This window comes from Chryseobacterium sp. MYb264 (assembly GCF_035974275.1).
GTDB lineage: Bacteria > Bacteroidota > Bacteroidia > Flavobacteriales > Weeksellaceae > Chryseobacterium.
On record NZ_CP142422.1, the window covers coordinates 1,614,205 to 1,844,890 of the forward strand.

Sequence of the window (230,686 nt, forward strand, 5' to 3'; positions counted from 1 at the left end):
ATAACTTCAAGAACGAATCGAGCACGATTCTCAACCGATCCACCATATTGATCCGTACGAAGATTGGTATCCGGATTTAAAAACTGATCAATTAAATAACCATTCGCCGCGTGAATTTCAATACCGTCAAATCCAGCATCTATTGCATTTTTAGCAGACTTGATGTAATCTTCGATGATTTCTGAGATTTCTGATGTTACAAGTGCTCTTGGTTCGCTTACCTGTACTCTACCTTCAACACCATCTTCAATTCCCCACGCTGTACTGTCTTTGGCAAGAATTGCTGAAGGAGCAACAGGCTGAAAATGATTAGGCTGATTTGAAATATGTGAAACTCTCCCAACGTGCCATAACTGCGTGAATATTTTTCCACCAACGGAATGAACACCCTCCGTTACTTGCTTCCAGCTCTCTCTTTGCGCCGCATTATATAAACCCGGAACGTAGAGATATCCCATTGATGTTTCAGAGATAGAAGTTCCTTCGGTAATAATTAATCCTACAGATGCTCTTTGTTTGTAGTATTCGGCGTTCATTGTTGTCATAATACCATTTTTAGAACGGGTACGCGTCATTGGTGCCATTACAATTCTGTTTTCCAAAACTGTTTCTTTCAAATTAAATTTATCGAATAACATAAAATTATTTTTTAACAAAATTAGGAGAGACAAATCGCTTAATTATGTAAAATAGTTTCATTTATTTGTACGAAAATTTCATAAAGTAAATTTATTTTTTGTTTAGAATTTACCCAACTAATTCTTAATTAGTCCACGAATTTTTGTAAGTTCGTTTGAAGGAATTCTAACAAAGCTATTGTGAGAGGAAGTCTAAAAATTTAGCTGCGTTTGAAGAACAGTTTTGGCAAGTTTATTTCCTTCGCTCTATCTTATAATTTCAAAAGAGAAGAAATTAAATTAACAGTAAAATGAGTCTGAATTATATCTTATCATTTTTAATATCAGGAGGAATATTACTATTAGCATTCATTCTGCTAATTAACCCATTGAACACCAATAAAAAAGGAAATTTTTACTTTGGATTATTTTTATTAGTTTGGTCAACATTCTGGTTAGACGAAGCATTTGATTCTCAAGAATTTATTAACAATACATTATTCATAGTAGTTAAAAATTTCATACAATTTTTAGCTCCCAATCTTTTTTACATCAGTATAAAATATTATACAAACCCATCATACAAATTTGGGAAAAGAGATTTGGGATTATTTTTATTACCTCCGCTATATCTTCTTTCATTACTTTATCGCACCTCTTTTGACAGCAACTTTTCAAAAACTCTAAACCTTACACTAATTATTGGTAATGCGTTGTACCATACGATATTATCATATATTACTGTACTAAAGCATCAGAACAATATTGAGTCATTTGTTTCAAATAAGGAATCGGTAGATTTAAACTGGATCAAGAATATAATCTATATCATTATTGGCGCGATCATCCTATCTGCTTTATATGGCACTTTCATTGATCCTAAATCTTTGAATATTTATGTGAATATCTGCTTTTTAGCAGTAGTCTATATGATTGCCTATTATTCCATCAAACGAGGAGAAATTTATCCTAAGAAATTGGATATAACTGAGATTGTAGAGAATGATAATTCAGAAGTTGAAACCCAAAAAAGTAAAGACCTTATAAGTGCTACAGATCTGGAAATTTTAAAAGAGAAGCTGCTTCATCTGATGGATTCTGAAAAACCCTATTTGGACAGTGAATTAAATCTGGTAAAACTTGCAGACAAACTATCTTTATCCACACATCAACTCTCATATATTATAAATAATGGTTTTAACGAAAACTTTTTTCAGTTTATTAATAAATACAAAGTGGAAAAAGCTCAGGAATTATTAACAAGCCCCGAATATTCTCATTATACAATTATAGCGATCGGTTATGAAGCTGGGTTCAATTCTAAAACCGCATTTAATACAACTTTTAAAAAAATCACATCCTATACACCCACAGAGTATCGAAAAATTCGTTCCAACTTATAAAACAGAACTAACAACATTCTGATTTAAAGATCATTATAAAAAACCCACACTATATGTTCTATTCTATCCATTGGAGCATATCACTATAGCTACCGATTTACTTTTGTCTAAAAATATAGACAGATATTACAATGAATAATTCATATGCGGTAGTCACTGGAGCTAGCCAAGGGCTAGGAAAATCTTTTGCAAAAGAATTGGCAAAAAAGGGAATTAATTTAATCTTAATAAGTTTGCCTAATCAGGATCTGGGAGAATTAAGTAGTCATTCCTTAAAAACCAAGTAATATTTTGATTATCAGTTTTTATGCACTTATATTTCGTAAAAAATCGTTGTAAAAAATTGCAATAAATTGTATTTTTAGGATATAAAAAGTGGCAAAATGTTAGGCAAAATAAGAGAGGATTTACAGCAGAATTTATTCAAGACCAGGCTTACGGAGCTTATTAATATGGAGCATCCGGTGGTAAAATTAGCTGGGGAGATTTCCTGGGATAAAATGGAGTCAGAGTTTGAGAAATTATTTTCAGAAAACGGAAGACCTTCTATTGCTATCCGTAAAATAGCAGGAATGCTTTTGCTCAAGGAAATGTTTAAAGAAAGTGATGAAAGTGTAATAGAGAGATGGATTGAGAATGCGTATTGGCAATATTTTACCGGAGAAACCTTTTTCCAGACAGAGCAGCCTTTCGATCCGAGCAATTTTGTACACTTCAGAAAAAGAATTGGAGATAAGGGTTTGGAATTTCTTTTGGGACAAAGCGTTTCTCTCCATCCCAAAGCCAAAACAGAAGATGAAGTTCAGGTAGATACGACGGTTCAGGAGAAGAACATTACCTTTCCTACCGATGCCAAATTAGCAAAAAAAGTAATCGACAATTGTAGAAAAATAGCAGAAAAAGAGAGCGTTGTACAAAGACAAAGCTACAGAAGAGTGAGCAAACAATTATTGCGGGACGCTTTTTTTGGACATCATCCCAGAAGACAGAAGAAGGCAAAAATGGCGAGGAAAAAGCTCAGGACGATTGGTAAAAGAGTTCTTCGGGAATTGGAAAGAAAACTTCCTAAAGATGTTTTGAAAGGCTACGAAGACGTTTTTAAAATTTACCTTAAAGCACTCACCCAAGAACGTACCACGAAAGATAAAATTTACAGTCTTCACGAGCCACAAGTTGCGTGTATTGCGAAAGGAAAATCGGGAAAAGCATACGAGTTTGGGACAAAAGTAGCAGTAGTAAGAGGTCGGAAAACAGGGATCATCAGCTCGGTAAAGAGATTTTCTGGCAATCCTCACGATAGTAAAACTCTTGAAGAATCATTGGCACAGAGTGAGAGGGTAAGAAAATCCGTTGGCGGAACAAGACCTACGAAAGCCACTACAGACAGAGGATTTAAAGGAATCAAAGAAGTGGAAGGAACAGCAATTTTGCTTCCCGCAAAAAAAGAAAAAACAAAATATGGGCAACAAGTAGCCAGATTAAGATTCCGGGCAAGAGCAGCCATAGAACCTTGTATCTCTCATTTAAAAAGAAACCACTCCTTAGGATTAAACTTCCTGAAAGGAGTGGCTGGAGATATTAATAATGCATTATTAGCAGGGATTGGATACAATTTGAAGATGAGATTGAATCAAATCAAACAACAAATTCTTCTTTGGCTCGAACTTGTTCTCCGAATCTTTTTAGGCAAATATAATTTTCAAAGTCAAAAAACAGCTTTTTAAGGAGCGACTAAGTAAAAATTTGCACAAGGAATTTGGAGTGCAGGTCGTTTTTAAAGAAACTGATTTAAGCATAACAGAAAATGTGCTTTCAACCTCAAATTGGATCAATGAAAACTATAATGTTTCTATCCTTGTAAATAATGCAGGAATTGGCGGAACGAAAAAATTTGAAGACACAACGGTAACTTATATTGAAAAAATTATTCAGCTGAATGTTGTAGCAACGTCCCTATTGACGCATCAACTATTGCCCAATCTTAAAAAGCAAAGCAAGGCGTACATTTTAAATGTATCAAGTCTTGCCGCTTTATCACCGATTGGTTATAAAACCGTTTATCCCGCATCAAAGGCATTTGTACATTCTTTTTCAAGAGGATTATATCAGGAATTAAAAGACACGAATGTTTTTGTGAGTGTCGTAAATCCTGGAGCTATGGCTACGAATCCTGAAGTGAGTAAAAGAATTGAACAGCAGGGAATTTTAGGCAAACTCACCTTATTAGATCCCGACAAAGTAGCTCGAAAGTGTATAAAAAGAGTGTTAAAAAGAGATACCGTGATTGTTGTGAACCCTTTAAGTTGGCTGTTATTGCACATTCTGCCGATATGGATTAGACTGCCTTTAATGACTAATGCAATAAAACGTGAAGTACAATAAGAATGCAAAAAATATTTATAACAGGTTTAACAGGCTTACTCGGTACAAATTTAGCTGAAGATTTGCTTCAACAAGACTTTCACGTTACAGCCTTGGTGCGAGATATATCAAAATTTACCGAACTAAAACATCCTAACTTGCATTTGATTCAGGGTAATTTACTCGATGATATTACTCCATATCTTACAGATATAAGTGTATTTATTCATATTGCAGCAGAGACCAATCAGAATTTACTCAGATTAAGCGATTACAGCAAACTAAATGTGGATGCAACAAAACATTTGTTTTCAACCTGTAAGATGGCTGGAATAAAGAAATTTATATTTGTAAGCTCTGCAAATACGATGGGTTACGGTTCGGAAACTGATTTAGGAAATGAAAAGCTTCCAATGAAATCTCCTTTTACAAAATCGTTTTATGCGCAAAGCAAATGGGAAGCCGAACAATTTCTTCTCAATAATTCTAATGGTATTAAAACGATCATCCTTAATCCTACATTTATGCTTGGTAAGTATGACAGCAAACCGAGTTCAGGAAAAATTATCCTAATGGGCTGGAAAAAGAAAATTGTTTTCTATCCACCGGGAGGGAAAAATTTTGTGGCTGTGAAAGATGTATCTAACGCTATAATCAAAAGTATTTATTTAGGAAAAAGTGGTGAAAGATATCTAATTTGCAACGAAAATTTAAGCTACAGTACTTTCTTTAAACGATTAAATCTCATTACCAATCAAAAGCCTTTAATGATAAAAATACCAAAACACATTTTAATTCCCATTGGGTATTTTGGCGATCTTCTTCGAATACTGAATATTAAAACCAGCATCAGCAGTGTAAATATGAAGATACTTTGTATCAATAATTATTTTAGCAATGAAAAATCTACAAATGATTTGAAAATGAATTATCAATCTATTGATCGCTCAATATGGGAAGCTGTTAATTATTTTAGGAGAAATAAAAGTTAAATATCATGTAACTCAGACGAAAATTGCTTATTAAGTTAGACATTCTAAAATTTATCATTGACTCAATATTTTATACCAACAATACACGTACTTAATCTCAATAGAATTCCAAGCAATATTATTAATAAAACAGAGATTTTTTCTGTGGTCTTTTAGCATTGAGTTTATATTTATAACTTAAATACCATTTAACACCTTCAAAATATTATCAATATCTGCTAATAAATGGTTTTGATAGAGTCCTGTTAAGTTCACAAGACCGACATTTGAAGCTTTTTCGCTTCTTTGTCGGTTTTTCAAATATATAACTATCTGTTTTACTGCAACATACAAACTTTTCAAAATGGTTTGATGTTATAATTTTCAACAATAAAGCCTTTTGGTTACCAATCATTCAAAAGGCTGATTGTCAATATTTTACAAAAAAAAAAAAAAAAAAAACAGCAATATTCATTTTAAAATAATGCTGTTTTTTTGTCAACAAGACAGGATTCAAACAATCCTCAAAGTACCATCAAAAGGGAGAAAATGTAAAAGAAAATTACGATAAAAATTCTTTTAAAGTAATTTTGACTAATAAATGTAAAAAATCAAGTATCTTATCTAATTCTTCTTCATCTACTTCTATATCATTATCAAGCAATATTTTCAAAGCTTGTTTTGTAGAAATTTTCTTGAAATTACTTAATAAATATTCGTCATCCATACATCTATCAAACTATTTTTTAATTCAATATTTTTAACTAAGAGGTTGTACATTTAAGTATAATACCTCTAAAAATTTAATTTTAACTTGATAAGAATTTTACGATTGTACAAACCGCTAAATTTTTATTTTCAAAATTTAGTATATACTTTAGAGAATTACTTTAGTTTAAATCCTTTTTCCTCTACTGTAATACGAAGATTTTGTCTCTCGTGCATATAATCTAAGCTATTAGCAGTATATGCAACATCTTTTTTCCACTTTTTGTCTTTCATTTTTTGTTCTTTTCTGAATTGCTGAAATGATTCTTCATAGGTATCTAATGCCTCTAATGAATTAACAGTATCATAGTTATTATAATGCAGGACTACTTTTTGGTTAGGTCTAGGTCTTATTGCACTTAAATGACTCAGATCAGGTTTACCTACGACCATTCCAAAAGTGACATAGCTATAATCTGGTAAGCCAATCAGTTCTTCTATTTCCCTTGACTGATTACGCATAGCACCTATGTAAACAAAACCAAGCCCCATTGATTCAGCTGCTATAGCAGCATTCTGCGCTGCCAAAGTTGCATCTACAGTTGCCAGATAATCGTGAATTTCTGCATTACCGCCTGCTTGTTTAGCAATAGTATTACTTCTGGATAGAGCTGCGACCCAAAGTAATAGTACCGGAGCCTGCTCGATATTTTTCCAAGTGTTTTTTGATGCGTTGCAATAAAGCTTCTCTTGAAATAAGAGTTTCGTCCTTTTTGATATAAAACTTGGTGGCAATCACCACATCCTTTCGGATATCTTTTACGGCCTTGCCCAACAAAATTTCATTATAACCATTACCATATACTTCTGCAGAATCAAAAAAGCTGCATCCCTGATCAAAGGAATAACGGATTAGATCTATACTATCTTTCTCAGGTAACGAACCATAAACATGGCTTAAACCCATACAGTCATAACCCACAGCACTTACCTTTAAATCTCTTAATTTTCTAAACTGCATATTTCTATCTTTATAATTCACTGAACCATTTTACCACTTCTGGGTCTGTATGATTTTTAAAGGTACTTTTTCCTGTGTCGATAGATTTTATTGTGTCCATATCGGCATCGTCCAATTTGAAGTTAAAGACATTGATATTTTCTTTGATACGCTCCAAGTGAACAGATTTTGGAATGACCACGATACCTCTCTGAATAAGCCAACGCAAGACTACCTGTGCTACCGATTTGTTGTATTTAGCAGCAATGTTTTTTAGTATATCATTATCAAATACGTTCAGCACGCCCTGACCAAACGGTGACCAGGATTGGTGAAGTATGTCATTTTCGATTAGAAATTGATTGTTCTCAATCTGCTGATTGAAAGGGTGCGTTTCAATCTGGTTAATGGCTGGTTTAATTTCATTGTACAGCATAAAATCCATCACTCTGTCCAGGCGGAAATTGCTCACGCCAATTGCACGAATTTTACCCTCTTTGTAGAGTTCTTCCATAGCCCTCCAAGAGCCATAAACGTCGTTAAAAGGTTGGTGGATCAGATAAAGGTCTAAATAGTCCAACCCTAAATTCTTAAGCGAAAGTTCAAAGGCCTTTTTTGTATTTTCATATCCGGCATCCTGCAGCCAAAGTTTAGTCGTAATGAAAAGTTCTTCACGAGCCACTCCGCTGTTTTTAATACCCTTTCCAACGGCTTCTTCATTTCCGTATTTTGAAGCAGTATCAATCAGGCGGTACCCTGCTTTAATAGCTTCTTCTACGCTTTTCTCACATTCGGCCAGGTCATTCATTTGGTAAACACCAAAACCCAGCACTGGCATTTCTACACCATTATTTAATTTTATAAATTCCATTATTCTTTGTTTTATTTTATCCTTGTATTTTCGTTTTCCTTCCAGCAATCAGTTTTTTGAAGGCTGGTATATCGAAAAGATTAGGTAGTGGACCACCATGTAAGTTTTTATTTAAATTGTCGATTGCCGCCATATCGTCAGCACTTAGCTCGAAATCAAAGATGTCAATGTTGTATAATAAACGTTCGTAATGCTGAGACTTAGGAATGGCAATTAAACCATTTTGAATATGCCAGCGGAGTACAATCTGTGCCGTTACTTTTTTATACTTTTCTGCCAACTTGACGATAGTATAATCTTGCAAGAGTCTTATTGGAGTTGCCGGATTACTTGCACTATTAGCTAACTCACCTCCAATCGGCCCCCATGATTCTGTAACAATACCGTGTTTTTTATGGAATTCTCTCAATTCCTTTTGAATAAGATATGGATGAAGTTCTACCTGATTGACTGCTGGTACAACCGAAGTTTCCTTCATTAGGTTTTCGAGATGTTCCGGAGTAAAATTGCTAACACCAATAGCACGAATTTTTTTATCGGCATATAATTTTTCCAACGCCTTATAAGCCTGTACCGTTTTTTCGAAATCCGTAGGCATTGGCCAATGGAGAATATATAAATCCAAATAATCCAATCCCAATAGATTCAGGCTATTATTGAAAGCATTTAAGGCATTATCGTAGCCATAGTCCTCCATCCATAGCTTTGTGGTGACAAATAATTCAGAACGTTTTACTCCACTTCGTTTAATACCTTCCCCTACTTCTTTTTCGTTTCCGTAATTGGTAGCTGTATCCACCAAGCGATAACCATTTTTTAAAGCGAAAGCAACATCATCAGCTGCCTGAATAGTGGGCAATGCAAATGAACCTACTCCAAGTACAGGCATCTCTACCCCATTGTTTAGTTTAATTGTAGGACTTTTAGCAGTTGCTATGCTGGCGTTTTGATTTTCATTATTCATGACGTTATTATTTAACATTGATCCTGCAGAAGCTAAGCCTGATACCGCTAAAGCACCTGAGGCCAAACCTGCCTTTTTGATAAAATCTCTTCTGTTTGACATATTTTTATATTTTGTAATTGGTGATTATTTAATTGTGTAACCTCCATCTGGAACTACTGCTTGCCCTACCATAAAACCAGCAGCTTCACTTGATAACCACAGTACAGTTGAAGCCAGTTCTTCTGCTTTTCCCATTCTACCTCTTGGTATACCACTAATAATAGCATCCATATGTTCAGGGTGATCGGCAACGGCATTGGCAACCATTGGTGTGTCTGTAGTTCCTGGGCAAATACAGTTCACTCGAATTCCTTTAGATGCATATTCCAGGGCAGTTGCCTTGGTTAAACCTACTACTCCGTGCTTGGCAGCAGTGTAAGCTCCTAAGTCGGCAGTGCCCACAATACCACTTTGCGAAGAGCAATTGACGATAGATCCAAAACCTTGTTGGCGCATGATCTGCAATTCATATTTCATGCAAAGCCAAATACCTTTCAGGTTCACTGCGATGGCTCTGTCGAAATCTTCTGATGAAGCATCGGCTGTTTCAGCAACGGCAACATGCATCCCTGCATTGTTGTAAGCAACATCCAACTTTCCAAATTTTTGAACAACTTGTTCTACCAGTTTTTTTACTTCAAATTCGTTGCTAACATCACATTTGATACCGATAACGTCGTAACCTTGGTCATAAAGCGATTTCACAGCTTCATTCAATGCCTCTTTATTAAAATCAGACAGGGCAACGGAAGCTCCTGATTGAGCAAATTGTTTGGCTGTTTCTAAACCTAATCCTGATGCTGCACCAGTAACCAATGCTACTTTATTTTTGAATGATATTTCCATTATTAAAATTTAATCTTTTGTCTATACAAAATTACCAGCTTGAATACAGAGCAGCTTATACCAATTACGGAGATACTGTTACATTTTACGGAATTAGCTGAGATACCATATTTGGATCAGAATTATTTGGATAAATTTGCTTTAGGTAAATAAAAATGCAATGAACAGAATAGTGAATTTTGATACGGTGGACAGTTACAATAAATACGGTGGACAAACTACGGTTAATCCTTTAGTGAGTATTGTAGATCTATCCGAGGGTCCGTTGAATAACTACAGCCAGCTAAATGTGGGTCTATATATCATTGTTTTTAAAGACAAATATTGCGGTGAAATTGAATACGGTAGAAGTTCGTACGATTATAATGAAGGCGCCCTTTTATTTTTTTCACCCGGACAGGTTATACGCTTGGAGGAAACTGAAGAATTAAATCAGCCTAAAGGCTATGCTCTGGCGTTCCATCCAGATTTTCTGCACAGAACATCACTGCTCAAAAATTTTCACGAATATACTTTTTTCAACTATGCAATGAAGGAAGCATTATATATGTCCGAAAATGAACAGACAGATATTCTGGATTGCTTTGCAAGGATAAAATCAGAAATTGAGAGACCAATTGACCAGCACAGCAAGCGCGTAATAATCTCTGCCATCGAATTGTTATTAAGTTATTGTATCCGTTTTTACGACCGTCAGTTTATCACTAGAGAGAAGATGAACTACGGTATTCTTGAAAAGTTTGAAGAGTTACTACGAAATTATTATCAATCCGATTTACCATCTGAATTAGGACTTCCCTCTGTAAATTATTGTGCATCAGAACTATTCCTATCGCCCAATTATTTTGGTGATCTGATCAAAAAAGAAACGGGCAAAACTGCCCATGAATATATTCAAAATTCCATCATTAATCTGGCAAAAAGCAAAGTCGCCGATCCCGCTAAATCATTAAGTGAAATTGCATATGAATTAGGGTTTAAAAATCCTTCCCATTTTTCAAAATTATTCAAGCAGAAGACAGGAAGAACACCACAGGAATACCGGATGAAGGTTTAGCACGTTTAATTCAAAAAAGAATACTTTCTAACACCTTCAAAATATTATCAATCTCTTCTAATAAATGATTTGAGCCAGAGTCCTATGGGCTTAAGGAGATAACGATTTATTAATTGTATATTTTCTCATAGGCATAACATATTATTTATCAAACCGTTACATCTTGACATTTATGGTTTGATTTTTTTCACTTGAAATCTTTAACCTATCTAAAATACGCAGCCTAAAAGTGCTGCATTAAAGATCTCATCGGCATTGAAACGCGGTCTGAAATCCCATTAAGGTTCTAGTTTTTTTCTCTTTTGGTTTATTATGACTTTTTGATACTAAATATAACAATTCTAGTATAATTTTAGCTTCCTTTTCATTTGCCTGAACTCCATTCTTAGCCAGAATAATAATTGCTTGTTACACTTATAACTAGTTTCTATATTTGAAATTCAGAGTCAATAAAGCTTAGTAACCAATTGAAATTAAAATATTTTGAATCTAAAATCCAACAATTAGCAAATTCTGACTTTTGTTATATTTTTCCTTACTTTTATATCATATCAATTGTACCAGCATTACGGAACTTTGCATTAAAGATTTAAAATAAAATACAATGTCAAAGACAATTTTTATTACGGGTGCATCCCGTGGGTTAGGAAAAATATGGACCGAAGCATTTTTAAAACGTGGCGATAATGTTATTGCAGCAGTAAGAAACTTAGAATCACTAAATGATTTATCTGCAGAATATCCATCCACCCTAAAAGTAGTTAAACTGGATATCACAGACAGAGAATCTTGTTTTAAGGTTGTAAAGGAAGCAAAATCATATTTTGGTAAAATTGATGTGTTAATTAACAATGCAGGATATGGTCATATTGGCGCCATTGAAGAACTAACAGAAAGTGAAGTTAGAGCACAGATTGAAACTAATTTATTTGGGTTAATTTGGGTTACACAGGCAATACTACCCATTATGAGAGAGCAAGGTTTTGGCCACTTGATTCAGGTTTCAAGTGCCTTAGGAACTGCTGTTTTACCGACAATGGGTATTTACAGTGCTTCAAAGTTTGCTGTTGAAGGTTTAAATGAAACTCTAGCATTAGAAGTTAAGAATCAAGGTATTAAAGTAACCATTCTTGAACCTAACGGATTTGCAACAGATTTCAGCGTATCCTCATTTGCACAGAGCACACCATTACCGATTTATGATAATGTACGTCAAACAATAGGTGCAAGACAAGGAGCCAGAACCGAAGATGTAGGAGACCCTCAAGCCACAGCAAAGGCTATTCTAACACTTGTTGACGCTGAAGAACCACCATTAAGACTTATTCTTGGAAAAGCAGCATTACCTTGGTTCAAGACGACTTATGAAGAACGTTTGAAAACATGGGAAGATTGGCAACATATCTCGGTCCCTGCACACGGAAACTAACTATTAATAATCGTGGATCTGCTCTATTGCAGGTTCACGATACTTTATTTGATGATTATGAGTCATTTTGAAAAAATTAGTAAACTACATTTAGAGTTAGGATATAAGGCTCCTGAAAATCCTCTATTTAGCATTCTGAAATGTGATGAAAATAGCTGTCCCGGAATTGAAATTGATTTCACGGCAGATTTTTACATTATTGGTTTTAGAAAATTAAAATCAGGCAGTGTTTCCTATGGAAGGACTATATACGATCATGATTCTGGATCAATGTCATTTGTAAAACCAAGACAGAAAATGATTTTCCAGAATGTACAATTACAGGAAAAAGGATTTTTGATTCTTATCCACGAGGATTTTTTAGCAGGCACCGGGCTCTATAATAAAATTGAAAAATATAGCTACTTTGACTACGAGGTTAATGAAGCACTTTATCTAACGCCTCTCGAGGAAGAAACCATCTGGAATCTTTTTTCACATATTGAAAAAGAATACTTCAATAACGTCGATACATACAGCAAAGAAATTATTTTAGCGCATATTGAAACGATGCTAAAATATGCTCAACGTTTTTACACAAGACAGTTTATTAATAGAAAACAGATAAATAGCATTACAGCAACAAAATTTAATTCTGCTTTGGATACCTATTTCAAAAATGATATGGTAAAAGAATTAGGACTGCCATCGGTACGTTATCTTTCCAATCAATTAAACCTTTCTTCAAGATATCTAAGTGACCTTTTAAAGCAAGAAACCGGAAAAACTGCATTAGAACTGATTCATCTTTATCTAATGTCAAAAGCTAAAAATCTTTTAAAGGAAGGGCAATTAACCATTTCGGAAATATCATTTTCTTTAGGATATGAAAATCCGGCTTATTTTTCAAAGCTCTTTAAAAAAGAAGTTGGAAGTTCTCCAAATGAATACAAAAACAATATTTTGAATTAAAATAATCTATAGGGTATATGCGGTAGCTTTGTTACCCTTTTATGAATTTGATGATCGTTTGACAAAATTGTTTTATCATTTAACAATCTATCAAAAATAGCTATTGCTTGTGTTTTATTTTACGTATTCCTTATATATTTAAAAAGGATTCAAACTAAATTAAATAGTCGCTCCTTAAAAAGCTGTTTTTTGACTTTGAAAATTATATTTGCCTAAAAAGATTCGGAGAACAAGTTCGAGCCAAAGAAGAATTTGTTGTTTGATTTGATTCAATCTCATCTTCAAATTGTATCCAATCCCTGCTAATAATGCATTATTAATATCTCCAGCCACTCCTTTCAGGAAGTTTAATCCTAAGGAGTGGTTTCTTTTTAAATGAGAGATACAAGGTTCTATGGCTGCTCTTGCCCGGAATCTTAATCTGGCTACTTGTTGCCCATATTTTGTTTTTTCTTTTTTTGCGGGAAGCAAAATTGCTGTTCCTTCCACTTCTTTGATTCCTTTAAATCCTCTGTCTGTAGTGGCTTTCGTAGGTCTTGTTCCGCCAACGGATTTTCTTACCCTCTCACTCTGTGCCAATGATTCTTCAAGAGTTTTACTATCGTGAGGATTGCCAGAAAATCTCTTTACCGAGCTGATGATCCCTGTTTTCCGACCTCTTACTACTGCTACTTTTGTCCCAAACTCGTATGCTTTTCCCGATTTTCCTTTCGCAATACACGCAACTTGTGGCTCGTGAAGACTGTAAATTTTATCTTTCGTGGTACGTTCTTGGGTGAGTGCTTTAAGGTAAATTTTAAAAACGTCTTCGTAGCCTTTCAAAACATCTTTAGGAAGTTTTCTTTCCAATTCCCGAAGAACTCTTTTACCAATCGTCCTGAGCTTTTTCCTCGCCATTTTTGCCTTCTTCTGTCTTCTGGGATGATGTCCAAAAAAAGCGTCCCGCAATAATTGTTTGCTCACTCTTCTGTAGCTTTGTCTTTGTACAACGCTCTCTTTTTCTGCTATTTTTCTACAATTGTCGATTACTTTTTTTGCTAATTTGGCATCGGTAGGAAAGGTAATGTTCTTCTCCTGAACCGTCGTATCTACCTGAACTTCATCTTCTGTTTTGGCTTTGGGATGGAGAGAAACGCTTTGTCCCAAAAGAAATTCCAAACCCTTATCTCCAATTCTTTTTCTGAAGTGTACAAAATTGCTCGGATCGAAAGGCTGCTCTGTCTGGAAAAAGGTTTCTCCGGTAAAATATTGCCAATACGCATTCTCAATCCATCTCTCTATTACACTTTCATCACTTTCTTTAAACATTTCCTTGAGCAAAAGCATTCCTGCTATTTTACGGATAGCAATAGAAGGTCTTCCGTTTTCTGAAAATAATTTCTCAAACTCTGACTCCATTTTATCCCAGGAAATCTCCCCAGCTAATTTTACCACCGGATGCTCCATATTAATAAGCTCCGTAAGCCTGGTCTTGAATAAATTCTGCTGTAAATCCTCTCTTATTTTGCCTAACATTTTGCCACTTTTTATATCCTAAAAATACAATTTATTGCAATTTTTTACAACGATTTTTTACGAAATATAAGTGCATAAAAACTGATAATCAAAATATTACTTGGTTTTTAAGGAATGACTAAATAGCTTAAATCCCTGTAAAATTATATGTTACGCGCCAAAACCATCATTCATAGTGTCATAAACCCTGCTTCATTGGAGCAAGAAAATCCACCAAAAAGGACTGTTATTTAATTTACCATGGCAGAACTTTACGATCTCTAAAAAATTGACCACTTGGACCGTCTTTTGGCAAAGTTGCTGCCCATACAATACCATCCACACATTCCTCAACCGGTCTGGCACCAAAATCAGCAGCACCCGGTCGTGTAGCTGTCATTCCTGGACAAACAGCATTAACAAGAACATTATCATTCTTAAATTCTTTCGCCATTTTTATAGTCAATCCATTCAAAGCCAATTTTGTCAGACCGTAAGCTGGTAAAGGATAATCAAAGGTAATTTGACTAAGCCCCGCACCCGGAAAGTTAACAATACCAAAGTCCGGATCTGCAAATGATCCTGCCCCACTCGATATATTAACAATACGACCTTCACCACTGGCTACAAGAAGGGGATAAAATTGTTGAGTTACATACCAAGTTCCGGTAACATTTGTTTGAAATTCAATGTTAAGTTCATCCATATCTTTATCAATAAACTTTGCAGATGAATTTAACATTAAAGCAGCATTATTAATAAGGATATCAATTTTTTGAAACTTTTCTTCAATGAACTTGGTAGCTTTTCTAATACTGTCAAGATCTAAAAGATCGATTTTTACTGAAGTTACATTAACTCCATCCTGCTTTAATTCCTGAGCAAGATTTTCTGCCTGTTCAAGATTTCTTGCTGAAATTATAATATTATGGCCTTCTAAGCCTAAATGCTTTGCAACAGCAAAACCTATACCCTGTCTCTGGCTTACACCAGTAATTAAGATTATTTTCATTTTTAAATTTATATTTTGTATTATAGCTCATCTTTTTGATCACGAATCAGATTAATGACATTTCCGGTTTAGTTTTTTCTTTTAAAACTATATAGCAAGCGAACCTAACTTGCCTCTTGTGGCAATAATCATATTTTTTTTATCATTTATTTTTATTAAATGACAAAACCGCCACTTTCAGTAAAGGTTAAATTATGTTGATTTTTAGAACTGCTTCTCTAGTGAAGTATATTCAATTTTTTCGAAATAAGGAAATAAAGGCAACTTAGAAACTAACTCTTTTGCTTTTTCAATATCAACATGTTTTAAGATCAGAATTACCCCATCTTTGTCTTCCTTCATAAATAGATGTTCAATTACGTCCTCCTTCTTCCACTGTTCTACAGCAGCAAATTCCTTTGGTAATAACTCTTGTAGATTTTCGATTTTATTTGCAAAAACTACGATATTAACTAGTACCGTTTTCATAATTTAAGAATTTACCGGTTCTCTATCAACAAATTTTGTTTGGTTCGCAAAAAGAGCTACTCTTCTTCCAAGAACTTCCGCAGTACGTTTATCATCTTCATTTGGAGTAACTGAAGCATCTGCATTTAATGCCTGAGCCATAGCAACCATCCAGCTTCCAACGTGATTAAGACCGTTTTCTTGCTGAGGAAGTTCTCCCAAGCTTATCCAGATCATACCGTGCTGCATTGCAAAATGATTGAAGTATTGTAAGGTATGTAATTTATCTCCACTTAATGCCCCTGATACAGTAAAACCTGCAGCAAGTTTATTTCTCCAAGTTTGTCCGCCCCAAGCTTTTACTGTAGCATCAGCAAATGCTTTGAATTGTGATGATACTCCACCCATATATGTTGGACTTCCAAAAATGATGGCATCACTTTCATCTAAAATTTTTAAAACTTCTTCGTTATGATACTTCCCTTCAATAATGTCTTTACCGTCAATTGAGATTAAGTTTGTAACTGTTCCTTCAACCGAATTTGTTCCTTTTTCTACTGATTCTGCAAGTTTTGCTGTATGACCAAAACCTGAAAAGTAAATAATTGATACTGTTGCCATTTTTTACTTATTTATATTTAAATATTTAATGATTAATTGATAAAACTATTTTTCCGAACTGGGAGCTTGAACTAAGTTTATCAAGAGCTGATTGTGCATCTTTCAAAGGCAGAACTTCATCTATAACCGGAATTAATTTGTGTTTATTGACCAAATCAAGCATTCCTATAAAATCAATGTCGCTACCCATACTAGTTCCTAATATGTTAAGTTGTTTTAAATAAATTTTTTGAGGTAAAATTTGAGGAATTGGACCAGCAGTAGCTCCAAACAAAACAATGTTCGCTCCTGGATTAGCAATGTCAAAAAGTTTTTCAAAATCTTTTCCTGCTGCGGTATCAATAATGACATCAAATCCACCTGCTAATTCTAATAATTGCTTATCCCAATCATCTTCCTTGTACATTACTCCTCCTGAAGCGCCTAAATCAATTGCTTTAGTGATTTTATCCTTATCTCCTGAAGTGAAATATACTTCCGTTCCAATAGCTAATGCAAATTGTAACATGAATTGAGCAACAGCACCACCTATACCTGTGATTAACACTTTTTGACCTTCACAAGCTTTACCTCTACTAATCAAAGCTCTATAACCTGTCAGACCACTCAAAGGAATTGCTGCGGCTTGCTCAAAATTTAAATATAACGGTTTACTATAAATTGCAGAAGCTGGAACAACTACATATTCCGCATATGTTCCATTATCTGGTAACCCTAGAATTCTGTATTCGGTGCTAGGGAAATTTTGATTATCGCCCCAATTGATGGCAGGATTAATAATAACTTCATCACCTATATGTACACCATCTACATTTTCTCCAATGATTTCAATAATTCCTGAACCGTCAGAACCTAAAACAATAGGATATTTAAGATTAACATAGCTACCTTTTGAAATAAGCAAATCTCTTCTATTTACTCCAGCTGCTTTTAACTTTACAACAACTTCACCTTCTCTTGGTTGAGGAATTGGTATTTCTACCAAATCGAGTTGATCACCAGGCCCTGTTGAATAAACTGCTTTCATATGACTTTTTTATTAAGTTATTTGAACAATTTTTCTCCTTGAATAGCTTTTAAAGACAAATATTATCTACTATTTTATCGAGAAAAATTTACAGTACAAAATTAACCCGAAGAACAAACGGACAGTTAATAATACTCAAATGAATACTTAAGAAATTCAAAGAATATAAAAAAAGAGAAAAAGTAAGTTATGCTCGGTAAGAGCTTGGAGTAAGACCTGTGAAACGTTTGAAAAAATTATTGAAATAGGTAATATACTCAAATCCTAATGCGTAAGCTATTTCAGTAATACTCCAATTGCTATGTTTTAATAAAGCTTTCGCTTCTGTAATAATTCTTTCAGAAATATGAGCTGTGGTGGTTTTTCCTGTAACCGCTTTTACTGCGTGGTTGAGGTGATTGACATGTACACCTATTGTACTCGCGTAGTCAGTTGCAGTTTTAAGCTTCAATGACATTACTAGATCATCGATTGGGAATTGTTTTTCAAGAAGATCCAGAAACAGTGATGTTACCCTTGCAGAAGCATTTTTATGTTTTACAAAATTATCAGATGGTTGCAATTTTAATGCTTCATGAATCAATAAATTGATATATGTTCTTATCAAATCATTTTTAAATACATAGTCGGTATTATACTCATCAATCATCTTTTTGAAAACATTTGCAGCAAATGATACCTGATTGTCAGATAAATGAAACAGTGGCGTCCCTCCAAATTTGAACAATGGGGAATGTTGAAGGCTTTCAGAATTGTTGTTTGTTTTTAAAAATTCCTCAGTAAATAAGCATGCATATCCTGAGTATTCCTCTGAAACAATATTACAAGAATAAGGTATGTGCGACGTTGCAAAAAATAACGTGCTCCCGGTTGTTCCAGTTTTAATACCCCTATCTGCAAAATCTAGAGCGATTTCACCAGTAATGAGACTAATTTTATAGAAATCTTTTCTACTATACGCTTTAGTAGTATTAAGATTACTATCAATTTGATAGGCCGTAAAGTCTTTATTTCTCAAAGAGTCACTTTTAAGTTTAGTTTGTGATATTGTTTCTTTACTTTCCATATTACAAATTTATAAAATTCAAATAATACTACAATGTCAATTTGAATATACATTAGAGCTGTTAATTTATAATATTATGTTTTAAATGCAAGATTTCGGTAGTTTCAATATTGACTTAAAAAGAACCTAAAATCATCGCATTAAATTTTGGCAATAATATATTTTAAGGTACCAATTTAATTTCAATAGGCTTTTTATGAGAAGAAGATATTTTGATATATTTTTATTTATCAGAAAATTATCATAGATAGATAATTTTCTGATTTAATTTTTATAACTTAAATACCAGATAATACCTTCAAAATATTATCGATATCTGCTAATAAATGGTTTGGATAGAGCCCTGTCAAGTTCACAAACGCCCAAATGGCTCCAATTTAATCCAAATTGAGCCATTTTTTTGTTTTTGATTCCAGAATAATCCAGATTAATATTTGTTTAAAGCTGTAAAAAACTTATTCTAAAATTCTTGATATGGTAATTCATTAAAAAATATAGCTCATTATTTGTCCATTCAAGGTTTACTATATTTGTCGAAAATTAACTTTTATGAGTAATCAGAAATTGTTGGAAGAGGAAATAAAAAATGTTAATATCGAAACCAAAAAAGATGATGAGAAAGAAGGAAAGCTTCTTTTAAAAGTACTCCAAATTGTCATAGGTATTATTATGGCTGCTTTTCATATATGATTTTTCTACAGAAGATTTCGGTCTGGTATTATTTAGGATTATTGGTTTGGCTCATCATTGTCTTCTTAAGAAGGTGTGGAATATACATTCCCGTAATTAACGACCATTTCACCGACCTATACACTGTTCCAATGTATTGTTATACGATATATTTCCTAATGAATAATGTTTTTGGATATCAATGGAAACCGAATATCAAATTCGTTTTGACATCCACCATATATACGGAAGTCATTTAAACTTTTTTGTGTTATAAAACTTTCTTAGTGCAATGACCATAAATGCTAGATAATTAAAAGATTTCCAACTAGATACAGTAGTATCAAACCTATTGAGCAATGATCTAAAGCTGTCTAACCAAGCATTTGTTCTTTCTATAGTATATCTTTGATGGTATAAAAGCTCATCAAAATAAATCTCGTCTGTATCTGAGCCATTACGCTTATTGAAAGCAATATTTGCTATGATATCTTTATTTTCACAATGCTTTCTGAAGTTTTGAGCATCAAACCCTGCATCAGCATTCATAAATAATCCCTTTACAGCAATATCTGCCTTTTCTAATGTTTGAGTGATCTGATCAAAATAGATTTCAATATGATACAGATCATTATGATTTCCTGCAATAGGGTCTGACATTGCTAAAGGAAGTCCCTGTCTATCTGTAAAATAAAGCGAAGTAGTGGTCTTTCTCTTTTTACGCCCTTGATAAGCGACCTCTTCTCCTCCCCGTAATGCTGATGTATGACTCCCGTCTAAATCTGCACTGGATAAATCTAATTTCGATTTATTTTTTGATAATAGCTTTATCCAGCAATCTTGCCAAATATTTTTTACACACCATTTACGAAAATGATAGAAAACACTTTGATAGGTCAAAACATTCTCTGCAAAAAGACTTTTTACAGGTAAATAAGCCCATTGAACCCCTGTTTTCAGTTTGTATAATATGCAATTTACTATTTCAGCAAGAGGGGCTTTGGGAAAAAATCCTCGTTTTGGCTTAGGAAGATTAGGTACTATTTCATTTTCTATTATATCTTTGTCTAGTACTTGGTACATCATCGGCTTGATTTGTTTTTTATGTTTCGCAACACAAAAATAAACAAGCCGTTTTTTATATTAAAAGTTTAAATGACTTCACGAATTAAATATTCTTCTTAAAATCTTTATGAAAAGAGAGAAACCAATCGAAGTAAAATGAAGTCATACGATTCCAATTTCGAACGTTTCAAATATTTAAAATCATATTGCAAAAAAAACACAACTATAGAAAACTAAACTCTAAATTAGGAATTGTTAAATCCTTTCTAATTTGGCTCAAACGAATTAAATCATCGACAAAAGAGTTTGAATAGACGCTCGTCAAGTTCACAAACAGCCAAATGGTGCCAACTGAAGACAGCTGGCGCTATTTTTTTATTTATAATATCAGTTTAAACCAGAAAATTTCTTAAGATCTTAATGTTATTAAATGTATCAAAAGTTAAAATAGACTTATTAGAATTTGTAAGGATGATTATGATTACATTAATTTAATTGTTGAGTAACATAAATTCTAATAAAAACTATTGGAAACCTTAAAACAAGAACAAAAAACACTTACATTTGGTAATACAGAAAACAGAGATTATTCCATTAAAGAATAGCTGACAGTTTTTAGTAACCGTACATCCAAACTGTCAGATCAAGTAGTGGCTATTACACATAAATTAATATCTTTGTGTATCCTCAAGATCTAACGATAGGATAAGTAGTTTGCAGGAATTGTTTTATAAGAATGGAAAACTTCACTTTTAAAGAAATAGCCGCTTTTATAGGAATTTTTCTTGTACTTGTACTTACATTGTTTTTATTAACTGTAAAAACTAAGAACAAACTTTCAAACGGTCTGTTAGCGTTCTTTCTTTTTACAAATGCACTCGACGCTATCAAGTTTTTACAACACGGATTTCCTGTTAATTATATTAATCTCGAGGCTTTTCGCTGGAGTACTAACTATGTGGTTTCAGCATCATTTTATCTTTATGTATTGTCTGTTTGCTATACCAATTTTAGGTTAAAACCGAAACATTTAATACATCTTATTTCGTTTTTGGCGTTCAATGCGTTTATGATGTGGGGAATTTATTTTAGTGATAGACCTGCGAAAATAAAATTCATCAACGGTATGAACGATATGCCGCTATTGCAATTTTTCCTCTTTCTTTTTGAAGCGTTATTTCAAGCCTATTTTATTGCCTCATTTTTGGCAATTAGAAAGGCTAAAAAAGTATATCTCGAGAATTACACAAACTCCAATATTTCAGCACTCAATGCCCTTTACAAAATAACAATTCTCTATTACGTTTTGCATTTTATTGTCCTGATAAGATGGTTGGTTACGTATATTTTTGGTATTGGTGAGATTCGAGCGTGGATTGTAACTATTGATGGATTAGCATTTTTGTTTTGTACGTGTTGGTATCTTTTTGTTGCGTTAAATAATCCCGAGTTTTTCCGAGGTGTGAATTCTGAATTGAAACCGATTAAAGAAGTCGTTTCCGAAGAAAAGTCCGCTCCGGAAATCGATGAAGAAAAGAATACGCAAATTGATTCTTTAAAAGAATTTATGATTAAAAATGAACCTTATCTAGATTCTTCCTTAACGATTCAGAATTTGGCAGAGCAAGTAGCAATGCCCGTGAAAGAATTATCCGCTTTGATTAATTTGTATATGAACAAACATTTTTTTGATTTCATTAATGAATATAGAATCGAAAAAGCCAAAGAAATTTTGAAAGATCCATCCAAAAAAGAACTCACTATTTTAGAAATTCTTTATGAAGTGGGTTTCAATTCCAAATCTTCATTCAGTACCTCATTTAAAAAGTATACAGGAACAACGCCTACAGATTTCAGAAAAAACGCAAAATAGTTCGTTTTTTTCTTACAAATGCGTTCGACTATTTTTAATCGGTCGCGTAGTATAGGTTTTAAAAGCATATTTGCTAAAATTTTAAAAAATCTAATTACAATGAGAAAATTAATTTTCTTACTATCATTAAGTATTTTATTCATCAATTTTCTTTCAGCTCAAAAGCCGATTGAACAAAAAACAGAAATCAATCGAATTAATGAACTAATGACCAAATCCTACGAAAGAGGTTTGTTCAACGGAAATGTTTTGGTCGCTAAAAAAGGAAAAATCATCTATCAAAAATCATTGGGTTTTACCGACGAAACGAAAAAAATACCGTTAACGAAGAATTCAATTTTAAATTTTGGGTCTATTGCAAAACAGTTTAATGCAGTTGCCATTATGATGTTGGTGGAGCGTGGCCAGCTAAATCTTGATGATCCCATTTCTAAATACAATTTGGACCTGCCAAAATGGTCAGAAAAGGTAACGACAAGACATTTGATTAATTACGTCAGCGGAATTCCCAGACTAGAGAATGGATTAATAGTTCCGAAAAATGATGATGAGGCCTGGAAGATTTTGAAAAAAACAGACACTTTGTTGTTTGAGCCCGGAAAAGGATACCGATACGATAATGGCAATGTGTTTTTGCAAAGAAGAATTATTGAAAAGATAACAGGAATGACTTTTCAGGATTTTGTTACTAAGAATATAATCAAACCTTTGAAAATGACCAATTCTGTTTTTGACGCAAAATCGGATTACAAAAATCGAACATCTTGTTATGATATGAACAATGTAAGATGTCCAGAATTAGAATTTATCAGCGGTTGGCTTTGGTTAGATATTAATGATATGTACAAATGGATTGAAGCGATGAATCACAATCTTTTAATTTCCAGAAAATCCTTTGAAACATTATTGAATAATCCATACGCAAAAGAAGAAGGCGGATCGCTTGGCCGATATTACGAAGAGGATGAATTACAACGCCACAACGGCATTTCGTATAAATTCGAAACCATTCTATTAAATGATATGAAAAATGACATCATTGTAATCCTGGCATCCAATAACCTCAATAAAGTGTATAGTTTAGGGCATACAATCCGTGACATCATGCTTGGAAAAGCTTATGAAATTCCCAAAAAATCGGTTTCTCAAGTCTTAAGAAAAGAAGCTTTTACTGATCTAAATAAAGCGATTGAAACGTACCATTTACTCAAAAAAACTTCTGGAAAAGAATATAGTTTTGATAATCCAAGCGAACTAAATTCATTAGGTTATGAATTGCTAAGAGCTGGCAAAATAAACGAGTCCATTGAAATCTTTAAATTGGTTGTAAAAGAATTTCCAAAAAACCCCAATGTTATAGATAGTTTGGGTGAAGCGTATTATACCAATAAGCAATATGATTTGGCCATAGATTGTTATAAAAAAGCAATTGAATTAGGAGGAACCCAAGGTAATGCGGAAAAAATGATTGACAAAATAGTAAAAGAAATAGGTAAGTAAAATTTTCAAATCAAGTTTTAAATAAAAAATCCTTTATTAGCGGGAGGAAACAATATACTTTAATAAACTAAAATATATCTCTATATAAATTGTCATATTCGCGTTCAAACTAAATGTTTTATTAAATTCTTACTAAACACATCTTTTCGAACATATTAGATAATCGAATGAAACAATATGCTTTAATGTACGAAGTTTCATCTTTATATTAACTACATGCAAATTAAATATTCTTCCTAAAATCTTTATAAAAAGAAAGGAGCCAATCTAAGTAAAATAAAATCAATTTATTCTCACTTAGATTGTTTCAAATATTTAAAATCATCTTGCAAAAAATCACAACTATAAAAAACTAAATTCTAAATTAGGAATTGCTAAATCCTTTTTGATTTGGCTCAAACGAATTAAATCATCGACAAAAGAGTTTGAATAGACGCTCGTCAAGGTCACTAAATTCTAAAAGAGAATTTTGTAAAATATTGACAAACAATTAATTACAAATTCTCTTTTTTTGTACCCGTTTTTGTATCGGAATTTTCAAAATACACTTTTTAAAAGCTATTTGAACTTAATTAAATCTATCTGAATTGTAAACCGTTTGGGATCAGGCGCAAAAGTTGGGGGCTAAGCAAAAAGTTTGGTTAATCTGAATATAAAGAAGTTTCTATCTTTGACTCCTCTGAGTTGCATTCTGAAGTTTTTTGGATCAAATACAAAAGTTGGGGACTAGGCAAAAAAGTTTAGATTATGTAAGGTGAAATTTTTTGCTCTCGCAGATTTTGCAAATGATGCAGATTCTTTTCCTTATACTTTACATATTGAACACAAAGCCACCCCTAGTTTTTTGACAACTCCCGTTTTAAATCTCACCAGACTGTTCTCCCTATAAAAGACCACAAAGGTTAAACAAAGAAAATCAACGATTTATCTGTGGAAAACCTGTGATCTGCGGGAAATAAAATTCGTGCATTTGTGGCCACAATATGCAGCCCTCCATTTTATCAAAGATAAAATCCTTGCGTCTTAAAAACATAAAGCATTAAAAAATATCTTTGCGCCTTTGCGAAAAACCAACAAGGAGAGCAACATCTGTAAAAATCTGCGCGATCTTTTGGAAATAAAAAATTCGTGCATTCGTGGCCATAATATGCATCCCTCCATTTTATCAAAGATAAAATCCTTGCGACTTAAAAACATAAAGCATTAAAAAATATCTTTGCAGCTTTGCGAAAAACCAACAAATAGAGCAGCATCTGTTAAAATCTGCACGATCTGTGGGGAATAAAAATATTCGTGCATTCGTGACAAAAAATACATCTAAACAATTTCTCCCCAAGTTTTGAAACTGATCCCCTATTTGCAAATTGAGTTTAGTCCTTCACGCTTTCTGCATTTAATAACATCACTTTAGGAGGGCAGGTGAATAAAAAATTCACTATGAAAAAGATTCTGCTCCCCGCACTGCTATTCACAGCATTACTGTCATGTGAAAAATCCAAACCCACTAGAGAACCTGACCCTTATATAGATTCTATACAGGCACGTATAAAAGCCAATGAAAAGATTCAGTTTGAAGAAATTGACAGAAAACTAGAAGCCCACGCCAAAGCTCAAAAACAATACATATTCGTTCGGTTGCTTGTTGAGGAAGATTATGGAATGGATACAAGACGAGCCAACTTTGTCTCAGGAATCCAAGATATAACCCACGATTTGAGCGAGGATGAAAAAGCACAGATGGAAGACCTGATAATTTCAAACTATCTCAGTTCACCCGATGCGAAAATTCGTAATGGCAGGGTCAAAAAGAAAGAAATGTTTGTATTTGGCAGTTATGCAGAAACAAGCGAAAAAAGAAACACATTTTTAATTACCGAATAACGAGCATAATATGAAAAAGATTTTACTAGGTCTAACAGTAGGACTGACAACACAGTGTTTATCCGCGCAGACAAAAACATTCAGTTACAATATGGTTCAGATTACCAAGAACATGAATGTAACAGAACTCGCAACACGAAAAACAAAAATTGTAATTAACAAGACTAAAAACACAATCAGTGTAATAGATTCTGAGTTTCCCACTCCCTACGTCTTCAAGATTGATAGTTATTGTGATATTACTACTCCGTCTATCAATTGCATGATACGGGACAGACAAAACAAACTCAACTTTTTCTCCTATAACAAAAACAGATTAGAGATTATGGATATTGCAGGAGACGGAACAAGATACATTAATATAAAACCATAACATTAGTATGAAAAAACTTTCTTTCAGAGCTATAACAATAGCATTATCACTAACATTGACAACCATAAACTGTTCTAACAGTAATGATGAAGACAACACTACACCGACCAACCAACAAACACCTATAACAACTCAGTATTTTCATCCGCCAACATGGATTCAGGGAATATGGGGCGTAACCAATGGAACAACCACAATCAAGCTATTCAGATTTACAGTAGATGATTTCATTATGATTACAGGAACTTCAGAAGTAAGCATGACAGGAACAATCAAAGCTACACCAAATGGAGGTAGTGTTGACGAAACCATAAATCAAACTCAGTACAATTTTACTGTAAAGTACAATATCACCCCAACAACACAAGGTTTTGAGTTCAGGAAAGTTTCAGCAACTCAAATTCAGTGGAAAGATAACAGTCACAATACTTGGTTTGACTTGGTGAAAATGTAGTAAAAAAACAGAGCCTTGACCTTATGGGGTTGGGGCTTACTTTTTTATCTCCATAATTACCGATGCATAAATAGATTATAGACAAATCTGCTACATAGTACCAATACATACTACTAATTCATTTCTTAATTAATCATACTCTAATCCCTCTCAAACTAATTCAAACATTCTAACCAGAAAAATTTGGAGAAAAAAAGTTTTAAACACGTCAAGTTCTTTCGCTATTGCCATTTACATTTGTTTTTAGAAACGTTTCAAAAAAGCAAACAACTAAAACATAATTTATGGAAAATATTTTAGACGACATTAACGATTTTGACGAAGAAAGTAAGCGAATACTTCGAGGAAGCCGTATTATACAATTTGCAGAACTGGAAAAAGGTATTTATGGAAGTGGTAAAAACCCTTTTGAAGGAATAAGAACCAACAAAACATTTGATGAAATCTCCAATGAATATGCATTAAGCACACCTTTTGGAAAAAACAGTGCTTTTATAAACCTACTACTGAAGATTATGATGCTTTATCCAAAGATTTTTATACAGGTGGAATTAATTACGAACTTCTCGCAAAAGATTTGAAAGAAAAATTAGGACTGATAAACAACTTCTTGTTTGAGCCAGAAAAGTATCTATTGGAAGATAAGACCATTTATTCAGGTTCTTCCTCGTTTAATGCTCCTGTATTCAGTAGTATTAAAAATGACAAACCCTTTGTATATAAAAAGAATGATACAGAAATTCAGGCGACTTTTGATTTAGCCAAATTAAATACCAGAAAAAATTTACTGAGTAACTCTTATAATTTTGGGATTTATTTTGACAATTATAAAGTAATCTATAATCTTAACTTTATTTATAAAGATGGAGAGGGTAAGAAATTTTCTGACGCACAAACGGATGCAACTGAAACTCCCTATGATTTCAAATTGAATGACGAATATATAGCAATAAAACTTTATACAGGAAATGCAGAAACCTTTATTGAGTTTTTGAGAATTATAAAAGGTAATTCACAAGCCGAGCAAATGAAAAATGATATTATCCGATATTATAAACATTTTTTTGCAACCGCTAAAAGCAACCCTGATATTATTGATGCTTTATATGAAAACATTCCAGATTTTGTTTTGGAGGTTCTTACTGATGAAATGCTTTGGAAGGATTTTATTTCTCTTTCTGAAAAAGCTATTGATACATCTGGTACTAATGAAAACCTTTCGGTTATTAATTTGTTAAAAGGTGTAAAAAATGGTGTTTGGTGGAGTACACAGTTTAATAACAATCCTAACGTAGTAAGAAAAGTTTTGAATAAACTCAAAGCTAACTATCTTGAAGATTTCATTATTTCATTGACAAAAGTGGGAATTAATGCATGGAAAGATTCTGATTACCAAAATGCGATAACTTATTCTCTCGAAATGAAAGACACATTGAAAAATGGTGTTGTTGAAAACAGATTTGTGTATTGGAGCGGATTTTTGGAAAAAGAGAAGAAATTTGAAGTCGGTTTTACCATTCACTCTTATGAAAATGGGAATCAAGCTCCTTCAGAAAGTGGTTCTGAAACATTGGGTATAAATGACGCCTTTACTCCATTGAGAATATCAGATGATAAGGAAGATTATTTTATACCTACAATTGTGGCGAATTATTTTACCGAAAAGCAAATTGAAAATGACAGATGGACAATTTTAGAGAATATTACAGCAGGGTTACTACCTGAATTTGAATTAATTGCCTTTAGGAATTTTTCTTCTTTAATTTCAAAATTAAGATATTCCAGATATTTAAAGGTTTTGGGAGAAAATCCTGCGTTTCAGAAAATATTAGTTGAACTTTCCAACACAAGGTATATGGCAAAATATTTATCTTTGGAAGAAGAAACGGCAGTAAGGCTTTATACATCAGGATATTATTCTGGTTTAAACAGAGCTTTAAGAGGAGAAATTACTATAACAGAAGAGTATAAAGTATTTAAAGAGTTACTCAATAATGCTTTGAAGAAATTACCAAAAACAAGCTCATCTACTTTTTACAGGTTAGAAAAAATGTCTCCTGAATTACTGAAGAAAGAATATGCAATAGGTAAAACGGTAGAGAAAAAAGGCTTTACATCTTCTACTTATGATTATATGTCGGCAGAAGAAATGATGGTTGATGATGTAGGTTTTAATGTGTTTATAAAAATTACGGGGAAAAATGGTAAGAATATAGAAGCTACCTCAAAAATACCTGCTGAAAGAGAGGTTCTCTTTAAAAGTAACACAAAGTTCTTTGTTGAATCTATCAACGAAGTCCCAAAGTCGTCAAATCCAGAAATTAAAATTTATCAAATAGTATTAATCGAAAAATAAATTATATGAATATCGAACAATTGAAAAAACAACTTGATGAAAAGCAGTTAAGACATAAAGAATTATTTGATTTTTTATATTTTAAACAATTACCGCAAGATGAATACGACAAATTCAATAAGGAAAACATCCATCTTTATGAAGAATATAGGAAATTGTCAGAAGAAATCAGGGCATTAAAATTGGAATTAATGACACCCGAAGAGAAGTCAGAATACTATCGCCAAAAGGAGCTGGCTAAAGAAAAATATAAAAAATCTGATTTGAGCTAGTTATGATTTAATCTGACAGTTATAAAAAAATGATTGGTTTTACCACAGAAGCAAAAAGGTAAGACCAATTTTTCTTTAATAATATCTAATCAACCTCCCAATACCAGCTTGTTTTATAAAAAGTTTCATAATTTCCATTATACATAACTTGATACGATGTCCACATATCTACTTTTTCTTCCTGACCCCAAGAATTTTTTTTAGTACCATATTTGACACTATCAAGCAAGTTACTATAAACATAGCTTGAGATTCCAATGTAATAATCAGCTTTACATTCATCACTAATCACAACAGATTTATTTACAGCATTTCCTATCCAAATTAAATCTTTAGTATTATTGTCTCCACCAACGCCAACTTTTACACATAATATTTTCCCATCATCAAGTCCAATTCCAAAATCAACAGCGGAATATTTTGTCAGTAAATTATTAATCCCCGATTCTGAATGTGCTATCATGTATCTTATTTGCATAGCTGCTTTTACAGCTGCACTTAATGAAACTTTGGTTGTTCCTTGAAAAAAGGCTAATACACTATCTCCATTAAAACTCCTTACTTCTCCACCTAGAGATTTTGCAATTTTTACAGTAGTATATAAATATGCCTTATGAATTTTTGCAATAGTTGATTTATTATGTTTATTAAGAATTTTAGTTGAATCTCTTAAATCAATGTAAAGAACCGTGGCTTCAAACAGTAATCCTTTATTACCAAAAGTCAGTTTACTATCTGTTATCTCAGGAACATAACTAACCTCGTCAATTTCAAAATTAGTATCTAAAATATTTTTTACTGTTGATGAATGAGCGAAGATTTATTTGAGCAAATTTTTAATGAAAATTCAAAATGGAAATTCCATAAAGAGAAGTTTGTTAATTTGTATAAAAATGAATTATTTAAATAAATATTATTTGTTTTCCATCTCATATCATAATTCTAACTTAAAACTCGCCAAAATATATAAAACCTACCTCCACCTCAATCGTAGTTTTACTACATTTTTTGAATTTTTCAAAAATTTGTATATGTGGTATTATTCATTTATCTATATTTGGTGATATAAACACAAAAGCACAATATTAATGAGAAAGAATATTTCCAATTCTGAAAAGATTTCAGAGAACCATATAGCAGGTATTAACCGTGTGGTTAAGCTTGACATTGTGGTTGAAGGGAAATCTATCAGTCATTTTAAACACTTTCGTTTACAGCAAAGTGCCAGAAGACATCATAATTTTGAACTAACTTTAGCTCATGATTCTTTGATTGAGGTACAGAACCATAACCTCGAAGAAGCCAGACAGTTTTTAGGAAAACGAATTACAGTAACTTTCAAGTATAAAGACTATCAAGATGAAAGCCCTGAAAGAACATTTGTAGGAGTCATTACAAAGATTGCATTCAGCCAAGAACAAATGAGCTTGGGAAATGTTGTTCTGAAAGGATATAGTCCAACAATTTTAATGGATTCAGCTCCTCATACTCAGAGCTTTGGAGGAAATAAATCTGTAAATACGGCTATCATCGCAGATAGTATTATTAAAGAGGTATTAGGAACGAGTAAATTTGATTTCAGAGTAGAAACTCAAAATAAAAGTTATATCAATTACAGTTCACAATATTGCGAAACACATTATAATTATCTTGCAAGACTAGCAGAAGCTTATGGAGAGCAATTTTATTATGATGGGCATATTTTACATTTTGGAAAAATTCCTTCACCCGAAAAACCCATCCAACTTGTTTACGGAAGCAATGTTACAGATATACAGGTAGAGTTAAAAGCTATTCATACTAAGCCCGAATACTTCGGATATAATAGCAGTAATAATGCTAAAATATTTGGCTCAGATAATGTAATTAAACATATCGGAGATTTATCTCAGAAAGCATACGAATTAAATGATAGTATTTTCAAGACACGGTCACTTACTCCTAGCCCTATCAATCCAAATATGTTTCTGGATGTGGATGATTCTCAGAAAAGTGCAAGAGGAAGTAAAGCGGTAGAGGTTTTTACTGTTTCTGGAAGGACAACTGTTCCTTTCTTGTTTATAGGTTGTGTAGCAGATATAGACATGAGAAACAAAGACAGTAACAAAACTTCCCACTTCACTACATTAATGATGACGGAAGTGAGCCACGAAGTAGATGCAAGAGGGTATTATACCGGAAGCTTTGAAGCCATAGCTGAAGGAACGGGTTTCATGCCTAAACCAGCCTTTATAATGCCAAAAGCAGAAGCACAAGTGGCAACGGTTATCTCCAATGTTGACCCATTGAATCAAGGTAGAATACGAGTACAGTTTGACTGGCAATTAAATGATACTACACATTTTATCCGAATGATGAGCCCTGATGCAGGTGGAACAGATGCTATAAATCAGAATAGAGGTTTTGTGGCTGTTCCAGAAATTGGAGACCAAGTAATGGTAGGCTTTGAATATCATAATCCAGATTTCCCTTTTGCAATGGGTGGAATGTTTCACGGAGGTGTAGGTTTGGGAGGTGGTGTGGATAATCATCTTAAATCTATACAAACAAGAAGCGGAATCAAGGTTTTAATGAATGATTCAGAAAGAAGTGTAACAATTGAGGACCCGAGCGGAAATGTTTATTTTATGGACGGACAGGGAAATATTAATGTTACTGCTCCAAATAAAATAATCATGAATGCTACTGATATACAAATGAATGCTTACAACAATTTGGAAATGAATGTTTCCAATAATGTAATCATCAATGCAATGTCAAAGTTCTTTGTGTTTACTCCTTATATGAAGAATGTTGTTAGTGGTTTCATGAGTTTCTTCAGTGGTAAAGCATTGTTCAGTAGTCAAAACACTCTAGATATCGAAGCCAAAGAAGCTAAATTACATGGTACTGAAAAAACTCTTGTGCACTCAGATAAACAAGCGGTTATTAACAGCAAGGGAACCGCGGAAATGTATGGAGAAAGCGGAAACCAACTTGGGAATACTGCTAAACAAGCAACAACAGTCCCTCCTGAACAAATTGCAATTGCAATGGTATACTTCAGACCTGATATTGCTTGGAATGGAGAATTTGGGTTTGATTGGATAAGAGAAAAAGATAATGGACTAGCTCCTGCTAACGACCCGGCTTATGCAGATATTATTGAAGGGGGCTATAAAGACGGTGTAACAGATTTAACAGGAGGAGCAACAGGTACAGCCTATGCGCAGCTAAAAACCAAATATTCAATTATTCCGATTTCGAGAAAACCACTACCAGCTGGAGCGCCTGCTCCTGCAACAACAGCATCAATTGAATATATTGTGCCCTATCTTACCTTATTTTCAAAAGATTTTGTTGATGCAATGCCTGCGACAATAACTAATAAACCTAAATATGAAGCAGAGTTAAAAGTTTTGGTGGAAATAGAAGAAGATATAGATAAATTAGAATTTGATTTGACTTCAATTAATACATCTACAGATACATTTATAACCGTCGACAAAGTAACTCTACAAGATAAAACTAAAACAGCAGGATTAGTTAACTCGGCAGATTCCACAATAAAAATAACTTGCCTGAAAGACTTGTCTACTGATAAGGAAATAAAAATCTATGCTTATCCCAAAGATAGTAGTGTAAAAACACCTGCCGAACAACTTACTCTAAGAAAATTGGTAGGAAAAATCATAATTTTGAAAAATGATGCCACTGCAAGGAAGAATCAAAAATTTGTTTTGGTTTCAGTAAAAACTAACATTAATAATGTGGCTGGTAATGATAAGACGGGGACATTTTCTCCATCTGAACAAGAAGGATTGTACCAATGTCTCATTACTAGTGAACTGGAAACTGGTCCAATATTAGATTTGAGTGGAGACCCAAAATTCCAGATTATAACCGACGCACATGGTAATAAGACATATGGGGATTATATTTTCAAAAATACTTCAGGCAGTTTAAGACATACGGACGGTAATATTTATGAGGATGAAAAAGGAGCTTCTGGTAAAACTCCTATTTTTGATTATGTAAAAAACTTATATATCAGCCAAAATCCTCAATACACTGGTTGCTATACTATGTTTAGCTTTAATGAAAACACTTATGATAGTTTTTATGACCCATCCACAGGTTCTGCTGCTGCAGTTCCAGGGCAGGTTCAGGATATAAAAATAAAAAATGTATTTTTATTTAACGGTATACAAGGTGCAGCAAGAGGTAGTGATACTATTTCTCACGAAGGATTACATGGATTAGGTTTGCACCACACTCATATGGACGGAACACCAATAACACAAGCAGACAGAAAATTTGTATATGCAAATGGAAATAATAATCCTACAAACTCTACAGATAATATTATGAGTTATGGACAGAAGGTAAAAAAATCTACTTGGAAATGGCAATGGGATATTGTAAAAAGCAATGTATAAAAAACGATATGAAACATATATTATTAGCGATATTAATGATAAGTACATTAAGTTGCAAAGGACAAAGAATCAAGATATTTAATCCAAAAGAAATGAAAACATTTAATATACAAAATTTTGAGAAGAATAAAGGGAAGCAAGGCTATGTCAATGAATATCATTATACACTCATTGACGAATCAGAAGTTAGAGAATATTCTACAACAGTTTCTCCTAATAATTCAGAATTGAGATATAAACGAGAAATTACTAAGAAACACAATCCTTTTAAATATTCCTATACTTATTATGGAAATTCATATTTATATGCAGAAATAAATGAATTTAATAATTCTTTACTATTGGCAAAAGAATACGACAAAGATGGTAGACTTATCAAAGAGACAGATTTTGATAAAAACTTCAAGCACATATTTGAGCAGATACATGATATTGTTTTGAAAGAAAAAAAGGTTGATATATATGATACTAGACAAGCAGTAGCTTTAAGACATGACACCCCTGATGCCACCATTAAAAAATATTATCAAATTCACGTTCTCAATAGTAAATTAGTAGGCAATGAATGGTATTCACAGCCTGATTATAGTTTTATTATTGATGATGCTACAGGTAAAATTATCAAGTCAGCTGAAAACTCACAAAAATAATATTAATGAAATTATATGTTAAAATTCTGGCAGCCTTAACATTATTGGTATTTTACTCTGATTTATATGGACAACTCCAATATAAAAGAAGCTATCAGGCCTTATTAGAAACAAATATCAAAGATAGAACAGATGGTAGTTGTGAAGTTTCTCATTACACTACATTTAAGTTTGAAAAAAAAGGAAATGTAGATATTATTTATATGACGAATTATTCTTGTAACCCCAAAGAAATAGAAAAAAATTATGTTGATCTAAGCACACCTATAAAAACAACATCAACATATCAAATCAAAAATAATAAAATCTATATAAAAGATTTTCAATATTCCCCTCTACTCATTGGCAAAAAAGAATTAATATATAATAATATTATTTTCAAATTGGAAAAATAATTCCCATGCCACAAAAAATTACAGATACCGCCCAACTATCCTGTAGCCAAGGAACAACAGCTAGTAATTTAAGCGTTACGAGCCAGAACTTCTCCATGGCTGAAGGAAAATATATTGCAACAGAGCAGGATAAGCAGGCAAATACAAACATAAAACCATTTGGTCAGTGCAAGTTAAAGCCTTCATCAGGCGGATATTTGCCATGCACTCCCATGCCGACTATGTGGCAGAAAACTACAGAAAAAGACACTATCAACAATTACAAGATTCTTACAGAAGATTCATTTTGTATGTGTGGAACTGGCGGGGAAATTTCTGTAGATAATAAAGGACATAGCGAAAAACATGAGATAAAAAATTAGCTTATTCAACATATTAATAAAATGATTAGTTCTACCATAATATCAAAATCGTAAAACCAATCATTTTCATTATTGACAAAAACCTCATAAACAAATATGAGGTTAATTTTATTTTTAGTATAAGTTAAGCTACATTTTGATAAATTTTGTTTTGATTATTAAACTCTTCAATAGTTTTGTAGTTTAGGGTACTGTGACGTCTTTTTTTATTGTACCAAATTTCAATGTATTCAAATATTTCCAGCTCCATTTTTTCTTTTGAAATAAGCTTGTTTCCATAAATCAGTTCTGTTTTCAATGATTTGAAAAAGCTCTCCGCTACAGCATTATCCCAACAATTTCCTCTGCGACTCATGCTTCTTGTAATGCCATAAAATTCCAAGGTATTTGCAAATTTCCTGCTTGCATATTGAACTCCTCTAAGTGATGTCAGAAACCCAAACTTGCGAGGTTTTTCGGCAATAAAATTCCTGTCCAATACATTTTCTACCACCAAATAATTGTGTTTAGAGTTTGTAGTTACTTTAAATTTTTTGCTTAATTTACTTCTCAAACCAAGTTCTTTCATATACTTTGCAACGGTTACCTTGGAAATTTTACAGCCTAAAGAATTCAATTCAAAAGTAATCCTTGGACTTCCGTAACGTTGTTTTGCTGAAAAATAAATTGAAGTGATTTGCTGTTTTATTTTTTCTTTCAAAAGCAATCTTTTCCTACAGGGTCTGTTTTTCCATTTGTAATAACTGCTGGAGCTCAGTTTTAAAACTTGGCACATCTTTTCAATCGGGAAAATAGATTCATTATTTTTTATGAATTTATACTTCATCGACCGCTCTTGGAGAACATGCCGATTGCTTTTTTTAATATATCGCGTTCTAATTCTGCATCTTTCAGCTTTTTTTCCAGCTCATGAATTTTTTCTTGTTCAGGGGTTAGTTTTAAATTTCCATTCCCTGGAAAACTGCCTTCTCCAAATTCTTCATACTCTTTACGCCATTTGTAAAGCAGCGTGACTGCAATTCCCAGCTCCCTTGAGAGTTCTGATATATTAGTTCGTTCTTTGCTCAGTTGAACAGCTTTGGTTTTAAAAGCAGAATCGTAGATTTTTCGCTCTCGTTTCATAAGTTAAAATTAAGGTTTTATGCTTAACTTTAACTGGATACTAAATTAGTATATCCATACAAGGACTTATAAATAAGCTGACTTCATTTTATTAATCTATAATCATTAATCATACTAAAATTATGAACAAAAAAAATTTAATCCCTGATACTGGATAAAATTCGCCTACCACAAATTAAGTATAAATACGTATATTAAAATGACTCAGTATGATTATTTTTATCAAATAATTATACACCATGAATATCACATTAGATTTTTCCACTCAACCGGAATCATTATTTACGCATGTCTTTATCAGACAACGTAGAAAATTACAGTATGGCAAACTGATACCTGTTACAATATCTTTTATACTTTAATAAAAATCATCAAAAAACTAATAACAAACATGAAAAAATTCAAAAATTGGATGCTTTTGAGCATTACAACAGGTACTATTTTCAGTCTTATCTGTTGTAAAAAATCTATAGATTCTATAGAAATGGATAAAAATGATAAGGAGTCTCTGGAACATTTTGAGAAAAAGTATTTTTCAAACTACAACAAATCATTCATTCCAGATACAGATGACGATAATCTATGGAAAAATGATACCTTAGTTGTAACCAAAGAAGATTCTGCGAGGGCATTTCATACCTGGTCCTGGCAAAAGTATTTGCATTTAACACAGAACATTAAAAATTCAGCAAATGAAAAAAACCGGAATGGTTTACCTTTGTTCCTGGATGATTCAAAAAATATTTTTCAGATTACCGAATACGGAGAGCCTGTACATCCTGAGAATAACTCACCTTTAAAATTATTTTCATTTCATCAGGCAGGTAGTGACCATCCTGTCTTAAAATCAAATATAAACTTTGCGGGGATTTCCGAAGATTATACTGTTTTTTATTCGATACATATGAATAAAATTATGCATAATCAGATCGTTAAAGCAACAGAATCTGCTATTGCGAAAGTAAAAAAAGGGATTAAAAATATAAGTAATTCAACAGAGGCTTATAAAAATCATTCATTAGAACTAAAGGCTGCGTGGGTAGATCTTAATGCGATTCCCAAAGATAAACAGAAAAATTACCTGATTGTAAACAATGTACAACAAATAAATAGAGTTTATTTAAAAAGAATAGATTCTCTCATCAGGAAAAATGATTATCGTAATGTTAATGTCATACTTAATAATCCTTCAAACTATCAGACCATATCTGCCGTTGCACTTATTGGTTTACATATCGTTGGCAAAGTAGAGGGATTTCCGGAAATGCTCTGGGCAACTTTTGAAGGTCAGGATTTGGCTCCGGATAATCTGAATAATTTAACGGATTTGAATTCAAAACAAAGACATGGATTTAAATCAAATATAAATGATAGTCAGTCCATTGCTAAAACAGAAACCGATTTTTTATTCTTTAAAAAAGGTGAGCTTAACGCCAAAGATTCTCTTGATGCTATTGAGTTTGACACCTCAACTAAAAAGGGTAAAATAGCTGATAAGGCCTATCGTAAATATCCATTGGGTATATCACAAAAATATGATAATCCAAATAATTCTGAATATAAAAGACATGCTGATCTCGCTAATGAACTAAATAAAAAAGCACTTCATAAAAGTGAAATCAAGCAATATTATAACGGTAACATCTGGCTGGCAATGCTTAATAGCAAGGAGTCTAGAAATGTAGATGTTTATCAGCAATTTAAAACAGAAAATTTAAAATTGGCAGGAAGTCCAAATGCGACAAATAGTACGATGGAAACATATCATCAAAATACCACCTGTTTCTCTTGTCACACAATATCAAACTTTTCATTAGATTCTACAAAAGATGTGCAATACCAAACCCTACTAAATGTCAGTCATATATACACTGCATATTTTGCCAATGCATATAGAAAAAAAGATCAATCAAAAGAGAACATACTGTTAAATATCAACAACATACAATCTTTAAATGAATTGATAAAAACACAAAACGAACAAAAATTAGAAGCAACTTTTAAATAAAAAATAAATCTCCTGTTGTTACTTGAAGCGGCAGGAGATTTTTACACCCGCAATCATGAATATACAACAAATACACAACAATCTTTTCAGCCCCAGGCCAAAATCCATTTTTCTCTGCACAACTTCGGAAGAAATATTATCATATATAAATAACAAAGAAATTATAAATAATGGCTTTACCATAAGAGGAGGTGGCCATAATCACGAATCGTACTGCGTACAGGATGGTAAATCTGTTATTGATATTTCGGGATTAAAAACATACACAAAAAATAAAGAGGGAAAAAGTATTACCGTAGGTGCAGGATTAACCAATCTTGAAATTATTTATTTACAATCAAAAAACAATCCAGATACCATTTTTTCGACCGGAGAATGTGTCGGTGTTGGTACAGCAGGTTACACACTGGGTGGCGGATGGCATTTGTTATGCAGACAAAACGGATTATCTGCTGATAGTGTGAAGTCAATAAAAATTATTCGTTACAGCAAATCTTCAGGTAAATTTATTGAAGATATAATCACTAAAGGAAGCAAACAAAAGACAGAGATTATCATCAATGGAGAGAACGTTAGGAAGGGAAAATTATTTGAGATCATTCTCGGTTCTGGTGGTGGAAATTTTGGCATTGTTACAGAAATTACATACAAAACATATAATTTGCCGAATATGTATGATGTAGAAATGACTTGTGAATATGCATCCGATAAAAAAAAGGAACTTATTGATGATATTACAAAATGGCTGGAACATCAGAAAACAGATAAAACTTTCACATCAATTGTACGATTGGTAAAATTTGGAGATAAAATTAAAATCAGGATTTTAGCCAGAGTTCCCGAATTTAAAATTAAAGAATCACAAAGAATATTTTTAGAAATGGAATTTATGAAAAATTTTGGCAAATATTCTATGTCTAAATTTTCTCCATACGGTATCGGTGAGTTGTCTGAGTATAAAGAATATGTATCAAATTCAGACGATGAAATAACCAGGACAGCATCAACTCAGTTGCGTTTAAATTTTGATGCTTTAAAAAAAATGTATGAAAAAATTAAAGAAAATGCCAAAACAAAAGGAATTGATTCTTATTTAGGCTCACCCTTCTATTACGAATTATCACATCAACAAGACAGTAACATTACCGATAACTCATCCAACTACTCTTGCAGAACGCCCCGAAAGCATAAAGTTACATCTGCTTTTGTTAAAAAAACAGCTGATTTAAACTCTGTTATTACTCAGGTAGCAGACTATTTTTTCACCAATAACAGTAATCGTAACACCTATTCTATCTGTACTTTCCATGCTGTAGGGGGTAAAGCGGGTTCCGGTAAAACAAGCTATGCATTTAATGAAAATGATTTTTTACTACAGATTCAATCTTGGCTTCCTGAGAATTTTAATGATAAAAATACAGAAAACAACATGGTTGACTGGGTGAATAAATTCAGAGAACAATTAATGAAAACCAATCTTTTAGAAGGTGCCTTTATCAATTTTCTTAATGACAAAATACCCGTTCAGGATTATTACAAGAACTATGAAGAATTAAAAATGTACAAATTGGAAATAGATCCTTATCATATGATTGACTCATCTCCTTTATCAAAGAAATAATACCTATTCAACAATCCAATCACTGTAAAAATAATTAATTAAAACTTATTAAAATGGAAAAAAAGTACATTAATGATCTTAAGGCTCAATTTATTGACACCTACCAAAAGGTGATGATAGAAAATGGTGCACATCCAGCCCCAAGAGCCGTATTCAGAAAACAACATGGCGTAGTACACGGAGAATTAAGTTTAACCAATAACTTACCAATGGAAAAATTAGTAGGTGATCTTGGTTTCTTTGGAATTAAGGAAAATTTCAAGTGTGTAATGCGTTTTTCAAGTGATACAGACCCTAAAAAAACAGATGTAAAATCTACCATTGGTTTAGGTTTAAAGATTTTTGATTTACCGAATAATGCGGAAGGGTTTGATGGGCCAAATACAGATTTTATATTTCAGAATATTGATGTTTTTTTCGCTCAAAATGCCCAACAAATGGTAGATTTTACTCAAATTTCTACTTCTGGTGACATTAACCAATTAAATAAATATTATAAGGAAAACGAAGAATTGAAACGTATTTTAGACCAAATGGAAAAATACGAAGACAGCTGCTTAACCACTGCATACTACCCTATTATACCATTCCGATTAGGTGAGAAACATATGATAAAACTACGGCTTAAACCAGTAGTTAAAGAAAATTTCCCTGTCATCATGAAGCAGAAAGATTATCTCGCTAAAGATTTACAGCAAAAATTATCTAATGATTCTTACCAATTTATTCTTGAAGGGCAAATAAAAGCGCTTGATGAGAAAATAGCAGATAATTTACAATTAAAATGGGATGAAAGTTTTATTGAAATTGGTAGATTAAACCTTCCCAAACAAGATTTACATCTGATTGGAGTAAAAGAACTTGGTGACCATATTAATTTTAACTGCTGGCGTATCAATTCACTAAATCAACCGCTGGGTAGTATTGCCGAGGCCAGAAGAGATGTTTATAAATATGGTGCAGAAACGAGATACAGTGCCAATGCTTTAGAGTTCAGAGAACCTCAAGGACAAGTCTGCCCTTTTCATGCACAAAATAAAGATGAAGAAATAGTTGACCACGAAATTGTGAGTGCTGCCATATATCCTTCAATAGGCATTATGCGTGTAGGAAATAGTGATGAATACTATATCGGGCCACAAGTTCCCGAACCCATCATGTCAAATGGTCTTTCTTTTTATAGGGATAGAGAAGGCAAAATCAAAAGACAAGCTGCAGAATTTAGAATATATGGTCTGAATATTAAAGGAGAAGTTGTAAAAGAACTTACCCATCCTGATAGTAAAGACAATGTTGAAATTAGCTGGTCGTGCCATTTAGCCAACCAAAAAGCAGCTTGGTATCAATTCAATCTTGCGTTAGATATTCCGGAAGCAAACGAAGATGAATATAAATATTCATTTAAAAGAAATTCGGATATCCAAGATCGTATGAGCCTCGTTATTGATGGAGGTATAAAAAATTTAAATAGCAAATCGATCAACAATTCAGCAAAATTTAAAGGGAAATTTTTAAGAGACACAGAAGTTTATCTTGGAGAAATATTTTTCGATAAGAATTCACCAAATTCCAAAAGATTACATGTACTTGGAGGTAAAGGTGTATCCAAAAGTGTTAAAAATGAAATTGCTTTAGATTTTGCAAATAATGATGGTTGGTATGACGACACTTCTGATGGACCGGTAACAGCAACTTTAAAACTCAATGATAAGGAAATTAATGTAAAACCGGCCTGGGTAATTTGTGCACCTCCGGATTATGCCCCTATGCAGCAATCAATAAGAACAATGTGGGATTTAATGAGAGATCTGTCTGTAAGAGAACTTAAATTGCCTCCTCCACTTAGCCCTTCATTCTCTTATGATATATTTCCCATTTTTAAGAGGATGACAGAATTACAATGGGTAAACAAAGGTTTTTTAACCACTTTTGGCTTCAGTGGAGCTTATAATTTCAATGAAAATATATGGATTGAAAAATTAAGAGATGGGACTATGAATAACTTAGAATTCAGAAGACAAATGTTTAATCAGTTCAGGCAGTTTGATCTCCCGGGTTCTCAATCTCCTGCTTTATGGCCTTGGTTATATGGAGATGCTATAGAAATAGTAGGAAACGGAAGCCCTAGGCAGCACAGCACCCTTACAAACCTACAAATCACAATGTTGCAACAATGGGTAGCTGGGAATTTTATTGATGATTGGGACAAATATAAAACCAATTACATCAATCCTAAACCTTTAGATGAATATCCTGTAGAAGAGCAAGCTGACTTACTTACAAGAGCTGCTTTAGATTTTTGTCTGGCAGATGCTTTTCATCCAGGTTGCGAAATGACATGGCCGGTAAGAATATCTTCTATGTATGATTCTCCTTTCAGATTTAAATTTGATAAAGATCATTTTATTAAAGATAACCTTGAATACGGTTCTTTTATAGATCAAACGTTACTTAATAAAATAATAAACCCTTTCGAATTTCAAGTGGCAGGCAGTATAACACGTTGGATGGCTATTCCCTGGCAAACAGATACGGCCTCTTGTAAAGACGGATACGACAATTCATATGACCCTTATATTCCAACATTTTGGCCAGCACGAGTGCCTAATGAAATTATTACTTACAAGCAATTCAAAGCTTTACAGGAAAAACAAGGAAATCCGGAAGAGCAGTTAGAAATATTAAATCAACGTTTTGAGTGGTTAGAAGATTTACCTGGTAACCCCACCATTTATTCCCCGTACCAAGAGATTATTAACAAAATGATTACTCATTTTGATGCTGTAGGCACAGTGCTACCTATAAAATTAGATGAAACAATGACAAATAATGAGAATACCAAAGTTCCGAATACGGTACAAGTTGCCTTAACCAGCTCATACACTAAAATTATCAATATCATTTTAAAAGAGACCAGACAAAAGCTAACAGATAATGTCGCAAAAGATAACGTAGTTGAAATAATATCAAATAATGTATTAAATTCATCTCAATTACAAATTGACGAAGATCTAAAAAAAGAAGCAGAGCACATACTAAATAACTCAGAAGAATTAGAAAATCTACTGTCAAAAGTTCAGGAAACAAATAAGGATTTACAAATAGAATATGTCAAGCCAAATCAGAAAATAGTAACTATTCATGAAAGATTTAGAAGACGTTTTAATTCTTAATAATGAATAACGATTTCGACATTATAATTATTGGAGGAGGCATAGCAGGGTGTATCGCTGCTATGCACCTCCATTCTTTTTACAAAATTTTAGTCATTGAAAAACCAGAAAACACAAATGTTTTACATGGGGAAACTTTAGTCGCATCCAGTAAACGTATTTTTAGTGAATTAGGAATTGATATTGATGCAATAATGCAAGATCCATTGGTTGGCAAACCTACCATTGGTATGCAGTCATATTGGGGAACACCTCATCCTATCATGCAAGATAGCCTACAGAATCCTGAAGGTCACGGCTGGTCTATCGATAAGAATAATTTTGTACATAAATTACAAAAAATAACAAGCGAGCGAGGTATTAAAATCATTAGAGAAAATATTATCAGCGTTTCAGAAGAGTCTAAACACTGGGCTTTGATTACAAAAACAAAGGCAGGTTCTGAAAATAATTATCAAGCCAAATTTATCATAGATGCTTCAGGACGCAGAAGTTTGATGGCTCAAAAAATGAACATTCAGCGTCTCAAAAAAGATCAGCTCATTGGGATTCATGCAAGTCTATACATTCCAACCAGAAAAGAACTTTCAACCATCTATGCAGTCGAAAACGGATGGTGGTATATTAGCAAACTACCTAATAATAAACACTTGATTAGTTTCTTTACAGATTCCGATTTATGTGATAAAAAGTTGACAAAAGAGGGAGAATTTTTTAAAAATTATTTTTTAGCTGAAAAAGATTTAATTAAAACTTTAGAAATTAAAGAAGAAATATTGGATTATGAATTTTTAGGTACAAAAGCATCACATTCTTCCTGTCTTAAACTGCAGGTACAATCAAATTGGATAGCAATTGGAGATGCTTGTTTAACCTTTGATCCGTTATCTTCTCAAGGAATGTTTAATGCTTTAGCAATGGCTGCTCAATACTCTAAATTGATCATTACATCGAATGTGGTTCATACCTTATCAGAAAACATTAAAAATGCATTTATAGCAGAATACAATCGTATGGCAGAAAATATTTGGTCTCATTTTGAATATCATCATTACATCTACTACAGGATGGAAAAAAGATGGCCAAACCAATTATTTTGGAATAGACGTCACGATCTCTAATAAGCAGTACTTATAAAATTAAGGTAAAAATATACTTAAATGTACCTGATCTCATCTTGTATAAATCCTATTAATTACATAAAAATTAAATATTTTTTTTTAAAATGAGTATAAAAAATGCTGTATTATCTACTATTCTAATTATTTTAATTTTTACAACTTCTTTCAGAGCATATAGATTTTTATTCAATACTACTACGTTAAATATTGTAACATTTTATCAGACTCTTCAAGCAAAGAACAGGTGTTATTCCAAATGAATAAAGAAGTTTGAATTAGAAAAATGAATGATTTAAAAAAATTAGCAGCTCCAAAAAGGTGGGTAACGTTTTTCGGTCAAGCAAGAAAAAACTAACCCTATTTTATTCCGACACTTAAAAATAATTGCTATTTTTAACCAAAAATGGTCAACCTATTTTAAAATATGACACAAAAATAGAAATGAAAGTAAAAAAAATATTATTTAGCATATTAACCGCTCTTGTTTTAATGATATCAATATTCCTTTATATGAATAAGGATAAATTTGTCTATGTAGGTTCAATAGATATTATTGAAGTTGATTGCAGCAAAAAACGTCAAATCTTGAGCGAAGTTTTAGAAAGTGACCAAAGGATTAGAAAATCAAATGAACTCATCAAATATGCTAAAGAAGATCATAGGAATCAAGAATTAGTGATTAGCATTATTGAAAAGTGTGGTATGCCAACATTAAAGGAGGTAGATCAAAGACAAATGTATGCAATCTGGTTGGGACTGCAACATAGTACTAAGGAAATCAGAAAAAAGTATTTTCCACAAATAGAGAAAGCAGTTAAAAATGGAGACTTATCTAAAGACCAATACGCATTGATGAAAGATAGGATGTTAATGGACGAAGGAAAACCCCAAATATATGGTTCACAAATAAAAAATGGTAAATTGTATACATTGGAAAATCCTGAAACGGTGAACGAAAGAAGAAAAGAAATGGGAATGGAACCAATAGAGGATTATTTAAAGTATTTCAATATTCAGTTCAATCCGAATTAACAACACAACATATAATCACGTAGACGGCTCTGGTCATAATTAATCCTATAAACGCTCTTTATTTGTATCATTATTTCAGCTCAAAATCTTTCAGTTCCGCGGTTGGTCTTAAAGTTTTCTCAGCGTCAAATTCATTTAAAGACTGTTGTTCCTTTATTTTTAACGGAAAATCATGGTTGGCTAATGCCGCTTTACCAATCGTAACCAAATCTGCTATTCCTTCTGAAATAATCGATTTTGCCGAATCTTCCGAATCAATTTTACCATTTAATAAAAGTGTAATTTGTAATGTCCTTCTTGCAATCTGAGCCAATGAAAGAACCTCAGCTGTTTTATATTTATTATCATTAAAAGCAGGAGCAGTCGCATCAAATTCAGTCAAATGAACGTAATCAACTCCAGCCTTTTCAATAGTTTTAAATATGAATTCTGTTTCTTCTTCATTCTCTCATTTATGGAAATAATCATTAACCTTTCCCTGAGAAAGTCTTATTCCCACAACAAAATCACGGCTAACATTCCTTTTAATTTCCTGAATAACATCTACATAAATTCTCAGTCTATTTTCAATACTTCCTCCATATTCATCGTTTCTGATATTACTGTATGGAAAGAAATTGGTCTAGAAGATAGCCATTTGCCCCATGAATTTCGACTCCATCAAAACCCGCAGATTCAGCATTCTTAGCTGGTTCTGAAAATTGCATTATTTGCCAAGTAATTTTGCGGCTTAAAAGGTCTCGAAAAAAATAGTTTTCTCGAGACCTTCTATTTTTTTATTATATCATAAAATGCAGAATATGATATACAGTGGTATATTTCTTTACATTAAGATTAGCGAAAAAGCTAACAACGTTCATTTTTTCAATGTACTGTTATTCTGTTAACAGCTTTAAATATTTTCTATTGTATTAACTATACCCTGAATTTTTTCTGATACCATATCCTCTGCTTTCTGAAACCAAGTACCCCACGCCTTTCTTAAAAGTCTCAATTTATAATTTCATATCATTTTATCTTTAAAATTTCCTTTACATTATTCAACCCCTGCAGCGTTATAACATCATTCAATACGTATTCATCAGGTTTCACCCGACGCTACTGATATTTAACCCCTTAGGGGTTTATGAAGGTAAATTCAAAAAGCAAACAGTATTATCGGAAAAATAGCCTATCCTGACCGGTAAAATTGCTCTTTTATCGATTTTGATTTGAATTCGTTCATTTCCATCCTACTTTTGAGGCAGAAATTAAAAATCACTATCATGTCTCTTTTTACTCCGCTTATATGGCTTTTAGCCATGTTACCCATCTTTTTCATAGCTTTCTTACGATCAAAAAAAGGAAATCTGAAGTTTCTCTTGCTATTTATCGCTCTATTTTTAGCTGATACCTATATACAGATATTCAGCAAACAATGGATACCTCATTTTTTTGGATTAAAGTTCGCCTGGCCGGGGAAACTGTTTAGTCTGGCTTTATCTTTATCATGTATCTTTTTTGTCAATCAAAAGGCCAGAACAGAAATTGGATTTACGGCTTCTTCCCATTCTAGAAATCAAATTAAATATGGAATTTTAGTCTTTCTCGGATTCCTGATTTTCGATTTTATATTTAAACTTATCCTGTTTCCCAAAGGGGGTGAATTTGATTTGGAAACCTTTCTTTTTCAGGCTACAATGCCGGGACTGACAGAAGAATTACTATACCGTGGAATTTATCTCTGGATATTCGATAAAGTATTTTTACCCAGGTGGAATTTCAAAGGCATACAATTCGGCTGGTCATTTATTATTGTGACAGTGCTTTTCGGCATTGCCCACGGTATGGTTCTCACTCCAGAACATCAATTTAAATTCGATCTGACCACCATCGTTTATCTGACCTTAATTTCATCTTTAAGTCTGGGAATTCTGAAGAAATTCTCCGGAAATCTCATCTATCCCGTTATGGGGCACAATGTCATCAATTTGATGAACGTCATTATCAGAATTCTTTAATTTTTTATACCGCCCACCATGAAAAAAATAATATTTTTACTGATCTCCATTTTAAGTTTTGTTGCTAATCAACTCTTTTCACAAAAAAAAATAGATGCTTATTTCGATCATTTATTCAATAATAAAAAAATGATGGGCAGTGTTGCTATTTCGTACAAAGACAGCATAATTTATTCAAAATCCATCGGTTTTGCTAATGCCGAGACTAAAAGAATGAATAATGAAAACACAAAATTCCGCGTTGGATCTATTACCAAAACATACACTTCCGTGCTGATTTTAAAAGCAATAGAAGAACAAAAACTCCAGCTGGAAACCAAATTATCCTCCTATTACCCTCGTATAGAAAATGCGGAAAAAATAAGTATTGAACACTTATTAAAAAATAGGTCTGGACTCTATAATTTCACAAATAAAGACGGATTAGCGGATTGGCAAAAAGACTACCATACAGAAAATGACTTTATAAATTATATTTTGAGAGAAAAAAACAGCTTTGAACCGGGAACAGAATATGAATACAGTAATACCAATTATGTTTTACTGGGCTTTATCCTTGAAAAAATATATAATAAGAGCTTTTCTGAAATTTTACAAGAAAAAATAGCCATCCCCCTTCACCTGAAAAATACCTATTTCAGCTTTGAGACTGATGAAACTAAAAATGAAGCCCTTTCTTACAATATTCAGGATTTCTATCTAAGAAATGAAAAGGTAAATTTCTCCAATCATCCTGCAAGCGGAGGGATTGCATCAACACCTAAAGAACTTAATCAATTTATCTCAGCCCTTTTTACCGGAAAATTAATCTCCGCTAAAAGCCTGGAAATAATGCTTCCTAAAAAAGGTGGTGATTATGGCTTAGGAATTATGAGGCTGAATTTCGACGATATTGAAGGCTACAATCACAGTGGTCGAGTAGAAAATTACATATCAGACTATTGGTATTTCCCAAAACAAAAATTGGGCTTGGTCTGTTTAGCCAACGCTGTGAATATAGACACCAACGAGGTCATGAAAACCTTATTACATGCGGCCTATCATAAATCACCTGTACTACCGGATTTTAATATCATTGAGGGATTTCCTGAGAGCGAATTCAGAAAAATGATGGGAACCTACACAACAGATCAGAAGGAAGATAAAATCACAATCTCGTCAGATGGTAAAAATCTTATTTTTCAGGCCTCTCAGGCAGGTCAGGACTATGTTCCGTTTGAATACAAAGGCGAATCCACTTTTGAATACGACAATATTAAACTTGTTTTTGTCACCGGAACCCAAGAAATATATTTCGAACAGGATCAATCAAAAAAAGTTTATACAAAGAATAAGGAATCCGTTTAAAACCTTATAGAAATTGGCAGGAAGATTTTATTTTTAATTTGATTTCCTCCTAAGCTCTTTTGAACGTATTCTTCATTTTTGATTTGCCCCCGCCAAATCTTCAGCTAAGAATTGAAAAATACAATTCTAAATCCATTCAAAATCATAAAAATTTTAATCTGATAGAATTTGAAGGTATTTTATAGATTAATATCAACGTCAGTTATTCATTCTAATCTCAAAAGCTTATTTTTGAAATGTCTTTCAACAAAAGAAAAATGCAGACCCGACTGAAGCCCGCCGAACTTATTTCCGATCAAAATATCTTACTGGATTTTGAGAGGTTTTATACCCGAAATCCGAAGATCATTTTCCACTTTTTCATGTGGTTGGTCTTTTCGGTTTTACTATTCCTTAACTATAGTCTTGAACTCCAATTATCGGCTTTCAGCAGTACGATTTTAACCGTAAGAAGCATGGTTAACAATATGACCGTATTTTATATCTTTTTCTATCTGCTGATTCCGATGTGTTTTTCGAAAAAGAGAAAAATCAATATTGTATTCATTGCTCTTAGTATTCCGGCTTCAGTATATATATGGATGGCCGTCAACTATTTTATCTTTGTTTTGTATCATAATCTCGGATTTAGGATTGATGCAGGCATTTATAAAGATATAATCGAAAAAAATGCCGCTCAGACATTTTTTGAAGCTTTAAAGTTTGAAACCGTGATTGGAAATTCTGTTTTAGTCATTTATTCTCTGGCTCCTTTTTTCTTTGCTAAGATTTTAATGGAGATCCTTAGGATACAAAATAAAACCACTCGGTTACAACAGCAAAAATTAGAAGTCGAAATCCAAAATATCAACATCGAAAAAGACTTTCTGAAATCACAGCTGAACCCTCATTTTCTCTTCAATACACTGAATAACCTTTATGGACTGACCGTTAAAAAAGACGACCTCGCGCCTGATGTTATTTTAAATCTTTCTGATATTATGAGCTACACACTCTATGAATCCAACTCCGAAAAAGTGGCTTTACAAAAGGAAATTGACTTCATTAAAAATTATTTTGAACTCGAAAAAATGCGGTATGCAAAAGATAAAAATATCCAGCTAACAATCGTAGGGGAAAACGAAATCCCAGGTCTTTATATTGCCCCTCTGATGGGTTTTACCTTCATAGAAAATGCATTTAAATACGGCTTAAAAAGCGCTCAAAATCAATTTATCAAACAGGAAATTAAAATTAAAAACCACACATTTTACTTTGTCCTGGAAAATGATATTGAAAAGACTGAAATGCAGAAAGAATACGGGGGAATAGGATTAGAAAATATCAAAAAAAGACTCCGGCTTCTCTACCCGAACCAGCATAGCCTGGAGATTAGAACTTTAGAAAACAGCTTCAGAATTGAATTAAAAATTAACTTGTAACCATGGAAAAATTACGTTGCATCGTATTGGATGATGAACCAATCGGAAGAGAAATTATTGAAAATTTCGTTAAAGAAATCTCTTTCTTGGAACTTATTGACTCATTCGGAGACCCTGTTGAAGCCCTGATGTTTTTAGAAAACCATTCGGTAGATATTATCTTCAGTGATATTCAGATGCCGAAAATCAATGGTTTAGACCTGGCTAAAACCCTGGTAAATCCCCCGGTCATTATCTTTATTACGGCGCACAGGGATTTTGCATTAGACGGTTTTGAAACCGGAGCAACCGATTATCTCGTAAAGCCCGTTCGGTTTGACCGGTTTTTAAAAGCGGTTAATAAAGCAAAAGATTATCTCAATCTTAAACAAAATGCTACCGTTCATCAGGTAAATTCTGACCGAATTTTCATCAAATCTGAAGGAAAACTCACGAAAATTCTTTTGGACGAAATTCTTTATGCCGAAGCCCAGGGCGACTATCTGAAAATCGTTATTCATAACGAATCCTATAAAACGCTAGCCACCCTGAAATCTATGGATGATATTTTGACACTGCCTCAATTTTTTAAGATTCAAAGGTCATTCATAGTCAATCTGGAAGCCATCAGAAGCATTAATGGAAACAGGGTTGAATTAACCAATGGACAAAATATTTCCATAGCCCAAAATAAGAAAGACGAGCTATATCAGGCGTTGGGAATAAAATAAAAACGTGTGCCTTCATTTTTGTCATACTTAAAGAACAACCCCCATTGCTGAAACTTGTTTTTGCCTATTCCGGCAAATGATGATCGGGATTTACTCTTTTTTGTTGGCTTCCCTATATTCTTCATCAGAAACTTTTTCCAGCCAGGTATTTTGATTGGTCTGAGGATTTCCAGTGGTTGCTAAATGTGAAAACCAGCTTTCCGAAGCGGCTCCATGCCAATGTTCGACATTCGGAGCTATCTCCACAATGTCACCCACTTTTAAACGACGGGCAGGCTTTCCTCTTTCCTGATATAAACCTTCTCCGCCTACAACAATCAAAAGCTGTCCCCCGGTATGACTGTGCCAATTATTCCGACAGCCTGGCTCAAATGTAACATTGGAAAGCGGAACATTCAAATCTTTATTGTTTGTAAGGGCTGCCAAATAAGACTTGCCGGTAAAATATTCTGCAAAAGCTGTATTTTCCTCACCCGTCGGAAAATCACTTATATTAGGGATTTCTGTACTCATTTTGTTTGATTTTATTGGATTTAAATTTACTACATTCTGCGCGATTACAGTCTCGCTGAACAGTAAAAGGATCATAATTAAATATTTCATTCGTATCTGTTTACATTTTACGAATACTATTTTTCCGGATATTTGCAGATTTCACGGCTCCCCCCTAAAAATGCATTCAAAAGCCCAGCGTAGATCTCAGAATGAGGTGATGAACTGAAATAAATATCAGATAAAAAATTAAACGCGTGCTTCATTTCATAACAATATTCGGAGAAGTCACTGGTCATCTTTTTGCAAAGAGCATATCAACATCTCTGCATCAAAAAGAATATGACCGTCAATTTTAAGACCAGCCAAAAGAGCATACATATATTCTTCCCTTTCCCGGCGTTCATCTGGGGAAAGCTTTAATAATAATGTATTGATAATAGGGTTGCATTCTTTGAAAAATGCCCATAATTCCTGCTCGTTTCCTTCCCAGTTTAAAACTGTTTTTTTTGTCTTTACAAGGATATTACTGACAGGTTTGTCTTCAAACAAATTGTTAAGGGTCTGGCTGTCAGAAAACATAAAAGGGTTCCTGCCGTCGGGATAGTTATGATTACCCATTCTGAAAGTATCTTTAACGAGCCGAAATAGTTGGTTTTCGCCGGTCCAGGTCGTTATGACCATATGTCCTCCCGGTCTCAGTACGCGTAAAAACTCATCGACGGTTCGTGATGTATTTTTAAGGTACATAAGAGAAAAAAAGCAGGTAAGCAGGTCAAAACCGCCATCAGGATACTCCAGTACTTCAGCAGCTCCTACTTTGAACGAGACCTGGTGTAGCTTTTCCTCCTGCGCCAGCAATCCTGCAATTTCTATTGATTCAGGAGCGATATCACATGCTTCAAAACGACACTTTGGCCAAGCCTTTGCCAGATCGAGTACCGGAGTACCCGTTCCCGTAGCCACGTCAAGGACATATGAGGGCAAGGATATGCCATGCATGAACTCCAGCGCGGCAATACAGGCATCTTCCGTCCATCGGCTAAGATAGGCATGCCATTTAATCCACGGATCCGAAGTTTTTGCTATAATGGCTGCCCTTCGCGCCATCTGTACAAAACGGTTATCCTGATCTAATTTTTCAACTTTTTCCATCACGACTGCTACCTGTTTCACCCCGGGTAACGGGAATTATGTAATTTATAACAAACGGTTCGGTTCCATTTTAAACCCCTGACCGACAATGGCTTCTACTTCCGGCATTACTTTATGCCAGGCTTCTTCAGATGCGCAGACAACCAGTTGCCCCAGCATTTCTAAGTACTCAGCTTTTATGTGCATTTGCTCAAGTTGGTTTTTTAATTCGATAAGCCTTTCACTATCGGTTTTCTCTGCTTCCCGTATCAACGTTCGGGCATCTGACAAACTTATTAAGAAACTGATTTCATCCTTTTTCATGGTCTTCTTTTTAGCTGCTTAAATTGACCCTGCCTTTTCCGGCCCGTTCTGTATCCTGTAAAGGGATAACCATATCCAGCAATAATTCTTTGAGTTTTAGCGGCTGCATCATCAGTTCGGGTTGCCGTTCCAGCAATAACGCGGCGATTCCAGCGGCGATTGGCGAAGCCATTGAGGTACCACTCTGCTTAAAATAATGGTTCCCTGAGCCTGATAAACTTGAATACAGCCAAACGCCAGGAGCACTGATGTCCGGTTTGCTGATATTGCCCAACGGGGCTACGGTACCCCATGAAGAAAAAGAAGCTACCTGATCATTTTCGTCCAAAGCACCAATTCCCAGTGTAAGGTCATAATTTCCGGGGCTGCAATCACTGTTCTTCCCCTTACTTCCGTTGTTACCTATTGCTGCAATCATCAGGGTACCGGGATCGGTAAGTGCCATATCCAGTGCCCCATGCAGATAATCATTAAAACCAGATGCAGATTCTATCGAGGCATTGATCAGATGTACTCGGCCAGCCTGTATATCATTGTCTCGGCCTTGTTCCAGCAAAAAGTTCAGGCCGCCAAGTATTTGTGCCAGGTATCCTGCTGTACCACCGCGCTGTGTAAGACATGCTGCTACGGTCAGCGAAGCATCGGGTGCTACCCCCGCATTTTTACCTGCCAGTAGCCCGCATACATGGGTACCATGAGTACCGTAGTCTTTAGGGATTGTCCCTACAAGTTGGCCAATACTGTCAAACTCTGCAAATTTTATCTGCTTACCGGCAAATTCCTGATGGCTCGCGTAAATTCCGCTGTCGATCACCCCTATATTAATATTTCTGCCAGTCAGGCTTCCATCCAGGTTAAGCTTTTTTTTATGCCAGAATTCCGGTAGGTCCGCCTGTGATTCCAACGACCTTTCTGCGGGGGTAACCGCTGCTACTTCTACGTTTTCCCTAATGGTAGCATCAAAAGCATCTTTAAAATAAGTTTCATCTATCTGTTCTTCATCCATAATAAAAGTGCAGAGATTGGTAAGGGCATGGTAAACGCCCTTTGACCGGGAAGCAGTGAGCGCAGAGCGTCCATTCTGCCTATTGGATCCATTTTGAATAAGATCATGGATATGTGCGGTTTTACCTTTTGCTGAATTAAGATTGAGCTGAGGATCAGTACTTCTGAGACTTCGTGCTCCAGCCTCCAGATCCTGTAAAAAAGCTTTCGATGGAATAACGATTTTAACTGCCATAACTATTGATTTTCGGGTCTGGTATCCCTGATTGTGATAACGGTATTTTTTCCTTTGAGTTCCTGCGGATCCAGCTGTATGATTCCCATGGGATGCTTAGGCATATACTCCGGCATAGGAATATAGAAAGCCCACGTAAAGGTGAGTCCGATAAGGCCATTCAACTGGTCCTCGCGAAGGAAATGAGTAATGCGGTAATGTTCTCCCTTGTTCCCTTTACGGGGCTGCATATTATGAAGCTGTTGTCTTTCTGCAGACACAAGGCCACATTCCAGCTCAAGGTTGTAGCTGATATCCCATGTAACGGTCGCTTCTTTCTCTTTGTCGATATCGTACTGGTGCTTTTCAACAGAGCAGGCAGGCAGATTAAATGGAAAATAGTCTGCCGGCCAACGGAAGTAAGCATCCCAGTAAGGATCCAGGCGGACAATGTCTTGTGTTTCAGTATTAGTATTGATCATTGGGTTATAAATTTTTAAAAGAATGTAAGCGACGAAAGGAACCTAGCTTTCCAGCCTGATCCAACCTTAAGAATAAATGGCATAATGCCCCTGTTCCATGAATAACAGACAACAGATGTATATCGGAAGCCCAGCTATCGGCCAACCACCGGCCGGTCTGCTCCTTCCTGTCGACAATTGCTGCCGCAAAATGCTCGGCCTGCACAAGATACTGTCTGTCAGAGGTAATATCAAATAGATTGAGAGCCAGTTCTGCATAGTCGATAAGCTGTTGCGTTGTTAGCTGCCAGATATCCCCGGACAGGCGTGCAGCATACACATCGGCACTGTTTTGATCATATTTGTATTCCAGAGCTGTAAATAAAGTTCCCATATCCGCATCTTTACCGAATGGAAAAGCTGAAGACTTTCCCTCCAGTATCTGGTTGAGATAACCATACCCGGACTTTAAGGAAGGCAGCATCTCCAACGGCTGTGCATATCGGGGGAAAATACTTTCGGATCCGAAAGAATACCGGGTTAGTTCCAAAAGTTCGCTGGCCGGTTTAAGCCCATGAAGACTGAACAGCAAACCGGAATAGCCACTGATGAAATCCGGGGGTGTATATTTCCGGAGTTGCTCCAAAGGAATTGCATTAATATAAAGTTGCAGAGCGTCAGCCGCTTCGGCAGACTTCAAATGCCGGGCAGCATATTCCAGAGCGATGATCTGGGCACCAATACCAGCATAAGCCCCAAGCAATAATGGTTTGTCTGTATGACCCCATAAGAGATCCAGATGCGTGAAATTGACAATAGAATTTTTTACTACAGCTAAAGTGGAGGCCAGGCTGCCTAACGCAAATGTTTTATAATCAGTAAGTCCATAGGCCCTGTACAGATCGATAAACATCATGCTCAGTCCACAGGTTCCCGACAGAAGGTCGGGCTTTAGCACCTCCAGCATATAAGTACCGATATGAGGCTGGTAATCCAACCCTATCCAGGCCATATCTCCCTGCGGGCTTTTTATAGCCTGCCCCATGATGAGATCGGCGCAAGCCTTTGCCTGTAAGGCCCAGTCCGGAACCGGCATCTGCCTGATTATTTTCTTATATCCTGCTGCCGGTGCTGCATGATCCCCACAATAGAAGGTACTTGCAATGATTTGCTGATGTTTTTCAATATCAAATGTATCAATTGATTGTAAGCGAGAGATCATCATATCCAGAGCACTATAATCGAAATAATCAAATACTTCATGATCAACGGTTAGCTCAGTATTGCCGCCACAAGCCGTAAAAAGCGGGATATCCAGTTGCCGCATTGATACAATTTCGTTGGCCAGAATGGTTGCCTTCTCCGTATTCAGCGTACTATCCTCCCATACTTCTTTGAACAGAGAGAATAATGTCTTATCCCTGATGATGCCTCCTACCAGATTTTGAGAATGTGTCGAAATTTTGATAATACGCATGTAAGTCCAGGTATCACGGTGGATGTAGCGCAGGAGAGCGTTAGAAAATTTATTGAGACAGCCGTCTTCCGCCAATAGCTTATCTTGCAGATCCACCAAAGCATGATTCATTTCTGTATACCCCTGTCGAAACTCCTCCATATAATCTGAGGAAACGGCAAATACCCCATTAACACTTGGCAGGTAGTCGGTTTTTTCCCAGGTAATATATCCCTCATCCGATTTCTTTATTCCTATACTGATATTATTATCAGCAGCCAGTGAAAGCTTAAACGGAGAAGAAAAGGGCTTGATGGCCGCCAGAGTACCGAGATCTTCTGCTTTTACGCCCATACCTATAGGCGTAGGAAAAGAAATGATACCTATCTTAATCACAGACTCCTCTACTTCCTGTAAAGCCATTTGTTCTGATGGCAACAAGTCTTTACCCGCTTCTTTTATATGCTGGATCACCATTTCGAGATCAACAAATACAGGCTGGTCTCCGTGTGCCAAGAGATTGTCCAGCCAGAAATCCCGTGCTCCGCATAGCTGGAACAAACGGGTAAGCATCCCCATCCTTCTGAAGAAAGCCGGAAACTCTGAGGTGTTATGGCACTCCTTATTGGTGATAAACTCCTCCCAGCTATAGTCGCCCATTACCTCTACCCGCCGGGTAGCCAGCTTCAGGGGTAATACGGTATTCAGCATCTTGATCAATTCAAAAAAATCATTGGCGATCTGTAAATTTTTCGGTTTGTAAACCAATTTCCGTCCTCCTGAAAAAGTAAGTAAGGCAACTGATCTTCCATGACAATGCACATCTCCCGCATCTCCCGAATAATCCACAAGCAATCCGAGATTAGTGGTATTAAAGAAGGTATTGGCAATCATCTCTCTATCCTTTGAGAGGCGTTCTAAAAACTCGGTGATACTATCAGCCCAATTGGTATAGGCAACGGCTATCAACCGGCCAAGAACGGGATAATATTCAATACGCTGCAGCCACGCCTCAAAGCCCGCAGGATCCGCTGTTTGGTCAGTGGCAACAAATGAAGGAACAATACTGTTAAGGTACACCTCATTATCCAGTACAGAAACAGAAAGCGTCACCAGTCTGCGACCTAAAGCCTGCACCATCTGTGCTCCCGCATGGTAAGTAATCCCTAACCCCAGCCTGTCTGATTCCTCAATAACATGTGCTTCCGCCATTTTAATGAAAGGAAGTAATATATGTTCTACAGAGCTGTCCTTATTATTTCCTGAGACAAGCTCTCTGTTACAGAATCCGGACAGCTTATGAAATACTTTTTTCAGTGCCACTGCCCAATCCGGCAACAGATCCGGAGCATCAATAACCACATGGGACTGAACTGCGCTTAAAAATGTGTTTTTATCCCAGCGCATGAAGTCCAGAAACGCATCCAGCCTTGCCATATCGCCATAACCTACGATATCCGCCCAGTCCTGTGCAATAGTTGCTGTGGAACTTTCTATCCTCTCCGAAAAGGCAAAAGCTTTACCCGCCATCAAGTCATCAACAGAGCATGCCCTTGCGATAACCTGGTGCAGACGAGCTGTTACTGCTGCTGAAGGAGCTATTATTTCTTTAACATCCATAAAAAAAGCCTTTTTTATAAAGTTCATTAATTAATAAATCTGATACCTGCGGTGAAATTAAAAGCAGTTTTTCTGCGTGCTGACGGATTTCCTTAAGGGTAACCGGAGCTTCTTTTATATATTTTACCAGCTGATACATAGACGGATTTTTCGATCCTTCTATAATTTCTTTCTGATTAAAACGTCCTTTTATTTCAATCAGATCATGGAATACCGTTATCCCAAGCCAAGGATGGAAGCGCAGGATGTCATCATCCGCCAGCTTCTCCTTAAAATACTTCAGTTTCCATAACTTAAGGATCATTTCCAACTCGGCTATATCTTCATAGATCGCTTCGGCAAATATTATATATCCCAAAGGCCATTCATCTGACGCCGTTGTGGGGCTTATCAGTTGTATCTTTCTGCTTACTGCGTTAATCAGGAAGCCGCTTACGCAACAAATACTGCCGTTGGCATATTCTTCTGATCCCGCGTAGTCAGGATTTAAACGATGCCACGGCGCTTTGCGCAGCTTATTGTCCTGCCGGGACAGTATTTCCGGGTTCTGCATCGCTTTTTTTCTGAAATTTCCGGCATTGCCATAAGCAAAACTGTTATTCATATTAAGAGCCAAACACTCCACCTCAGCGAGCTCTTCGGCACTAAAAGCCTGATGGACTTTACTCATAATACCCAATGAGGTTAGAGAAAACCGGTTGAGCCAGCAGCCATGGTCTGCGGACAGTTCGATAAAACGACGGATTCGTTCTGTATCTTTATGAGCCACTGCTGTCGTGGTAGGCGGAAAAATCCCGCATTCATCATAAACATCAAGACAGAATTTTTCATAATCAGGATTGTCAAAAGGTTCAGTAGCCCAGTAAAGAAATATGGATTTCAGGCCGTCCCCCAGAAAAGAGTGCATGGTATGAAGCAGTCCGAGCCACTCTTCACGATTGTCATCATAATTGTAATTTTCTTTAAAACTATCCGGTGACAGGGCACAGAACCAACATCCTACAGAGCATCCCTGCGACAGCTCAACGGTCATGGAAGAATGAATATTAGTATCGGTAAAGAAAGGCCCCAGATCAAATCGCTGTCGCGCAATCTGCCGATCCCTCCAGGCAAGCATACCTTGATCCTTAGGCAGGTTTTCAGACAGATAAAATGACTGTATGAGATCTTGCTTGCTCTTCGATATCTCCCACATGGTTTGTACCGGTTGCGGCAGCTCTGTTATGCGCTCATCGAGCATATATTTTATCTCATCCGGAGTAACCGGTATAGCATTTTTTTTCAGTGTCTCTACGGTATTGTTGATCAGATCCTGTTTAAAATCAGGATCGGCGGACCAGCGTTCAAAAAATCTCTTCAACCCCGCATACCGGTGCAGATGATCGTGATAACTGTTTCTGTGACTTAGGCTCTTTTGCATGTTTTCTAATTTATTGATGGTTTCCTAAAATAAACTCTCCTACAGAACTCTCCCGAAGGATATTTTTTTTTGTAAGCCTGCCAAGTGTTTCAATATTACCATTGCCTATAGCGCAGGCACCAAGGCCAAGATCGGCAGCCACAAGGTACAGGGTCTGGAAAACAGCTCCGACATTTTTAAGAATCGCAGCGTAAGCCATATTTTCATACTTCCAGAACATCCTTTCGAAGTCAGCAGCGAAGGTAATAACCGCAGGAGGCAGCTTCTCACTGCCGATACAGGCTCCGGCGTACCACATCATGATATCAGTATCCTTATTTCTACGCTGTAGCAGGCATAGCTTATGCTCAAATGCATTGTACTGATAAAATCCGGGTTCCAGACCTTCACACTCGTAAATAGTTAGGTAAAAAACAAGTTCATACATGCTGCCTCCGGAGGGGTAAGGCGCGCTCAGTGTTTCTATTTCCTCAGTATCACCTGCGGCATTGGTTACAGGGTAATGACGGCAACCTTTGATCCGTAGGCATCGGTACAAAAGTATACTCAGTACGTGAAGATCGAGACCATTAAAAGTTCTTGTGGAATGTCTGTTCTCTATACATTGATTTAATGATTTTGATGAGGACATTTCGTCCTGATTGGGTACTGAAAGATAAACTTCCGCCAATACTGCTTCTTCTTTCCGGCTGGCCTTTTTGGGAGGAATACGTTTTATAAATCTATAGGTCGCACCCAGATTGTAATGATGTCTTCCGTAACGGGTGCGGGTATGGAACAGCAGATCGTGAAAATTCCACAATTCCTCCGGCGTCGTCGGGGCAAAAGATTCTGACTCCAGGAATTCGCCGGCATGAAGCAGGGTCATAAAAGCGTCAAGGGTAAGTGTACTGATTTGCAGGCTCCTGCTTAATGTCTCTCTGGTTGTAAAAGAAGACAGTAAAGAAATAAGCCCCATGATTCGTGGATCATCGATTACAATCCTCGCTTGCCCGATCGCTGATTCCAGTAGAAAATGTAGATCTTCGCGACGGATAAAAGCAAATTTTGAAAGCCTGAATCTCCGGGAGGTCTTATTCCTGTAAAAAACAGCATTGCCTGTCATCTGTTCGTAACTGCAAAAAACGGTGTTATCATTTACCAGTGTATAAGCCAGAAAGCCTGCTTTTTCCAGCCTGTCGAGCTGCATATTAAAATGATTAAGCCCGTTAAAACCCTCCTGTTCAAAAGCAATAGTCGCCAGTTCCGTTTTTGTATATTTATTATTTTCCAGAAGCTTTAACACAGTATGGATAGAAGGACCTAGGTTCTCGATCATGAGAAAATTTCCATGATGGCTAAATAGCAAACCATCATTTCCTTTTACTTCAATCCGGGTTCCCTGTTTAAGTGATAGTTTAAGCAGGTTAAGCTCCGTTGTTTTATTTGCGGTGTCATGTTCCATGATCATCTGAATAACAATTAATTAAATAAAGATAGAAATAGGGTTCAGTTCCGACTCGTTTAATGAGGCAGGAAGCCAACCCATTTTTACCGGTACATCATAGATACGGCCATCAGCATACCTGGCCCAGAAATGACGGAGGCCCGGCACCACCACCTTTACCACATATAATCCGATGTCCGGTCGTGTTTGGTCAAGGATATGCATCTCAAGTCCCATTTCTTTTACGATCTCCACACAATAGTCAAGATCATCTTTTATATCTGTAAATCGAGGAACCCTAAAGCTTTCAACCGTTCTTTTCGGGCATTGCATATCAGGAGAAAGGTAAGGTTGATTTTCCAGATTTGCCGTTTGCCACCAATGTACGGTTTCCGGGTCATCGTACCGATACTGGCCCGGAGGGAGGCTTTCATCCATAGACGGCATCATTTGGTTCAGCTCTGTCAGCGCCCTCCTTAATGCTATGCTTGGATCAAGGTGTGCCGCCGGAGCGAATACGATGTCCTGGAAAATGTTACGGTCATTACGGGCTGAGATGGCAATGAAGGTGGGAATGCCACTGTCTCCCGTAAGATCCAGCACCCACATATCTCTGTTTCTGCTTTTATGATAATCCCTAAGTTTAATAGCATAGTCATCGTTAAAGCTTTCCAGATCAAGTTCCGGCCTTTTCAACCTGTTATACCACCATATAGCGACGCTATCTCTTTCTATAAGCTCAAGGAAACCCTGTAATACCGCTTCTTCAAGGGTATTGCCGGCAGCACATCCGTTAGAGTCCGGAGCACAGAAGAAATGTTCTCCTCCATTATCCGGGTGACTGTAATAGCAATAAGCAGCAGGCAGGTATACCACTTCATTTCTTGTAACGGACCATAGCGGGCACCATTCAATAAAAGCATTCTCATCCAGAGGGAGCGGCACGATGTTAAAGAAGCTTTCGCGGTCGTTCCACAATTTCATATCCGCAACCTGCTTTTGGCTGAAAAGCATGCAGTCATTGGGATGAATGGCCATAGCACCCAGTGCTTTAAAACTAGTAAGCCGGCGTGGCTCGTCTCCTCTGTAAACCCCTGAGTAACGTTCAATCGCTTCACCGATTGCGCTTACCTTGGCTTGAATCTCTGTTACGCCTTTGCCGCAACTGTTGCTTCGCAAATTCTTTCTTAATGTTTGAAGGGTATTGGTTTTTATCGCCATATTCTGGCCGGAAATAAATACGTGCTGCAGTACGTCATCTCCGTTGGTAATACGTTCCAGTTTATTCACAATGCCAGTAATCGGGCTGATAAGATGTTTAAACCGATGGTAGGTCTCTTCTGCCGTTACGGAACGGTGACCGCCATCGATAAAACTTTTCGGACTTGACTGAAATTCGATCCTAACCGGCATTCTATCTGTATCAGATGTACCACATACCCTACATTGCGGTCTCCGTACCACAACATGTTTATTGGTTTCCATCGTTCCGTAATGAATGCTCATTATTTTATTTTCGAATTGCTCGTTATTTCCGAGGACAATAAATTTCAGGAGCTCGGTCAATGCAGTACTGAGGCTTGTATCAATTGTTGACGGTAAGCTGCTGGCTGCAACCAACGGGGTATTGATCTTCCCTGTTTCTCTAAGGTAAACTTCAACATCTCGGTTGGCAATAAGGCGTTGCATCAAACAGTCGAAACACGCGGTCTTGCCGGGTATAAATATGGGGCCAAGCCACACCTCTATCCCGTTAGGTTTGCAAATTAGAAAAGGAATGTTTTGATACCATAGGTCTCTCGCTTTTTCAGGCACGCCATCCTGAAGGTAGTCGTCCGTTAAAATGACGGCAATGTTTTCAGCCTCCTGAACCACAGAAAGCCCCCCGGCATCCATCTGCCGGATAAAATTGCTGCTTTCAGCCGTACCATAAGTATAGATACGGACACGAGCCTCTTTCTTATTTTTATGAACTACAGCCTCTTCTACCCCGAGGGAGCTCCAAAATGCAGATTCGGCCACACTTAATGTATTCCTGGCTTCAAAAATATATTTTTTCTCTTCCAATACGGACAGTACATATAAAACCTGCTGTATATCTACCACCCCATTGAGATGCTGAATGATATCGTCCACACTTTTGTCACCGTTAAGATGCTTCGCTACATGGATCAGCGACCTTCCGGTCAATAATTGCTGGCCGAATTCGGAACTGAGAATAAGCTTGTCTTCTTCGACAACAATAGGGTGTATATGATCTTTAAATTTCGGGTTACGCATGTTGATCTTGTTTTATCAGGATACATCATTTTTCATGATAGGACAGCTGATTCCCTGACAGCATATGGCTTTTCAGAAATCCTGCCCGATCACAAGGGATTAATCCGTTATAACGGGAACCGGATAACCGGGCTCCCGCTACACCGGACCTTTTGGAATAATACCATTTTATCTTTGAAATTTTCTTTACATTATTCAACCCCTGAGGGGTTATAACATCATTGAATACGCATTCATCGGATTTCACCCGACGCTACTGATATTTAACCCCCTTCAGGATTTATAAAGGTAAATTCAGAAAGAAAACAGTATAAGTTCTTCTATACCGGCTCAGTTATTTTTGCACGGTATGATGTCTACTCAAAAGTGTACTAGCTACAAGAATTTGTAGATGCGCTCGATACACAACTTACACAAGACGGTACCGTAACACAGGTACTTGATGTGCTCTGGCAGCTGGCAGCAGCAGCCGTCGCAAGGGATTCATCTTTAATTTCTTCGTTAACCTGCGGCAAAAGCAGATAAACATCTGTACTCGTGCTGTTTGGGATTTCTGAGTTGGCCGGAGCACCCACGATAACATGGATATTTAATCCGTCCGGGATTTCCATACCCGCGTCAGAAAGTACTCTGTTCGGGTTGTTTACATACTCTCTTGCAAAATCCGGATTTGCCTGGGCTTTTGCTGTCACTTCGCTAATGACTCTTACTGCTTGGTTTTCCATTGTTTTAATTTTTTAGTTAGAAATTTGTGATTGTGAAATTCCACACACTAAAGGTACCCTGAATACAGAGCCTGAATGTGCGTAAAAACACTGGTTTTAAAAAATGGGTATTTATACTGCAAGTCTCTATTTTTGACAACCTTAACATTTTTTGAACCGAAAAAAAAATACACAAGCCAGACGGTAGAAGCTTTGCCCGATATTTTTATTAGCTGATTATCATTTTTAAGTAAAAAACTTTTTACCATGGATTTCTTAACCTACATCAAGCTCATTTATTCTGATAATTCATAAATTGAAGGATAATAAAAAATCATTACAATGGAAATAACAGCTGCACTAGTAAAAGAAAAAGGCGGAAAATTTGAATTGGAAAAAATAACTCTTGATGAACCAAGAGCAGATGAAGTTTTAGTAAAAATTATCGCTACCGGAACCTGTCATACCGATATGGCAGCAAGGGATCAACAAACAGGGGCAACGCCCTTTCCTATTGTTTTAGGACACGAAGGGGCCGGTATTATAGAAAAAGTTGGTGAAGGTGTCACTCATCTTAAACCCGGAGACCATGTTGTGTTGACATTTGGTTTTTGTGGAGAGTGTTATACCTGTCAGCACGGTAAGCCTACGTATTGCGAGAATTTCCCCGCACTTAATTTCGGAGGCGCCCGTTTAGATGGTTCCCATAGCCACCACCATAACGAAGATGCTATTTTTGATAATTTCTTTTCTCAGTCGTCCTTTGCCACTTATGCCATTGCGAATAAAAAAAAATGCGATTAAAGTTTCCGACAAGGCTCCTCTGGAGCTATTGGGGCCTTTAGGCTGCGGAATTCAAACGGGAGCGGGAGCCATCATCAACTCTTTGCAGGTTTCTCCTGGAAAAACAGTAGTTATTTCAGGCGCCGGAGCGGTGGGTTTAGCCGCATTGCTAGCCGCGAAAGCCTGCTCTGCTGCTCAGATTGTTTTAATTGACATTAATCAGGATCGTTTGAATTTTGGATTAGAATTGGGAGCTACCCACGTCATCAACAGCCGTAACGAAAACGTTATTGAAGCTTTACAAGGCATCTCCCCCAAAGGTTTTGATTTTGGTTTTGATACAACAGGCCGTAACGATGTCATCAACAACACCCTGGCTAATTTAAAATCTCTGGGACAAATGGGAATTGTTGGTGTTGCCACAAAACCGTTGGAAGTAGAGATGAACAGCTATGTCCTAAAAGGTATTAAATTAATTGGTATTGTAGAAGGTGACAGTGTTCCCACGGAATTTATTCCGGAAATGGTAGAGATGTATCTTAACGGACAATTTCCCTTCGATAAATTAATCAAAAAATACAAGTTTGAAGACATCAATCAGGCCATTGAGGATTCGGAATCCGGAAAGACCATTAAGCCGGTAATTCTTATTGGTGAGTATAAGTCCTGATCTATTCATAAGTTGAAATAAATTTCAGAGATGAAATAATAGCAATATCTTCCTGGTATTGCTATTTGTTTTACCATCCGAGTAATACCACTTTTGCGTGTCGTACCTTATGGAAGAGGGCAGCCTGAAGAACAAAGCAGAAGGATTGTCACCTCAAAAAAATCAGGACTTGTACTTATCACTGAATTTTACTATTTTATCCAAATGACCGATTCATGAGCTGATCTTTTCCATTCCGTTTTTTACCCCGAACTGCAGTTAATCTAAAAAAAAATCCGCAACACCTCATCATTTTAACAGATTGGCTCTCTTTTTGCGAGGCAAAGAACATGAAAACAATATTTATCGTAGAAGATGAGACAGGCATCCGAGATGCATTACAACTCCTCCTGTCATTTGAAAATTATGAGGTACGTTCTTTCCAGGATGTAAAAACATTCAATGCAAGAAATTCGTCGTCAGTTCCCGACCTGTTTATTTTGGATGTAAAACTTCCCGATGGCTTGGGAACAGATGTATGCAACAGCATAAAGAGTGATCCTTCAACTTCTCATATTCCGGTAATAATAATCAGTGCTCATGCGCAATCAGATGTCGTAAAAAATTCATGCAACGCAGATGAATTCGTTGCAAAACCTTTCGATATCGATGAAGTGATCATTAAGATTGAGAATTTAATAAATTCCTAAGCGCAGGCCAATACTATAATATTTATATCATTTTATCTTTGAAATTTCCTTTACATCATTCAACCCCTGCCGGGTCATAACCTCATTAAATACTTGTTCATCGGGTTTCATCCGACGCTACTGATATTTAACGACTTCAGGGGTTATTAAGGTCAATTCAAAAAGAAAAATGTATTATTGGTGTGATGCTGGTATTTAACCGGGAATAATTCCTAAAAAAATTCCAGGATTTATCCGGGAATGAAAACTAATAACCATGAAAACTCACAATAAGGATGAGAATTCAATACAAAGCGATATAAAAAAACAGGTGTAAAGGTAGGATATGGTATGCGTAAAGCTAAACAAATCTCCAACTAATGAATACTATGGAAGTTATGGCAGTAAGTCTTCCAAATCGATCTCCATTCGCAATTTAACCGTCCTAATTGTAAGCGCTTTTTAGTCTTTTTCCACGATCATATCCATAATGATCTTTCCATTGACGACTTTATTATGATCTTCCCATTGAGCCCACCTACTGCTACTTCTCTCTCTTCCTTCAAATAAAATAACGAATTGACAGAACTTTTGTGTTGATTTTAAGCGCATAATTGATATGCATCAAAATTAATCTTTCAATCTGTCCTATCATTTTTACATCAAATTTACGGGGCAGTTATTTTTTCTGAGGTAAATTAATCCGGTGAGAAGACCTGTAATGTTTTGATCGTGTGATAAAACCTGGATCTCAAAACACTTATTGCCATGGTCTGTCTTCCAGATTCTTAATTTTTTCCAGACGCCGCAGATGCCTTTCTGCTCCGATGAATTTTGCTTTAAGAAAAGCCAGCACCAGATCTTCTGCAACGGCATAGCCTGTTACACGCCCACCGAGACATATTAAATTCATATCATCATCCTCAACACCCTGATGGGCTGAGAAATAATCGGTGATCAAAGCTGCCCGGACACCGGAAATTTTATTGGCAGCAACACAGGCCCCCACACCACTGCCACAAATTGCAATACCGCGGAAAACACCTTTGGAAGCCACCGCTTTTGCGAGTGGAATTACAAAATCCGGAAAATCATCTGAACTGTTAAGCTCCATGGCACCATAATCAATGACTTCAAATCGATGCTCAACTAAAAAAGGTTTTATTTTTTCCTTAAGTTCAAAACCGCCGTGATCGGCGCATATTCCAATTTTTATGCTTGCTGACATATCATTTTTTTTATTTAATTAGTCTCCCCCTTAGCCGTTATTTCAAATATCAGAATTTTAAACAAAAAATCCCGTATAAACGGGATTTTAATTTATTTTATTTTAATTTATTTGATCTCTACAGGCACTGAGATTTTATCCCAATCCATCGTGAAACCATGATTGTTTATTTTGTACACTAAGGCTTCCTGTGTCGCCGGTAAAGCCTTTGTTTTTACATCCACACGTAAAGCATCTTGCCCTTCCTGGTATTTATAAGCACCCCATTGTTTCGCTTCTTTATTAAAAATTGCAGTCCAAGTTCCGCTTTCTTTAGGGATTAAGAAAAAGCTGTATTTACCTTTGGGAAGTTTTTTACCCTGAACGGTAATGTCTTTATCTGTTTCAAAAGTTGTCGCTTCATTGGCACCCGCACGCCAAACTTTATTATACGCTTCCAGGCCGCCCCAGATCGTTCTTCCTTTAACAGAAGGGCTGCTGTACGCGATTGTGATATTGGCATCTTTAATTTTTCCCGTAGCGGTAGCCGGAGGACTCGCAGGTTTTTTAGCTTCCTGTGCAAAAGCATTTACTGAAATGGTCATCGCAGCAAAAATCATGGTAGCCGATTTAATCATTGTTTTCATACTATTTTAATTTGTTTGTTTAAATTATTCTTTATTTTTTCACGAATTTACTGCTTTCGGCTTATAAAACAATAACCCAATTGCAGAAAATATAATGACTGCCGCCGCCCCGATCACATTAAGCCAGAGAAAAGAAACAATATCGAACTGATAAATGGCAATCACCGTAATTTCTGATAATATGGCAGAAATAAATACGTTTTTCCCATTGACTTTTTTATAATAAAACGCAACCAGAAAAATCCCCAAAATAGGACCATAGAAAAGCGAACCTAAAACGTTTACCGCTTCAATAAGAGAACCCATCTGAGTAGCAAACATCGCAACACCGATTGAGAAAATACCCCAGGCTAAAGTGTGCAGTCGACTGTACTTTAATTCGGTTGCATCATCAGGAATTTCTTTTTTAAATATCAAATGAACATCTTTTAATGAACATGCGGCAAGGGAATTCAATGCTGCTGAAATAGAACCCCAACTGGCGAGAAAAATAACAGCAAACAGCAAACCGATCATTCCGACTGGCAAGGTATTTTTTACGAAGTACAGGAAAATATAATTGGTATCCGTTTTTTCCGCATTATAGTTTGAATTATTAATCGCTTCTTCTACTCTTCCGTGAAGTGCTTTTACTTTTGTTTGGGTATTTTTAAAATCGTCAATCGTTTTACTAAGTTCAGGAGAATCAGTTTCTTTTAATTTTAAAATTTCTTTTGATTCTTCATTAAATTTTAACTGCAAATCCTGATGTTCTTTTTCAAAAACAGCAGCCTGTTCAGGTTTTGTTTCCTTTAAATATTGATAAGAACGTTCATTAAAATAAATAGGAGCCGGTTTTAGAGAAAAGAATGCGAAAAGCAAAGCTCCAATCAAAAGAATCGCAAACTGCATCGGAATTTTAACCAACCCGTTCAGTAACAGCCCCATTTTTGCATTGGTATTGTCTTTTGCGGTAATATATCTCCCAACCTGGCTCTGGTCTGTCCCGAAGTAAGAAAGCGCCAGAAAAAAACCACCAATCAGTCCGCTCCAGATATTGTATTTATCTTTCCAATCGAATTCTGTGGTGATGACGTTGAGCTTTCCGGATTTCCCGGCGAGATAAAGGGCATCATTAAAACCAATTCCATTCGGCATATTTTCAATCAGCAAATAACCAGCAAAAGCCATTGTTCCCAAGATAATGAGAAACTGTAGTTTTTGGGTGTGAGCAATCGCTTTTGCACCGCCAACATAGGTATAAATCAGTAAAATTCCACCTGTTAAAACATTCGTTAAATAAATATTCCAGTTTAAAACGCTTGACAAGATGATACTCGGGGCGTAAATGCTTATTCCTGTTGATAATCCTCTCGAAAAAAGAAAAAGCAGTGAAGTGAGTACCCTCGTTTTTTTATCAAAACGGTTTTCTAAATATTCGTAAGCCGTGTAGACATTTAAGCGCTGAAAAATCGGGATAAACGTAATACAGATCACAATCATCGCCAAAGGCAGTCCAAAGTAATACTGGACGAAACGCATCCCGTCTGTATATGCCTGTCCCGGTGCTGAAAGAAAGGTGATGGCACTTGCCTGAGTCGCCATAATCCCTATCAACACAATGTACCAGGGCATTTTATTATCTGCTTTCAGGTAAGATTCGTTGCTTTTCTGTCCACGACCGATGAATACACCGTAAACAACCACCGCAACAAGGGTAAAAATTAAAACAGTCCAATCTATCGTACTCATGTCCAGAATTTAGTAAACCAATAATAAAATGCGATCTGACCTATTAACGCAACGGCTAATAGGATGTACCAGATATTCCAGTTTTTTAGTTGCTTGTTCATCAGTTTTTCTGTGCAGATAAAAAGTTTAAAAATAAACGGGCTGCCCCCACATTTCCGGCTGGCAACTGTCTGAAAAATGCTAAAGGCGTATAAATAAAATTACCTTTCCCATATTTTGCATACAACGTTGATCCCTGCAGCGGTTCTTCACCGGTATCATGCATTTCAAAAAGCGGTTCATATGCAGCATCCCATTGAGCAGGGAAATAAGCGCCACGTTCCTGTACCCAGCCATTAAAATCATTCGCTGTAATTTTATTCGGAAAGTTCAGGAGTTTATGATTTGGATTTAAAAATTTAACCTCAGCATTTTCCTCAGTAACACGTTTATTGGCAATCGTAAAATTGTACATTCCCAATTGTTCAACCGTTGTATCCTGATTCGTGTTATACTGCATCACCAAATTGCCTCCACCTTTTACATAAGACCATAAAAAAGGCATCCAGCGACTCAGTTTTTTCTCTGTATTATTGGCACGTACACCAAGAACAATGGCATCATATTGTGACAACTTGTTCTGACTGCCGTTTGCAGATTCATTGATGCTGCCATAAAAATCTTCATCTTTTAACACATCCACCTGAACACCTGCAATTCTTAGGAATTCAGGAATAAAATCTCCGGCACCTTGTACATAACCCACTTTTTTTACCTTCGACTGAATGTCACCTTTCATTACAGCTACCGTTGCAGGCGCAAAATATTGTAAGGAAGGTAAATGTGGGTATTGAATTAATATCTGTTTTTTATTATATGTAATTCCATCAGCAACAAAATTGGCGTCCAACTGCAATTGATTTGATTTTACTGAGGCAAGCTTTGCTTTTGGAATCAAATACTCTATAGTCGTATCTTTTCCATTCAGTGATTTCACATCAGCAACTCCTAAATTTTGTCCATTATAAACCAGATTAATCTTCCCGTTGCTGAACTGTTTATTGGAATTAACCTTAACATTTAAACTCACAGGTAAATCTTCATTTTCTTTAACTAAATAAAGCGGTTGTGTAAATTTCAGTTCCAAGGCAGGAACAATACGCAAAGCTTCCACCACATCACCACGCACCGGATCTAATTTCTTGAAAGATAAAGGAAGGTTAACCTGAAACTTCTCAGAACCGATTTTTAAACCAAGCAAAATAGTAAGGGGCGATTCTGCCTCTGGTAAACCGACTACAGTATCATTCGGAACAGAGAAAGTAGCCGCATTTACCGCAGGTTTTGCCAACCAGTAAGGTTCTGTGAGTGCTGCATCAGCAGGAATCTGAATATCATGCTGAATGGTAATTAATGAATCTTTTGATAGTTTTCTATTGAAGCTTTCTGAGGTATTCAACCATTTTACATTTTCTAAAACGACAGGATTTTCAGCTCTTGAAATCAGATTTAATCTGAAATTATAATGATCCCCGGCAACAGCCTCGGCCTGATTGGTCACCACCTCACCCATAAATCCGGCACAGCTTAAAATGATGTTATCGAGAGATTTAATTTTATCTTTTTTCAGATCTAAATCTTTTAACTCCAAAACCTTTTTTCGCAAAGAAAACAATGCAGGCAAGCTAAGATCGGGATTATTGAAATTGAATGTGGAAATAATTTGATCTAATGACCGGTCAATATCGGCATTTCCCTGTGAAGTCCATGTTTTAGAAACTCCATCAAAAAGATTTGTTTTTGCAGGCTCACCAGCAACGTGGGAAAAATATTCCGTTTTGATACCCGCTAAAGACTGTGTTCCCGCACCCTGGCTTTTATGCAAACTTCTGCTTAATCCTGCCAGTTCGCCATACCCCATTCCTAATTGTGCATCATATTGTCCAACGGTGACTTTCAGTTGGTTTTCAGCCGTTGTATTGTTACTTCCAAATCGGAAAGTATTCCACAAAATGCGTTTTGGCTGCCATACATTGACATATTTCAGTTGATCAGGGAAAGCTGTTTTGTCGCCAGCCAGCTTAAACGCTTTTTCCGCAACGACAGCCGAAGCCGCATGTTGCCCGTGTCCCGCCGCCGCAGTAGGCGGAAAACGACAAATGATCACATCCGGGCGGAATTGGCGGATAATCCACACGACATCCGCTGTAATGCTGTCTGCATCCCATTGTTTAAAAGTATCGGTTGTATTTTTAGAAAATCCGAAATCAATTGCGCGGGTAAAAAACTGTTGGGCTCCGTCCAGCTTTCTTGCTTCCAAAAGCTCATGTGTTCTGATTAAACCCAATGCAGCTCCCTGTTCTGTACCTAATAAATTTTGCCCACCATCTCCTCTGGTTAAAGATAAATAGCCCGTTTCCACGTTCTGATCGTTGATTAACCAGGAAAGTAATCCCGTATTTTCGTCATCGGGATGAGCCGCAAGATATAAAACTTTAGGAAGTTGTTTAAGGGTTTTAAGTTCTCTGTAAATTTCAGATGACTTTGAAGGCCGAATCTGTTGCGCCGAAAAAACCGTACATAACCCAAGGATAAATACAGTGCTTACTTTTTTGAACATATTAATTTGCTTTGCGGGGCAAATATAAGTAAATCGTTTTTCTTTCAGTCTTTCAAGGAAAAGCAATCACAACAAATGCAGGAAACAGGTATTTATTATATCAGAAGCCTACCCGGAAGTAAATTGACAGACTTCAGGCACCCTATTGCGACATACTTCTTTTTGACAAAAATAAACTCACGATACAGCGAGAGCAGCCCATAATCATTCAGAATCAACAGTTATATCCTTTAATCATAATTTATTCCTATTTTTGACGGCGTACTGTTGAAAAAAAGTAGGCAGACAACTTATTTAAACAGTTTACAGCACCGTTCCCGCAAGCAAACAGACAAAAAAGTATTTTATTTATCTTTACATTCTTCAGTATTTTAAACTTCAACAGAAATAAACATCTGATGTACAGATTATTAATCATAATCACTTTAATTATTTTTCCGATTTTTCCCAAGGCACAGGACGCTGTACGCCAGTTGGAGACGGAATATCTTAATGCTAAAGGCAAAACAGCGGAGCAGTTGAATATTGCTCCCAGATATGCTACTGCCCTATTTTTTCATCAGTTAAAATCCAGATCCTACGAGATTCTGAATCATAATATTTCCGTTGCTGCCAAACAGCCTGACGGAAAATATGCTGCCATTCTGTATGCCGTTCAGGCGATGAATTACCGGCTGGATAACCGAGAGTCTGAATCTTTAAAAAGCCTGGAAATGGCAAACAGATACAGCTTAAAAACCAGCAATGAAGAAGCTAAAGGCTATTTTCATTATGCTAAAGGATGGATTCTGACCCGTAACAATAAAACCGCTGAAGCAGTGGCTGCCTATTTAAAGGCAATCTACTATTACGAAAACTCTCCCACTACTTCTACTCTGTATGGTAGATTTGGGAATGCTGCTAAAGAACTTTCGGCCATCTATTCTAATCTCCATGAATACCAGCTGGAAGAAAAGTACAGCAAACAGTTTCTGCTGCTGGCATCAAAGCAATATGACCCCAACCTGATCTTCGATGCGTATATGCGGATGGGATATGTATATGAACAAAAGTATGCTCAAAATACAACAGACTTCAGCGTTAGAAACAAAGCGGAACAGTACTATATCATGGCTATTTCAACATTTGATAAAAATAAAAATGCGATGGTCAACAGGAGCAGTCTTTCGTATGCTGCGATTAATTTAGCCAATCTGTATATCGATTTTGACAAAGGAAAGGCACTGAAATATGCTCTTTTAGCGAATAAAGTAAGCCTGGAAACAGGAGATCCTATTCACATCGCCTCTTCATTTGGAATCTTGGCTGAAATAGCCATTAACGAAAAGGATTATGATCTTGCCAGATCGTACTTTCTGAAAGCCTCCGCAGAAATAGGAAAAAGTTCTGTGAGAGATCCCAATATAGAACTTTCTATACAGGAGTCCCTATCCCGGATCAGTGAGGAACAGGGACATTATCAAGAGGCATTGGGGTACTATAAGCAGTATTTAAATCAGTATAAAAATGTATATGACCAGGAAAAACTTGATATTACCAAAAGATTAGAGTCGCAGTTTGAACAAGAAAGACAGGAGCAGAAGTACACCAAGCTGCAGTGGGAAAGTGATAAAAGGGCGCAGGAAATTAAACTGATCAACATGATCCGTTCCCGGCGTGAGCAGGTGTATAACAACTTAAAACTGGTAGAGGAAAACCAAAGGGAGCGATTGAAATTTTCGGAACTCGAATCTGAAAAAAAAGAGCAGCAGCTTCGTATGGCAAAACTTGAAACCGAACAAAAAAATAAAGACATCAGCAGCTATAAAAAGCTTCTGATATTCAAAGAAAAAATCAACACCTATTACATCATTTTTCTTTTCATCTTCATTATTCTGGTTACTGTATTGCTGTATGCTTATAAGCAGAGAGCCAAATCCATGAAACAACGAGACGAACTGCATTTTTTAGCGATTGAAAAAGAAAAGCAAAACTCAAAAATATCTACCCTTACGGCTCTTCTCGAAGGGCAGGAAAAGGAAAGAGGCCGCTTGGCCCGTGATCTTCATGATGGTTTAGGAGGACTGCTCTCCGGTACCAAGCATCAGCTTTCTTATTTAGACCTTGGCCATTCCGGAAAAATAGAAGAAGGTATTTCAAAGTCCATCAGCCAAATTGACGGAGCTGTGGAAGAACTCCGGCGGGTAGCCCATAATTTAATGCCTGATTTATTAATGAAGTACGGCTTAAAAGCAGCCATTAAAGATTTTGCTTCGCGGATTTCCAACAATGCCCTGGAAATCCACACGGAATTTATGAACTGTAATCATTCGCTAAGCAAGGAAAAACAGTTGATTATTTACAGAATCATTCAGGAACTGGTTAATAATTCCATTAAGCATGCCGAAGCATCGGAAATTATCATTCAGCTCAGTGAAGAAGAAAAAGTACTGCATGTAACTGTTGAAGACAACGGTAAAGGTTTTGATTATCAAAATACAGATATCCGTAAGACAGCAGGCTTTCATAATATTGACTTACGGGTCCGGTTTCTGAAAGGCACCATGAGCATCACTTCCAGGCTGAATACAGGAACCAGTGCAGAACTTCAAATACCAATTCATTAAATATGATAAAAGTAGCCATAACAGATGATCACCCGCTTCTTTTAGAGGGGCTGAAAAACATTTTGGAAAATAGCCCCGAAATAGAGGTGACAGGCTGTTTCAGAAATGTAAAGGAAATGAATACGGGGCTTTCTGAGCAGGCCGTCGACATTTTATTGCTGGATATAAATCTCGCCGATATCAACAGCATTGAAATTATCAGGCCTCTGAAAAAAAAGTATAGCGATCTTCAGATTATTATCCTGAGTGTACACAATGAGCTTCCCGTTATCAACAGTACGCTTGCTGAGGGAGCTATGGGATATATCCAGAAAAATGCTTCCGTCTCCGAAATTCTGGAAGGCATAAGCTCCGTCTATTCAGGTAAACGCTTCTTATGTATGCAGACCCATTCTATCCTTGAAAAACAGTCTGAGAACGGGCTGAATCACGTCCCGAAACTGACACGGAGGGAAAAGGAAATTTTGGCGGAAGCCGCCAAAGGACTCACCACCAATCAAATGGCAGAAAAATTGTTTATCAGCCCTCATACAGTAGAAAGCCACAGGAAAAATCTTATCGAAAAATTTCAGACCGCCAATCTCAGTTCAGCCATTAAGCTGGCTATTGAATATGGTCTTATCATCGAATAAAAAGGACAAATCGCAAAAAGGTCCGCTTTCACATAGGAAGCAGACCTTTTTTATATAGTAGATAATCAGGTGTGTTTTTTTAGTCTTTAAATTTCAATACAGCATTGAATAGATTTTTCTTTCCTGTTACATCGTACTCGTCGTTATATTCCGCCTCATACATGAGGACATACAGATTTCCGCTAAGATCTTTTAAAGAGATAGCCCGGTCGTTCATAATATCGTAAACCCGTGAGATTGTACGCGTCCCAGTCCATTGTTTTGAGTTACCTTTCGGGGTTTTATCAAATCTGTGATCTTTCGCATCCGTATAATACCAATACGAAGGTGCGGTATCCATTAAGAACATCTCTTTTTCTTTATTATAAAGCTCTTCTGCCATCCCGGTGTTCTGAAACCAGGGAACTTCAGGATTAAACAGACCGTAAGCATTTTCGTAGATATTTTTATCGGCTGTAACGCCTAGCAAAAATCCTTCGCCTCCAAAAGACGTAATTTCGAAAACGAAAGTTGTTTTTCTGAGATCGTATACATCATTCACAGGTTCAATTATTTTTCCATCCTGCTTAATCACTACTTTTAAAGATTGTGCAGACGAAATAAAGCCGAGCAAACCAAAAAGAAGGTTTAAAATTAATTTTCTCATTAAATTATCACTAAGTAACTGCTGCAAAGATAATGTACTGCATGCCCATAAATAATGGCTGATTTCAGGGGTTTTTCATCTTTCTAATAAACCGTCAGGTGAAAAGGATATCCATCTAATAAAAAGCATTACTGCAATTAATGATGTTCTTTAAATTAAAAATCAAAGCTCCGGAAATAGTTCAAAACAACCATCCTACATCGTAATGATCTCTTTGTACAAGAAGAAGGGGACGATAATCTTTTCCGCTAAGCATCTATAAAAAAATTCAGAAACCTGATGTCTATCCTATCTCTGATTTGATCAAAATATACGAAAAATTGCATTGATGCCATATCATGTCGTCTGAGTAATCTGATGAATGACTGGGGAAGCGGGAAGTTCGAAAATATTAAAAAGAAATTTTAGTACATAACAAAAACCACAACCTGCTAAAAGTCAATAAATAAACCCATTTTAAATATAAATAAATAACTAACATTCAGTAAATGAAACATTGCTTCCCAGGTAATCAACTAACCACATGAATACCAGTCAAGGATAAACAAGCTGGAATGAGAACTTCAGCTTGTTCCGGCAACTAAAACCCCGTGATTTCGTGCCCTATCTCAAGTATTTCGGAAGAATCAAGATCGATATTTCCGGGCAATGCTATGGCAATACAAAAGTTTTCATTCATAAAAACATAAGATTTAAAATGAGGAAAAAACCGGAAAGATACCTCAACGTAGTTTTCTGTTTTTCTGATTCCATTAATTTCAAAAATCTGCAGATCTGAAGTAAAGCCAATCTGTAAAGCTTTAGCCAAAGATTCTTTGCTGCACCAGAATAAAATATGTTGATTTTCACTGAGCTCGTATGACAATTTTTTTTCCTCATCTGTTGCGGAAATAAGTTCCACCCAGTTTTTGGAGTGATTATTAAACTCCACATCAATTCCGGCAAGAATTCTCTCATCAAAAGCAAAACCCACGGATATATTTTTGCTGTGGGATACACTTATCTTTACGTGAGACGGCATCTCTGTTTTTACAATAGGCTGAAAAAAAATTCCCGAATCAATTAAAATTTCGCCGGGGGGCACGTTTAACAGCGCTGAAAGAGCCTTCTTCGCACTGTATTTTCCCTGCAAATAAGAAAATTGTCTGCTTTGAAATGGATAAGAATTAAAAACCATTTCTTCCTCCATGTGCAAAAAATCTTTCCTGATCTCGCGAAGCCGTTCAAAAGGACAATCCGAAATCGTGATGATTCCATTGTACAATTTGTCCTTACTTTTCATGGAAAGAGAAATGGTTTTATCTACCATATTTTTAGTGATGATTAACAATTAATTCGTAATGACAAGAGCTGTCTTCCTGAAGTTGCAGCACCTTCATTTCAAATGAAACATCCAGCTTCATGCCGTCACAGATTCCACGAATAAAGTCTTTCAGCACAGGCCATTCAAGATGTTCTGAAATTTGGTACTGCTGTGTTGCTTTATGATAGCGGTCTTTACCTTTCACCTGCAAATGCAGCTGGTTTTCATTCAATACAACCACTTCAAAATTATACTCCGGACTGGAAGTAAACACCGTCGCCAGTAAAATTTTCGTCATATCCGGAATACTTGAGGTAAGGTTTGGATGAATATTCAGATTGCGCAAGGCCATCTTTGTTCCCAAATCATAAAAAAAAGCCTCAGAAAGCTTACGAATTGCCTCTTCACCAAAAAGTTCACCCGCCTGTTTCAGCATTCCGGCATAGAAAGCACCCGTAATATCCGAAAGACGCTGCACTAAAAGCGGAAAAGAGGGCGGAAAAAAATCGATAATCAAACCTTCCTTATCCATATTCTCAAGATAGACATCATTTTTTCTGAACTCTGATAGTGCCAGATAAGTGTCCGGCAATTGTTTTTCTGTTGTATTCATTATAAAGATTTTGAAATTAATTTTGAAAGCGTTTCAGGATGATCATTGATAAAAAAATGACCGCCCTCCAAGTGATGAAATTCTATGTCTCCATGAGAATAATTTCTCCATTCCTCAATTTTATGAGCATAAGTTTCCTTTGTTCCCATAATCGCTGTGATTGGTGTTTTGATGCGGCTTCCGTTGTAATTGCTAACGGAATCAAGCAATTTAAAATCAGCCCTTAGAATGGGTTCGGCATATTCGAAAAAGGTATGGTTATCGATGAATGTCTGCGGCATCCCGCCCATAGCGATCAATCTTTCAGCAAATTCTTTTTGAGGAAGCTGATGAAGCACTTTGAGGGCATCTGTATCGATGATCGTAGGTCTGGGAACCCCACTCACGATCAATCGAGCCGGATTTTTCCCTGCTTTTTCAAGACGGTACGTCACCCAATGTCCTAAAATAGCGCCCAAACTGTGTCCGTAAATAACATCATGTTCAGTATCTATTTCTGTACTGATCTGTCGGTAGATATCGCCCATCGCATCGTAAAAAGAATCGAGAAGTGATTCTTTGTGACGCTTTCCTCTGCCTGGCAATTCTAACGGAACCCATTCAAAATCCTCCAGATACGGCTGCAAAAACTGATAAGAATACCGATTTCCACCTGCAAAAGGCAGCAAAAACAGACGTCGTTTCTTTTGAATCCAGTTTTGTTTAATAATATTTTTATCATAAACCGTTTTAACTTCCGTGACCATTTTGGTTAAAAACTGTCCTCCGATTTCTTCAAAATGAGTAACTCCTTTATTCAGCAGATATAAAATAGTATCCGTCCAAAGTACAGAATGACTGATCTGATCGCTCAAAGTACGCTTAGCATCTTTTTCATCATAACGGGTTGCATTCTTATTTGAAATCACGGGAATCTGCATTGGAAAAAACTCAAACTGATCGAGAAAAGAACGGAACAACTGAGATGCATTGTCCATATACCGCGAGTGAAAAGCGGCACTTACATTTAACGGAACTACTTTGATTCCTTCATTTTCAAAGTCTTTTAAAACCTCAGAAATACCATCCACCGGACCAGAAAGTACAGTCTGTGAAGGTGTATTATAATTCGCAATATCTGTTTTCTCGTGATATCCTTTGTGAAGGATTTTTTTAATTGTTTCAATATCACACCCTAAGACTACAGCCATTCCGCCATTTTTAGCGGCAGCCATCAGTTTGCCCCTTTTTTTCACCAATTTTAATCCGGTTTCAAAATCAAAAACTCCCGAAGCCTGCAACGCGTTATATTCTCCTAAGCTATGTCCAATCAAAAAATCGGGAGCGGAATCGTTTTTTAAAAACTCCCGGTATCCTAAAGAATTCACCACATACAATGCAGGCTGAGTAAATTCGGTGTTGTTTAATTTTTTTTCAGGATCTTCCAGACATAATTTTTTAATATCATATCCGAGGATTGCCGATGCCCTCGCTGTTTCAGAAGGATACCGATCAAAAAGCTCTTTTCCCATCCCCTTATATTGGGAACCCTGTCCGGGAAACATTAATGTTTTCATTCTAAATTCAAAATCTAATTAACAACCTTACTCATCATCATCTCTTTTTCTACGAATGCAGCCAGAGATTCTATTGTGGTATAATCATATAAAACATGAAAATCCATCCTGATATCCAACTGTTTATTTATACTTCGGATAAGCTCCCAACCGGAAACTGAATCCAGTCCAAACTCGAAGAAATCACTTTTTACATTCATTGTTCCGACAGGTTTTTTAACAATATCTGCGACAATTTTCTGAATATGGTTTTCGATATTTTGGGATTCTTTTTCAGGAGCTGAAGCCGTTGATTTCACTTCATTTTTTAAATCAGGAATCCAGAATCTTTTTCTTTCAAAAGGATAGGTCGGTAGTTTTATTCTGTCAGGTTTTAAGTCTCCATATAATAAATTCCAAGGAATATCCGCACCCACACACCACAAATTAAGCAACGATCTGAAATTCGATTCTGCAATCATTCTGATTTTTTCATTCTCATCAACCGCTTCATTCAATATCTTTAACGAAGCTTTTCCCTGAAGAATATTTCCGCAAAATACAGGCTCTTCTCCTTCAAGATAAGCATTGATCTGATATAAAAGGTCGTTTAAATCTTCCGCAATCCATCCTACTCTTTCCTCCAGAAAATCTCTTCCCGACTGCAACGTCAATGCAATAGAATGAATATTTAATGAAGAATCCGAAACAATTTTTTCCTTTAAAAGCTTAACATATTCTGTCAGTCGCTCTTTATTTTTTGCTGTTAAAAGGATAACTGCCGAACCTGTATGATCTATTTTTTGATGCATATTGTGATATTCCTGCACAATGAGATGCGCATTTGCTCCGCCAAAACCAAAACTGCTGATTCCCGCCATTTTAGCCTGATCCGAATTCCATGGAATCGTCTCAGAAAGCAGATAAAAAGGACTACCTTCTGTCTGCAGATATTGATTGGGGTTGATGAGCTGCGGATTTCCCGGTAAAGTTTTATGTTTAAATGCCATCAGCACTTTGATAAGACCTGCCACTCCGGAAGCTGATTCCGTATGTCCTATATTGGCCTTAACGCTTCCGACTGCACATCCTGAAGGCGTTATTTTCTGATCTTTTTCTTTATATAGAGTTTCAAAAGCCATCTTTAATCCTTCAATTTCGATAGGATCTCCAAGAGCGGTTCCTGTTCCGTGCGCTTCGATATAGCTTATCCTTGATGGATTAATATTTGATTTTCTATATGCTTCTATCAACAGATCCCGCTGAGATTTAGGATTCGGGGCAGTTAAAGAACTGGCTTTTCCTCCGTGATTTTCTGCACCTCCACGAATTAATCCGTAAATAAAATCTCCGTCCTGCTTTGCTTTTTTGAAGGACTTCAGAATGACAATTCCCACACCCTCCGAGCGGACATATCCGTTGGCTCTGTCATCAAAAGATCTGCATCTTCCGTCCTGGCTCAGCATTCCTGCATTATTAATCATCAAAGTAGTGTCAGGAATCAGCACCGTATTTACACCTCCGGCAATGGCGTGATCACATTTTCCGTTTCTGATTTTCTCCGCTGCCCTGTGAATGGCAATCAAAGAACTTGAACAGGCCGTTTTCACCGGAACACTCGGACCATGAAGATCCAGAAGAAAAGAAATTCTGTTCGCCAGCATCGCATCCGAATTACCAATTCCGGCATGAGGCTGTCTTCCCAATTCCGGGTTTCGGCGCAACATAACGGCATAATCATTATTCATCACACCGATAAATACCCCTGTATTTGAACCTTTTAACGATGAAGGAGTAATATTCGCGTCTTCCAAAGCTGTGTACACCGTTTCGATAGTAATCCTTTGCTGGGGATCCATCAACGTTGCTTCATTAGGAGTAATTCCAAAATACTCGGCATCGAACTGATCAACATCTTTAATAAAACCACCCCATTTTACCTCTGTTTTTCTGATATTTTCAGCTGAATTTCCGTAGTACTCCTTCCAGTTCCATCTTTCTTCAGGAATTTCTGTGATGGCATATTCATTATTTTTCAGCATATTCCAAAACTCATCTACATTCTCTGCTCCGGGAAAACGTCCGGCAATTCCTACGATGGCTACACTGTTTTCTAATTCTTCACCTGTATCAAACTCCTTTTCAGAATGCTCTTCTGGCAAAGAATCAATTTCATTAAAATCAACCGTATAAGCTCTAAAATCAGCAGATTCAATTTTGAGATCCTGATCGTTATTTTTATGATGCTTCATTACTAATTTTCCCTGATGATTTTCCCATAAAAAGTCGACAAGATCATTGATGGTTGGGTAATTGTAAAATATACTAGATGGTTCATTGATGTCATAAAAAGTATTTAATTCATTAGAAAATCTCACCAGTAAATAAGAAGAAAAACCATAGCTTCGTAATTCGGCGTCGGTGCTGAGCTCTTCTTTATCATAATCCAAAATTTCGGCAATGACACTGAGGATATATTCTCCCGCTTCTTTTTTTGTCATGACAGGCAGTTCGTCATTACTCGGTTTATCTGCCAAGGAAGTCACCTGCTGCCGCTTTTCGCCGTCGGATAAAAATTCTTTATTCCCATAGACTACAACTCCCTGATCGACCTTATGATGTAGCATTGCCTCCATCGCTGCAACTCCTTCTGAGGTCGGCATTGGAAGCATTCCCCATTTTTCCTCCAGAATACTTGCGGTATTCTGGTCTATATGCATTCCCCCATCTTGCCATAAAGGCCAGTTGATGCTCCTGCAAACTCCTTTTCTTAATCCATTCTGCTGCATCTTGTTCCTTTGAGTCGCAAAATTATCCATCCACGCATTAGCGGAAGCATAATCTGCCTGACCAATATTCCCTGCCACTGAAGCAATGGATGAACAAAGAATAAAGAAATCGAGATTTTCATTCTTTGTTTCCTCATCGAGATGAGTGAGACCCTGTACCTTTGGAGCAAATACTTTTTTGACTTCCTCCTCCGTTTTTCCTGCGATATAACTGTCGTGAATAACTCCCGCACCATGAATAATTCCCGTTATTTTTCCAAAACGAAACTTAATCTTCTGAACTAATCCCGCTACATTCTCGCGATGGGCAATATCGCATGATATATAATGAATATTTGATCTTGTAATGACAACTTCATTTTCAGGTTTCCTTCCGACAATAATAATTTCGGTATCCTTAGTTTCGGCAAGATACTCTGAGAATATTTTACCCAATCCGCCTGCGCCACCCGTAATTACATAAACGCCACCAACTTTGGCAATGGATGGAAGCACCGTATCTGTAGACAGAGGAACCAGTTTTTTGATCAGCCTTTCATTTCCTGTGATCTTTATTTCAACCTCATCATTCAACGTCTCTTTCTTTATAGATTCGATAATATCATAAGAACGGTTTTCAGAAAGCAGTCCATCTACACTTAGCAAAGATCCTGACACGTAGGGATTTTCTAAGCGAAGTGTTTTTAATAATCCTGATAAATAGGCAAATTTATGCTCATCTTTATTATCATATAAAAACAAAATCCTGCCTTTTCTTATCGTTTTTAATTTGTTTAAAATGGTAATAAAGAGTTCTTCTTTTTCCTGATTGGAAAGCACTGTAACTGTTGAGTTCAAATTTGTTTCAAGTAAATTGACGAAATTTTGCGAAATGGAATCCAACAAAAATAGGTGCTGAAAGTCCTTCTTTTCAGCCGTACTGTTCTGAGGAGAACTTTTCTGCCATGAATAATCATAAATTCGGGTATATATATTGTCTTGAGCTTTCACGTTTTTTTCTTTTTTAATTAATGGATTAACCATCAGTTCTATCAATTCTATAAGAACATTTCCGGAATGGTCTGTAATGGTAATATCAAATGAGTAAACCTCATCATGTGTGGGATTTCTTCTCACATAACTCCAGATTTTATCGGGTAATGTGTCATAGATATTGGTATATTTTACCCCTGCCGGAACCAGCAATGTTTCCATTTTATCAATTAATAATGTTCCGATCGTTGCCTGAAGAGCGTTGTCTACCAATGGAGGAGCAATCATAAAATCCTTCCCTGCGTCCAGTGAAATTTCTGCCAGTGAGAGCCCTTTATCATAATAAATTTTCTGTATTCCCTGATAACCTGATCCGTACTGCAAACCGTTTTCATGAAGTATCTCATAGTATTCTTTACCAGTCTTATGAAATCTAAGATTTGAAATAATTTTCGAAATATTTTGGGTAAGAGGCTGAGATATTTCGTGAGTAAAATTTACTGTTCCTTTTGCATATAAATCTGTATTGGATTTTACCCTATATTCTCCTGAATTTTTATCAATCTGTAAATGCAATACCTGTTCTTCCTCTTTTGAAAACAAGGGCGAAATCCAACTGCTGTTTTTGAGCTGAATATTTTTTTGCTGATTGCTATTTCGTACTACAGCGCAAACCACCTCCAAATAAGCGGTTCCTGGAAACACAACTTTACCATCCACTTTATGGTCTATTAAATATTTTTCATCTCCTTTAAACTTAAATTCAAAATCAATTAATTCTTCTGTAGAATAATCCTGTCCTAAAATCGGATGAGAAAAAGGCGGAATAGTTTCTTTCACCTTTTTTTCAGCTGAAAACCAATGCCTTTTTCTGTTGAATGGATACGTCGGAAGCTGTATTTTGTGAGGAATTTTGTCCTTATAAAGCTTTAACCAATCGATTTTTGTTCCATTTACCCAAGATTGAGCCGTTTTTTTTAACTCAGAAATATTTAAATCTGAAAATAAAAGATCTGCTGTATGAAATTCATCAGTAGAGTTTTTCTCTTGTGACGGTTTGACAATATAATCGCTCACTTCATTCCTTAAAAAACATTTTAACTGCCATTTCAATTCATGACTATTTTCCGCAAGAAATACCGCTTTTTCATGCATAGACTCCCTTCCAACTTGCAACGTATAAGCAATGCTAAGAAAATTGGTGTCCGGATGATGATTCAAATAATGGAGAAGATCCTTAGCTCTTTGCTGTAACCTTTCTTTATTCTGAGCAGATAGCGGGATCATCATTTTTCCGGTATGAGCCTGCTGTGACCTTTCTTTTTTACGATATTCTTCTAATATAATGTGAGCATTTACACCACTAAAACCAAAACTGCTGATTCCGGCAATTCTAGGACGGTTATCTGAAGTTGTCCAGATTTCTGTTTCTTTTTGTAGATGAAAAGGGCTTCCTTCAAGTCTCAGATAAGGATTGGGTTCTGAAAGCAGAGGATTTCCCGGCAAAATTTTATGCTTCATCGCCAATAAAACCTTGATGATTCCTGCCATTCCTGATGCAGATTCCAGATGCCCAACATTAGCTTTTACACTTCCGATGCTGCATGTATTTTCTGAAATTTCTAAACCTCGTTCTTTATACAACCTGCTGAATGCCATTTTTAACCCTTCCGTTTCAATAGGATCCCCCAGAGAAGTGCCTGTTCCGTGGGTTTCGATGTAAGAAACATTAGAAGGATCAACTCCGGCTGATTGATAAGCTTCCAATAAAAGCTCCGCCTGTGCAAGAGGATTGGGGGATGTCACCGTGTTGGCTCTTCCTCCATGATTTTCAGCTGTTCCGCGGATGATCGCATAAATATGATCTCCGTCTTTTTCGGCATCCTTCAGTCTTTTCAAAATCACCGCTCCTACGCCTTCTGAACGGACATACCCATTGGCTGAGGCATCAAATGGTTTACAGTTACCGTCTTTACTTAACATATTGGCATTACTAATATATAAGCTGGTTTCGGGAGATAATATCGCATTTACCCCTCCTGCAATCGCCATTTTACAACGTCCCGAATAGATATGTTCAACTGCTCTGTGAATAGCAACGAGCGAACTGGAACACGCTGTATCAATAGGTTCGCTGGGACCGTGAAGATCCAGAAGATAAGAAACCCTATTCGCCAATATAGAATGAACTGTTCCACTCGGAATTAATCCCTGAAGATAAAGGTCTTCATTTTCCTGTAACAACATTTCATAATCGTTCGTCCATGTTCCCACAAAAACACCTGTATCACTACCTTTTAAGTCTGAATAGGCAATTCCTCCATCTTCTAAAGCGGTGTAGACTGCTTCCATAAAAATTCTCTGTTGAGGATCCATCAAAGCCGCTTCAGCAGGAGATATTCCAAAGAATAATGCATCAAATTTATCGATGTCCGAGATAAAGCCCCCCCATTTCACTTTTGTTTTAGAAGAATCTACAGCAGGATCTCCATAAAATGATCTCCAATCCCATCTGTCTGCGGGAATTTCAGAAATCATGTTTTGATTATCATACAATTTCTGCCAGAAATCATCAAGATTATCACAGCCAGGGAAACGTCCTGAGATCCCGACGATTGCTACGGTATTGTCATCCTCATCATCGAAATCCGCAGATATTTCAGGTGTATCAAGATTTGTATTTTCCGGAATTTGTATTTCTGAATGATGACTATGATCTATATTTTTAACGTACTTTTTCTCAAGTTGATCGGTATGATTCTCTTCAAGGAAATCCACCAATTCGTTAATGCTTGAGTAACTGTAAAACAACGCCGGCGTAAGATGAATATCATAATATGCATTAAGATCGCCGGAAAGCTTTACCAACGTAGCGGAATCAAAACCGTAACTCATAAAATCCTGATCTGCCTGAATAGTAGAAATATCAAACTTTACAATATCCGCAGCAAAAACTCTCACCTGTTGGGTAACAAGCTCTCTTATATTTTTATTTTCGGGAATGATTTGTCTTTCCTGTCCGTTCGAAAAATTATTTTTCACTACACTGACAGGTTTTTCTGAATTCGTCTGTTTCACTTTAGCGAAAATAACACCGTCTAATTCGCTGATTATATTTCCTTCATTACCGATTAATCTGATGGTAAAATTTTCTGATTTCCCACTAGAATTTTGATTTTCCACTTTAATATGACAGTAAAAACTTTCGGGAATTTCATCGTAGAAAATTGCTTTTTCCAACCGGAAAGGAAGAATCAGCTCGTCGCCACCGTTATGTAAGAACAATCCGACACAGCATTGCAATGCAGAATCCAGCGCCCCAATTGTCCAGCGTATTTCTTTTGATTTCGCCAAATGGATAACAGCCAGCGCCTCTCTATTTTTCAGATATAATTTATTAATACCCTGAAAACCTTTGCCATAGTTTAAGCCTATATCTTTAAACTTTTCATAGCATTTCTCGCCTTCCCAATATTCATTAAAATTGTTTTGCAAAGAAATAATATCTGTAAACTTTGGATGATGTATTATTGTTCCTAATTTACCTGTGGATTTCAATTTATTTTCGCGATCACCAGATTCAATTTCATACAGAATTTTATCTTCTTTTTCCTTTACATTAATAACAACCTCAGCTATGGTATTTTTTGCGATTTCTAAAGGATTGACCCAAGTAACCTGATGGACTTCTGTAATTTTTTTCCCCTGGCTCAATTCAGCAGCTGCTCTTGCCAATTCAAGATAAGCTACTCCTGGAAAAACAAAGTTTTCTCCGACTTTATGATCAGAAATTGACGGTTCTTTATCATTTAGTATACTTTTAAACTGTTGCTGCGAAAAATCTGAAGTATTGCGATGTACCAAAGGGTGAAGCTTTCTTTCATTGATGATGTTTTCTTTCGTATACCAATATGATTTTCTTTCGAAGCAATATCCCGGCAGACTAATTTTTGAGCATTGCTCCTGTGCGTATAATGCCTTCCACTCGATGACATGACCGTTGATCCACGCTTTTCCGAGAACATCCCAATTTTTATTTTCTATTGCAACTATAATTTTTTCATAATCAATGGGCTCATCTTTATCATCATGATAAAAAACAGGCTGTCCGAGTTTCTGTTTTAAATCTTCAAGATTCTCAGCAATAATGAATCTTTTTTTCTCCATCATCTTTCTGCCCAACTGTAAAGTATAAGCCAGATTATATAGATTGGTTTCCGGATTTTGCTCCAGATGTAACCTCAATTTTTTACAATAATCAAGCAATTGCTGCTCTGTTTTGGCGGACAATGGAATAAGAGCTGCTCCTTTGTTTTGGTATTTTTTTTCAACTTTTTTATATTCCTCTACAATGGTCACGACATTCGTTCCGCTGAAACCAAAACCACTCACCGTTGCCCTTCGCGGATCATCGTTTTTTTGTTTCCAGAATTCCAGTGATTTCTGTATTTTAAACGGACTGTTTTCTACATCAATCAGTGCATTGGGATTTTCAAAATTCAGGCTTGGAAAAAGTGATTTATTTTTAATAGCTAAAATCATTTTAATAACCCCGGAAACTCCTGCCGCCATTACAGAATGTCCCATATTGGTCTTCACACTTCCCAGACTGCAAAAATTCTTTTCCGCTGTAAAATTCTTAAAGGCCGCGTCCAAAGCTCCAAATTCTATTGGATCTCCGAGACGTGTTCCGGTTCCGTGAGCTTCCACACAACCAATTGATTCAGGATTAATTTTAAACTTTTGAAAAGCTTCCGTTAATAAATTTTGCTGAGCCCTCCCATTAGGAGCCGTAATCCCGTTGGTGCTGCCATCCTGATTGGTATATGTTCCCCTGATAACGGCATGAATCTGATCATCGTCTTTTTCGGCATCTTCAAGACGCTTTAAAATCAAAACTCCGACCGCCTCACCAGGTACAAAACCATTGGCTCTGGAGTCAAAAGCATAGCATTTTCCTTCAGGAGAAAGCATTTGCGCTCTTGATGCTTTTCTGTAAAAATGATGTCTGGTCTCAATCCACGCACCACCAGCAATGGCAACGCTGCTCTCCCCGCTCATTAAACTGTTACAGGCGAGATGAATAGCCGTAAGCGAGCTTGAACATGCTGTATCTACGGCGATTGCAGGGCCTTTCGTATTCAGAAAATAAGACATTCTTGCCGCAAAAACAGCAGGATCATTTCCCCACCATGAGGATGCTTCCTCCGCCTCTGTTCCTATATAATCGCTAAGCCCCGACGTCGCAAAAACACCACAACGAATCGTCTTTAGCACCTCCGGATCAATTCCTGCATCTTCCAGCGCTTTCCATGTTTCTTCAAGAAATAATCTCTGCTGAGGATCCATCACCTCAGCATCGCGTCCCGAAATACGAAAAAATGCAGGATCAAACTGATCGATATTCTCTAAAAAAGAGCCCCATTTTGAATATGATTTTTGGGCATCATTTCTGTCCGTTGTATAATATTCATCAATACTCCACCTGTTGTCCGGCACTTCTCTGATAAGACTTTTACCGTTTTTCAGCACTTCAAAAAATTCATCAACAGAATTGGCTGAGCCAAATTTTCCGCTCATACCGATTACAGCAATCAGGTCTTTATGATGATCCGGTTCGATTTTTAAAGGAGTGCTGAATTCAGAAATAAATTCATCCTTTTTTTCTTTCTTAATGATATATTTTTCTACAATAAGATCGGCAAGTGCTGATATATTGGGATAACTGAAAAGTTCGATCGCCTTTAGATCAATATTAAGGTTGTCGTTTATTTGCTTAACATACGTCTGTACGGCAGATCCGCGGAGTCCATATTCAAGGAAAGGCAGCTCAGTGCTGATATTCGACGAAGATATCTTTAAAATATCTGCCACCGCTTTTGATAAAAAATCGATCATACTTTTTTTATCAGAAGGTCTGTCATTCACGATTAAATCAGCATTGTTTTTCTGAATGATATCGTTTACATTAAAATTAGTAGAATTCATTTTGCATTAAATATTTTGTCAAGAATTTTTAAAAAGAAAGCCTTCCTCCGATTATAAAATCAGAGAAAAAAAATCGTAAAAAGGTTAAATTATAGTACCGAATTTTAGAACAGACTTATGCTAAGCAGCATTTTAGGAATCTATTCCTTAGTAAATTGATTGCAGTCATAGTATATTTTTGATTGTATTAAATTTTAGTTTAAATCAATGATGATTAACGAAGATTATTTATGTGTTAACCAGTGATACTTTGTTGGCATATTGCTGTATAAACTGAGCAAAGTGATTTGCCGTACACTCCAGTAAAGAGGTTGCCACAACCGCTACTTTTCTATTCCGCCAGTGTTCGAGCGCTGTGCCTTTCACCCAATGGTTAAAGCTTCCTAACGCCGAGCCGCAGTGGATCTGAAAATTCGCGATATGGTTTTCTTCTCCCGCTAATGCCATTTTTGAGCTCAATCCAAAATACCATTTGAAAATCATTGCCATTTTATATTTCGGATCATTTTCAGCTTTCAGAATATTATTTTCCGAATGGTATTTTTTACACTCTTCAAAAACTTCCTGAAAGGTTTTTCCGAAGAATTTTTTCTCAATCCGGCTTCTCTCAGCAGCATCTATTTCATCCAAAGAATTGTAACGGCTATAGATATCATAGAGCCTGCTTGCCCTCATTGGAAAAAATGTATCTTTTTTCACCACCTGAACCTTGGCTCCCAGCTCAAACATATCTCCCGCAGGAGCATACGCTGTGTCGTGTATCGTTATTTTTTCCAACAGATCTTTCACCGTGTTGCTGGTTCCTGCTTCCACTGTGCATTGATTGATGGAGCCTGTCACAATATAGTCGGCTCCCAATATAAATGCCGCTGCGGCAGATTCCGGATTTCCTATGCCTCCGGCTGCACCGATATGGATGATTTCCGGATAATTATATTTTTCACAAAATTCATCCCGCAATTTGATAACAGCAGGTAATAAAATTGATAGAATGCCACGGTCAGTATGACCTCCGGAATCAGCTTCCACACAAATATCACTGGCTACGGGAACATATTTTGCATATTCCATTTCCTCTTTTGATATTTCACCTTTCCTGTACAAATCCATCACGATATTTTCGGGTGCCGGCTTCATAAATTGTATGGCGATTTCCGGAATAGAAACTTTGGCCTGAATATTATTTTCAGCCATAATTGTATGATCTGTCTTTTTTAATCCATTAAGTCTGAATTTCACCAACTGTGGCGTAACGCTCATATAAGCGGCTGCTTCGATATTTCTAACTCCATATTTCAGGCAGAGATCTATCATTTCTTTTTCCCGGTCAGAATTATAAATATTATAAACGATGTTGATTCCAAAAGGTAAATCTGCTCCCAATTCCTTCTGAATTCGGACGATTTCCATCTCCACTTTTTGTAAAGGCAAACCGCCACTGCCCAGATAGCTCATCATTGAATTTTTGCCTAAAGCGATCACCAGATCTGATGAAGAAACCCCTTTGTACATTCCACCTGCCGCGTAGGAAGATGTTGTATGATATCTTTTTTGGTAACTTTTTGATCCTAAATCTGAAATATTTACTTTTGGTATAATTTGATCTGAAAAATCCTGTTCCGGAAGTGCTTTTATATTCTGCACGACGTGGTCATCATCAAAAACAATTTCCCTGAATTCATTCACTCCGGATTGCTTTAAATATTCTACACTTTCATGCCATAAAACAGGGTTGATCAGTTGTAGAATCAGATTTTTTTTGACGGAATTATTTTGATATGGCTTTCCATCAATCCCAGCAATTACAGGGATTTGAAGATCATTGAATGTGTACTTATTTAAATACTCTGAAAACTCATTGATGGCTCCTTTCATATACCTTGAATGAAAAGCACCTTCTGAATGATCCATTAAATATTCGGCTCCGGAATTTTCGAATACCGTTTTCATTTTCAAAATATCAGTTGATTTTCCAGATATGCTGAATTCTTTGGCTGAATGATGCGCCGAAATATCAATCGTATGGCAATGATGGCTTTTTAACATCCATTGAATTTCATCTACCGTTACATTCTTCACAACCGCCATTTTCCCCCTTTTGAATTTTGATATAATATGAGCTCTCTCATTAACTATTTTAAGCCCTGTCGGAAAATCAAAACCGCCTGAAGCGAGCAAAGCATTGTATTCTCCGACTCCGTACCCTGATAAAAAATCGGGTTTGGGACTTTTTGTATTTAAATAAATAAGCGCATTGATGACAAAAATAATCGGGTCACTATATTTTATCTGGCTTAAAAGATGATCTTGGGTTATTACATTTTTTAATGGGAAACCTATAATTTCATCTGCTGTTGTAATGATTTCTTTATAATCATTAATTAATGCTTCAGCAGCTTTTATCTTTGATATTTTCCCGGGAAAACAGTGTACAATCATGTTTAATTTTATTTTAGAATTGGTAGGAAATTATATAAAATATCCTCTAAATAAGATGAAAACAGCAGTAAATAATTCACATTAAAAGGAATTTTAAAAAATCAAAGATAATTATTTATTTAAAACATACTTGTAGAATTTTCTCTACAAAGTGAAATTTAACAAAATAATAATGCAGAAATAATATACTTCAAAAAATTACACTTGCACCACATCTTTTTTGCCTTAATGTGAACTGTAAGTGAAAATTTGGCTAGTGGGTTGGAAGCTGGAGGTTTTATTTGCCACGAATACACGAATATTTTTTGTTTCCCACAGATCACTCAGATTTTCAAAGATGCTGCTATTGATATTTTTTTGCTCAATATTTGTGATCTCTTGTAAGTAGAACGGCTTGGTGAGCCTTAAAACAGGTAGTTATCAAAAAAACTTAGCGGACTTAGTGTTCAACATTTCAAGTTAAGAAAAATCAATCTGCGTCATCTACAAAATCTGCGAGAGCAAAAAATTAACATTAAAATTTAAACTCAGATTCTTTAACCTTTTTACGAAGTTCTCAAGTTTTGTATTTGATCTAAGATTATTCCAAACCTTAATGTCAAAACTCAACAAAAAAGAGTCCGCTTCACTCATCTGGTGAAAACGGACTTCTTTATGCTTTTATCTGCTTTTATGCTAAGGTGTCTGCGAATATTGGATATTCAGCCTAACCTCAGCGGCAAGATAAAGATTCTTTTGTTGGGAAATTGTGTTATTGTGTTCTTAGAATCTGATGATGATGGAGTTATTCATATCTCTTTACAAAATATTTAGTAACAATTAGACAACTTTGTATTAGATATTTAAAGAGGATCTTTACTCAGCATCGTAACAGACATTTGCTGGCCACAATTTGAGCAAGCGATCATCGTACCGTTGGGGCTGAATTGGTACGTTTTCCCTGCCACCAATCGGGTTGCGTGAGATCCTATGATTCTGTAATTCGAAGCATCCCCGGAAACTACTTCTGCAACGTTACCGTCTGTAACGTTTGTTAAGGTAAAAAGTGTTGCGGTACCTCCTCCAGCATTCACACGAAATGTAATCAGATAAATTCCTGTTTCCTTCACCTGAAACTGATTCACTGCAGGCGTGTTCAGATTTAATCCAAAAGAATAGAGAATTCCTGTTAGTGGCATAGCAGCATTGGTCGCTACAGCCGTATTGGTTCCTCGGTTTATGCTTAAACCCACGAAAGTATTGGAAGCATTCTGCCATGTTCCCACTCCGTTTTCATCTGAAGTAAGAACTTTTCCCTCTCCCTGAGTTCCGTCTGTAATTTTAATCGCACCCGCGGTACTCCCATTAGAAATATCAAGTTTCGCAGCCGGATTTATGGTTCCAATTCCCATATTTCCTGATGCGGTCACCACCAAGTCATTATTTGCCTGTGCGGCAGAAGGTGCTCCGGACGCAGGATTGTCTTTTCCTCCATCTATGTGAAACTGTTGTCTGGGATTAGCTGTGCCTATACCTACCTGAGAATACGTTGTAACTGAAGTGAGAAATAGCAAACAAGTGAGTGTTTTTATCATATTATGAATTTTAATTTATTTGGATAATGTATACGTAGATCTGTACTATTTTACGTGTACCATTAGTTCACCAAAAGCATGGTCTTTATGTGATCTTAATTTTTTATCATAAAGAATTTGCTTTGAATAAATTCATTAAGGAGTCATTTTACTTTGCAAATATATTTTAGTAATTTCTAATAAATATTGAAAAGCATCCCACATTTCTCTACTTTCAAATAGAGATTTCTCTATAAATATCAATAAACAGAGAAATATTTAAATAGAAAAACACTCGTCGTTGCTCTGAGAATAAGTAGTAGTAGTAGTAGTATTACCATATTCAATTATTAGTGAATTAATTTAACTTTAATTCATTTTTAAATTGATTTTTTTATACTTTTGCCTTGAACAAAGGGATAAATTAATTATTTATACCAAAAAAAACTAAGATTGTACTTCGCCAGTAATACCGTTTATTGTATGCATGTAACTAATACTCCGCTTTTTTCCCAATCTGCCAGTCTCAGATGGTATGATATGGATAGTCGTCTGCCACAAAATAGTGTGAAAGACATGATTAAGGACAAGTATAGTTTTATATGGCTTTCTACGGAAAATGGCATTGTAAAGTATGACGGTAAGAAATTTGAGACCTATAATAACTTTCCCACTAAAACATTAAATTTCGAATATTTTAGAGGTAATTTTCAGCAGGACAGCATCATAATTTCCTGTGGTAATGAAAACCTACAGGTTACCATTCAGGCAAGAAAAGCAGAAGTTTTATCCAAAAAAAAATTTCTACCTTCTGTTGTATATTTTCAAAATATAAAATACGCAATTCTTAATAAAAACATTTTTTTTAATGGTACTCCTCATTATTTCAAGCAATATGCATTTTATTTCAAAAATTCAAAATATCACATAAACTCACAAAAAACAATTTCAATACGAGGCAGAAAATATACAGAACTGAATATGCCTGAAGTCTTCAATAGCTTAAATGATTTGTCTAATATTTTTGCTTTTGATGAAAAAAATTTTATTGTTGATAAAAAAATAAAGAGTATAACAACGCTACTAAATGGTAAATTTTTCCTATCAGAAAATAACTCGTCTCTTATTTATCATAAAGTTGCTAAAATATATTGGCAACCATCAGCAAATCAAACATTTTTAATTTTAAATAATAAGATTTATCAGGTTTCTTATAAAAATAATACGCTTGATACTCAATTTATCACTCAGTATGAAAATTTTGACACAGATCAAATTGTATCTATTATATATGATAAGCAATATAAAAAAGTATATCCAGGCAGCACGACTAAGGATTTAAAGACCATCAGTACAAACAGCTTCTATACATCACAAGATCACTCAAAATTTACAGATAATGTTTACTACTCCACTCTTCCATACAGAAAAAATAGTGTTATTACGGAATCTGGTAAAGTTGATGACAGATATGGAATTATTGAACAAAAAAATTTGAAAAGATACCCTTCAATAAATTCGTAGCTTACGATAATGATTTCAACATTATCTCCCCTAAACATCCAGCTATAATGACGTTTAAAATCTAACAATTATCAAAAATACGACTCAAAAGATCGATATGAAGATCATCTTTACGAAAAATAAACCGCAGGGAACGAGTGTAGAATTAATCATAAAACCTTAAAAATTCCAATGGTTAAAAAAATAATAATTGCCGATGATCATCCCGTTGTAAGAACGGGTACAAAACTAATTCTACAGTCGAATGATAAAGAGCTGACGATAGATCAGGTTTCCAATTATACTCATCTTATCAATCAGCTTCATAAAAATGAATATGATTTGGTTTTGTTGGATATTAATATGCCCGGAAGCATCAACAGAATGATGATTACCGAGATAAAAGACATTCAAAAAGATATCAAAATTATGGTGTATACCGCCTACGATCAGGATATTGCCATGCAGTATATTTCAAATGGTGCGGACGGCTATCTTAATAAAAACTCCTCAGAAAAAGACATCATTAATTCCATAAAGCATATTTTTGAATATGGATATTTTTATCCTTCAGAGATTGTAAAAAGACTCGCGGAGAACCCCAATCCTATTGAAAAATTATCCAAAAGAGAAGGGCAGATTTTTAAGCTGATCGCAGAAGGATACGGAAATCTCGAAATTATGAATCAACTGAAACTTCAATCTTCAACGGTAAGCACCCATAAAAAAAGAATTTTTGAAAAGCTGGAGGTCGATAATATTTCTGATTTGATCAAAATATATGAGAAATTGCATTGATGCCATATCATGTCGTCTGAGAAATCTGATGAATGAGTGGGAAGATGGAAACGGAAAGTTCGAAAACATTAAAAAAAGATAAAAACACTGTAAAATTAATCTTTACAGTGTTTTTTTATTATTCCAATGAATGTTTAACTATTTAGTCATTCCTTAAAAACCAAGTAATATTTTGATTATCAGTTTTATGCACTTATATTTCGTAAAAAATCGTTGTAAAAAATTGCAATAAATTGTATTTTTAGGATATAAAAAGTGGCAAAATGTTAGGCAAAATAAGAGAGGATTTACAGCAGAATTTATTCAAGACCAGGCTTACGGAGCTTATTAATATGGAGCATCCGGTGGTAAAATTAGCTGGGGAGATTTCCTGGGATAAAATGGAGTCAGAGTTTGAGAAATTATTTTCAGAAAACGGAAGACCTTCTATTGCTATCCGTAAAATAGCAGGAATGCTTTTGCTCAAGGAAATGTTTAAAGAAAGTGATGAAAGTGTAATAGAGAGATGGATTGAGAATGCGTATTGGCAATATTTTACCGGAGAAACCTTTTTCCAGACAGAGCAGCCTTTCGATCCGAGCAATTTTGTACACTTCAGAAAAAGAATTGGAGATAAGGGTTTGGAATTTCTTTTGGGACAAAGCGTTTCTCTCCATCCCAAAGCCAAAACAGAAGATGAAGTTCAGGTAGATACGACGGTTCAGGAGAAGAACATTACCTTTCCTACCGATGCCAAATTAGCAAAAAAAGTAATCGACAATTGTAGAAAAATAGCAGAAAAAGAGAGCGTTGTACAAAGACAAAGCTACAGAAGAGTGAGCAAACAATTATTGCGGGACGCTTTTTTTGGACATCATCCCAGAAGACAGAAGAAGGCAAAAATGGCGAGGAAAAAGCTCAGGACGATTGGTAAAAGAGTTCTTCGGGAATTGGAAAGAAAACTTCCTAAAGATGTTTTGAAAGGCTACGAAGACGTTTTTAAAATTTACCTTAAAGCACTCACCCAAGAACGTACCACGAAAGATAAAATTTACAGTCTTCACGAGCCACAAGTTGCGTGTATTGCGAAAGGAAAATCGGGAAAAGCATACGAGTTTGGGACAAAAGTAGCAGTAGTAAGAGGTCGGAAAACAGGGATCATCAGCTCGGTAAAGAGATTTTCTGGCAATCCTCACGATAGTAAAACTCTTGAAGAATCATTGGCACAGAGTGAGAGGGTAAGAAAATCCGTTGGCGGAACAAGACCTACGAAAGCCACTACAGACAGAGGATTTAAAGGAATCAAAGAAGTGGAAGGAACAGCAATTTTGCTTCCCGCAAAAAAAGAAAAAACAAAATATGGGCAACAAGTAGCCAGATTAAGATTCCGGGCAAGAGCAGCCATAGAACCTTGTATCTCTCATTTAAAAAGAAACCACTCCTTAGGATTAAACTTCCTGAAAGGAGTGGCTGGAGATATTAATAATGCATTATTAGCAGGGATTGGATACAATTTGAAGATGAGATTGAATCAAATCAAACAACAAATTCTTCTTTGGCTCGAACTTGTTCTCCGAATCTTTTTAGGCAAATATAATTTTCAAAGTCAAAAAACAGCTTTTTAAGGAGCGACTATTTAAATTCTCATTTTAATACATCTTATTTTCTGCATATTTATAAACTGTACTATCATCCCAAACGAATAACTGAATGGAAGTAAATGGTTGAATTTTATATGAAAAACCGGCGCTCCTGATCGCAAATTCCTGAGCATAACTGTCATTCGCATTTAGGACCAGTATACGCTGTCCCTTAAAGCATCTTCTCAACAGAAAAGGAGTTCCGGGGTCGGTACATCGGATGACGAGCATCCTGTTATCAGAATTATAATCATACACTCCCGGCTGCTGTTCAATCATCCGGTGAGATAACCTCATCCTGTACTCTTCATTGGTAATTTCATCATCCAGGAAAGCTAAATTTCCATCGGGAATAAATAAGGTATTTGGTTTTTCCTCCTCTGATTTGAAATTCTTAGTCGCCTTTACAGAGCCTGAAACATTGATTTTATCAGCATCATTAGCTGTGGTACCAACCCCAATGTTCTGGCTTTTGATATGAAAATTAATACCTTCCCAACTCTTAAACCTACTTGAATATTTATAATATTCTTCCTGCAATGCTGCTAAATAGAATTCGTTATTTTCATCATAGATACCGGAATCTTCGCCAAAATATTCATCTACAATAATCAATCTGTTATTTGTATTATTTGTAAATATCTGATTGACAACAATCCCGTTGCTGGACATAGAGTTCCAGTTGTTGATCATTGAAGGAGTAAGATTACCTTCATCCCAGATTACATTTCCCTTAAATGTAGGCCTCGATCTTAAATGGTTCACAGTTCCTTCATTATTGATCGTCAGGGCGATCTGAGGTCCCGTACCAAAACTATTCGTCGTTGCAAAAGCCATTGAAGTGCCATCGATATCATTACTTCTTGCGTAGATGCCTGCTTGTGTCCCGCTGTTGGAGAAAAAACCTATAGATGCCGTGTACTGATTAGTGAAATCTGATCCACTTCCGGTTTCTACTAAGAAAGAATAATCAGTTGCTGTAGCCGTATTTCCCCAGCCTGTACCTGTATTTTTTGACCTTCCTTTAATAACTTTAAGTCCGGTAATGTCCTGTTGACTGTCAAGATTCACAAACTTACCGGCAGACCAGTTTTGGGTCGCTAAAAATCTATACTGACCACTCGTAGTATAAATATAAGGAGTGTCATCAATATTACCACCAGAAAACCCTAATGACTGAGCACCTTGCCACGCATTTATCTTTGTTTCAGGTGCAAAATTTGCCTGATCCCAAACCTGTATCCAATCTGATACTTTACCCCCTTCCATTTTCCTGTAATGAAGAGAGTTATTTCCTGTCATCTGGACCGCAATTTCTGTATAATATCCTGCTGAATTTGAATGTAGCATCTTAATTCTGTGGTACCAATGTTCAGTAGGATTGCCTTGCGATTTTCCTGAACTGTTAAGTATACCATGTACATCACCATAAGTAGCTTCCTGAAGATATACATCTCCCGCAGAATTCAATGTTCTTCCGGGTATATAAGGATTTGTCACCAAAGCTCTCGACGCATTTTCCCAAGCCCCACTAGCATTAGAACCCGCTCTTAGCGCATAATTTTGTGCTAAAAAGTCGTGCGTAGCTATAGGCACATATGTTCCGTTAGTATGAATAAAGTAAGGCGTTCTTGATGCTGAACCACTATCAAAAGCCAATCCCACCACATTATCAGAATTGGTTACTTTAGTATTGGGATTAAAATTTCCATTATGCCAAACTGTATTATTATTAATCGTTACATCCCCCCCATAAGGCTGAAGATTTAATCGGTAGGCCACATTATTTCCATCAAACCGCTGTTGCTGGATGTAAGCTTCACCAGAGCCTTCGACCCAAAATGCCATCCCATAATTGGGAGAGTTAGCATCATTGCTGTTCCCCAGTAATAATTTATAATGAGTTCCTGTAGTACCGGCATTACCACTTCCAATTGAATCCGGGCTATTTACAGTCATTACCTGTCTGGCTATTGTAGAACCATCATTTTTGATAAAGAATTTATAGTCATTTCCATCTCCGAAATGAAAACCTATACCTTCGCCCGAAGGATGAAATCCTCCCTGATAATAAGACATACCGTGATTCTCTGAATTGGCAAAAGACCAAATTCTGTTTCTTTGATCAGCTTTCCAGTATCTGTTCTGGAACCCTTCATCAGACTGTACAAAACCTTTTGCATGGATACCATTCGGAGGTATATAATTCTTATCATAGTAGTGATCCGATGTTAACAATCCTCCAGACAATATTCGCTGAGCGCTCATTCCGGGGGTAAAGATTCCAATTTCCCGATCAGATTCCAACCCCCAATACGCTCCTCCTACATTTTTCTTCTCCCAAAAGGCATTTTCAGAAATCAGTTCTTCTTTGGTCAGTAAATGTTTTAAATTGATTTGTACTCTTTTGGTACCACCGGGATCTGCATAATCTGAAATAGCGGTCACTCTGTTTTTTCCTTGGTCTAAGCCTCCATATCCTACAGTCAATTTTACATCAAACCCCTGCCAGTATCCCAGCCTTGGAAACCAGAAAGCTAATTTTCCATTAAAGTTTAAAGCAATGATATAATTAAAGTAAAATAAAGTAGAATATCCGCCTTCAGAAATGATAGTGCCATTGTAAATATAACCTTGCAATTTAAGATCTAAAGGTAAATAATTACCACTACCGTACATATTTCCCTTCATTTCCAAAAGGAACTGATCTCCGTTGGTGGCTGAATAGTCTACATCAGTTTCAATAAAGGTACCTTCTTCAAAATTTCTTGAAGAATGAATATAGGAGTCTTCTTTTTTTCTGGCATCATAATCACCACCGCCGCCTGTTAAAAACAGGTTATCGGAAGAACCATTCTTTCTGAACCCTGCGGCTTTTACATGGTCGTAATGATTACTTGCTCCCACTCCGAAATGAAACCCATCATTTCTCAATGTTAAGGTAGAAGAAATATAGCCCGTTTTCCAGAATGTGATCCCTGGTTCTGAATTATTATCACCTCTCACCCATAATTTATTGGCAAATTCGTCGGATGAGCCCACACTCATAAAGGATTTCTGACCATATACAAATTGACCTGTACTTAAGGTCATTACATCCAAATCAGCAATGATCTCCTCTTTTGTTCTTTGAGATATTTTATTTGTGGATGGGTTCCATACCAGCACAGAACCTGAGTCATTCGGAACCTTTTTTACAATAATCTCACCCTCCACAGTGATGTGATTATTAAAATATTCAGCGGCAATCATTAGTCTAGTCTTGCGGTTAAGGTAATTATATAGTCATCGAGCTTAGGCGCCTGTAAAACGTCTATCCTTACTTCATCATCTGAGATGGATACACAACTTACATTAATTCTGATATTCTCGGATTTGCTATAGCATGTATAGTCAATGCTTCTGGTATTCCAATAATGTCCTAATGTGAAGCTGACAGAATTACCATTTCCAAGAATGAACGTGGAAGATTTAAATCTGGCATCCAATACTGCTTTTGTAGATCTTGGGGTCATGGCTTTCTCAGCATCTGTTCCCCCAATCGCTTCATTATCCGTAGCAATCTGGATCAGCCCTTTCACCGCCTCGGTAGCATCCACAATATCAGGAATTCCTTTTTCTATGATCTGATAATTTTTAGGAATATTAGAAGCATTATCTGTATTGGCAATCAGGTGGTCTCCCACAGAAACAGGTTCATCTCCCACCCAGCCGTTAGAGGTAATAACCCACACCATTCCTGTTTTAATAATGGCAGAAGTAATGGGTGACCCGGCAATCATAGAGCCTTTCGTTGTTGCAGGAACATAGCCTCCCGGCTGATAGATCAATGCACCCGTAAGGTTTTGCCCGATTAAATTTTCAATATAGGTTCTGATCTTGTTGGATGACCATGTGAACGTACCCGACTGGGTGGCATCATTCAGGAAAATAGAAACAATATCCGCATTGGTAAGATTTCGGCCTGCTACTTTGATTAAATGGCCTGAACTGTTGGTGAGGATCTGACTTAGCATTAAAAGTCCGCTGGTCTGCTCAGTCTGAAAAGGATTATTGGTAAGTGGATAATCCGGATGTTCATAATTTTTAGCCAAATTGACCCATTCCGTTCCGTTCCACTGGTGCAGTTCCCTTTTATAATCAATGACCCAGCCCGCCGGAGCATTACTTGTATCTGGGAATGTTTCAAAATAATGAAATCTGGTGCGTTGCAGTTCTCCGAAAAAATTGTCCTGATTGGCGTTATTGCTTATTATTGCATTTGTATTCATAGCTTTTATTTTATGGTTTAACTTTTAAAATGAGAATATTGATGGGGTTAGTAAGCTGCCCCACCATTTTAATTTCTATGGTTTGAGTGGTTGCATAGTCATCAACATTTATTTTTTTACCGGTAACACTGTCCCTGGCCTGGATAATGACGTGCTCCGTTTCAAGGATATTTGGAAATACTGCACTTTCCGTGATCCGCACCATCGCGCTTGTCAGCGTTTGTGAGATTATCATTACCTTATCATAGATTTGCTTATTGAATTCCTGCTGTTTCTGTGGGCTTCCGAGCCCCTCATAATCATTCAGTAGCTTTACTTTGCTTTCATTGGTTTCTCCGGCGACGGCCTTTAAGGCCTCAATATCCTCACGGCTTTTTTTAATGAAATCCACTATTTCCTGAAGTTCGTCTAAAGACAGATCATTGGATAAAAGAAGCTCTCTAATTGTATCTATTGCTGATAAAAGGTCTTTATCTGCATTTTTCAGAGTATTCACAAAATCATCGACCTGTATTTTGGTATAGACATTGCCCAACGTGTCGGAGCTGTCAATGATTCCTGTATGGTGGATTCCAAGCCTGGTTTTCCATTGATCTATATCGGCTGGTGTCAGATTCCCTGCATTCAGCAAAGCCAGATATTCAGCATGAGCTTCCGGATCTTCTAAATGCCTCTGAAGTGCCTCTGCACTGATAAATAGTTCAAAGATTTCTTCAAGTCCTTCAATGCTTTCTCTTGGGATTAAATCATTCTTATGGTAAAAAGCTGAAAAGGTTGCTTGAAATTGGGCTTGGGTCGGAAAATCTCCAGTTTTAAACCAACTGAAAATGGTATCTATTGGTGTATTCATTTGATGTGTGAAAATTAGTTTTTGAAAAAATTGATAATTCGGGCAGGATACAACTTCCTGGTAACGGCAGCTTTCATATAATGCTCATAGGATCTCTGCAGACTTTTCCATTAAAGAAATTCTTGGAACTTCAGAGTGCGGATAAATGACCTGCTGCTTTTTCCGCAGAAATAAGAACGGTCGCAAATTTCGTATCTCTTAAGCATTTACAAAAGTTTTCACTGCTCTTCATTCCGTAGCTTCAGCAGAGACCGCATCATCTGCTTTAGTCTTTTAAACACGGCCACCGTTAGTACAGATATTCAGGTTAATCATACTGACTTTATGTAGGTGATCTTTATCTGAAACTGGATATCCCGGCTTTATCCTTTCAATATTCAAATTTCATTTTTTTTTAATTCACAGGAAAATTTTTGGCCCTCTCCTTTCTGTAGTTGCAGTCGAAGGTCTTTTATCGAAATTCACAGTAAATCCGGATCACCCCGAAGAAAATGATTACATCACAAAATAGGAAAGGCCTGAACTCAAAACATCTTCCCGGTATATGGATATGGACATTGAATGTGGGGTGTACAGAATTCAGGATGATTGGCAGGCATTCTTAAAGTGTATAAACCCGTCTCAACAAATCGTAAAAAACCCTATCCAGGTCGATATAAAAAATAAGTGTATACCCTATTATAATTTGCGAAAAGGATTATCTTTATTTCCAAAGCACAAGGAAATATATTGTAACAAATTCCGATTTCTCAGGGTGAAAAATAGTTAAAATCTTCTTAAATTTTTATCTCAGAAAGCATATATTCATTTTTAGACTATTTTATTGAGTATTTTAGCATTGGATAAAAATGCGTAAAGATCTTTATGAAAAATATTTTCTTTTTACTTCTCATTTCAGCAGCACAGCCGTTACTTTCCCAGACTAAACTTGAAAAAGCAATTACTGATCTTGAGAATAATTATGAGCAGGAAAAGGTATATATTCTTACCGATAAACCACAATATGTGGCCGGTGACCAGATATGGTTTAAGAGTTTTGTATTTGACGGATACAACCGGTCTGCCCTGTCGACGACATTATTTGTAGAATTGTACAATTCTGATAAAAAATTAATCGACTGGAAAACCATACTTCTTACCAACGGTGAAGGAAGTGGTGATTTTAAACTTAAAGAAGGGCTTCCGGAACAGGTTTATTTCCTAAGGGCATACACTCCTTACATGACGAACTTTCCTACAGATTTCCAGATTGTTAAAACGATCCCTATTTATAATCCCAACTCGCCTGAAACATTAGAACTCGCCAAAAGTAATGACTGGACGGCCAAGGCTTTTCCTGAGGGAGGTAACTTCATTAACGGTATTTCTACAAAATTTGCGGTACGATTATCCAGCAATACAAATCTCCCGGAAAGCTGGAGCGGTAAAATTGTAGATGCACAAAATCCTAATACCCCCATTACCACCTTTACATCATTTGATAAAAATGTGGCATCTTTCAGAATGACCCCTAGTTCTGGGAAAAGATATCAGGCTATCATCCAGGATCAGTCCGGAAAAAAGCAGACCATAGATTTACCTGAAGTAGCAAACAGCGGTCTGAGTTTAGAAGTGGTAAGTTCTAAGGAAGGCATTAAATACAGCCTGAAAGGAGTCAATTTAAAACAGCAGCTTCAGAATTATAAAATTGTAGGTACCATTAATAATCATTTAGCGTATAAAGCCAATATCAATCAACTCATTAATGAGGCATCCAGTCTTATTCCTACAAAAATCAGCAACGGAAACAATGCTATTTTTCAGCTGGCAATCTTTGATGATCAGGACAATCTGGTTGCCCAAAGACTTTGTTTTATAAAGCCTAATGATCTGAAGATTGAAAAAGCAGAAATTATTGGTCGAGATCTGAAGCAAAAACCTAGATCTTTCAACAGTATAGATCTTTCTCCTGAATCGTATTTTAAAAATTATACGGTTTTGGTAAGCGAGGAAGATGGCAACAATAGTCCTGAGGAAGAAAACCTCTTAAGTGGCCTCTGGCTAACCGGAGATTTTAATTCAAGAATAGACAGACCGGCACAGTATTTCTCTACAAATGCAAACAGCGAAGCGTTAGACGCCTTACTTATTTCCGAAAACTGGAAAAGATTCGACTGGCGTACGGTGCTGAGCGGAATTTCGCCGACAATAAAAAATAATACCCAGAAATTTCTTTCTTACAGAATTAAACCTGTTAAAAACAATGCTCTTATCAAGGATGCAACCGTAAATTTGTCATTGAAACTAGGAGAAAACCAGCCCACAATAAATTCATTTAAAACGGATCAAAATGGTTATGTCTATTTAAATAACCTCAACTTTAATGATCCCCTGCTGGTTTCTCTGTTCGTGAATGCAGAAAATGAGAAGGATTCAGGTCAGGACAACCTGTACGTCACGGCAGAACCTCTGGTAAATCCTGTACCTTTTACAGGTAATTTCCCGACTACCAAATATACCTTGGTTCCGATTTCCGGAAACAGGAAACCTTCGGCAGCCATCTCCAGAGCACTTAACACTCAGAAGAATATGAAAAGTACAGAGCATGTGGATGGACAGATTGAAGAAGTAAAAATTGTAGGAAAAAAGGCAGATCCCAAAGAAGAACTGGATAAACAGCTGTCTACGGGAATGTTCTCCTCTATGAATTCCACGATATTTGATTTTGTAAATGAAGATCAGCATGCAGAAGGATCCGTTAATATCCTGGACTGGCTGCAGGGAAGAGCCGCAGGATTAACTTTTCAAAAAAATAATTCCGGGGTTAGCGTTCCCTATATCCGAGGTCAGCAGGCGAAACTCTATCTGGATGAAATACAAACCGATCCTTCTATGATTGCAAGTCTTCCGCCGACCAATATTGCGATGGTAAAAATTTTAAAAGGCGCAGGATTAATAGGTGATGCAGTTGCTATTTATACCCTGAAAGGCAATATGAAATCCAAAACCAATGAAAAAGAGGCTCCAAGAAATAATTCAACAACAATAAAAGGATATGATAAACCTTCAGAATTTCCTCTGGAAATGCTGGATAGTGACGATTCTCCAAAAACAATAGAAAACGATACCCGTGAGACCCTTTACTGGAATCCTAATTTATTCGACAGTGACTACGTTCCGCCAAGAATTAAATTTTATAACAACGATACTGCAAAACAGTATAAAGTATTGATCATAAGCTTTGATGAAGACGATAATCTGCTGTATGATCAGCTGGTCTTAAAGTAAAAAAGAGAATTGGAATATTTATTCAGACAACATAGAAATCCTTGCCATTGCGTGAGGATTTCCTATTTTAGTACCGAAATTCATTTAGAGCCTTTTTAAAATTTTGCCGAAATATGTATTCTGGAATTATACTTTATTTAATCCAATAAAGTTTTTTTGGATCAGTTTCAACACTTGGGGAGAAATTGTTCAGGTGTATTTTTTGCCACGGATGCACGAATTTTTTTATTTCCCAAAGATTGATAGGGTTTTCGTGAGTGGGGCTGTTTCTGTTGGTTTTTCGCAAAGTCGCAAAGATATTTTTAATGCCTGATGTTTTTAAGACGCAAGGATTTTATGTTTGATAAAATTGAGGGCTGCATATTGTGGCCACGAATGCACGAATTTTTTATTTCCAAAAGATCGCGCAGATTTTTACAGATGTTGCTCTCCTTGTTGGTTTTTCGCAAAGGTGCAAAGATATTTTTAATGCCTGATGTTTTTAAGGCGCAAGGATTTTATCTTTGATAAAATTGAGGGCTGCATATTGTGGCCACGAATGCACGAATTTTATTTCCCGCAGATCGCCACACAGATTTTCCACAGATAAATCGTTGATTTTCTTTGTTTAACCTTTGCGGTCTTTTATAGGGAGAACAGTCTGGTGAGATTTAAAACGGGAGTTGTCAAAAAACTTGGGGTGGTTTCGGGTTCAATATATAAAGTGTAAGAAAAAGAATCTGCATCATTTGAAAAATCTGCGAGAGCAAAAAATTTCACCTTACATAATCTAAACTTTTCTGCCTAGTTCCCAACTTTTGTATTTGATCCGTTTTTTTTAATCTAAAGTTTGCATAAAAAAATCTTCAGTCAAAAACTAAGGATCAATCGTGAAAATATAATGGTGTACTTTTTTAGTATAAAATCCCCACTATAAAGTGAGGATTTTAATTTCATTTAATATGGTGTGTGATTTGGTATTTGTCATTATTCAATAGCCATGCCAGTTTTCAGCAATTTGCTATAAAATTGGACTTTTGTGGTATCTAATTTAACAATTACTAGACATTTAAGAATTTTTATTTGCTCATTTTAAAATGGTAGAACCCCTTAATAAGAAAAACAATTTCCTACACTCATATTTTCCTGAATAATTCTTCCCTTCTCATTCATATAATATCTTGCGCTGCTTCTTGGCTCTATAGGAAACTTATACCCTCTGTGTTCCACAATAAATACCGCTTTATTTTTACTTATATTCATAATGGTTACTTCCTGAAATTCCAACATGTCATCCGTAATTATTTCTCCTCCATCAGGTAAGGTTAATTTTACAATTCTACTTTTAGAATTATAAAAATTATAGGTACCAGGTAACTCTCTATCATAAGGTCTAAAACGAATATTTCCATCTTCTAAAGCAATCTCCTCGGGTAAATTATACAGACTACCGTTGCCTCCGAATACATCGCTTCCATTGCTAGATTCACTATTAATCCCATAAGCAATTCTGATGGTACCATTAAAATAATGATTGTGTGACGGCGTCGGCGAAACTCCTCCGTAGCCCATGTGGCCGGTACCCATATCAATCACTACCCCGCCAGAACCGTTGTAGTGGCTTCCAAGCTTGATCATATTGCCTTCTTTACCGGCAATATGCATATTATTCGGCTTGTCAAACAATCCTTCAGCCTCACCGTTATACATATCCGCCATCATTAATGCACTAGCTGAAAATGGTTCATTTATTGAAATAAATCCGGCAGCAACATTATTAAGCTGGTATAAATTAACAGCATGATTACCTAATGTAGCAAAAGGGATAACCGGACTTTGTGTAAATGTTTTTGTACCATTTACTGTTTCAGCTCCGCTTTTACTTACAAACTGATTAAGCGCTTCGTTCTTTGTATAGTAATTTGATAAATTGGAAGCTGAAATGTACCCTGCAGTGGCGTGATTTCCCCAATTAAATGCGGTATTCCAGTTATTGATATTTGTTTGTGAAAAATCTTTACTAGCCCATAATTTATTAAATGTTTGCCAACTTTTATTATAAACCTGAAAAAACATATTTTCACCAGATTGAACCAACCTGTAAGCCGCATTATTATTACCGGAGTCATCAGCATAGGGCACAAAAGTCATAGATGAAGCATATGTACTCTGCCCCCCACTTGTTAAACCTAATGCCGATGATTGTTTGAAATCAAACCAAACTCCAAATTGTAAATTTGTAGAAGGCAAAGGATTCGTGCTTCGGGTATCTTTAACCAAAATAGAATTTCGATCTCCTCCCCACAGACCTATATTTGGAGCATCTGTAATCCCATACCCTGCAACGGACGTAGGAGTTCCTGTTAACTGAGACCAAGTATGCGTATGGACGGCTGGTGCTGCACCAATTTCCGCCAAAGACCATGATTGGTTTCCCGAGCCATTGAGTGTTTTTCCAGTATTTCCTATTATTAAAGTTCTGGTGGCTCCCCAATACGTAGTTTCAACATTAGCCAGATCATTAATCGCAGTACCATTAATCATGGTGGTTTTAGGAACATACTTTTTTGCATCTTCAGAATCAAGCAGACGTCTCCATGTAATGCTACCATCTGGCGTACTATACCAAGTTTTATAATAAATTCCTTGATTTACTGAAGTAGGAGCAAATAAGGTGAATCCTAAATTTTTAGAGGTTTGAGTACCATCCCCATAACCACTAAAATTTGCAAAAGTACCTTCAATTGTTTTATTAGAAAGATCGCCATCAAAATTATTACCAGAATTACCTACTGAAATATATTGTGCTCCATTTGCAATTAATTGATTCTGATTATTTACTGATGGACCATTAGTTCTCCAACTAAACCGATAAGCGTCATTCCACTGCTGTGAATTGCCATATGTTGTGGTAAAAATACAGTTATCCTTAACATATACATTAGCATTCCCCAATTCTACTCTGAGGCCTTCAATTGAAGTCGTTAACTGGGGATTTCCGAAATAAGCATAATCATTAACAGAATTAATCAATTGCTTATTTGCTGTCGACAATAAATCGTTACTAATTCCTGACGTTTTATGAACTTCATTTTCCAGTTGAATTCTCTTATTGGGTACTTTAACCCCATTACTATCATTACCCGTTAAGTAAACATCAGATCCCGAATAACTGAATGCCAATGCACTGTAATAAGCGCCATTACCAACAGATGGATGAGCCACACCTATCATCATGGATCCCCATCCATTTTCGCCGTTAGGTCTATAAAATCCTGATTTTATAGGCTTAAATGAATTTGTAGCCAATCCAATATCTGGAGAATATGAATCTATCGTTCCCCTTGCATTACCTAGCGAATAAATAAAACCATTATTATCCGCATAAGATTTTGTCAGAAAATTTTGAACATCCAAACTTTCAACACTCCCATCCGCCTTCAGAAATTGATTTGCCGTGCCTCCGACTACCTTATATCCTTTGCTGCTGTTATAATATGCGTATTTTATATCCATTTTAAATATCTTTACGGGTTACTGTTACAGATACAGTATTTGGTAAAGCAGAATCAAATTCAATATCTATTTTACTGATATCGGTTAACTTTATCCTTCCATAGACTTTATAAAGAGTTACCGTATCATACATTTCCACATCAATATTTCTGGAGCCCAGATTGTGAATTACAGTTGACGTTCCGGAAATCGTGGTACTGTATGATTTTATGGCATTCGTACCTGATGTTACTCTACCTTTAGCATCCACCGTCACCTGATCATAAGTTCCTGCTGTCACTCCTGTTGCCGCTAAAGCTAGGGCGCCGGTAACATTTTGTGAGCCGTCAAAAGTTGTTGTCCATGTTGCATCACCTGTGGCAGAAATCGTTCTGGCCGTTGTGAGTTTAGCCGCTGAACCTGTGGTGTTAATGGCGGCAGTACCGGTCAGTAAGGTTGCAGGGACAGCCGTTACAGGGATGAGAACATTTCCTGAACCGTCAATGCTCTGTGTTGTAGCCGTTACCCCGGAAAGGGTGATCGTTCGCGGGGTAGTCCATTTTGAAGCAGAAAGAACGTTTTTAGCTGCATCAGCAGTATTGTCTGCATTTCCTAAACCTACATGAGATTTATTCAGAACGACAACTCCCGTTAATCCATTCACGGAATCTACGGCTCCTGATGTGATGTATACGAATGTACTTCCGCTCCATCGGTATGTTTTATTCGTATCAAGAGAGATATAGATTTTACCCGTTTCCGTTGGAATAAGGTTAGTATACGCTGCTTCTTTGTAAAATTTACCGTCAGCCGCTTTATAGTACCCCTCTAAAACATCGTCCACATAAGATGGCAATTGGGCAGAAGGCACCTGTCCGGCCGCATCCAGCGTCGCCACACCATTGGCTGCCCCTTTTTGTGATAACGGGACATAATTGTTCAAATCTGTTGCTGTAGGCATAGATCCCAAAGACACCGTGATTCCATTTGCCGTCTGACTGATTGCGGTAACGACATTCCCTGTTCCAGATGTGGTAACAGGTAGAGAGAAGCTCGTTCCCGATAAGGTAAGACCATTCCCTGCACTGTATGTCGTATCGGTAGAAGCCAGTGTAATGGTATTTCCGGTCTGGGTAACCGTTACATTGGTTCCCGCAGCAAGCGTGACATCACCGGATACTAAGGAGCCTGATGCTCCGCCCTTCAATCGGGTGATGGTGTCTGTCGTTGTAAATGATCGATTTGCCGAAAGATCATAAGAGGTTCCGTTAATGGTTAATGTTCTTGTTTTAGGCACATAATCAGACGGATTTAAGTTTCCATCATGCCAAAAAGTGCTGATGGCCCGGGTTCCTCCGCCGGCAGTTAAAATGTCACTGTCTGTTTTTCCTTCGATTTTGTATCCTACGGAACTGCGATAATAAGCGTATTTAATATCCATTTTTATATTTTTTTGATTGTTAACTGGATCATATTAGGGGGTAATGAGTCAAAGAGGACTTCAATAGAATTTCGGTCTATCCTCTTCACTTTAAGCGGCATCGTAAACATGGTTACCGTGTCGTAAGCATCTATAATAAAACTGAAAGTATTAAGATCATGCTTTATGACGACATCTTTTTTAACCATCTCTTCATGTACCACTTTTACGGCTCGAAGGTCTTCTTCGATATCCTGAATTTTATCATATACCGAATCATTAAATTCGTTTTGGTAAGAAAGCTTTCCCCAGTTTGAATAAACTCCTGTCAGCTTAATTTTGTCATCTGCACTGCCCTCAGCAAGTATATTTGTAAGGAATTCTATCTGTTGCCTGTTCTCTTTGATGTATACCACGATTTCCTGAAGGTCATCAAGATTAATGTCATCTGAGTTCAGTATTTGTGTAATTCTCTCAATACGTTCAAGTATTTCGTTATCTTTTATCCGAAGTCCGTTCGCTATTTCTTCGATCTGCGCTTTCGTATAGACATTTCCAATCTCTCCTAGCCCATCAATTGTTGCTGATAAATTGATCTTTAATTTTTCTCTCCATTCATTTACATTGGCCGTTGTAAGGTTGGAGGCATTCAGCCCGGCCAATACTGCGTTATGTGCATTTTCATCCTGTAAATGATGAAGAAAATTGGTATCAGAAGGCACTTCCTCTAGAGCTTCGCGTAAACCTTCCACCTCATCAATCTTTAATTTTTCCTCTACAAGACGGAATGAAGAAAAGGTCTGCTGAAACTGAGACTCTGTAGGCATATCACCTCTTTCAAACCAGCTGAATATCGTACTTAACGATACAGGTTTGAGTTCTTCTTTTGCTATCATAAATTATCTGTAAGTAATGGTTGCTGTAGCAGGGATTCCTGCATTACTAAGATCTAGACCTGACGGAGCGGAAACGGACTGAAGTGACGGAAGGTAAAATGCATTTACTCCTACAAATTTAACAGAGCTGGGAATGTACAGCTCCTTGACACTTGATCTATCTGAATTTATAAATGCATAGTCTTCAATAATTTCTAATCCTTTATTTAAAATAATTTCCTCCAAACCATCTGAACCATTTATACCGTTCATTTGATAGGCAAAAGCTGAATTTCTGATGACCTTTAATGTTGATGGAGTTTTAATAACTTTAATATTCTGACTATTAAAAGCTGATGATTCGATTTCTTCAAGCCCTTCATTGAAATTGACTTTCGTTATTTGATACGACATACCAGAATAAGTATATGAAGCTCTTAAAATTTTTTTAATATTTTTAGGAATAGAAAGTTCAATTGTAGATCCTAGCAAATTATCATTTAGAATAAATGGAATCACTTTTTCAATTCCTTCCAAAGAGTCCTGTGAAATTTTTTCCTCCTTATGCCAATAAGAATCCATCCATTCCCAAAATTCTTTCTGTGTGGGCCTATCTCCATTTTCAAAATTGAGTTTTAGTTCTTCTTTTGTGATCATAAATTTTATTTTTGATTAATTATTTTAAATTTTATTTGGAAAAGAACAGTTCGGCTTCTGCTTTTCTGCGCCTGATAAGGCCATTCAACACCTTACCTCCTGCAGTAATATATCTTGAAGTAAACCAATCTTTAATGATTTCAGATCCCGATTTTTTATTAATTAAAGCAAATAAAGTATCAGATCCGCCCGTATTATACGTATGAGAAACCAACGCATCAAACTGATTTTGAGTAAGCGCAACTTTTATTTTATTATTAACAATTTTTTCATAAGTCGGTAAAACAGCAGAAAATAATTCAGCACCTCTTTCTTTACTGATGGCGGCATCTTTCATTGTTACTTTTTTCCCTCCCGGATAATAGGTATTTCCATAGCCAATGGTGGGAATATTTGCGGAGTCCAGATAAGGCTTGGAACTGAAACCCTCGAATGACAAGATTAAATCGATACCTTTTTTTGATGTTTTCATTTTTTAAAATATTTATACGTGAAAAAGATGAGTATTAAAGTAATTCCCAGAATTGTAAAAAAAATCCAGGCAGTGATTTCAAATCCCTTTATTTTTACTTTTTTTGTTTCCTCGGAAACCACTGAATTCTTCTCCCAGACGGTATCTTTTGAGATTTTATGCTGAGCCATATCCTGAAAAATATTCACTGATTCTTCCCTATTACTTTCAGCCTTTTGACCTGATATTTTTTCATAATGGGTATTGATGATATATTCCGCATTTCCGGTAATAGAAATCTTTTGAATGGTATCCTTTCCAACCATATGATGAAAAATAAAGGGATTTGAGATCTCAGTTTTTCCTTCGATCAAAACATCTCCGGATACTTCATTTTTATTTTCATTGCTGGAAATATCGGTAAAATGGGTTTGAGCAGACACTCCCTGCTGTAAGCTCAAGGAATCAACTTTTATATTTTCTACCTGCTTTATATTTTCTCTGGAAATCGTTGTGATTTTATTTTTACTTCTGCAACAGCCGAGAATAAGGCCACTGAACAGAATCAGCAGCAGAATTTTTGTTTTCATACGCTTTATTTTTAAATTGATTAGGTGAAAAGACGATCACCAAAAGAGAGGTCATTCAATTCATAGAAATCAAACTCTTGCCTGGCTTTCGTCCATTTAAGTTTGGTGAAAAAGGTTTTCTAAGAGAAAATTTTATCTTCTTTTATGTACTCTTTTTTAATACTTTCCAGCAGCATGTCCATACTGACCTTGTACTCAGGATCCTGTAAAGCAATTGTCTTTAAGCTTACGTCCTGTATCACGTTCATAATATTAGATCCGGTAAGTTCGTATCGTTGGGCAATTTGCTCCAGATCAATATCTTCAAGCTGTAACTGTACGGGTAAATTATGCTGCCAGATACGCAGACGCTCCTCATGCCTTGGATTATTGAATTTTATACAGCTGTGGAAGCGTCGCGTAAAGGCTTTATCCATATTATTTTTGAAATTGGAAGCCAAAATGATGAGCCCAGTAAATGTTTCGATCCGCTGGAGAAGATAAGAAACTTCCTGATTGGCATATTTATCATGTGCATCCCTTACATTGGTTCGTTTGCCGAAAATAGCATCGGCCTCATCAAAAAACAAGATCCAGTTTTTATTTTCCGCTTTGTCAAATAATTTTGCCAGCTGTTTCTCTGTTTCCCCAATGTACTTTGAGACCAGCATCGAAACATCTACTCTGAAAACAGGGCGTTTCGTATATTTACCTAAAAGACTTGCCGCCAATGTTTTACCTGTCCCCGGATCACCAAAAAACAATACTCTGAAACCAGGCTTCAGCTTTTTCTGCATATCCCAGTCTTCCATCAATACCTGGCTGCTGTTGTACCATGCTTCAATACTCTGGAGCTCATTCATTGTGTTTTCAGGAAGTATCAAATCAGTCCATGATCTGCGGGTATGCAGCTGTTCAGCCGGGAAATCATTGCTCATTTTGGGTAATAATTCTGATCCGAAAACCATTCTGTTAAAGGCTTCCTGATGCACGCTCAACGGGCTGTTCATAGGAGTATGATCGTTTGCCGAACTCGAGAAAACAATCAGTTCATCTTTAACCAAAACCGAATCCGAACTGAAATAATCCAGTGCTTTCAGTCGTTCTGAAATACAGTCTCCGCCCAGAATATACTGAACCGTCTGAATAGTCGGATAAAAAAGCCTTCCATTATCATTGACCGAACAGAAATCAAACAGTATACTTTCGGGAAATTCCAAATATATACGTTTCAACAATGCAGGATCCAGTCTTGGCAGCAGAGCCATTAAAAGAATGACCACTTCCTGATGGTCAAGCCCTTTTTCGAAAATACAATCGCCTAATTGAAAGCCTTCATGGTTACTGGTTTTAAAATCGGGTGCTTCTGTATTAAAATCTTTTTCAGGGCTGTTGATACGCCAGGTGATAACGTTCTCTAAATGGGTAAATAATTTTTGTATATTTTTGGTTTCCATGGGTTATGAGTCTTTTTGAACAAAATTTATTTTTGACAATACATTTTGTTTCGTGATTTTTTGATGCCTTCCCTATCTGAAAGCATTGAATAATGAATTATTATAAATGAAATGCAGCTTTTGCCGGAAAGCTTTAGCAGAACTACAACACTGGTTATCTTGAAAATATTGATTAAAAGGCTGTAGTTAATTGCTGTTAATTTTTGAAATAAAAGAATATTTTCATCCTTTTTGATGAGACAAAGTTCATGCTTTTTTTGTTCTTAAAAAAGTTTTTGAACTGCCTTATTCTGTAGTTGCAGTAGCTGATATTTAATGGTGGTATTAAAGGATTACATTCTAATTTATATCAGAAATAGAAACCACTTTATTCAATTTTTTTGAAATTATTAATCTGTATAATTACATTCAATTCTTATATTTTTTGTTCCGTAAGTTTGGCCACCACCCCACATATCCTGGTTATTCTGTCCAGCGCTTAAATAGCCCGTCATTATAAGCTGATCTGTATCCGCATCATAAAGTTTACATTCTATAGATTTATCAATTCCCCGAAGATCTGCTTTATAGTAGAAATAGAATGAGTCACTGACATTGTAATGGTCCGTGATAATATCTTTATCCGTATATTCATTATTCCAGTAACCGGATTGCAATCTGTACTCAATAGGTACTCCGGTTTTGTTAACAAATTTAATGGGCATATTGACAATACTTACTTTTTGTGAAATAATCAGTTTACTTATCTGCATATAAAATCTTTTTCCTTGCAATGTTCCGAATTCGAATCCTTTGGGAAAAGCATATAGCCCCTCTCCGAACAATCGGTTATAAGTAAATTTTTCACTCACCCTGTAACTTATGAAAAGGTACTCATATTCCTTTAAGTTTTCTTCATGAAAATCCTGAACCTTAATAATATATGGAGCCTTCCCTAAGAAATATTGCTTCTTTTCATTACCATAGGTATTTCCAAATTCAATGAGCTGATCCTCTTCGTTCTGCTGGCTTATCAAGATTGAAAAGTTTAAATCTTCAATATTATTCGCTGTATAGGAAAAATACCCGTTATCAATAGATTCCAAACTGTTATTCAGCATGATCATTTCTTTAGTACTCAGGATATCCTCCTTTAATCTTAAAGCATCTATCAATTCCGCAAACTGGCTCTCTGAAGGGTATTTTCCTGTTTCAAAATACTTTTTTAATTTTTCTCTCGTGGTTATTTCTTTTGTATTCATAATACTGTAAAATTCTTTTACTATTTTTGATTTAGAGTTCAAAATTCCTCTTTTTTTGCTTCTTACAAAAGTTTTTTGACCTCCCGATTCAGTAGTTGCAGTAGCTTGAAGAAAGTGTAAAGTATTTATGATGAACAGTGAAGTTCTTCGGGTCAACAGCTAATCTTAATCGAACGTAAAATTCAATTCACAGTTCATTTGATACTAATTTCTCTCTGCCTTTTTTACTCCAATTCATTCTTACAAAAAAGACCCGGATTATAAAACCCGAGCCTTCGCTTTTTAACGTATATCATCCATTAGGATGTCATCTTTTTAATCTAGTTTAAAGAAAAAGAAAACCACTGCTGCCCATTCTTTTTTAATCCCTTTAGCGTAGCCAATGGTACTGTGACTGCTGTTTTCTACCGTTCCGTCATCTTTGATATAGCCCAAAGTGGAATGACTGCTGTTTTCCACGGTTCCGTCTTTCTTCACATAGCCAACCGTAGAGCTGCTTTTATTCTCAATAGTCCCGTTGCTCCTGATGCGGCCAATCGTGCTACGGCTTTTGTTTTCAATGGTTCCGTCACTTTTAATATAGCCCACTGTAGCACGACTGCTGTTTTCAACGGTTCCGTCACTTTTGATATAACCTGCCGTACTGCGGCTTCCCGATTCAATAGTCTGCGCATTGACCATGGAAAAACAAAATAGAAGGGAACAAAAGAATATTATTTTTTTCATGCTTAAAAATTAAAAGGTTATTATTTAAAAACTTTCCAAAATATAGCAAGTTTTGTCGACATAAAAAAGCGAAACATCCTTCTTAAATGTAAAAAGAATGCTCAGAGATTTTAACAGGTCTGATGAAAATAGGCATACTCCTTTCCATCCCAGTAAATTTGTCCGCCACCCAGTTCAGATTTTTCAATTTCAATCGAGGGATGCTCTAAAATTAACATTCCGTCTTTCCCATTGCCTGTTTCCTCATCCACACCCGGTTCGTTTTCCTTTTTTCGGTTGATTTTCCAGCTATCGATATAGTCAAGGTTATCTCCTAGCGCATTTTTAAATAGTTTGCCGGCTCCCAGAATAAAAACCTCGAAAGTTTTTCCATGAATAACCGCAAATCCTTTCTTATGACTTTTAGACTCAGCAATCGGAATCACCACATCCTTGTACCCGTCTCCATTAAAATCTTCCCCCCGCTGCCGCACGATTGCATCGTGTGGTTTACATGAATTTCCATTCCTTTATTCTTTTGGCAAAATCTTAAACTTTCTAAAAAAATTTCTTTGTATTCATTTCAGATAAAAACATCCAGCCAACCTACAACAGCAAAACTTATGAAATATAATCCTTCAGGATTGTAGAACTTGTAATTACGACTCATCAATTATGTTTTTATAAAGATAAAAACTTTTTAAGAAATTATTGGATAATAAAAATGCCACACGAAAGGATTCGTGCGGCAGCGGGGGGGAATGTATTTTATTTATTTCCATAATTATTTTATTTGTTAATGACATGATTTCTCCATATGTCTCTTGATAATATTTCTACTTTTTCAAGAGTTTCTTCTTTTGTTTTCTATATAAGTTCTTAGAATATTCAAAAGAAAATTGACTGACTAACAAAAGTAATTAATTCATTTTTTGATTTTACTACAACACAAAACTTTAAATAGTCATTCCTTAAAAACCAAGTAATATTTTGATTATCAGTTTTATGCACTTATATTTCGTAAAAAATCGTTGTAAAAAATTGCAATAAATTGTATTTTTAGGATATAAAAAGTGGCAAAATGTTAGGCAAAATAAGAGAGGATTTACAGCAGAATTTATTCAAGACCAGGCTTACGGAGCTTATTAATATGGAGCATCCGGTGGTAAAATTAGCTGGGGAGATTTCCTGGGATAAAATGGAGTCAGAGTTTGAGAAATTATTTTCAGAAAACGGAAGACCTTCTATTGCTATCCGTAAAATAGCAGGAATGCTTTTGCTCAAGGAAATGTTTAAAGAAAGTGATGAAAGTGTAATAGAGAGATGGATTGAGAATGCGTATTGGCAATATTTTACCGGAGAAACCTTTTTCCAGACAGAGCAGCCTTTCGATCCGAGCAATTTTGTACACTTCAGAAAAAGAATTGGAGATAAGGGTTTGGAATTTCTTTTGGGACAAAGCGTTTCTCTCCATCCCAAAGCCAAAACAGAAGATGAAGTTCAGGTAGATACGACGGTTCAGGAGAAGAACATTACCTTTCCTACCGATGCCAAATTAGCAAAAAAAGTAATCGACAATTGTAGAAAAATAGCAGAAAAAGAGAGCGTTGTACAAAGACAAAGCTACAGAAGAGTGAGCAAACAATTATTGCGGGACGCTTTTTTTGGACATCATCCCAGAAGACAGAAGAAGGCAAAAATGGCGAGGAAAAAGCTCAGGACGATTGGTAAAAGAGTTCTTCGGGAATTGGAAAGAAAACTTCCTAAAGATGTTTTGAAAGGCTACGAAGACGTTTTTAAAATTTACCTTAAAGCACTCACCCAAGAACGTACCACGAAAGATAAAATTTACAGTCTTCACGAGCCACAAGTTGCGTGTATTGCGAAAGGAAAATCGGGAAAAGCATACGAGTTTGGGACAAAAGTAGCAGTAGTAAGAGGTCGGAAAACAGGGATCATCAGCTCGGTAAAGAGATTTTCTGGCAATCCTCACGATAGTAAAACTCTTGAAGAATCATTGGCACAGAGTGAGAGGGTAAGAAAATCCGTTGGCGGAACAAGACCTACGAAAGCCACTACAGACAGAGGATTTAAAGGAATCAAAGAAGTGGAAGGAACAGCAATTTTGCTTCCCGCAAAAAAAGAAAAAACAAAATATGGGCAACAAGTAGCCAGATTAAGATTCCGGGCAAGAGCAGCCATAGAACCTTGTATCTCTCATTTAAAAAGAAACCACTCCTTAGGATTAAACTTCCTGAAAGGAGTGGCTGGAGATATTAATAATGCATTATTAGCAGGGATTGGATACAATTTGAAGATGAGATTGAATCAAATCAAACAACAAATTCTTCTTTGGCTCGAACTTGTTCTCCGAATCTTTTTAGGCAAATATAATTTTCAAAGTCAAAAAACAGCTTTTTAAGGAGCGACTAAATATTTTGTCATAAAAAAAAGCGAAACTTCAAATGAAGTTCCGCTTTACAATTTTTTGGAAAATTTATTTGTCCTTATTAGAAAGCCTTAAACTCTCAAACTTAGCAATAAAATTTTCCCATGTCCAATCTGGGAATATTTTTGGCATTTCTGTTTTAAAGATTTCTGTTTCTACTGAACCGATACCTTCTCCATCCATATAGTACAGCAAAACTCGTTGCCAATGATTAAACACACGCGCTTCAACAGCCATTTGAGTATAGCCTTCATAATCCAAATCTAAATTGTTTAGCTCATAATCGCTGATACTCATGTAATACAATGATTCGTCTACTGTGTCTGGCGTTATAATAAAACCTACATAACTTTCTGGAGTTGGATAATCTAATGGTCTAAAATATTTAAGATCTTCATCATCTCCGTCATCATATATACTATTATTCTCAGAAAATAAATACTCACTTTGTGTTAAGCGCATTTTTCCACCAATAAAACCATCATTATCTTTTTCCCAATTAACTTCAAATCCGTCAGTTATTTCGTAGTAAAACTCTTTTATTCCTTTATGAATTGAATTTAAATTCTCAATTTCAAATAAATCTTTTTTTAATGTAGAATTATATTTATACTCTACTTCAATAATAGATTTTTTTTCCTCCCGTGCTATTAATAAGGTTTCCACTAAAATCTGATCAAATGTTTCTATCATATTAGTTTATTTTTACATTTCTTGCTCCCGCTGCGCAAAGTCTCCCGACTTTGAGCTAACTATTATTCATCGTAATTATTATATTTCCAAAATTCATTCTTTTTTGTTACATCAATTATGGGATTATCTGCCAATTCAACTTTTAATAATCCTTTACCATTTGCATAATTGCTTGCTGAGGAGTATATGTAATGTTGTGCTTTTTCCACAATACCTGCTCTTATTGGATTTAGATGTATATAGTTCAGTTTATCCCACATAAAATGTAAGGTGTAAATTCCTTCTGCATGATTTCCGTATTGCCAAAACTGATAGTTCTTATTTCTGCCATGGGTTTCTGTAGCTTTTTTGAATAAATCAAGCATCCATTCTTTTCTACTTTCAGGTTCTGTTTGTATAGCTTCTAAAATATTTTTGCTTGTAAATTTTTTAAAATCTCTTATCAAATCTGATAATTTGCCTTCTTTCGATTGCACTATTAAATGAATGTGATTGCTCATGATTACGTAGCCATACAATATCATTCCTTTTTCTTTTATACAATAATCTAAAGAAGAAACTACGATATCTTTATAAACTTTTCTTGTGAAAATATCTATCCAATCAACTACCGTACAAGTAATAAAATGCGGTTTTTCCTGATCTTTTATAGTATAGCCTTCTTTCATTTAGTATTGTTTTTTTTGCTCAAAGTCGGGAGACTCTCAGAAACGGGATAAATTTAAGAAAAATTGTTTAGGCTTGACATTGCTCAAAGTCAGGAGACTTTGCGCAGCGGGCAACCTGTACTATTTCAAAACGGGTTTCAATATTTAAATATTGAACATAAAAAAGCGAAACTTCTAATTGAAGTTTCGCTGTATAATAGATTTAATATTGAATCTTATAAATTCAGTGCTTTTTCCAAAGCATCGCATCTTTCTTTAAAGTAACTTAAGTCGACATCAGGGAATAACTTAGGGAAGCGTTTAATAATATTCTTCATTTGATGCAAGACACCCTCTGCTGAATACGTAAATGTACCGTCTTCAAATTTATTATTAAAAGAATTAGGACCGTGGTAATAATAAGCATCATATTCAACATAACGAGGCTTATAATTCCCTAATTTTTCAACAATCTCCTGTGTATCAATATAAAAATACTGCCAATAATAAACGGCTTTAGAGGCAATCATGGTATTATAATATTCTTCAAGATTCATATCCATTTTAAACCAGATACCTGAATCGAAAAAATAGACTGGACAAGGATAGATACCTTCTTCCCGAAATATACAGCCATAAGTACCGTCATTACCGTGAGCCGATTTATGGAAATAATTAAGTTTAGGCAGAAACTCTCTCCAAACAGCTTCTGCTTCAGGCTGTGGATTATTTTCCCAAAAACGACTGTCATTGTTGTAATTATCCCAGAAATGAGAATGTGTTCCTAAAGATTCTATCAAGCTCAATAATTGAAATCCCCCCCAAAGATATTCCTCATCAGGTTCATTAGTAGTGGAAGACCAATCTAGGGTTAAAGAACGAATAGCATCGAACTTATAATCTTCTTTGGGAATAATAATTTTCATTCGTTCTTCTGCACGAGCAAGCATTCTTTCACTAAAAAAATTAACACCATTTTTTACTTCTTCTATATTGTTTTTATCTACCTTTATTTTATCATTATTAGAAATTTCAATAATAAATTTTTCTAATTTTTGCAATATTTTCATAAATAATATTATTAAAATGTAATTTGTTTAGATGACTCCAAGTCATATATTTTGTCAAGACCAATATGATAAGTAGAAGCCACAATTAAGTCAAAAGTAATCATTTCACATCTTAAATATAAAAAAACGAAGCTTCTAAAATAGAAACTTCGCTTTTGTATAAGATTTATTGTAAGTTAGAATTTATCTTTATAATGATTATAAAATTCCAATTGATCTATTAAAACCTCATTAATCTCTGTCCAGCCATGCTTTTCAGATAAATCAATGGCAGCTCTCCAGGCATTCATATTTGGTTGACCAAAATTTACACCACCCCAATATCCCGCACTTACTAAAGCATCCCATGCCATAAGAGGGTCGTTTAATTCTTCATCTATAGCTTTAGCGGCTTTTATATGAGCATCTCCATTATACGTGCTTTTATTCTTTTTAATAATTTCTAAAACATTAAATAATGGGTGCTCTTTGATACTATTTGAATATTCCCATTCTAAGTTTGGATTTGTATCAAAAAAAGAAATTATACCATCTAATTCAAAACTTGTTGATGTTGCATGAGGTAAAATATCAAAAGCATATTCTACAGGATCAAAACCATTAGGTTGAATAACGCTTTGAAAATTATATCTTTCAAACTCTACAACATTTTTATAATTTGTTTTTGAATAAGCTCTTTGGGCTAAAGCATTATAAGCTCTCGTGTTCCAAATGCCATAATCTTTTATTTCAAAATCTGGGAGATATGATTTATCATCCACCATTGATTGCATTAGTTTAGCATATTCTTTCTGTTGGGGAGTATCATAATAATGACTCCAAAAGTCTAAATATACTTTGGTGTAAAACTCCGAAGAATTTTCTAAATATTTCAATTTATTTTCATTATCCAGATACTCTTTTAAAAATTTCAATGAGTCTAAATTATCCGTATATTCTCTAAACGGTAATGAAAGTTCTTCAAGTAATTGCCATTTTTTTTTAATTTCCTCATTTACAATATCAATATCTTTTAAAAGTGGAAGCAGTGACATTGCAATAAAAGAAGACAGATTAGGCGAAATCGTTCTAAAATCAGCAATACCTTTTGTTATCACTGGAGAATCTGATAAATTTTTATTAGGCATTAATCTGATAGCAAAATTATTGTAATCATCAAATGCAAAAGGAACAACAGACCAAAAACCAGATCGGAATATATTGAAACATTTTTCAATTTCCTCTTCATCATCAAATTGAAAACCTAAAATAATATCTGTCTCCTCATCTTTATATAATTTTTTCAAATCTTGATGTATCTTATTTAGTTTCATAATTCAATTGGTTTTATAATGTGATTTCTCCATATTTGTCCTGCTATTATTTTCAAATGCTCTATTGCTTGTGGGTGTTCAGATTTGTCTCCGTCATCATCACTTTTACTAAGTGCTGTAGCTACAGTCTCAATCCCCCGCTGCCGCACGATTGCATCGTGTGGTTTACATTATTTATAAATCAAACATTCTAAAAACAACAACATAATCTAAAAGTCCTTTTTCATCAGAATAATCTATTGCACTGCTGTATCTATAATCCTCCGCACGGAAAACTAAACCTGCTTCTACAGGATTTTGATGTATATAATTAATTTTCTGCCAAATCACTCTGTTGCTCCACAATTCAATAGGTTTATTATCATGTCTCCAAAATTGATATTGGGTTACATTTGATGCTTTTAAACCTTCTTTAAGAAAGAAATTTAATAAAAATTCTTTTCTGCTTTCTGTAGGATTTTCCTTGATTGCTGTCACAATTGCTTTACTTGTAAATCTTTTTAAATCACCAATCAAAAGTTCTGGTTTCTGCCCATTTACACTCCTGAAAACTAAATGTACATGACTTGACATGATGCACCATGCATGAATTTCCATTCATTTATTCTTTTGGCAAAATCTTAAACTTTCTAAAAAAATTTCTTTGTATTCATTTCTGATAAAAACATCCAGCCAACCTACAACAGCAAAACTTATGAAATATAATCCTTCAGGATTGTAGAACTTGTAATTACGACTCATCAATTATGTTTTTATAAAGATAAAAACTTTTTAAGAAATTATTGGATAATAAAAATGCCACACGAAAGGATTCGTGCGGCAGCGGGGGGGGAAGCTCCTAAAAATAGAAACCTCGCTTTTATAATGTATTTTAAGGATTTATTTATCTTTTAAATACTCTTCTAAACTCCATTCATCAGTTGGCTCTAAATAACGCTCTATTTTTACAGGTTTACCTAAATTATGTAGACGTAAGCTTTTATTTTCATCACCTCCGACATGTCTCCATTCTTTAGCATCTGAACTCACAATAAAATCAGAAATAATTTTTAATTTTTCATTAATTAGAGTAACTAAAAAACATTCTGTTATTTTTTTTATTGATTTGTTTGGATTTGAAAAAGAAACATAACATGCCCAAACTGCGCCATATTTTTCATGAATATATTCACTAATTTTAAATAAATAACGTGGAATTGGGTAAGAACTCTTTTTGGATTGCTCGTAAAAACGATCAGAAAATGGAGAGACTATTTTACCTTTAATGTTAAATTCTACTTTTTTTTCAGAATCGTACTGATCTTCACAGTAAACGTTCAGCTCTTTTTCTACAAATTCATTATATTTATTAATATCATCTTTGTTTCTTTGTAAATGTATTGCTATTTGTTCTTTTTCAAAAACAATACCTATAAATGTTTTAATTTTTTCCATTATGATTCAATATTAAATAATTTATTTAGCCAAATATCACCATTTCTTGTTTCAGCAGTAATTGGCTCATGATCTATACTTACACCATCAATATTTATAAAAGCTTCATAAGTAACCTGTTCACAACGCCTTGGAAGCTGCTTCATTCTTTGCAGTTTTAGTAATGTTGCTTTCTTCTCTTTATCAGTCATACCTGTATGTACAGCTTTTAATGTTTCTACCATAGGATCTTCTTCTAATACTTGATAAGTAGAAGCTACTATTAAGTCAAAAGTAACAAAATTATCTTTATAGTTCTTCATTTCCGCTTCAATTCCTTCTTGGATTATTGTTTCAGCTGCAAACATAGTCTTTTTGTTAAACGGATCAGAAGTTAAAATTAGATTCAATCCTTTCTTATAACCCGAACCCAAAAACTGATCCCCAATAATATGAGCTGAATTTAGCTTCAAACCATAATTGTACTTTGCTAATTGTCCTGCAGGTGATGTAAGCCCGCGAAAACCTATTTTTTTTAAGGCAAGATTTTTACCTTCGTTTACATGTCTTACAACTCGTTTGTTTACATCTTCTACATTAATTGTAATGGTAAAATCTTGTTGTCCATATTCGTGAGCCTCTTTATCATAATAATAAGTTACACTTACTTGATGATCTCCAATAGCATCTAATCTTACTTCTTTCGGCTCAAACTCTTTATGCTCTCCTCCATCATTATCAAAAATGTCTCTTAATTGATAGGTATCTCCAAAGTTTTGGATTATTCGACCTAATTTTTGCATTTTATCTTGAGCTTTATCTATTTCAGTTTGGGTTCCTGAACCCTCTGCTTTTTCTAATTCTTTTTCTGTACGATCCTGTATATTCGTTAGTCTAATTAATTGATGTTTTATAAGTTCTGATTTACCTTTAAAAGCGTTTGAAGTTGGATATCTTTCAACTTGTTTTTTTGCTCGATCTAGTTTTACAGAAAGTTTAGCTTTTTTACTTTCCATATAAATCTCATTATCCTCAAAAGTTAATGTGTGAGATTTTCCAGACATAGAAAAAGATTCAGAAGTAATGTGATCTTTCTCTTTATTGTCTTTTTGGTCTTTCTTATTTTTCTCTTTTTTATCCAAGCCAAATTTTTTGACTCCCATTTTACCAAGTAATCCTTTAGCCTTCACTTTCACAAAATTCCAGAACTTCACTATCGCATTCTCAATACGCAGACGTATTTTTCGGATAACGCCCAATACTTTATCTGCCAATCCGCCAATCCCTAATAATGAAGCTAAGAAACCAATCAATACAGGAACCGCTCTTCCCAAAGCATTTTCTATCGATTTGGCTACGGCGCCTACATTTCCACTGGCAATTGCTTTGATGCTGTCTGTAAATGCTTTTACCAATTCCATGATTTGCGCAGCTCTCTGGATGAAGAATTTCACCACATCTATAATTGCCATGGCGGCTTTTATAAATGCTCCTACCGGAGTCAGTAATCCCATCACCCATTTAATTCCCGCCTGAATCACCTGCGTTTGAACGATATCCATAATGGCATCCATCACCGTTGTTTTAAGGTCGGCAAATTGGTCTTTAAGATATCCCCAAAGTCCGGCAACACCTTCTTTACGAACAATCTGTACCATTTCAAATCCTGTCTCCAGCACTTTCATAACAGGTTCTCCTATCACTCTGGCTCCGATGGCTCTAATTCCGCCCCAAGTTAAACCAAGCACCTGCGAGGTAATAGAGAACACTCCTTTTAAAGAAAATACATCTTCCGGCATCGTTAAAGAAATACCTTTCATTGCTCCGGTCAGCCATCCGAAGAAACCTGTTTTAAGGTGAGTCCAGATATTGGCTCCGAAATTGGTAAATCCTTGCGAAACTCCGGCAATAAGGTTTTTGAAGAACCCTATTGGATCCATAATAATCGCCTGAATCGCACTGATAACGCCAGACAATAAATTGGTAAGAGTATTTTTAATTTCGATAATAATAGCAAATACACTGGTTTTCAGCATATCAAGCGCCTGATTTACCAATCCGCTATTTTGTGTTTTTAATTCAGCAATTCTAGTATCGATACTTGCGATATTATCGGCATATTTTTTAGCCAGTACATCAATTAACGCATCTTTTTTACTGTTTACGCTTTCTTCCAGTGCATTGAATTTGCTTTGAATCTCATTAATAGCATCTTTTCCTATCTTCCTTAAGCTTGGCGATAAACTGTTGACATAATTCTGTACGTCTTTTTTGCCTTTAGCAATTCTGGTTTTCGCTGCATTTAACTGGTTGGTTACATGGGTTGCAATATCATTAATATATCGATCCATTGTTTTAACGTAAAGCTCTTTACCACTTACAAAGTATTCATCGACTTCAGGAGGTAAGCCGACAAGCTGATCTTTCAGCCATTTACCTGCCAAACCTAGAACGCCATAATCTGCATACGCATCTCCATAACGTTTCTTTTTATAAGCCTTCATTCCCTGATCTACATGATCTTCAAATGCTTTCTTGGCTTTTTTACTTCCGTCATCAAACTGTTTGGCCACCGATGTATCCAGATTCTTTAAAATACCATCTACATCTGCTTTGGAGCTGACATAAATACCATTGATATGGTCTGCAATTTCTTTTCGTTTCTGACTGTCTTTAGATGAAGTTTGTTTTTGATCACCCTGCACATTGCCTAGTCCGCCTTTTCTCGCACCATGCATTCCACTGATGTGACTCGCGGCCTTTTCTTGTGCATCATTACGGGTTTTGTTAAGCTCCTTGCTTTCGTTGGTTCTAAACTGTTGAGTTGCCGCAACACTCTGGGTTTTGGCTTTATTTTTTTGATCTAAAGCTTCCGTAAACGTAGGTTCATTGGATTTTGCAAGCATCGTATCGGTAACTCCGTTAGCTTTCATCTCACTGTCAATACTCGCGGTCTGCTCTTTAATAGGCTGTTCTACGCTTGCTGCAGTTCTTTTTACAGGCATCGCTTTAGCAGCATTTGGAGTAGACGGAGCTTTACCTACATTTTGTGTTGGCATTTTTGCAACTGCACGATGAGGCTGTGATGCAATATCCGGTTTTGTTGCGGTAGCAGAAGCAATATCATTGGCGGCAACATTCTTCTCTTTCTTCACGTCACCGACTGCTTTCTGGTTGACCTCGTCTATATTGTTGTGCTTTTCAAACTCGTCGGCTTGTTTTTCATTTTCCGGAAGTTTGATATTGTGTATTTTTGCGCTTAGCAAAGCTTTGAAATCTTCTTTTTTGAACATTCCAGGATCCTGCGCACCCATGAAATTTACCTGGCTCGCCTGTGCCAAACTCTCGCGCTCGTTACTTGGTGATGGAGCTGCAGCTTGTGCATCGTTTGTTGCTTTGCCTGATGGCTCATGCTGTTTTTGCTGCTTAGCCGTACTGCCAATTTTTCCGCTTAATGCCGTAAACTCAGGATTGTTATTCGCATTTGGTGATACCTTTTCAATTTCGGCTGCTTCTGCTTTGTCCGGATTAACTGCTTGAGACTGATCTGCATCCGATTTAATTGGCGCTCCTTTTTTCTCTGAAAGTTTTACAGTAGGGTTTGTTTCTTCAATTTTTTTATTTTGTTGATGAACCATCGCCTGCTCTTCCATTGTCTTAGGCAGATAGGTTCCGGATTTAAGGTCATGATAATCCCGTGCCTGATTAATACTCAGGCTGGCCATATATCCTTTTTCCAGTGCTTTGGTATCGGGATGGTTAAGATCTCCGGTTTGTTGATAGCTTTCCTGAAATCTTCCGTGCATCACTTTAGCGCCCTGGTCATAAATGGTTGAAGAACCGTGAACGGCCGCAATGGTTCCATTTAAACCCATTCTGCTGTTTCCAAAATTGGCTGAACCATTTTTCGCAGAGGGCTCTCCAGTCTGCTGGGTCTGTGCATTTGCCACTTCCGTCTCGGACAGATGAATCACCGCCGGGGCTTTCTGCTTTTGCTTACTGCCTTGGTGTTTGTGGGCTTTATTGTCTATTTCTACAGGTTTTGCTGCTTTCATAGGCTTCGTTTTTTAGTTTTCATATTGATTTTTTAAGGCATACAAAACGCAATTATGACAATTGCGTTTCATAGACCTGTTGAATGTGAAAAATCAAACCGGGAACGGCAGATTTTTTTTAAAGAATGTAAGTAATAAGAAGTGGCATCCGACTTTGATGAGAAACAGGTAATGCGAAATCACTTCACGTTTTTATTCTCTTGTTGTTTTGAGTTTTCAGGTTATCCGGTTCAAAATTCACTCTTTTTTATAAGAATTCCTTGTTTTCTGAACCGTAGATTCTGTAGTTGCAGCCGTCTGTTTTTCAACATCCGGGCTTCAATGGTTTAATTTAGTTTTGAGCTGGTATTCAATGGTTATTTTTTGATCTGATCCTCAGGAAGATTCGTTACTTCTTCCTCCAGAGGCTGTCTTTCTGTTCTTACCCCGTAACGGTTATCAATAAAAAGATTCACTGCTTTATCAATCCAGTTGGGAAGATTGATGGTGATCATTTTTAAAAATTTATCATAGCCATAGCCCAGGACAAACAGTATTCCCGTAGAATACCATTTGTCATGAAGCTCTGCCCTGTTCATTAAGTAGCTCATGGTAAAACCTACGATCACAACAATCACCAGCGTGATAAAGTGTTCCCAAGGTCTTTTTTTTTCTTTATTCTGTATTGAGATCAATACCCTCAGCAAGCCCCCCGAAAATGCGATGGCAGTTCCTATTAAGAGCGCTTTTATACTATCAAGATTCATTTTTCTTATCTTTTATTTATTTAAATTCAATTTTTCCTTAGCCTATGGATACCTGTTATTCGAGATCCAGCATGTACATATCGTCTAAAAACCTTTTGCTTTTTCGCATGTTTTCATTTTCATCTGCATAGGCCAGCTCGTCGATAAGATCACTGATATTTTTTCTTGGATTCTGCAGTTTTTCTCTGTTTTTCTTTATTTTTTGTCTTCTCTTTTTTTTCATGGTTACTGATTTTTTTTGTTAACGAACAGTTTTTAAGCTTTTTAAAATTTCTCCCACAGGCCGACAGCTCCTCCGCTTCAGGTTCGTGATTTTCCTGAAGATCTCTCTTAAAAAGGCAAAACATTTTTTTACCTTTTCAGTTAATCTTTACATATGGGAAAGACTTTGAGCACCCTTGCCGGGTCAGTTATTCAGGTAATGAATACTCAAATCAGGGTATATTTTCGGAAGTATTATATAAACACCTACATAATTAGGCATCAACACTGAATGATGACTCAACTTCACAGCTGTATTTTACACTTTTTAAATTTTTAAAATCTGTTGTATTGTTACATTTCAGGCTTGCAAAAGAATATTATAGATCGTTCTTTCGGACAGGAACAGCATTTCTGTTAATTCTGTTACAATCACCTTCATCTGTTTATCCTGATTACGTTTTACATAATCGATGACGAAATCTTTTCTTTTTTCTACTAGTTCTTTACTACGTTTCATGTTGGTTAAAAGTTTTTATATGTTAAAAGTTTGTTTTTAAACTGAACAGATTTTTAATTCCTTTACTGTTCAGCGGAGTCAACAAGAATCCTTAAAGACTATTATTCAAGTCTTTAAAATAATTATTCACTGTTATAAATTTTGGTTTTTCAGAAGTTGAAATCCTGTATTCCCCGCCGGAATACGACTTCAGATTCTTTGTTCTGCATTTTGCTTCTGTAAATAGAAATCTATTGAATGTTTATAAGGAATCGATATTTTATAAACAGTAAATAGCTGGCCTTTACTTTTCTTTTTTATGAAAGAGCTCAATAATTTTACTTAAAAAACCGGACAGCTTCCACAAATGGGTTCGTTATTTAAAATGTTTCAACTTTCTGCTGACTATCATAATTCATCGATATCTTATGTTAAGCAACAGCGTTCATCTACATTTCATTACTATTTAATTTTATTCATCAAAAAAACATGCACACATTTCATTATTAAAAACACTTAAACACGAACAAAAATCAATTAAACCCTTCAAAAAAGCGAAATACTCTCATTTAACCAGGTAAAAAAAGTGACCACCATCTCAATTCAAGCCTAATAAAACGGAAAATTAAACATCTTACAGAAGAAGGAGTCAATTATAAAACTATTGTTCATATTTCTGATAAAACTTATATCCATAAGATTATCAATGTATTTAAATATTAAAATAAAATTAAAATAAAAATATATTTTGTATATTTGCACTATTCTGTCTTAATGACGAAACAAATATACGAACAATGTTCGCTTTTTGAAAATAAAAAATGATTTTTTTACACATTTTTTCAACAAATAACTATAAACATATCAAAATGAACTATTTAGAATTCAAAGAAATCCGAAAGAAGCTAAACATGAAGCAGGCTGATATCGCAAAATCTATAGGAGTCGGCACCCGGGCTGTACAATATTGGGAAAAAGGCGAACGAAAAATTCCGGAAACCACAGCTTATTTTGTAACCAATCTTTTGCATGAACATGAAAACAAAATCAATGACAGCGCGTCACCTGTAGTTTTTTCCGACCTGAAGATCATGAACGTTCCGCTGGCCAACCAGTATGCACAAGCCGGCTATCTGCATAATTTCGCAGATGAGGAATATATAGAAAGCCTGCCCACCATTCCTTTTACCGATGATGTAGAGCACCGCGGTGAATATATGTGTTTTGAGGTGAAAGGTGACAGCATGGATGACGGATCCTACGAAAGCTATCTGGAAGGTGACATTATATTATGCCGGAATATCAGACAGGACTACTGGCTGAGCAGGCTGCATTATGATAAATGGGATTTTGTGATCGTACACAAGGAGAAAGGAATTCTGGTAAAAAGAATCATCAACCATGATGTGGAAAAAGGCATCATCACCCTTCATTCTCTCAATGAATATTATGATGATTTCGAAATCCACCTTCAGGATGTTGCCAAGCTTTTTAATATTATAAGCACCAGACGTAAGAATAACAGAAGATAATTTACTAAAAAAGCTGTTATACTGAAGAGGCTGTCCTAAAAGTCAAATATCCCTTTTGAGAATTTAATATTTGCATAGACCTTTTCTATAGGGGCACGAAGAAAATCGACAAAAAAGAGGCTGCCCAAACTTTTTGGACAGTCTCTTGCTTTTTTAGATTTACTTATGGTCTATAACCAAAAATCTGTTCCCAAAGCATAATTCAATTTTTTCTCAACTAAGAAGGCAAAAATTCTTTGTGCCCGGGTATCCGGTCCTATGTCCTGTGAATTAAGAAGTTTAAAATCAGACGCCGTAGGACTCCCTCCATTTACCGTACCGTCTTTACCTGTTGTTCTGCAAGTGAACATCCCCCCCATTGTTTTGCCACTTGATCCACTATTGATGAGATCTGTTATAAACTCGATCCGATCTCCGACTTTTGCTTCAAATGATTTCCATTTTTCAATAGGGTTATCATACTCTACATTTGGAACTTCACTCAAAACAACTTCCTCTCCGTTCTTTCTAATTAAAAAATTGACTTTACTTACAGGATCATTCGGATTACCATCCCTTCTTGCATGATTGTAAAATATTGTTCTGACCTCGCCATTGTTACAGTCTCCAATTTTAAACGACCCTGTACTGGTCGCTTCAACGCCTTCCACCGTCAGTTTTACTTTCAAATCATAATCTCCGGAATTCTGAATTACCGGAAGAGTTATCTCCTGACTGGGATCTATATTGGTTTCATTTGCGGGATACCCTGAACCACTAATCACATAGGATGCAGATGAATTCGTACTTGTAACAGGCACGGAAGATGTATAATCTATTTTAAATGAAATCTCGCATGGTGCTGCTGCCATTATATTATTTTTTTATTGTTATTATTATATTTTATGAATAAATAAGGGCACTGTGATTTAAATCTATACAGCACCCTTACAAAGGGCATACTGATTGATAAGTGAGAATATATGCCTGCTCACCTATCATCAATTACAGGATTATCATTATTCTATAGTCAGCTCTAATTCTGTAGTATCAAAAAATCCTGTTTTCGAATCAATCACCATAAAATGGAATACATATATTCCAGCCGTTAGCTGTGTAAGCTCCAGCATGTTTAAAGTACTCTGCAAAATCGGTAACTTTTTGCCATTATTGCTGGATACCTGAAACCAGGAATAATCAAAACTCAAAGCACCTTCACCCCAGCCCTTCATTCTAAAAACTTCCACCTGAGACAGATAAATTGTTGCACTGTTACTCTCCACAAAAGCCTTCACATTATGAGCTGAAGCCCCCTCACAACAGTTGCCTTTGGGAAAATCAACACTGTTAATTACAACTCTCGGAGCAGGCGGATTATACCAGCCTCTTATGGCAAAAGTCTGAGCACATTTCCCATTACTCACAGTTACATTGATCAGAGGTGAATTTTTGGGATCGTTTATAGTATAACTTAGATGCCCAACCCCATCTCCATCAGTATATAGAGCCACCGCAGTACCGTTTATACTATAGGCATAGTTCTTAAAAGATGCTCCTGAAACAGTAAAGTTTACCATTGCCTGTGTCGAGTTTGAATAATCAACCTGGCCAATTTCTACAGTAACATCCGGCTGTGTGATAACGGTGGCAGTACAAGTGGTAGGTTGCCCATTTACAGTAAACTTAATAACTGTATTATGTAAATAATCCTCCAGCGATTTCGGGTCAAAAACATACTGTCCTGCAATATACTGCACACCATGTCCTTGGTTCGCTTCCACAACTCCATTTGCCGGAGATACTTTAAAAGGTATATAAGGTGAGTCTGAACAAACGATAATGTCCTGCTCTTTATCTGATAAACTTAATTCTACCCTAGGCGGACTATACCATTTACTGATCTCAACAGCCTGTATACACCCACCATTAGTAACAGTTACCTTGATCACCGGAATATTTTCAGGATTCAGATTTGTAAACGTGTAACTCAAATTCCATTCTTCACCCGGCTGTACCAAACTAACAGGAGTACCATTCACAGCATAGGTATAAGTACTGAAACCTGGTCCGGAAACTTTAAAGTACACCGTTGCCTCTGTTGAGCTTCCGTTCGGATAATTAACGGAATAAAGATCAACCGTAACGCTTGGCTTGGCAATAACTTTAATACTGCAGTCCGTTTGCTGATCGTTCACCTTAAAAGTAATAGTCTGACCATATAAGCTTTCATCTACTTTTGTAGGATCAAAAACATACTTCCCGTTCACAAATTGCACACCATCACCGTGACTTGCTGTTACAACCCCTCCTACCGGAGATACTATAAAATCTATAGGAGAATAGTCAGAACAGATAACAGAATCCCCTAAAAACAATTCTACCTTAGGAGCCTCATACCAATCTCTTATTGCGACCTCCTGTGTACATCCATTGCCACTCACCTTCACTTTTATCGTGGGAACTCTTTTGGGATCAAGATTAACGTAAGTAAAATTAACGCGGCCCTCAGCATCAGGAGTAAGCGTAATATAACTTCCGTTATCCCAGAAATCCCAGCTGTAAGTATAATCTTTGAAATTTTCATCATCGATCAACAGATATACCGTTGTTGCTTCTGACAGCCCTTCCGGATAGTCGACACGACTCACGCTGATGAGTACTTCAGGCTCTGCAGTAACTTTGACTCCGAAGCTTACCGGTTTATCATTTACTGTAAAATTGATTACCTTGCCATATAAGCTTGCATCTACCTGTTTCGGATTAAAGAAATACTTTCCGTCAACAACCTCTACTCCATTTCGCTCCAAATCTACATTGGCTTTGACAACACCACCTACAGGAAGCACCGTAAAAGGCATACGATCTGCCTCTGCACAAATTACTGTATGTGGCAAGCTCAAATCCGCTATAATTTTTGGCGTACAGCAGATATAAGGAAGTGAGAAATCCGCGAAAACGATAGGATTTTCTACTGACTCGTATACAATGATAAACGTTCCGCCGCGCTCCACTCCCCGCAGATGTTCAATACCCGGATGCTTCTCCGCATATTCATTAAAATAACTTTTGAACAGATCTTTATTATCTACCAGCTCCTCCATAGAAAGAACCATAATATCAAATGCAAGCTGCTGTTTATCCTTAATTTCTTTTACCTTTTCAAAAACTTCATCGTAAGGCATTCCCTGATGTCCTTCAATATTGTAGAATGAATTTCTATCGATATTAAAATCATTGGGGTTCTTTGTATGTTCAAGCGATGACAATAACCCCGTATCGTAGGCCAGATTTTCTCCTGATGAACGGTTGGCAGTTTTATCGAAATTCCACGATTTTAAAAGTTCTTCCGTCATCTTGTAATAAAAGGGAATGGATTTATTACTCAGAGGATTCAATTTTTGAGAAGGTGTAATTTTAATTTTGAAGCGGTCCTGGAAACTCAGATTCCCGAAATTACGTACCTGCTGATTAAAACGGTTAATTAAAAGCTTTACTTTTTGGATTGCCCTATCATCATCCAAGACAGGAGAATTATAAAACTGATGTCTGAACGGGTCTAATTGAACCTCTGACACTAATTTCCCAAGCATCACGTGTTTAGGGAAAGAATCCAGATCCGGAAAACCTTTAGTAAACGAATGAGGAAGCCATTTGATTATTTCAGAATAGGTATCATTCAGATCTTTCACTACGTCATAAGCATACTGAAAACCTGTATCCTGAGAAAGATACTGTTCCAAAACCATTTTAAAACCTGAATGGTCAGCACCGGAAATCCCCATCATTTGGGAGATCGCATTGATTTTTTTGAAAACAGTTTCCCCGTATCCACCTCTTTCTAAAGCAGCAGAATACATCTTTTTAATTGTAGAAGAATAAAATTTTGTTTTAATATCATTTTCTAAAATGAGCCTTTCTACAATGACGCGTTCCTGTTTTTCAGGCTTCAATATCTCTTCAATAAACAAAGGATGCGGTTGAATCCTATCCTGTCCGAGAATGATATCAAGTCCGCTTTTTGTGGTAACTAATACCTTCAGATTTCTGATTTGCTGAACACCATGATTATCACAGTCCACACCTCTACAAGGTTTCACATCCTTTTCATAGCTTTCCAGATACAATAAAAGGTACTTATCTTCTAAATCAGGAAGATCACCTACAAGCTGAAAATCAGCAGTTGCCTCATTAGCAGTTGCCAGCTCCCAAAGTTCAATCTGCCGCTCTGCACCTCCAATTTCATGAAATGCTTTATAATTTACTTTGAAATTATCGTAGACTCTGAAGTGAGTGTAGTTTTTATTTTCTATGTCAATGGTTTTCAAATCACTTACATACAAATCTTCACTTACTGTATTGGTATTATTCAGCGTCAGTAAATCTCCGTCAGTTGTTACGGCTACTCCCTGAGAAAGCTGTATGCTGTTCAGAAGTTTGTTGGTATATATAAGATTATGCTTGAGCCCACATACAATACCTACTCCCTGCAACATTACCCTTGATAAACGGTCCTGATCCTCAAAAAAATCTAAAAACTCGTTGAACTGGGTATATTCTATATATTGTCCTTTACTGAATTTTCGGTATTGGACTGCTATATTACTTAATTGATTATTCATTATTATTAATTTTTAATGATTTATTAAGATAGTCTTAAAACCTTGTTAGTTAAAAGTCTAACTAACAAGGTTTTTATATTCTCATTTTTGAGGATTAAATCATTGACAACTATCACATTTACAAGAGTCAATCTTGCTGTATGCTTTTTTTGTTAAAGTCTTTAAAAACTCCTTGTTTTTTTGAATAAAGACATCTGCTGTTTCGGTAATTAAAATCCTTTCATGTTCCATATCAAAACTTACATATACATTATTTCCAAGAATAAAAATTTGTTTTATGTCAATAACAGCATCGTTTGTTGTTAATAAACTATCTACTTGTATACTGTTTCCGTCTTTTTCGTATTGATCAATTAATTTCATGGCTTAAGATCTTATTTTTCCTGTACAAGGATTAATTGTTAAAAAGTTATTCGTTGGACATCCGTTATAGATAACATTTCCACCTAATTTTATAGTTGTCCAGGCAACACCGGTATGGCAACTAGCGTCAGCACAAACAAGAGAGAATGATATAAATCCGTCTCCATTCGGATCTGTATCCGCAATACTTTGTGCCTGAGCAGCTGATATTAGGAATGAATTAATTCTGTTTGGTCCGGAAGTTTCATTATTCGGTCGATTTTGTCCGGGCTGCAGAGTTGATCCTGCATTATTTAAATTAACTAAGCCTAAATTAATTTTACCATTCGCCATTAAATTAAATTTAGCACTGTTACAAGTGTGTCCACCAGGACACGGACCTAAACTTTGATTATACTGGACGATGATTTCCATACTAGATAAACATTGAACAGTTGATTGCCCTGTCAATTTTAATGGTGACAGTATAAATTGTTTACTACAACCGTTATTGTTGCTAACGGTTAATACTGGAGTAAAGGTATCTTCTTTCCCGGCAGTAAGATTATATACATGAGTTTGCTTCACTACACCATTAGTTACTGATGGATTATTAATTTGTTCAGATTTCCCGTCTCCAAAATTCCATGAGTACTCAAGCCCAGAGAGATTACTATTTCCTGAAACAGTAAAGACTACGGTAGCCGTTGGATTTGTCGGGCTTTCTCCATTCACTGGAGTACCTGTCGTTACTATAACATTTGGCTCTTCATATACCACCATCTGAGTTTCCACAGCATCACCATTAACAGTAAATGCAATAGTCTTCTCTAAATAACCTGAAGCAACCAAACCTGGATCAAAAGAACTCTGACCGTTCGATTGTACAATTGCCGGTATCTGAACACCATCTACAAATGCTTTTACCTCACCATTTGGAGGAATTACCGTCATCACAATCGGCTCATCCTCTTGGCATACCTTAGCGCTTGGCAATATTAGGGAAACAGGTTCCTTTTTAGAACAGCATAAGTAAGGCAATGAGAAATCGGCAAGCACCTGATTATCTGTTTCAGAAACATACAATAAGACAAATGTTCCGCCCCGCTCTACGCCTGCAAGATGCTCAAGACCTGACTTTCTTTCTAAAAACTCGCTTAAAAGTTCGCTTACCACATCATCCTTTTTAGGATCCTGTTTTACCACATCAACCTCTTCAGATGATCCTTCTTTTGCAAATTCGACTTTGTTTAATAATCTCAATTTCTCGTCGAGTTTTGAGATATTCAATAACGTGCTTTGTGAATCACTTTTCTGATTGCTGATATCACTGGAGATTGATATCAACTGTTTTCTAAGATCATCAATAGATACAGTTTCCCTTTTCGTCGAAGTTTCACCGTCCGTTTTTTCACCTTTATCTAAAACCAATGCAATAACATCGAATGCCAGACCGTATTTTGCTTTAAGATCATTAATATTTTGCAGAGCGGTTTTATAAGGCTGCCCCAAATGACCTTCAATTCTATAGAAATCATTGTCATCAATATTGTAATTCAACGGATTCTGAACAAAATCATCTTCCGCCAGATTTTGCGTGTGGTAACTTAAATTATACCTTTCGCTGTCTGTTTTTGTTTTTTCGTAATTCCATTGCTTTAATAACGACTTATCGACATTATAATAATAAGGAATAGCTTTATGGCCCAACCTTACAAACTGATTGGAAGGCGTAATTTTAACAGGTCCGATATACGATTGGAATCCGTTTATCTTCTGTACAAAACGATTGGCAAGCATGACAATCCTTTCATAATTTTCATCGTCACCCGTCGTTACAGGAGAATGATAAAAACCATGACGTAAAGCAGGATTCCCGCCCAATTGATAAGTTGCACCGATCTGTCCCAATAAAAGGTGTTTCGGAAACGAACTGATATTTGGACAGCATTCAGCATTCAGATGCAGGATCAGTCCTTTTATTTCATTATAGGTATCAATCAGATCTTTAAGAAGATCGTATCTATATTGATAATCTTCAAGCCTCAATCCACCTCTAGGATTTACTAAAGAATTCAGCTTATCCAGAAGATTTTGCCCTCCGAAGTTGACACTTATCTTAAAAGTATTTGCAATAGCGTCAAACCCTTTTGTTACATCCGCCACAGCGCTTCCTGCATCCTGAAATTTCGATCTTACATCAGTTGCTGATGTAACTTTAGCATCCAGAATAACCCTTTTAGCCTCTATTTTAGGCAATTGGTCAAAAAGCTCTTCATAAACCGTATGAGCCTGATAAATGGTGTCTTTCCCGTCTCCTTTAGTGATGAGATTAGCAACAACTTCTGAATCTGCTAAAAGGACTTTAAGGTTAGAAACCTGCTCTGCACCTGTATTATCACAGTCAGCATCCTCACATGGCGTCTCGTCATTTGAGTAACTTTCCAGGTAAAGAATAACCACTTTACCCTCAACAGAACGCAGCTCTTTAATGAGTCTAAAGTCATTATCCGGTGGTAGAAGGTTGTATTCATCCTGTGTGATCAGCTCTAAGAAAGGGGACTGTACCCCTCCCATTCTGAAATGATTGTATTCCGCTACATCATTATAATCTCTGTAGTATTTGTAAAAATTTTGTTCGAAGCCGATTGTCGCTTCTGACGATGTACTGCCTTTTCTGCGCAGCGTAATCAGGTCTCCGTCTGTAGTCACACCGGCTCCCTGTGTAATAACGACTGTATTTAAGTTGGTATCAAGCTCCAGATCTCCGGATCCCGGTTTATTCATCTGTATATCTACAGGCTGCAAAACAGTATTAAGATAGGAAGACTGAAAACCACATACGATCCCTACTCCACTCAGCCTGGTTCTCGACATCCGATCCTGATCTTCGAAATAATCGATAAATTCATTCAGCTGCCCATCAGTTAACGCCTGATTTTCATTGAACTTTCTATATTGGGTTGTTACATTATCTAATTTAGTATTCATTGTTTGTCAATTTTTTATATGTTTGATTGTCCTAATATGATTTTTCCGTCCAGGCTGTCATTATCATCTTTCGCACAGTCCAGAAGTCTTCCCGGTCTATAGATATTATTCAGATTGGTAAGTGCATCCAGCAAATCCTGAATGCTTTTCCCCAGACTTGCCGTATTATTTTTAGATTTATCTGAAAGATACTTTTTGAAGGCTACCTCAAATTCAGCCAAATCATTTTGTGCAGTTTCCTTTTCGCTTAGACGGTCTCCCACCCAGCAGATTTTTGCCAAAACATGAGCCGGAATTTCCTGTCTGATCACTGTTTCAGCATACCGTCTGAAATCCGGATCCTGAAAACGGTAGGCATACCCCGGAAGAACAACGCTTACGCGGTAAGAATAAGGATCAAAGGCTTCTGGTTCACAATCTCCTTCACATGAAGACATAAAAGTTTCAGAATAATCCGTCGGATCAGTAGCTGCTACATCTTCAATATCATACATGACTTTAAAAGTACGCTGGATCTCCATGCAGCCAATACCGCCCATCAGCTGATAATCTTTGACTGTTGGCTTTAATAATAAATGCTCAACCAGAAAAATCCCCTCTTCCGTAAACTCATATTTGAAATACTTTATCGTTTTTCTGATGCCCTCTTTCAATGCTTTCAGATCCGCATAAGGATTCGTTTTTTTATGAGTGGCCATTACATTCTGCTCCTCGGTATCATCCACAATATCAAAATAATAATTGCCTCCTCCGGAGAAACGGATCTTAATATTCCCGATCATACAGGTATTATTTTCGCATTTTCCTAATCCTTCAAGCGCCTGTTCAAGATCTTCCTGATCAATCTGAATGGTCTGATAAATGGCTTCATTCAGGTTTTTAGTGGCAGCGTATTCAATCTCATAGCTGTTGACGGAGGATAAAATAATATTCCCTTCAGAATCTTTTACTTTCCAGGTATAGCTCGCCTTGTCTTCATCATTGACCGTTTTGGTAATAGATACCGGTGACTGAGATAAGTTTCTTTGCGTATAATCTTTAATTCCCAACAAACGGGCAATTCTTTTCTGTGCCCCGGAAATATTGGTTGTATTCCATATATCTGAATTGGCAAACAAAGTATAATTGTACCCTATACCTCTCTCTTTACTTAATGATGGATATTCTTTCAGGAAATTTTCTTTGTTTCCCAGAATGATCTCATCGGTAGATTTCCCGTACAGAGATTTCATTAAGAAAGTATAATCACTGAACGTTTCAGCAAAACGGGAGATCAGATGGTCGAGAATTTCATTTCTTCGTTCCACACTGTTGTCCAGCTCTTCGTATAAAGAATCAGTTAATTCATCATCATTATCAGCAGGATAATCAGACACCAAATCCTCAAATCCTTTAATATTTTTAAGCGCCTGTGTAAAGTAAGTTCTCTTTAAATGACCGTTTACACTTAATACTTCTTTTACTTTTTTAAGATGCTTGAAATATCCGGCAAGAATCTGATCAAAAAATAGCAAATATCCTTTCATTTGCTTGGCAAGGGCTTCTCTTTCAGGATTTTTATTGCCTACAATACCTGAAATCCCCACGCCGTATGTATCCGGAAATTCATTTAAAATAGTGGCATATTCCGCAATGTCATAGAACGTTCCCTGAGGCAAAGTCAGTTCTTTATTCTGCCTTGCATCCTCTCTCAGTACTTCTTCTTCTCTTTTCAGGTTCTTTACGTATTCCTGAACTTTTTTATCATTGATATTCAAAGGAAGAGAACCCTTGCTGTAGCTGAATGAACTCAAATCGCAGAGTTCCGGTTTCTTGCCTTTTTCTATACAGATTAGCCAGTCGTTGGCCTGCCTGATGACGTTATCACAACCTGCAATCGAAATTTCATGAATCTCTTTAACCCCGTCAATCTTCATCAACTCAGCGATAATATCCGAAAGGCGTACTTCTCTTCTTAATTGACTGTTTTTAAGCTCTTCCGTATCGATAAAACCATTATCCAAAAGCGGACCTTCAAAAATCTGATCCGTCGTCAGCCCTTTTTCAACCATTTGTTTTAATGAGTAAAAATGAACTTCCGGAGACAGATAATGAGTAATGGCTCTTAATACTTTGGCGTGTACCAGCTCTTCATCAGATTTATTAACCAATCCGATTCGGGCACAGACCGCTACTTTCTGGGTCTCCACTTCTTTTATTTCAGCTAAATCTTCACAAAGACCTCTGTTAGCATGATATCGGTCTAATATCTGAAGATTGACTGTAGATTTTCCGCATCCTTTGGTTTCATCATCAATATCTTCTGCATAATCCACATACAGATCATACAATCCCTTTATATCAAAATGCTTATTCTTTTCTCCGATCGGTTTAAAATCCAGCTGCCCCGTTTTACAATCAGCATACAATCTTTCATTATTAGGAACCAGCCAGCAGTTTCGGATGGGTCTTTTATGCCCTGCTGTAAAGTTGATATCGATAAAAATCTTCCTGTAATCCAGCTCATTTAGAGGTGCTGAAGGCAGAATTTCCGTTGCTTTATAAAACTGATTGTGAATATCGGAATTCGCATCTTCAGAGGTCAGGATATCTTCCATATTAAGGTTCATCCTCATACCAAGATCTGTTATGGCATAGCTTAAAACCTCCAAAGTGGTAATCCCCGGATCATGAGAGTTGTAATCTGTCCAAAGTTTTCCGCCTAATTTTTCGATGTATTCAATTCCTGTTTTCCGTAGAAAATGAAAATCGGTCTGATCTCCTGTTTCTATATTTTTTGATATGCTAATGTGCTTATTTTCTGACATGATGTTTTCTTCTGTTTATTATTAAATACATACTTGTGTTGCAATAGTAACATGATGTTGTTTCGCAGACACCAAAATGGATTTCGGATCTACTTCGATTAAAGACTTCTTTTGTATCACATTATTCACCAGGATTTTGATGTCATCAATATAATCTACATAGTACAGCTGCTCGAGATAGTTAATCAATTGGTTAACATTTAACTCCACATTAAAATCAATATCTTTAGAATCTGTAAATGCCCATGGCGAGATGTATTTTTTAATATCTTCGTCCAGTTGTCTCAGATAAAATGTCTCATCATACTGTTCAAAGAATTTTACCTTGGTCTGTACTTTTGCTTCTTTATAATTCGGGTTGATCACCTGTGCTTTTATATGCATGGTATTCAGTTCATTCACATAATTCTGAATTCTGTTCAGGCTGGCTCTGCTTACTCTCGGTTGATACACATCAAAAGCATTTTTATTTTTGATATTCGGCACCACCATCAAAGTCACATGTCCCGGAGCCATATAAGAATTTTCAGAAGTATGATTCAGGCATTTCACCTTGAAGACTTCCGGGAATTCCTGCAATACCAACTGCTCATAATCCCACTGGGTAATGGCTCGATGCTTATGTCTTAATCTTTCGCTTACACGCCTGTAAAATTCCGTATCTGCTTCCTTATATTTACCATCAAACGAATTATAAGGCTGATGTACCGATTTCACCTGAGGAACTCTGGTAATCAGTTTAGAAATGGTATCCGCTTCCAGTCCATTATTTAAATGAGACAGGTCATTATCCTGATTCTGGAATGTTGCCAACACTGCCTGAGTATAAATTCCCTGAATTTTACACACGGCATCGTAACTTCTTCCCGATCTTGCTCTTATCCAGACCAATCCATCGGTCAGCCTTGTATGAACATTGTTGATGTCTTTTGGTATTTTAAACTTGACAATACCGGATTCCAGGAATTTTCTTGTCTCATTTTTCAGCATATAATCGGACATATCAAGCCATGTATTGCCCGAAAGCGCGTGCCACTCTATAAATTCTTTCTCCTTGAAAGTTTCCGCCAAAGGGTTTTCACTTCCTTCAAGCATCTGGATCAGCAAAGAAACCGTTGCTTGTGAATTGGCTTCCAGACCGATGTATAATTCGCCGCCATTCTGATGTACCGGCACAATTCTTTTGACTTCGACCTCTTTTTCGTACTGCCCGAACGCATCTTCGTGATACAGCTCTACCCCGTTACTTTTTGAAGGCTCCCCGTTGGTATCTTTACTCAGGTAAGAATATACGCTTTCTTTTGCGCTGTAATTCAGTTCAATATCTTCAGCAAAAGGAATATAAGGTTCATTGGGAACCAGTTTTTGACTATCCGGATTGCTTGATAGTGCCAGTGTATACAGCTTAGGATAAACATCCTGTAATGCCGACTGTTTCAGTGTCAGCCTGATTGCCTCTCCTGTTTCAGCTTTATTGCTTGTATTAAAGATCGAAAACTGAGTTTTATATTCATTTTCCACTTTTTTAAAAAGCTCAATATCCCTTCCCTTCTCATTCCAAACTTCTTTTTCCAATAAGGCGGTATCTGCTCTGAAATAGGCATCCGAACGGACAATAGATGAGCTTTTAAGCCCTTCAAACTCTTTTATACTGATGTTTTGGTTAGGCTGAATAACATATCCGTTGTACAGATCTGTTATTGAGTCCGGAGTATTTTTCCAATTAATCGTAATGTCTGCATTGATCCATTTTTTCGAAAACATTTCATGACATTTGATATAAAAATTAGAACCTTTAATGGGTTGCGCTGTGAATGGATAGTATGGTTTTTCAGCATTCAGTGTATCATTGTCATTTTCAATCTGAAGAGACTTTACCCCTTTTACATCGACTGATATTTCAATATTTTTTATTAATTTTTCCGAAAGAGCTTCATATATCTTATAATATTTTTCACCTTCGATCATGAACCTTATCACAGGGAAACTGGTCTGGAATTTTTCCTGTAAAACCTCTTTGTTATAAGCTACGACCGCAGGAAAATCTTTAGGCATTGTAAAAGAAAGCTCTAACTGATCCTCAGTATTTCTGTCACATCTTAAAACAATTCCGGATAACCATTCATTTTCGCCGCTGCAAAATATCCTGATATTATTCTTAATTTCGTCATTTGTCAGATCCTGTAATTTCTGAGTCGAATTTTTTGTAAAATCGATTTTTAAATTGACGGTTCTCTCGCCTTCTTTTAAATCAAATAATGAAGAAGCCACAGAAAACCCAAGTTTAGCTTTAGGAAGCTCTTTATACACAGATTTACCTGAAATAGTTTCATCAGAGTTATATCCGAAAGGCCACCAATAGTTGCTTTCTTCAGGCAACTGGTCTCCAAGACCATCTGCCGAATTTGCAACATGAGCCATTTTAAGCTCTCCGTTTTCAACATCATTCAAGAAACTTTTGATCTCAACCACCTTTGCCTGATTGGCGATCAGCTCTTCCGACGTTTTATAAACGCGTTTTTTTCCATTCGCGTCTTTATCGCCATCCAAAAGAGTTCCGTTGGGAATTCTCTCCTGAAGTGCTTTTTTTGCCAGTTCAAAAATCACAAATACCTGATCTGCTTTGGCATCGTTTTTTTCAATCTGAAGGATTTCGTTATAATAGAAATCCAAATGTCTTTTCGTTAAATTATTAAAGGCTTTTTTTGAGAAATCCAATAATTTCAGGAAGCAGACAAATAAGGTAAGATGTGGGGTAAGGCTGCTGTCCTGCTCAAAACGGGAAATAAGCTCTGTAACCTGTTTTTTCATACTTTTATACTCCACGCTTTCCCTACGCGGGATTGCCTGTGTATCATCACCCAGGAAAAAGTTTCCCCAGTTTCCTTTGGGTGTGGTATTATCCTCTTTATCAAAATAGTTGACACGCTGTGCAAAATTATTAGCGAATAATAGCCAGTCAAACAAATCGAAATCGTGTAATTCAAGATTGCCCGGATCTAATTCTGCTAAAAAGCGCTGCATTTGTGATTTTCCTTCACGATAATGTGAAAATGTATCTGTTTTTTTCATTTGTTTATATTTACTATGGTCAGCCATCGGGTTTCACCCTAAGCTACTGTTATTCCACCACTGTGTGGCTTCTGAAGGTACATTCAAAATAAAAATGGGCTTCTGTTTAAACTCCGACTTCATTCACTTGGTTCTTTTTATTTTTTACTTTTTAACTATAAAAATCAAATAAATACCGTCAATCTCTCGTTATTTAAAATGGCTACAGACATCCCGTCATTCATTATATTTCGGTAGCTTCCCCTTTGTAGAAAGGAAAAACCATATTGCTTCTTGTATTGGTATTCCTTACTTCGTAGTCGATCTCTATTAAAACTTCTCCTTCCAGCTCTTCCTGAGTATCAATCTCAATACTCAAAATATTTATTCTGGGCTCGTGATATAAAATCGCACGCTCCACGATACCTTTCATTTGGGTAATCAGCGTTAGATCCAGAGGTTTGAAGAGCATTTCCTGCAGATCACATCCGTAGTCCGGAAACATGACGCGCTCTCCAGGACGTGTTGACAATAAGATCATCAGACTGTTATTGATGTCTTCTACGTCTGTGGTCATCGACAGTTTTCCTTCGGTCTCATTAAACTCAGGCGGAAAACTCCAGCCTATTCCTAAAAAATCTGTATTTATTTTCATACGTTATTGGTTTTAGTCGTTGTTCGTTCTTATTTGGTGATTAATAGTTGTTGCTTGATGGTTGTTGGTTTTGAATGTCAGTTCAGTACAACCGAAAAATGTATTCAAAAATCAACCACCAATCAGAACAGTGGCTTCCCCTGCGGAAATTACCCCTCCGTGAGCGGTAGAATCTCCCATTCTTGCGGCTGGTTTCCCTCCGATCATCACACTTGAAGATCCTGAGGCAATGGTATCCATAGGCCCTGTGCATACCGCTTTATCTCCCACTCTTGCGGCAGGTTTCCCTCCGATAAGCACTGTGGGTTCTCCCGCCGGAATGATGGGTCCGCCTACGTGGGGAACATTTCCCGTTACCATAGGACAGGTATGCATATCTGTAATTCTTGCTGCCGGTTTCATGATTAATTAATTTTTACCTGAGAGCCTTTGATGACAGTCACTGCACCGGATTTAATTTCAGAACCGGAGCTGCCTTCTGCTTTCAACTGCGCAGATGCTTTCACACTGACATTATTTCCTTCCATCTTAATGTCGCCTTTTGCTTTCATCTTGATGTCTTTGCCGCTTTCTATACTGATTCCGTCTTTATTAAGGGTAATGATATTCGAATGCTCATCTTCTATTTTAATGAGATCTGCATCTTCGTCCAGAATTATTTTTTTGCCTTTTGGTGTTTCAAGGGTGTAGGAAATTTTATCATCATTAAAGATCATTTTCATTTCACTTCTTGTGACGAATCCTTTTTCGTGATTATCGTCGGAAGCCACAATGGAAGCGGGTTTCGTACTGCTGTTTAACATTCCAAGCACTACTGCGTCATTAGGATCATCATTAATAAATCCGATGATCACCTCATCCCCGATTTCAGGTCTGAAGAATGAACCTCTGTTTTCCCCAGCGTCAAGGGTAGCTACTCTTGACCAGATTCCCTCTTCTTCGTTATTGATAATGGGTATTTGGACTAAAATCCGGTCTTCACCGTCAGGATCAGATTCTAATTGTGATACAATTCCGACATGTAATCCGCTGATCGCAGGAATAATACCTGATCCCGGCATTTCGCTGACGTCATAAGTTTCCGAAAACCAAGTTGGCGAAAGCCCGAACTGAGCGTCTACCAGCCAGTTTCCGTCTGCAATTTCGTGGCGGACACCGGTAACGTAAATTTTCCCGTTGAATCTGTTTCCGACTCCCTGAAGCGTTAATGAAACTCCCGGTTTCACCGACGGAATTCCCTGGAATTTTACTCTTCCTTTTGTTTTCGCTAATTGCTGGAAAGTTGCTTTTGCGTCGCCCCATTCCTGTAATTCTCCCTGAGTAAGATTTCCGCCGTGTTTAAGCTGCAGATCTTCAATTCCGAAAACTTTTGCCAGGTCATCTGATGAAAGATCACCATTCAGACTGATGGCAGGATCCTGAGCTTCGACTTCCGTCAGTTCCTGATCAGTATAACTCCAAGTTTTGGCCGTAATTTTGCTGAATTGATCCCTCGCATCGATCTCACCGTCAAACTCATGTACTGAAGATCCGTACACCACAGTTTCCACTTCTTTTCCACTAAAATCAGGTTTAGCCACTTTTACCGTTCCGTCTTCCACGAAACAAAGTTTCCCGTTGGCCTGTGCTCTGGTCAGCATAAAATCCCAGTCCGAAGCCTGATACTGAACCAGTTCTTTATGTGAATTGGAAGTAGCCTCCACATCCGCAGTTGCCCCGCTGTTTCCAATCAATTCTTCAATGATATCACTGTCTTTGCTGTCGTAGAAGTATTTGCTTTTTCTGCCTAAGGTCATTTTCACGGCCTTGTCTCGGCATTCAATGATGAGGTAAGAAGAGCCGCTTCTGACTTTTATATTATGCTTTACAACCACTCCTTTAAAAATGGTTTCTTCTTCAGAATGATAGCCTGCCGTGATCTCGATTTCTTTTCCCGGAATCAGCAGATCTTCATTACTTAATTTGAAATCCTGATCCGGCACACTTCCGTCCAAAATCACAATGCGGGCATAAGGAATTCTGTTGACTTCCTTTTCCACGACAATGCTCTTCACACCATATTTTCCCGGCAGCTCTGTACCTCCGGACATTACTTTAAAAGTTACTAAGTCCGAATTTTTTGATGTTTTTATGTATCCACTGTTATTCATCTTATGATACTTTTTCTATGGGCGGAAAGTACAGTTCACTTCCTGGTTTTAATTGTCTGAAATTGACAAGACCATTTGCCTTTGCAACTTCCAAATAGTATTTAGAATCTCCGTAAATTCTTTCAGTCATTAAAGGAAGTGTGTCTCCATCTTGTACGGTTCTTTTGTGGGTGAGATCTGGGGAAGATGCTTTCACCTCTTTTGCTGCAAGTTCTTGACTAATTGATTCACTGAATTTCGCTTTTCCTATCGCTCTTAATGGGCGTCCTTCATTGTCAAACAATTTATACTCCACAGTAAACTCTGCTAATACTCCCTTAAATTCAAAATCACCCCAGTTAAGAATGACACTATAAGGTTTATGAATAAGACCATCAACCTGCCCTGTAGCCTCATAAAAAGCGTCAACTTGATCTTTAACAGATGTTTTCTTAAAAGCTTTCCCTTTAATTTTATTGATCAATTTATTACCTGAAAAGGTTTCTGTAACACCGGTTCCATCAAATAGAAATTCTAACTGTAAATCAGTTGAAGGTGACGCAACATATTTTTTATTCTCTTTAGGAGTTCCTAAGGCTTGACCAGGTTCCAGTTCTGTTTTATATGTAATGGAATAACCCGTAGGGTTTATAAAAGCTGTAAAGGCTCCACTATCGACCCTTCTTTTATAATCGGAGTCTTCATATGTTCCTATTGTAAGTTTTTGAATTGCTCCCCTCATTATCTTTCTTTTTTACGTTTTGCAATATTCGCTGCCTGCTCTACACTTTCACTCACTGCCCGCATAATCTGGGCTTCATCTACTGATGTCGCACTGGTCGTTGCTGCTGTTTTCTCGTCCACATTTATTTTAATGTGAAGCTCTTTTATTTCTATTGGCATTTCGTTTGTTTTTAATCAATTTTTAATTTAAAATTTTAAAAATCAATGATTTAACCTATTTATTTTAAAAAATCCAAGCACATGAAGAGTCTGTTCAGCCTTATGATAGACTAATCTGTTGTTTTTTATGAAAAATTATTTTGCTAAAAGTTATCTTGAGACCAAAATACCCTTACGTGCTTAGATTTTATTTAGAAATTACAAGCCTAAACTTGCTAACGATGAAGGTATTGTGAAATATCTGTATTTCAGTTCTATGGTTTCAATAGCCAGTTTGCTTTCTTCTGCGTTGAATTCTGAAACTTCCCATCTTACAGGGTACGCTCCAACAACATTCCAGACCATTAAAGGCGCCGTAGACTGAAGTCCTCCCGAAAGAGTAACGATCAGATCTCTAGGCTCGAACTCGAAGTTTTCCATCGCATTTCTGCACCAGCTTATCAGTCCTGAACTTACCATTAATCCGCGCTTAAGAACTAAATTTGGATATTTTGGTCTCAAAGGAAGCTGATGGGTAAATCTGTTTTCGCCTCCCTCGGCATATTCTTCCGTTGTAATTTCTGTTGATAAACCAGATATAGACTGAAATCTGGAGTCAATACCCTCTGTGGTTGAAATCCCGTTAACAATAAAAGAGAAACTGGTTGGAGGATATAAAAGAGCCATGATTAGTTATTTTCAATAGTTAATCCTTCGTGTGCAAGCTCCAACGTTTCAATAGCCACCTCGTTACCTTCAGCTTTAAGATCCGTTGACTGCAATTTAAGGGGGAATGCATTTTTCACTTTCCATGTTACTGCAGGCTCTCCGTTTTCGTCCAAAAGGGAAATCGTAATCGATCTTCTTTCTACCGTATTCAACTGAATAGACTGGAACCAATCAAAAAACTCGTTGTCTTTTTTGAAAGTCCCTCTCTTTAACGTAATGTTATTGAAAACTCTCAATCCCGGCATCTTGATTTTGCTGAAATCCGGACTTGCACCATGTCTGTATTCAATCAGTCCCGCTTCGATATTTAATCCGGAAACTTCCTGAAAACCTACTTTTGTTCCGCCCCAATCTACTTCAAAGGCAAACTTTACTAATGGATATGTACTCATTTTTGTATATATATTTATTGTTATTTAATGTGAACCCGACATTCAAAATTCAAAGTTTAAGGTTTAAGGTTTAAGGTTTGAGGTTTAAAGTTTAATGATTTTTAAAATTCAGACCTCACCCACTTGGCTCTTTTTACTTTTTAATTTTTACTTTTTACTTCTACTAATTATTCAAAATCAAACAATTAACATCGAGTTCGCTTTATTTAGTTTAATTTGGATTAAGCTTCCTGTAATTTGTGAGAAAAACGAAGCACGATAAATTCAGCCGGACGAACCGCTGCCATACCGATCTCGATATTCATTCTTCCTTCCAAAATATCCTGTGCAGACATCGTTTTATTTAAACCTACGCTTACGTAATAAGCTTCTTCAGGCTTGCTTCCGGCCAATGCACCATCCTGCCACTGTTGATTCAAGAAATTCTCGATCATCGTCTGAACACGGATCCAGGTATTCGCTGTATTCGCTTCGAAAACGAAACGCTCTGTTGCTTTTTTCACAGACTCTTCTACCATACTGAAGAAACGACGTACAGAGATATATCTCCACTCATTACTGTTTCCGTCTAATGTTCTTGCTCCCCAAACCAAAGTTCCTTTTCCTGTAAACGTTCTGATCGCGTTGATGGATTTTCCTGCTTCAGGATGTACATTAAGATCATATTGATCTTCGTGAGAAATTTTTACTGTTGGTGCTACTACATAGTTTAATCCTACGTTTGCCGGTGCTTTGAATACGCCTGAAGTACTGTCTACTTTAGCATACACCCCGGCAATTGCGGATGAAGATCCCAATACCACTTTTTTAGACTCAATGATATTTTTAATTCTGTTATACAAATCAGAGTCGCTTGATTTTAAATCTGATAAATACGTAGCGCCTTCAACTCTTGCAAAATCCAACTGAGGAAAGATGATTTCCACTTCTTTTTCATCAAAATTATAGCTCAGAACAGTCTCTAATTTCGGGTAATAGGCTGCTCCGTATTTTAAGCGCTCACCACTGTCTCCAGAACTTAAAGTATCTCTGAAATTATCTACCGCAGTAGATTCATCTCCGAAAACATCCATGATAACGAACCTGTCTTTCATCAATTCAGCCTGATCCAATGCCATTCCGTAAATATCGGGAATCGCTGTTTTTAAAGCTTCAGCATCCGGAAAAACAAGAAGCGTAGGCTCATCTTCTTTCTCCAAGGTAAGAAGCCCGATTCTTAAATCACTGAAACTTGCAAAAGCAGGATATCCCTGTTTATCTCCTACAGAAACAATATAACACGGTCCGCCGCCATTCGCGAAATACATTTGCATTGCATAATACATTTTGAAATCGCTTATTGTTACATTTGCTTTAATATAGCTACCGCCTCCGTCAACATTCACTGTAAATTCTTCAGGTTTTGCCAATCCGAAAACCGTTTCGTACTCTAACAGGGAAGCAATTCTCGTCGGTTCATTTTTCGGGCCTTTTTCTGTATATCCAACAAAAGCGGGAATTGCCGTTTCTACTTGTGCTACAGAAGGTGGAAATTTTGCGATTTCCTCTACGTACACTCCGGGTGTTTTGTAATTCATTTTTTTAATTTTTAAGAGTTAATGTTAGTTATTTTCGATAGTTAATCCTTCGTGTGCAAGCTCCAACGTTTCAATAGCCACCTCGTTACCTTCAGCTTTAAGATCCGTTGACTGCAATTTAAGTGGGAATGCATTTTTCACTTTCCAAGTTACTGCAGGCTCTCCGTTTTCGTCCAAAAGGGAAATCGTAATCGATCTTCTTTCTACCGTATTCAACTGAATAGACTGGAACCAATCAAAAAACTCGTTGTCTTTTTTGAAAGTCCCTCTCTTTAACGTAATGTTATTGAAAACTCTCAATCCCGGCATCTTGATTTTGCTGAAATCCGGACTTGCACCATGTCTGTATTCAATCAGTCCCGCTTCGATATTTAATCCGGAAACTTCCTGAAAACCTACTTTTGTTCCGCCCCAATCTACTTCAAAGGCAAACTTTACTAATGGATATGTACTCATTTTTGTATATATATTTATTGTTATTTAATGTGAACCCGACATTCAAAATTCAAAGTTTAAGGTTTAAGGTTTAAGGTTTGAGGTTTAAAGTTTAATGATTTTTAAAATTCAGACCTCACCCACTTGGCTCTTTTTACTTTTTAATTTTTACTTTTTACTTCTACTAATTATTCAAAATCAAACAATTAACATCGAGTTCGCTTTATTTAGTTTAATTTGGATTAAGCTTCCTGTAATTTGTGAGAAAAACGAAGCACGATAAATTCAGCCGGACGAACCGCTGCCATACCGATCTCGATATTCATTCTTCCTTCCAGAATATCCTGTGCAGACATCGTTTTATTTAAACCTACGCTTACGTAATAAGCTTCTTCTGGCTTGCTTCCGGCCAATGCGCCATCCTGCCACTGTTGATTTAAGAAATTCTCGATCATCGTCTGAACACGGATCCAGGTATTCGCTGTATTCGGTTCGAAAACGAAACGCTCTGTCGCTTTTTTCACAGACTCTTCTACCATACTGAAGAAACGACGTACAGAGATATATCTCCACTCATTGCTGTTTCCGTCTAATGTTCTTGCTCCCCAAACCAAGGTTCCTTTTCCGGCAAATGCTCTGATCGCGTTGATGGATTTTCCTGTAGAAGTGTCTACATTAAGATCATCCTGTTCTTTATTTGAAATTTTTGAAACAGGTGCCACAACATAGTTTAATCCTATATTTGCCGGTGCTTTGAATACGCCGGAAGTATTGTCTACGGTTGCATATACTCCTGCGATTGCAGATGAAGGCGATAATACCACGGCTTCAGCTTCAATTGCTTTTTTAGCCTGATTGTATAATTCAGAGTTCTTGAATTTCAATGCTTCCAAAGTAGTCACTCCGGATACCCCCGTTACTGATATTCCGGAATCACTGAAATCATAAGTTAGCGCTGTTTTTAATTTTGGATGATAAGCAGCTCCGTAATTTAACCCTTCAGTACCTACTTCTCTTCTGAAAATAACATCATTCCCAAGAACATCCATAATAACGAATCTGTCCTTTAATGCTTCAGCCTGCCTAAGAGCATCATTATATAAAGAATACGCTTTGGTAATCGAAAGATCTGAATTCGCAAATTCTACTTTATTAAAATTACCGGCAGCATCATATTTAATAGCAGATAAAGTAAATTTATCAGCAGTCGCATCACTAAGTGCCTGTTCTGCAGCATCGGAGGCTTTTTTGGCAGCAACAAGAGCGGCAGCAGCAGCCACAGCAGCGGCTGCAAGAGCAGCATCTCCCGGATCAGCATCAGAGGCAGCCTGTGCAGCTTTATCATCTTGCTCAGCCTGAGTCAGGTGAGCAGCAGCCTGACCAGCAGCAGTTTCGGCAGCAGTTTCAGCCAAAGCTGCAGCATCAAAAGCTTTTTCAGCATCAATTTTAGCAACAGAAGCATTATACACTTCTGCATCGGTAGCTACTAAGCCTTGAAGGTCCGGGAAAACAATAAGCGTAGGTTCGTCTTCTTTTCTCAACAGCTTCAGACCCGCCTGCAACTCATCTACCTTTACCTCAGAATAATTCCCGACAGAGATAATATAACATGGTCCTCCGCCATTGGCAAAATACATTTGCATCGCATAATACATTTTGAAATCGCTTACTTTAGGCTGTGTTGCAGTGGCAACGCCATCTTTGAAAGCTACAGCAAAAGTTTCAGGGTTCGCCTTTCCAAAAAGATTTTCGTATTCCAGCATAGAAGAAATTCTTGTCGGCTTATTAAGCTCTCCCTCTTCTGTATAACCAATAAAAGCAGGAATAGCTGTTTCAACTTGTGCTACGGAAGGTGGAAATTTCTCGTGTTCCTCCACATAGACTCCAGGGGTTTTGTAATTCATTTGTTAAAAATTTTAAATTAATATTAATTGTATTTCGAAGGTTGACTTCGACTGTTTATTCGTTATAATTTATGATTGTTGTAATTGGTGTGAAAAATTCAGGGTGATGAATTCCGCAGGGCGTGATAAAGCAATTTCTATAGATATATTCATGGTTTTAGGCTTAATGTCATCTCCTTTAACTTTAACATCATAAGCTTCTTCAGGTGTACTGCCCGCCAATGCGCCTTCGACCCACTGCTGATTCAGAAAATTTTCAATCATCGTTTTTGCTTTTAGCCAGGTATGCGGAATATTAGGCTGATTAATGAATTTTCCGTCCACCAATGCTCTTTTGATTGAAAGTTCGATCAGATCATAATAACGGCGTACATTGATGTATTTCCAATTCTCATTCTGTCCGTCAAAGGTTCTTGCGCCCCAAACCAGATGGCCTTTTCCTGTAAAAGTCCGGATGGTATTGATGGATCCTGAATCATGCACATTCAGGGTAGACTGTTCTTTATCTGATATTTTTTCCGTAGGAGCCGTAACGTAGCTAAGACTAACATTTGCCGGTGCTTTCCACACGCCTCTTACATTATCAATTCTTCCATATAATCCTGCCATTGTGGAAGACGGAGGTAAAACCACTTTCAGACTCATGATCTCTTTTTTCACCTGGTGATATAATGCAGAATTAGCTAATTGCAGACTTTGAAGTGTTAATCCATCTGCTGCTCCTACCTCATCTTTAACCCCAAGAATGGCATCGATCAGGTCACTGAATTCTCCTTTAAAAAGAGGTGTTTCTTTGTTTAAGCCTTCAGGAATTACAAAATCATCAATAATTCCGGTACGGATGGCATCCACTACCTCCTGCGCATCTTCGATTGCTTTTACCAAAGCAGCTTTTGCATCCGGTGTCCCGTTCGACATTTCATCGGCAGTTTCATTGATTTCTGCCGTAATGGCAACCGTCTGGCTCAGTAAGTCTGCCAATACAAAACCATTGGCATTTCCACTTTCGATTTCAGCACTGGCAAGACTTTGTAATTCTGTTAAAGCATTAATTTCTTTAGCATAAAAAACAGCGCTGGTCTGTCCCTCCTTTTGAAGACCTTTATGTACGATCGGTATGGTATCCTCATCAAAGGTATAATTCAGAATAGTGGTTAAGTGCGGGAAATATGCTGCAGCATGCGTGGTTAGTTCGCTAATTCCTTTTCTGAGATTCTCAATCGTATTCTTATTATCTGATAAGATGGTAGAATCACCTAAATACGTATCTAACAGTAGGAATCTGTTTTTTATCGATTTAGCCTGCTGTATTGCCTGTTTATAAATAAGGTAGAATTCATCTTCATCTGTTAATGATACCGCATCCGGAAAAACAATAAGCGAAAGCTCTTCGATATCTTTGATCGCCTCTAAACCGGTGTTCAGATGGGGATATTGAACGCCTGCCTCTGTGTAATTTCCAACAGAAACAATGTAACACGGGCCACCACCATTCGCGAAATACATCTGAAGCGAATAATACATTAAAAATTTTGCTTCGGGCGCTATAATCTGGATTCCTTTGCCGTCAATATCCTGAAGCCGGATACTTTCTTCTTTGGCTTCCCCGAAATATTTTTTATATTCTAAAAGAGAGCTAATTTTGCGGGGTTTATTAGTATAGCCAACAGGCGTTAACTGAGTATATCCTATAAAGGCAGGGATTGCCGTGTCTACTAATGAAATTGAATTCGGAAGTCGCGTAATTTCTTCAACTGAAACACCTGGTGTTGTTGGATTTTGCATGTTCGAAAAATTTGAGTTAAAGGTTATTCGTTTTTATTGGTATCGTTAATCAACTTTAAAGCTTTCTATCGCTACTTCGTCAATTAAGTTAATATCTTCTTTTGCAGTTGCCGCTATCTCCACTACACTGATTTTATAGAATGCAGAAGGCATCACCTTTCCGCCTAATAATCCCCATACGTAACTCAGCTGCTCAAAAGGAATAGAATGTAATTCAATTCTGAATTTGAAGCCATTGTACTCTAAGACACTATTGGTCTGGAAAATCTCAATCACTTTGGAGATATCAGATAGTGATTTTTCGTATGCATCTCTGTTGGCAGCAATCATCACATATAAATTTAAATAAGCCGGTGGATTTTGCTTTTCCATGTCATATTGAAGCGGTGTTTCAGTTCTCACTGTTCTGGTATACCATGATCTGTTTTTCAGGGTAGATTCCTCTTCAACATTCAGTAAAGTAATCACTACTTTATTGGCCACAGCGGACGTATCATCAGCTTCACTTTTAACGATATTCTCAACAACCGCAATTTCGCCGCTTTGATTACCGTCTTTTAATCCGTGAACCGGATCATTCAGTTTATTCTTTAAAATTGTCAGTACATTATCTATCATAATTTCTGTTCTTTATTGTGATGCAAACTTACAATCCCCTGCCCTCAAAAGACAAATATTTTGAGGGGTCAAACCTGTCTTTGCAGTAAGTAGGATTTTTTCCTTTTTCAAAAAACAACCGAAGAACAAAACACAAACATCTATTTATCAAAACCTTAAGCATTTAAATAAAAGTAAAAATTCAGCCGCTTAATTTTTATAGTCTAATCATGGTGAAGTACTTTATGTAGAAAACTAAATTTGATTCCCCAGCCATAAAGGATGTAAATTTAATTTTCACACCCAATTTTTCTATTAGAGGCTGTTTAAATTTTATTGCCAAAAATTTTTATAGCTATTTTGAGATGGATTTTTTGCTTCGTGTTTGCAGATTTAGCGGGCTCAATCAAAAATAGGAAGTGAAAAATACGCTCAAAAGAGCATCAAAATGGAGCAAAGATCAACTTCATTAAGGATAATAAATAAAACGGTAAAATTTTAAACAGGCTCTTAAACCTATTGTTTGTTCAAGAATCTTGAAAATGTAAAAGAGGCTCCCTAAAAACTTGAACTAAATGACACCCTTTACGAATGGGTAAAGTCATTTGGATTAATTTTACTCTACAACGAGAAAATTAAATTTGATTCACCGGCCGTAAAGGGTGCAAATTTCATTTTCATACAGACTTTACCCATAAAATCAACACTGATAGAATCTGTAAAAAATTCATCCAAATTCTACTTCTCTTCTTAAATACCATTTACATTTCACCCGACCTCTCCCCACTTGGCTCTTTTAACTTTTAACTTTTTTACTTCTCTCTTTCCATTCTACTGCAAAGACAGAACGGAGCCCCCTCATTATTAGCCAGATGGATTTTCTTGCTCTAATTTTGACCCCAATAATTTTAAAAACTTATTCTCATGAATATCAAAAATCTTTTTGGCAAGCGCAATGAAATCATTGGCGGCCATTTCAATGAATTACGCTCAAAAATGGGCATGGCAAATCAAAATGAAGAGGTAATTTTTGCCTTAAGAGAGGAAATCTGTAATGCCTGTCCTCTGAAAAACGGCAACAACTGCAATGCTATGAAATGGATGAATCCTGAAACACTGGATGTTGTGGATGCTCCTCAGGAAGGCTTTATCAGAGGCTGTGGATGCCGACTGAGTGCCAAACAGAAGTCAAAATTAAGCCTGTGTCCGGCCGGATTCTGGGGTGGAGAATTCGACAATAAATAAAACCTCCCGATAATCACCTACAGCACATCATTAAATACCTATTTGAAGTGAAATCAGATCATATTATTCAGAAAGTTTTTGTTGAAATTACCGTCAACAATAAAGAAAAAGCCTACCAGATCAAAGACAACATCAGCAGTTTTCTCTCTGCTGATGTTTTCCCTGAAATAGAAAAATACATCAATTCTTTAGAGCATACATTAGCGGGACGTACGCTGCAAATCCCTCATCTTGAGTTCAATCTGGATGTAAAAAGCAGTTCGCTGAATACTGAATTAAAAGAAAAAATAGCCGAGCTTTTTAAAGAAGAACTTTCTGAAATTATACGGCCTCTTGAAACTTTGGATCATGAAGGAGAAAAAGACGCTAAAGCTTATCTGGTGGGCAATCAGGAGAAATTAGTACAAACTTTTATTTATTTTTTAGAAACCGGATCGATGCCCTGGTGGAATTCAGAGAAAAAAGGCATTGACTTTTTGGAACCGACGGTGTTTGAGATGCTGCTACTCACTCCAAGTCTTCAGAAAAGCCTGATTTCCATTCTGCCAAAGCAAAATGTTAGGGATAGAATCATCTATCAGCTTCCGGACAGGCAAATTGCCCAACTGTGCCGGATCATTTTGGAAAATAAGGAAGCGGAAATCAATTTAGAATCAGTTATTATCAGTCGTATCTCCAAAATGAGTTCTGACAAAAGAATTTTCATCTGGCAATTTGTTTTAAACCTATTATCCGAGTATCTAGCCACTTCAAAAAATAATCTAAGGGAATATCTTTTACAACAAGTCTCAACAGCATCGCTAGCAGGATTGTCTACCCTAAAAGGCAACCATAAACAATGGAAAACTGTTGTTGAGATATTCCCTTTTATCACAGAAAATGAAATTCTCGAAAACATTGAAAAAATTCATGAAAGTATTGAAAACATCAAAAATAATGCTATACCAATACATGAAAACAGTGAAAAATCAGTAAAGAAAATCATTCAGGATCATCCTTTCGCTCAGGAAAATACAGTGCAAAATAATGGACAATACGTTCAAAATACGGGGCTTATTCTGATTCATCCTTTTATGAAAACTTTTTTTGAGCATTGTGATCTCTGGAACGCTAAAAATCAAGAACTTATCGACCCCGAACGGTGTACCCATCTGCTTCATTATATCGCTACGGGAAAAACAAACGCTGCGGAATACGACATGCTTTTTGAAAAGTTCTTATGCAATATTCCTTTGAATCAAACCATTAACAGGCATATTAAACTTTCGCGAAAACACAAGGCACAGGCTAAAAATGTAATCGAAAGCGTACAGCACAACTGGGCTCCGATGAAAAAGTCCTCTCCTGCCTTATTACAAAACGAATTTTTCCAGCGTCCGGGTAAGCTGGTTACAACAGATTATGACTACACCTTAACCGTAGAACGAAAAACACAGGATATTTTACTGGATAAGCTTGGTTGGGGAATTGGTCTGGTGAAATTACCGTGGAAAGAAAAGTTTATGCTGGTGAACTGGTGATAGCCCAGCAAAAGTAAAAAGGTAAAAGTAAAAAGAGCCAAGTGGAGGAAGCCATGATGAACAGCAAAATGTCCTTTACCAGACAAGTAGCTAACAGTCAACCCCTTCGAGTCAATAGTCAATCTTAAACAAACATAAAATTGACTTGCAAAGCAAAATTCACGATTCACCATACATATTGATATGGTGAATTTCTTCGAGTCAATGGTCAACCTTAACCAGACGAAAAATTGACTTGCAAAGCAAAATTCACGATTCAACATTCACCTCCCCCACCTCTTCCGTCATCCAGCCTTAAAACCTAAATATTAACTAGAAAAAAACAAGCCTATGAAAGCAGCAAAACCTGTAGATGTAGACCATAAATCCCATCAGAACCAGAATAAAAAGCAAAGGCAGAAAATGCCGGCGGTAATTCCTTTATCTGAAGTGGATATGGCTCATTCCCAAACACAAAAATCCGGAGAGTCGTCGGCACAGACCGGATTACCTAACCCTAATCGGATGGGTCTCAATGGCATGATCGCTCCCGTTCATGGTTCGCAAACCATTTATGATCAGGGTTCACAGATTATGTATACGCGGTTTCAGCAAAGTTTATCCGAAACCTCAGATATCAATCATCCGGATACCCAGCTGGCTGAGAAAAAGTATATAGCCAGTTTAAGCATTGATCAGATAGCCGATTATCATCAGTTAAAATCGGGAACTTACCTTCCTAAAACCATGGAAGAACAGGCTGAAGCCCATCAACAAAATAAAAAGGAACAAGAAGCTAAACAAAGTAGCCATGCAACCAATAAAATCAGCGACGCAGATTTATCACTGGCAGACCTCTCTAATTCTTCAGCTACCCAATTGGCAGAGCGTTTTAATACCGTTCAAGATAACAGCACAGCTCTTTTAAACAGCCAAACAGAAAAAGCAACCCATCAGCTTCCAAAAGTAAATGCAAAAACAGGAAGTGCTTTCTCCGGAGCTGTCTCTAAAAATAAAACAACCACGGATAAAACAGTTACAAAGTCAAGCAAAAAAACGGTTAAATCTGTTGCTCAGCAACCGAAATCAAAAGAAATTTCATTTCCTCAGAATGAACCGTTGAAAAAAACCAGCTACTCTTTCAGCAAAGCCGAAAATAAAAATGCAGGATTTGAAAAACAAGCTCTCCATGAGCTAAAATCCGTCACATTAAATACTTCTGCCATTCCGACAACCATGCAGCAAAATGCATATGTAGATCTTACGGGAGAAGCGGATACAGAAAACCTGTCCATTGAACGAAACGATGTTGCACAAGATTTGACGATTAAAAAGAATCAGGCAGCAAAAGACATTCATAAAGATCATGGCGAACACAACATCATCAAGAAACCGAATGATGAAATGTTAAAGTCTTCCTGCAAAATAAACTCTAAAGCGGTTAAAAAGAAACCTCTTGATACCCTGAAAATGGATGGTATGGATGAAGCTACCATTAACGCTCAGTTTGAACCGATGATTCATTCCAAAATAGGAGCCGAAAACGAGAAGTATCAGGCTGCCGAGTTGGAGCATAATCAAAAAGTACTTGCACAGGAAAAGGCAACCGAAGCGCAGATCGGGACAGAAAAAAAACAGTCTCAGGAGAAGCAGCGAAAATCGGTGAAAGATGCCCAGACGGATGTTCACCATTCAAGAGTTGAATGGCAAAGCGCACTTGATAAAACAGAATCAGATTTTGCAAAAAAATCAGGTGACCATGCGAAAGCTACTCTTGGAAATATAAAAACAGAAAAAAGCAAAGGTGAAACTACTGCTCAGGGGCATATTGATACAGCCAACAAAGCTGCTCTCAAAGAAAAAACGGCTGCTGACACCAAAGCAAAAAATAAAAAATCTGAAATGGATAAACAAAGCGGAGGTTTCTTCGGTTGGGTGTCCGACAAAGTTTCACAATTTATTGATGCCCTTAAAGATGCTTTGAATATTATTTTCACCGCACTCAGAAAAGCGGTAAAAGCTATTTTTGATGCTGCTAAAACACTTGTATTAGCTGCATTAGAGCTGGCCCGAAAAGCAATTGTAAATCTTATCAAAGCGTTTGCCTCTTTATTAAAAGGCTTCCTGGATATTGCGTTGGCAGCGTTTCCTGGTATCAGAGACCGACTGAAAGCTAAAATAGATAAGTTCGTTGCTGTCGCCGAAAAATTCGTAAATCAAACGTTTGAGGCCTTCAAAAAAGCAGTTGTTGCAGCCATTGATTTTCTGGCTGATGTTGTTGATCAATTGATTGGAGCGTTACAGGATTTTTACAATCTCATTCTCGATGCTGTCAATTTTATTGTGGCTGGAATTATAAAAATAATGGAAGGTTTGGCGAATTTAGTAAGTTCAGCTATGGTAATGCCTGATAATTTTATGGGACAAATTTCCGAAGAGTTCCTGGGAATGGATGTCACGAGGCCATTACCGTTTGAAAAAACAGTAATGCCTGAGCTATCTGGTTCAGCATCAGATTCAGAATATTCTGATTTGTTGGGTAAAAACTCTTACAATGAAGAAGATTTTCATGTTGAGCCACAAACAAATAATATGGAATTGAGCCCTGAAATTCTTTCACAATTACAGGACAGCAACGGTGAAATTAATTTCGGAAACAATAACAATACCCTTGATCTATTTAAACAATCTGCTGCTGGTTCAGAAGATATGCAAGGAGAAACAAGCACCGCAGAAAAACAAGACATTCCTGCTGATTCTTATGCTCAGGCCGATTGGTTTATCAATTACCAAAATAATCAATCACCACCAAGTACAGATACAGACAGTGCTTCCGGTAAAAACGCGGCGACGGAAAGTTCAATGCCTGAAGATATGAAATTGGTTGGTCCTTGGACTCCTTTGGTTCGTATGTATTATCTAAAAGAACAGATGTGGGCAGGAATTAAGAAAAACTGGGCAGAAAATAAATGGAAATATATTGGCATAGGAGCAGCAATTGTTCTCGGAATCACTGCATTGGCGATTCTCACAGCTGGAGCCATTTTCTCACTTATTCCTCCTGCTCTGGAAATCTTTGCTACTATAATGATGGCACAAGCTATTGCAAAAGCGAGTGGTTTCTTCAAAACATTTATGACTGATGGTTGGCTAGGAAAAACAGCTACCGCAGGAAAAGCTTTAGCAAGAGCAATCGGGATTATTTTAGTTGAATTAATTTTCATACTTTTATTCGATTCTGCCGCATTGTTTAAAGTATTAAAAACAGCAGCTAAAGGCGGAGTGAAAGGAGTGGTTAACTTAGCCAAAACGGGAGCGAAAAGCACTTTGAAAGCCGGAAAAAATGCTCTTGTTGCTACCGGAAAAGGGTTTGTAAAACAGGCTGGTAAAGCGAAGTTCTTTGTTCAGGGGATAGGAAAAGGAATAGCTAAAGGTGCTAAAAATTTAGACGAGTTAGGTGAAAACTTAGCGAAACGTTTTAAATTTAAAGGATTTAAAATTGTTGTAAAAGGATTTAAATTTTATCTTTACGGAAGCGTTAATCCTTGGGTTTTACTAGCAAGTGGAGAAGTGAAACATATAGATGACGAATTATCACAAGGTAAAAAAGTAGGAGATAAACTTGAAGTTGATGGAATACAGGCAAGACTCATTGGTCAAGAAGATATTGAAATTGTATCACCTTTAGGAAAAGACATAGGAGGTTCTGGATTTAGCGGAAGCCGAAAAGTTAGAGATATGGCAGCTCAATCTATTGATAAAAATAAAAAGATATTTAAAAGAATAGAAAAGATAGATGCAGACGATATGTTATCAGCCGCTGAAAAAAGTAAAAAAATAAATAGTCAATTGAGTTCACCATCAGCAAGTGCTTTAGCTAAATTGAAATCTGCTATTAAAAAAGAAATAAAGGATAGAAATAAAAAGGGATTACTTCCAGAAGAAGCTTTCCCTTCTCGTTATGAAGCTCATCATATTGTACCTAAAGAGATGGAAATACAGTTTGGTAAAGTGTTTGACGAATTGGGAATTAATTTAGATGAAGCTTTTAATGGAACAATGCTTCCGCCTGTAAGAGAGTTTGATGAAGTAGTAGAAAATGCAAAAAACACTTTAAAAGACTCTGAAATTCCTGCTAATTTTTGGAATAGGGCTAAACATAAGTCACATCCACGATATAATGAGCAAATTTCTGTTGAATTGAAAAAAATATTTTCAGATTTTAATAAAATGAATTTAGAACAAAAAGCATTTGCTAAGGATAAGTTTTATAAGTTAGTGAGTGAACAAAAAGAAATTTTGCATATATTAACTGAAAGTGGCGATTTACGAATTTTAAGATAAAAAATTATGAAATATTATTTTTTAAAACATATTATTAACGAAGGAGACATATATATTCCTTTTGAATATGGTGATAGCATAGAATTATTAAGAGATAATAAAGATTCTAAACTAAAAAAAATACCATTTGTAGGAAAAAATGAAACAGATTATTACTCAATAACAGGTCATGTAGTTTCTAATGATTTTAAAAATTTTTTGGAAATAAATAAAATTCCTAATATTGAGTTTGTTTCTATTGATTTTTTAAATAAAAAGAATAAAAAGTTAAGTGCTTTCTCTATTAGATTTACTAATACAGAAGATTGTATTGATTATGAAAAATCAGATGTTGTAATAATTCTTGATAAAATTAGAGAAATAAACAAGATATATTTCAAAAAAGATTTTAATGCAAAATTCTTTCTTATTAAGGGCTACGATTATGAAATAGTTGTTAACAATGAACTGAAGGACGAAATGGAAAAAAATAACATAAAAGGCATAAGTTTTACTTTAATAGATGAAAATTACAAGTTCTAGAATAAACAACTGATCGAACACGAAATTGAATTTAATTGATAAATATTTATGTTGTAAGATCTGATATGAATTTAAATTTTATCTCAAAAAATCAAATTTTATGTCCCGTCCTAAAAATCCGATAAAGATTATAGGTCAAAAATAATTAATTATGCCAAAGCAAAACAATTTTGCTTTGGTTTTTTATTTTAAAGTTAGCTAAATATTTTAAAACTGTTGTAAAAGTATTTAAATTTTATCTTTACGGAAGTGTTAATCCTTGGGGTTTTACTGGCGAGTGGAGAAATGAAAGAAATATCAGATGAATTAGCCAAAGGTAAAAAATTAGGAGATGAAGTTGAAGTTGATGGAATACAGAATAGTCAATTGAGTTCTCCATCAGCAAGTGCTTTATATAAATTAAAATCATCTATAAAAAAAGAAATAAAAGATAGAAATAAAAAAGGATTATTACCAGAAGAAGCTATGCCTTCTGATTATCAAGCTCATCATATTGTACCTAAAGAAATGGAAATTTATTTTGGTAAAGCATTTGATGAATTAGGAATTAATTTAGATGAAGCATTTAATGGAACTATGCTTCCTCCTGTACACAAATTTGATGAAGTTGTAGAAAAAGCCAGAAATACCTTAAAAGATTCTGAAATTCCTGCTAATTTTTGGAATAGAGCCAAGTATCAGTCGCATCCTCAATATAATGACATGATAAAAGAAGATTTAAGTTAGATATTTAAAGGATTTGAAAATTTATCTAAAAGCGAGAAAGAATTAGTAAAGACAAGGTTTTATAAGGTGATAAAAGAAAGAAAAACTTGGCTAGAAACATTAACTGCTGAAAATACTTTGATAATATTAAAATAATAAAAAAATATGAGTTATTATTTGCTAAGACACGAGATTAACGAAGACGACATTTACGTTAATATTGAGCAACAGGGACCATTAGAATTATTGTCGGAAGGAAAAACTCCAAGAATCTCTAAGATATATTATCAAGGTAAAAATAGTACAGATTATATTTCACTTGGAGGTTTTGGAGTATCTTATAATGCTATGTCGTTTTTTAAAAAAGAATGTGGTGAAAATGTTAGTTTTGTTCCCACTGTAATATATAGCAAAGATACTGACGATCCATTAAATATTTACTTGATGAAGATAAACATTGAACTTGATTGCATAGATTACGAAAAATCGGAACTTTTCGTTTTAAGTGATAAGATAATAAGAGGAGTAGATAAAATGGTATTAAAAACTGATATTAATGAAGATATTTTTACTATTAAAAATCTTTCAAGAATATTTATAAATGAGAGTTTGAAAGATAAAATGATTAATTATGGCTTAAAAGGTTTTGAATTTGTTCCTATTGAAAAATTCACTTTTTAATTTACATTATTTTTGAAAATGTCTTTTTAAAAACCAAACGCCACAAAATTTATTTTTTTTGTGGCGTTTTTAACATCTTGAAATTTAACTAAAAACTTAGCAAAACGTTCTAAAATTGTTGTCAAAGGATCTAAATTTTATCTTTACGGAAGCTTTAATCCTTGGGGTTTACTGGCGAGTGGTGAAGTGAAACATATAGATGACGAATTATCACAAGGTAAAAAAGTAGGAGATAAACTTGAAGTAGATGGAATACAGGCAAGACTCATTGGTCAAGAAGATATTGAAATTGTATCACCTTTAGGAAAAGACATAGGAGGTTCTGGATTTAGCGGAAGCCGAAAAGTTAGAGATATGGCAGCTCAATCTATTGATAAAAATAAAAAGATATTTAAAAGAATAGAAAAGATAGATGCAGACGATATGTTATCAGCCGCTGAAAAAAGTAAAAAAATAAATAGTCAATTGAGTTCACCATCAGCAAGTGCTTTAGCTAAATTGAAATCTGCTATTAAAAAAGAAATAAAGGATAGAAATAAAAAGGGATTACTTCCAGAAGAAGCTTTCCCTTCTCGTTATGAAGCTCATCATATTGTACCTAAAGAGATGGAAATACAGTTTGGTAAAGTGTTTGACGAATTGGGAATTAATTTAGATGAAGCTTTTAATGGAACAATGCTTCCGCCTGTAAGAGAGTTTGATGAAGTAGTAGAAAATGCAAAAAACACTTTAAAAGATTCTGAAATACCGATTGATTTCTGGAAGAGAGCTAAGCATCAAACACATCCTGACTATAACTTACAAGTAAAAAACAGATTGAATGAAATTTTTGAAGGATTTAATACAATGAGTAAGCAGGAAAAAGCATTTACTAAGCAAGAGTTTTTTAATTTTATCGAAGAACAAAAAGCAATATTACATACTTTAACAGGGAACGGCAATTTAAAAATATTAAGATAATACCAATAAATATGAGCAATTTTTTTTTAGAAAGAGATTACAGCGAAGGAGATATAATGATAACATTTGAATACCATCAATCTTTGGAATTATTACAAGAAGGTAAAGAATCAAAGCTAAAAACAATTCCTTATATTGGAATGAATGATAGTGACTATATCACTTCTGGAATGAATGTTTTCTCTCAAAAATTTAAAGACTTCATAGAGTCAATGAATATCAAAAATGTAAATTTTATACCTATTACTATTTCACAAGAAAATCACCAGAGAAAAGATTTTTATCTTTTAAAGTTTACCCAAAATGAAGATTGTATTGATTACGAAAAATCTGATATTGTTATAATTCAAGGTTTGATAAGAAAAATAAACAAATTAAAAATTAAGGATGACTTTAATAACTTTTTTTTTCAAATAAAAGGCTTGAAATTAAGAATCGCAGTAAATGAAAAAATGAAACAAGAGATAGAAAGTAAAAATTTCCACGGAATAAAATTTGTGGAAATTGAGTGAAAAATAAAATTGTATTAAACCGAAACTTTTTAGAGTTTCGGTTTTTTATTTAAAGCTTAGCCTAAGCCTTAAAATTGTTGTAAAAGTATTTAAATTTTATCTCTACGGAAGCGTTAATCCTTGGGTTTTTATTGGCAAATCAATGGATAAGTTTTTCAGCAAAAAGTCTTAGTTTTATTTTTTAAATATTTGAACTAATTTCAACTACGTAAAAAAACTTATCTAAAAACAGAAGATAAAACGATATACTCAAAAGTACACAAATGTTTTCAAATTAAATGATAAGGATAAGGATTACAAATACATAAAAACTAAAGTACACTTGTAGTGCTGTATTAAAAAAAAACAAATTTACTTTTGTCAAGTGAAAAAAATAAATACCTTGTATCAGTATCGGTTTTTACACCGGGCTGAATGGTTATTATTGAGCATCTCTTATATTCTGGTTAAATTTAAAATGATATATTATGAAGAGAAAAAACAATGCATTGATTGTCTTATTTCTATTTTTAGGCACCTTAATCCATGCTCAGGTAAAAGATTTTATAATTGAAAAGCCTGTGAGTCCCAATCTATACATCTATAAAACTTTCGGGGTCTTTGGAGGAAAAGAATATTCCAGTAATGCTTTATATCTGGTTACAAAAAAAGGAGTCGTTTTATTTGATTCTCCATGGCAAAAAAGCCAATATCAAAGTCTTATGGATACCATAAAAAAGCGCCACCATCTTCCTGTTATCTCAGTTTTTGCCACGCACTCGCATGACGATAGAGCTGGAGATTTTAGTTTTTACACTAAAAAAGGAATTAAAACGTATGCTTCCTCAAAAACAAATGAGATCCTGAAAAAAGAAGGCAAAGCAACATCTACAGAGATTATAAAAATCGGAAAAACATACACTATCGGAGGGCAAAAATTTGTAGTTGACTTTCTGGGTGAAGGACATACGGTCGACAATGTTGTCGTTTGGTTTCCGCAATATAAAATACTTGATGGTGGATGCCTTGTAAAAAGCAGTTCAGCTACAGATATGGGATTTACTGGCGAAGCCAATGTAGAGGAATGGCCACAAACGATAAAGAATGTACAGACGAAATATCCGGATGCAAAAATGATCATCCCAGGACATGACGAATGGAAAGGCGGCGGCCATGTAGAGCATACTCTGGATTTACTCAATAAGCACAAAAGCCAGCAATAAAGAAGTAAACAGATATTTTTACCAAAACCTTTTTTTAAAATATTTAGGTAATTATACGCCAGTTTACACTGATTTGTTAAAAATAAAAGAGGACTAATTCATTTTAGTCCGGTAGTGTTTCACTAACTGTGTAAGTTAAAAAGTTATTTTGGACAGTTTTTTATCTTAATTGATAAGTTGTGATGACAAGTTTTGTCGCTGTAGATTGGCTGATATTTTAGAAGATAATTTGCAACCATAGGATGCAATCGTGCGGCAACACGGATTAATCTGTAAGTCAGCAAATGATTGAGCAGCAAATGAATGGATTGGTCCAAGGTATTACTGAAGCTTTTGTAAATAATGCAAAAATGTCATAAAGAGAAAAAAAAAGGATGTAAAATAGGCTTTACATCCTTAATGGGTCTATTTAAAATTAAAAACAAATCCTAACCTGAATTGCTCCTTCCACCGTAAGGGATCAATACTTTCTTCTTTTAAAATATTAAAATACTGAAATTTAACCATTGCATCATATCCCTTAATCTGATAAGCAATAGCAGGAGAAAACCTCTCGGAATATCCGGTTGCCAGATCATTAAGATTCAATCTTTCATATCGGGCTGATAAAATAGTATTCCATGGTTTTACAAAATAATTCAACTGCGCGTAATATCCTCCTGCCAGTACATAGCCTTTTGTTTTGTCGTAGGTAAGCCCCTGAAAAAGAGGATCACTTGCATTTTGTGGCTCGCCTTTGATCCTGTGATATTCAAACTGTCCTGAGAACCCCTTATACTGAAAGCTTGCATCGAAACCATACACCAGCTTTTGGCCGTTAATAATTTTCCATCCATACTCACCTTCTGAGTTCTCTGGCAGTGTTCGTCCTTCTGCCTGCCTTTTATTAGCATATCTGGCATTCACTCCGATATTGAACATTGGAACCGGAGAATGCCTGTCGTCCACATCTCTGTTTCTGTATCTCGTAGGATATGCAAAGTCTACCCTTCCTACAAATTCAGGATTTCCACTGCTGTCATTATCCCCTTTCAGAGACATCTCCCCCATTCCTGTATAGATTCCTCCTGTTACATTCACTCTTTGCTTCCAGAAATCAGATGACAGGGTAACTCCTACATCTCTTCTGCTGAATAAATCGCCACGAACAAGCTCTGCTCTCTGCCAATAGGGAGAATAAGAAAAAGGTTCCATTGATCCTCTCGAGTAAGGAAGTTTTGAGTACCCTGCTTTTATGTTCATAAAATTCAAACCTTTATAAGTTACCGAAGCATCCATCAGTCCGGGATTTTCGGGATCTATCAAACCAGAATTTCCGGCTGCCAAATCGGCAAAATCTACCTGCAGTTCATACTCCCAGGTGTCTTCAATTCTTCCGTCAATCTTCAGTTGCGCATCTCTTAGCTTAAAACGATCTTTATTTTTGCTTTGATTATCACTATCTGCATTAATCAGCCTGTGATTATAATATCCGGAAACGGAACCTGAAATCTCAATCATATGCTTTCCATTGGAAATGGTGAACTGGGCATAGGAGTTTGCTGAGAGTAACAGTCCGAGAAAAGAATAAGTTATATATTTTTTATTAATCATTGTTCTGGGTTTTTAAAATAATACATCGTTTGCATATCATCGGATAGAATGACAAGATTACCCTGCCTGTCGAAAGTCATACCTTCGGGGTTTACGATCGGGAGTTTCCACTCTGCCAACTTTTCATACGTGTTGGGATCCAGTTTGTAGAGAGTCATTGATTCATCGCCCAGAATCCAGAGATGATCATGGTAAAAAGTAGCCGCAGAAACATCCCTGGAGAGTTCGCTGATATCGATTCGGTTATATTCCTTAAAATCAGGATCAAGTTCGATAAGATAGATAGGATTTTTTTCTGTAAATAATAAAAACTTCCCTTTCGCTTTATTAAAAGTCATTGCTTCATAGCCGGAATTTCGTCCCCCACTGTAGGGAATATAAATTCTTCTTTCAAGCTTCAGCGTTTTTAAATCTAAAACAGCGATCGCTCTTGAAAATTCTTCAACGGCATATACATAATGTTCATCAGCATAGACGCCTTCATTGTCCAATCCTTTATAATCGGCTTTTCTAATAATATTTCCTTTTAAATCGGTTTCAAAGAGATAGCCGTTATCACTTACAATAAAAAAGGAATTTCCATCGGGATGCAATACGATGTCCGAAGGCTCAGGTACGCGGATGTTTATTTTTTCAAAGGGTGTTAACGTCTTAATTTTCTGTGCCTCCAATGGTGATAAAGCAGACAGAAATAATAGTGTCAATAGATATTTTCTCATTGCTGATTCTTATAAGGTGTAGCCTTCTACTGTTAAATTATCGATTCTGTTATTTCCTGAAGATGCTGTTGCGCTTGCCGTATCAAAAGCAATTTTCAGCTTAAAATCGGGATTATTATTAACGCCTGACACGGTAGAAAGATCAATTTCAAATACAGTAAAATCTGTGGTTATATTGAAGATCATTCCGGAATTGATAAAGTTTGTTCCGTCCGTAGAATACCAAACCGACTGCGTGGACGATCCGGATCCCGTTCTCATAGCTGCATATTTTACTTTAATATCCGTGTGCCCTGTAGTAGGAATATTCATTATAAAATCACCTGAAGGATTCCTTACTCTCAGGGCAGTTCCTGCGGGGTCATTATCAAGTGTATTTTTATCCGTTCCTTCGGTATCGTCATAATAACTTCCGGCATATGATAAAGATCCGTTCCCAAGATTAGGAGCGATTAAGGAAGTAATGGAAGAAGCATCATTAAAATTCCAGTAATGTAAAAATTCCAGCTTTGAAGGTTGTGCTGCCCCGGTAGGTATACCGTCTAAAGTTATATTATCAAATCTTGAGTTTCCCGCGTCCCCCGTTATATTTCCGGAAAAGCTGATCTTAATTTTTAAATGCGCATTATCATCAGCTTCCGGTATTCCTGACAGGTCAATCTGATGTCTTAAAAAGTCGGTGGTCACTCCATATTCATAATTGGTTAAGCCTGCCGTGGTAAACGTAGTTCCATCCGTTGAATAAGAAACTGTCTGCTGTGCCGGTCCGTTAGACGTTCTTGTGGTTACAAAATTAAATACCACATCTTTATATCCTGTTGAGGGAATACTTATGATAAAATCCCCGGAAGGGTTTCTCAATCTTAATGCAGATCCCGATTCTTCATTCTCTCTTAAATTAATAGAACTTCCTTCTGAAACATCATCATAATAACTCCCTAAATAGTCAATTTTAGCGCCCGTTACTTTTGTAAAAGTGGTTGAAGCCAGTGTGTTAGGGGTTGAAGTATTGTTAAAACTCCAGTAATGGATAAGTTCAGCATCCGGATTGCTGACAAAGCTGTCGTCGCCATTGGAAATATCACGGTCTTCAACACATGAACTCACGGCAAAACATAATGATAAATAGATAAAAAATTTCCGCATAATCTTTGTTTAATCGATTGCACAAATAAAAGGCTCTCGTGTTAACTATTTGTTGATATACGATTAACAATAAATAAAGATTTGATTAAAAAAAAATTAAAATATCAGAAAAGGCTTGGCCATTACAGGATTTTTAATAGTTTATAAGCTGTCTTGGGGCCGATCTTGGCTTCGTGTGAAGAAACGGAAACTAAAGACGATTTCTAACAAAAAAATAAATCCACGTAGTTTGTCAGTGGATCGGTTACAAAATTTGAGGCGCAATTGTAAGATTCAAAATATATTGTTCCCTACAAATCGCGGAAAATGACTGACATTAAATTAACAGCATCATCGGTAAAAATCTGTGTATCCGCAGGAAATAAAAATTAAGAGGTTGTTTAAATTTTATTGCCAAAAATTTTTATAGCTATTTTGAGATGGATTTTTTGCTTCGTGTTTGCAGATTTAGCGGGCTAAATCAAAAATAGGAAGTGAAAAATACGCTCAAAAGAGCATCAAAATTGAGCAAAGATCAACTTCATTAAGGATAATAAATAAAACGGTAAAATTTTAAACAGACTCTAAATTCCTATTTTAACTTTCAAACGATCTGAACTTTTTGCCAAATCCCCAAGTTTTGGGACTGATTCTTTTCAGTGGTGAAAAAAGTAGATAAATCAGAAATAAAAAGAAGCTGCCCAAACTTTTTGGACAGCCTCTTTTATGCGGTAGAATCCTTACTATTGTTACCCTTAGAACCGGAAACTTTATGGAGAAACAGCTTTTCTTTGTGACAAAACGGTATCTTTTCTCCTGTTTTTCCAATCTGCATCCAGACTTTTTATTTTCAGAGGTTTTCCTTCAAACATTTCATATTCAGAAGAATGATTATCATTAAAAGTTATTTTCTCAACCGATTTTATTTCTTTCGGAACATGGGCTCCAAACCATAACTCATCCGGTTTTTGTTGCCACGTAACTTCATATAAAACTGCATTCTCAGGGTAATCTGATCCGCTATTTTTTTGAGCATACATAAAAGCAATATCATTTCCATATAAAGTTGACATCGTACTGTCTTTGGGTTGAATAGATGAGGTGATGGGATGCATCAGCAGAGGATTTTCTTTCAACTCTTCACTTTGCTGAAATGATGCGCCAACATTGACTAATTCCTTAGGTTTTTCGCCACACGAAATGAGGAATGCAAAGATAAAATACAAACTATAGTTTTTCATTTTGTCTGAATTTTTTTAAGTTGAGAAATTAAATACAGAGGAGACGTAAAAACATAATCTCTGCTGGCTACTGGCTTATGACATTCAATACATTCCTTATCAAAATCGGGCGTTTCGCCATAAGGCTTCAAATCATTTCCTTTCCATCTTCCCCAGCCCCAGCCTTTTGTCTTTGCATATTTCTTAGCATCTTTTACCATAAATTCCACCTGAATAAAATCTCCTGTAGAAATACTTCCATCCTGATTTATATGCTGTTTCCACGCTGTTTTGGCAAAAGAAGTTCCGTCCGGCCAAGGATTAATCTTATTTTCCTGAATCGCTTTTACGGCAACATCATTTCCGAAAATAATCCGCATCGTTCCATTATCAAATCGATCTGTTGTGCTTATGGCTTTCCAGTTTCTATAATCCGGAATATAAGCCAGTCCGTTAAGAGAAGCTTTAACATTACTATTTTTTAATGCTTCAGGTGCTATATTTTGTGGATTTACAGGAGATTGCAACGTACCCACTGTCGGATTTTTCACTGCTGCAATCGATAAAGCATAATCTTTCAACACTTTGACTTGCTGAGCATTTAATTTTGTAGAAGAATGTACCATCGCATAACTGGGCAGAGGCATTTCTCCGGATAAAACTTTGTTGATGGCATAATACATTGTAGAACTCTGCTGTGCTTTTGGCCAAGAATTCCACTGAGAAAAATCTAATGCCTTACGACCTTCCTTAATGTGAGAATCAACCAAAAAATTCGCCGGCGTTATTTTATCATACCATCGGAGATTAGCTTCCGAAGAATGGCAATCGAAACAAGAATTTCGAAGAATATTATTCACTTCTTTCGGAACATTGGCAAGATCTTGTGTTTTCTTTCCTTCATTACTATTTTCCGGTCTGAAAAACTGAAGGAGCAGAAACCCAACAAGTAAAATCCATATCAGTTTATTGGTGTTTTTCATTGTATGAATTTAAAAATTAATTCTCAATTTATGATGAAACTTTTCCGCGGGGATCATCTACATGCATTTTTGAAACATCATAACGAACCCCTTCACGATCAATGATCCTCACATTTTTAACAACAGTACTTAATGCATGCAAAAAGGTCTCCGAATTTTCATGTCGCTCATACGCTTCCTGATCTCTCCAGCCTTCCAACAAATGGAATGTATTTTCATCCGTTAAATCCTGTGAAAAAGCGTAATAAATACAGCCTTCGAGTTTATTGGCTTCGGTCATTTCAGGGATAACAGCATCAATGAAAATCTGTCGGTCTTCGGGATGAACTTTATAATAAGCGCTTACCGTAATACCGGTCGTTTCTGTTTTGTCGTGGCTGTTTGACGTGCCTTTTTTTATTGAATTATTCATACTATTTTTATTTAAATTGATTGATTTTTTTTTACAGAAAAGTAACAAACTCCTCGAAAGGTTTGCGCACTTTTTCCAGTTTAAGATTCCAGTCGTTTTCCTGATCGCGATATCCCAATGCCAGTAACATGGAACTTCTTAAACCTTTTTCAGAAAGTTGCAGAAATTCATCCAGAGCAGCAGGATCAAAACCTTCCATCGGCGTAGAATCTACATCCTCAGAAGCCGCGGCAACAATAGCCAAACCTAATGCGATATTCGCCTGTTTTGCAGCATGATGAAAATTTTCTTCAATACTCATATTTCCGAAGAAAGTTTTGGCAAAATTCCTCTGATTGGCGTAAGAATCAGGCTTTTTATTTTGTTTTAAAATTAAGTGATCAAAAACGTGATCAATTCTTTCCTTTGTATATTCATCCCAAACCGCAAAAACCAAAAGATGGGATGATTCTACAATTTGCTGTTGATTCATCGCGATCGGCAGGATTTTCTTTTTAATCTCAGGGTCACTGATCACGATGATTTCGTAAGGCTGCAATCCAATCCCTGACGGAGCCAAATGAGCCGCTTCCAGAATTTTATTGATTTTTTCAGGAGCCACTTTCTCTCCGTTCATTCTTTTGGTGGCGTATCTCCATTTCAGAAGTTCTGTAATATTTTCCATGAATTTTATTTGATTACGTGAATTTGTATGGCTGGAAGATGGAAGCTAGAGGCTGGAAGTTAACATTCAAACTGTTTATTCTTCCAGCTTCTGACTTCAGGCTTCCAACAAATTAAAACAATCCCAGTTGTCCCATTAGAATCGTTCCGGCAGTATAACAGTGGAAAGATTTTACTTTTCCGTTTTCGATTTTGAAGACATCACAACAAGGCACTTCGATGGTTTTTCCTGTTGGTTCTATCGTTCCGGAAGGAAGCTGTAAAGGGCCTTTATGCGTTCCGTTCAGAGAAAGTTCTACCACAACCGTATTTTCGTCTTCCAACACATATAAATCGTACAATTCTCTGTGCATATCCGGAAATGCCGTTGCATACACATCCACAGTTTTACCGATATCTTCACCATAATATTTAGTTCCGGCGGAGACATCCCAGAAATAACCGTCTTCTGCAAAAAGTTCGACAAATGCTTTGGAATCCTGAATTTCTGCCACTCTGTACAATTCACGAATTAATGTTTCGTTGGCTGAATTTTGATTGATTACTGATGCTTTCATAATATTTTATTTTAAATGTTAAAGATTAAGTTTGATTAAAATTTTTATTATTCTATTTTTTTAAACGCAAAGTTTTAATTCAATTTTATCCATTATTTTTAGAAAGCAAAGGCAAATAAAATTTGCTTCGCGAAGCTTGAAAATATAGCTTCAGTAAATCAACTTGTTGATTCTTCTTTGCTCACTTAAATAATTAAGTCTTTAAATAAAATCTTTGCGTCAAAAAATAAATATTGATTTTGGAATATTTAAATAGACTCAAAAGTTGAGTTTGATTAATTTTTATTAGGAAATAAGAGAATTTATTATTTGTTGTCCACAAAAACATATAGTTTAACAGCTTTTCCGTTTTCAAAAACGAAGAGATCCATTCCGGTTACGGCATCCGGTTTTTCGGGCGTTCCGTTTTGCCAGTACAATCTTGCAATGTTATGATTAACGTCTATCGCTTTGATGTGTGAAAATTTAGATTGAGGACTTTTCTGCTGCAATCCATCTACAAAACCGTTGATTTCTTTGTGCCCAACTGCTACAAAATGGCTGTCTACCATTTCGATAGTATCAGCGTATACTTTTGCCATTAAAGACTCACGTTTTTTAGGATCTTTTTCGTTCCAGATGGCTAAATGTCCTTCTACCAAAGATTTTATTTCAGCTTCTGAAAGCGGTTTTGAATCTGATTGATTTTGATTTTCAGCAACATCTTTAGGTGACCATAAAATCGTTGCCGGATTTTTTTTCTCATAACCTTTTCCGTTTGGATAAGAAACCAGCTCCATTTTTGAACCCCAGGGTGTCACAAAATACACCCAACTCTCCCCTTCTGTATCACCGGACGGCATTAAAAATGGTTCTCCTAAAAATTGTACACCTTTACTTTTAAGATATTCTACACTTTTGCTGATATCATTGGTATAAAAAGCAACATGGCTAGCTCCGATGTCATCTCCTCCCGGTTGTTGATCGCTTCCTTTATTATCCTGATATTCGAAAAGTTCGATGTTGGCTCCTGTTCCTGCTTTTACCATTTTGATGGTTACCGGACCTGTTTTTGGCTGCATGTGATTTGATTTTTTCCAGGCATCATCCAAAGGAATCGGACCTAAAGTGGTTACCGCTGAAAAACCTAAAACATCTGTAAAAAAGTTCACTGCCTGATTCATATTCGGAACGTTGATTCCCACATGATCGATTCCCAAAATTCCTGCTTTTTGTTGTGCATCTGCCTGAGAAACGGCTGTTGATAATAGTAATGCGCTTGCTACTGCTGTTGCGTTGGCTTTGATTTGTTTTTTTAAATTGCTCATCTTTTTATTTTTTATTTTGTTGTTTTGTTATTTTGATAAAGCAAATTTCAGCCAATTTGAGGTCTTCTTCCATTGATAAAAGCTTGAAAAAAAAGCAAACAAATGTCAATGAAATGGATAGGGTTTGAATTTATGACTTCTTTTTAGCCCCGATTGAACGGCATGTTTGAGCTCTTTTTACAGTTTAGGCTCGGCGGCTTCGCCGCCGAGCCTAAACTGTAAAAAAGCGAGTAGTGAAAGCGGGAAATAGCTCCTAAAAAAATAAAATAGAATCAGAAATCTTCTGAACCACAACTTCACAAAGTCAAAAAGTTTCAAACAGAAAACTAAAAAGAATTCGTTTAAAAACAAAAAAGAATGAAATACAAACATTCCATCCTTTTAATTATTATTGAAAAATCTAATTATTCGCTATATTTTGCAAGCCATTTGGCTTTCATTTCGGCTCTAGCATTGATAAATTCCAGATCGGTTCCCTGAGCAAAAGCATCCAGCGGAAAACGTAAAGGGCGCGAACCATCCTTCATCTCGATAAGTTCTAATATTCCGTCTGCTATGGTTTGAGGATTCATGTTAAACTCCTTCATTTTTCCAAATAAAGCAGCACCAACCGCATTGAATTGCTCTGTAGCAATCGGATCATATTCTTTGCCAATCTCAGGTTTATCGGCATTCACTCCGGCTTTTGCTCCCGTGTTCATTTCTGTAGGATAAACTCCCGGCTGAATGGCAACATTTTCGATATTAAACTGTTTCAGCTCATCCTGCAAACCTTCGGTAATACTTTCCACCCCGAATTTTGAGGCAAAATAAGGAATCATAAAAGGTGAAGTATGAGCACTTGCTCCGGAAGTGATATTGATAATCAATCCGTTTTTATGCTCCCTCATAGAAGGCAATACCGCCTGATACGTTCTGATAACTCCATAAAAATTGACTTCAAACATCTGGCGGATCTTGTCCAGACTATAAGCTTCCAACAATCCCGATCCTGAAACGGCAGCATTGTTGACCAACACGTCTATTTTACCATGTTTTCGCAACACATTTTCGAAAGCATTCGTCACAGAATGATCATCTGTAACGTCGATTTCCACGACTTCTATATTGGGAAGAGATTCCAGTTCTTTGGCTGCGGTTTCATTTTTGCCTGAAATCCCACGCATACCTGCAATAACTGTATATCCTGCTTTTGCTAATGTTACGGCTGTTAATTTTCCGAATCCTGTACTTGTTCCTGTGATAAAAACTGTCTTTTTCATTATATTAAATTTTTAATTGTTTTTGAATAAGACAAAGATGAGGTAACAAACACTCCTCTTCCATTGACTAAAGCTTGAAAAAAATCCAAACAAATATCAATGAAATTCGTAGTTACTATTTCTTCACCATGTTTCTACGCAGTCTGGTAAGGGTTTCGGGAGTAATACCAATGTATGAAGCAATCATGTGTTGAGGTATTCTGTTAACGATATTCGGATATTTTTCGAGAAAATTGCTGTATTTCTCTTCCGCTGAATAGCTGATATTTGCTAAAATACGGTTTTGGGAAACAATAAAGCTTTTCTGAATGATCTGATTCACCATTTGATTAAGCTGAGGAATTTCAGAACATAGCTTTTCGAAGTCTGCTTTTTCAATCAAGATTAATTCAGTTGGCTCGATAGCGTCGATGTTTAAACGGGATGGAGTTCCGTTGGTAAGGCTTTCGCGATCACCCGTCCAGTAATTTTCAGGAGCGAAATTGATGATATGTTCGGAACCGTTTTCAGCAATAGAAAATGTTTTTACCAATCCGCGGCAAATAAAAGCATTATAATGCCACACCTCGCCTTCCTGACAAAGGAATTGTTTTTTTCTGAGTTTTTTCGGTTTACAGACAGATTCTATCAATTGGATTTCCTGATCAGAAAGTTCTATTTTGTCGGTAAGGTATTTTAGAAAGATTTCAAACATTTATTTTCAGTTTCAGAACAAATTTAATTATAATCCCTTTAATAATGATTATTTTCAAACATATTAATTTTCCTTTCTTTCTGTATCTGTCCCGTAAAAAATGTAAAATGAACCCCGGAGGTGATATTTCCAAAGTTTTAACGGGAAGATGAATAAGTATTTAAAATATCGTCTTTAATTAGTTTTAATTCAAACTAATTTTCGGTATATTTGGTAGAGGAAAAACAAAATATAAAACATGGTAAAGGAAAAAGACAATACTGACGAGCTGGCTCTGAGTCTTGGTTTTGCCATGACAGAAATGAAGACCAGGCTCAGGCAGAAGATACAGGAAAAAATTAATGAATATGATGCTTCATTTTCCTACGAAATGCTTGAAATATTAGGTTTGATATGGCGGGGAAATGACGGTATCAATCAGCAGGAAATCGCTAAGCGGATCAGCAAGGATAAATCGAGTGTCACCTACCTCATCAATAATCTGGTACATCGTGGACTGGTGGTAAGAACTGAAGACCATACAGACCGCAGAAATAAAAAAATCTACCTTACCGAAAAAGGCAGCGAGGTCATGGGAAGAGTATATCCGTGGATTTTGGAATTATATAAACAGGCTGCCGGAGACGCGAGAAAAAGTGATATAAAAAAGGCTTTTGACCTGATCAAAAAAATGACAAATAATCTAGAGCAATTATAAAATCAACTGAAATGAGAACAATATTAATTCCCGTAGACGCAAGCGCAACCACCCAAAATGCTGTAAAATTTGCAGCAAACTGGGCAAAGCAGTATGCTTATGAACATATTATTTTGCTGATGGTTTCCAATGAATCAATGTTTGATTATCTTCATATCGCAGATCCGTATTCTGTAGTTGCAGAAGATCATGTTAACAGTGTGCGGGTAGATACGGAAGCTTTATTGCGAAATTTAAGCTTGATCATAAAAGAAATAGCATCCGATGTGACCGTTTCGACTGTCTTAAGCAGATCCTCCATTCTTCGTACCATCAACGAATCTATAAGGGAAAATCCGTCTGTGGAACTGATTGTTTTGGGTGCCGGTTTACATGATGAAAATGATGATAGCCTGGTTTCAGAAAATATAGTGGAAATTGCCAGAACGAGCCCCATCAGAACGTTAATTATTCCTAATAATCACCATTACACGAAAGTTGAAAACGTTTTGGCTCCTTGTGATATAACCCAGATCGGCAAACTAGAGAGGATTTCTAAATTTAAAGAAAGACTTCAGATTAATCATTTAAAACTTAGCCTGCTTCATATTTACCAAAAAGACGAAAATTTAGATCAGGAAAAGCAACAGGAACTCGAAAAATATATTTTCAACAATTTTGCAGATATTTCTACAAGTATTTATTATTCGCAAGATCCTCATACGATTAAAGGAATTTCGTCGTTTGTTGCCGAGCATCCTGTCGATATCATTACTGCACTGCCCGGAAAACACAGTTTTCTGTATTATTTAATGAATAGAAGTGTAACAGAGGCTATCTATCAAAATATCAATAAACCGGTCATGATTTTAAAATAGAAGATTTTTTAATCGTAATTTTTCTGAACCGGATTATTTTCTCCCTACATGCCACATGATGCCATCGTGTGGCTTTCATGCTTCATTACTTTGTATAATGCATACCAGAGATTTTCGTTTAGAAAAGAATAATGAGCTGCCCTAATAGCCGGAAATAGTTTAAACGGCCTTGGCTGTTTAGATAACGCATGATGAGATCCTCCCCCTAATTTAGAGATATTCCAAAAGTACAAACCTGTATATTTGCGTTTTGAAATAAGAACTCTATATATGCCAAATAATGCTTTCTATAAGCTTATCCCTATGACCACTTTTGTGATTGATTATTATTCTAATGAAGGATATGCCGATTTGCAGACCCTTAATTTAATGATCAATTACGCACAATTTCTGAAAAAAGACCTGCAACTCGGAATGTTTGTTCCTATTGGTTCCGATGGGACACCATTGAAACAACCGCAAAATTATACGAGCTGGAAATCGATAAAACACAATAGTGATGATCACGATGCAAGTAGTTCTTTCGGCGAATATAATTTATATAAAAAAGCAGAGAAAAAATGCCTGTTCGAAGGCTTTGAGGTTGCCTACAACGGCTACTCCGTGGTGAGAATTGTCGCCAGGTACAATCCGGCAATTGAGTTATCATTCAATAAACAGGATATGCTGTGCTCAACTTTTAAAGATGTGGAATCTTTAACGGATCAGGATATTTATCTAAGCGCTGCTGCTTTAAAAATGATTGGTATTAAGAACTTTTAAGCTTAAAAAAAATTTGACTTGCCAGTTTTAGCAAGTCAAAATAATATGATTACATATTTCGTATTCGATTTTCCTTAAATTTTTGAAGCTTTCAGCAACAATTGATGCAAATCTGTATTTTTCACGAAAGAAGGCAACAATTCTTTACCCGGACCAAAAGCCGCCACTTCTACATAATCTCCGGAATGATCCATACTGATCCAGCCAACATTATTATGCTTTTGCTGCATATCCGAGAAAGCTTTGTAAGGTAGTTTTTTGTAATTATACAATCCCGATTCATGCTTTTCAAGACCTAAATAAAAATCAAGCAAATGCTTTCCTTCTTCATCACTCAATCGTATTTTGTTGGTTTCATAGATCCAGTCCTTAATTTGTTGAAGGTTAAAATCTGATTTAATAGAATTCAACACATATTCATTGGAGTATTTATAATTTGAAATACTGTTGAATTTCGAAGTTGCATCAGCACCATAGATTGTTCCCGGATTGGCATTTCCGTGATCTGTCGTAATGATGACAAGCGTTTCACCATCTTTTTCAGCAAAGTCTAAAACTGTTTTTACCGCTTCATCAAAAGCCAACTGATCATGAATTAATGCTGAAATATCATTCGCATGAGCTGCCCAGTCTACCTTTCCGCCTTCCACCTGAAGAACGAAACCTTCCGAATGATCTTTCATCTGCTCAATGGCCGCGCCCGCCATTTCTGCCAAAGTTGGACTTCCCTGAAGATCCGACAAATTATTTCGATCAACCGTATAAGGCAACGCACCCGAGCTGAAAACACCTAAAACCTTTCCGCTTTTTTTAGAATTCGCAAGATCAGCTTTGGTTTTTAAAACCTGATATCCTTTTTGTTTGTATGAATTATAAACATCTTTACGATCGGTTCTTTTTTCAGGATTAAAGAATTCATCACCACCGCCCATCATTACATCGAGTCCCTGTTCAAGATACATTTCAGCGATTTCGGGTTCTGCATTTCTGCTGTCGGAATTAATGCAAAAACCAGCAGGCGTTGCATGCGTGATCGTAACCGTTGTCACACAACCCGCTTTTTTACCCGCTTTTTTAAATTTTTGCCAGATCGGAGTATATCGTTCTCCATTTGCACCCACATTCAGAACCCCGTTTTTCACCCTTACGCCACCGCCAAAAGCTGAACTTGCCGCCGCCGAATCGGTCACAATAGAACTCGCAGATGCCGTATCCATCAAAGCTCGGCTTACTTTTCCGGTATGGTACAGGTTCATCCAATGACTGGGTTTCCCCAAGATATTTCTGGAATAAAGATCTGCCATGCTCAAAGTTCCCAAACTCATCCCGTCGCTTACCATGAAGATAATATTCTTAGCTTTTTTTGAGTCTGAAGGAATAGCTTTGGTATTTCCGGCAAATAAATCAAGCGGATTTATAGTCAATAAACCGGATAACATTGCCGATCCTTTTAAAAATTTGCGTCTGTCCATAATAAAAATCTAATGTTCAAAGTTAATGCAAAGACAATAACTAATGAGACTAAGTTGCATTAATTAATTGTGAAATTTATTCTAAATATTTTGAGGAAAAGGATCTTCAAAATTTCTTCCTTCTTTCATCATTTTGGCTTCTAATTCAGAAATAAGGCAAGTTTTTAAATCATGTAACATTTGTTCTTTATCTAAATCCTGACCAATAAAAACCAATTCATTAATCCGGTCACCCCAATTTTTATCCCACCTTTCTTCTATATACGATTGATTTTCAATGAAAGATCCATACTGAACCCTTTGGTTCATCGGCATGCTGCACCACCAGACTCCGGCTTTTTCCAAACGGAAAGATCCTCCCGCCTGAGAAAAATTCAATGCGTCATGAGGTCTTGAAGCCAGCCAGAACAGTCCTTTCGCTCTTAACGCACCCTGAGGATAATTTTTGCTGAGGTAGTCCCAAAGTCTGAGCGGATGAAAAGGTCGGCTATTTCTGAAAACAAACGAGCCGATTCCATATTCTTCTGTTTCCGGGGTATGATGCTCAGATTCAAGTTCTTTTTGCCAGCCTGCGGAAGCCTGCGCTTTATCGAAATCAAAAAGACCGGTATTGAGAAGTTCTTTAGGGTCTACTTGACTGAATTCTGAATGGATGATTTTAGCATCAGGATTTAATTTCTGAATGGCTGCTTTCAAAAATCCTAAAGTATCGGCATCTACAAGATCGGTTTTATTGAGAATAATAACATTCGCAAATTCAATCTGATCGGTCAGGAGATTAACGATCGTTCGGTTATCGCCTTCAATATCGCTAAGATGGCGGTCTTTTAAAAGCTCACAGGTTCCGAAATCTTTTTCGAAATTAAAACAGTCAACTACAGTCACCATGGTATCCACATAGCTGAACTTCGAAAGATCGATCCCATTTTCTTCATCAATAAAAGAAAAAGTCTGTGCTACGGGAATTGGTTCACTGATGCCTGTACTTTCTATTAAAAGATAGTCAAACCGTTTTTCCTTAGCCAGCCTTTCTACTTCAACCATAAGGTCTTCCCTTAAAGTACAGCAAATGCAGCCATTGCTCATTTCCACCAATTTTTCTTCGGTTCGGGACAATGTATTCTGGCTTTCAACCAATCTGGCATCGATATTTATCTCGCTCATATCATTCACGATCACAGCTACTTTCAGCCCTTCTTTGTTGTGCAAAATATGGTTTAGTAAAGTTGTTTTTCCGGCTCCTAAAAACCCGCTCAGCACGGTAACCGGTAGTTTATTTATTATCATTTTTCTAAATTAATGTTTGTGATTTCTAAAGTTGATGATATGTGCCGAAATCAATCCGGCAGCTCCGATGTAGATTAAAGGAAGGTGAACTTCAAAGATCAAATCGGCAAAAACCGAAATGGAAATTAAGATAATTGAGAACCAGAATAAACCTTTTAAACGTTTTGATCTTACCTGTCGCGTGATTCGCCAAACAACGATTGCTCCGATGAAAAGGAAAGCGAGATCGATATAAGGATTATGTGACAATCCGAATGGAATAACCATTAACAGAGGAAAAACAACACAATGAATCAAACATAAAACCGCTGCTGACACACCTACTGCATCCAAAATTTTTGACTTCATAAAATAGATGATTTAATTTTCTTATTGTAACTTTGTTGCAAAAGTAAACAGAAAATCCAAATAACGCAACATTGTTGCATTAAAATAATGAAACAAACCAGAAATACCCAGGCTAAAACCGAGATATTAAACTTAATTAATGACTCTGAGACGGCTTTATCTCATCATAATATTCAGGAGAAATTATCGAATTTATGCAATAGAGTTACGATTTACCGTGTTTTGGATCGCCTTGAAGAGGAAGGAAAAATTCATAAAATTGTAAATATAGACGGCGTTGTAAATTATGCTAAATGTCACGATTGCGAAAAAGATCATCACAATCATAATCACCTGCATTTTAATTGTAAAAAGTGCAATTCGGTGACGTGTATTGAAAATGTAGTTCCGAAGATTGATATTCCGAAAGAATTTATTGTTGAAGATTATAATTTTATTGTAAGCGGGATTTGTCCGAAATGTCAGTGAAAATGGGTTAGTGATTGCCACGAATACACAAATGTTCCTGTTGATATTTTTTATTGCTTAATCGTTTTAATCTCTTATAAGTGAAATCGAAGATTATCTCCTTTCAGTCGATGAATGATATTTCGACGGAGTCAAATGGCTTGGTGAACCTTCAAACGATTAGCTGTAAAAGGACTTTGAGTTTTTCGTGTTCAAGATCTGTAATTAAGTTTTAACAATAGACAATCTGCAAAACCTCCGATCAGTTTTTCAAACAAAAAAAGCTACCTCCATGAGATAGCCCTACTTTGTAACTGTAAATAGTAAAAATTTAAATAAGATCTTAGATCACCACTCCTTTGAAAGAAAGTGTTTTTGGGCTTTTGCTTTCGCTGGTTGTAACGTTTACCGTCTTCATAAATGCTCCCGCAGCTGCTGCATTATAGCTCGCTTCTACAAATCCTTTTTTACCGGGTTGAATCGGAGTTTTCGTGTAATCCGCTGTTGTGCATCCGCAAGATGGAGCCACATTCTGAATGATAATAGGTTTTGAAGTGGTATTGGTAAATTCAAAACGAATCAATTTTGGTTTTCCCTGAGGGATATTTCCAACATCGATAGATTCTTTATTCCATTTAATCGCATCTGCAACCACTTTTGCAAAAGATGGAGCCTCAGAAATAACGTTGGCATAAAATGGAGAAAACGCCAAAACAGCCAAAAGTGCCGTAATTTTTAAATTTTTCATAATTGTACATTTTAATTATTGAAACCGATTGTTTATTGTTGATGTAACAAATGTAAAGCTGTTGCGTGATACGAGTTGTTAAGCGCTTTCAAACATTTGTTAATAAGTTGTTAACGCATATGATTAATAGATTTTTTTAAATAATATTGCCTCACGAATGAAAATAAAAAGGCTTAATATCATCATTACTCTCGGACTTCTGGCGATTGTTGGGATTCTGATTGCGCAGCTTTTATGGACGAAGCAGGCCTATAACATCGAAAATCAGAAGTTTAACCAAAAGGTAAACATCGCGTTGATGGAAGTTGTTGAAAAGCTTTCCGGCGAGGCCACATTCACCGAAAATCCGGTACAGAATATTGCCAATGATTATTATCTGGTGAATGTAAACAATGAAATTCATCCCACGGTTTTGGAATATTACCTTAAAACAGAATTTAATCGTGTTCAGATCAATACCAATTATGTATATGCTTTGTATAATTGCAGAAGTGACCGGATGATCTACGGAAAATACGTTTCTCCTAATCAGAAAAATCCAAAAAATAAAGAGATCAAATTTCCTAAGCATAAAAATCTCGTCTATTATTTTTCCATCAGTTTTCCGGATAAAACGAGCTATTTAATCAGTTCATTACGCTTCTGGTATTTGCTGACCTTTGCCCTGATCATTATTCTGGCAGTGTATGTGTATTCTATTTACACTATCATTCAGCAAAAGAAATTTTCAGAGCTGCAAAGGGATTTTATCAATAATATGACCCATGAATTTAAAACGCCTTTATCGTCCATTCTTTTGGCTTCAGAAGCATTGAATAAACAGGAATCGGTGAAGGAAAATCCGAAGTTGCAAACCTATACTTCCATCATTATCAACCAAAGTTTTAAGCTGAATGACCACATCGAAAAAATATTGAATATCGCCAAAAATGATGCTTCGGGATTATCTTTAAAACCTCAAAAAATCGTATTATTTCCTTTCATTCAAAACATTGCCGAAAATATTCAGCAAAAAAATGAAAAGACTAAAATTATCCTCGAAATTCCAGAAAATATTTCGATTCAGGCGGATGAATTTCACTTTAACAATATCATTTGTAATATTCTGGAAAATTCAATTAAATATTGCGAAACCAGTCCGGAAATCATTATTTCTTTATTAAAAGATTCAAAAGGCTTATATTTAAAGTTTAAAGACAACGGAATGGGGATTCCTGCTAAGAATATCCCTTATATTTTTGATAAATTTTACCGCGTGAAAACGGCAAAAAGTGATGAGGTAAATGGTTTCGGGCTGGGATTATTTTATGTAAAAAAGATTGTTCAGCAACATCAATGGAAAATTTCTGTTGAAAATAACAGCGATCAGGGAATCAACACTACTCTATTTTTTCCGTCTTAATTTTTAATGCAAAACCCATGGAAAAATCTAAAATTTTATACGCCGAAGATGATCAAACGATTGCTTTTCTTATTCAGGACAGCCTGGAAAACTACTATCAAATCAATCATTATTCGGATGGAAGATCTGCCCTGGAAGCATTTGGCAGACAAAGTTTTGATATTTGTCTGCTGGATATTATGATGCCAGAAATCAACGGTTTTGAAGTCGCCAAACAAATCCGCAGCAAAAATTCTGAAGTTCCTATTATTTTTATTTCAGCAAAAACATTGAAGGAAGACCGGATAAAAGGACTGAAAATTGGAGCTGATGATTATATTGTAAAACCATTCAGCATTGAAGAACTGGTTTTAAAAATTGAAGTTTTTCTAAAAAGATCTAAAAAAACGGAATCTTTTCCTTCCACTTATAAGGTTTCAAAATATGATTTTGATCCAAAAAATTACACCTTAAAAGATCATCAAAATACCATAACGCTTACCCAAAGAGAATCTGACCTTCTTCTATATTTCATCAAACATAAAAATACCGTCTTGAAAAGACAGGATATTTTGAAAGCAATTTGGGGTGATGATGATTATTTTATGGGAAGAAGTCTGGATGTTTTTATTTCTAGATTACGCAAGGTATTTGCGAATGAAGACAATGTGTTGATTGAAAATCTACATGGGATAGGTTTTCGTTTTTCTGAGGTTTAAATTTTAAAACAACCTTTTTTCAAGAAAAATTTTCACAAAACGATCAAACTCATTTTTATAACTTCTTCCTACGGGAATTGTAAATTGTTCTAATAAAATTTCGTTATTATTGATCGCGCTTACCCATTTTGAATTGATGATAAATGAACGATGAATTCTCACAAAACCTTTATTTTGTAAACGATCAGCCAACTCCGCAATGGATATTTTTGAAGCCAGAAAATTTTCATCACCCAAAATAATTCTAATATCATTACCCTGACTTTCAAAATAAATAATTTCGTCAAGTTTTATTTTTCGGTTAAAACCATTCACTTTAACAATAACAAAATCTTCTTCATGATCTTTTGCCTTGTTTCTGAGAACCCGATCAACCGATTGGAAAAATCGCTGAAAAGTGATCGGTTTTAGCAAATAATCAACAGCTTCCAATTCAAAACCTTCCAAAGCATAATCCCGAAATGCGGTGGTAAATATGGTCTGAGGCTTACTCTTCAATGATTTCAAAAAATCTATTCCATTTAAATTTGGCATCTGAATATCTAAAAACAACAAATCTACCTGCTGAGTTTGCAGAATTTTATAAGCCTCCATAGCATTGGTTCCGGTAGCCACAAGTTGCAATTCGCTGATCTTAGAAATGTGATTTTCAAGCAATTTTACGGCCAGCGGTTCATCATCTATAATAATACATTTAATCTTCATTTCGTGGAGTTATAATTTCAATGCTAAACTTATCTTCTTTTTCGTTGATGGCTAAAGAATAGTTATTTTTATAATATAATTCGAGTTGTTTTTTCACATTTTCTAATCCAATTCTGGATTTTTCATGATCTTGTTTAGTAAATTTTGAGTTTTCAACTTTAAAAATAACAACATCCGTTTTCGTGTCTATCGAAATATTAATCTCAATCTCTCCACTTGTCTTTTGGGCTCCGTGTTTAAAAGCATTTTCAACTAAAGAAAGATACAATAAAGGCGGAATATATGCCGGAAAACTCAAATTTTCCAAGACATTTATTTTTAAACGATTATCATAACGTAATTTCTCAAGCTCAATATAATCGTGGATCATTTTCATCTCTTCGGTAATGGCAACCAGCCTTTTCTGCCCTTTATACAGCGTATAATCTAAAATATCTGAAAGTCGCTCGATAGATTGTGAGGTTTTTGAAGGATCAATGATCGATAGTGAGTAAATATTATTCAGCGTATTGAATAGGAAATGTGGGTGTAGCTGAGACTTTAATGCCTTCAATTCCAACTCCGTTTTTTCTTTTTGAAGCTGAATTGCAGTTTGCTTTTCATTCTGATACCGAAAAACATACATGATCGAAATAAAAATAAACGAACCCGAAAGAATAGGAAAAATATAATGAAACAAAAGATATTTCACGTCTATAAAAATTGAAATAAAGTTGTCTTGTGGATAATTTACAAACAAAGGTTCCGCCAGATAAACAATGAAAATTCTGTTGAAAATCCCTAAAAAATAATTACTTATCAGAAAGAAGAATGAAAAATGTAGGTATTTTCTGTGATCAAAATATTTTCGGATCAATACAAAGTAGATAAAATTTGCGCTAATAATCTGAAAAATCCAGTGACAAAGGTCGTAATAAAAGATTTCTTTAAAATTGGGCTGCTCATGTTCACCATAATTTCGGGCAAGTCCAAAAATCAGCAATGATATCCAAAATACTGCCTGATAACCAATTTCTTTTTTGATATTCCTCTTTGATGTATAATCCACGATATTCAAAAATAGAAATTAAAAACTTTATGATGGTAAAATGTATCTAAAATACATAAAACTGAATATTAATAACCGTTTTTGGAATGTATATGAAAATAATTGCTCTCTACACTCAAAATAGGACTTTCCACATCATTCTATCTCTTTCAATTTGAAATAACAGGAATTTCGTGTAAAAAAGAATGGAAAAAGACAAATTCTACGGACTCGATCATTTACGCGCGTTGGCAATTATCCTGATACTTTTATATCATTACAGAATGTTCAAGCATCCTGAATGGATCGATACAATAGGCTGGATCGGCTGGACGGGTGTGGATTTATTTTTTGTTTTGAGTGGTTTTTTGATTTCAAATCAATTATTCAGAGAAATAAAAGAACATCAAAATATAGATTTAAAAACATTTTTCATCAAGCGGTTTTTCAGAATTATTCCGCCCTATTTCTTTACGTTGATGCTCTATTTTTGCTTTCCCATTTTCAGAGAAAGAGAAGCGCTGCCTTCGGTTTGGAAATTTATTTCTTTTACTCAAAATTACGGATTGAACGTGATTGAAAAAGGAACTTTTTCACATGCATGGTCGCTTTGTATTGAAGAACAGTTTTATCTTCTGCTTCCTGTTTTACTTTTGATTTTCATTAAAATAAAACGGATTTATTATCTGCCTTTCGGAACTTTGCTTTTGATTGGAATTTCAATTTCATTACGGTATTTTTCATGGAACGAATATATAGTTCCCAATCTCGAAACCTCTGATTTCTGGAAAGAATGGTATATGAAAATTTATTATCCAACCTATACCCGATTTGATGGTTTAGCCATTGGAGTGCTTATTGGTTATTTTTATCAGTTTAATTTAAAATTTAAAGCAATTATCAATAAAAACGGAAATTACTTTTTAGCCTTAGGAATATTATTAATTACTTTTTCACTGTGGTTTTGCAGAGATCAATATTCAGAAAAAGCATCTGTTTTGGGATTTACTTTTGTTGCCATCAGTTATGGAATTTTATTATTGGGAGCCATTTCAACATCCTCTTTTTTAGGTAGAAAAAGAAATTATTTCACCTCACAACTCGCCATCCTTTCCTATTCAATTTACCTTTCTCATAAAGGAATAATTCATCTTATTCAATTATTTTTAGAGAAAAACAATATTAACTCTTCCACTACTTTAACAGTCACGATTTGCTTTTGTTTATGCATCATTGTGAGTATTTTCTACCGATTTGTGATTGAGAAACCTTCGGCAAGAATTAAAAACATACTAATTGATAAAAATTAATGAAATTCAATATTTTACAAAAAAAATATACTAATTTCAAAACCTATAAAATGAGGTAACAAATGCGATGATTCGATTGTTATATAAACATCATTTAAACAAAAAACTAGATCATGACAACTAAAATTACTTTGCTGTGTATATTTATTTCCAGCTTTTTCTTTTCCCAAAAGATTGATGCTGAAAAATTAAATAATTATTTTACCTCTATTGAAGCTAAAAATCTGGGAATCGGAAGTTTATCCATCTTCAAAAATGGTCAAGAAGTATACACAAAGAATTTTGGACAAAAAAATATCCCCGGATTATACTTTAACAGCAATACGAAATATCAGATAGGTTCTGTCACCAAAATGATTACTGCAACCTTGATCTTTAAGCTTATCGAAGAAAAAAAGTTACGCTTAGAAGACAAACTTTCAGAATTTTATCCTAAAATTCCCAATTCCGACAAAATAACCATCAAAAATATGTTGGAGCATACCAGCGGATTGGGTAGCTACGTGGTAAAAGAAGGAGAAGTTTGGGTTACAGAAAAAGTAAGCGACAAGGAAATTATGGATTTAATTATCCAGCAGGGAAGCCGTTTTGAACCGGGTGAACAAGTGGCTTATTCTAATACAGCGTATTATTTATTGACAAAAATTTTAGAAAAGAAACGTCAAAAACCCTTTCATACACTTATAGAAACTGAAATATCTGCGCCACTCGGATTAAAAAATTTAGCTTCAGTACAATTGCATCCTAAAAATATATTCCTGCCTTATATTTATGAAAATAATTCATGGAATCTTCTAAAAAAAGATATTAATTTCTTTAATGTAATTGGTGTGGGAGACATCGCTTCGACGCCTTATGATCTTAACATTTTTATGACCAACTTATTTCATAACAAGATTCTAAAAAAATCATCATTAGAGCAGATGATCCCTATTTCAGGAAAAGAAAGTTGGGGAAGAGGTATTGCCGTTTGGGATTTTGACGGCATCATCTATTACGGACACGGAGGCGATACGTTGGGCTCCCATGCCCTTCTTATTTACAACAAAGAGGCAGATATTTCAATTGCTTATACCACAAACGGCGAAAGAATAAAGAAAGAAGATTTTATTAAAAATATTGTTAACTTATTATATGACAAACCCTTTACACTTCCTGAAATTAAATAATTCTGATTTTCAGAGAAACTTTTTCATTTTATTTTAACTAAAGAATTACAAAATAATCCGTTTCAAAATTGGAACGGATTATTTTTATTTTATCTTCGAATTTATTTAAAAATAAGCTGTGCAAACTGATAAAGACATCTCCTCCAAGTCAGCCATTCATGATAGGTTTGTGGCGAATGATACTGAGTGTATGGATATTTATTCTGATCAAGATAATCGGTAATTGTTTTATTAAAATCTAAAAACCTTGGATCTTCTTTTTCACCGATTCCCAGAAAAAACAGAGGTTTTTGTTTTGATTTTAGTAAATTATTAATAGAAAGTTCTTTAAAAGGTTCATTATTGTCGCCTCCATAAATCACAGGACTGAACGAACCAATCGCGGAGAATATTTCAGGATGATTTAAACCGATCAGCATCGCCTGATAACTTCCACGGGACAGTCCGGCAATCGCTTTTTTATTATTGGTAGAATATTTACTTTCGATATAAGGAATCAGTTCCTGCATTACGATTTTCTCCAGATTTTTAGCGGAAAGCACAGTTCTTTCAGAATTATCCGGTAATTTTTCTTCTTCAGGATTCAATGCTACGCCGTAATCCATGACGACGATCATTTCTTTAGCCTTATTTTCATCAAAAAGATGGTCGAGAATATTCATAATATAGCCTTGCTTTTCCCAACCCGTAATATCTTCTCCGGTCCCATGATACAGGTATAAAACAGGCATTTTCTTCTTTCCGTAATTGGGTGGAAGATAAACTTTAAAATTTCTTTTTCCTAACGTGATCTTTGAATCTAAATGATCATCAACAATCTTTCCATGCTTCACTTTCTTTTTAAAGAAGAAATTTTCTCCCGACGGAATTTCAATTCCGCTTGTCGGCTGCCCGTATCCAAAATAAAGTTCTGTGTTGGGATCATTCGTGCGTTTTCCATCTACATTAAACCAATAATAATGAAAACCGACATCAATAGGTGAAGTGGAAATATTCCAAAATCCGTCTTTATCTTTTGTAATGGAAGATTGTACATTTTTCATTCCGTCTCCGCCTTCCAAAACAACAGATTTTGCTTCAGGAAAATAAACCTTTAGCTTCGCATTTCCCTTTTCGTCAACTTTAGGAAAATCTTTTCCCTGCAAAACGGTTGTTGAAGTTTTATAATGTTGAGAAAATAATGTCGCTGAGTACAAGCAAAGAATGGAAGTCAGTATTTTAAAATTTCGCATGAATCTGAATTTAGCATCGTAGAAAATTATTCATTCATCTTGAAATATTGAATGTAAATAATTCCTAATTCGAAGGTATAAAATATTTTTTAGACATTCTATTTTAATAAGATCATATACTTTATCATTTAGGCCTTATCTATTTATCGAAGAAATAATTTGACATAAAATAGATTTACTACATTTTTCTTTATCAATCAGTTACAAAAAAGAATACATTAATTAATGTAATAACCAAAAACTTTAATTCTATTGTTAATCCTGACGAAATGTTTCAGGTTTTTTATATCAATTACTGCTTTCCTTACCAATATTACTGTTTCTCATAAAACCATGAGGCTTAACTGTTTATAATATGTAATTTTGTTCTGTAAATAATTGGTCATGATGAATGAGATCGTCTATTTTAATTCAGTAAGTGATTATAACACTTCATGCGGAATCGAAACTTTACATCCTTTGGTAAGCATATTGGATCTATCTAAATGCCCACCCAGAAAATGGGAAGCAGGAACGAAGGTGAAAATGAATTTCGGAATTTATGCTGTATTTCTGAAAGATGTGGTATGTGGAGATATTCGTTATGGTCGGGATTATTACGATTATCAGGAAGGAACATTGGTTTTTGTAGGTCCCGGACAGGCTTGGGATATAGCCTACGAAGTGTCTAATTATCAACCTAAAGGGCATGTTCTTATTTTTCATCCGGATCTGATTCACGGTACTTCTTTAGGAAAAAATATTCACGATTATGGCTTTTTCTCTTATAAAATGAATGAAGCTCTTCATCTTTCCAATAAAGAAAGACAGATTATTTTGGATTGCTTTGATAATATTCAGTTTGAACTTGAACAAACCATTGATAAGCACAGCAAAAAACTGATTGCCGCCAATATTGAACTGTTCCTGAATTATTGCGAACGCTTTTACGACCGGCAATTCCTTACCCGTGAAACGCCTAACAGAAGCATTTTAGAACGATTTGAAAAGCTCTTGCAAGATTATTTCATTTCAGACCGCCCGCAAAACATTGGGTTGCCATCGGTTGGATATTGTGCTGATGCTCTGAATCTTTCCTCCAATTATTTCGGTGATCTGATCAAAAAAGAAACCGGCGTTTCTCCTCAGGAATATATCCAGACGAACGTTATTAATTTAGCAAAAGAAAGAATCTTCGACATCAATAAATCGATCAGCCAGATTGGTTATGAGCTCGGGTTTAAATATCCTCAGCATTTTACACGTCTGTTCAAGCAAAAAGTTGGCGTATCGCCTATGGAATATAGAAATTCTAATTAAGTTTGACGTAAATCTATACAATAAAAAAGAGCAAAATTTGAATTATTTTGCTCTTTTTTATTGAATTGTGGGCTTCATTTATTGCTTAAAATCATAAAAATTAAGTCCCACTTCTTCATTTTTAGTTTTACTGATTTTACTGTCAATCGTATTGATATAAATCTCTCCTGCACCACGAATTTTCGCATCCAGCAAATGCCCTGCTAAAGCTGTATAATCGCTTTTACCTAAGGTAATATGCAAATGGAGAAGAGGCTCACCCGCGATCTCAGAAATATTTCCCGTTAAATTCGTGACTTCCATCTGTTCTTTAAAGGTTTTATCTACAAATTTTTTTGTTTCGGGATTAAAAAACCTCAACGTAGCTTCATTTACAGCACCAATACCAGTAATTTGTCCCGCCTGAATTTTCTGAGTCTTTACAAAATCTGTCAGCGCATCCAGAATACTTGTCTTATCTTTAATGCTGAGAATATAGGTTGATTCTACTTTTCTGGCTGTCCACCCTTTTCCTTCTAAAAAGGACTGTGCTTGTACCTGTACCATGATTGCTGTAATTATAATTGTTAAAATTTTCTTGATGAACATATTCTTTTTAATTTTAAATTGATGAAAAAGAAAAAAATTAAATCAATGTCTTTGTTTCAGGAAATACTTTATTCCAGATGAAAATATCTACAGATTTTCTTAATCCATTGATGAAAAAAGGATCCCGATTACATATCTCCCTTACCTGCTCTTTCGTTTCTGCATCTACAATCCAGATGGAACCTTGGGCAGCACCATCCACCTCTAAACGTAAGCTTCCGGGAACCAAAATATGGTCTTTATACGCTTCAAGAAACTTTTTATGCTCTTCCGTATATTTTTCCCTTATCGATAATTTATTTTCATTATCCTGGCATCTGACAATAAATAACATAAATTAAAGATTAATTGTTTTTAAAACATCAATGGAAACTTCTGCTTTTCCTGAAATACTGCTGATCAGTTCCTTAAAATGTGGCGTTGAATTATGAAAATCAATCGCCTCCTGAGACTTCCATTCTTCAAGGATCACCAGTACATTCGGATTCTGAACCTCCTCCGTAAGATCATAATAATTATTTCCTTCTTCTTTTCGGGAACTTTCAGCGCATTTTAATATACTTGCTTTTACGTCCTCTTTCGTTTCATTGGTTACCACAAAGCGGGCAACGATTTTTAGGGTCTGCATATTTTATTTTTATAAGATGATTAATCGCGTTTTAATACTAATTTTTTACTACTTCAAAAATTATACAATCCTTTTTTTTAATATTGATGAAAAGGAAAGTCTTTCTTTTAGCAGACACTAAGTTATGACAGTTTTATTATAGATCATAATTCTTTTTTTGGATAGAACCTATCGGTAGTAACGATTATAGAATTATCTTTGACTGGATCAATTTTCAACGATAAAATATGGAACTCAGACAACTACGGTATATGGTAAAAGTGGCAGAGACCATGAACTTCACCAATGCTTCGAAACAGCTTTTCATTTCTCAGAGCACGCTATCCCAACAGATCATGCAGCTGGAGGCAGAACTGAATACTTTGTTGTTTCATCGTAACGGAAAACATATTTCTCTTTCCGAGGAAGGCAAAGTTTTTTACCATTACGCCAAAGACTGTATTCAAAAATCTAAAGATGCGGTCGCAGCATTACACGATCTTAAGCAGCTCAACAGCGGCGAACTCCGCATTGGGGTTACATTTGCTTTTCGGTCTTTCATAGAAAATGTGATCATTAATTTTCATCAAACATATCCTCATATCAAGATCATTGTTCATTTTGGTTCATCTAATGATATGCTTGATAAACTTAAAAATGATCAAATCGATACATTAATCACATTTGATATGCAGCCTGATGAAAATATATTTCATTCACAGTATTTATTTACCTCATCTACCTGTTTTATCAGCGCTAAGGAAAATCCTGTTGCCCAAAAGAAAAGTATTTCCCTGAAGGAATTGAGCCAATATGGATTAATTGTTCAGAATACAGATTTCAATACCTGGAATTTCCTCCAGTCTATCACCAATGAGCAGGGAATTGATCTGAAAATCATTATGGAAGTTAATGACAATCCCACTCAAATTGAATTAATTAAAAAGAATATTGGATATGGAATAATGGCAGATGTCACCATTAAAAATGAAGAAAATTTAGTGGGAATCCCTATTTCAGGCAAGAAAATGAACAGAAAAGTCTCCCTAATCACCTTAAAAAATATTTATTTATCGAAAAAAGTAGAACTTTTTTATGAGATGCTGATTTCCGGTTAAATTTAAAATAAAAAGAGACCTCAAAGAGATCCCTTTCGTAGAAAAATGTAAATATAATAGGTAAAATTATTTTATAATTTTCACCTTTTCGGAATAGCGAATCGGTGCTTTAGGATTTTCGGCAGGATAGCCTAATGCGATATTAATTCCCACTTCATAGCCTTCAGGAATATTTAATAATTTCAATAAATCCTGATTTTCCGGAAGATTTAAAGCCGTGACCAAAGACCCCAACGGACAGGTTCCTAAATTGAGCGCGTGGGCACTTAAAAGAATATTTTGTAGAGAAATTCCTGCATCCAGCTTTGCGGTTGGATTAGATTTATCAATTGCCATCACGATTAAAGTTGGCGCATGATGAAAAATACTGAATCCAGGTTCTTTATATTTAGCCGCACTTCCCTGCATCTCTTTCCCTTCTGCAAAATTCAGAAAACGCTGGTTGATTTCTGCCAAAATCTTAGGATTCTGAATCACTCGGATTTCCCAAGGTTGCTTGTTTAAAGCACTCGGCGCAAAAATCGCACTTTTCATAATCGTATCGATCTGCTCTTGAGACACTTGCTGATCGGTGTATTTTCTGATCGATCTTCTCGTGAGCATATTATCGAGAATGGCCTGTGTCGCAGATCCCGTGTAATACGTTTTCGGGGCTTCGTTATCCTTACATGAAAGTAAGCTCACCAGGATAAAACCTGATAATAATAGTTTTTTCATATTTTTTAAATAGGACTGTTTATTTTTTTGCTAAATGAATAATTAAACTTCAATACAGTGAAGATAATATACAGGTATACCACATACTTAATCATTTGATAATGGTATAATGAAATGATGGCAAAAGCAAAAACCAGAATCATCAAAATCAGTTTGGATATATTTTCGATAAATGGGCGGTATTCTGTTTTGTTGCCCCATGCGGTTGGCTTAAAAAGTTCATTGATTTTAGGTGAAAAACCATTCAATAATAAAATAGAATATGACATATATTCATTGCTGATTCCGCCCAGAATAAAGGCAAAAGCGATACATCCGATCATACTTCCGTAGAAGATTTTCCCTTTCATATTTATCGGACTGGAAGGCATATCCGTCGCCATAAAAATCGCTCCGAGCAGCAATCCTGAAACTGAAAATTTGAAGTCCCCTTCATAATTAATAATCCATGATAACAGAATAAAAACAAAGAAAACCGATGAAGGAATATGCCATGAAATCCTTTTGCGCAACAGCAGATACAAGCCGCCAAGTGCGATGCAAACCGCCGAATATTCTCCAATGGCACCCGAAGTTTTATAGAGTAGACTTTCCAAGTAAGAAGAATCGCTATCTAAACCTAAAGAGGAAAAAAAAGTTGAGGAATTGATATTAATAAAATTCTTCGTATTCCAAATCGATGAAGAAGTCATAACTGAAGCAAAAAATACCGTCATCAGTTCCCGACCCACCAAGGCAGGATTAAATTTATTCTTCCCCGTTCCGCCCCAGACGATTTTCCCAAAAATGATCGCCATAACTGCTCCAAAAGCCACAACATACAGCGGTGTAACGGGAGAAATGGTAAAAGCCAGCAGCAAACCTGTAATCACTGCACTCAGATCAAAAGAAAGTTGGATTCTCTTTAATACAACAGCCGAAAATACAATATCTGTAACTAAGCAAACCGCCACCGAAACAGCAGTCACCGCTAAAGCTTTCATTCCAAAAGCAAACCATGACATCACGACCATCGGCAACAAAGCGATAATCACATCGAGCATTACGAAAAAAGTACTGCCAAATTTAGGTTTTATATAAGGATTCAAGTTCATTTTTTAATTATTATGTAAAAGCTTTTTCCCCTTGAAAATTGCATCCATCAACGGAAGATCACTCGGGCATACATACGCGCAGGCACCGCATTCTATGCAATCCTGAACATTCAGTTCTTTCAGTTTCAACACTTGGTTTTCCGAGTTTGAGCGAAGAAATTCCAAAGGCAACAGACGTTGCGGACAGACATCTACGCAATATCCACAGCTAATACAGTTATGCGACTTCGTTTTTTTATTTTTAAGCAAAAGAATTCCTCCAGAACCTTTATTGATTGGCGTTAAGAGAGATTTCACCGCCTTCCCCATCATCGCACCGCCAAGCACTACCGTTTCATTATTATTGACGGAACTTTGGGTTTCCTTTAAAATATGCTCAATCGGAGTTCCTATTTTGATGAGGTAATTTCCAAGTTTTGTCTTGTTGTTTCCTGATAACGTGATGATCCTTTCCGTAAAAGGAATATTTTCATAAAAGGCTTTATAAATTGACCAGATTGTTCCCACATTATTAACTAAAATACCATGTTGAGATGGAATTTCACCCTTCTTAATTTCTTTTCCTGTGATGGATTTTATTAACTGCTGCTCGCTTCCCTGAGGATAATTATTTTTAACCAGTTTTATACTTAATGGTAAATTATATTCTTTAGAAATTTTAAGCAAAATAGTCGATAGCTCCTTATTCTGTTTTTCAATCGCAACAACGATTTTTTTAGCTTTAATAAAGTACTGAACAACTTGGAGTCCTTTCATCAACTCCTGCGTTTGCTCTTTCATCAAAACATAGTCTGCACTCAGATATGGTTCGCATTCTACACCGTTAATGATAAATGTCTCGATTTCAGAAAATGTATTATTGTATTTTACATGCGTCGGGAATCTCGCGCCGCCGCTTCCTTCAACCCCGAAATCACTGAGCTTTTGAATAAATTCCTGAGTCGTTAATTCAGTATAATCATTTGATGAGAAAGGGAGTTCATCATTTTGAAAATCATTTTTTAAAACGATGAAATTTTGATCATCAATTTTGATATATTCAGAAATAATCCCTGAAACCGGAGCGTGAATACTGCTTGAAAAAAAATCATCAGATTTTGCCAATAACTGAATTTTTTTCACCTGCGCTCCAATTTCAACCACAGGCTTCATTTCCGAACGGTAACTTTTCAGTGGAATATAGAAATACTCAGGATCTGAAATCGTTCGGATCTGTATTTTTTTCGTTTTATTTTTTAATGAAGAGATTAGAAGCATGTACTTTTTATTTTCAGTCCGTTGTTTTCAATTCTGTAAAATTCAAATTCGAAATTCTCCTGAAGTTCTTGCACGACATTCGGAAATTCGTTAGGTTCCACAGCAAATAAAGCCGTCGACAGCACATCGCTTAAAAAAGCCTGTTCGCAGATGACGCCCACCTGCAAAGTCTGTGAAGGATAGCCCGTTTTTGCATTCAGAATATGACCGAATTTTTGGTTTCCAATCGTAATACAATTCTCATTTCTTCCCGAAAGGCTGAAACATTCATTAGAAATTAAAACCTCCGATTCTTCGTTGTAAACAGATGTTTCAGCATCCGGAATTTTAATTTTCCAGGTCGGATGTTCAGCATTATTGAGAACTTTAATTGTACTTCCTCCTGCATTAATCAGGGCGTCTTCCACTCCATTCTCTTTCAGAATTTCAATGGCCTTATCTACGGCAAAAGCTTTGATAAAAGAGCCCGTTATGATTTCCTGACCTTTATTAATTTTAATTAAATCTCCACTAATCTGAATTTCATTATAATCAATATTTTGCTTCATTTTTTCAATGTCTTCAAAAATCGGAATTGAGTCATTTTCCTTATTATAAAATCCCCAAAGACGAATCAGCGGCATCGAAGTGATATCGTAAGCCCCAGAAGTGATCGAACTTATTTTTTTGATGATTTGAATTAAATCAATCAACTGTTGATCAACTTTCACCCAATTTCCGTTGTTTTTATTGATCTGATCGATGTATGAATCCTGCTGATAAGAATTGTATTTTAAATCAATTTCCGACATTGCTTCAAAACATTGATCGATGATCTCAGCATCATATTTCGTCGGAATTTTTATCTTACAGTCGCAATAAAACAGTCGCTCGGTTTTCGAAAGATATACGTTATTTGCTTTCAGAAGCTTTTTCATCGTCGTTGGTTTCAAGTTGAACTTTGGTATTCTTCTTCAGCGCTTTGAAATTCACATTTCCCACGTTGACGATCTGGAAATAAAAATTGGGATTTCGCCATTCCGATTTTGCCGAATCATATTCCAGTTTCTGAACTTCAAAAGATTTCTTTTTCTCCTTTTCAGCTTCCAAAGCCTGTCTTTCATTTTCTTTGGCTAATTCTTTCTCTTCCTTGAGATTCTCGAAAAATTCTTTATTTCCAAAAATGAGCAAAATAATCCCGATACCATATAGTAGAGCCGACTGTAACTTCATCTAACGTTTATTAATAGCTGTTTTGAATAGATTGATGAGACAAAAATAGTTTTCCCGACACCGTAAACCATGATTTTAATGATATATTCGCTAAAAAAATGACGAATTGAATTCATCATTTTTATCATCAAATCCTTTTATTTTACGTTACTTTTGCATAAAAACTTACCTTCATGTACGGTAAAATGAAACAATTTATTGAAAGTAATTTTTTACAGGAAGTCATTCTTCTCGTCTTTTCTTTCGTATTATTCACGTTAAACGACTGGATTCTTATCGCAAGCTGGAAGAGCCTTTTTCTGGGAATTATTTACTTTATTCTGTTATACGGTCATGCACAGATCAACCGTTTTTTTCTGTTACCGATTTTAATTGAAAAGCATAAACTGCTGCAATATTTACTGTTTACCTTTCTATTATTGGTGATTTCTGCCGTTGCACTGAATTATTTAACGATCAATCAACTCTATAAAAGCTGTTTTCTACACAATAATCCGATCAAAATGTCTTATCAGTATCAGATGGGAATTTTACTGGGATCACTGATCTGTATTCTGGGAACTACAAGGCTGGTTGAATATTACCGTGCTCAAAAAATCCAGGCGAGCAAGGAGCTTTTATTCAACAAAAATCAGATGGCTTTTCTGAATATGCAGCTCAATCCGCATTTTTTATTCAATACCCTGAATACCATTTATGGAATCAGCTTTAAATATCCCGAAAAAACGCCTGAATTAATTTTGAAGGTTTCTGAATTGCTGCGTTATCAGGTCGAAAACACAAAAAAAGAAACGGTAACCATAGAAAAAGAAGTCGATTTCATTTCAAGCTATATCGAACTGGAAAAAGAGAGAATGGGACATCGCTGCAAAATTGATTTTGTCTGTAATATTGAGCATCCCAAAGATTTCAAAATCGCTCCGATGCTTCTTTTCACTTATGTTGAAAATGCCTTTAAACACGGAACCTGCAGCATTGATGATTGTTTTGTGAAGATTGATCTCTCAATTTTGGATGGTTATTTATTATTGAATATTGCCAATTCGGTTCCAACAAAAAAATCAGAAACATCGACCAAAGTCGGACTCGAAAATACGCGAATGAGACTTGAAATGCTGTATAAAAACAATTACGATCTTCAGATTAAAAATGACAAAAATATCTTCACCGTTGCTTTAAAAATAAAACTATGACAGAGGCTCATACATATAAATGTCTGATCGTAGATGATGAACCGGCGGCACATTATGTGTTGATGAATTATATTGAAAAACACCCCGACCTTCTTCTCTCAGGACAATGTTACCACGCGATCGAAGCCCTAAGTTTTCTGAGAGATCAGGAAATTGATCTTCTGTTTTTAGATATTAATATGCCCGAACTTTCAGGTTTGGAATTTTTAAAACTATTACCGAATCCACCCAAAACTATTCTTACGACCGCCTATTCCGAATATGCCCTGGAAAGCTACGAATTTGGTGTGATCGATTATCTGTTAAAGCCAATTTCTTCTTTACGATTCATTAAATCGGTTGAACGTTTTTTATCGTATCAAAATCCGTCATTCAAACAAAATCCTTTGACAGAACCAACTCATCTCAAGATAAAAGTAAATGGAAAAGATGAAGACATCAGGTTAGATGAGATCAGTTATATCCAGAGTTACGGAAATTTTATCAAAATATTTATGGGTCGGAAATTTCATCTGGTTTCCATGACCACTCAGGAAGTTCTTAAAAACCTGCCCTCATCACAGTTTCTCAGAATTCACAAATCTTATATTGTCTCATTGCAAAAAATAGAAAGATTCGAAAATAATGAGATCTCTATGGATGATATCAAATTGCCGGTGGGAATTACTTTTAAACAGAAGTTACAGGATTTCATCAATACAGCTATGTAAGGACTATTTTCTCCACCGATACATGAAGAAGAAAACCAATCCGATAACGATTGAAAAACTTATAAATACTCCTGTTGCCAATTGAAAAAACATTTTGCCAAAGGCCTGACTTTCGCCATCACACAAAACCTCATTTCCCCAAATATCAACTCCCCGCTGGCCTTCATACATCCACTCCTCACAAGCACAATATTCAGGAATGGCAACGCCCACATAAAATAGCAGAAAAGGAAGATAAATAATCATTAAAAGGATTCCGATTACTTTTAATTTTTTTCGATTAGGCTTACATTTCATATTACGTTTCGGCAATTCCGGCAATGGCATCAATCTGATTATCAATGAATTTAAATTCAAGCCCATGTTCCGTATCCAACTGATAATGAAGCGATAATCGGATGGTATTATTTTTACTGATCCTTATATCATTCAATTCTTTAATGAATGGATTATGTTTTTCCACAGAATCAATATTCAAAGGAGGTTCACCGGATTTCTCTGTATTTTCATAATAATGGGCATAGAGTTTTTGGTATCTCTCAAACGCTTTTTGCTGTAAATCAAGTAAAATAACATCAAAAAGATTAATAAAACGCTGATAGGTTTCTGCATAAATGTTTAGATCCTCATCACTTGGTGGTTCATCAATCTCTTCTCCATCTTCATCAAATTCATCTCCCAAAAATATTTCAGCTTTATTATCCTCAAAAAAAGGATGCCAAAAGAAAATCTCTGCCGAAAAACCAGCCCAATCTTCCTGTACTTTTCCAAAAAGTGAATGTTGTGTCATGTTTATTTAACTCAATATCAATTAATTTCAACTTATTTACTTCACATAATCTTTCAGGAAATAAGAATCTTTTCCGTCTTCCTTTTCTTTTACATCGATAAAATCACGATAGCTAAACTTTTTGCCTTGATGTTCGGGCTTCGCTTTTTCATACAAATAATCTCCAAAATACTGAAAACCTCCGGCAATAAAGTAATTGACAAAAAATGTATTTTTCGGATTGATCACATGTAACGTGCAAGATTTGAATTTTTTACCGTTTAGCTCTCCGGTATTATTGGTTTCAAAAAAATAATATTTACCTGTATTCTCCCAAATGGTAAAAGAGAAATCGTTGTTCTTGTAGGCAAAATCAGCCTTTCCCAACTTTGAATCTATTAATTTTTCAAAATCTTCGGCTTCATCGGTCGTATTGATATCAATTCCGTAAGCATCCACTTTTTTAGATTTATTTTCTTCGTAAAAAGAAATCTTATTATCGAGCGTAAAAGGTGGTGTTCCGTTAGAACCTGCAAAGTTTTCTCCGTAAAAATTGATGGCCTTTTTATCGGTTGTATAATATCTTGTCATATCCGAAAATGACTTGTCCTCTTCAAGTTTTACCTTTTCTTTAACAACTGTCATATTGATGGGAAAAGACATTTCCGAAACATCAAAACCTTTCTGGCAGGACAATAAAAAAGGTAATATCAAAAGCGCTAAGAAGTATTTTATTTTTTTTAGAAGATGAGTTTTCATAAATTCTGTATTTTACCTGGTGATCAGTTATTTCCTCAAATATAAAAAATCTAAAGCAATTCTCAATAAAAATAGATAACTCTATCTATTTTTTGTTTTATCTTCGTAAAAAATTTAAGATGGCTAAAAAGATCAGCGTGAAAGAAAGAATTGTGGAAACAGCAACCCGTCTTTTTTATCATCAGGGCTTTAACAGTACCGGAATCAATCAGATCATCGCGGAGGCCGGCATTGCGATTGGCTCTTTATATAAACATTTTCAATCGAAAGAAGATCTTTTATGTTATTATTTACAGCAGCAGGAAACTGAATTTTTTTCTAATTTAAATGAGTATCTGAAAAACGAAAAAAATGCTTCAAAAAAGATTTTAAAGATGATTGATTACCGAATTGACCTTCAGCAAAAAGCAGATTTTTCGGGCTGTCATTTTATCAAGATCAATGCAGAAATTGGCAGACAGAACCAGAGAATTGCCGATATCGTTTCGGGACATAAGCAGCGTCAGTATGATTATATAAAGACTATTCTGTCAGAAACAGAATCCCCTGAAAATAAGAGCTCGGCAAAAGAAATCTCTGCGCGAACTATTTTCCTGATGATCGAGGGGGCGGTAGTTTCAAGCAGTATCCTTGGCAATACTGATGATCTGAAGAATGTTAAAAAAACAGTCAAAGAGTTGTTATAATTTTTTTTAAACTAAAATAGATAGACCTTTCTATATATTATGAAAAGTAAAACTAAAAAATGGCTTGCCCTGACCGTTCTTCTGCTGGCTCATTTACTTACCATTATCGATATTTTTATTGTCAATATCGCGATTCCATCTATCCAAAACGGATTAAAGCTTACCCAATCAGGTGTTCAGCAGGTGGTTGCGATTTATATGATTGGTTTTGCATCATTTCTTATTCTCGGAGGTAAAGCGGGAGACCATTATGGAAGAAGAAAAGTATTTATTTCCGGATTGGTATTTTTTATGATTTTCTCGGCTGGTTGTTGTTTTGCAATCTCTTCAGAGCAATTAATTGCCTCACGGTTTCTCCAAGGTGTGAGTGCCGGATTCATGTCACCCCAGGTTTTATCCTACATTCAGATTCTCTTTAAAGACCATAAAGAACGTACACATGCTCTAGGATGGTACGGAATAGCCATCGGTATTGGGACAATGCTTGGTCAATTTTCAGGAGGTCTTTTGGTAGAGTTAAAACCCATTATCGTCGATCAGTCGTGGCGGTATATTTTCCTTATTAATATTCCTATTTGTGGTATTACCATTATTTTAGCAACCATTTTTCTAAAAGACTCATCTTCTACTCCGAATTCTGTAAAAATAGATTTTCCAAGTGCTTTTATACTTTGCATCGGGCTTATTTTACTGCTGTTTTCAGTAACAACCGCCTTAGAGCAGTCGTTCACTATTTTTATAACTTTATTGATTTCCTCCATTCTATTGCTTATTTATTTTATAATGAAACAGAAGAGAAAGGGAGACCAAGCTCTTCTCAATCTAGAACTGTTCAGATACAAAAACTTTAGCAGGGCTTTGATGGCTGCAGGCCTTTTTATGTTTATGCTGGATGCTTACTTTTTCATTCTAGCCGTTTTTCTTCAGGATGCATTGCACTTATTGCCATTCCAGGCGGGAAATTTCATTGTATTTCAGGGGTTGGGATTTATTTTCTCATCATTATTTGCCCCAAAATTACTGATTAAATTGGGAAGCAAAGTGCTTATTTCGGGGGTTCTTCTCATTATTATTACTTTACTTATTCAGCTTATGGCATTTCATTATAAAAACACTGAATTCCCAGGATATATCATCATGATTTTTCATGGAGCGGGAGTCGCATTAGTACTTCCTTCATTTGCCAATATCGCATTGAGAGGGATTCCTGAGCATTTGGCCGGTAATGCCTCCGGTGTCTATTCCACGTTACAACAGCTGTCCGGTGCTTTTGGAATTGCGTGTACCGGTGGCTTTTTTTATCATTATATTCATCAGAACAGAGATTTTTCATATTTTTATGAGGCCTTTAGATACAGTACTGCTATTCATATTCTTTGCCTGACCGGAGTTTTAATCATCTTAATACATCTTTCCCAATCTGTTATTAAAATGAAATAATTAAACAGACTTTAGATACTCCTATTAAAAAAACCGAGCATATCACCTCCAAATAGGTGGCTTCTTTTGGCACTGACCGGATATCTTCATTTATTTCAAAAAGATCAGCGAAATTTTGAGAATACCAGATAAACAAGTAACCGGAATATCAGGGGGCAACTGTATCACTACCATGAGCAGAATTAACATTTATTTTAAATTCATATCTTTTTTCATCTATAATTAAAGTTAAATACTGTTTATAAGCACATTACAATATAAAATTAATACAAAATCGAAATATCCGGATTTTAAGAAAAATTAAACTTTAAAACATTGTAAATTACTCATTAACAAAACGTTTTAAAGTATATTTTATTCCATGAGTAGCATACTATACTTTTGGTCTCTCTGAAGAATATTAAAAAAAAATATTACTTTTGCTGTAAAGAATAAGATTGTTTTTTATTTTTTTTATTAATACATTTAGATACACCAATTTATAAGACATTAAAATCCAGCCCATGAGAAAAATAATTTTACTATTTACTTGTATGTTCGGTATTTCTGTTTTCTCGCAAATTAAAGTGTTGAAAAACGAAACTTTGGTGGAAATAGGTAAAGATAATTCCGTTGGTTTATATAAAAAAGATGACCAATTTACTATTAATTATCAGGATCTGAACACCAGTAATCTGAACACCATCCGCTCTTTCTCATTTTTAAATCTGAATGCTGATGTTGAAGGTTTGTATAAAATGATATCAGACGGATTTATTGATCCTCCGGTGGGAAATATCACGCTGGAGCTACCCAACGATATTATCGAGCTGCACTACGAGAAAAACTATGGCCAGCCCACCGTACAGTTTATACAGTATATCAATAAAAACAGAAAATATGTAGGTAAGTCACAGTTTCTGAACAAAAAACAGGTTGACAAAGTTTTTGGAAAATCCACCGGAAAATCGGCTCTTTACGACAGACCTCCAGCAGCGGCCAATAATACAAATTCGTCAAAAGTCTCTCCTACTACGGGTGGAAAAGATAAGAAATCAAGAAAATAATTACTTTTTTTAAAATAATTACCCAGCTCATTCTCTCTGAATGAGTTTTTTTATTTTATTTTTGCAAAAAAGATTCTATACAATATGTCTCTTCACATAAACAATTTAACCAAGAAATTTGGTGAACAAACCGCACTTAATAGCATCAATATTTCGATTGAGAAAAACGAAATCATCGGACTTTTGGGACCTAATGGAGCAGGCAAATCAACTTTGATGAAATCTATTGTCGGTGCATTGAAAATTGATGAAGGCGAAATAATTTTTAACGGAAAAAATATTTCCGAATATGAAATAGAAAGTAAGAAAAACATTGGTTTTCTCCCTGAAAATAATCCGCTGTATCTTGAAATGTATGTGAAGGAATACCTGCAATTCGTTGCCAATATTCATAAAATCCCATCTTCAAGAGTAGATGAGGTGATTAAACTGGTGGGCATTACTCCGGAAAGATCGAAGAAAATCGGGCAACTTTCAAAAGGATACAAACAAAGAGTTGGTTTAGCTCAGGCTATTATTCATCAACCTGACCTTTTAATTCTTGATGAACCAACCAACGGACTGGATCCCAATCAAATTATCGAGATCCGAAATGTGGTCAAAGAAATCGGTCAGCAGAAAACCGTTTTGCTTTCTACACACATCATGCAGGAGGTTGAAGCGCTTTGTTCAAGAGTAATTCTGATTCATACAGGGAATATTCTTCAGGACTGTCCGATTGATGAGTTTAAAGGCAAATTCGAAAGTCTGGAAGAGGCTTTCGCTAATTATACACAGGCAGCGGTTTAAATGGCTTTATTTTTGATTGAGAACTAATCTCAACTGATAAACATTTAAAAAAATGATTAAAAAAATTTTGTTAGGTACATTTTGTATTGTACAATTTTCATTAGCCAGTGCTAATGTAATTAATGAAAATCCTGTATCAACAGTTAATTATCAAAAAGAAAGAGTTCCTAAATCGGTCATTATCAAGACTAAAAAATTTAAAATAAAGATTGATCAGCAACCTAATGGTAATTACCTTTACCAATCCTGGGGTGTAAACGGAAAAGTTTCGACAAAACCAGCCATGATCATCTCTAACGGAAATTTAATTCCTGATGGCAGTGGCGGAAACTATTATTACGAATTCGATAACAATGGCTACACGTACCAGGTCTGGAGAAACTATTTAACGGCATCTGCAAAAACTCCGGCTTATACTTTGGTTGTTATTGATCAGAACGGAAAAACAATCGTCAATCAAGACGGAATAGTTGTAAAAAATTAATTTTAATTCAATAGCTTATCATTCCTGATCTCCGCATCAGGAATTTTCTTTTTAAACAACATTTGTTTACTATTATTTTGGTAAATTCACTTAAAAATATTCAACATCAATGGCATTCACCATTAAATCTAACCTGATCGACATCGTTTCAAAGGAAACATATCCTGCAGAAATTACAATTAAAGACAATAAAATCAGTTCAATAGAAAGAATTTCTGAAACGCTTGAAACGTATATTCTGCCAGGTTTTATTGACGCCCATGTTCATATCGAAAGCAGTATGCTTGTTCCGACGGAATTTGCAAAAATCGCGGTAAAGCACGGAACTGTGGGAACGATTTCAGATCCGCATGAAATTGCCAATGTATTAGGAATTTCCGGTGTTGAATATATGATTGATAATGCACGGCAAACTCCTTTTCACTTCTATTTCGGGGCTCCTTCATGTGTTCCCGCCACCAATTTTGAAACTGCAGGAGCTGTAATTGATGCTGAACATATTGATCAGTTACTGGACAAGAAAGAAATTGTATATCTCGCTGAGATGATGAATTTTCCCGGTGTTATATATCAGGACGAAGAAGTACTGAAAAAGCTGGAATCCGCAAAAAGGCATGGAAAGCCTATTGACGGGCACGCTCCCGGATTGATGGGTGAAGAAATGAAGACCTATTTTAGCGCGGGAATTTCAACCGATCACGAATCTTTTGGTTATCAGGAAGCGTTGGAAAAACTTCAACACGGAGTTAAAATCATGATTCGTGAAGGAAGTGCTGCCAAAAATTTTGAGACTTTAATTCCATTGTTAAAAGAATTCCCGGATCAGATCATGTTCTGTTGTGATGATAAACATCCCGATAATCTGATTGAATCTCATATTGACGATCATGTAAAGCGGGCCCTGAAGTTGGGATATGATGTGTATGATGTTTTACGAGCTTCTTCTTATAATGTTATCCAACATTACAATTTACCTGTCGGATTATTACAAATCGGAGACAAGGCAGATTTCATTGAAATTGATAGTCTTGAGGATTTCAATATTTTAAAAACGTATATCGATGGAAATGTGGTTGCAGAAAAAGGAGAATCCTTTCTGTCCTCTTTTGAAGCTCCGATTGTCAATAATTTTCATTGCAGTTTAAAAGAACCTTCAGATTTTAAAATAAAAAGTAACGGCGAAAAAATCCGTGTGATCGAAACTTTGGACGGACAATTAATCACCAAAGAAATCCACGCAGAATCATTAATTGTAAATGGCTTTGCCGAATCTAATCCCAATGAGGATATCCTGAAAATTGCGGTTGTCAATCGTTATTATGATGCTCCTGTAGCCACTGCTTTTATCAAAAATATAGGTCTGAAAACCGGAGCAATTGCCTCTTGTGTAGCCCATGACTGTCATAATATTGTGGTTGTAGGAACCAATGATGAAGATATGTGTAAAGCCGTTAATGCAATCATAAGAGCAAAAGGAGGAATTTCTCTTGCCACAGAAACAGAAGAAATGGTTTTAGAGCTTCCCATTGCAGGAATTATGACGAATCTTCCGGCAGAAAAAGTTGCTGAATCTTATATAAAATTAGACCAGCGTGCCAAAGAACTGGGAAGCAAACTGAGAGCTCCCTATATGAGCTTGTCTTTTATGGCGCTTTTGGTCATTCCTGAACTTAAATTAAGTGATAAAGGTCTGTTTAATGGGAAAAGTTTTGAGTACACGGATGTTTTTATCAAGTAAACAACAAAGGATCAAATAGTTATCAGGAATATACCGATTTTAAACAATTCGTTTTTCAATTTCGGTTTCTGCGTAAAATTTAGTTTCATTAAAACTATCTTTAGCTGCGTGGTATCCGATATTGAAAATTTCATCTAATCTGTCCTTTCTTCTTTCAAAAGTTCCGTAAGTAGAAAGTTCCTGCGAAGTGATAAACCAATCGCAATAGTCGAATTTTGCTTTTTCTACACGATAAGAAAGTAAGTCATAGGAACGGGAAACGACTGCTTTTATGGATTTAAGATCGTTAATTTTAATGTCATGGGGCGGAGATACGAAAACACCGATCAAATTATCGCAATCCTCGCTGATAATATCTGCGGGAAAGTTGTTCAACACTCCTCCATCACAATACATTTCATCGCCGATAATGTAAGGTGTTGTAATGCCCGGAATGGAACATGAAGCAATAATGGCATCTACCACCTTGAAATTTTCATCGAAGATCTTTTCGGTTCCATTGACTAATTCCGTGGCAACAATTTTCACTTCTTTATCCAAGTCACCCAATTTCATTTCACCAAAAATAGGGTTGAGATAATTGCGGAAAATCACTGAAGAAACCAATCCAGGCTGATTGAAGGTAAAATGTTTCCAGTTGAAAAAATAAACGGAATTAAAAAATTCGAGAATCTCTTCGGGACTTTTCCCCACGGCATATAAAGCACCGACGATAGAACCGGCACTACAGCATGATAAAATATCGACATCGATATTTTTTTCGTTAAGAAATTTTAATACGCCTGCATGGGCAATACCTTTTGTACCACCTCCTGATAAAACAAGCCCTGTTTTCTTAAAATTCATAGAATAAATGTAAGAAAACAGAGCGAGATAATCGGATTAAATTCCTAAAATATCAGAATTTTAAAAATATTTTAATGTTTACTGATCCCAAGATTCTGATTGATATACAAGTTAGGATAATTCATGAGTTTTGAAACAAAATCGGCAATGCTTTTTCTAGAGATCGCGGAACCTTTTTCAGGAGTTCCTTTATAAGTAATTTCATAATCGATCTCGTCAGTATTGGTGAACCAATCCGGTCGAAGAATAGTGTAATCCAATCCTGAATCTTCAATAATATCGGCCAATTTTCGGTAAGGCTCTAAAACGGGACGCAACGGCACATTATAAATCCCGATAGAACTGATGGCAATTACCCTTTTCACACCTTCTTCCTGCATTGCTTTCACAATATTATCAGTCATTATTCCGAGATCTCCGTCTAGGTTAATATAAACGATTTCCTGACCTTTTACGGCTTTTCGAATATCACTGAACCGCAGTGCATCTCCTTCTATGACTTCACAATCCTCCGAAATAGATCGGGAAAGTCGGTTTTTATTTCTTACGAATAAAGTTAACTGTATATTTTCCAAAGGTTTTACAGCTTCTATAACATATTGTGCCAGACTGCCTGTAGCTCCTATGATAAGTATTTTTTTCATTTAAATTTTTAATTCATTTGTAAAAGACGGAAAATTATTTTCCAACTCTTGCCTGAAGATGCTGAGGATATCTTTCTCCCACAATTTCGATGGTTAACAAAGCATGTTGAATCTTCGCTAAATCATCTGCTGAAAGTTCGAGAGAAGCGCCGCCCACATTTTCTTCAAGTCGATGGATTTTTGTCGTTCCCGGAATCGGAGCGATCCAGGGTTTTTGAGCCAAAAGCCAAGCCAAGGCCACCTGAGCCGGAGTGGCCTTCTTCTCTATAGCCAAATCTTTAACCAGATCCACCAATGCCTGATTCGCCTTTCTGTTCTCCTCTGAAAAACGAGGTACTATATTTCTGAAATCCTCTGCTGCGAACTGAGTCGTTTCATTGATTGTTCCTGTTAAAAAGCCTTTTCCAAGCGGGCTAAACGGCACAAAACCAATTCCCAATTCCTCTAATGTTGGAATGATCTCTTTTTCCGGTTCGCGATAAAACAGTGAGTATTCACTTTGTAATGCAGCAACGGGCTGTACCGCGTGAGCTCTTCGAATACTTTCTACCCCAGCCTCGGACATTCCCCAATGTTTTACTTTTCCTTCTTTAATCAAATCCTGAATCGTTCCTGCAACATCTTCAATGGGAACGTTGGGATCTACTCTATGCTGATAAAAAAGATCGATATAATCGGTCTGTAAATATTTTAATGAATTTTCAGCGACTTGGCGAATTCTTTCCGGTCGGCTGTCAACACCTTTCATGGCGTCACCATCCAGAAATCCGAATTTTGTCGCAATGACAACTTTATCTCTGAACGGAGCCACGGCTTTACCAAGCAAAGTTTCATTTCCGCCCTGACTGTACGCTTCAGCTGTATCAAAAAAAGTAACTCCTAAATCATATGCTTTTCTGATCAGATCAATCGCTTCATTTTCGGGGGTAGCAGGACCATAACCGAAAGTCAACCCCATACATCCTAAACCTAAAGCGGAAACTTCAAGTCCGCTTTTACCTAATGTTCTTGTTTTCATCTTGATTGTACTATTTCAATTTATAGTACAAATTTCGGAACTAAAATTATGTGAGTTTGTATACAGATTACGGTATTATTTACCAAAATTACTGATTACATGATGTTTAAAATTGTGAATACCTAAACTAATTTGATTAATTCTTTTGCCTGTTATTTGTTTTTAAAGCACAAAGGCCTTATCTGCGATAAAATGAATGAAGTGATTGTAGCTACGATCTCTGTGGGATGACAAACTTTACATCAATTTCAGAAATCTCTGATAAATGGCAACGACCCTAGCCCCGATTGCAACGACATCCTTTTGTGCAGCGAAGCGGAACAAAAGATATAGTGGAAAGCGGGAAACAGCTTCATAAAATTCAAAATCTGTTGAGGAATCTTTTTACAATAAACTGCTATTTTCTTTATTTTTTGTCGTACAATTTCAGAATATTGACAAGGTCGTTTTCATCCGCCATTGTATCGATTAATGCTGAAATATCGGGAGAAGTTCCTAACTTTTCCTTTAGCAAAGGCTTTAATCCGGGAGCTTTAAAAGATATTTCAGTTAGGTCTTTGTTCTTCCGAATAATAAGATAATCAATATTTTGAGTTTCGTATGTATAAATAGGACCTGTATAAAAACTTTTTCGGTACCAAGCTGCTTTATTTCCGTTAAACATCACCTGAAGCAATCCCGCCTCTTTGGAAAGAACGGATTTTGAATTCACGAAACGTCTTCTTACTTTTTTTAGATCGCGAATTTCTAAAAACTTGATATCATTTTCATTAATCCTCTGTTTTTTACCTGAAGGCTCGAGAACCGTCATTTGCCTGATATAGGTTCCCGGAGAAAACTCTGAGTTGTCATAGAGACCCACATTCAGAACTTTGGTTTTTACTGTATCTTTAGAATTTTTAAGCACATATTTCACAGGAAAGTATATTTCCTTGAACATCTCTTCTTTTTGAGAAAATAAAAAGTTAAAACAAAGGGAAAGAAGTAATAAATTTATTTTTTTCATGATAAAAACTGATATAAAAAAGCCCAGACAAATCTGAGCTTTAAATATAGATAAATTAATACTTAATTGTTAATATACTTCTCAAAAATTCTTGAGAAATCTTTTTGATTATACTTATCAAAGCTTGTGGTGTTCCAGGCGAAAATATACTCATTGATTGCTCTTAATTCCTGACTTTTTGAAACATTTTCCTGTTTTCCTGAAGCCACCGTTGCAACGGCCTTCTGAATGCTGTCATTAGAAAAGTTCAACAGAGAATGATTGTGGTGAACTTCCTGCTGAATCGCCAGAAGTGCTTTATACAGATCTTTCAGCTGGTCGATCTGGCCTTTGGCAACGCTGATCATCAAAGAAACATTTCCGATATTGAATGAAATTTCAACGTCCAGATCTATTGTTCCGGCGGTCTGCAATGCAATATTGGAGAAAGGAAACTGGTAATATTCATATCTCTTTAATGTTCTCTTTTTATCCAGCGCACTTGCGCCGTCAATGTGAATAAGTGCCCTGTTGGTGAAGCAGTACTCATCTCTTTTAGATTTAATTAAAAAGAAAATTTTTTCGTTGTCTTCGGATAAAATATAATCATCTGAATCTACTTTATCATAATCATGAGACGGAATAATTTTACCGATATCACCTAATCCTAACGCTTCTGCCGCTAATTTTTTAAACATCGTTTTTTTTGAATTTTTAAAAGTTTATTTAATGAAATAAAATTAAGAAAATAACTGAAATAAAAAAGAAAGCCACAGATTTTTTGTCTGTGGCTTCTTCTATTATTAAACTTTGTCAAAGATTAAAAACTTTGACAAAGTGGTATATTACAATTAAATGTGAATCACTTCACCGTATGCAGCAGCGGCAGCTTCCATGATCGCTTCAGAAACCGTTGGGTGCGGGTGAATAGATTTGATGATTTCGTGGCCAGTCGTTTCTAATTTTCTGGCAACAACAGCTTCAGCAACCATATCTGTAACCCCTTCTCCGATCATGTGGCAACCTAACCACTCGCCATATTTAGCATCGAAAATTACTTTAACGAAACCGTCAGTATTTCCGTTGGCTGTTGCTTTACCACTTGCAGAAAGAGGGAATTTACCCACTTTGATCTCGTATCCTTTTTCTTTAGCCTGCTTTTCTGTAAGACCAACAGAAGCAACTTCAGGGTGACAGTAAGTACATCCAGGAATATTACCATAGTCGATTTTCTCAACGTGAAGACCTTTGATTTTCTCAACACAAGTAATCCCTTCCGCAGAAGCAACGTGCGCCAAAGCCTGAGTAGGAATCAAATCTCCGATGGCATAGTATCCGGGAACTGAAGTTTCGTACCATTCGTTGACCAAAACTCTACCTTTATCTGTCTGGATTCCCACTTCTTCAAGACCAATGTTCTCGATGTTTGCAGCAATACCCACAGCAGACAATAAAATATCAGCTTCAAGAACTACGTTTCCGTTAGCGGTTTTCACTGTAGCTTTCACTCCTTCTCCGCTTGTATCAACGCTTTCTACAGAAGCATTTACCATAATTTCGATACCTGATTTTTTCAGAGATTTTTCTAAGTGCTTAGAAACATCCTCATCCTCTACAGGAACGATGTTCGGCATAAATTCAACAACGGTTACTTTTGTACCCATTGTGTTATAGAAGTCAGCAAATTCTACCCCGATTGCTCCAGAACCTACAACAATCATAGATTTTGGCTGCTCAGGAAGAGATAATGCCTGTCTGTATCCGATTACTTTTTTACCGTCCTGAGGTAAGTTTGGTAATTCTCTAGAACGAGCTCCGGTTGCGATAATAATGTGAGTCCCTGCATATTCAGTTACTTTTCCATCTTTATCTGTAACAGAAACTTTTTTGCCTTTCTGTACTTTTGCAGTTCCTAAAATAACATCGATTTTGTTCTTTTTCATCAAGAACTCAATCCCTTTACTCATTTTGTTGGCCACTCCACGGCTTCTTTGGATTACATTTGGAAACTCAAAGCTCCCTTCCACTTTATTTAAACCATAATCTTCAGCGTGATTGATATAATGAAATACCTGAGCCGACTTCAACAAAGCTTTAGTTGGAATACATCCCCAGTTAAGGCAAATTCCTCCTAAATTTTCTTTCTCGATAATTGCAGTTTTAAAACCTAATTGCGCCGCTCTAATGGCAGTAACATATCCACCAGGACCACTTCCGATGACAATAATATCGTAATTCATTAGTTTAAAATTTTTATGCGAATTTAAGGAAAAATATTGGATGAAGCACGTTTCTGCGAATTCCGCTTATAATGTAAAACAAAAGGCAATTTTCATCAAATTAAAACAAAAAAGAGAACACTTTTCGTATTCTCTTGTAACAATTTTTATTGTAGTCTGAATATTTGATAAAATAGAAATTATAAAACAGAGTGATTTCAATTGTATAATATTCTAAAAATTTCTACTCTTTACATTTTTTTCAACAATCTTTTCTGATCCTGATATTTTTGGTTTAAAGCCTTCATCTGATCTCTTTTCATCTGCTTTGTGGCCAACGGATGGTTCAAGATTAATTTCTTTTCCTGATTATATCTTTTATCCAGCTCTTTAGATTTGATGGCAATCAATTCGCTTTTTGATGGATGTGGAGGTGGTGTCGGATGTTTTTGCGCCGAAACACTCATCGATAGACCTACAAATAAAATGGTTGATATCAATAACTTTTTCATGACATTTAAATTTTTGAATGATTTTAGTTAAATAATGATTTTTAATTAAATTCATTCGATTTCGAACTGAATATTACATATATCGTACCAAGAATTTTTTCATTATTAAAGTATTTAAATTACCAAAATTTGGTAACTTTGATATTGATTAAAAAACAAAAAAATGGGACGAAATACTTCTGTTTCTCTAGGAGATTACTTTGAGGATTTTGTAGATCAAAAAGTTTCTGAAGGAAGATTTAAAAATGCCAGTGAAGTTATTCGCGCGGGTTTGCGATTATTGGAAGAAGATGAAAACAGAGTTCAGCTTTTGAAAAATGCAATTCAGGAGGGAATTGATAGTGGAATTAATGCTGATTTTAATCCAAAAAAACATCTTCAAACACTTAAAGCTAAATTAAAAGACAATGGCTAATTATGTTTTAACCCATAAAGCGATTGAAGATCTATCAAAAATATATGAATATACTTATGAATTTTGGTCGGAAAATCAGGCGGATATTTACTATGAAAAATTATTAAATTTCTTTCAATTACTTGCCGAAAACCCAAAAATTGGAAAAATATATACAGAAATTAGCTCTGAAATTTTTGGGTTCTTGGCAGAAAAACATTTAATTTTCTATCGAATCGTAATGAATGAAAATATTGAAATCATAAGAATTTTAGGCGCTGAAATGGATATTAAAAATAGAATAAAAGAATAACTATTTAATTTCGACATTCTGTTTCAAAGGCAAATTTTTAGAAGAATTTCCCACAAAAATTCTATACGTGCCTTTCTCTACAATCCAATTCATTTTCTCATCTAAAAACTGCAATTCTTTCACAGGAACTTCAATTGAAATCTGTTTTGATTCTCCCGGTTTCAGATCTACTTTTTTAAATCCTTTCAACTCAATAATTGGCCTCGAAACTGACGCCAGCATATCTTTAACATATAACTGTACAACTTCACGTCCTGCTTTAGAACCTGTATTTTTAACCGTAACCTTTGCAATAATCGTATCGTTTTCAGCATATTTTAATTGATTTAATTGTAAATCAGAGATTTCGAAAGTCGTATAACTCAATCCAAAACCAAATGGATACAATGGCTCGCCACTCAAATCATGGTAATCATTTCCTCTTCCCGTCGGATGGTGATTATAAGTTAAAGGCAATTGACCTTCCTCAATAGGAAACGTAATTGGTAATTTTCCGGAAGGATTCTCTGCTCCGAAAAGCACTTTTGCCACAGCATTCCCCCCTTCTTCTCCTGGATACCAAACGTCTAAAATCGCTCCGACCTTATCTTTCCAAACCGTGGTTTTTATCGCAGAACCACCCACCAAAATAACCGTTGTCGGTTTATTTAATTTCGAAACTTCCTGAATAAATTTTTCCTGATTTCCGGGAAGACTCAAGGAAGAACGATCCTGAAATTCTCCTTCATGAATTCCTGCTGTAACAATGATGTAATCTGCATTTTGGGCCAATTGTAAGGCTTCATTAAACTCTTTTTGCTCATCATCCAAACCATAATTCCAGATCAGTTCGATATTCGCTTCTCCTCTATTTTCATGAAATTCTACAGTAATATCATATTTCTGACCCTTCACAAAATCAATATCAACTGTTTTGGTTGAATAACTTAGCTTTTCCCATTGATCAATGACTAATTTTCCATTTAAAAACAATCTGAAACCATCATTTCCGCGAAGTCCCAATTGATATTTTCCTGAATTTGGCGCTTCCAGTTTTCCTGTCCAGCGGACGCTGTAATTGTCCGGTTGCAGTTTTTCGGGATTTGGAGAATATAAAGTCCATTTAAAATTCAACTGTTCGTCCTGCTTTTCAAATGCAGGATTTCCTTTTAAATCAGAATTAGAAAAATAATTTCCCTTCAATCCTTTTTGATTTTCCGAGGATAAAAACTCTGCCGGAACCGTTGCAAAATCCTTCAAATTCCAATCGATTCCTTTTGAATAATTGACTTCAATATTTTTATTTGTAACGAAACTTTTAATTCCATCCAAAATACTTACTTTCTTATTTCCCGGTCCGGAATAACCGCCCAATCTTGCATCAACAGCGTCCGTTCCAACCACCAAAATCTTTTTATAATTTTCAGAAATCGGAAGCGTTTGATTATTATTTTGGAGCAAAACAAAAGATTCAATCGCAGTTTTTTCAACTAATGGTTTATGATTGATTTTCTTTAATTCATCAATATCTTTATTAGAAACATAAGGATTTTCAAACAAGCCTAATTCAAATTTCGCTCGTAAAACTCTCGCAACCGCATCATCAATTCTTTCTTTGGAAATTCTTCCATCCAAAAATGGCGGAATAAATAATTTATAATGTTGATATTCTGTCTGAAAAATAACATCCAAACCGGCATTAATCGCCTGTGCAGAAGCGTCATCATAATCTTTGGCCGTAAAATGCAGCACATTCGCACCGCCAACCGCACTTGCATCGCTAATGACGAAACCTTTAAAATTCCATTCTTTTTTTAATTTTTCGGTCAGTAACCAATGATTTGCCGTTGAAGGTCTTCCGTCCAATAAATTATAAGACGTCATTACCGAACGGCTTTTCCCTTGTTGAAAAGCTTTTTGAAAAGGAATCAAATGGGTTTCTTCCAAATATCTTTTGCCCCAATGAATCGGGTAAGAATCACGACCACCTTCGCCAACATTCGCTAAAAAGTGTTTTGGAGTCGTAATAATTCCCATATTTTCAAAAGAACTGACGAAATTTACACCCATCACGGAAGTCAAAAATGGATCTTCGCCGTACGTTTCCTCGGTTCTTCCCCATCGAACGTCGCTCGCTAAATTTACAACCGGAGTCAAAATCTGACGAATTCCTCTCAATTTTGATTCTTTGGCAATGGCTGTTGAAACTTCTTTCATCAACTCAGGATTGAAAGTTGCCGATAAACCGATCGCTTGCGGAAAAGCAGTCGCACCTTCACGCATCAATCCGTGCAAAGCCTCATCAAAAGGGATAATCGGAATTCCCAAACGGGACTCTTCCACAAAATATTTCTGAATGGCATTGATTTTTTTCGCTAATCTTTCCGCATCTTCGTTTGCGTTATATTTCAATAATTGCCCAGCAACTCCACCACCTTGATTTCCTGCGCTCACCTGCAAACCGAAAATTCCGTGAGAATATTGACCTTTCGGAACATTATCCAAATCTCCGGGAATCATGAAACATTGCCAGAATTTTTCTTCGGGCGTCATTCGTTTCAGCAAATCCTGAACTCTGGCTTCTACAGGTTGTTTTGGATCTTTGTATAAAGGTTTTTGAGCAGAAATAAATGTTGTGCTCAATAATGAAATTACTATAATTTTAAATCGAAGTTTAAAGCACATAAAATAATTTGATTTAATTATTGTTCTTTTGTCTTGAAATCGAAGATTCGACGAAGTCAAACAAAAGAACCAAAAATTCAAGACTTGGAACTCTCCGCTAAAAATAAAATCTGTTCACTAAAAATTCTAAAACTCGCGCGAATTTGAAGTTTGCTTTCAATTCAAGATTTGTATCGCGCTCCAACAGTAGAATTTTCTTAACGTTCACAGACTTTATTTTCTTGACGCTCCGATTTCCTATGTCGTTTTAAAGACAGTTTATAGTTATTGTGTTATTTGAATGACCGTTGAATATTTTAATTGATTCCTTTCTTTAGGTAAATTAATTTCAATTGAATTCTCCGTTTTTTTCCATTGAATTTTATTCGATAATCCCAAAACTTTTAATGATTTTGGTTTAAAATTTTCAGGAATTGTGAAATTTAACGTTGATGGAGATTCGTAATTTGATTGATCATTCAAGTGAAAAACATTCACTACTTTTCCATCTTTGCTTTGGGTGTAATAAAAATTTCCGTCGTGGTAAGGTGCAATACTTCTCGTCGCAAAAACTGCGGACTGGTTTTTATCCATCCAAGCTGAAATTTCTTTTAGTCTTTCATAAACGATTGGATCATAATCTCCGTTGGGTCCCGGAGCGATATTCATCAGATAATTCCCACCTCTTGAAATAATTTTAACCAACGTTTCAATGATTTTCTGAGACGATTTATAGTTGTCATTCGGAACATACGAAAACGAATCGCCCATCGTGATACAACTTTCCCAAGGAATCGAAAGCGCCTTTTCGGGAACTGCCTGTTCTGGTGTTACATAATTTTCCCATTTTCCGGGAACGGTGCGATCCACAACAATAATTCCGGGTTGATTTTTTCCAGCCATCATCCCGATTTTATCCATATCAATATCCTGTTCAACCTTGATCGTTCTTTGCCATTCAACATTTGGATCGATCGTGTGAAACGGACGAACCCAACCTCCGTCTAACCAAAGAATATCGATTTTACCGTAGTTTGACGTAATTTCATTTAACTGATTAAAGGTGAAGTTTTTGAAATTCTTCCATCTTTCAGGATACTTTTTCGGATCATAATTCACATTACGATCTTTTGGCGGAAAATACGGCCACCAGTAATCGTCAGAATGCCAGTCGGGTTTTGAAAAATAGGCTCCGATTTTAAAGCCTTCTTTTCGGAATGTATTGAAAATTTCCTTTGTCACATCCGCTTTTGGATTTTTGGAGAAAGGCGTTTTTGATGAGGTTATTTTATAATCAGACTCTTGGGTATCGAACATCGCAAAACCATCGTGATGCTTTGTTGTAAACACCATATATTTCATTCCTGCTTTCTTTGCCGCATCGGCCCATTTTTGAGGATTGAACTGAGTCGGATTGAAAGTCGTCTGAAGATTTTCATAGTTTTTTACATATTCGTAGTACGATTTTCCGTGTTCAGGTTTTCTTTTCGTCCAATCTTCATCTTCCGGACAAAGGCTCCAACTTTCCACAATTCCCCATTGGCTGTACGTTCCCCAATGCATGAACAATCCGAATTTTAAATCCTGCCAGTTTTCAAGATTCTGGACAACAAGCGGATCTGTCGGTGTTTGATAACCCTCGGAAACATTATGAGCCTGACAAAAAAAAGTGGATGATATAAGTAAAGTTGAAAGAAAAAGGGTTTTCGTTTTTGGTTTGATGAACATTGAAGTTTAGTTTTTGCTAATTTAATCATCATTTATTAAAACCGCAAAAATCGACATATATTTAGGCTGAGGTTAAGGTTTAGTTTAAAATAAATTGTGAGAAAATTTAGAAATTAACAAAAGAACTTATCATAATTTAAACTAAATTTTTAAATGCATAATCTACTTTAGAATAAGTAAATTCCAACCCACTTTTCATTAATTTATCAGGATAAACATTTCTGCTTTTTAATAATAATTCTGTTTCGGATTTTAAGAAGATAGATGCGATTTCCAGTTGCCAAACAGGAGCATTTAATCCAAATGGAACTTTCATTTTTTTTCTTAATTTTCTCATAAATTCTTCATTAGGCAAAGGATTAGGAGCTGTTATATTGATTTCACCTACAATATTTTCATTATTGATAATATGCTCAACAGATCTGCAAAAATCATCAATATGAATCCAGCTTATATTTTGATTACCTCTTCCCTGTTTTCCTCCTAAACCGAATTTGGTGATCATTTTTAATTTCGGAAAAGCACCGCCATTATTTCCCAAAACGATAGAAGTTCGCAACGCCACTTTTCTTACATTTTCTGTTTTTGATATAAAAAATTCTTTTTCCCAGCTTTTACAAATATTCATGGAAAAATCATCGCCAATGATTCCGTTTTCTTCTGTGTTTAAGTGCGTTTCAGAATGAATATAAATAGTTGCGGAACTTGCATTCAGCCAAACTTTCGGTTTATTGATACATTCATTAATGGCTTGCTGAAGAACTTTTGTACTTTCAATTCTTGAAGAGTAAATTTCTTTTTTGTTCTTTTCAGTATATCGGCAATCGACAGATTTTCCTGCGAGATTGATCAGAACATCTGAATTTTCAAGTATATTTTTCCATTCATCCAACGTTTTTGCATCCCAAAATATTTCGTTTTTACGTTTTGGATTTCTGGTTAAGATATAAACCTGACTTCCTTTTTCTGTAAAATATTTTTCTAGATTTTTCCCGAGGAAGCCGGTTCCGGCGGCGATGATTATTTTCATTGTGGTTTGGTTGTTTTTAGTTAGTTGTTGCTTGTTGGCAGTTGATGGTTTTAAATGCTTAATGTTTATTGATAGGATTTTATCCTATCCTGTTTTAAGTCGTCCCTTCGGGACTCATTATTGATTGTGTGTGTGGTAGCTTTAAATCTATGAATGAATTCTATTCGGTTCTTTTAGCTTTTTACTTGGTTCTTAAGATATTTCTTCGTTTTTACTTCAATTTCAGAGCCTTCTGCCAACATCACGGAAATAGGTTTCTGATGATTTAAACATTTAAAATCACTTCCGTAAACAGCTTCAAAATCGATTTTTAGTTGATGATTTTTAACTAAATAATAATCCCATTTTGGGTGACAGACTTCGTATTCTGAAGTTTTATTTTGTTTTTTCGTGAAGCCATAATAATGTTCGGTAATAAATTCAAATTCAGAATTGGTTTCCATTTTCAAAGGTTGATTTTCGGCAGTAATTTCTATAGAATGCCAAGTTTTATCTTTCCATGAGTATTTTATTAATAACTCTTCATCTTTTTGATGAATTATATTTTTCATCGGCATGGTTTTATAATTTTCTTTATAAACAGAATTCGCCACAAAGCTTAAAGCCGGTTTCGGAACGATTTCTTTGATGAAAACGACGCCTCTTTTCCAATCGTTGCCTTCTTTTTTCTTTACATAAAATCTCAAATTCACTTCTTCAAAATTTCTGTGAAAAGGAATCGGAAATCCGAGTAATTTGGTATTTAAAAACATAAATCCGACTAGACTTACATAACATTTTCCCTGATAAAAATCGAGTTCTGTACCTTCGGGAAGATATTTTTCTAAGATTTCGGGATTGATTTCGTAGTTGATAATGGCTAGTTTTCGCCATTCTGCTTTTAGGAAGTTCATTTCTTTGGTTTTTGGTTGATTGTTATTAGTTGATAGTTTTATGTGAAATACTTTCCTTCGTCAAGCTCAGGATAAACTAAAAGCTCAGCATAACAATGCTTATACTAACTTTTTCGACGCTCGCTTCGCTCGCGTTTTATTCCATTTTTCCTAATCTAATGATTACTATTTTCTGCAGTTATTTTTATTAATTGATTTCTTTCCAACAGAAATTTCTTCATATAATTTTTAAGAAAAAGACTATCAACGGTTTTTCCAATGAGTCCGAAAGGAGATTGAAATTCGAAAATATCTGTCATCATTGTGTTTTTACCTTCCTGTCTGAAGATATGCTGATGTTTCATCGATTTAAAAGCGCCCTTTTGCATTACATCGGTGAAATGATGAGGTTTATTCATCCTGACAATTTTTGTGGTTAAAGTCTGATAAACACCCAGATGTTTTGCTTTCCAAGTCACCGTTTCATCTTCTTCAATTAATCCGGAAGTTCTGCCGGCAATTGCTTTTTCGTTAGTTTTTGAAGTTGATTTTTGGTGTAAATCAATATCTCTTGCCAAATCGAAAACGGTTTGGATATCGGATTCAATAATGGTATTTAAATAAATTGTTGACATTTCTTTATTTTAAGAATTAATCCAGATTAAAATCCCTAAAACGGTCATTCTGAAAATCATCCAGGATATTGTCGGAAGAAAATTTAATTTTAAAATCCGGCATCTTCTGATATGTTCCAGAAACATGATGCATACGACAATTCCGAAATAAATAATGGAAGAAAATGCATTTATATTTAAGAATAAGCCGGGAATTAAAAGCAGAGTTCCGATCAAAGAAACGGTCATCATATTTCCGAGATAATTCCAGATTTTGTCTTTTAAATAAGATTTTAAAAATACAGTCTGCCAAACGATTTGTGCGATGCAGATTACCAATTCTATCGCAAAATTCTGACTTAAACCTAATCCTAATTTTGCTGAAAATATACTTAAAACAGATCCTGAGAAAATTACAACAAAAGCAATGTATGCCAGTCTGTATTTCAGATTAAAATCTGGTATACAGGCATTTTCAGGATATAGATTATCTTTCGCAGAAGGAATAATCTGTTTTCTGTTATAAGAAACGAAAGAATACAGTTTTTTGAAAAACCAATGCAAAGGTTGTATTCTGGCTACTTTTTCTAAGGTTGGAAACGAATTTCCGATGATTAATAATAAACTGTCCAAACCGTAAATCACTTTATTTTTTTCATGATCGACTAAAGCGATTTCATTTTTGGCTCGGTCGAAATCAATCAGGTTTTTGTTCTTGAAACTTAGTTTGGTAAAGGCTTCTCTTCCGCTTTCATCCAACATTCCGGTTTTTATAAAACCTTTTGAATACATGTTACACATTGGACATTCGTTGTCGTAGATTAAGGTATGGTTTGTGAGGGTTTTCATTGTGCTTGTTTTTGAGATTGATAAATTTGATAGATATCATAAACATAAATAATTGCTAAAACAGGACTATAATACAAAGAAAATAAAGGAATTATCATAAAAATCGCACATATATCATCCATACTTCCGCTGATGACAAGTAAAATCAATGATAAAAATACGGGCAGGATTAAGCAACCATATATTTTAAAAATCAATGACTTTTTATAACTGTAAGTACATCTTATCAGATAGCTTATGAGTTGTGAAATTCCTACTCCAAAATAAAATAGCCAAATAAGTTTTTCATTTCCTATTAATAATGAAATTATAATTGTAATAGAAATGATAACAAAAATTGTTAACTGGAAGTAAAAATCGTTTTTAGCAAAAGTTTTCATGGTCATTCATTTTAAAGGTTCAAAAAATCTCCTCTCGTTCTTTTATTCTGGATTTTGAAAGTGAAATACATCCAGATTTTAAATATCAGTGTTTTCATTTGTGATGATTTTATCTTTATTCATAGCATGCTTACGGCCTTTTAAGAAGAGTAATAGGTTCAGAAGCATCATGATACCAAGGTAAATTGAAAAGCCACCGATTTTTTTACTTAAAGCAACGACCAGTCTTTCCACAGTTTCTATCTGAAAAAATTCAATGATACAAAGGGCAAAACCTATATTTAAGAGATAAAAACCGATCTTGAACAATGAATTCGTTGCCATCGCGATATCTTCCTTTTGATGAAAAATATCAATCATAAAGGTTTTTGAGTTTTTGAACAGAAATTGTGAAACAAAAACAGTCAGGGTAATTACAATTGGTAAATAAATCATGTACGCTGAAAAATTGTACGTCGTTGTGGTTAAAATAGTTGTCATCATAATCGTTTTATTTGAAGGTTAAATTTTTTCTTAAAAAGTAAAGTGCGAAAATGTTCAAAAAGTGCAAAAAACAAAGGATCAATGTGATATATCCTATTCTGATTGAAGTGATCATCAGAAGTTGTTCCATCGAATGTATCTGATCCCAATTGGCAAGATTAATCGCGATATAGCCAAGATTAATCAGGTAATAGCATCCTAAAAGTATCCTGTTGATCGTTAAACAAAGATTAGCATCATGAATGAGATAATCCAGATAATACTTTCCTGCGTTGTAGCATCTTCTCCCAACATCGATCGTGATATACGAACTGATGGAAAGAAAAAGCAGATATGAAATAATATTGAACATTTTATAAATATTATATTTTCAATAATTTTTGAAAGTTTGTTTGAAATAAAAAAGGATTTGTGGTCCTTTCTATTTTAATAAATTCGTAATCTTTCCCACCAGCCAGTGATCGTCACTTTTTATTGCCAGATCCATAATATTATTGATTTTCCCTGTAACAGAGCTGAAATCTTCCATTAACTTAATAAATTCTTTGGCGCCTTCAGAATCTTTATCTTCAATATTTTTTAGTTCTTCTAAAAACGAAATGACTGGTTCAATCTCTCTTTTTCTTCTCTCTTTGGTAATTTGCTTGAATAAATACCAGACATCTTTTTCCGCTACGAAGTATTCCTTTCTATCGCCTTTTACAAACTCTTTTCTTACAATTCCCCAATCGATCAATGCACGGAGATTCATATTGGCATTTCCTCTTGAAATTTCCAGCCCTTCCATCACCTCATCGGTAGAAAGCGGCTTGTCACTCGCCAAAAGCAAAGCATGAACCTGCGCCATCGTACGGTTGATTCCCCAATTGGTAGCAAATGTTCCCCATGTCTGAATATACTTTTCTTTGGCTTCTGAAAGTTGCATGTTGTCTGTTTTTAAATTTCTATTACAAATATAATTAAATATTTTGAATTTTCAATAATTTTTGAAAATTAAATATAAAAAAAATAGAAGCTACTCTACTGAGCAGCTTCTTGACAAACATTCATATTATATTCACGTAATAATTACGGTTCAACTTTAGCCTTAATCCCTTCATTCCAATATTTAGATTCCGGCATATAATAGAGGTAAATAGTACTTGCTTTTCCTGTATATTCTCCGGCAAATTCGGTTTTTAGATCCAAATTAATCACTTTTGTTTCATTCGCATTAAAATGTTCCCAATACAACACCAGATAATTATCAAAAATCTCATAATAAGAGACCTGCTTTTTATCGATCAAATCTTTCAATAAAGCGTTTTGCAACGTCAATCCTGCCGGAATTCCTATTTTTGCGGTGACCATTGGCAATGGTCCGTTGATTTTATTTTTTACGGTTACCGTTAATCTGTTCGTTTCTCCAACTTTTGAGGTTAACGATTTCAGCTTTGTTTCCATGGTCACAGGAATGTCTGTACTTTTCGGAGCCTGTAGCGTATAAAATTCATAATCCAGTTTATAAGGAAGTCCTTTTGTACTCGGATAATTAATATCGATCCTATTTTCTCCCGATTTAAATGCCGAAGCGATATTAATTCGCGGCGAAACATCTGCTTTATTTACTTTGATGATCGGTTTTTCATTTCCATACAGTTTTTCATTTTTAGCGAAGAAATCAGACAAAACTTCCAATGCAAGACTTGTAGCCTGGGTAGAACCGAAACCGTAATATCCGTTAAAATCGATCAATTCATCAGCAACTTTTGGAATTTGTAAAGGGCTTATTTTTTCATCTTTCTGCAGCGCCATCATATATAAAGAAAGGGTTTCTGCATTGGCCGACCTTCCGCCCGAACCGGTAAAAGTTACTTTTGTATTGATATTTTTACCGGCATCCTGCTTGTTTAAAATTTCCATTAAATTGTTATACTCCTGCACTTTTCCAAGATTTGAAGAAGCATTTGCCATCAACGCCAACTGATAAGAATCTTTTGTTGCCAAAGCTCTTTTCAACATCAATTGGTAAGAATTTTCAATCTCATTTTTCACACCAATTTTCGATAAAGCATATAAAACATACATATTTCTCGACCATGAATAATCGGAATACGGCTGATTCATTTCATAATTTCTTCTCACTTCAAAAAGTCCGTTTCTGTCTTTTTTAGATAAAATAAAGGTTTTTAAATTTTGAATTAAAGATTCATCAATACTGATCAGTTTCTTCAAATCACTAAACTCCAGCAAAGCAAAAGCAGACACCGCCACACTAGATTCTGTAGAACTGAAATATCCGAATCCATTATCCTTATTTTTATAGCTTAACATTCTTTGAAAGCCCTTTTTAAGATTTTTGAGGACTAAACTTTCTGTTTCAGCATCTATTTTTTTGACCGATTTAAGATAATTCAGTATAAAAATATTGGGATAAACGGTGGAAGAAAGCTGCTCAAAACATCCGTGAGGTTCTTTTTTCAATCGTTCCAAATCCTCAAACATCTGCAATGCCTGGTTTTCAAAAACATAATATGAGGCATTCAGACTGCCATTAATCAATTCAGGAATATCAATTTTTATGTTCTCATTTTTATTATTAATGATCGAATAATGATGCGGAAAACCTTTCTCTTCCACTTTAAAAGGCAAGATCATCGTTTCCCTGAAATCCCCCGAACGAACCGTAAACTGTATATTGGAATTCACGATTTCATTCGTCTGCATCTTAACAAATAATCTTCCGGATTCTAATGGTTTTAAGGTAATCAGACTGTCCGATTTCATCAAATTCACCCGATTCGGAACCACCACATTCATTATCATTGTTTTGGTTTCATTCGAATTATTTTTAATCACCACCGGAATCATCATCTCATCTGTTCTCGTCAGATATTGTGGGATTTTAGCATCAATAGAAATTAAACTTTGAGCCGCATAAGTGGTTTCATCTCTTCCCAGAAGTCCGTTCGCAGAAATTCCTTCCGTCATAATTCTGAAGGTCGTATTGGCATCAGAATTATAAAACTCTACTTTTGCCTTTCCATCTTTGTCAGTTTCAATCACAGGATTCCAATAAATTGCCTCTCTGTAATCGTATCGGTAAGACGTATTGGTGGTTTTGTAGACCGGATAGGAAAACTGTCTCGTGTAATTATACGTAACCAAACTGTCGCTTCGCACGGCTTCCACTGCAAAATAAGACTTCGGGCTAATATCCAACTTCACTCCTCTTCCACCGCTTCCGATAGAATTCACCAATACTACGCCATTCGCAGCACGGCTTCCGTAAAGGGCAGTTGCCGCCGCATCTTTTAAAACCGTAATACTCCCAATATCATTAGGATTGATCGTGGTATTGAGATTTTCCACAGGCATACCATCCACAATATACAAGGGTTGCTTATTCGAAATAGAAGCCATCCCTCTTACTCTTATATTGACATATCCACCAGGCTGACCTGTGCTGTTAATTTCAATGCCAGCTACTTTACCATTTAAAGCAGATAAAACATTTGGATTTTGAAGTTCACTAGATAATGAAACAGCAGTATACGAAGTGGTCATTTTACTTTTTACTACTTTATTTAAATATCCCAACACTACAACTTCCTCCACATTTTTCTCTTTAGCAATTGTATCTTTTCTATTTCCAATAGGTTTATTAAACTGTTGCTTTGGTAATTCTTTTACCGATTCTTTCGGTTTTCCTTTAATTTCAGCTTCTTTAATGATTTCTTCAACATCAACATGACTTATTTTCTTTTTATCTAAAGGATTAATATCTAGTTTATAGGATAAAATTCTCACTTTCACTTCATGTTTAGGCAACGGCGATTTTGCAATCACTTTATACGACTTATCACGTTGAAGATCTGAAAAGTAAAACAATCCGTCTTTCGCTGTATTTTGCTTTAAAATTTTACTTTCTCTATAATTTTCTTCTAACAAAAAAACTTCCGATTCTACAGGATTTTTATGTTCATCCTCTACAATTCCATAAATCGAATTTTTCTTTTCCGGAAGGTATTTGTATTGATCAGATTGAATCACTTCGGGAATCAGTTCAAAATATCGGTAACCGTTTGTCAACATCACCAAATCCAGACTTTTGGATGCCTTTTCCTCTTTTTTATCAAAATAAAACTGCGGTTTTTCGATCTTCCCTTTAAGTTCAGAATCCATCAGCAACCATGAAATAATATGATTTTGTTTGTCGTCTGCGTAAGTCCAAAGTTTATCATCTACTACGCTCAATCCAAGATTTGCAGAAACAGCTTTTTGATTTTCATCTAACGTTTCAATATCCAAAACAACTTTTTCTCTTGGAAGATAATTTTGTTTTGAAGGTTTAATTTTAATGCTCAGCTGCTTATTTTCATTCGCAAAAATAATACGTTCCGCCAACGGAATTTCATTCTCAATAACGGTGAACCTGCAAATTCCTACAGGAAGTTGATCTTCAGGAATTTCAAAGGAATTCAGTCCTTTTTTTAAGATCAAGGATTGACTGTAAATTTCTTTTTCTCTAAAGTTTCCTTTGACCAAAACCGTCTTCCCATCCGTAGAAAATAATTTAAAATAAAACGTCTTATTTTCTTTAGTAACATTCAGCACAACGCCTTCATTTTTTGCAACAGAAAATGGATAAATTGTTTTTATATTTTCAGGCTTAACTACTTTTGCATAATACGTTTCATTTTTTCTAGCGGTAAATAGAAAAGATCCCATTCCGAAATGATAAGCAGAAACTTCTTTTATCTTTTGGTGATTTTGGTTAAAAATTTCCAGTGTCGCATCCACAGGTTTTTCAAATTCATCTAACACTTTAAAAGCAATATTCTGTTCAATTCCGTTGATCAAACTTCCTCCTTCAGGCATCAATTTCACATCCAGATTATTAAGAACAATCGGAATATTTCGCGAAATAGATTCTGTAAATCCATCAAAATTGACTTTTATATTTAGTAAGGCATCAGAAGATTTCAGGATCTTTGGAAGATTAAATTTCAACTGATATTTTCCTTCCTTATCGGTTATTAATTTTCCTTCAGACACCTTTTCTCCATCATGCATTACCGTGTAATCTGCTTCGTAAAAAGGAATGGGTAAATTGCTCAGACTCTTCATTGAAAAATCTGCCAGCACTTCATCTCCTGCACCATATCCTTTCTTTGGAAAATCCAGTTTCATTAAAATTCTTGGAGACACAATCTTCTGCAAGGTAATTTCCTTTTCAAAAACATTTTTCCCTTGCTCATTCAGCATCCAGTTGGTATAGGCACGAACTTTATAGATTCCGCCTTTCATTTCATGATCAAAATAAACGTATCCTTCGGCATGACCGTTTTTAATTTCACATTTAAACTTTCGGGAAACCGTTCCGCTTGGCTCAATTAATTCAAAATTAACCACTTTACTATCCTGAGTCGGAAGATTATTTTCACCTTTAACAATGTAAATTTTAAAGTACATTTCTTCTCCCGGTTTAAAAAAAACATGATTGGTCTGCACATATACTTTCTCTTTTTCAAAGTCCTGAAATGGTTTTTGAGCATTCATTAGAACATTTGAAAAAAGAAAATTCAGCAATAAAATATAGGTTAGAAATCTGAAATTCATAGCTTTAAAATTTAAATGAAACCATACATCCGAAAGTCTTGAAAGAAGGTAAATTGAAGAAGTCCATTCCTTTTCCGTTATCGGTATCGTAAAAATTCTGATTAGGATCTGTTCCTTTGTTTGCCTGCCAAAGCAGAATATTATTCACATAAAAAGTTAACGTAATCGTACGAAAGGAATTATTTATCGGAAAATCTGCAGAAAGCGAAATATTATTAATACGTACATAATCTGCTTTTTGTACGTACTCTTCTGCAACACCTAAATAGCCATATCTCGACCATCGGTTTTCCGTAACATCCTGATTTTGGTTGTAAAAATCAACCGGAATTTGATTTATATTTCCATTGGAATGGACACCCTGAAAAATATAGTTTTTAACATTTCTGTCTTCTCCGGAATTGTAA

Annotated in this window: 199 protein-coding genes and 1 pseudogene (2 of these 200 running past the window's edge); 70 read left to right on the forward strand and 130 right to left on the reverse strand. The window is 35.8% G+C overall.

Translation table 11 applies throughout. The features are described from left to right. Positions 1-638: the 5' portion of an alkene reductase gene (locus tag VUJ46_RS06920; RefSeq protein WP_326984262.1), read on the reverse strand. Its footprint begins 484 nt before the window's first position; the window shows 638 of its 1,122 coding nt (coding positions 1-638); its start codon is at positions 636-638; its stop codon lies beyond the left edge, outside the window. A 290-nt stretch (positions 639-928) separates the two neighbouring features. Between VUJ46_RS06920 and VUJ46_RS06925 the strand changes: the two genes are divergently transcribed. From VUJ46_RS06925 to VUJ46_RS06945, 5 genes and pseudogenes are all read left to right on the forward strand, one after another. Beyond that, positions 929-2,020, forward strand: a complete 1,092-nt coding sequence (locus tag VUJ46_RS06925; RefSeq protein ID WP_326984263.1) for a helix-turn-helix domain-containing protein — start codon at positions 929-931, stop codon at positions 2,018-2,020. Positions 2,021-2,151: 131 nt separating this feature from the next. Beyond that, positions 2,152-2,283, forward strand: a pseudogene (locus VUJ46_RS06930) (SDR family NAD(P)-dependent oxidoreductase); the annotation flags it as partial. 120 nt (positions 2,284-2,403) lie between these two features. After that, on the forward strand, positions 2,404-3,744 hold the full coding sequence (locus VUJ46_RS06935; RefSeq protein WP_326981209.1) for an IS5 family transposase: 1,341 nt from the start codon (positions 2,404-2,406) through the stop codon (positions 3,742-3,744). Then, on the forward strand, positions 3,716-4,402 hold the full coding sequence (locus tag VUJ46_RS06940; RefSeq protein ID WP_326985079.1) for an SDR family NAD(P)-dependent oxidoreductase: 687 nt from the start codon (positions 3,716-3,718) through the stop codon (positions 4,400-4,402). The genes VUJ46_RS06935 and VUJ46_RS06940 overlap by 29 nt, the downstream gene beginning before the upstream one ends. A gap of 2 nt (positions 4,403-4,404) precedes the next feature. Next, positions 4,405-5,373 carry an NAD-dependent epimerase/dehydratase family protein gene (locus VUJ46_RS06945; RefSeq protein WP_326984264.1) on the forward strand — a complete coding sequence of 323 codons (969 nt, stop codon included), beginning with the start codon at positions 4,405-4,407 and terminating at the stop codon, positions 5,371-5,373. A gap of 541 nt (positions 5,374-5,914) precedes the next feature. Here the strand turns inward: VUJ46_RS06945 and VUJ46_RS06950 are convergent. The 6 genes from VUJ46_RS06950 to VUJ46_RS06975 all read right to left on the reverse strand — a co-directional run bounded on the left by VUJ46_RS06950 (position 5,915) and on the right by VUJ46_RS06975 (position 9,783). Continuing rightward, the gene (locus VUJ46_RS06950; protein WP_326984265.1) at positions 5,915-6,079 is read right to left on the reverse strand and encodes a hypothetical protein; all 165 of its coding nucleotides are present in this window, start codon (positions 6,077-6,079) and stop codon (positions 5,915-5,917) included. A 158-nt stretch (positions 6,080-6,237) separates the two neighbouring features. Next, on the reverse strand, positions 6,238-6,768 hold the full coding sequence (locus tag VUJ46_RS06955) for a nitroreductase family protein (protein WP_326985080.1): 531 nt from the start codon (positions 6,766-6,768) through the stop codon (positions 6,238-6,240). Further along, the gene (locus VUJ46_RS06960; protein ID WP_326984266.1) at positions 6,716-7,081 is read right to left on the reverse strand and encodes an aldo/keto reductase; all 366 of its coding nucleotides are present in this window, start codon (positions 7,079-7,081) and stop codon (positions 6,716-6,718) included. Before VUJ46_RS06960 ends, VUJ46_RS06955 begins: the two co-directional genes overlap by 53 nt. Positions 7,082-7,091: 10 nt before the next feature. Continuing rightward, positions 7,092-7,931 (reverse strand): aldo/keto reductase, encoded by an 840-nt coding sequence (locus VUJ46_RS06965; protein ID WP_326984267.1) that lies wholly within the window; start codon positions 7,929-7,931, stop codon positions 7,092-7,094. 16 nt (positions 7,932-7,947) lie between these two features. Then, the gene (locus tag VUJ46_RS06970) at positions 7,948-8,997 is read right to left on the reverse strand and encodes an aldo/keto reductase (RefSeq protein ID WP_326984268.1); all 1,050 of its coding nucleotides are present in this window, start codon (positions 8,995-8,997) and stop codon (positions 7,948-7,950) included. A 24-nt stretch (positions 8,998-9,021) separates the two neighbouring features. Further along, positions 9,022-9,783, reverse strand: a complete 762-nt coding sequence (locus VUJ46_RS06975) for an SDR family NAD(P)-dependent oxidoreductase (RefSeq protein WP_326984269.1) — start codon at positions 9,781-9,783, stop codon at positions 9,022-9,024. A gap of 160 nt (positions 9,784-9,943) precedes the next feature. On the opposite strand from VUJ46_RS06975, the gene VUJ46_RS06980 reads away from it, so the two are divergent. The 3 genes from VUJ46_RS06980 to VUJ46_RS06990 all read left to right on the forward strand — a co-directional run bounded on the left by VUJ46_RS06980 (position 9,944) and on the right by VUJ46_RS06990 (position 13,220). Continuing rightward, entirely contained in the window at positions 9,944-10,840 is an 897-nt protein-coding gene (locus tag VUJ46_RS06980; RefSeq protein ID WP_326984270.1) for a helix-turn-helix domain-containing protein, read from the forward strand. 604 nt (positions 10,841-11,444) lie between these two features. Then, on the forward strand, positions 11,445-12,269 hold the full coding sequence (locus tag VUJ46_RS06985; protein WP_326984271.1) for an SDR family NAD(P)-dependent oxidoreductase: 825 nt from the start codon (positions 11,445-11,447) through the stop codon (positions 12,267-12,269). Between the two features lie 57 nt (positions 12,270-12,326). Next, on the forward strand, positions 12,327-13,220 hold the full coding sequence (locus VUJ46_RS06990; protein WP_326984272.1) for a helix-turn-helix domain-containing protein: 894 nt from the start codon (positions 12,327-12,329) through the stop codon (positions 13,218-13,220). Positions 13,221-13,394: 174 nt separating this feature from the next. On the opposite strand, the gene VUJ46_RS06995 is transcribed toward VUJ46_RS06990, so the two are convergent. From VUJ46_RS06995 to VUJ46_RS07020, 6 genes are all read right to left on the reverse strand, one after another. After that, positions 13,395-14,735: an IS5 family transposase gene (locus VUJ46_RS06995; protein WP_326981209.1), complete on the reverse strand. Its 1,341-nt coding sequence runs from the start codon at positions 14,733-14,735 to the stop codon at positions 13,395-13,397. A 235-nt stretch (positions 14,736-14,970) separates the two neighbouring features. Further along, a complete protein-coding gene (locus VUJ46_RS07000; protein ID WP_326984273.1) occupies positions 14,971-15,726 on the reverse strand; it encodes an SDR family NAD(P)-dependent oxidoreductase in 756 nt (251 codons plus the stop codon). A gap of 204 nt (positions 15,727-15,930) precedes the next feature. Continuing rightward, positions 15,931-16,194: a hypothetical protein gene (locus tag VUJ46_RS07005; protein ID WP_326984274.1), complete on the reverse strand. Its 264-nt coding sequence runs from the start codon at positions 16,192-16,194 to the stop codon at positions 15,931-15,933. 3 nt (positions 16,195-16,197) lie between these two features. Then, positions 16,198-16,794: a flavodoxin family protein gene (locus VUJ46_RS07010; RefSeq protein ID WP_326984275.1), complete on the reverse strand. Its 597-nt coding sequence runs from the start codon at positions 16,792-16,794 to the stop codon at positions 16,198-16,200. A 25-nt stretch (positions 16,795-16,819) separates the two neighbouring features. Continuing rightward, positions 16,820-17,821, reverse strand: coding sequence for an alcohol dehydrogenase catalytic domain-containing protein (locus VUJ46_RS07015; protein WP_326984276.1), 1,002 nt, complete (start codon positions 17,819-17,821; stop codon positions 16,820-16,822). 187 nt (positions 17,822-18,008) lie between these two features. Next, positions 18,009-18,887 carry a helix-turn-helix domain-containing protein gene (locus VUJ46_RS07020; RefSeq protein WP_326984277.1) on the reverse strand — a complete coding sequence of 293 codons (879 nt, stop codon included), beginning with the start codon at positions 18,885-18,887 and terminating at the stop codon, positions 18,009-18,011. A 549-nt stretch (positions 18,888-19,436) separates the two neighbouring features. On the opposite strand from VUJ46_RS07020, the gene VUJ46_RS07025 reads away from it, so the two are divergent. Beyond that, positions 19,437-19,577 (forward strand): hypothetical protein, encoded by a 141-nt coding sequence (locus VUJ46_RS07025; protein ID WP_326984278.1) that lies wholly within the window; start codon positions 19,437-19,439, stop codon positions 19,575-19,577. A 231-nt stretch (positions 19,578-19,808) separates the two neighbouring features. On the opposite strand, the gene VUJ46_RS07030 is transcribed toward VUJ46_RS07025, so the two are convergent. Further along, positions 19,809-20,639 carry an IS5 family transposase gene (locus VUJ46_RS07030; RefSeq protein WP_326985081.1) on the reverse strand — a complete coding sequence of 277 codons (831 nt, stop codon included), beginning with the start codon at positions 20,637-20,639 and terminating at the stop codon, positions 19,809-19,811. A 718-nt stretch (positions 20,640-21,357) separates the two neighbouring features. Here VUJ46_RS07030 and VUJ46_RS07035 point away from each other — a divergent pair. From VUJ46_RS07035 to VUJ46_RS07070, 8 genes are all read left to right on the forward strand, one after another. Continuing rightward, a complete protein-coding gene (locus VUJ46_RS07035) occupies positions 21,358-22,494 on the forward strand; it encodes a helix-turn-helix domain-containing protein (RefSeq protein WP_326984279.1) in 1,137 nt (378 codons plus the stop codon). A 99-nt stretch (positions 22,495-22,593) separates the two neighbouring features. Further along, positions 22,594-23,994: a serine hydrolase gene (locus tag VUJ46_RS07040; protein WP_326984280.1), complete on the forward strand. Its 1,401-nt coding sequence runs from the start codon at positions 22,594-22,596 to the stop codon at positions 23,992-23,994. Between the two features lie 1,437 nt (positions 23,995-25,431). Next, positions 25,432-25,875 carry a hypothetical protein gene (locus VUJ46_RS07045; protein ID WP_326984281.1) on the forward strand — a complete coding sequence of 148 codons (444 nt, stop codon included), beginning with the start codon at positions 25,432-25,434 and terminating at the stop codon, positions 25,873-25,875. Between the two features lie 10 nt (positions 25,876-25,885). Then, on the forward strand, positions 25,886-26,248 hold the full coding sequence (locus tag VUJ46_RS07050) for a hypothetical protein (protein ID WP_326984282.1): 363 nt from the start codon (positions 25,886-25,888) through the stop codon (positions 26,246-26,248). Between the two features lie 7 nt (positions 26,249-26,255). Beyond that, positions 26,256-26,702 carry a hypothetical protein gene (locus VUJ46_RS07055; RefSeq protein ID WP_326984283.1) on the forward strand — a complete coding sequence of 149 codons (447 nt, stop codon included), beginning with the start codon at positions 26,256-26,258 and terminating at the stop codon, positions 26,700-26,702. A gap of 284 nt (positions 26,703-26,986) precedes the next feature. Beyond that, positions 26,987-27,283 carry a hypothetical protein gene (locus VUJ46_RS07060; protein WP_326984284.1) on the forward strand — a complete coding sequence of 99 codons (297 nt, stop codon included), beginning with the start codon at positions 26,987-26,989 and terminating at the stop codon, positions 27,281-27,283. Further along, entirely contained in the window at positions 27,280-29,058 is a 1,779-nt protein-coding gene (locus VUJ46_RS07065) for an ADP-ribosyltransferase domain-containing protein (protein ID WP_326984285.1), read from the forward strand. The genes VUJ46_RS07060 and VUJ46_RS07065 overlap by 4 nt, the downstream gene beginning before the upstream one ends. A 5-nt stretch (positions 29,059-29,063) precedes the next feature. Continuing rightward, positions 29,064-29,330, forward strand: coding sequence for a hypothetical protein (locus VUJ46_RS07070; protein ID WP_326984286.1), 267 nt, complete (start codon positions 29,064-29,066; stop codon positions 29,328-29,330). An 85-nt stretch (positions 29,331-29,415) separates the two neighbouring features. Here the strand turns inward: VUJ46_RS07070 and VUJ46_RS07075 are convergent, their stop codons facing one another. After that, on the reverse strand, positions 29,416-29,793 hold the full coding sequence (locus VUJ46_RS07075; RefSeq protein ID WP_326984287.1) for a hypothetical protein: 378 nt from the start codon (positions 29,791-29,793) through the stop codon (positions 29,416-29,418). A 625-nt stretch (positions 29,794-30,418) separates the two neighbouring features. On the opposite strand from VUJ46_RS07075, the gene VUJ46_RS07080 reads away from it, so the two are divergent. Genes VUJ46_RS07080 through VUJ46_RS07095 form a run of 4 tightly spaced genes read left to right on the forward strand, consistent with a single transcriptional unit; the run spans position 30,419 to position 35,155 of the window. Next, on the forward strand, positions 30,419-33,748 hold the full coding sequence (locus VUJ46_RS07080; RefSeq protein WP_326984288.1) for a type VI secretion system Vgr family protein: 3,330 nt from the start codon (positions 30,419-30,421) through the stop codon (positions 33,746-33,748). Positions 33,749-33,756: 8 nt separating this feature from the next. Beyond that, entirely contained in the window at positions 33,757-34,398 is a 642-nt protein-coding gene (locus VUJ46_RS07085; protein ID WP_326984289.1) for a hypothetical protein, read from the forward strand. Between the two features lie 5 nt (positions 34,399-34,403). Beyond that, a complete protein-coding gene (locus VUJ46_RS07090; protein WP_326984290.1) occupies positions 34,404-34,793 on the forward strand; it encodes a hypothetical protein in 390 nt (129 codons plus the stop codon). A gap of 5 nt (positions 34,794-34,798) precedes the next feature. Further along, positions 34,799-35,155 carry a DUF4280 domain-containing protein gene (locus VUJ46_RS07095; RefSeq protein ID WP_326984291.1) on the forward strand — a complete coding sequence of 119 codons (357 nt, stop codon included), beginning with the start codon at positions 34,799-34,801 and terminating at the stop codon, positions 35,153-35,155. 124 nt (positions 35,156-35,279) lie between these two features. Here VUJ46_RS07095 and VUJ46_RS07100 read toward each other — a convergent pair whose 3' ends face one another. Together VUJ46_RS07100 and VUJ46_RS07105 are read right to left on the reverse strand one after the other, a co-directional pair. Next, the gene (locus tag VUJ46_RS07100; RefSeq protein ID WP_326984292.1) at positions 35,280-35,855 is read right to left on the reverse strand and encodes an IS3 family transposase; all 576 of its coding nucleotides are present in this window, start codon (positions 35,853-35,855) and stop codon (positions 35,280-35,282) included. A gap of 122 nt (positions 35,856-35,977) precedes the next feature. Continuing rightward, positions 35,978-36,277 (reverse strand): transposase, encoded by a 300-nt coding sequence (locus VUJ46_RS07105; RefSeq protein WP_326984293.1) that lies wholly within the window; start codon positions 36,275-36,277, stop codon positions 35,978-35,980. 391 nt (positions 36,278-36,668) lie between these two features. On the opposite strand from VUJ46_RS07105, the gene VUJ46_RS07110 reads away from it, so the two are divergent. The 5 genes from VUJ46_RS07110 (at position 36,669) to VUJ46_RS07130 (ending at position 45,232) form a co-directional block, all read left to right on the forward strand. Next, on the forward strand, positions 36,669-38,285 hold the full coding sequence (locus tag VUJ46_RS07110) for a hypothetical protein (protein ID WP_326984294.1): 1,617 nt from the start codon (positions 36,669-36,671) through the stop codon (positions 38,283-38,285). 55 nt (positions 38,286-38,340) lie between these two features. Then, entirely contained in the window at positions 38,341-39,906 is a 1,566-nt protein-coding gene (locus VUJ46_RS07115; RefSeq protein ID WP_326984295.1) for an FAD-binding protein, read from the forward strand. Positions 39,907-39,959: 53 nt separating this feature from the next. Further along, positions 39,960-43,079 (forward strand): LodA/GoxA family CTQ-dependent oxidase, encoded by a 3,120-nt coding sequence (locus VUJ46_RS07120; RefSeq protein WP_326984296.1) that lies wholly within the window; start codon positions 39,960-39,962, stop codon positions 43,077-43,079. Between the two features lie 2 nt (positions 43,080-43,081). Further along, positions 43,082-44,200, forward strand: a complete 1,119-nt coding sequence (locus tag VUJ46_RS07125) for an NAD(P)/FAD-dependent oxidoreductase (RefSeq protein ID WP_326984297.1) — start codon at positions 43,082-43,084, stop codon at positions 44,198-44,200. A 384-nt stretch (positions 44,201-44,584) separates the two neighbouring features. Further along, positions 44,585-45,232, forward strand: coding sequence for a DUF6624 domain-containing protein (locus tag VUJ46_RS07130; RefSeq protein ID WP_326984298.1), 648 nt, complete (start codon positions 44,585-44,587; stop codon positions 45,230-45,232). A 70-nt stretch (positions 45,233-45,302) separates the two neighbouring features. On the opposite strand, the gene VUJ46_RS22975 is transcribed toward VUJ46_RS07130, so the two are convergent. After that, complete coding sequence (locus VUJ46_RS22975) at positions 45,303-45,614, reverse strand: oxidoreductase (RefSeq protein WP_442784943.1); 312 nt, start codon at positions 45,612-45,614, stop codon at positions 45,303-45,305. A gap of 217 nt (positions 45,615-45,831) precedes the next feature. Further along, entirely contained in the window at positions 45,832-45,939 is a 108-nt protein-coding gene (locus VUJ46_RS22980) for an oxidoreductase (RefSeq protein ID WP_442784944.1), read from the reverse strand. Between the two features lie 558 nt (positions 45,940-46,497). Between VUJ46_RS22980 and VUJ46_RS07140 the strand changes: the two genes are divergently transcribed. The 4 genes from VUJ46_RS07140 to VUJ46_RS07155 all read left to right on the forward strand — a co-directional run bounded on the left by VUJ46_RS07140 (position 46,498) and on the right by VUJ46_RS07155 (position 50,710). Beyond that, positions 46,498-47,232: a CPBP family glutamic-type intramembrane protease gene (locus tag VUJ46_RS07140; RefSeq protein WP_326984299.1), complete on the forward strand. Its 735-nt coding sequence runs from the start codon at positions 46,498-46,500 to the stop codon at positions 47,230-47,232. Positions 47,233-47,250: 18 nt separating this feature from the next. Beyond that, entirely contained in the window at positions 47,251-48,579 is a 1,329-nt protein-coding gene (locus VUJ46_RS07145) for a serine hydrolase domain-containing protein (RefSeq protein ID WP_326984300.1), read from the forward strand. A 236-nt stretch (positions 48,580-48,815) separates the two neighbouring features. Continuing rightward, positions 48,816-50,000, forward strand: coding sequence for a sensor histidine kinase (locus VUJ46_RS07150; RefSeq protein WP_326984301.1), 1,185 nt, complete (start codon positions 48,816-48,818; stop codon positions 49,998-50,000). 2 nt (positions 50,001-50,002) lie between these two features. Next, positions 50,003-50,710 (forward strand): LytR/AlgR family response regulator transcription factor, encoded by a 708-nt coding sequence (locus tag VUJ46_RS07155; protein WP_326984302.1) that lies wholly within the window; start codon positions 50,003-50,005, stop codon positions 50,708-50,710. 90 nt (positions 50,711-50,800) lie between these two features. Here VUJ46_RS07155 and VUJ46_RS07160 read toward each other — a convergent pair whose 3' ends face one another. From VUJ46_RS07160 to VUJ46_RS07205, 10 genes are all read right to left on the reverse strand, one after another. Beyond that, positions 50,801-51,223: a cupin domain-containing protein gene (locus VUJ46_RS07160; RefSeq protein WP_326984303.1), complete on the reverse strand. Its 423-nt coding sequence runs from the start codon at positions 51,221-51,223 to the stop codon at positions 50,801-50,803. Between the two features lie 267 nt (positions 51,224-51,490). Next, positions 51,491-52,357 carry a class I SAM-dependent methyltransferase gene (locus tag VUJ46_RS07165; protein WP_326984304.1) on the reverse strand — a complete coding sequence of 289 codons (867 nt, stop codon included), beginning with the start codon at positions 52,355-52,357 and terminating at the stop codon, positions 51,491-51,493. A 45-nt stretch (positions 52,358-52,402) separates the two neighbouring features. After that, positions 52,403-52,660, reverse strand: a complete 258-nt coding sequence (locus VUJ46_RS07170) for a hypothetical protein (protein ID WP_326984305.1) — start codon at positions 52,658-52,660, stop codon at positions 52,403-52,405. A 10-nt stretch (positions 52,661-52,670) separates the two neighbouring features. Continuing rightward, complete coding sequence (locus VUJ46_RS07175) at positions 52,671-53,900, reverse strand: S8 family peptidase (protein ID WP_326984306.1); 1,230 nt, start codon at positions 53,898-53,900, stop codon at positions 52,671-52,673. A 2-nt stretch (positions 53,901-53,902) separates the two neighbouring features. Then, positions 53,903-54,361: a hypothetical protein gene (locus VUJ46_RS07180; protein ID WP_326984307.1), complete on the reverse strand. Its 459-nt coding sequence runs from the start codon at positions 54,359-54,361 to the stop codon at positions 53,903-53,905. A 4-nt stretch (positions 54,362-54,365) separates the two neighbouring features. After that, positions 54,366-57,416 carry a type 2 lanthipeptide synthetase LanM gene (gene lanM / locus VUJ46_RS07185; protein ID WP_326984308.1) on the reverse strand — a complete coding sequence of 1,017 codons (3,051 nt, stop codon included), beginning with the start codon at positions 57,414-57,416 and terminating at the stop codon, positions 54,366-54,368. Then, positions 57,406-58,836 (reverse strand): radical SAM family RiPP maturation amino acid epimerase, encoded by a 1,431-nt coding sequence (locus VUJ46_RS07190; RefSeq protein ID WP_326984309.1) that lies wholly within the window; start codon positions 58,834-58,836, stop codon positions 57,406-57,408. Before VUJ46_RS07190 ends, lanM begins: the two co-directional genes overlap by 11 nt. 10 nt (positions 58,837-58,846) lie before the next feature. Then, positions 58,847-60,286, reverse strand: a complete 1,440-nt coding sequence (locus tag VUJ46_RS07195; RefSeq protein WP_326984310.1) for a SagB family peptide dehydrogenase — start codon at positions 60,284-60,286, stop codon at positions 58,847-58,849. 15 nt (positions 60,287-60,301) lie between these two features. Then, on the reverse strand, positions 60,302-62,542 hold the full coding sequence (locus tag VUJ46_RS07200; RefSeq protein WP_326984311.1) for a TOMM precursor leader peptide-binding protein: 2,241 nt from the start codon (positions 62,540-62,542) through the stop codon (positions 60,302-60,304). A 371-nt stretch (positions 62,543-62,913) separates the two neighbouring features. Beyond that, positions 62,914-63,267: a hypothetical protein gene (locus tag VUJ46_RS07205; protein WP_326984312.1), complete on the reverse strand. Its 354-nt coding sequence runs from the start codon at positions 63,265-63,267 to the stop codon at positions 62,914-62,916. Between the two features lie 321 nt (positions 63,268-63,588). Between VUJ46_RS07205 and VUJ46_RS07210 the strand changes: the two genes are divergently transcribed. From VUJ46_RS07210 to VUJ46_RS07220, 3 genes are all read left to right on the forward strand, one after another. Next, on the forward strand, positions 63,589-64,050 hold the full coding sequence (locus VUJ46_RS07210) for an alcohol dehydrogenase catalytic domain-containing protein (RefSeq protein ID WP_326984313.1): 462 nt from the start codon (positions 63,589-63,591) through the stop codon (positions 64,048-64,050). Beyond that, positions 64,025-64,699: a zinc-binding dehydrogenase gene (locus VUJ46_RS07215; RefSeq protein WP_326984314.1), complete on the forward strand. Its 675-nt coding sequence runs from the start codon at positions 64,025-64,027 to the stop codon at positions 64,697-64,699. The genes VUJ46_RS07210 and VUJ46_RS07215 overlap by 26 nt, the downstream gene beginning before the upstream one ends. A gap of 329 nt (positions 64,700-65,028) precedes the next feature. Next, positions 65,029-65,388: a response regulator transcription factor gene (locus tag VUJ46_RS07220; RefSeq protein ID WP_326984315.1), complete on the forward strand. Its 360-nt coding sequence runs from the start codon at positions 65,029-65,031 to the stop codon at positions 65,386-65,388. A 739-nt stretch (positions 65,389-66,127) separates the two neighbouring features. Here the strand turns inward: VUJ46_RS07220 and VUJ46_RS07225 are convergent. The 4 genes from VUJ46_RS07225 to VUJ46_RS07240 form a co-directional block, all read right to left on the reverse strand. Continuing rightward, positions 66,128-66,595, reverse strand: a complete 468-nt coding sequence (locus VUJ46_RS07225) for an RpiB/LacA/LacB family sugar-phosphate isomerase (RefSeq protein ID WP_326984316.1) — start codon at positions 66,593-66,595, stop codon at positions 66,128-66,130. Positions 66,596-66,702: 107 nt separating this feature from the next. Next, a complete protein-coding gene (locus tag VUJ46_RS07230) occupies positions 66,703-67,221 on the reverse strand; it encodes a DUF2911 domain-containing protein (RefSeq protein ID WP_326984317.1) in 519 nt (172 codons plus the stop codon). A 39-nt stretch (positions 67,222-67,260) separates the two neighbouring features. After that, positions 67,261-68,952 carry a sodium:solute symporter gene (locus VUJ46_RS07235; RefSeq protein WP_326984318.1) on the reverse strand — a complete coding sequence of 564 codons (1,692 nt, stop codon included), beginning with the start codon at positions 68,950-68,952 and terminating at the stop codon, positions 67,261-67,263. 100 nt (positions 68,953-69,052) lie between these two features. Continuing rightward, a complete protein-coding gene (locus tag VUJ46_RS07240; RefSeq protein ID WP_326984319.1) occupies positions 69,053-71,551 on the reverse strand; it encodes a PIG-L family deacetylase in 2,499 nt (832 codons plus the stop codon). Between the two features lie 398 nt (positions 71,552-71,949). Between VUJ46_RS07240 and VUJ46_RS07245 the strand changes: the two genes are divergently transcribed. Continuing rightward, entirely contained in the window at positions 71,950-74,157 is a 2,208-nt protein-coding gene (locus tag VUJ46_RS07245; RefSeq protein ID WP_326984320.1) for a tetratricopeptide repeat-containing sensor histidine kinase, read from the forward strand. Between the two features lie 2 nt (positions 74,158-74,159). Further along, positions 74,160-74,789, forward strand: coding sequence for a response regulator transcription factor (locus VUJ46_RS07250; RefSeq protein WP_326984321.1), 630 nt, complete (start codon positions 74,160-74,162; stop codon positions 74,787-74,789). A 79-nt stretch (positions 74,790-74,868) separates the two neighbouring features. Here VUJ46_RS07250 and VUJ46_RS07255 read toward each other — a convergent pair whose 3' ends face one another. The 7 genes from VUJ46_RS07255 to VUJ46_RS07285 form a co-directional block, all read right to left on the reverse strand. Next, a complete protein-coding gene (locus VUJ46_RS07255; RefSeq protein ID WP_326984322.1) occupies positions 74,869-75,435 on the reverse strand; it encodes a hypothetical protein in 567 nt (188 codons plus the stop codon). 580 nt (positions 75,436-76,015) lie between these two features. Further along, complete coding sequence (locus VUJ46_RS07260; protein WP_326984323.1) at positions 76,016-76,744, reverse strand: 4'-phosphopantetheinyl transferase family protein; 729 nt, start codon at positions 76,742-76,744, stop codon at positions 76,016-76,018. A 4-nt stretch (positions 76,745-76,748) separates the two neighbouring features. Next, the gene (locus VUJ46_RS07265; RefSeq protein WP_326984324.1) at positions 76,749-77,351 is read right to left on the reverse strand and encodes a hypothetical protein; all 603 of its coding nucleotides are present in this window, start codon (positions 77,349-77,351) and stop codon (positions 76,749-76,751) included. Then, a complete protein-coding gene (gene fabD, locus VUJ46_RS07270) occupies positions 77,351-78,907 on the reverse strand; it encodes an ACP S-malonyltransferase (RefSeq protein WP_326984325.1) in 1,557 nt (518 codons plus the stop codon). The genes VUJ46_RS07265 and fabD overlap by 1 nt, the downstream gene beginning before the upstream one ends. A gap of 14 nt (positions 78,908-78,921) precedes the next feature. After that, a complete protein-coding gene (locus VUJ46_RS07275; RefSeq protein WP_326984326.1) occupies positions 78,922-88,635 on the reverse strand; it encodes an SDR family NAD(P)-dependent oxidoreductase in 9,714 nt (3,237 codons plus the stop codon). A gap of 228 nt (positions 88,636-88,863) precedes the next feature. Continuing rightward, positions 88,864-91,074 carry a PfaD family polyunsaturated fatty acid/polyketide biosynthesis protein gene (locus VUJ46_RS07280; protein ID WP_326984327.1) on the reverse strand — a complete coding sequence of 737 codons (2,211 nt, stop codon included), beginning with the start codon at positions 91,072-91,074 and terminating at the stop codon, positions 88,864-88,866. 842 nt (positions 91,075-91,916) lie between these two features. Beyond that, the gene (locus VUJ46_RS07285; RefSeq protein WP_326984328.1) at positions 91,917-92,648 is read right to left on the reverse strand and encodes a hypothetical protein; all 732 of its coding nucleotides are present in this window, start codon (positions 92,646-92,648) and stop codon (positions 91,917-91,919) included. A 462-nt stretch (positions 92,649-93,110) separates the two neighbouring features. Here VUJ46_RS07285 and VUJ46_RS07290 point away from each other — a divergent pair, with 462 nt between their 5' ends. From VUJ46_RS07290 to VUJ46_RS07300, 3 genes are all read left to right on the forward strand, one after another. Continuing rightward, positions 93,111-94,151, forward strand: coding sequence for a hypothetical protein (locus VUJ46_RS07290; protein WP_326984329.1), 1,041 nt, complete (start codon positions 93,111-93,113; stop codon positions 94,149-94,151). A 171-nt stretch (positions 94,152-94,322) separates the two neighbouring features. Continuing rightward, entirely contained in the window at positions 94,323-94,928 is a 606-nt protein-coding gene (locus VUJ46_RS07295) for a response regulator transcription factor (protein WP_326984330.1), read from the forward strand. Positions 94,929-95,191: 263 nt separating this feature from the next. Beyond that, positions 95,192-96,532 carry an IS5 family transposase gene (locus VUJ46_RS07300; RefSeq protein WP_326981209.1) on the forward strand — a complete coding sequence of 447 codons (1,341 nt, stop codon included), beginning with the start codon at positions 95,192-95,194 and terminating at the stop codon, positions 96,530-96,532. Between the two features lie 24 nt (positions 96,533-96,556). Here VUJ46_RS07300 and VUJ46_RS07305 read toward each other — a convergent pair whose 3' ends face one another. Genes VUJ46_RS07305 through VUJ46_RS07315 form a run of 3 tightly spaced genes read right to left on the reverse strand, consistent with a single transcriptional unit; the run spans position 96,557 to position 101,668 of the window. Continuing rightward, positions 96,557-99,799 (reverse strand): hypothetical protein, encoded by a 3,243-nt coding sequence (locus VUJ46_RS07305; RefSeq protein WP_326984331.1) that lies wholly within the window; start codon positions 99,797-99,799, stop codon positions 96,557-96,559. Continuing rightward, the gene (locus VUJ46_RS07310) at positions 99,799-100,818 is read right to left on the reverse strand and encodes a hypothetical protein (RefSeq protein WP_326984332.1); all 1,020 of its coding nucleotides are present in this window, start codon (positions 100,816-100,818) and stop codon (positions 99,799-99,801) included. The genes VUJ46_RS07305 and VUJ46_RS07310 overlap by 1 nt, the downstream gene beginning before the upstream one ends. Before the next feature lie 10 nt (positions 100,819-100,828). Next, positions 100,829-101,668, reverse strand: coding sequence for a hypothetical protein (locus VUJ46_RS07315; RefSeq protein ID WP_326984333.1), 840 nt, complete (start codon positions 101,666-101,668; stop codon positions 100,829-100,831). An 864-nt stretch (positions 101,669-102,532) separates the two neighbouring features. On the opposite strand from VUJ46_RS07315, the gene VUJ46_RS07320 reads away from it, so the two are divergent. Next, complete coding sequence (locus tag VUJ46_RS07320) at positions 102,533-104,935, forward strand: hypothetical protein (protein ID WP_326984334.1); 2,403 nt, start codon at positions 102,533-102,535, stop codon at positions 104,933-104,935. Positions 104,936-106,024: 1,089 nt separating this feature from the next. Here VUJ46_RS07320 and VUJ46_RS07325 read toward each other — a convergent pair. From VUJ46_RS07325 to VUJ46_RS07370, 10 genes are all read right to left on the reverse strand, one after another. After that, complete coding sequence (locus VUJ46_RS07325; protein ID WP_326984335.1) at positions 106,025-108,430, reverse strand: hypothetical protein; 2,406 nt, start codon at positions 108,428-108,430, stop codon at positions 106,025-106,027. Position 108,431: 1 nt separating this feature from the next. Then, positions 108,432-109,850 carry a hypothetical protein gene (locus VUJ46_RS07330; protein WP_326984336.1) on the reverse strand — a complete coding sequence of 473 codons (1,419 nt, stop codon included), beginning with the start codon at positions 109,848-109,850 and terminating at the stop codon, positions 108,432-108,434. A 2-nt stretch (positions 109,851-109,852) separates the two neighbouring features. Beyond that, positions 109,853-110,725, reverse strand: coding sequence for a hypothetical protein (locus tag VUJ46_RS07335; protein ID WP_326984337.1), 873 nt, complete (start codon positions 110,723-110,725; stop codon positions 109,853-109,855). Between the two features lie 3 nt (positions 110,726-110,728). After that, positions 110,729-111,361 carry a leucine-rich repeat domain-containing protein gene (locus VUJ46_RS07340; protein WP_326984338.1) on the reverse strand — a complete coding sequence of 211 codons (633 nt, stop codon included), beginning with the start codon at positions 111,359-111,361 and terminating at the stop codon, positions 110,729-110,731. Positions 111,362-111,392: 31 nt separating this feature from the next. Next, complete coding sequence (locus tag VUJ46_RS07345; RefSeq protein ID WP_326984339.1) at positions 111,393-111,833, reverse strand: lysozyme; 441 nt, start codon at positions 111,831-111,833, stop codon at positions 111,393-111,395. After that, on the reverse strand, positions 111,830-112,402 hold the full coding sequence (locus VUJ46_RS07350) for a hypothetical protein (RefSeq protein ID WP_326984340.1): 573 nt from the start codon (positions 112,400-112,402) through the stop codon (positions 111,830-111,832). The genes VUJ46_RS07345 and VUJ46_RS07350 overlap by 4 nt, the downstream gene beginning before the upstream one ends. 119 nt (positions 112,403-112,521) lie before the next feature. Further along, positions 112,522-113,838, reverse strand: coding sequence for an ATP-binding protein (locus VUJ46_RS07355; RefSeq protein WP_326984341.1), 1,317 nt, complete (start codon positions 113,836-113,838; stop codon positions 112,522-112,524). 389 nt (positions 113,839-114,227) lie between these two features. Next, entirely contained in the window at positions 114,228-115,121 is an 894-nt protein-coding gene (locus tag VUJ46_RS07360) for a hypothetical protein (protein ID WP_326984342.1), read from the reverse strand. A 273-nt stretch (positions 115,122-115,394) separates the two neighbouring features. Further along, the gene (locus VUJ46_RS07365; RefSeq protein WP_326984343.1) at positions 115,395-115,805 is read right to left on the reverse strand and encodes a 5-fold beta-flower protein; all 411 of its coding nucleotides are present in this window, start codon (positions 115,803-115,805) and stop codon (positions 115,395-115,397) included. A 110-nt stretch (positions 115,806-115,915) separates the two neighbouring features. Further along, positions 115,916-116,278, reverse strand: coding sequence for a hypothetical protein (locus VUJ46_RS07370; RefSeq protein ID WP_326984344.1), 363 nt, complete (start codon positions 116,276-116,278; stop codon positions 115,916-115,918). Between the two features lie 587 nt (positions 116,279-116,865). Between VUJ46_RS07370 and VUJ46_RS07375 the strand changes: the two genes are divergently transcribed. Then, positions 116,866-118,206, forward strand: a complete 1,341-nt coding sequence (locus tag VUJ46_RS07375; RefSeq protein WP_326981209.1) for an IS5 family transposase — start codon at positions 116,866-116,868, stop codon at positions 118,204-118,206. A gap of 75 nt (positions 118,207-118,281) precedes the next feature. On the opposite strand, the gene VUJ46_RS07380 is transcribed toward VUJ46_RS07375, so the two are convergent. From VUJ46_RS07380 to VUJ46_RS07430, 11 genes are all read right to left on the reverse strand, one after another. Continuing rightward, positions 118,282-118,926, reverse strand: a complete 645-nt coding sequence (locus VUJ46_RS07380) for a hypothetical protein (RefSeq protein ID WP_326984345.1) — start codon at positions 118,924-118,926, stop codon at positions 118,282-118,284. 62 nt (positions 118,927-118,988) lie between these two features. Then, positions 118,989-119,594, reverse strand: a complete 606-nt coding sequence (locus VUJ46_RS07385; protein WP_326984346.1) for an REP-associated tyrosine transposase — start codon at positions 119,592-119,594, stop codon at positions 118,989-118,991. 215 nt (positions 119,595-119,809) lie between these two features. Further along, the gene (locus VUJ46_RS07390; RefSeq protein WP_326984347.1) at positions 119,810-120,643 is read right to left on the reverse strand and encodes a hypothetical protein; all 834 of its coding nucleotides are present in this window, start codon (positions 120,641-120,643) and stop codon (positions 119,810-119,812) included. A 176-nt stretch (positions 120,644-120,819) separates the two neighbouring features. Next, positions 120,820-121,956, reverse strand: coding sequence for a hypothetical protein (locus VUJ46_RS07395; RefSeq protein WP_326984348.1), 1,137 nt, complete (start codon positions 121,954-121,956; stop codon positions 120,820-120,822). A gap of 174 nt (positions 121,957-122,130) precedes the next feature. After that, positions 122,131-122,553 (reverse strand): transposase, encoded by a 423-nt coding sequence (locus VUJ46_RS07400; protein WP_326984349.1) that lies wholly within the window; start codon positions 122,551-122,553, stop codon positions 122,131-122,133. Beyond that, the gene (locus tag VUJ46_RS07405; protein WP_326984350.1) at positions 122,554-122,697 is read right to left on the reverse strand and encodes a hypothetical protein; all 144 of its coding nucleotides are present in this window, start codon (positions 122,695-122,697) and stop codon (positions 122,554-122,556) included. A 138-nt stretch (positions 122,698-122,835) separates the two neighbouring features. Continuing rightward, positions 122,836-123,390 carry a hypothetical protein gene (locus VUJ46_RS07410; protein ID WP_326984351.1) on the reverse strand — a complete coding sequence of 185 codons (555 nt, stop codon included), beginning with the start codon at positions 123,388-123,390 and terminating at the stop codon, positions 122,836-122,838. After that, the gene (locus tag VUJ46_RS07415) at positions 123,390-127,424 is read right to left on the reverse strand and encodes a phage tail protein (RefSeq protein WP_326984352.1); all 4,035 of its coding nucleotides are present in this window, start codon (positions 127,422-127,424) and stop codon (positions 123,390-123,392) included. The genes VUJ46_RS07410 and VUJ46_RS07415 overlap by 1 nt, the downstream gene beginning before the upstream one ends. A gap of 356 nt (positions 127,425-127,780) precedes the next feature. Further along, entirely contained in the window at positions 127,781-128,170 is a 390-nt protein-coding gene (locus VUJ46_RS07420) for a hypothetical protein (protein WP_326984353.1), read from the reverse strand. A 55-nt stretch (positions 128,171-128,225) separates the two neighbouring features. After that, positions 128,226-128,393, reverse strand: coding sequence for a hypothetical protein (locus tag VUJ46_RS07425; protein WP_326984354.1), 168 nt, complete (start codon positions 128,391-128,393; stop codon positions 128,226-128,228). A 339-nt stretch (positions 128,394-128,732) separates the two neighbouring features. Next, entirely contained in the window at positions 128,733-128,891 is a 159-nt protein-coding gene (locus tag VUJ46_RS07430; RefSeq protein ID WP_326984355.1) for a hypothetical protein, read from the reverse strand. 848 nt (positions 128,892-129,739) lie between these two features. On the opposite strand from VUJ46_RS07430, the gene VUJ46_RS07435 reads away from it, so the two are divergent. Beyond that, positions 129,740-130,402, forward strand: coding sequence for a S24 family peptidase (locus tag VUJ46_RS07435; RefSeq protein ID WP_326984356.1), 663 nt, complete (start codon positions 129,740-129,742; stop codon positions 130,400-130,402). Between the two features lie 170 nt (positions 130,403-130,572). Here VUJ46_RS07435 and VUJ46_RS07440 read toward each other — a convergent pair whose 3' ends face one another. From VUJ46_RS07440 to VUJ46_RS07525, 18 genes are all read right to left on the reverse strand, one after another. Next, positions 130,573-131,253, reverse strand: a complete 681-nt coding sequence (locus VUJ46_RS07440) for a hypothetical protein (RefSeq protein WP_326984357.1) — start codon at positions 131,251-131,253, stop codon at positions 130,573-130,575. Between the two features lie 147 nt (positions 131,254-131,400). After that, positions 131,401-135,000, reverse strand: a complete 3,600-nt coding sequence (locus tag VUJ46_RS07445) for a hypothetical protein (protein ID WP_326984358.1) — start codon at positions 134,998-135,000, stop codon at positions 131,401-131,403. Between the two features lie 99 nt (positions 135,001-135,099). Beyond that, positions 135,100-135,363 carry a hypothetical protein gene (locus VUJ46_RS07450; RefSeq protein ID WP_326984359.1) on the reverse strand — a complete coding sequence of 88 codons (264 nt, stop codon included), beginning with the start codon at positions 135,361-135,363 and terminating at the stop codon, positions 135,100-135,102. A gap of 3 nt (positions 135,364-135,366) precedes the next feature. Beyond that, positions 135,367-138,333: a PKD domain-containing protein gene (locus VUJ46_RS07455; RefSeq protein WP_326984360.1), complete on the reverse strand. Its 2,967-nt coding sequence runs from the start codon at positions 138,331-138,333 to the stop codon at positions 135,367-135,369. Between the two features lie 14 nt (positions 138,334-138,347). Next, positions 138,348-141,140, reverse strand: coding sequence for a hypothetical protein (locus VUJ46_RS07460; protein ID WP_326984361.1), 2,793 nt, complete (start codon positions 141,138-141,140; stop codon positions 138,348-138,350). 21 nt (positions 141,141-141,161) lie between these two features. After that, positions 141,162-144,212 carry a baseplate J/gp47 family protein gene (locus VUJ46_RS07465; protein ID WP_326984362.1) on the reverse strand — a complete coding sequence of 1,017 codons (3,051 nt, stop codon included), beginning with the start codon at positions 144,210-144,212 and terminating at the stop codon, positions 141,162-141,164. 223 nt (positions 144,213-144,435) lie between these two features. After that, positions 144,436-144,846, reverse strand: coding sequence for a GPW/gp25 family protein (locus tag VUJ46_RS07470; protein ID WP_326984363.1), 411 nt, complete (start codon positions 144,844-144,846; stop codon positions 144,436-144,438). 111 nt (positions 144,847-144,957) lie between these two features. After that, positions 144,958-145,248, reverse strand: coding sequence for a PAAR domain-containing protein (locus VUJ46_RS07475; RefSeq protein WP_326984364.1), 291 nt, complete (start codon positions 145,246-145,248; stop codon positions 144,958-144,960). A 2-nt stretch (positions 145,249-145,250) separates the two neighbouring features. After that, positions 145,251-146,996, reverse strand: coding sequence for a type VI secretion system tip protein VgrG (gene vgrG / locus VUJ46_RS07480; protein ID WP_326984365.1), 1,746 nt, complete (start codon positions 146,994-146,996; stop codon positions 145,251-145,253). A 1-nt stretch (position 146,997) separates the two neighbouring features. Continuing rightward, a complete protein-coding gene (locus VUJ46_RS07485; protein ID WP_326984366.1) occupies positions 146,998-147,717 on the reverse strand; it encodes a CIS tube protein in 720 nt (239 codons plus the stop codon). Further along, entirely contained in the window at positions 147,717-147,878 is a 162-nt protein-coding gene (locus VUJ46_RS07490; protein ID WP_326984367.1) for a DUF5908 family protein, read from the reverse strand. Before VUJ46_RS07490 ends, VUJ46_RS07485 begins: the two co-directional genes overlap by 1 nt. 198 nt (positions 147,879-148,076) lie before the next feature. After that, positions 148,077-148,544, reverse strand: a complete 468-nt coding sequence (locus tag VUJ46_RS07495) for a phage tail protein (protein WP_326984368.1) — start codon at positions 148,542-148,544, stop codon at positions 148,077-148,079. Between the two features lie 2 nt (positions 148,545-148,546). Then, complete coding sequence (locus VUJ46_RS07500) at positions 148,547-148,978, reverse strand: phage tail protein (RefSeq protein WP_326984369.1); 432 nt, start codon at positions 148,976-148,978, stop codon at positions 148,547-148,549. A 221-nt stretch (positions 148,979-149,199) separates the two neighbouring features. Continuing rightward, the gene (locus tag VUJ46_RS07505; protein ID WP_326984370.1) at positions 149,200-150,555 is read right to left on the reverse strand and encodes a phage tail sheath family protein; all 1,356 of its coding nucleotides are present in this window, start codon (positions 150,553-150,555) and stop codon (positions 149,200-149,202) included. Positions 150,556-150,579: 24 nt separating this feature from the next. Beyond that, positions 150,580-151,011 carry a phage tail protein gene (locus VUJ46_RS07510; RefSeq protein ID WP_326984369.1) on the reverse strand — a complete coding sequence of 144 codons (432 nt, stop codon included), beginning with the start codon at positions 151,009-151,011 and terminating at the stop codon, positions 150,580-150,582. A gap of 221 nt (positions 151,012-151,232) precedes the next feature. After that, the gene (locus VUJ46_RS07515) at positions 151,233-152,894 is read right to left on the reverse strand and encodes a phage tail sheath family protein (protein ID WP_326984371.1); all 1,662 of its coding nucleotides are present in this window, start codon (positions 152,892-152,894) and stop codon (positions 151,233-151,235) included. Between the two features lie 69 nt (positions 152,895-152,963). Continuing rightward, complete coding sequence (locus VUJ46_RS07520) at positions 152,964-154,679, reverse strand: phage tail sheath family protein (protein ID WP_326984372.1); 1,716 nt, start codon at positions 154,677-154,679, stop codon at positions 152,964-152,966. 45 nt (positions 154,680-154,724) lie between these two features. Continuing rightward, a complete protein-coding gene (locus tag VUJ46_RS07525) occupies positions 154,725-155,297 on the reverse strand; it encodes a DUF4255 domain-containing protein (RefSeq protein WP_326984373.1) in 573 nt (190 codons plus the stop codon). 903 nt (positions 155,298-156,200) lie between these two features. Between VUJ46_RS07525 and VUJ46_RS07530 the strand changes: the two genes are divergently transcribed. The 9 genes from VUJ46_RS07530 to blaIND all read left to right on the forward strand — a co-directional run bounded on the left by VUJ46_RS07530 (position 156,201) and on the right by blaIND (position 166,946). After that, on the forward strand, positions 156,201-156,521 hold the full coding sequence (locus VUJ46_RS07530; RefSeq protein ID WP_326984374.1) for a hypothetical protein: 321 nt from the start codon (positions 156,201-156,203) through the stop codon (positions 156,519-156,521). A 47-nt stretch (positions 156,522-156,568) separates the two neighbouring features. Next, positions 156,569-158,041 (forward strand): contractile injection system tape measure protein, encoded by a 1,473-nt coding sequence (locus VUJ46_RS07535; protein WP_326984375.1) that lies wholly within the window; start codon positions 156,569-156,571, stop codon positions 158,039-158,041. Between the two features lie 330 nt (positions 158,042-158,371). Beyond that, positions 158,372-162,364 carry an AHH domain-containing protein gene (locus tag VUJ46_RS07540; RefSeq protein ID WP_326984376.1) on the forward strand — a complete coding sequence of 1,331 codons (3,993 nt, stop codon included), beginning with the start codon at positions 158,372-158,374 and terminating at the stop codon, positions 162,362-162,364. 6 nt (positions 162,365-162,370) lie between these two features. Next, entirely contained in the window at positions 162,371-162,886 is a 516-nt protein-coding gene (locus VUJ46_RS07545; RefSeq protein WP_326984377.1) for an imm11 family protein, read from the forward strand. Positions 162,887-163,171: 285 nt separating this feature from the next. Further along, a complete protein-coding gene (locus VUJ46_RS07550; protein ID WP_326984378.1) occupies positions 163,172-163,612 on the forward strand; it encodes an AHH domain-containing protein in 441 nt (146 codons plus the stop codon). A 144-nt stretch (positions 163,613-163,756) separates the two neighbouring features. Continuing rightward, positions 163,757-164,272 (forward strand): imm11 family protein, encoded by a 516-nt coding sequence (locus VUJ46_RS07555; RefSeq protein WP_326984379.1) that lies wholly within the window; start codon positions 163,757-163,759, stop codon positions 164,270-164,272. Between the two features lie 186 nt (positions 164,273-164,458). Then, a complete protein-coding gene (locus VUJ46_RS07560; protein WP_326984380.1) occupies positions 164,459-165,232 on the forward strand; it encodes an AHH domain-containing protein in 774 nt (257 codons plus the stop codon). Between the two features lie 11 nt (positions 165,233-165,243). After that, the gene (locus VUJ46_RS07565; protein WP_326984381.1) at positions 165,244-165,744 is read left to right on the forward strand and encodes an Imm43 family immunity protein; all 501 of its coding nucleotides are present in this window, start codon (positions 165,244-165,246) and stop codon (positions 165,742-165,744) included. A gap of 467 nt (positions 165,745-166,211) precedes the next feature. Continuing rightward, positions 166,212-166,946 carry an IND family subclass B1 metallo-beta-lactamase gene (gene blaIND / locus VUJ46_RS07570; protein WP_326984382.1) on the forward strand — a complete coding sequence of 245 codons (735 nt, stop codon included), beginning with the start codon at positions 166,212-166,214 and terminating at the stop codon, positions 166,944-166,946. Between the two features lie 405 nt (positions 166,947-167,351). Here the strand turns inward: blaIND and VUJ46_RS07575 are convergent, their stop codons facing one another. The 11 genes from VUJ46_RS07575 to VUJ46_RS07625 form a co-directional block, all read right to left on the reverse strand. Continuing rightward, entirely contained in the window at positions 167,352-168,539 is a 1,188-nt protein-coding gene (locus tag VUJ46_RS07575; RefSeq protein ID WP_326984383.1) for a porin, read from the reverse strand. After that, positions 168,536-169,258 (reverse strand): SdiA-regulated domain-containing protein, encoded by a 723-nt coding sequence (locus VUJ46_RS07580; RefSeq protein ID WP_326984384.1) that lies wholly within the window; start codon positions 169,256-169,258, stop codon positions 168,536-168,538. Before VUJ46_RS07580 ends, VUJ46_RS07575 begins: the two co-directional genes overlap by 4 nt. 9 nt (positions 169,259-169,267) lie before the next feature. After that, positions 169,268-170,404, reverse strand: a complete 1,137-nt coding sequence (locus VUJ46_RS07585) for a hypothetical protein (protein ID WP_326984385.1) — start codon at positions 170,402-170,404, stop codon at positions 169,268-169,270. A 749-nt stretch (positions 170,405-171,153) separates the two neighbouring features. Further along, positions 171,154-171,624 carry a hypothetical protein gene (locus VUJ46_RS07590; RefSeq protein ID WP_326984386.1) on the reverse strand — a complete coding sequence of 157 codons (471 nt, stop codon included), beginning with the start codon at positions 171,622-171,624 and terminating at the stop codon, positions 171,154-171,156. Then, positions 171,621-172,586, reverse strand: coding sequence for a heme-binding domain-containing protein (locus tag VUJ46_RS07595; RefSeq protein WP_326984387.1), 966 nt, complete (start codon positions 172,584-172,586; stop codon positions 171,621-171,623). The genes VUJ46_RS07590 and VUJ46_RS07595 overlap by 4 nt, the downstream gene beginning before the upstream one ends. 28 nt (positions 172,587-172,614) lie before the next feature. Next, the gene (locus VUJ46_RS07600) at positions 172,615-172,998 is read right to left on the reverse strand and encodes a putative quinol monooxygenase (protein WP_326984388.1); all 384 of its coding nucleotides are present in this window, start codon (positions 172,996-172,998) and stop codon (positions 172,615-172,617) included. A gap of 31 nt (positions 172,999-173,029) precedes the next feature. Next, complete coding sequence (locus tag VUJ46_RS07605; protein ID WP_326984389.1) at positions 173,030-173,662, reverse strand: nitroreductase family protein; 633 nt, start codon at positions 173,660-173,662, stop codon at positions 173,030-173,032. 112 nt (positions 173,663-173,774) lie between these two features. Next, positions 173,775-174,218 carry a nuclear transport factor 2 family protein gene (locus VUJ46_RS07610; protein ID WP_326984390.1) on the reverse strand — a complete coding sequence of 148 codons (444 nt, stop codon included), beginning with the start codon at positions 174,216-174,218 and terminating at the stop codon, positions 173,775-173,777. Positions 174,219-174,523: 305 nt separating this feature from the next. Further along, on the reverse strand, positions 174,524-175,525 hold the full coding sequence (locus VUJ46_RS07615) for a VOC family protein (RefSeq protein ID WP_326984391.1): 1,002 nt from the start codon (positions 175,523-175,525) through the stop codon (positions 174,524-174,526). A gap of 404 nt (positions 175,526-175,929) precedes the next feature. Further along, on the reverse strand, positions 175,930-176,787 hold the full coding sequence (locus VUJ46_RS07620; RefSeq protein ID WP_326984392.1) for an SDR family oxidoreductase: 858 nt from the start codon (positions 176,785-176,787) through the stop codon (positions 175,930-175,932). 115 nt (positions 176,788-176,902) lie between these two features. Next, a complete protein-coding gene (locus VUJ46_RS07625) occupies positions 176,903-177,481 on the reverse strand; it encodes a Crp/Fnr family transcriptional regulator (protein ID WP_326984393.1) in 579 nt (192 codons plus the stop codon). Between the two features lie 238 nt (positions 177,482-177,719). On the opposite strand from VUJ46_RS07625, the gene VUJ46_RS07630 reads away from it, so the two are divergent. From VUJ46_RS07630 to VUJ46_RS07640, 3 genes are all read left to right on the forward strand, one after another. Next, positions 177,720-178,178: a MarR family winged helix-turn-helix transcriptional regulator gene (locus tag VUJ46_RS07630; protein ID WP_326984394.1), complete on the forward strand. Its 459-nt coding sequence runs from the start codon at positions 177,720-177,722 to the stop codon at positions 178,176-178,178. A gap of 11 nt (positions 178,179-178,189) precedes the next feature. Next, on the forward strand, positions 178,190-179,035 hold the full coding sequence (locus tag VUJ46_RS07635; protein ID WP_326984395.1) for a universal stress protein: 846 nt from the start codon (positions 178,190-178,192) through the stop codon (positions 179,033-179,035). 270 nt (positions 179,036-179,305) lie between these two features. After that, a complete protein-coding gene (locus VUJ46_RS07640; protein ID WP_326984396.1) occupies positions 179,306-179,797 on the forward strand; it encodes a hypothetical protein in 492 nt (163 codons plus the stop codon). A 74-nt stretch (positions 179,798-179,871) separates the two neighbouring features. Here the strand turns inward: VUJ46_RS07640 and VUJ46_RS07645 are convergent, their stop codons facing one another. The 3 genes from VUJ46_RS07645 to VUJ46_RS07655 form a co-directional block, all read right to left on the reverse strand. Then, positions 179,872-181,269, reverse strand: coding sequence for an alkaline phosphatase (locus VUJ46_RS07645; protein ID WP_326984397.1), 1,398 nt, complete (start codon positions 181,267-181,269; stop codon positions 179,872-179,874). Positions 181,270-181,350: 81 nt separating this feature from the next. After that, a complete protein-coding gene (locus VUJ46_RS07650) occupies positions 181,351-182,556 on the reverse strand; it encodes a GTP-binding protein (RefSeq protein ID WP_326984398.1) in 1,206 nt (401 codons plus the stop codon). Between the two features lie 9 nt (positions 182,557-182,565). Continuing rightward, positions 182,566-182,904 carry a MerC domain-containing protein gene (locus VUJ46_RS07655; RefSeq protein WP_326984399.1) on the reverse strand — a complete coding sequence of 113 codons (339 nt, stop codon included), beginning with the start codon at positions 182,902-182,904 and terminating at the stop codon, positions 182,566-182,568. 87 nt (positions 182,905-182,991) lie between these two features. On the opposite strand from VUJ46_RS07655, the gene VUJ46_RS07660 reads away from it, so the two are divergent. Next, on the forward strand, positions 182,992-183,372 hold the full coding sequence (locus VUJ46_RS07660) for a Fur family transcriptional regulator (RefSeq protein WP_326984400.1): 381 nt from the start codon (positions 182,992-182,994) through the stop codon (positions 183,370-183,372). A 322-nt stretch (positions 183,373-183,694) separates the two neighbouring features. Here VUJ46_RS07660 and VUJ46_RS07665 read toward each other — a convergent pair whose 3' ends face one another. Continuing rightward, positions 183,695-184,099 (reverse strand): DUF1573 domain-containing protein, encoded by a 405-nt coding sequence (locus VUJ46_RS07665; RefSeq protein WP_326984401.1) that lies wholly within the window; start codon positions 184,097-184,099, stop codon positions 183,695-183,697. A 157-nt stretch (positions 184,100-184,256) separates the two neighbouring features. Between VUJ46_RS07665 and VUJ46_RS07670 the strand changes: the two genes are divergently transcribed. Together VUJ46_RS07670 and VUJ46_RS07675 are read left to right on the forward strand one after the other, a co-directional pair. Further along, on the forward strand, positions 184,257-185,501 hold the full coding sequence (locus VUJ46_RS07670) for a sensor histidine kinase (protein WP_326984402.1): 1,245 nt from the start codon (positions 184,257-184,259) through the stop codon (positions 185,499-185,501). 17 nt (positions 185,502-185,518) lie between these two features. Then, positions 185,519-186,199, forward strand: coding sequence for a response regulator transcription factor (locus VUJ46_RS07675; protein ID WP_326984403.1), 681 nt, complete (start codon positions 185,519-185,521; stop codon positions 186,197-186,199). Positions 186,200-186,202: 3 nt separating this feature from the next. On the opposite strand, the gene VUJ46_RS07680 is transcribed toward VUJ46_RS07675, so the two are convergent. Both VUJ46_RS07680 and VUJ46_RS07685 read right to left on the reverse strand, forming a co-directional pair. After that, positions 186,203-186,904, reverse strand: coding sequence for a LytR/AlgR family response regulator transcription factor (locus tag VUJ46_RS07680; RefSeq protein ID WP_326984404.1), 702 nt, complete (start codon positions 186,902-186,904; stop codon positions 186,203-186,205). Then, a complete protein-coding gene (locus tag VUJ46_RS07685; protein ID WP_326984405.1) occupies positions 186,894-187,952 on the reverse strand; it encodes a sensor histidine kinase in 1,059 nt (352 codons plus the stop codon). The genes VUJ46_RS07680 and VUJ46_RS07685 overlap by 11 nt, the downstream gene beginning before the upstream one ends. Before the next feature lie 185 nt (positions 187,953-188,137). Between VUJ46_RS07685 and VUJ46_RS07690 the strand changes: the two genes are divergently transcribed. Both VUJ46_RS07690 and VUJ46_RS07695 read left to right on the forward strand, forming a co-directional pair. Continuing rightward, the gene (locus VUJ46_RS07690; RefSeq protein ID WP_326984406.1) at positions 188,138-189,241 is read left to right on the forward strand and encodes an acyltransferase family protein; all 1,104 of its coding nucleotides are present in this window, start codon (positions 188,138-188,140) and stop codon (positions 189,239-189,241) included. Positions 189,242-189,354: 113 nt separating this feature from the next. Continuing rightward, positions 189,355-190,410, forward strand: coding sequence for a serine hydrolase domain-containing protein (locus VUJ46_RS07695; RefSeq protein WP_326984407.1), 1,056 nt, complete (start codon positions 189,355-189,357; stop codon positions 190,408-190,410). A gap of 101 nt (positions 190,411-190,511) precedes the next feature. On the opposite strand, the gene VUJ46_RS07700 is transcribed toward VUJ46_RS07695, so the two are convergent. Further along, complete coding sequence (locus tag VUJ46_RS07700) at positions 190,512-191,642, reverse strand: alpha/beta hydrolase-fold protein (RefSeq protein WP_326984408.1); 1,131 nt, start codon at positions 191,640-191,642, stop codon at positions 190,512-190,514. Between the two features lie 387 nt (positions 191,643-192,029). Between VUJ46_RS07700 and VUJ46_RS07705 the strand changes: the two genes are divergently transcribed. After that, positions 192,030-192,941, forward strand: coding sequence for a helix-turn-helix domain-containing protein (locus tag VUJ46_RS07705; protein WP_326985082.1), 912 nt, complete (start codon positions 192,030-192,032; stop codon positions 192,939-192,941). Between the two features lie 78 nt (positions 192,942-193,019). On the opposite strand, the gene VUJ46_RS07710 is transcribed toward VUJ46_RS07705, so the two are convergent. Genes VUJ46_RS07710 through VUJ46_RS07720 form a run of 3 tightly spaced genes read right to left on the reverse strand, consistent with a single transcriptional unit; the run spans position 193,020 to position 194,157 of the window. Continuing rightward, complete coding sequence (locus VUJ46_RS07710; protein WP_326984409.1) at positions 193,020-193,529, reverse strand: PPC domain-containing DNA-binding protein; 510 nt, start codon at positions 193,527-193,529, stop codon at positions 193,020-193,022. 37 nt (positions 193,530-193,566) lie between these two features. Further along, a complete protein-coding gene (locus VUJ46_RS07715; protein WP_326984410.1) occupies positions 193,567-193,863 on the reverse strand; it encodes a YciI family protein in 297 nt (98 codons plus the stop codon). A 3-nt stretch (positions 193,864-193,866) separates the two neighbouring features. Beyond that, entirely contained in the window at positions 193,867-194,157 is a 291-nt protein-coding gene (locus VUJ46_RS07720) for a putative quinol monooxygenase (protein WP_326984411.1), read from the reverse strand. Between the two features lie 227 nt (positions 194,158-194,384). Between VUJ46_RS07720 and VUJ46_RS07725 the strand changes: the two genes are divergently transcribed. Beyond that, positions 194,385-195,254, forward strand: a complete 870-nt coding sequence (locus tag VUJ46_RS07725; RefSeq protein WP_326984412.1) for a LysR family transcriptional regulator — start codon at positions 194,385-194,387, stop codon at positions 195,252-195,254. A gap of 66 nt (positions 195,255-195,320) precedes the next feature. Here the strand turns inward: VUJ46_RS07725 and VUJ46_RS07730 are convergent, their stop codons facing one another. The 5 genes from VUJ46_RS07730 to VUJ46_RS07750 are packed head-to-tail and all read right to left on the reverse strand — an operon-like array spanning position 195,321 to position 199,534. Continuing rightward, entirely contained in the window at positions 195,321-195,971 is a 651-nt protein-coding gene (locus VUJ46_RS07730; RefSeq protein ID WP_326984413.1) for a nitroreductase family protein, read from the reverse strand. A gap of 5 nt (positions 195,972-195,976) precedes the next feature. Next, positions 195,977-197,065 carry an RnfABCDGE type electron transport complex subunit D gene (locus VUJ46_RS07735; protein WP_326984414.1) on the reverse strand — a complete coding sequence of 363 codons (1,089 nt, stop codon included), beginning with the start codon at positions 197,063-197,065 and terminating at the stop codon, positions 195,977-195,979. A gap of 3 nt (positions 197,066-197,068) precedes the next feature. After that, positions 197,069-198,322, reverse strand: coding sequence for an electron transport complex subunit RsxC (rsxC, locus tag VUJ46_RS07740; protein WP_326984415.1), 1,254 nt, complete (start codon positions 198,320-198,322; stop codon positions 197,069-197,071). Then, positions 198,313-199,239: an FAD:protein FMN transferase gene (locus VUJ46_RS07745; RefSeq protein WP_326984416.1), complete on the reverse strand. Its 927-nt coding sequence runs from the start codon at positions 199,237-199,239 to the stop codon at positions 198,313-198,315. The genes rsxC and VUJ46_RS07745 overlap by 10 nt, the downstream gene beginning before the upstream one ends. Then, a complete protein-coding gene (locus VUJ46_RS07750; RefSeq protein WP_326984417.1) occupies positions 199,214-199,534 on the reverse strand; it encodes a hypothetical protein in 321 nt (106 codons plus the stop codon). The genes VUJ46_RS07745 and VUJ46_RS07750 overlap by 26 nt, the downstream gene beginning before the upstream one ends. 185 nt (positions 199,535-199,719) lie before the next feature. Here VUJ46_RS07750 and VUJ46_RS07755 point away from each other — a divergent pair, with 185 nt between their 5' ends. Together VUJ46_RS07755 and VUJ46_RS07760 are read left to right on the forward strand one after the other, a co-directional pair. Beyond that, the gene (locus VUJ46_RS07755) at positions 199,720-200,727 is read left to right on the forward strand and encodes a sensor histidine kinase (protein WP_326984418.1); all 1,008 of its coding nucleotides are present in this window, start codon (positions 199,720-199,722) and stop codon (positions 200,725-200,727) included. Then, positions 200,724-201,437, forward strand: a complete 714-nt coding sequence (locus VUJ46_RS07760) for a LytR/AlgR family response regulator transcription factor (RefSeq protein ID WP_326984419.1) — start codon at positions 200,724-200,726, stop codon at positions 201,435-201,437. The genes VUJ46_RS07755 and VUJ46_RS07760 overlap by 4 nt, the downstream gene beginning before the upstream one ends. Before the next feature lie 3 nt (positions 201,438-201,440). On the opposite strand, the gene VUJ46_RS07765 is transcribed toward VUJ46_RS07760, so the two are convergent. The 3 genes from VUJ46_RS07765 to VUJ46_RS07775 are packed head-to-tail and all read right to left on the reverse strand — an operon-like array spanning position 201,441 to position 202,965. Beyond that, positions 201,441-201,734 (reverse strand): hypothetical protein, encoded by a 294-nt coding sequence (locus VUJ46_RS07765; RefSeq protein ID WP_326984420.1) that lies wholly within the window; start codon positions 201,732-201,734, stop codon positions 201,441-201,443. Position 201,735: 1 nt separating this feature from the next. Continuing rightward, positions 201,736-202,227: a DUF6985 domain-containing protein gene (locus VUJ46_RS07770; RefSeq protein ID WP_326984421.1), complete on the reverse strand. Its 492-nt coding sequence runs from the start codon at positions 202,225-202,227 to the stop codon at positions 201,736-201,738. 36 nt (positions 202,228-202,263) lie between these two features. Continuing rightward, entirely contained in the window at positions 202,264-202,965 is a 702-nt protein-coding gene (locus VUJ46_RS07775) for a hypothetical protein (RefSeq protein WP_326984422.1), read from the reverse strand. A gap of 119 nt (positions 202,966-203,084) precedes the next feature. Between VUJ46_RS07775 and VUJ46_RS07780 the strand changes: the two genes are divergently transcribed. The 6 genes from VUJ46_RS07780 (at position 203,085) to ade (ending at position 209,148) form a co-directional block, all read left to right on the forward strand. Beyond that, positions 203,085-203,651 (forward strand): TetR/AcrR family transcriptional regulator, encoded by a 567-nt coding sequence (locus VUJ46_RS07780; RefSeq protein ID WP_326984423.1) that lies wholly within the window; start codon positions 203,085-203,087, stop codon positions 203,649-203,651. A 39-nt stretch (positions 203,652-203,690) separates the two neighbouring features. Further along, on the forward strand, positions 203,691-205,091 hold the full coding sequence (locus VUJ46_RS07785; RefSeq protein ID WP_326984424.1) for an MFS transporter: 1,401 nt from the start codon (positions 203,691-203,693) through the stop codon (positions 205,089-205,091). A 503-nt stretch (positions 205,092-205,594) separates the two neighbouring features. Next, the gene (locus VUJ46_RS07790; RefSeq protein ID WP_326984425.1) at positions 205,595-206,137 is read left to right on the forward strand and encodes a hypothetical protein; all 543 of its coding nucleotides are present in this window, start codon (positions 205,595-205,597) and stop codon (positions 206,135-206,137) included. 84 nt (positions 206,138-206,221) lie between these two features. Further along, positions 206,222-206,926 carry an ABC transporter ATP-binding protein gene (locus VUJ46_RS07795; protein WP_326984427.1) on the forward strand — a complete coding sequence of 235 codons (705 nt, stop codon included), beginning with the start codon at positions 206,222-206,224 and terminating at the stop codon, positions 206,924-206,926. Positions 206,927-206,978: 52 nt separating this feature from the next. Continuing rightward, positions 206,979-207,410: a hypothetical protein gene (locus VUJ46_RS07800; RefSeq protein WP_326984428.1), complete on the forward strand. Its 432-nt coding sequence runs from the start codon at positions 206,979-206,981 to the stop codon at positions 207,408-207,410. 109 nt (positions 207,411-207,519) lie between these two features. Beyond that, on the forward strand, positions 207,520-209,148 hold the full coding sequence (gene ade, locus VUJ46_RS07805) for an adenine deaminase (RefSeq protein WP_326984429.1): 1,629 nt from the start codon (positions 207,520-207,522) through the stop codon (positions 209,146-209,148). Positions 209,149-209,187: 39 nt separating this feature from the next. On the opposite strand, the gene VUJ46_RS07810 is transcribed toward ade, so the two are convergent. The 7 genes from VUJ46_RS07810 to VUJ46_RS07840 form a co-directional block, all read right to left on the reverse strand. Next, positions 209,188-209,994, reverse strand: coding sequence for a patatin-like phospholipase family protein (locus VUJ46_RS07810; RefSeq protein WP_326984430.1), 807 nt, complete (start codon positions 209,992-209,994; stop codon positions 209,188-209,190). A 71-nt stretch (positions 209,995-210,065) separates the two neighbouring features. Next, the gene (locus VUJ46_RS07815) at positions 210,066-210,638 is read right to left on the reverse strand and encodes an NAD(P)H-binding protein (protein WP_326984431.1); all 573 of its coding nucleotides are present in this window, start codon (positions 210,636-210,638) and stop codon (positions 210,066-210,068) included. A 34-nt stretch (positions 210,639-210,672) separates the two neighbouring features. Further along, positions 210,673-211,656, reverse strand: coding sequence for an aldo/keto reductase (locus VUJ46_RS07820; protein ID WP_326984432.1), 984 nt, complete (start codon positions 211,654-211,656; stop codon positions 210,673-210,675). 406 nt (positions 211,657-212,062) lie between these two features. Beyond that, positions 212,063-212,596 carry a hypothetical protein gene (locus VUJ46_RS07825; RefSeq protein ID WP_326984433.1) on the reverse strand — a complete coding sequence of 178 codons (534 nt, stop codon included), beginning with the start codon at positions 212,594-212,596 and terminating at the stop codon, positions 212,063-212,065. Positions 212,597-212,724: 128 nt separating this feature from the next. Next, complete coding sequence (locus tag VUJ46_RS07830; protein ID WP_326984434.1) at positions 212,725-213,339, reverse strand: PH domain-containing protein; 615 nt, start codon at positions 213,337-213,339, stop codon at positions 212,725-212,727. A 153-nt stretch (positions 213,340-213,492) separates the two neighbouring features. After that, positions 213,493-214,881 (reverse strand): dihydrolipoyl dehydrogenase, encoded by a 1,389-nt coding sequence (gene lpdA, locus VUJ46_RS07835; RefSeq protein ID WP_326984435.1) that lies wholly within the window; start codon positions 214,879-214,881, stop codon positions 213,493-213,495. Between the two features lie 230 nt (positions 214,882-215,111). Beyond that, on the reverse strand, positions 215,112-215,372 hold the full coding sequence (locus VUJ46_RS07840; protein WP_326984436.1) for a hypothetical protein: 261 nt from the start codon (positions 215,370-215,372) through the stop codon (positions 215,112-215,114). A gap of 163 nt (positions 215,373-215,535) precedes the next feature. Between VUJ46_RS07840 and VUJ46_RS07845 the strand changes: the two genes are divergently transcribed. Then, positions 215,536-215,787, forward strand: coding sequence for a type II toxin-antitoxin system ParD family antitoxin (locus tag VUJ46_RS07845; protein ID WP_326984437.1), 252 nt, complete (start codon positions 215,536-215,538; stop codon positions 215,785-215,787). Continuing rightward, positions 215,780-216,079, forward strand: a complete 300-nt coding sequence (locus tag VUJ46_RS07850; RefSeq protein WP_326984438.1) for a type II toxin-antitoxin system RelE/ParE family toxin — start codon at positions 215,780-215,782, stop codon at positions 216,077-216,079. Before VUJ46_RS07845 ends, VUJ46_RS07850 begins: the two co-directional genes overlap by 8 nt. Here the strand turns inward: VUJ46_RS07850 and VUJ46_RS07855 are convergent, their stop codons facing one another. The 12 genes from VUJ46_RS07855 to VUJ46_RS07910 form a co-directional block, all read right to left on the reverse strand. Beyond that, on the reverse strand, positions 216,080-218,701 hold the full coding sequence (locus tag VUJ46_RS07855) for a glycoside hydrolase family 3 N-terminal domain-containing protein (protein ID WP_326984439.1): 2,622 nt from the start codon (positions 218,699-218,701) through the stop codon (positions 216,080-216,082). A gap of 306 nt (positions 218,702-219,007) precedes the next feature. Beyond that, positions 219,008-220,450 (reverse strand): alpha-L-fucosidase, encoded by a 1,443-nt coding sequence (locus VUJ46_RS07860; protein WP_326984440.1) that lies wholly within the window; start codon positions 220,448-220,450, stop codon positions 219,008-219,010. Between the two features lie 136 nt (positions 220,451-220,586). After that, positions 220,587-221,480 carry a TIGR01777 family oxidoreductase gene (locus VUJ46_RS07865; protein WP_326984441.1) on the reverse strand — a complete coding sequence of 298 codons (894 nt, stop codon included), beginning with the start codon at positions 221,478-221,480 and terminating at the stop codon, positions 220,587-220,589. 173 nt (positions 221,481-221,653) lie between these two features. After that, a complete protein-coding gene (locus tag VUJ46_RS07870; protein WP_326984442.1) occupies positions 221,654-222,373 on the reverse strand; it encodes a YqjF family protein in 720 nt (239 codons plus the stop codon). Positions 222,374-222,528: 155 nt separating this feature from the next. Continuing rightward, positions 222,529-222,987 carry an SRPBCC family protein gene (locus VUJ46_RS07875; RefSeq protein ID WP_326984443.1) on the reverse strand — a complete coding sequence of 153 codons (459 nt, stop codon included), beginning with the start codon at positions 222,985-222,987 and terminating at the stop codon, positions 222,529-222,531. Positions 222,988-222,996: 9 nt separating this feature from the next. Next, positions 222,997-223,815, reverse strand: coding sequence for a DCC1-like thiol-disulfide oxidoreductase family protein (locus tag VUJ46_RS07880; protein ID WP_326984444.1), 819 nt, complete (start codon positions 223,813-223,815; stop codon positions 222,997-222,999). Beyond that, positions 223,812-224,195 (reverse strand): hypothetical protein, encoded by a 384-nt coding sequence (locus VUJ46_RS07885; RefSeq protein ID WP_326984445.1) that lies wholly within the window; start codon positions 224,193-224,195, stop codon positions 223,812-223,814. Before VUJ46_RS07885 ends, VUJ46_RS07880 begins: the two co-directional genes overlap by 4 nt. A gap of 78 nt (positions 224,196-224,273) precedes the next feature. Next, a complete protein-coding gene (locus tag VUJ46_RS07890) occupies positions 224,274-224,678 on the reverse strand; it encodes a hypothetical protein (RefSeq protein ID WP_326984446.1) in 405 nt (134 codons plus the stop codon). 7 nt (positions 224,679-224,685) lie between these two features. Further along, complete coding sequence (locus tag VUJ46_RS07895; RefSeq protein ID WP_326984447.1) at positions 224,686-225,030, reverse strand: hypothetical protein; 345 nt, start codon at positions 225,028-225,030, stop codon at positions 224,686-224,688. Between the two features lie 69 nt (positions 225,031-225,099). Then, positions 225,100-225,603, reverse strand: coding sequence for a GbsR/MarR family transcriptional regulator (locus VUJ46_RS07900; RefSeq protein ID WP_312390747.1), 504 nt, complete (start codon positions 225,601-225,603; stop codon positions 225,100-225,102). A gap of 143 nt (positions 225,604-225,746) precedes the next feature. Then, complete coding sequence (locus VUJ46_RS07905) at positions 225,747-230,279, reverse strand: TonB-dependent receptor plug domain-containing protein (protein WP_326984448.1); 4,533 nt, start codon at positions 230,277-230,279, stop codon at positions 225,747-225,749. 4 nt (positions 230,280-230,283) lie between these two features. Further along, positions 230,284-230,686: the final stretch of a hypothetical protein gene (locus VUJ46_RS07910; RefSeq protein ID WP_326984449.1), read on the reverse strand. 2,366 nt of this gene lie beyond the right edge of the window; 403 of the gene's 2,769 nt are visible here — the last part of the coding sequence; the start codon falls outside the window, past its right edge; the stop codon is at positions 230,284-230,286.

Bases quoted from the DNA above. Each gene is read 5' to 3' on its own strand.
- VUJ46_RS07590 (WP_326984386.1), bottom strand. From the start codon at position 171,624: ATGAAAAACTATAGTTTGTATTTTATCTTTGCATTCCTCATTTCGTGT.
- VUJ46_RS07225 (WP_326984316.1), bottom strand. From the start codon at position 66,595: ATGTCAGCAAGCATAAAAATTGGAATATGCGCCGATCACGGCGGTTTT.
- lanM (WP_326984308.1), bottom strand. From the start codon at position 57,416: ATGGATGTTAAAGAAATAATAGCTCCTTCAGCAGCAGTAACAGCTCGT.
- VUJ46_RS07060 (WP_326984284.1), top strand. From the start codon at position 26,987: ATGGAAAATATTTTAGACGACATTAACGATTTTGACGAAGAAAGTAAG.
- VUJ46_RS07810 (WP_326984430.1), bottom strand. From the start codon at position 209,994: ATGAATTTTAAGAAAACAGGGCTTGTTTTATCAGGAGGTGGTACAAAA.
- VUJ46_RS07880 (WP_326984444.1), bottom strand. From the start codon at position 223,815: ATGAAAACCCTCACAAACCATACCTTAATCTACGACAACGAATGTCCA.
- VUJ46_RS07025 (WP_326984278.1), top strand. From the start codon at position 19,437: ATGAGTAATCAGAAATTGTTGGAAGAGGAAATAAAAAATGTTAATATC.
- VUJ46_RS07040 (WP_326984280.1), top strand. From the start codon at position 22,594: ATGAGAAAATTAATTTTCTTACTATCATTAAGTATTTTATTCATCAAT.
- VUJ46_RS07550 (WP_326984378.1), top strand. From the start codon at position 163,172: ATGAAAGAAATATCAGATGAATTAGCCAAAGGTAAAAAATTAGGAGAT.
- VUJ46_RS07900 (WP_312390747.1), bottom strand. From the start codon at position 225,603: ATGCAACTTTCAGAAGCCAAAGAAAAGTATATTCAGACATGGGGAACA.
- VUJ46_RS07420 (WP_326984353.1), bottom strand. From the start codon at position 128,170: ATGAATCTTGATAGTATAAAAGCGCTCTTAATAGGAACTGCCATCGCA.
- VUJ46_RS07460 (WP_326984361.1), bottom strand. From the start codon at position 141,140: ATGTCAGAAAATAAGCACATTAGCATATCAAAAAATATAGAAACAGGA.
- VUJ46_RS07705 (WP_326985082.1), top strand. From the start codon at position 192,030: ATGAATGAGATCGTCTATTTTAATTCAGTAAGTGATTATAACACTTCA.
- vgrG (WP_326984365.1), bottom strand. From the start codon at position 146,996: ATGAATAACAGTGGATACATAAAAACATCAAAAAATTCGGACTTAGTA.
- VUJ46_RS07175 (WP_326984306.1), bottom strand. From the start codon at position 53,900: ATGGCAGTTAAAATCGTTATTCCATCGAAAGCTTTTTTACAGGATCTG.
- VUJ46_RS07520 (WP_326984372.1), bottom strand. From the start codon at position 154,679: ATGCAAAATCCAACAACACCAGGTGTTTCAGTTGAAGAAATTACGCGA.
- VUJ46_RS07145 (WP_326984300.1), top strand. From the start codon at position 47,251: ATGAAAAAAATAATATTTTTACTGATCTCCATTTTAAGTTTTGTTGCT.
- VUJ46_RS07430 (WP_326984355.1), bottom strand. From the start codon at position 128,891: ATGAAACGTAGTAAAGAACTAGTAGAAAAAAGAAAAGATTTCGTCATC.
- VUJ46_RS07255 (WP_326984322.1), bottom strand. From the start codon at position 75,435: ATGAGAAAATTAATTTTAAACCTTCTTTTTGGTTTGCTCGGCTTTATT.
- VUJ46_RS07280 (WP_326984327.1), bottom strand. From the start codon at position 91,074: ATGATTGTACACTGTTTTCCCGGGAAAATATCAAAGATAAAAGCTGCT.
- VUJ46_RS07555 (WP_326984379.1), top strand. From the start codon at position 163,757: ATGAGTTATTATTTGCTAAGACACGAGATTAACGAAGACGACATTTAC.
- VUJ46_RS07150 (WP_326984301.1), top strand. From the start codon at position 48,816: ATGTCTTTCAACAAAAGAAAAATGCAGACCCGACTGAAGCCCGCCGAA.
- VUJ46_RS07670 (WP_326984402.1), top strand. From the start codon at position 184,257: ATGAAAATAAAAAGGCTTAATATCATCATTACTCTCGGACTTCTGGCG.
- VUJ46_RS07265 (WP_326984324.1), bottom strand. From the start codon at position 77,351: ATGAATACAACAGAAAAACAATTGCCGGACACTTATCTGGCACTATCA.
- VUJ46_RS07095 (WP_326984291.1), top strand. From the start codon at position 34,799: ATGCCACAAAAAATTACAGATACCGCCCAACTATCCTGTAGCCAAGGA.
- VUJ46_RS07620 (WP_326984392.1), bottom strand. From the start codon at position 176,787: ATGAAAAAGACAGTTTTTATCACAGGAACAAGTACAGGATTCGGAAAA.
- VUJ46_RS07400 (WP_326984349.1), bottom strand. From the start codon at position 122,553: ATGGAAATTCATGCATGGTGCATCATGTCAAGTCATGTACATTTAGTT.
- VUJ46_RS07725 (WP_326984412.1), top strand. From the start codon at position 194,385: ATGGAACTCAGACAACTACGGTATATGGTAAAAGTGGCAGAGACCATG.
- VUJ46_RS07475 (WP_326984364.1), bottom strand. From the start codon at position 145,248: ATGAAACCGGCAGCAAGAATTACAGATATGCATACCTGTCCTATGGTA.
- VUJ46_RS07865 (WP_326984441.1), bottom strand. From the start codon at position 221,480: ATGAAAATAATCATCGCCGCCGGAACCGGCTTCCTCGGGAAAAATCTA.
- VUJ46_RS06990 (WP_326984272.1), top strand. From the start codon at position 12,327: ATGAGTCATTTTGAAAAAATTAGTAAACTACATTTAGAGTTAGGATAT.
- VUJ46_RS07680 (WP_326984404.1), bottom strand. From the start codon at position 186,904: ATGAAGATTAAATGTATTATTATAGATGATGAACCGCTGGCCGTAAAA.
- VUJ46_RS07355 (WP_326984341.1), bottom strand. From the start codon at position 113,838: ATGGAAACCAAAAATATACAAAAATTATTTACCCATTTAGAGAACGTT.
- VUJ46_RS07790 (WP_326984425.1), top strand. From the start codon at position 205,595: ATGAGAAAAATAATTTTACTATTTACTTGTATGTTCGGTATTTCTGTT.
- VUJ46_RS07170 (WP_326984305.1), bottom strand. From the start codon at position 52,660: ATGAAAAAGGATGAAATCAGTTTCTTAATAAGTTTGTCAGATGCCCGA.
- VUJ46_RS07895 (WP_326984447.1), bottom strand. From the start codon at position 225,030: ATGTTCAATATTATTTCATATCTGCTTTTTCTTTCCATCAGTTCGTAT.
- VUJ46_RS07860 (WP_326984440.1), bottom strand. From the start codon at position 220,450: ATGTTCATCAAACCAAAAACGAAAACCCTTTTTCTTTCAACTTTACTT.
- VUJ46_RS07500 (WP_326984369.1), bottom strand. From the start codon at position 148,978: ATGAGTACATATCCATTAGTAAAGTTTGCCTTTGAAGTAGATTGGGGC.
- VUJ46_RS06970 (WP_326984268.1), bottom strand. From the start codon at position 8,997: ATGTCAAACAGAAGAGATTTTATCAAAAAGGCAGGTTTGGCCTCAGGT.
- VUJ46_RS07780 (WP_326984423.1), top strand. From the start codon at position 203,085: ATGGCTAAAAAGATCAGCGTGAAAGAAAGAATTGTGGAAACAGCAACC.
- VUJ46_RS06925 (WP_326984263.1), top strand. From the start codon at position 929: ATGAGTCTGAATTATATCTTATCATTTTTAATATCAGGAGGAATATTA.
- fabD (WP_326984325.1), bottom strand. From the start codon at position 78,907: ATGAAAACATTAATGTTTCCCGGACAGGGTTCCCAATATAAGGGGATG.
- VUJ46_RS07320 (WP_326984334.1), top strand. From the start codon at position 102,533: ATGAAAAATATTTTCTTTTTACTTCTCATTTCAGCAGCACAGCCGTTA.
- VUJ46_RS07775 (WP_326984422.1), bottom strand. From the start codon at position 202,965: ATGAAAACTCATCTTCTAAAAAAAATAAAATACTTCTTAGCGCTTTTG.
- VUJ46_RS07840 (WP_326984436.1), bottom strand. From the start codon at position 215,372: ATGAAAAAGTTATTGATATCAACCATTTTATTTGTAGGTCTATCGATG.
- VUJ46_RS07290 (WP_326984329.1), top strand. From the start codon at position 93,111: ATGCATGTAACTAATACTCCGCTTTTTTCCCAATCTGCCAGTCTCAGA.
- VUJ46_RS06985 (WP_326984271.1), top strand. From the start codon at position 11,445: ATGTCAAAGACAATTTTTATTACGGGTGCATCCCGTGGGTTAGGAAAA.
- VUJ46_RS07310 (WP_326984332.1), bottom strand. From the start codon at position 100,818: ATGAATACAAATGCAATAATAAGCAATAACGCCAATCAGGACAATTTT.
- VUJ46_RS07050 (WP_326984282.1), top strand. From the start codon at position 25,886: ATGAAAAAGATTTTACTAGGTCTAACAGTAGGACTGACAACACAGTGT.
- VUJ46_RS07295 (WP_326984330.1), top strand. From the start codon at position 94,323: ATGGTTAAAAAAATAATAATTGCCGATGATCATCCCGTTGTAAGAACG.
- VUJ46_RS07600 (WP_326984388.1), bottom strand. From the start codon at position 172,998: ATGAATAATTCAATAAAAAAAGGCACGTCAAACAGCCACGACAAAACA.
- VUJ46_RS07340 (WP_326984338.1), bottom strand. From the start codon at position 111,361: ATGATCACAAAAGAAGAACTAAAACTCAATTTTGAAAATGGAGATAGG.
- VUJ46_RS07180 (WP_326984307.1), bottom strand. From the start codon at position 54,361: ATGATCAATACTAATACTGAAACACAAGACATTGTCCGCCTGGATCCT.
- VUJ46_RS07625 (WP_326984393.1), bottom strand. From the start codon at position 177,481: ATGTTTGAAATCTTTCTAAAATACCTTACCGACAAAATAGAACTTTCT.
- VUJ46_RS22980 (WP_442784944.1), bottom strand. From the start codon at position 45,939: ATGCAATTTTCAGAACCAGCTAAGAATGCTGAATCTGCGGGTTTTGAT.
- VUJ46_RS07345 (WP_326984339.1), bottom strand. From the start codon at position 111,833: ATGAAAACATCAAAAAAAGGTATCGATTTAATCTTGTCATTCGAGGGT.
- VUJ46_RS07615 (WP_326984391.1), bottom strand. From the start codon at position 175,525: ATGAGCAATTTAAAAAAACAAATCAAAGCCAACGCAACAGCAGTAGCA.
- VUJ46_RS07845 (WP_326984437.1), top strand. From the start codon at position 215,536: ATGGGACGAAATACTTCTGTTTCTCTAGGAGATTACTTTGAGGATTTT.
- VUJ46_RS07160 (WP_326984303.1), bottom strand. From the start codon at position 51,223: ATGAGTACAGAAATCCCTAATATAAGTGATTTTCCGACGGGTGAGGAA.
- VUJ46_RS07000 (WP_326984273.1), bottom strand. From the start codon at position 15,726: ATGAAAATAATCTTAATTACTGGTGTAAGCCAGAGACAGGGTATAGGT.
- VUJ46_RS07035 (WP_326984279.1), top strand. From the start codon at position 21,358: ATGGAAAACTTCACTTTTAAAGAAATAGCCGCTTTTATAGGAATTTTT.
- VUJ46_RS07825 (WP_326984433.1), bottom strand. From the start codon at position 212,596: ATGTTCAAGGAAATATACTTTCCTGTGAAATATGTGCTTAAAAATTCT.
- VUJ46_RS07640 (WP_326984396.1), top strand. From the start codon at position 179,306: ATGCCAAATAATGCTTTCTATAAGCTTATCCCTATGACCACTTTTGTG.
- VUJ46_RS07380 (WP_326984345.1), bottom strand. From the start codon at position 118,926: ATGATAGAAACATTTGATCAGATTTTAGTGGAAACCTTATTAATAGCA.
- VUJ46_RS07585 (WP_326984385.1), bottom strand. From the start codon at position 170,404: ATGCGGAAATTTTTTATCTATTTATCATTATGTTTTGCCGTGAGTTCA.
- VUJ46_RS07165 (WP_326984304.1), bottom strand. From the start codon at position 52,357: ATGGAAAAAGTTGAAAAATTAGATCAGGATAACCGTTTTGTACAGATG.
- VUJ46_RS07090 (WP_326984290.1), top strand. From the start codon at position 34,404: ATGAAATTATATGTTAAAATTCTGGCAGCCTTAACATTATTGGTATTT.
- VUJ46_RS07440 (WP_326984357.1), bottom strand. From the start codon at position 131,253: ATGGCAGCAGCACCATGCGAGATTTCATTTAAAATAGATTATACATCT.
- VUJ46_RS07230 (WP_326984317.1), bottom strand. From the start codon at position 67,221: ATGAAAACAATGATTAAATCGGCTACCATGATTTTTGCTGCGATGACC.
- VUJ46_RS06975 (WP_326984269.1), bottom strand. From the start codon at position 9,783: ATGGAAATATCATTCAAAAATAAAGTAGCATTGGTTACTGGTGCAGCA.
- VUJ46_RS07005 (WP_326984274.1), bottom strand. From the start codon at position 16,194: ATGAAAACGGTACTAGTTAATATCGTAGTTTTTGCAAATAAAATCGAA.
- VUJ46_RS07800 (WP_326984428.1), top strand. From the start codon at position 206,979: ATGATTAAAAAAATTTTGTTAGGTACATTTTGTATTGTACAATTTTCA.
- VUJ46_RS07010 (WP_326984275.1), bottom strand. From the start codon at position 16,794: ATGGCAACAGTATCAATTATTTACTTTTCAGGTTTTGGTCATACAGCA.
- VUJ46_RS07235 (WP_326984318.1), bottom strand. From the start codon at position 68,952: ATGAGTACGATAGATTGGACTGTTTTAATTTTTACCCTTGTTGCGGTG.
- VUJ46_RS07450 (WP_326984359.1), bottom strand. From the start codon at position 135,363: ATGAAATTAATTGATCAATACGAAAAAGACGGAAACAGTATACAAGTA.
- VUJ46_RS07385 (WP_326984346.1), bottom strand. From the start codon at position 119,594: ATGAAAGAAGGCTATACTATAAAAGATCAGGAAAAACCGCATTTTATT.
- VUJ46_RS06960 (WP_326984266.1), bottom strand. From the start codon at position 7,081: ATGCAGTTTAGAAAATTAAGAGATTTAAAGGTAAGTGCTGTGGGTTAT.
- VUJ46_RS07665 (WP_326984401.1), bottom strand. From the start codon at position 184,099: ATGAAAAATTTAAAAATTACGGCACTTTTGGCTGTTTTGGCGTTTTCT.
- VUJ46_RS07070 (WP_326984286.1), top strand. From the start codon at position 29,064: ATGAATATCGAACAATTGAAAAAACAACTTGATGAAAAGCAGTTAAGA.
- VUJ46_RS06935 (WP_326981209.1), top strand. From the start codon at position 2,404: ATGTTAGGCAAAATAAGAGAGGATTTACAGCAGAATTTATTCAAGACC.
- VUJ46_RS07890 (WP_326984446.1), bottom strand. From the start codon at position 224,678: ATGATGACAACTATTTTAACCACAACGACGTACAATTTTTCAGCGTAC.
- VUJ46_RS07115 (WP_326984295.1), top strand. From the start codon at position 38,341: ATGAATATACAACAAATACACAACAATCTTTTCAGCCCCAGGCCAAAA.
- VUJ46_RS07205 (WP_326984312.1), bottom strand. From the start codon at position 63,267: ATGGAAAACCAAGCAGTAAGAGTCATTAGCGAAGTGACAGCAAAAGCC.
- VUJ46_RS07335 (WP_326984337.1), bottom strand. From the start codon at position 110,725: ATGATAGCAAAAGAAGAACTCAAACCTGTATCGTTAAGTACGATATTC.
- VUJ46_RS07350 (WP_326984340.1), bottom strand. From the start codon at position 112,402: ATGAAAACAAAAATTCTGCTGCTGATTCTGTTCAGTGGCCTTATTCTC.
- VUJ46_RS07415 (WP_326984352.1), bottom strand. From the start codon at position 127,424: ATGAAAGCAGCAAAACCTGTAGAAATAGACAATAAAGCCCACAAACAC.
- VUJ46_RS07405 (WP_326984350.1), bottom strand. From the start codon at position 122,697: ATGAGTCGTAATTACAAGTTCTACAATCCTGAAGGATTATATTTCATA.
- VUJ46_RS07030 (WP_326985081.1), bottom strand. From the start codon at position 20,639: ATGTACCAAGTACTAGACAAAGATATAATAGAAAATGAAATAGTACCT.
- VUJ46_RS07275 (WP_326984326.1), bottom strand. From the start codon at position 88,635: ATGAATTCTACTAATTTTAATGTAAACGATATCATTCAGAAAAACAAT.
- VUJ46_RS06995 (WP_326981209.1), bottom strand. From the start codon at position 14,735: ATGTTAGGCAAAATAAGAGAGGATTTACAGCAGAATTTATTCAAGACC.
- VUJ46_RS07755 (WP_326984418.1), top strand. From the start codon at position 199,720: ATGAAACAATTTATTGAAAGTAATTTTTTACAGGAAGTCATTCTTCTC.
- VUJ46_RS07055 (WP_326984283.1), top strand. From the start codon at position 26,256: ATGAAAAAACTTTCTTTCAGAGCTATAACAATAGCATTATCACTAACA.
- VUJ46_RS07395 (WP_326984348.1), bottom strand. From the start codon at position 121,956: ATGAAACTAAATAAGATACATCAAGATTTGAAAAAATTATATAAAGAT.
- lpdA (WP_326984435.1), bottom strand. From the start codon at position 214,881: ATGAATTACGATATTATTGTCATCGGAAGTGGTCCTGGTGGATATGTT.
- VUJ46_RS07750 (WP_326984417.1), bottom strand. From the start codon at position 199,534: ATGAAGTTACAGTCGGCTCTACTATATGGTATCGGGATTATTTTGCTC.
- VUJ46_RS07765 (WP_326984420.1), bottom strand. From the start codon at position 201,734: ATGAAATGTAAGCCTAATCGAAAAAAATTAAAAGTAATCGGAATCCTT.
- VUJ46_RS07795 (WP_326984427.1), top strand. From the start codon at position 206,222: ATGTCTCTTCACATAAACAATTTAACCAAGAAATTTGGTGAACAAACC.
- VUJ46_RS07700 (WP_326984408.1), bottom strand. From the start codon at position 191,642: ATGCGAAATTTTAAAATACTGACTTCCATTCTTTGCTTGTACTCAGCG.
- VUJ46_RS07815 (WP_326984431.1), bottom strand. From the start codon at position 210,638: ATGAAAAAAATACTTATCATAGGAGCTACAGGCAGTCTGGCACAATAT.
- VUJ46_RS07365 (WP_326984343.1), bottom strand. From the start codon at position 115,805: ATGAAAAAAATAATATTCTTTTGTTCCCTTCTATTTTGTTTTTCCATG.
- VUJ46_RS07580 (WP_326984384.1), bottom strand. From the start codon at position 169,258: ATGAGAAAATATCTATTGACACTATTATTTCTGTCTGCTTTATCACCA.
- VUJ46_RS07220 (WP_326984315.1), top strand. From the start codon at position 65,029: ATGAAAACAATATTTATCGTAGAAGATGAGACAGGCATCCGAGATGCA.
- VUJ46_RS07110 (WP_326984294.1), top strand. From the start codon at position 36,669: ATGAAAAAATTCAAAAATTGGATGCTTTTGAGCATTACAACAGGTACT.
- VUJ46_RS07675 (WP_326984403.1), top strand. From the start codon at position 185,519: ATGGAAAAATCTAAAATTTTATACGCCGAAGATGATCAAACGATTGCT.
- VUJ46_RS07690 (WP_326984406.1), top strand. From the start codon at position 188,138: ATGGAAAAAGACAAATTCTACGGACTCGATCATTTACGCGCGTTGGCA.
- VUJ46_RS07850 (WP_326984438.1), top strand. From the start codon at position 215,780: ATGGCTAATTATGTTTTAACCCATAAAGCGATTGAAGATCTATCAAAA.
- VUJ46_RS07200 (WP_326984311.1), bottom strand. From the start codon at position 62,542: ATGCGTAACCCGAAATTTAAAGATCATATACACCCTATTGTTGTCGAA.
- VUJ46_RS07830 (WP_326984434.1), bottom strand. From the start codon at position 213,339: ATGTTTAAAAAATTAGCGGCAGAAGCGTTAGGATTAGGTGATATCGGT.
- blaIND (WP_326984382.1), top strand. From the start codon at position 166,212: ATGAAGAGAAAAAACAATGCATTGATTGTCTTATTTCTATTTTTAGGC.
- VUJ46_RS07710 (WP_326984409.1), bottom strand. From the start codon at position 193,529: ATGTTCATCAAGAAAATTTTAACAATTATAATTACAGCAATCATGGTA.
- VUJ46_RS07715 (WP_326984410.1), bottom strand. From the start codon at position 193,863: ATGTTATTTATTGTCAGATGCCAGGATAATGAAAATAAATTATCGATA.
- VUJ46_RS07770 (WP_326984421.1), bottom strand. From the start codon at position 202,227: ATGACACAACATTCACTTTTTGGAAAAGTACAGGAAGATTGGGCTGGT.
- VUJ46_RS07325 (WP_326984335.1), bottom strand. From the start codon at position 108,430: ATGGATATAAAATACGCATATTATAACAGCAGCAAAGGATATAAGGTA.
- VUJ46_RS07425 (WP_326984354.1), bottom strand. From the start codon at position 128,393: ATGAAAAAAAAGAGAAGACAAAAAATAAAGAAAAACAGAGAAAAACTG.
- VUJ46_RS07300 (WP_326981209.1), top strand. From the start codon at position 95,192: ATGTTAGGCAAAATAAGAGAGGATTTACAGCAGAATTTATTCAAGACC.
- VUJ46_RS07595 (WP_326984387.1), bottom strand. From the start codon at position 172,586: ATGAAAAACACCAATAAACTGATATGGATTTTACTTGTTGGGTTTCTG.
- VUJ46_RS06980 (WP_326984270.1), top strand. From the start codon at position 9,944: ATGAACAGAATAGTGAATTTTGATACGGTGGACAGTTACAATAAATAC.
- VUJ46_RS07470 (WP_326984363.1), bottom strand. From the start codon at position 144,846: ATGAAAATAAATACAGATTTTTTAGGAATAGGCTGGAGTTTTCCGCCT.
- VUJ46_RS07525 (WP_326984373.1), bottom strand. From the start codon at position 155,297: ATGATAGATAATGTACTGACAATTTTAAAGAATAAACTGAATGATCCG.
- VUJ46_RS07485 (WP_326984366.1), bottom strand. From the start codon at position 147,717: ATGAGGGGAGCAATTCAAAAACTTACAATAGGAACATATGAAGACTCC.
- VUJ46_RS07540 (WP_326984376.1), top strand. From the start codon at position 158,372: ATGAAAGCAGCAAAACCTGTAGATGTAGACCATAAATCCCATCAGAAC.
- VUJ46_RS07435 (WP_326984356.1), top strand. From the start codon at position 129,740: ATGAACTATTTAGAATTCAAAGAAATCCGAAAGAAGCTAAACATGAAG.
- VUJ46_RS07195 (WP_326984310.1), bottom strand. From the start codon at position 60,286: ATGATCATGGAACATGACACCGCAAATAAAACAACGGAGCTTAACCTG.
- VUJ46_RS07190 (WP_326984309.1), bottom strand. From the start codon at position 58,836: ATGCAAAAGAGCCTAAGTCACAGAAACAGTTATCACGATCATCTGCAC.
- VUJ46_RS07515 (WP_326984371.1), bottom strand. From the start codon at position 152,894: ATGAATTACAAAACCCCTGGAGTCTATGTGGAGGAACACGAGAAATTT.
- VUJ46_RS07885 (WP_326984445.1), bottom strand. From the start codon at position 224,195: ATGAAAACTTTTGCTAAAAACGATTTTTACTTCCAGTTAACAATTTTT.
- VUJ46_RS07565 (WP_326984381.1), top strand. From the start codon at position 165,244: ATGAGCAATTTTTTTTTAGAAAGAGATTACAGCGAAGGAGATATAATG.
- VUJ46_RS07635 (WP_326984395.1), top strand. From the start codon at position 178,190: ATGAGAACAATATTAATTCCCGTAGACGCAAGCGCAACCACCCAAAAT.
- ade (WP_326984429.1), top strand. From the start codon at position 207,520: ATGGCATTCACCATTAAATCTAACCTGATCGACATCGTTTCAAAGGAA.
- VUJ46_RS07745 (WP_326984416.1), bottom strand. From the start codon at position 199,239: ATGAAAAAGCTTCTGAAAGCAAATAACGTATATCTTTCGAAAACCGAG.
- VUJ46_RS07120 (WP_326984296.1), top strand. From the start codon at position 39,960: ATGGAAAAAAAGTACATTAATGATCTTAAGGCTCAATTTATTGACACC.
- VUJ46_RS07410 (WP_326984351.1), bottom strand. From the start codon at position 123,390: ATGGAAAAAATTAAAACATTTATAGGTATTGTTTTTGAAAAAGAACAA.
- VUJ46_RS07905 (WP_326984448.1), bottom strand. From the start codon at position 230,279: ATGAATTTCAGATTTCTAACCTATATTTTATTGCTGAATTTTCTTTTT.
- VUJ46_RS07020 (WP_326984277.1), bottom strand. From the start codon at position 18,887: ATGGAAAGTAAAGAAACAATATCACAAACTAAACTTAAAAGTGACTCT.
- VUJ46_RS07015 (WP_326984276.1), bottom strand. From the start codon at position 17,821: ATGAAAGCAGTTTATTCAACAGGGCCTGGTGATCAACTCGATTTGGTA.
- VUJ46_RS07820 (WP_326984432.1), bottom strand. From the start codon at position 211,656: ATGAAAACAAGAACATTAGGTAAAAGCGGACTTGAAGTTTCCGCTTTA.
- VUJ46_RS07490 (WP_326984367.1), bottom strand. From the start codon at position 147,878: ATGCCAATAGAAATAAAAGAGCTTCACATTAAAATAAATGTGGACGAG.
- VUJ46_RS07695 (WP_326984407.1), top strand. From the start codon at position 189,355: ATGACAACTAAAATTACTTTGCTGTGTATATTTATTTCCAGCTTTTTC.
- VUJ46_RS07125 (WP_326984297.1), top strand. From the start codon at position 43,082: ATGAATAACGATTTCGACATTATAATTATTGGAGGAGGCATAGCAGGG.
- VUJ46_RS07510 (WP_326984369.1), bottom strand. From the start codon at position 151,011: ATGAGTACATATCCATTAGTAAAGTTTGCCTTTGAAGTAGATTGGGGC.
- VUJ46_RS07630 (WP_326984394.1), top strand. From the start codon at position 177,720: ATGGTAAAGGAAAAAGACAATACTGACGAGCTGGCTCTGAGTCTTGGT.
- VUJ46_RS07735 (WP_326984414.1), bottom strand. From the start codon at position 197,065: ATGAACTTGAATCCTTATATAAAACCTAAATTTGGCAGTACTTTTTTC.
- VUJ46_RS07870 (WP_326984442.1), bottom strand. From the start codon at position 222,373: ATGAACTTCCTAAAAGCAGAATGGCGAAAACTAGCCATTATCAACTAC.
- VUJ46_RS06965 (WP_326984267.1), bottom strand. From the start codon at position 7,931: ATGGAATTTATAAAATTAAATAATGGTGTAGAAATGCCAGTGCTGGGT.
- VUJ46_RS07495 (WP_326984368.1), bottom strand. From the start codon at position 148,544: ATGGCTCTTTTATATCCTCCAACCAGTTTCTCTTTTATTGTTAACGGG.
- VUJ46_RS07875 (WP_326984443.1), bottom strand. From the start codon at position 222,987: ATGTCAACAATTTATTTAAATACCATTATTGAATCCGATATCCAAACC.
- VUJ46_RS07505 (WP_326984370.1), bottom strand. From the start codon at position 150,555: ATGAATTACAAAACACCCGGAGTGTACGTAGAGGAAATCGCAAAATTT.
- VUJ46_RS07105 (WP_326984293.1), bottom strand. From the start codon at position 36,277: ATGAAACGAGAGCGAAAAATCTACGATTCTGCTTTTAAAACCAAAGCT.
- VUJ46_RS07315 (WP_326984333.1), bottom strand. From the start codon at position 101,668: ATGAATACACCAATAGATACCATTTTCAGTTGGTTTAAAACTGGAGAT.
- VUJ46_RS07260 (WP_326984323.1), bottom strand. From the start codon at position 76,744: ATGGTAGATAAAACCATTTCTCTTTCCATGAAAAGTAAGGACAAATTG.
- VUJ46_RS07545 (WP_326984377.1), top strand. From the start codon at position 162,371: ATGAAATATTATTTTTTAAAACATATTATTAACGAAGGAGACATATAT.
- VUJ46_RS07155 (WP_326984302.1), top strand. From the start codon at position 50,003: ATGGAAAAATTACGTTGCATCGTATTGGATGATGAACCAATCGGAAGA.
- VUJ46_RS07645 (WP_326984397.1), bottom strand. From the start codon at position 181,269: ATGGACAGACGCAAATTTTTAAAAGGATCGGCAATGTTATCCGGTTTA.
- VUJ46_RS07140 (WP_326984299.1), top strand. From the start codon at position 46,498: ATGTCTCTTTTTACTCCGCTTATATGGCTTTTAGCCATGTTACCCATC.
- VUJ46_RS07375 (WP_326981209.1), top strand. From the start codon at position 116,866: ATGTTAGGCAAAATAAGAGAGGATTTACAGCAGAATTTATTCAAGACC.
- VUJ46_RS07445 (WP_326984358.1), bottom strand. From the start codon at position 135,000: ATGAATAATCAATTAAGTAATATAGCAGTCCAATACCGAAAATTCAGT.
- VUJ46_RS07330 (WP_326984336.1), bottom strand. From the start codon at position 109,850: ATGGATATTAAATACGCTTATTATCGCAGTTCCGTAGGATACAAAATC.
- VUJ46_RS06950 (WP_326984265.1), bottom strand. From the start codon at position 6,079: ATGGATGACGAATATTTATTAAGTAATTTCAAGAAAATTTCTACAAAA.
- VUJ46_RS07085 (WP_326984289.1), top strand. From the start codon at position 33,757: ATGAAACATATATTATTAGCGATATTAATGATAAGTACATTAAGTTGC.
- VUJ46_RS07075 (WP_326984287.1), bottom strand. From the start codon at position 29,793: ATGATAGCACATTCAGAATCGGGGATTAATAATTTACTGACAAAATAT.
- VUJ46_RS07240 (WP_326984319.1), bottom strand. From the start codon at position 71,551: ATGTTCAAAAAAGTAAGCACTGTATTTATCCTTGGGTTATGTACGGTT.
- VUJ46_RS07785 (WP_326984424.1), top strand. From the start codon at position 203,691: ATGAAAAGTAAAACTAAAAAATGGCTTGCCCTGACCGTTCTTCTGCTG.
- VUJ46_RS07660 (WP_326984400.1), top strand. From the start codon at position 182,992: ATGAAACAAACCAGAAATACCCAGGCTAAAACCGAGATATTAAACTTA.
- VUJ46_RS07720 (WP_326984411.1), bottom strand. From the start codon at position 194,157: ATGCAGACCCTAAAAATCGTTGCCCGCTTTGTGGTAACCAATGAAACG.
- VUJ46_RS07285 (WP_326984328.1), bottom strand. From the start codon at position 92,648: ATGATAAAAACACTCACTTGTTTGCTATTTCTCACTTCAGTTACAACG.
- VUJ46_RS07455 (WP_326984360.1), bottom strand. From the start codon at position 138,333: ATGAATACTAAATTAGATAATGTAACAACCCAATATAGAAAGTTCAAT.
- VUJ46_RS06945 (WP_326984264.1), top strand. From the start codon at position 4,405: ATGCAAAAAATATTTATAACAGGTTTAACAGGCTTACTCGGTACAAAT.
- VUJ46_RS07650 (WP_326984398.1), bottom strand. From the start codon at position 182,556: ATGATAATAAATAAACTACCGGTTACCGTGCTGAGCGGGTTTTTAGGA.
- VUJ46_RS07250 (WP_326984321.1), top strand. From the start codon at position 74,160: ATGATAAAAGTAGCCATAACAGATGATCACCCGCTTCTTTTAGAGGGG.
- VUJ46_RS07465 (WP_326984362.1), bottom strand. From the start codon at position 144,212: ATGAAAAAAACAGATACATTTTCACATTATCGTGAAGGAAAATCACAA.
- VUJ46_RS07245 (WP_326984320.1), top strand. From the start codon at position 71,950: ATGTACAGATTATTAATCATAATCACTTTAATTATTTTTCCGATTTTT.
- VUJ46_RS07530 (WP_326984374.1), top strand. From the start codon at position 156,201: ATGAATATCAAAAATCTTTTTGGCAAGCGCAATGAAATCATTGGCGGC.
- VUJ46_RS07305 (WP_326984331.1), bottom strand. From the start codon at position 99,799: ATGATTGCCGCTGAATATTTTAATAATCACATCACTGTGGAGGGTGAG.
- VUJ46_RS07760 (WP_326984419.1), top strand. From the start codon at position 200,724: ATGACAGAGGCTCATACATATAAATGTCTGATCGTAGATGATGAACCG.
- VUJ46_RS07210 (WP_326984313.1), top strand. From the start codon at position 63,589: ATGGAAATAACAGCTGCACTAGTAAAAGAAAAAGGCGGAAAATTTGAA.
- VUJ46_RS07080 (WP_326984288.1), top strand. From the start codon at position 30,419: ATGAGAAAGAATATTTCCAATTCTGAAAAGATTTCAGAGAACCATATA.
- VUJ46_RS07655 (WP_326984399.1), bottom strand. From the start codon at position 182,904: ATGAAGTCAAAAATTTTGGATGCAGTAGGTGTGTCAGCAGCGGTTTTA.
- VUJ46_RS07730 (WP_326984413.1), bottom strand. From the start codon at position 195,971: ATGAAAAAACTATTATTATCAGGTTTTATCCTGGTGAGCTTACTTTCA.
- VUJ46_RS07575 (WP_326984383.1), bottom strand. From the start codon at position 168,539: ATGATTAATAAAAAATATATAACTTATTCTTTTCTCGGACTGTTACTC.
- VUJ46_RS07045 (WP_326984281.1), top strand. From the start codon at position 25,432: ATGAAAAAGATTCTGCTCCCCGCACTGCTATTCACAGCATTACTGTCA.
- VUJ46_RS07390 (WP_326984347.1), bottom strand. From the start codon at position 120,643: ATGAAAATATTGCAAAAATTAGAAAAATTTATTATTGAAATTTCTAAT.
- VUJ46_RS07605 (WP_326984389.1), bottom strand. From the start codon at position 173,662: ATGGAAAATATTACAGAACTTCTGAAATGGAGATACGCCACCAAAAGA.
- rsxC (WP_326984415.1), bottom strand. From the start codon at position 198,322: ATGCTTCTAATCTCTTCATTAAAAAATAAAACGAAAAAAATACAGATC.
- VUJ46_RS07610 (WP_326984390.1), bottom strand. From the start codon at position 174,218: ATGAAAGCATCAGTAATCAATCAAAATTCAGCCAACGAAACATTAATT.